The organism is Desulfatibacillum aliphaticivorans DSM 15576 (assembly GCF_000429905.1).
Taxonomy (GTDB): domain Bacteria; phylum Desulfobacterota; class Desulfobacteria; order Desulfobacterales; family Desulfatibacillaceae; genus Desulfatibacillum; species Desulfatibacillum aliphaticivorans.
Genome location: NZ_AUCT01000001.1, coordinates 1 through 166155, shown reverse-complemented (window position 1 = coordinate 166155; position 166155 = coordinate 1). Strand labels below are relative to the sequence as shown.

Sequence of the window (166155 nt, the reverse complement as noted above, 5' to 3'; positions counted from 1 at the left end):
TCCGTTTTGTTTCGTTTTTCGTAGGAACAGGGTTTTCCCTGCCCACATTTTTTGGGTGGCCCAGGCAGCGCAGTTTGCTGCCTGGGTGCGAAGCATAAAAGGCCTGCTGACAGGCTTACACACATCAAAATTGCCAATTGCACCGGCGATTTCTCGACCATCATCCCGCCATAGGGGCGCTGCTTGTCGCGCCCGCTTAGGGGCCGGGTTTCCCAACCCGTCCCTATCGTGAATCCAGCGTTCCCCCGCCGTCATTCCCGAGCGTTTCTATCGGGAATCCAGTGTCTCGTTTTCCCGTTTCCGAAAAAAGATTATTTGAACCACGGAATACACTGAAAAACACGGAAGAAAAAAATTTCCGTGTCATCCGTGCCTTCCGTGGTTGAAGTCTTTTTTAGACAGCCCAGGCAGAGCCGTATCCTGCCTGGGTCTCAGAGCGACATGCAGTTCAGCCGCAGCGCTGCCGGACGCCCATGGCGCGCACCAGCAGACCAGGTTTTTCAGTGCCTGGCACAGAGTTATCGAGTTTTTGAGAGACGTCCCCTGAAATGCATTTGAGAGACGTCCCCTGAAATGCACGGAAGAAAAAAATTTCCGTGTCATCCGTGCCTTCCGTGGTTGAAGTCTTTTTTAGACAGCCCAGGCAGAGCCTTATCCTGCCTGGGTCGCAGAGCGACATGCAGTGCAGCCGCATCGCTGCCGGACGCCCATGGCGCGCACGAGCAGACCAGGTTTTTCAGTGCCTGGCACAGAGTTATCGAGTTTTTGAGAGACGTCCCCTGAAATTGTTGAGAGACGTCCCCTGAAATTGAGAGACGTCCCCTGAAATGCATCAATCAAACCGAACCAGGGCCTTTACGGCCCCATGCCGGGCTTTATTCAAGTTCACCTCAATCATTTCCCTATAATCTTCCAGCCTGAACGTGTGGGTCACAAGGGGGGCTGTCCGGATCCTTCCTTCATTCATGAACTCCATAGCCAGGTCAAATACATGGCGGGTTTCGCCCTGGTAAGTCACCCGGCCGTAACCGTAGACCCCCTTGATGTTCTGGAGCTTGAGCCATAAGGGGGTCAGATCCAGTTTAACGTCGCTGCCAATGCCCACAAGGCTCAGTGTTCCAAAGGGTCCAAGGATTCTCAGGCCCATGTTCAGGGTGGCTGAATTCCCAACCGTATCGTAAATCCGGTCAAATCCTCCCATGAGCACCGGCTGGCCCAACTGGGGCTGGTACATGGCGGCGCCGGTGAATTCGGCCGCAGTCTGGTACACTGCCTTGAAAGGAATAATTTCAGCCTGTCCCAACTCCTCGGCCAGAGCTGCGGCATGGGCTGCAGGCTCTATCAGGGCGATGCCGGCGTCAGGACAAAGGGTGCGGACCGCCTGGATCACCAGGTTGCCGATGACCCCCCCGCCGATCACAAGAATTTTGTCTGAAGGTTCGGGCATATTGTCAAACACGGTCTGCAGCGCCACGGCAAGGGGTTCGGTCATGGCCGCAGCCTCCATGCCAAGAGAGTCCGGGACCTTGAAAAGCTGACTTTCATGGGCGCGGATAAAAGGAGCAAATCCCCCGGTAACCCCTGAATTGAGCCCCGTGAACATGCCGGGCGGCAAACCGCCTTTGGCGGAATTTTCGCAATTTAGGGAACGGCCTGCCGCACAGACGGCGCATTGGGGAGACAGTTTCCGAACCGTGCATCCAAGGCCCGGGTTTACCGTAACCACATCCCCTAATTCAAATTGGGTCGCCTCCGGGCCCTTTTCAACGATCCTGCCAACCACCTCATGTCCGATAATGCAGGGAAAAGAGCTAAAGGGCGACGCAGTGGGGGAGTCATGGAGCATCATGAGATTCAGATCGCTGCCGCAAAAACCGCAGAAGATGGTTTTCAGCTTGACCCATTGTCCGGCGGGAGCGGCTGGTTCGGGAATCTCCACAAGACGGACGGTTTTAAACGGCCCCTTAAAATAGACGTTGTTTCCGAAAATGGGCTTGATTGCCTTGGCTGCAATAAATCCGGGGGGAGTTACATTGAACTGCAATGCTTTCATGGCGATCTCCAGATGCTGTTTTTTATATCCTGCTCTGCCATGGCAGAAACAGAGTTAAGCCAGGTCCGTGACCCGGCCTCTTTGCATTGGGGTTATTATATGAACTATAGTTCATATTTTGTAAAGAGAAATTTTCCTTTTTAATAGATAGTTAAAATTTTTTATGAATAAAGGTTCGTATTATGCCTTTGCCTTGAAAAACCATCCGCAAATCTGTACAAAACAATCGGATAGTGAACCAGAAAACTCAAACCGCGAAAGGGTTGATCATGCCAGTCAAACCTATTAACAGCATCCGCTTCAATACACGTTGCACCGGCGAAGGGCCGGCTTTTATCTGGGGGCATGGGCTCATGGGCAGCATGAAAAGCGAGGATCTTATTGATCTGTTCCAATGGGAGGCATTTCCTGAGACAAACCGGTTGATCCGGTATGATGCCAGGGGACACGGGGAAACCCAGCCCACGTTTTTTCCTGAAGACTATCACTGGAAACAACTGGCAAAAGACATGCTGGCAGTGGCCGAAAGCTATGGTGAAACCAGGGTCATTGCCGGCGGCCAGTCCATGGGCTGCGCCACGGCGATTTATTCCGCCTGTATTGCTCCGGAAAAAATAAAAGGCCTGATTCTGGTTAATCCGCCTACTGCCTGGGAAACCCGGGCGGAACAAGGTAAACTTTACAATAAAATGGCAGCGATGGGGTGGCTGTTCGGCGGAGGGATGCTGGCCCGGATGATGCGTAACAAACTGTCCCGCCTGCTTCCCCAATGGCTGATCGACGCCGAAGAGGGCAAGGTTGAAGGCGCACTTGAAGGCATGAAATCCTTGAAAAGAAAAACCCTTTACAACCTGTTCACGGGCGCGGCCCTGACCGATTTTCCTTCCCGGGATACGATTGAAAATATCCAGGCCCCCTGCTTGATCCTTGGATGGATTGGAGACCCCACGCATCCGGTGGAAACAGCGGAAGAGCTTCACCGGCTGCTGCCTGATTCAGAACTCGTGATTGCCAATGGGTACTCCGATTTTAAGAAATGGCCTGAACTGATGCGTGATTTTGTAAAAAATAACCATAAATAATAACAGGTTTAAGAAGGTGGGGGCGTCCGTTGAAATAAGTTCCGGCGGCGAACCGCCGAAAAGCGAAAAGACGGAAAAACATACCTCCGGCGGCAAACTGCCAAACTGCAAAAGACCTGCCTCCGGCGGCAAACCGCCGAAAAGCGAAAAGACGGAAAAGCATGCCACCGGCGGCGAACTGCTAAACTGCGAAAGGCCTGCCTCCAAAGCGAAAAGACGGAAAAGCATGCCACCGGCGGCGAACTGCTAAACTGCGAAAGGCCTGCCTCCGGCGGCCCGCTTTTGAAAAAGCGGGGCAAAACTTTTTAAAATGGCGCTTCGCGCAGAGGGATAATGTAATGTCGAGGTCCCCGCGCTTTGTAGTGACAGGCCCCCGTGCCTGTCCGTTTTGTTTCGTTTTTCGTAGGAACAGGGTTTTCCCTACCCACATTTTTTGGGTGGCCCAGGCAGCGCAGTTTGCTGCCTGGGTGCGAAGCACAAAAGGCTTGCTGACAGGCTTTTACACCTCAAAATTGCCGTTTTCACCCGCGACTTCTCGACCTTCTTCCCGCCGCAGGGGCGCCGCTTGCCGCGCCCGCGAAGGGGCAGGGGTTCGCTGCCCGACTTTTGCCTGTCATTCCCGAGTGTTCCTGGTTCACGTAGTGACAGGCCCCCGTGCCTGTCCGCATTTTTCGCCCGCCATTCCCTGGATCACGGAGGGGCGCCGCTTGTCGCGCCCGCGCAGGGGTTGGGTCTCCCAACCCGTCCCTATCGGGAACCCAGTGTCTTGTTTTCCCGTTTCCGAAAGAGGATTATTTCAACCACGGAATACACTGAAAAACACGGAAGAAAAAAAATTCCGTGACCTCCGTGCCTTCCGTGGTTGAAGTCTTTTTTGGGCAGCCCTGGCAGAGCCGTACCCTGCCTGGGTCGTAGAGCGACATGGCGTCCAGCTGCACAACTACTATACGCCCACAACTCGCACGAACAGATCATGCAACCATGGTCCATGTAGTGACAGGTCCCCGTGCCTGTCTGCTTTGTTTTGTTTTTTGTAGGGGCCGGGTTTCCCTGCCCGATTTTTTGCCTGTCATTCCCTATCGTCTACGGCCCATGTAGGGGCTGGGTCTCCCAACCCGTCCCTATCGGGAACCCAATGTCTTGTTTTCCCGTTTCCGAAAGAGGATTATTTCAACCACGGAATACACTGAAAAACACGGAAGAAAAAAAATTCCGTGACCTCCGTGCCTTCCGTGGTTGAAGTCTTTTTTGGGCAGCCCTGGCAAAGCCGTACCCTGCCTGGGTCGCAGAGCGACATGCAGCACAGCCGCACAACTACTATACGCCCACAACTGGCATGAACAGATCATGCTTTACAGATTGAGTTAGTGGAATAATCAAAGACGTCCCCTGAAACACTGAAACACGTCCCCTGAAAACACATGAACTCGTGTTAATATATATTTGGGATAGGAGGCACTGGGATATTGAGATTGACTGTAGAATCATAGAATTTGACATCTTTTGCTCGAAGGTGCTGAAAGAATTGATGTTCAAGTGCTGGGTCATTGCCACCAGGAGAGGGAAGCCAACCTTGACCGATGGACTCGTATACAAGCAACCAATGCTGTTCATTAAGACCAAAATTTTTAATCAAATCTGCCCACACATTTATGTTTGGAGGAGATTCAAATACTTTTTTATGAATACCGTCCAGAGCGGTCAATGCAACAGCGTCATCTTTCATCTCTTCTATACAAGCCGCTGACTCTTTGGAAAGTTGTATTGCAAAGACGCCTGCAGCCCAGATGCACCATGCAACCTCGCTGCTATGTCCTAGAGGTGCATGTCTTTGGGTAATGAAGTCTAAAGCTCTTTTTAATGCTGGCAGATCGATATCCTTGCCGCGGGTTCTATGCTCTTGGAATGAAAGCAATGTTTGCTGAAGTGTACCAGAGTCAACACAGGCAGCTTGCAAAGACAGACGCTGTATCAGTATGGCTGTATTATTATCAGGTGGGTCGCTCGGCAGTCTGGCTGTAATATACTTAAGAACAGGCTCACCAGGGAACTTCCGAGCGAGTTCGAAAGCATCAGTGAAATAGCGAACTAATTGACGTTGCATTTTTTGTGGCTCAGCGGCAAATTCAAGCCCGCTAAACTCATTTACCCAAGTTGTGTCTAACGCTGCAGGAAGTTCTGTAGTAGTTGTTTTTTTGGGGTTCAAGTTTAGCTCAAATTCTGAAAGTGCACCTTGAAGGACAGCTAATATTTGTTCAGCTTTTTCAAGGCTGTCACAAACAAATTCATAATCATCTACAAATCTAAATCCACGGGCATCAGTGATTTCTTTCATTAATAGTTGATCAACAGCAGACAACAGTGCTTCAGCAAGAACAAAAGAAGTATCGGGGCCAACCGGGAGACCAATGGTTTGGCCGTCTTGCAGGTTTCTCGACCAAAGGTCAAGCCCATTGCCGACTAATTGAGGCATCCCGGTCTTTGGCGACCAACGCCTATTATTCTTTGCATTGGCTTTGCCATGTAATGCCCATGGTAGACTATGAGTGTAAATTGTATGGTAGAATTTTGATACATCTGCATTAAGGAGAAAACGCCCAGAAGACCGAACTTCAGCGCGGGTGCTGGGGAGATTAGTGAAACCGGAGGCACCTTCAACGGCTCTAACCGTGGACAATACAGGCGCACTACGGGTTATTGAAGATTTTGCCCATTGTGCTGTTAGTGTATCCCAATGCTCGACAATAAGACCTGCTAACTCGCAAAATGGGTGTGGATTTGGGATAGATATATCACGACGAAGAGATGCGTACTTGGAAAAAGAAAATCGCACGCATTTTGATGTTTGATAAGTAACCTCAGGCACCGCGCCAAGGCCTTCCAATGCATCAGCAAAAGAAATTGTAGTAAATGGGGGAAGCAGTTCTTTGGGAAAAAATCCTCTTCTCAAAAAATCGTCCAATTTCAGCATGATACTGCCTCCTATATGGTAAACTGCTGTTAGGAAAGCCGCCAATTATCCAAGTCTTTGACTTGTTAGCTGTTCACAAACGATTATGCAATGAGCTTTGCCCTAGTAAAGGGGGCTACTCGCGCTATCAAAACCCTCTTGGGGCCGTCCGCTACAAAAATGGATTTAGAAATAAAAAGATCTATAGCAGGAATTTGGAACGAAAAAAAGGGTTGTCCGAAATTCGGACAACCCTTGATTTTTTGAGTGGCGGGGACGACGAGACTTGAACTCGCGACCTCTGGCTTGACAGGCCAAGGGAATTCATTTCCCGCTATTTCCCGGTAGTTCTAAAACTATTTGAATGTTAAGTATTTTTTGGCCCTTTATTTCCCTTGACGTCCAAAGACTTCCCCTGATATACAAAAAACATGCTGGGAATACTGCTGGGAGTCAATATTAAGACCAAGCCATAAGGGGGCCGCCATGCCGTCCATGAAAAGACACAAGACCAAATATGCGGGAGTCTATTTCATCGAGTCAAAACACACTCAATCAGGCAAGCCGGAGCGCGTCTATTATATCTTTTACAGGAAGGACGGTAAGCAGATTGAAGAAAAGGCCGGGCGCCAATACCAGGATGATATGACCCCTGCCAGGGCAGCGGGAATAAGAGCCAAGAGGATCCAGGGCAAGGAATCCAGCAACGAGGAACGCAGGGAGGAAGCCAGGGCTCTCAGGAATGAAGAGGATGGCCGGTGGACCCTGGATAAGATTTGGGAAGAGTACAAGGCGCAAAGGGCCTATAATAAAAGCCTTCGGGTTGATGAAAACCGGTATGACAACCACATCAAGCCTTCATTCGGGAGCAAGGCACCGGATGAAATTATTCAACTGGACGTGGACCGGTTGCGCATCCGGCTTCAAAAAAAGTACAAATCACAAACCGTTCGCCATATCCTTGCCCTGCTAAGACGCCTTGTGAACTTCGGAGCCAAAAAGGGATTAAGCCCGGACCTGGGCTTTACCATCGAAATGCCCACCGTCCACAATGAGAAGACTGAGGACCTGGACCCCGACCAACTGAAAAGCCTCCTAAAAGCCATTGACAAGGCGACCAATACCCAAGTGGCTTCCATTATGAAATTGGCCTTGTACAGCGGCATGAGGCGCGGGGAACTGCTAAAACTGCAATGGGATCACGTAGACTTTGACCGCGGGTTTATTGAGATCGTGGACCCCAAGGGCGGCTTGAGCCAAAAGATACCCTTGAACGATGCCTCCCGAACCCTGCTTGAAAAGCATCCCAGGAGCAAGAGCCCCTATGTTTTCCCGGGCAGGAAAGGCAAACAACGGACCTGTATTAAGAAATCAGCAAACCGGATCAAGGAAGCGGCTGGCCTTCCCAAGGACTTTAGAGCCCTGCATGGGTTGCGCCACGTTTACGCCTCCATGCTGGCAAGCTCGGGCAAAGTGGATATGTACACCCTTCAAAAGCTACTTACCCACAAAAGCCCGTCCATGACCCAACGCTACGCCCATTTGAGGGATGATGCCTTGAAACAGGCTTCCGACCTTGCCGGGCAACTGGTGGATGAAGCGACAAAGGCCGAGGAAAAGGAACCGGATAAGAAGGTTGCAAACATGAGCGACCACAAATAAGCAGGCTCCCAGGGGATAGGGTAGCTCCCGAAAGGCCGGAATCCTGACCGGCTTTCCCCTGGCACCCTAATCAGGAGCGTTTACAGGAGGCGCGGAGCCAATGAAATTTACTTTTGATTATCTCACATTTAATCAAGCAATGGATCAATTAGAGATTGAGGGAGCATACATTCTTTTAGATTTAATCCATAATGGCCATTTGAAGGCATTCCAAACAGGGTATTATACAGAAAGTTCGCAGTATGGTCCTCCCAAACGATGGATTTCTTCTCCTCATGGTTCAATGAAAATAGCCTTCATGAGCGAAAGAGGACGAGACGTCAATATTGACACAATTGTATTCCGCCGGGCAGATGTCGAAGCATACAGAGATAAACTTGAGATAGACACCTCTCCCCTAAACGATACCGAGCGCAAAGAATTTGTTAGGATCAAGAGAGACTTGGCCAGGATCAAGGAAGAAAGAAGGGCTTGGAGGGGAACTAAGGAGGCAGCGCGTTATCTGACCGAGTATTGCAATGACAATCTTGATAGTGTGGAGAATTGGAAAATTGGAAAGGGGGATCTGAAAAAGGTCTTCCGTGAAAAATTCCCTTATCCAAAGCCAAAAGACGGAAACAAACATTATATTGATGACGGGTTTGAGTTTATTTGGGAATGCATTCTAAAGGTTGCCAGAAAGGGGCCAGGAAGACCTAAAGCCCCAAAAGAGATAAACGTGAAGGCTGAATAATTATCGAATCCTGGGATTGATACATTTATTCTAAAAAATAATTCTTTGACCGATGTAAAGCCGCATTCCTATTAGGTTTGCGGCTTTTTTTTGTAATTATTAATTATGGAATCCTGGGGGTGTTATAGCAGCCACAGCCTTTCTTATTTTCATCAATAAAATAAAGTGCTTATATGGATATCAGCGGTTAACGTGGTCATAAATTTGACACCAAACAAAGCATTGAAAGGAACGATTATCATGGAACAGGAAAAAGTTTTTTTGAATGAAAAGGAAGTATCCACTTTGACAGGTTTTGCCCTGTCCACCCTTCGGAACTGGCGGAGTTTGGGCCACGGTCCGGCCTATCATAAGGTTTCAGCCAGGGCCATAAGGTACGAAAAAGGCACCGTCCTAGCCTTCATGGAAAACCATAAGATCGAGCCCAGGAACGCGGCGTAGGGAGAAGAGCGCATGAGTAATCCATCTATGGAAAAGGCTAAGGGATTGGCGCTTCTCCAACGATTAGTTAAGCCTAATGAGCCATTTCGCAAAGGCGGCTGGCCTCATGGTTTGACTCTGCCTTGTTGCTACCGTCGTTTGAAGGATTATTGCGGCCTTTCCAAATCCCAGGCAGAAAAAACCCTGGAAGAATTCCGGGAGTTGGGCCTTGTCACCATCGACGTTGAAAACGGAAATATCGAAGTAAGGGCTACGGAACTCGCCCACACATACATTGAACAGGGGGGCGACATATGACGAATTCGGCCCGGAATAGAAGCCCTTTCAGGCAATCCTGCAAACGCCACAAGGAAAACAACCAATGGCCATAATTGACCTTAACCTTGTCAGACCCTTGCCCGTTGAAGAGTATGAAGAGGAACCATGCATTGATTCCATTCCAGACAGGGAACAACCTTCCCGGGAAGGTGAAACCTCGGAAAAGGAAATCATGGCCCTGCAAAAGGCTGTCCTGGCAAGGGAAAAGGAACTGCAAGAAGAGCACTTCCCAAATCCGAAACATGAAAACCCCAAAAGTGTAGACTTTTCCCCGCTTGCTCCGGAACAAACAGACATTGCTTCCATTCTTGCCGTGGAACCTTTACCCGTGGAGGCGATCCTAAAATATGGGAAGGATGTTTTTTTGCCCAGGGGGATCGTGGGCGCCATTATGGCGACAGGTGGAACGGGGAAAAGTTTTTTCCTTTTACAACTTGCAATGGGCCTTGCCCGCGGCCAGGGGCTTGGACCTTTAAAGCCGCCAAATCCTATGAAGGTTTTGGTATTGGCTGGAGAGGATCCAGAGGCGGAGCTCCACAGGCGGCTTTGGACTATTGGCCGCGGGCAATTCCCTGACGGACTGCATGCTTTTTCCGTGGCCGGTATAGTCGGGCCATTGATGGAACTCCAAGAAAATAACCCGGAACGCTCCCAATGGTACTACTGGCTGGATCAGACCATAGAAAAGCATATGCCGCTTGACTTGGCGATACTGGACCCCAAGAGCCGGTTTTACGGTCTGAATGAAAACGATAATGATCAAGCAACACAATGGGTCAGTGCTTTGGAATCCCTGGTGGTGAAGTATAAGGGCCTGACTATCCTGTTTGCACACCACACAAGCAAGCAAAACGCGGAAAAACAGACCCAGCATGCAGGGCGCGGCGCGTCCGCAATTGTGGACGGCATACGTTGGGCCGCATCCATGACCGGCCTGGAAGAGTCCAAAGCTAAGAAATATGGCGTAGGTAACCCAAAAGACTATGTTGAGATTTCCGTCACAAAGTCAAACTATGCCCCTAAGCCTAACACAGAATTTTATTGGAAGCGTGGCCAGGGCGGCGCCCTGAAGTATGTCTCTCTTGAGGAAATACGCTTGGATGTCATGGCGCGGGAGTTGGTTGGGATAATTATAGACAAGGGGCTTAAACTGTCACGCAGGGACATTGAACGCGAAGATAACGGCAAGGCTCTGGCGGATGCCATAAAAGAAAAATACAAAACTTTTTCCAGGCGGGATGATAGCAACTCAGTTGTGAATCATGCCATTAAAAAAGGATGGCTTGAAGAGGTCAAGGTTCCTACCGGAAGAACGCATAAGTTGATTTTGGAGCCTATAAAAAACCCGGACCTGGCAGGGCAGGAAGGGGGCGGAAAATGACCATTCAAACCCCTTTTATAAAATTCGCTTTATTTTCAATGCTTTTACGCTGGACAACGCTGGACAGAACGAAGTTGTCCAGCGTTAATTATTTGAAATCATGGGATAAAATCCTTTTTCATGACAAGAGAGAAAAACGGCCCTTGTCCAGCGTTAATTCAAACCCTCCTAAACGCTGGACAACGCTGGACAACTCAGACCCGTCCACCGTTGTTTTCAATAAATTCAGTAACATAACGCTGGACAAATCGATTTTTAAAAAACGGCCTTGTCCAGCGTTAATTTCTAATAATTTCAATGATATAACGCTGGACAACTTTTCACCCCTTATAGGGGGGACGGGTTTCCCGTCCACCGTCCCCCCTAAGGTGGGTTTATAGGATCGGAGGCGCACACAATGAACATTCTGGAACTGCTTCAAAGTGAAGGGCATGAGTTGAAAAAGGTAGCCAATACCCAGGGCGGCGAGTATGCCGGGCCATGCCCGTTTTGCTGGGGGGAGGATCGTTTCAGGGTATGGCCGGAGAAAAACCGGTATTGGTGCCGGGGCTGTGACCGCAAAGGGGATGCAATCCAATTTCTAAGGGACCGGGACGGCCTTTCCTTTTTCGATGCCTGCCTTGCCCTGGACATGGAACCGCCCAGGCGCCAAGGGGGGAGCCGTCCCCTTGCCTTGCGCTCCGTTTGGATTCCCAAGGAACCGGTCGAGCCGGGAACCTTGTGGCAGCAAAAAGCGTCCGGCTTTCTTTCCAGGTGTCAATGGACCTTGTGGAACAATTCAGGCGGGGCCCCTGGCCGGGAATTCCTGCAAGCCCGTGGGATTTCTGAAAGCTCCGCTCGCGCGGCCGGCCTTGGCTGGAATCACATGGACACATGGGAAGCCCGCGAAGCCTGGGGCCTGGAACCTGAAATCAAGGAAAACGGCGATCTTAAGAAATTATGGCTTCCAAAGGGCCTTGTTATCCCCTGCCTTGCCCATGGAAAGCCTCTTAGAATCCGAATCAGAAGGCCAGACCCAGGGGAGGGGCCGCGATATTACGCTTTGCAGGGATCTTCCTTTCAACCCATGACCATTGGCTCCGGAACCGTGGCCGTGGTGGTGGAATCCGACCTGGACGCGATCCTGATAGCCCAGGAAGCCCCCCAGAACCTTTTTTCCCTTGCCTTGGGATCAGTGTCAGACAAACCGGACAGGGACGCACATGAGGTATTGAAGCAAGCCGGATGCATCCTTGTAGCCCTGGACGCGGATGAAGCAGGAACGAAAGCATACCTTTGGTGGACGGGCCAATACTCTCAGGCGTTATGGTGGACTGTCCCCGTGGGCAAAGACCCGGGAGAAGCCTTTCAGGCTGGCTTGAGCATCGGGGCATGGATCAGGGCAGGAATAGACCAGGCCGGGAAGGGGCCGGAACCTCTGAAAACCTCTTATCCGGAACATACAAAAACTTGTAATTCAAACTTTTTGAGAAAGGACTGTTAATCATGGCATTTGGAGAAGCGATTAGTTTAATCGGCCAGGGCCTTGGCTTGTTTAGCTCTTTAATGGCCGGGGGAGCGGCAGAGTCGGCAGGCAAGGCCCAGGCCGCGGCTATTGTGCAGGCGGCAGAGGCAAACGCGGAAATCAGCCGGTACGATGCCGAAGTGGCCCGGGAAGACGCCAAGGAAGCGGTATTTCAAACATCCGTTGCCGTAGAGTTGTCGGCCAAAACCATGGACAAAATTTTAGGCCAGCAAAAAGCCCGGTTTGCCAAAAGCGGCGTGATGGTTAACACGGGCACTCCATTGGAGGTCATGGCGCAAACAGCCGTGGACGCGGCCACAGATACCGAATTGACCAAATACAACGGCCTGAAAACACGGGACCGGCAGCTTGCCCTTGCCAAACGGTATGAAATGATGGCAGACGCAGGGCTTGCAGACGCTGCGGCCCAGGCTTACGCAATCGAGAGCGCGGCCAGCGACCGGGCCAGCGGCTACCTGATGACGGGCGTAACCAACGCGGCCAGCTTCGTGTTTGAGCAGGACTGGTTCCAGGACCTTTTCAAAGGGGAATAGCCAGGGCGGGAATAAAGGGGGGACAAGGCGGAGGAACCCCTTTCCCGTGCCGGTAGAAAAACACATATCAAACGGATACCAAACAGGAACAAATATCTAATATTGAAAAAATCAATAGATTTCATATAAGAGGCTGAAATATTAATTGATTTTTTAACCAATTGCAGGTGGGCCTAAAAACAAATTGTCTCTTGCATGTTTTTGCATGGCTTCCAGGCGCAAAAGGCCCCCTGTACTTTTTCATTCTTGCCGGGCAAAGGACCTAAGAAAACCTAAGTTGAGGGGCGGCTATTCCCTGTTGAGGTTTTGGCTGTTGGGGTCGGTGAGTTATATTTTTTTCTTATGTTTCTAATGATTTTAAAGAATAAATATATACCACCAAAAATGGCTGTTAAAAGCAAGGCTGTCTCAGCAATAAAAAGGAAAAAAAGCAATGGTTTCCCGGCAGCAATAAATACAGCAAGAAAGCCTAAAATAGGTATTCCAAAAACTATAAAAAGCCCTAATAGATCATCACTATTAAGGTCCTTAAGCGAAAATAGTTTTTTCATAAAATCACCCTTTTCTTATCGATCAGTTTTCTCATTGAACTTTCTAAAAAGGAGGCCTTCAAAACCGAACAGAAAGACAGTCAATACATTAATCACAGACCATATTTCCCTGGTTAGGTGGATTGACATTACCGGGTTGTAAATAATGCCTGTGATGCCAAAAGCAACGGCCATGGGAGTATTCTGCTTTTCTTTCGCATCGATCACAAAAAAAATGCAAATGATGAAAAGGACAATCCGGAGAAAAACATAATACCCATAAGGGTTTTCAGGATAAAGAGCCCATAAAAGCATTAGTATGGAGACAATTTTAGAGATAAGCATGGCGTCTATGCCTCTTTTAGTTTGCGGTAACTATGGTTAACACAATGGTAATCTTTAGATCAAGATATAACTTGACACGGGTGCGCGGCTGGCCTATTCTGAGGCCGTCAAATCAAAAAGCGGACCCCGCACCGGAAAGGCGGGATTGTTGTTTGTGGGCCACCACAACAGCACACCTTACAGAAATAGAGCGCGCATGGTGTCCGGTAGCGGCAACGCCCGGGGGTTTCTTTTTGAACCTGACAGCACCATGCGCGTTTTCTTTTTGAAGAGGGGAGGATCTACCATGTACAAACCCGAAGCAGAAGTAAACCTTACGGATTTTGATCATACTAATATGGAGGGGTTTTTAATCGAAATGAGGTGCAGAATAGCCCTACTAAAAGATATTCTTCACATAGAGACGGAACCAATGCCAAATCTCACGCGTGAAGCATGGTTTGGTATTGAATACATCTTTCATGAAGTTTTAAGGGATCTTCAAAAATTTTCTACGGCCTGGATTCAGGAATCACAAGACATGGCCAACGAAATTGAAGACCTTAAAAGGCAACTGGAAGCCGTCCAGGCTTAAGACTGACCTATCAAGTGGGGCATTATCATAGCAAATTTCTTGACACGTCAAGGTAACTCAAGGTAACTATATATCAACAGATGGTTATGAATCGGGAAAACTCAGAGGGTTTGTTCAGGGTTGTGGTGACCATTAACATCCTTTGACCCGGAAATTACGCCTCAGGTCAGTTATGGCCTGGGGCGTTTTGTTTTCCGGGGCCTTGAGGGACTCCGGGTTACCCAACACCTTACCCCACAGAGCGGCCTATGATTTAATTCCCAGCACTCCCAGCACGGCAAAAAGGGATCTTCCTTCCTGCCCTGGAAAAAATCCGGCAAGAGGGCTGCTTTCCTTCCATTTACTTTGATTTTGATGCTGGGTGCTGGGAATAGTGCTGGGAGCACTGCTTTTAGGCAAGAAAAAAGGGGTTAACCGAAATCGGCTAACCCCTTGATTTTCTTAGTGGCGGGGACGACGAGACTTGAACTCGCGACCTCTGGCTTGACAGGCCAGCGTTCTAACCAAAGCTGAACTACGCCCCCGTGGTAGGCGGAACAGGGCTTGAACCTGTGACCCCCGGCTTGTAAGGCCGGTGCTCTCCCAACTGAGCTACCCGCCCGAGCGTTGAAAGCTCCTAAAACCGGGTTTCTTTGTGTTGCTTTGTTTCAGGTGAAACCCTTCCTAAAGGCGCTCGTTAAGTATCAATTCCGCCTTTGGATGTCAAGCAATTAAACAACCCGGTCACACTTTTTTTTAACTTTTGTTAGAGCCAGCGTTTGCGCGGGTTTGTGCGCAAACGCCGGCCCGGAAATTTCACTAGTTTATCTGCATTTCAGGCGGATTTTCCACCCCGTTGGGGACCACGCATCCCATGGGCAGGTCGGCGTCCTCGTTGAACAGGACTTCGCCTTCCTTGAGCACCAGGGCGTGCTCCAGAACCTGATCCATATGACCCACGGGCGTGACCTTGACGGCCTTTAAAACGCGAGCCGGGATGTCGGCCAGGTCCTTTTCGTTTTCCTCGGGAATGAGGATGGCCTTGATGCCGGCCCGGTGGGCGGCCAGGATTTTCTCCTTAAGCCCGCCGATGGGCAGGATTCTGCCCCGGAGGGTGATTTCCCCGGTCATGGCCAGGTCGCGGTGGACCTTTCTGCCCGTGAGCACGCTCACGATGGAGGTGCACATGGTGATTCCGGCGCTGGGGCCGTCCTTGGGGATGGCGCCTTCCGGGATGTGGATGTGGATGTCCATTTTTTTATGGAACTCGGGATCGATGCACAGCCTGGGAGTGCGGGAGCGCACATAGCTGACCGCCGCCCGGGCGGATTCCTTCATGACGTCGCCGAGCTTCCCGGTGACGATGAGCTCGCCCTTGCCGGGCATGGTGACGGTTTCCACGGCCAGGATTTCGCCGCCCACCTGGGTCCAGGCGAGGCCCGTGACCAGGCCGATGCGGTCTTCCAGTTCAATCTGACCGTGGCGGAACCGTTCGGGCCCCAGGTGCTTGCCAACGCTCTGGGCCGTGACCCGCACCGGGCCTTCGGGTTGATCCTTGACGATGATGCGCGCCACCTTGCGGCAAATCGAGGCGATTTCCCGCTCCAGGTTGCGGACGCCGGCTTCCCGGGTGTATCCGCGAATGATGGTGTACACGGCGTTATCGGAGATAGTCACCATTTCGTCGTTGAGGCCGTTCACCTTCAGCTGCTTGGGGATGAGGTAGCCCCGGGCGATATGGAATTTTTCCAGCTCCGTATACCCTGGAATCCGGATGATCTCCATCCTGTCCTGGAGGGGCAGGGGGATGTCCGGCAAGGTGTTGGCCGTGGTGATGAACAGGATGTCGGACAGGTCGTAGTCCACGTCCATATAGTGATCGTTAAAGGACGAGTTCTGTTCCGGGTCCAGGACTTCCAGGAGGGCCGCCGAGGGATCGCCCCGGAAGTCCATGCTCATTTTGTCCACTTCGTCCAGGCAGAACACGGGGTTGTTCACCCCCACCTTTTTAAGGGACTGGATGACCTTGCCGGGCAGGGCGCCGATATAGGTGCGCCTGTGGCCGCGGATTTCCGCTTCGTCCCGCACGCCGCCCAAAGAGAGGCGCACGAATTTCCTGTTAGTGGCCCGGGCCACGGACTTGGCAAGGGATGTCTTGCCCACGCCGGGGGGGCCCACAAGGCACAGGATGGGGCCGCGGATTTTTTTCACCAAAGCCTGGACGGCCAGGTATTCCAGGATGCGCTCCTTGGGCTTTTCCAGGCCGTAGTGGTCCTGATCCAGGATGTTTTCGGCCTCGGTCACGTCGGTGCGAATCTTGGCGCGTTCGTACCAGGGCAGGGCCAGGAACCAGTCGATGTAGTTTCTGACCACGGTGGCTTCGGCGGACATGGGGCTCATGAGCTTGAGCTTTTTGAACTCCTGGCGCACCCGGTTGGCGGCTTCCTTGGGCATGCGTTTTTTCTTGATGCGCCTTTCCAGCTCGTCCAGTTCGCCGGCCTGCTCGTCATCCGAGCCCATCTCCTTGCGGATGGCCCGCATCTGCTCGTTGAGGTAGTATTGCCTCTGGGTCTTTTCCATCTGGGTTTTGACCCGGCCCTTGATCCGGAATTCCATCTCGTTGATGGCGATTTCGGTCTTCATGAACTGAAGCAAAAGGGTCAGGCGCTCAACGGGCGATATGGCTTCCAGGAGGCTTTGCTTGTCCTCAATCTTGAACTGGAAGTGGGAAGCCACGGTGTCGGCCAGTTGGGACGGGTCCGTGATGGCCTTGAGGCTGTTCATCAGGTCTTTGGGAATGTTCTTGTTGACCTTGGCGTACGACTTGAACGTCTCCAAAATGGTGCGGACCATGGCTTCCGCCTCGGTCTGCTGCACATCGGGTTCGGCCAAGGGCTCCAGTTCCACCCTGAAGTGGCTTTCGGAGCGGATGAACTCGGTGATTTTCGCCCGGGACTTGCCTTCCACCAGGGCTTTGACCGTGCCGTCGGGCAGGCGCAGCAATTGGAGAACGGTTCCCACGGCGCCCACTCTGTGCAGGTCTTTTTCCTCCGGGTTGTCCACGGAGGCGTTTTTCTGGGTGACCAGGAAAACGCTTTTATCCTTGGCCATGGCTTCGGACAGGGCGTTTATGGACTGGTCCCGGCCCACGAACAGGGGCACCACCATATGGGGGAACACGACTATGTCCCTCAGGGGCAACAGGGGAAGATTCATGCGGGGAACTCCTTCATCTTCCTGGCTCTTTTTGAGCTTGGATATGCTGAACATAAAGTTTTATTTCCGTCAGTTTTATCAGGCTTTCTTTTTACTGGGTTCAAAAAGGAGGATGGGGTCTTCGCCGTGCATGACCACCTCTTCCCCTATGACGCATTCCTTGACGTTTTCCATGGAAGGAATCTCGTACTGGATATCCAGCATGGCCTTTTCCACGATAGCTCGCAGGCCCCTGGCGCCTGATTTGCGATCCAAGGCGCCTTTGGCGATGGCGGAAAGGGCGCTGTCCGTGAAGCGAAGTTTGACGCCTTCCATTTCAAAGAGTTTCTGGAACTGCTTGACCAGGGCGTTTTTGGGCTCCGTCAAAATTCTGACCAGGCTTTCCTCGCCCAGCTCGCCCAGGGTGGCGATGACCGGCAAGCGGCCGACGAATTCGGGGATGAGCCCGAACTTCAACAGGTCTTCCGGCCGGGTCTGAACCAGCAGGTCGCCGATCTTCATGTCGGTTTTGGTTTGCACCTTGGCGCCGAAGCCCATGACTTTTTCGCCCTGCCTGCGTTGAATCAGCTCGGCCAGGCCGTTGAAGGCGCCGCCGCAGATGAACAGGATGTTGGAGGTGTCCACCTTGACGAAATCCTGTTGCGGGTGCTTGCGTCCGCCCTTGGGAGGAACGCTGGCCGTGGTGCCTTCCACGATTTTCAGCAAGGCCTGCTGGACCCCTTCGCCGGAGACGTCCCGGGTGATGGAGGGGTTGTCGGACTTGCGGGCGATTTTATCGATTTCGTCGATGTACACAATGCCGCGTTTGGCCCGTTCCACGTCGTAATCGGCGTTCTGGAGCAGGGAGAGGATGATGTTTTCCACGTCCTCGCCCACGTAGCCGGCTTCCGTCAAGGCCGTGGCGTCGGCGATGGTGAAGGGCACGTCCAGGAACCTGGCGAGGGTCTGGGCCAAAAGGGTCTTGCCGCTGCCCGTGGGGCCTATGAGCAGGACGTTGCTTTTTTGAATGTCCACGTCCTTGGAGTCAAAGGCGGTGTCAAGGCGTTTGTAATGATTGTAAACCGCAACGGACAACACTTTTTTAGCGTGGTCCTGCTCGATGACGTATTCGTCGAGCATGGCCTTGATTTCTTTGGGGGATGGGATGTCCTGGAATTCGGAATCCACGGCCCCTTTTTCGGTTTCCTCGGCAATAATCTCGTTGCACAACTCAATGCATTCATCGCAGATGTATACGGCGGGTCCGGCAATGAGCTTTTTCACCTCATCCTGGTTTTTGCCGCAGAAAGAGCACCGCAGATGATCCGAGGAGTCGCCTTTTTTGCTCATATTTCTCTAATCTCCATAAAGAATTTGCGTAATTTCCAGCCAATTAAAACCGGAAAAGTCTGGTTTTAAGTATAGCCATGCTTTGAGTTCTTGGCAAGCTGGCCGGGAACTATTTTTACAAATTATCATGCAATCCCGGCGCCAATCCCCCCTTTAAAGGGGGATTGGCCGGGTTCAATCCTGGGAATAATTATTCTTCGATGGAATCAAGGTCTTCGCGGTTCAGGATCACATGGTCGATGAGGCCGTATTCCTTGGCTTCCAGGGGGCTCATGAAATAGTCCCGGTCCGTGTCCTGCTGAACCTGCTTCAAGGGTTTGCCCGTGTGGGAGGCCAGGATTTCGTTCAGGGCCTCTTTCATGCGCAGGATTTCCTGGGCCTGGATGGCGATGTCGGACGCCTGGCCCTGGAATCCGCCCATGGGTTGATGGATCAGGATGCGCGCGTTGGGCAGGGAATAGCGCTTGCCGTGATTGCCCGCCGCCAGAAGCACGGCGCCCATGCTGGCCGCCTGGCCGATGCATACGGTGGTGATTTCCGGCTTGATGTAGGCCATGGTGTCGTAAATGGCCATGCCGGCGGTGACGCTGCCGCCGGGGGAGTTGATGTAAAAATTGATGTCCTTTTCCGGGTCGTCGGACTCCAGAAAAAGGAGCTGGGCGATGATGGAGTTGGCGACCACGTCGTTGACCTCCGTGCCCAGGAAAATGATTCTATCTTTGAGCAGGCGGGAGTATATATCGTAAGTCCTCTCCCCCCGGCTGGTTTGCTCAACAACATAAGGTATATAACTCATGCATCCTCCTTTTAATTAGGCGAACAGGAAAAAAGATAATTTCGATAGAGAAGATAGAAACGAAAAGCGGTTTCGTCAAGCAGGATGGCGGGTCCGGATTCAAGGCCGTGAAGGTCCGGACCCGCCGAATTAGGGATGGAGCGGAATTGAATTATTCTTCCGTTTCCTGGAGTTCGAGCTCAACCTCTTTGATTTCATTGAGGTTTTTCACGTACTTCAGGGCTTCCTTCTGCAAGAGGGTCTGCCTGAGCATGTTCATTTGCTCGGCGTCGGAGGCATAATATTTTTTCACGATTTCAAGCGGTTGACGCAGAGATTCGGCCATGCCCTTGAAGGCGTTTTCCAATTCCTCTTCGGGAAGCTCGACATTTTCCTGCTCCACGATTTTATCCAGAAGCAAGTACCGGCGCACCTGCTGCTCGGCGGGTTCGCGGTAACGCTCTTCCATATCTTCCTTGGTGGCCCCGGTGTCTTCAAAGGTCATGTCGCGGTAGGAGAGGGCTCTTTCCGCTTCGGAGACCATGCTGGCCGTTTCATGCTTGATCAGGGTTTCGGGAACCTCGAATTCCACCCTGCCCAAAAGGGCCTGGAAGACCTGCTCGTCCAGTTCCTGCTCGGAGCGGCGGTCGTAGCCTTGCTGCAGGTGGTCCCGGATGGAGTCTTTCAACTGGTCCAGGGTTTCGTACTCGCCGAGATCCTTGGCGAATTCGTCGTCCAGTTCGGGCAGAATCTGCTTGCGGATTTCCTTGAGTTTGACGTGGAATTTGACCTGTTTGGAGGCCAGTTCCTTATTAAAATAGTCTTCCGGGAAGGAAATCTCGAAATCCTTTTCTTCGTCCCGCTTCATGCCGACGATCTGGGCGTCGAAATCCTTGAGGATGCGGCCGGTTCCCAGTTCCATGGTGAAGTTTTCGGTGAACCGGAGTTCGTCGGGCTGTCCGTCCGGGCAGACGCCTTCGTAATCGATGAGCACGAAGTCTTCTTCCTTGGCGGGACGGTCTTCCTCTTCGGTCTCCAGGCTGGACATGTTCTTGCGGATCATGGCGATCTGGTTTTCAATTTCCTGGTCCGTCGCCTTGTACATGTTCTTGCTGAGTTCGATTTCCTTGAGGTCCAGGTCCGACAGTTCCGGGAAGATTTCCACGGTAGCGTCAAATTTGTAGGGCTCGTCCGAAACGATGGCCGGGGGCTCGATTTCCGGGGGGCCTACGATTTTCAGCTTGGTTTCCATGATAGCGTCGCGGAAAGCGTCGCTGATGATTTCGCCGGCGACATCGGACTCCACATCGGATTTGTAGAGGCGCTCCAAAACGGAGCGGGGGGCTTTACCGGGCCTGAAGCCCTTGACTTTGGCCTGTTTTTTCAACTCGGCGTAAGCGGAGTCCAGGGCTTTTTTCACGTCTTCAGCAGGCGCCTCTATATGGAGGACCTTTTTGACTGAACTCAGGTCTTCGACTGTTACTTGCATAATGATCCTTTCCTTGGGCCGATTTCCATCCATCGGCCGCGGCCTTTAAACCAAAAAAATAAATTGCCGCCCAGGGGGCCGGCAAGATCCTGATTGCAAAAATGGTGCGAGAAGGGAGACTCGAACTCCCACTCTGTTTCCAGAACTGGATCCTAAGTCCAGCGCGTCTACCAGTTCCGCCACTCTCGCACGGGTCGCCGGGCAAAGCTTGACTTGGACCGGCTGTCGCGTTTAGTTATAGCTGCCTGTTCGCCCGGACCCGTGCGCGGGTTTTTTTCGGGCGCGGCGTAATCAGAAAATGTTAATATCATTCGGGACAGGGTGTCAAGTCCAAACAGGCAGGAACAAAGCTCCCGTCCCGCCTAAACGCCCGCCCATTACGGGCGGCGGGCATCAGGAGATTTTGCTCCGTGAAAAATTTCGCCTGTTTTTCCGCGCCGAACCAGCGGCCGGAGCCTTTTTCAACCGAGGAGGGCCCCTCCCGGGCCGCCAATTTTATGGCAACGGGCTGTTTTTTTGTCAAAAAAATGCGCCTTGGGTCAACCCTTTTTTTTGTTTTAGCGCTTTTTCTGCTTTTCGGCGCGTTTTCCGCCCATGCAGAACGGCTTCCCGTGGTGGTTCTGGATCCGGGCCACGGGGGCCTGAACCCCGGCGCCGATCTGGGCGACGGCGTCAACGAGGGACAGGCCGCTTTATCCCTGGCGAAAAAAATCAAGGGAATTCTGGACTCCCGGGGAGAGGTGCGAACCGTCCTCACCAGGGACGGAGACTACAACCTGCCGCTCCACGAGCGGGCCGGAGCCGCCGCCCATAATCAGGCCCGGGTTTTTATCAGCCTGCATGCGGGCCGGGATTGGAGCCGGGGCGGCGAGCCCAAAATTCTGGTCGCTTATTATCAGGCCCGATCCCCGGAATTCGCCGGAACGGAGGAGGATGCGGCGGTCCAAGCCTCCCTGGAGGCCCGGCCTTGGGAATCCGCGGCGCAATCCCAGAAAGCCGGCAGCCGCAGGCTGGCCGATGTTTTAAAAAATAATCTGCAAAACAATGCCCCCCCCGACCGGGTGCGCGCGGGCGGCTATCCTCTGGCCGTCCTGGCCGGGGCGGACGCTCCGGCCGTGTTGGTGGAATTGACCAACATGGGGGGCAATTCCCGCGTTCGGGAGGAAATCCAGAACCGCGCCGCCCAGGACATCGCCCGGGCGATTCAACAGTTTTTACAATGACAAGATCGGCCGATTCCTTTGCACGCCGTACGCATGCCGCTCCGCTAAGCCGGCCGGATACGACTCTGCCTTGGACGCCCGGTTTTAAGTATGGTTATGCAAGGTTGAAATTTATTTGATTTCAGATAGTTCTGTATGCATTCCCACGCAAAGCATGGGAACGAGCCCCGAAAAGGCTCTGTATAGGGCGCCGGTTATTGAGTTTTTGAGAGACGTCCCCAAGAATTCAGAGACGTCCCCAAGAGTTCACAAGAGTTCATTGTTTGGTTTTGGATGCGCCATTCTTTCGTCCATACTCCATGGAATTCACTGTCTGATGGGCCGAACTGCATACGCTGGCGCGCACTGGCAGGATACTGCTCTGCCAGTGTTACCCACGGTTTTGGATGGGGAGTCCGTCCGCCGGAATTTCAAGGCGCTGCTCAATAGCAAAGGCCGCACCTATTGTTGCTTCACAACCCAGGCGCGATACTGCCGCGCCGGGGCCATCCTCGGAGGGACTCGGCTTTGGCGGCATTAATGGCCGCCTTTTCTTTTTCACTCCTTCTTAAAGACCAGGGTCAGGTATTGGGTGAAGGCGTCGGGCGGCGTGAAATAAGGGTTTACCTTTTTGGCCTGGGGCACGATGGTTCCGTGAAAATACTCGTACATGCCGCCTTCGTTGGAATTGACCACGTTGGCGTTGGTCTGATTGTTCAGGAGCGAACGCCGGGCGGAGATGAGCTTCATGCCCGCGGCGACTCCTGCGTCGTTGTAGTCGTAAGGGGTCAGGTGGCTGCGGGCGAAATAGATGCACGTTTCCGCGGCCTGGGCTTCGTTCGGCCTTACTTCTTTATAATAGCGGATCAAGTCCTCCCGGGTCAGGCGGCAGTGGAGCCAGGGGGCGTCCATGGGAAGCTGCATGGAGCCGCCGCACACCTCGTGCCAATAATCCACGATGACGAAAAACACGCCGCCGGGGTTCAAGAGGGATTGGACCTTTTTCAGCAGGGGGCGTTCGTCAAAATATTCGATGCACATGATGCCGGTGATGAGGTCGAATTTCTCGCCGCCCGGAGGGTCCCAGGTCATGAAGTCGTCCACCACGTATTTGTCCAGGCCGTGGGGCCGGGAAGGATCGAAAATCGTGGACAGCATGGGCAGGGGATACCAGTTGCCCAACTGCCCGTTTAAAAAGTCTATGATATTGGCCAATTCCTGCTGCTTGCCTTTGTCCCGGGATTGGTAGGTGCGGTTCATTTCCTCCAGGAATTCAAAGGTGTTTTCGTCGGTGAACTCCGTGTCCCGATGCAGGATGTCAATGCCCCAGGCCTCGTCGCACATGCCGGCGGCCTTTAAAAGCCTGGGCTGGATGCCCGGGCCCGTGCCGATGTCCAGGGCCATGGGGAATTTGTCCCGGCCCAAAAAGCATTCGTTCAGGATTTCCCTAAAATAGTTGAACACAACGACCTTGTTGACAAAAAAGCCGTAGCCCTTGGGATAGGCGTCCGGGGTGCCGTCAAAACATTTGTCGGCGAATTCCTGGAGGCTCTGGATGCCGTAAGGCCAGGATGTTTTGCGTTCGTACCAGCCGGGGATGAGATCGACTCTTGTTCCGTCCGAGGTGATAAAGTGGTCTTTTTGCATAGCGGTTCTCCTTGTTTAATCCGCCGGTTATGGATGTTGTTGCACGGAAGCGCATCCAATGCGGATGGTTGCTGCGATTAAGTCTTGAACTGGCTGGAATGCTATGCAATTTCCGCGCCGGGGCGAGCGCCGGATTTTTCCACTATTGGCTTGCCCAAATCAAAAAACCATGGTAATCAGACGCTTCAATTCAGAACGGGGCGTGGCGCAATCTGGTAGCGCGCCTGCTTTGGGAGCAGGAAGTTGGAGGTTCAAATCCTCTCGCCCCGACCAGATTTTTCTCCTGTTCCATTAAGCGTTTTTTTCGGTTGCAAAAGAGGCAATTATGCATTTTTGTAAACAGAGATCGCTCATATTCCTTTTGCACATTTTTTTGTTGGAAGCATTATTAATTACAGGCGTTTGCGCCAACGCCTCTCCGGCGGAGCAAGCCCCTTTTTCCTTTGCCCAAAGCTCCGGCGGCGCTTGGAGCCTTGAGGATTCTGAGGATAAACCGTCCGCAACCACCTCCACGACCACGACGACGACCACCACCACCACAACAACAACGACCACCCGGCCAACCACCACCACAACAACGACGACCACAACCACGACGACCACAAGGCCAACCACGACGACGACAACGACAAGCACGACGTCGAGCACCACCACTACGACAAGTACAACCACAACCAGCACCACCACCTCGACAACCCTGCCTCCCTGTTACACCCAGGAGGATATTGATGAGGCCGTGAGCGACGCCCTTGAACAATGGGATGTTGGGGGAGATGGGAAAAAGGGCCTGGCGGAGGCGATTGACGCCCTTAAAAACCTTGTGAATCCTTAGTCATCCCGCGGCGGCGTCCCTTAAGAGGCTACCGGAGATCAATCAGCGACTGCAAAATGTAAATGGCTTTGGCCGGTTTATTTCTTCTTTCATCATTAAAGAACGCCTTTTCGGCCTCGCACACAGCAATGGGATTGCTCTACATATTTTTACAATGCCTATTTTGAAAAGGGAAAGGACCTGTCATGAAAAATATTTTGGCTTGTGTGTTTTGCCTCCTGGCGTTGGCCGGATCATCCATAGCGGGAGACGCGCTTTCTACCCAAAGCAATGACGCTGCCTACGACCAGGCGGAAATATATTATACTGATTGGTACATGACGACGATTGCCGCCTTGTCCCCTGATGATGTTCGCTCCGGCTGGAGCATTAAAATCACTGTTAAAGGGCAAGAAGAAACAGCCAAGCTGGTCAGATGGGCTCGTTTTGACGACATGCAAGCTGATCCTGAAAACCAGGACTTGGGCGATGTCCGTTTGGTCATTGATTTGTTCAAAGGCGGGGAAAGAACCTCATACAATGCTAACCAGTTTTACCTGATGTCCAAAGACGGTCAAAAAAGAAGAAAGTTGACGCCGGCATTTCGTGCAAAGTTAGCAATGTTTGACAAGCCCTGTATCGGAAAAATGTCATATGAAGACCTTATTACATTGCAATATGGCAATGCAAATATCTATTTTGCAGGATGGAGCGATTCCTGGGATGAAGATGTTCTGACTCCAGAACAAGTGCGGGAGAAGGGATTCTTATTTATTCAATTGCGGAATTCCATCCGGACTGATCTGTTCATGGATTGGGCGGCTTTAAACAAGGAACTCGAAGTTGAAAAGAATATGGATAAATTGGATAGCCAGCCCTGGCGCAAAAATGTCCGGTTGGTTGTGGATGTTTCGGCAGAGGAAGGCTCCACCAAGTCGTATTACGCTAACAACATTTCGATCAGCACAGGGGACTATTCCGGGTTTCGGATAATTAGCGACGTTTTTCTGTCCAAATTCATGCTGTTTGACGCGCCTTGATTTTTTAGAAACAAGTTATCTGTATTCAGGATACATTTGCATGACGGTGAGCAGGTAGTCGCTGATTTCCCGGGAGTAGGTCAGGTGGGTGAGGGCCAAAAGGCAGGCCAGGGCGATTAGCGTCAGGGTCAGGGCCTTGGTCCGTTTTTCCACGAAAAACGCCGCCGTGTAATGGAACACAGCGCCTGCAAACAGGCACAGGTAGGGGACGGCCGGAGCCCGATACCGGGAGTTGACCACAAAAATCAGACCCGAAATCAGATACACCCCCACAACTCCATATAGTATGGCGAACCGCCGTTTTTCCTGCAGGCACAGGGCCATGCCCAAGAGCCCCAGGGAGGCGATAAGTCCGTATCGCAAAAAAGGATATCGCAAGGAGTCCATATACCGGTAATGGTTGGCCTGGATGTGGTGAATCTCAAAGTTGTGGAAAAACAGGGCCAGCTTGCGGCCTTCCAGCTTGACGTGCTTCCACGGGTGCTCCTTGAAATCCTTGAGGGTGACTTTGGTCCAGAACCTGGCGGCCTCGGACGGCGATAACTCCCGCCCCGCAAGCTGCGAGGCCTTTTTGCGAAAGGCCACGTGGGCGTAATCCACGGGGAGGTCGCCGGGATCGGGCTTGTCCTGGCCGGGCAGATATTGGGGGATGAACACCGTGGTGGCGCCGGCGTTTCCATGGAAGAACACCTTGCCGTAATCCGCCGTCACCAGCACGAAGTCGTTGAACCTGACGTAATTGCGGATGGTCACGGGCGCGATGACGATTAAGGCCGCCGCCAGGTAGACAATGGGGTACAGGTTGGCCTGTTTGAATTGCCTGACCTTTCGTAAGGCAAAATGGACCCACACGCAGGCGAACAGGACGAACAGCAAAAAATTGGGCTTGGCCAGGACGGACAGACCGGACAAAATCCCGGCCGCTGCAATGAATCGGATCGACGCCTGCTCGCCCTCCATGGACAGGACCAGACAATACACGGCCAGCCCGTTCAGCAGGGCCACAAATACATAGGGCTCCAGGGTGGACTCCAAAATCATGCCGCCGCCGTACATGGCGTAGATAAGTCCGGCGGCGAAGCCCACTTGCCGGGTGAACAGGCGCAGGCCCAGGCCGTAAATAATCAGGGGGATGAAGGCGCCCAGGATGAGCTGGATCAGGGGCATGTACTTTAAGGCCCCGGGCGCGGCTTTGCAGACTCCCCAGAGCAGGGTCAGGTATAGGGGGCTGACGTCCAAAAGGCGTTGGCCCAGGTCGGCGCCGTGGGCGGCCTCCCATGCCAGGACCGTATATTTGGCGAAAACCTCGGCGTCGCACAGGGCGGTGTAAAAGGCGATGCGCAGGCAGAGGGCGATGAGAAAGAGCAGCAGGCCCCATTTGAAATTTCCGGGAAGCGCCTGGTCGGCTGCAACCGCCTGACCGCCCTGATCCGGGACGATTCGCAGGTTTTGGGGTTGTTTGTTATTCAGGCCGGGCATTCAGGAAATCCCCCCCATCCTGTCCTTCCCCCGCCAGGGGGGAAGGGACCATGACTCTCGGGCTCTGGCATATAGACATATCTTAGGCCCCAATGTAATTATTTGATTTCAAAGCATTACTTCCAATCCCAAAAGTTGAGTTACTGGGTTTTAGGCCATTATCTGCAATCCCTAAAGCTGGCTGTTGTTATGCCTTGCCGGCGCTTCATCGGTCGGACAACATCGGCGCCAATCATTGAATGCCGTTACTCCACAAGGAACTGTTAATAATCCGTTTTTGCATGGAAAATGCTCCCTGGCCGGGTTTGCTTGCAGGCGATTTTTGCATTTCAAGGTTGCCAATGGCGCGATTAATTATGTACTAACCGCTTAGGGCCGAAAACGCAAGTCCCCGTACGAATGCATCGCGGGCGGGGCTGAAAACCGGAAGGCGGATTATGGAATTTTGGATATTGGGAGCAGGCAAGTTCGGACGGATCGCTTTGGAAAGGCTTCGGAAAAAGCATCCGGACGCCTTGATAAAGGTTGTAGACAGCGACGCAAAGGCCTTGGCAGGCCTGGGCCTTGGCGCGGAAACCCTGGTCATGCCCGGGGCGGACTTCCTGCTGCAGAATCTTGACCCGGACAACCAGCCGGACTGGATCGTCCCGGCCATTCCCGTGCACATGGCCTTTGACTGGCTTTTGGCCCGTCTGCAAACGAAAAAACCGGCCCGCCAGGCGCCGGTTCCCCGGGAAATCGCGGACAAAGCCCCCAATCCCATGTGGGGCGAAAACGGAACCCTGTACGTGAGCCAGGCGGACTTTTTGTGCCCGGATAATTGCCCGGAGCCCGAGGAGCACTGCTTTAAAACCGGCCTGCCCAGGGACAACCTGTTCGACATGCTGGCGCGCATGGACGCCCCCGGAAGCATACAGGTAGTCATTCGGAGTCATCAACTGACTCCAGGCGTGGGCGGGATTAAGCCAGACGACCTGTTTAATGCGGAAAAACGGGTGGTTGCGTCCGATCTTCCCGTACATTTTTCCACGGCCTGCCGGTGCCATGGGGTGATAAACCGCCTGGAATTTGCATAAATCAAAGATTGTTTTTTTGCAAAATTCGGGATTGAATGCTTGATTTATCGCCTTTGGCATATTAATAATCAAATATTGACTAGTGCATCAAGGGGGGAGGGGGCCAAATTGACTAGAATTCGTCCACGCCCCTTATTTCCTATGTTTTTCAGAAAGCAAAACCACTTTCCGGCAAGGATCTGCAGCCCATGATTCAAAAAAAGCGCTCTGTTCTCATAACAGGGGTATGCACCCCCTGGGGCGGGAAACTTGCGCGTCTGTTGGAAAACGACCCTGATTTCAACATTATACTGGGGCTTGATTATAAAAAACCGGATTTCCCCTTGCGGAAGACCGAGTTTTTCCAGGTGGACCTGCACAACCCCCTGATCGCGGAGTTGATCAAAACCTCGGAAGTGGATACGGTCTGCCACTTGCAGTTCATGGACGCCTATTCCCACTCCGAGGAGATTTTCGACCTGAACGTCATGGGCGCCCAAAGCCTGCTGGCGGCCTGCGCAGCCGGAGAGGTTCCCCGGGTGTTGTTCATGAGCGACACCAAGGTGTACGGCGGATCCTCCCGCAACCCCTGCTTTTTGGAGGAAACCGCCGACTTTAAGGGTCAGTACCGCCATCCTTACGTGCGGGACCGGTGGGAGGTGGAAAAGCTCCTGGCCAAGTTTGCCAGGGAATATCCTGAAATCAAGACGACCATCCTGCGTTTCGCCAATATCCTGGGACCGGACGTGGACACGCCCATGCGACGCTATCTGGAAGCGCCGGCCGTGCCCATGGTTTTCGGGTTTGACCCCATGTTCCAGTTCACCCATGAGGAGGACGTGGTCGCGGCCTTGTACCATGCCCTGAAAAGCGAAGCCCACGGCGTGTTTAACGTGGCCGGCCAGGGCGCCATGCCCATCGGCCAGGTGCTTCGGATCGGCAGGCGGGTTCCGGTTCCTTTTGGGGCGCCTTTCTTGCGGATGTCCAATTTTTTTGTGCAAAAAACCCCGGTGGCGGATTATATCCCCATTGAGACGGATTTTTTGAAATACACCTTTGTGGGCGACACCACGCGCATGAAGGAGGTGTTGGGATTCAAGCCCAAGTACACATCCAAGCAAACGGTCATTGACTTTTTCGAGCATCTCAGGATACTCGGTTATATTCCCAAGAGGGGGGAAATAGAAACCGCCCCGGAAGCTCACGATCAATTGCAGGAATACATCAATTCCATGCGGCGCATTAACGAAGCCATCCAAGGATTGCAATGAGTCCTCAAGATCCGCCAAATAACCCGTCGTCCCAGGACGGCCAATGCTGGTCCCTGACCGCCAAGGGAGAGCGGTGCAAGAACCCGGCCCTGCCGGGGCAACGCTACTGTCAGGCCCATTTTCCCAAGGCCGAGGCCGAAGCCGAAGCCGGCGGCGCCCAAGGCTCCGAGCCGGACAAAATGGATCGCCTGGCCCTGTTGATGGAGCAGATTCTGGCGGAGATGATTGCGGCCCGCCAGGGCATGGACAAGGCCGCGCAAAGCAATTCAGGCGAGGGGGACGCGGAGCTTCTGACCAAGATTCTGGCCGAACTGGTGCAGATGAGGTTGAAGGACGAGCAGGAGCGCCAAAAAGAGCCGGCCATCGACTTTCCGGCGCTTTTTGAAAAGCTGACCCATTTTCTGGAAGAAAAAATGACCGTAATCGCCCGGAGGATCGACGGGGATTACGAAGTGGATAAATGGGGCCGCGACCTGGAACTGGTCGATGAAATGGAGCCCTTTTTCCGCTTTATGTACGAAAAATACTGGCGGGTGACCACCACCGGCCTGGAAAACGTTCCGGCCGAGGGCAAGGCCCTTTTGGTGGCCAATCATTCCGGGGTTCTGCCCTGGGACGGGGCCATGGTCATCACCGCCGTGGCGACCGAGCATCCGCAACCGCGGCTGGTGCGGGCTCTGCACCTTACCCGGGCCACGGAAATCCCGGTCGTCGGGCTGGGCCTTTCCCGTTTGGGGCAGGTTCAGGCGCTGCCGGAAAACGCCGAGCGCCTGCTAAAGGAAGACGAGTTGGCGCTGGTCTTCCCCGAAGGCGTCAAGGGCGTAGGCAAGCCCTTCAGCGAACGCTACCGGCTGGCGCGTTTCGGCCGCGGCGGCTTTGTGCGCGTGGCCATCCGGGCCGGGGCGCCGATTATCCCCGTATCCATCGTCGGGGCCGAGGAGATATATCCCAATCTGGCCAACATGAAGATGGTCGCCTCCGCGTTTAACCTGCCGTATTTTCCGGCCACGCCCACTTTTCCGTGGCTGGGCCCCCTGGGCGTCATCCCCCTGCCTACCAAGTGGACCATCCGGTTTCACAAACCCATCCAGGTGACGGACATGAATCATCGTCCCGCCGAAGAGCCTTTGCTGGTGTCCAAGATCACCAACCAGGTGCGCGACACCATTCAAAAAGGCATTTACGATATTTTAAAGAAGCGCAAGGCCGTATTCTGGTAGGCTTTATCTTGCGTTGCGTTCATTCGGGCGGTTTCCAGCTTGATTGTATGAGCGGGCAAGAGGCGTCCTGTTATTATTTCCATTAAATTGGAAGGGACGGGATTCGATCCTGCATTGACAACCCCGCGGGAAATTTGTATCCGTATAGTCCAAGAGCGTTTCGAAGGCGCATGCATGGAAAGGCCCGTTAAAACGGGCGACGACAAATTAGAAATACAAGCAAGCCACGAAGGTGAACCGGAGGGTATTCCTCCATCTTCGCGGCTTTTTTTGTTTAAAGCCGGAATCGCCCCACGGCGGCGATCACTTTAAAATTTGGAGACTTTTTATGGATTTGAACATGGAGCAGCTTCACTCCCCGGACCTCTGGGCCGAAGCCTGGGAATACAGCCGGAAAAACTCGCCCCACGAAGCCCGAAAAATCAGAACCGAAAAGGAGTCCATGCAGTTTTGGGACAAGATTGCTCCCGAATACGGCGGCATGTCCAAAAAAGGCCCCAACGGACGCGTGGAGCAAATCACCGGTTTTCTCACCCAGGAAGGCTTGCTGAATTCCCAGGCCCGAATTCTGGACGTGGGCTCCGGCCCCGGAACCTTCGCCTTTCCCTTCGCCCCTCTGGCAAACGAGGTGATCGCCGTGGACGGGTCCGAGGAAATGTGCAGCATCCTGAATCAAAAAGCCCAAGAAAAAGGCCTGCAGAACGTAAAGGCTTACCAGCGCTTGTGGAAAGACGTGGACATTGAAAAGGAAGGTTGGACTCGCGCCTTTGACCTGGTTTTCGCCTCCATGACGCCCGCAATCAACGGCCGGGAGGCTCTGGAAAAAATGATCCAGGCCTCACGGGGGCATTGCTGCCTGGTGATTTCCACGGGAGCGGGAAAAAGCCTTACCAGACAGGCCTTGTGGAAGCGTTTCTTCCAGGAAGACCTTCAGGTAAACAAAGACAACTTCCTCCATATATTCAATCTGTTGTCCGGAATTGGATATCTTCCGTCCATCCGCTATTGCCAGACCTCATGGGCTCGTGAGCAGCCCTCGGGCAAGGCTGTGGATGCATTGTGCCGCTCGTTCTGGATGTACATGGACATCACGCCCGAGGTCAAAAAAACCATTTCCGCCTTTGTGGAGGAAAAGACGGAGAACGGGTTGTTTAAAGAAGAGATAAAAAGCAGCCTGGCTGTCATTACCTGGTCCTGCCGGGACTGACGCTATGCATTGTATCTGTTGGGTTTCGCAAGCTCAAAAATAGTGGTTAAGCACGGATTGTTGAGTTTTTTTTGGATGGCCCAGGCAAGATACTGCCTTTGCCTGGGCCACCCATCATTGGAGACGGATTCGATTTAATCTCTGGCTGTTTGAAACCCTAATAATTTCAGATATTTCTATATGCATTCCCACGTAAAGCATGGGAATGAGTTAGCAAACGCCCGCCCATCAATCCTTTTGCGGCAAGGGCTCCGAAAGGTCCGGAGCCTGCTCATCCTCCGACTCGGGTTTATCTCCTCCCGAGGCATGATATTTCCCGGCTTCCATCCCAAACACCCATTTGAAAAAGCGCTGGATGTCATCCAAAATCACGTACCCGCTGGGCACCAGAAGCAGGGTGATTCCCGTGGCGAACAACACGCCGAAGCCCAGGCTCACGGCCATGGGGATCAAAAACTGGGCCTGGATGGATTTTTCCAACAGCATGGGCGTCACCCCGGCGAATGTTGTGATGGAGGTCAGCATGATGGGCCTGAACCGCCGCGCTCCGGCGGCGATCACCGCTTCATGAGCTGCGGCGCCTTCGTCGCGCAACCGGTTGGCCATGTGGATGAGCACCAGGGAGTCGTTCACCACCACGCCCGTCAATCCCACCATGCCAAACCGGCTCATGATGGTCAGGTCAATGCCCATGATCATATGCCCGAAGACCCCGCCGATAATGCCGAAGGGGATGGCGCACATGACCACCAAAGGCTGGGTGAAAGAGCGAAACGGTATGGCCAGCAGGGCGTATATGCCCAAAAGGGCGATCAAAAAGCCCCGGTTGATGTCCTTGAAAGCCTCCTTGCGGTGGCGGCCCCTGCCCTCGACGGTAAAGTTCAGGCCGGGATACTTGGCTTTAAGTTCGGGCATGAACTCGTTTGTGACGGTGTCCCGCACCCGATTCGGGTTGTTTTGCTCCATATCCACGTCCGCCATGACCTGGACCACCCGCTTGCGCTGAGCTCGCGTGATGTAGGAGTAGCCTTCCTCCAACTGCAATTCCGCAACCCGGGAGAACGGAATCAAATCGCCCTGGGGCGTGATGATGCGCATGTCTTCCAGGTTGCTCAGGTCGCGCCTTTCATCCTCGGGATACCGGACCATGACTTTGACTTCGTCCTGGCCCCGAAGCAGACGCAGAGCTTCGGCCCCGTAAAAGGCGTGACGCACCTGTCTTGCCAGGTCGTACAGGGTAATCCCCAGGCTTCTGGCCTCGGGCTTCAATTTGATCTGCATTTCCTTTTTGCCGGGCAAGAAGCTGTCTTCAATGCCGTACACGCCGGGGTAGGTTTCCAATTCCTTCATCAGGTCTTCGGCGGCGGCCGAAAGCTGCTCGTTATCGCTGGAGGAAAGATGAAACTCCACGGCCTTGCCTGCCGAATGAAGCGCGCTGGAATAGGTGACGGACTCGGCGTCCGGGACGATGCCCACCGCCTCGGACCAGCGGCTGGTCAGCCCGGCCGTGGATATGCCTTCCTCCCTTTCCTCAGCGGAAATGATGGAGATCCAAAGTTGGCCCATGTGCCCGCCGGTGTCGGGCTTGCCGTCTCCCAGATGGGCGCCCAAAAGGCCGATGGTGTGCTCCAGCAGAGGCTTGGCGCCTTCCGGCCGGGTTTTATCCTTTTCGGCCAGGACCTGACGGGCTTTTTCCTCCATCAAGGCCATGACCTCCAGGGTGCGTTCCTTGGGCGTTCCGCTGGGCATGGTGATCATGCAGGACATGGTGTCGCCCTCGATGTCGGGACGAAAAGTTTCACGCACGTATTCCGCCTTAAGCACACCGAAAGTCAAGAAAATGACGAATACTCCCAAAGCCACGTTCACGTACCGCCATGTCACGCAAAAATCCACCAGCCAGGCGTAGGGCTTGTTGATGACCCACGTTAAGACGTCCCGCCAAATGGTCAGAGGCCGGAACGCTGTTTTAAAAGCCTTTTTAATGGGGCTTCGCTTCCTCCCCGAGGGGTTGGCGGGGTCCACGCTTTTTATTTTGCTTTTGCCGATCGCCAAGTGGGAAGGCAGGATCAAAAGCGATTCTATCAGCGAAGCCGCCAAAACCAGGCACACCACAATGGGCAGGTTGCGCAGCAGCCTTCCCATGCGCCCGGAGCCCGTCAGCAATGGCAGGAACGCCACCATGGTGGTGAGCACGGAAAACACCACGGGCCGCCCTACTTCCAAGGCGCCTTCAATGGCGGCCTTAAGCCTGGGCATGCCCTGTTCCTGTTTGTGATAGATGCTTTCCCCGACAACAATGGCGTCGTCCACCACGATTCCTAAAACCAAAATAAATCCGAACAGGGAAATCATGTTGATGGACACGTCAAAGTAGGGCAAAAATATAAAGGCGGCGGCAAAGGAGATGGGAATCCCCAAGGTCACCCAAAATGCCAGTCTGACATTGAGAAAAATCCCCAGCAGCACAATAACCAGCACCAGGCCGATGCCCATGTTTCGCACCAGCAGGGAAATGCGGCTTTTCAGGATGGTGGAGGAATCGTTGTAAACCCGCAGTTTCACCCCGGCGGGAAGACTCCGGGACGCGCTTTCCACATACTCCCGCACCTGGCTGGCTACGGTCAGGGCGTTCTGGTCCGCCACCCGGTAAACCTTAACCAGGGCAGCGGGCTCGCCCTCAAAATAAGCCCGGTAATCCACGTCCTCGAATCCGTCCTTTAAGTCCGCTATCTGCCCCAGGGTGACTTTGGTTCCGTCCGGGTTGGTGAGAACGGCGATGTCCGCATAATCCTCTGCATAGTAGCGCCTTCCCTTGGTGCGGATGAGAATCTCGCCGCCTTTGGCTTTGACCGAGCCGGCCGGAAGATCCAGGCTGGCGTTGTTGATCAGGGTCGCCACCTGCCCCAGGGTTAATCGATGCCTGCGCAGTATGTCCTCGGAGATTTCCACGTGGATCTGGGTTTCCCGCACGCCGGAAAGTTCGGTCAGAGTAACGTCCGGCAGGGCCGTGATGGCGTCTTTGGTGCGTTCGGCAATCTGCTTGAGAGTGGTTTCCGGAACGTCCCCGAAAACGGCCACATTGACCACTTCCCGAGACCGGGTCATCTCCGCCACAATGGGTTGCTCCGCTTCGTCGGGCAGGGTTGTGATGCGGTCCACCGCGGACTTGATTTCGTCCGTCAGCTTGCCCACGTCCCAGCCTTTCATGACTTCCACGGTCACCCGGCCGGCGCCCTCCCGGGCTGAAGAGTCAATGCGCTCAATGCCGGCCAGGCCTGCAATGGCTTCTTCGATTCGGGTGATGATGGCCTCTTCCACTTCCTCGGGCGAGGCGCCGGAGTACGAGCAGGAAATGCGTACGCGGTCCAGGGAGGTTTCGGGAAAGACCTCCATTTTGATATTCAGGGCCGTGAATACGCCAGCCAGCAAAAAGAAAATCATCAGCAGGTTGGGCGCCACATGATTTTCCGCAAACCACTTGACCATGCCTTTCATGACTGGCCGCCCTCCGCCGTATTGCTTGGTATGGGAATGACCGTACTGCCCTTGTTTTGCCCTTCGTGCAGCCGGATTTTCATGCCGTCAGTAGGAGCTTTCATGGGGGAAGTAACCACCAGATCGCCGCTGTTCAGGCCCTGGGTCACCCAGACTCCCTGCTCGGAAATCCTGCTGACTTCCACTTTTTGAAAATGCATGGCCCCTTCCGGGGTTGCAATCCAGACCGTATCGCCCTCACGCAGGGCCGACCGGGGAATGTTGAAGGCGTCAGGCAAGATATTGCCCTGGATGGCCACATGCACGAACAGACCGGGAACCAATGGCGGGGTCGTGGCGTAGGGATCGTCAACCCGCACAACCACCCGCACGGTGCGGGTGGTTTCGTCCATCTCGCCTTCCGACCGGGCCACCCGCCCCTGCCAGACCATGTCGCGGCCTGCCACGCGGGCTTCAACCTTGGCCAAGGAGCCCTCGCCGCCTTTTTGGGTGAAGCCGGGGACGTTAAACCAGCGCAGCTCCTCATCCGCCAGAGGCACGGAAATCTGCACCGCTTCGATGGAATGCAGCACAGCCAGCACTTGGCCGGGGGAGACGTATTGGCCTGCGTCCACGGACTTCTGGCTGACCCTGCCGTCAAAAGGCACGGAGATTTCGGTTCTTTGCAATTGAAGCTGGGCCTTTTTCAGATCCGCCTTGTCCGCCTCCAGGCGGGCCCGGGCTGCAGCCAACTGGGGCTCCTTGACCACCAGGGGCGGGGGCGAGGCGCCCTTGTCCCCGTCATTGGCGTGAAGCAGCTCCCATTCCCTCCGGGCCACCAGGGATTCCTGCTCCAAGAGCTGCAGGGCGCTTTCCGAATTTTTTATCTGAGCTTCCGCCATGGTGACGGCCAGGCGATAATCCTCCTGATCCAGCCGGACAAGGATCCGGCCCTTTTGAAAAGCCCCGCCGTCCACCAGGGAGGGGGAAATCCACAGCACCTTGCCTCCCACTTGGGGAACCAGTTGAATTTCCCGCCAGGGTTTGACCGTGCCCTGCCCCTGCACGTGGATGACGGCGTCTTCCTTCTCGGCCCTGATAACCCGCACCATGGGTATTGGCTGGGCGGGCTTGATCCTTTTTTGCTCGGGCTTGCTGTTGACTATCCAATGATAGCCGTACCAGCCTCCGGCCAATAAAAGACCGGCCAGAAGCACTTGCACCGCCGCTCTTAGATAATTTCTCTTTGGGGATGTACTCATTCCTGTTTAGACTCGCTTCCCTTTGGCTTTTTTTCGGACGCGGGCCAACCTCCGCCCAAGGCCCGGTATAGGGTTACACGATTAAGATAAATGGCGAGTTCGGAGTTCACCAGGGTTTGCTGGGCCGAATACAGGGCTTGCTGGGCGTCCAACACGTCCAGATAGGTGGACAATCCCTGCTCGTACCGGCTTTGCGCCGTTTCCCTGGTTGCGGCGGATTCTTCCACCAGCTTTAATAAGAGTTCGCGATATTCCCGCTGCTCCTTCTGAGCGGCCAAGGCGCTTTCCACTTCGGCGAATGCGCTCAGCACGGTTTTGGCGTAGGCGGCCTCCTCCCGGGCGAATCGGGCACGCGCCGCCTCTTCGGCGGCTTTCAGCTCTCCGGCGTCGTAAATGGGCGCCAGCAAGCCGGCGGCCAAATTCCAAAACCGGTTTTCCGGACTGAACAAGTCCTCCAGATCCGGGCTGGAAGTTCCCAAGGCGCCCGTCAGGCTGATGCTTGGAAATCTGGCCGCCCGCGCAACTCCAATGCGGGCGCTGGCAGCCTGAAGCCCGGCCTCGGCCTGACGCACGTCCGGCCTGCGCAAAAGCAGATCCGAAGGAAGGCCCGGCGGAACCGGAGGAAGGGCCTTGTAATAGTCTTTCGGGATTTTCCGGGTGAACTCCAGGTTCGGGTATTTACCCGCCAAGACGGCCAACGCCGCGGCCTTGGCCTTCATGTCCCTCCGCAAGGGAGGCAGCAGCGATTCCGCCTGGGCCAACAGCCGGCGGGCCTGCCTCAGGTCCAAGACCGAGGCGATGCCCCCTTCATACCTTCTTTGGATAAAGGAAAGGTTGCGTTTGAAATCCTCGATGCTCTCCTGGGTTATGGCGATGCGGCGGCGCAGATTTTCTATTTCCAAATAAGCGCTCACCGTTTCCGCAGCTATGGTCTGAGCCACGGTCCGGGCGTTTTCCTCCACAGCCAGAAGATCGGCCCGGGCCGCCTCATTGGAGCGGGCTATCCGCCCCCACAGGTCCAACTCATAGCTGGCCGCCGCCGTCAGATCCAGGCTGGTGGAGTGCACGTCCCTCTCGCGCCTTACATAGGAAATGCCCTGGGACGTGAGCACCGGCGTGGATGAGGTTGAAGTCGCCTCCGACCAGGAGCCCTCGCCGGACAGACTTACCGAAGGAAAAAGCCCGGCCCGGGCCTGGGCCAAAACGGCCCGATACTCCAAAACCCTGGCTGCCGCAGCCCGGATGTCCGGATTGTTCGCCAGGGCCTCCTCCACCAGAGCGTTCAACTCGGGGTTGTTGAGACCGGTCCACCAGGAATCGGTATAAGGCGTTTTTTCCGATTTTTCAGGACGTAATGGCTCCTGGTTGACATATAAGCCGGGCGCAACAGCAGCGCCCGACCCTGATTGATAATCCGGCCCTGCCTTTATGCATCCGCAAAAACAGATGAAAATCAAGGCGAAAACCAGGGTCCGTCCCAGGCGCATTAAGAGCGTAACGCTTTCAGGCGATCTTTTCAGGAACTGCACAGGTGCAGGCATATTTTTTGGTCCGGGTTTTGCATATTTTGAGGGTCGTCCCGAATCGGGATATTCGTCACGTTCATCTAAAAGAGAACTATAGCCGGTATGTCAACAGAAATCCATATGTGGTCTACACGTTCATGTAAAAAACCATAATTGCGTGATGAATGCAATGCGGTTTTAACGGGCGGCGGGTTGGGAACATGATTGAAGAAAACGAATTCATCATGCTGATTTTATGCTTGGCGATCCTTGTCAGGCTTTTGACCAACTATGAGCGGCTCCAAAAAATTCCGTATAACACATCTTTATTATTAAGTTTTGTTGCATTCTTTGCAGCGACGGCAGCCACAATCTGCGAAGGATACCTGCTGCCTGACATTTTGAATTTGACGGAGCACCTCCTTTATCTGGTCAGCGCCGTACTCCTGACATTCTGGTTGCGGAGTTTTTTTAAATATTATGAGGGAGGCGCAGGATCGCGATGATAGCAATAATTGACGCCTTCTCTCTGGGCTTTTGCTGCCTTGCCATGGCCATTCTCATCAGCAAAAGCAAAAACAGCCCTCTCATGCGGGATCAAAAGCTGGTTTTAGGCGGGCTGATCCTGTTCATGGGCGTCTACTATTTTTGCATCTTCGTCAAATGGGCGGGAATAACAGGAAGTCTGGAGGCCTTTGAGAATTTTGAAGGCGCCCTCATTCCCATGTGGTGGGCCTTTGTGTTTTACGCCCTTATGAACATGATCGCCGCCAATGATATCCAGGAAAGCGAGAGCAAATACCGGCTGATTGTGGAAAACCAGAGCGAGGTGATTCTTAAAATGGATCCGGACCTGAAGATCCGGTTCGCCAGCCCCTCGTTCTGCCGGATGATTGGAGAGCCCGAAGCGGATGTTTTAGGGCGCCCCTTGCTCTCCATTCTGGACCAAAAAGGGGAGTCTTTTCTTCCATACGAGGTTTTTAACAAAACCGTTGATTCTTCCCAACCCGCCTATCTTGAAAAAATCGTCAAGACGTCGCAAGGAGAAAGGCTGCTGGCCTGGCATCTCAGCGCCCTCACCCGGGAAGGGGACGGCAGGGACGTCTTTATCGCCGTGGGCCGGGACATCACGGAAAGGAGTCGCGCGGAAAAAAAGCTGGCAAGTATGGATCAGCGGCGCCGCACTCTCATGGAAAACCTGCCTGTGGGAATTTTCCGGGCGTCCATGGAAGGCGAAGGCAGGCTCCTCATGGTCAACAAAGCCGCCGCCGCCATACTGGGATACGACTCGGAATTGGAATTGCAGAATATTCCCGTTTCGGAACTATTTTCGGACAACGGGCAAAGACGCGAACTGATCAAACGGATTCAAGCAGAAGGCGTTATTGTGGGAGTGGAAGCGGCGCTTAAAAAAAGGGACGGCGAAACTATTTTCGGCGCCGTAACCGTGAACATGATTGAAGACGAAAGCAGCGTATATATAGACGGAATCATCGAGGAAGTCACAACCGTCAGGCAGACGTTAAAAGCCCTGAACAACAGTGAACAATTGCATCGCCAGGCCCAGCAGATCGCCAAGGTCGGCCACTGGGAGCAGGATATTCCCACCATGACCTATAAATACTCAGAGGGCTTGGCGGATATTCTTAAAATTTCCAAGGATTTGCCGCTAAGCCTTGATGATGTGATACGCCTGATTCATCCGGATGATCTAAAAACGGTGCTGAAACAATTCCGCCAGTCCGTGGAGTCCCGAACGGAATATGACATTACTCACCGGTACGTGCTTTTTGACGGAGAGGTCAAATTCGTGCATTCAAAATGCGTCCACGAGTTTGACGCAGATGGAAATCATACAAAATCCATCGGTACGGTCCAGGACGTCACGGAATACAAGGTTCTGGAATTCGAAAAAAACAGTACGGAGAGGCAATTAAGACAGGCCCAAAAACTGGAAGCCATTGGGACCCTGGCCGGAGGCATCGCCCACGATTTCAACAATATCCTGACGCCCATCCTTGGTTTTTCCCAAATGTTGGCCGAGGGCCTGCCTGAAAATACGCGAAACCAGGAAAGCGCCCAGGCCATATACCAGGCGGCGCTGCGGGCTTCGGACCTGGTGGGCCATATTCTGACCTTCAGCAGGCAGGCCGACGCCGAGCGAACACCCGTCCATGTGGCCGCTATTCTAAAGGAAGCCGTCAAATTCGTGCGGGCCTCCATCCCCTCCACAATTAATATTAACCAGGACATACAAATCAACTGCCTGCCGGTATTGGCGGACCCCACCCAGATCCACCAGATCATCATGAACTTGTCCACCAACGCCTACTACGCCATGCAGGAAAAAGGCGGCGAACTGACCATTAGCCTGAAGCAGAAAAAATACGCGGATCTTCCTCCCGACCTGGAGGAATCAGGCGCAAACGGCATGTATTATCTCCATTTGAAAGTGCAGGATACGGGACAAGGCATGGACAAGGAAACCATGGACAGGATTTTCGACCCCTACTTCACCACGAAAAAACGGGGCGAAGGAACCGGCCTGGGCCTGTCAACAGTCATTGGCATCCTCAATCAATTGGGCGGGCGTATTTCCGTGGAAAGCAAAATCGATGCGGGAACGGTTTTTAACGTCTATCTGCCTTGCATGGAAAAGCTCCCGAGCGCTGCAGCAGCTTCGTCCAGCCAGCCCATAAAAGGAAACGGGCAGGAAGTTCTGGTGGTGGACGATGAGGGTACGGTTGCCAATATGCTGGGCCAAATGCTCAAAAACCTGGGTTACATCTCTACGGCCGCGAACGACAGCCTCACGGCCCTGGAATTGATCCAAGCCGACCCCCAAAAATTCGCCCTGGTGATTTCCGACCTCACCATGCCCACCCTGACCGGCGTGGAACTTGCCAAGAAGGCGGCGGAGCTCAACCCGAACCTGCCGTTTATCTTAAGCTCCGGCCTGGGAGACGGAGTGATAGGAAAAGCCTCCGAGTCTCCCAACATCAAGGACATCCTCCATAAACCCGTAACCCGCAGCGTCCTGGGCCGCGTGGTCAACGCCGTCCTGAATCCCGAAAACTGAGAAACGCAAAGCCGTCTTTCCTGCTGGATCTTATGGGTGGGAGAAGACTTTTTTTTCTCCTTTGAAAATATTCGATTTCTGTTAAGGAAGAAAAAAGATCTTGACACTCTGCCGCCAATTCCTTTATTAAGCCCAAAGACGGACAGTTACGTCCCGAAAGGAAAAATACTTTGAAGAACGCAATCAACAATTCCTTTACTTTGAACAACTGCTGGTGGTGGCAGGTCTGGATGAGGTGCGCCCGCGTACTTGGCCGGAGCTGACAACAGCTGACATAAAAAGCCAAAAGGATCGTGGGAGCACAGCCCACGATCCTTTTTTATTTTGATCTTCTGAAAAAGGCCGTGGGAATCATCCCGCGGCCTTTTTTCGTTGCAATATTTTCTCCGCCAAAAGGCGGAAACAAAAAACACAACATTCGGGAGACAAAAACATGCTGCTGGTCATGAAACAAAACGCAACCCAGGACCAAATTGACGATGTAATCAAACGCATTGAGGCCGCCGGATTCACTGCCAGGCCCATTCCCGGCGGTCACAGGACGGCTATCGGCATCCTTCATAACCAGGGCGCCGTGGATCCCGCCCGATTTCAGGGCCTGCCGGGCGTAAAAGAGCTTATCCCCGTAACCCGTCCTTACAAGCTGGTAAGCCGGGAAACCAAGCCGGAAAATACGGTGGTCCGCATGGGCGACGTGGCCATCGGCGAGGGACGGCCCGTGCTTATGGCCGGCCCCTGCGCCGTGGAAAACCTGGAGCAATGCATGGCCATCGGCAAAAGCGTCAAGGAATCCGGCGCGGAAATGTTCCGGGGCGGCGCCTTCAAGCCCCGCACCTCTCCTTATTCCTTTCAGGGCCTTGGCGAGGAAGGGCTTAAGATTCTCGCAGCGGTTCGCGAGGAAACCGGCCTGAAGATCGTCACCGAAGTCATGGACAACGAAACCTTCGACCTGGTGGAGGAATACTCCGACATGGTCCAGATCGGCACCCGGAACATGCAGAACTTCGCCCTGCTTCGCCGGGCCGGCTTGGCGAAAAAGCCGGTCATGCTGAAGCGCGGCATGTCCGCCACCATCGATGAATGGTTGATGGCCGCGGAATACATCATGGAACGGGGCAACGACCAGATTGTCCTGTGCGAGCGCGGCATCAGGACCTTCGCCATGCACAGCCGCAACACCCTGGATCTTTCCGCCATCACCGTGGTTCGCAAGGAAAGCCATCTGCCGATAATCACGGACCCCAGCCATGCAGGCGGGCACCGTTGCCAGGTGGGGCCTTTGGCCAGGGCTTCGGCGGCCATGGGCGTGGACGGCATGATGATCGAAGTGCACAACGATCCGGCGGCGGCCCTGAGCGACGGCGGCCAGTCTTTGTATCCCCATCAGTTCAGCAAATTGGCCCAGCAGATTTTTGACATTCACGACCTTGTCCGCACCCAGGGCGAAATATAGTTTTTCACGGAAGAAAAGAGGCCAAAGCCATGAAACTTAGATGCTATCCGAAAAAAGAAGAATTCCTGCAACTGGCGCAAAAGGGCAACGTCATCCCCGTGTGCATGGAAATCCTGGCTGACACCGAAACTCCGGTTTCCGTCTTGTTGAAAAAAGCGGACGCCAACCCGGCCTTTTTGCTGGAGAGTGTGGAGGGCGGCGAGCGCTGGGGCCGGTACAGCTTTTTGGGGACTTCGGCCCACGCCCATGTAAAGGTTTTCGCCCAAGATGTGGAGGTGAGCGCCGAAAAATCCTCCCAACGCATTCCCCATCAGGGCGACCCCCTGTCCGTGCTGCGGGACATCATGAAGGTTTTCAACCCGGTCAACCTCCCCGACCTGCCCAGGTTCTGGGGCGGCATGGTGGGATACCTGGCCTACGAGATGGTCTCATTTTTCGAGCGCATCCCCCATGACACGCCTGCGGACAAGCCCTTGGCGCATTTTATGATTACGGACGAACTGTATGTGTTCGACAATGTGAAGCACACCCTGACCATGGTCGCTCATGTATTCCTGGAAAACGGCGAAGACCCGGCCGAGGAATTCGACAAGGCCATGGCAAGGCTGGAAAGCATGTACGCTTCCCTGTCTGCGCCTACGCCCGCCGCTCCCGAGACCGTGGAAGGCGGAAGCCTGGAAGGCAGGTACGATCCCACCGACTATATGAACGCCGTGGTCAAGACCAAGGAATACATCAAGGCGGGCGACATCATCCAGGCGGTCATATCTCAGCCCTATGTGTGCTCCGCGCCGGTGGACGCAGCCAGCCTGTATCGGGCGCAGCGCTACATCAACCCGTCTCCTTATATGTTTTTTTTCAACCTGGACAAGGTTTCCCTCATCGGTTCTTCTCCCGAGACCATGGTGAGGCTGGAAAACGGCGTGGCCACGCTTCGGCCCATCGCCGGAACCCGTCCCAGGGGCAAAAGCCAGCAGGAAGACCGTCAGCTTGCCGACGACCTGTTAAAGGACGAAAAGGAGCGCGCGGAACATCTGATGCTGGTGGATTTGGGCCGGAACGACCTTGGCCGGGTGGCCCAGGTGGGAACGGTTCAGGTGACGGATTTGATGGTGGTGGAGAGGTATTCCCACGTCATGCATCTGGTTTCCAACATCACCTGCGATCTGCTGCCCGAATGCGACGGCTTCGACCTTTTGAAGGCCAGCTTTCCGGCGGGAACCTTGTCCGGCGCTCCCAAGGTAAGGGCCATGGAGATCATCGCGGAGCTTGAAAAAGAGCCCCGGGGGCCTTACGGCGGCGCCGTGGGATACATTTCCTTTTCCGGCAACATGGATCTTGCCATTACCATCCGCACGGCCATGGTGGAGGACGGACTCCTGACCGTGCGCGCGGGCGCGGGCATTGTGGCGGATTCCGATCCCGCGACCGAGCATCAGGAAACCCTGAACAAATCCAAAGCCCTGGAAAGGGCCATCAGCCTGATCCGCAAACCGGCGGGCGAAGGCATTGAATAGCCCTGAGGAGGCCAACCATGATAATCATGATAGATAACTATGATTCCTTTACATACAACCTGGTCCAATATTTGAGAATGATGGGGGCCGAGGTGGAAGTATACCGCAACGACGCCGCGGAGGTGGTCGGGCTGATGGAAAAGAACCCCAAGGGCGTGGTCATCTCCCCAGGGCCGGGCAGGCCGGAGAGCGCCGGGGTTTCCCTGGATCTCATCAAAGCCTGTGCGGGCAAAATCCCCCTGTTGGGCGTCTGCCTGGGGCATCAGTCCATCGGGCACGCATTCGGCGCGACCATCGGGTCGGCCAAACGGCTCATGCACGGCAAGACCTCCCAGGTGACGGCCGACGGCAAGGGCGTGTTTGAGGGCATTAAATCGGCCTTTGCAGCCATGCGGTATCATTCCCTGGCGATTATGGAGGACACCCTTCCTGATTGCCTGGAAATCACGGCCCGTTCCGACGACGAGGAAATCATGGGCGTGCGGCATAAGGAATTCGACCTGGAAGGCATTCAATTCCATCCCGAGTCCATCATGACGCCCATGGGCAAGAAGATGCTCAGGAATTTTTTGGTCAAAACCGGTGAGATTTCAAACTAAATTGAATATATAGGAGGAGGGAGTACATGTTCACGGAATTGTTGAAGAAAATAGTCAGCGGGCAGGATCTTGCGGAAGACGAAACCACCGCCATGATGGACGCCATCATGAGCGGGGAAGTGGAAGTTCCCGCCATTGCAGCCTTTATGGCGGCTTTGGCGACCAAAGGGGAGACCTTCACCGAACTGGCCGGCGCGGCCCGGTCCATGCGCAGGAAGGCCACGCGCATTCAGGTTTCCTCCAACACGGTGGTGGACACCTGCGGAACCGGCGGCGACGGCGCCAGCACATTCAACATCTCCACCACCAGCGCCTTTGTCGTGGCCGGGTGCGGCGTAACCGTGGCCAAGCACGGCAACCGGTCGGTCTCCAGCAAGTGCGGCAGCGCGGACGTTCTGGAAGCTCTGGGCGTGAAGCTGGACACCCATCCCGAAGTGGTGGAGCAGGGCATCGAGGAAATCGGCATCGGGTTTTTGTTTGCGCCCATGTATCACAGCGCCATGCGCTTTGCCATGCCCGCCCGTCAGGCTGTGGGCATCCGCTCCATATTTAATATGCTCGGCCCTTTGACCAACCCGGCCGGCGCCAATTGCCAGCTTTTAGGCGTTTACGATCCCAAGCTGACCGAAATGTTCGCCGAAGCCCTCAAACTTTTGGGCGCACGCAAGGCTTATGTGGTGCACGGCCACGACGGCCTGGACGAAATTTCCATCTGCGCCCCCACCCGGGTTTCCGAGTTGGCCGAAGGCATGGTGCGCACCTTTGACATCCTGCCCGAGCAATTGAACATAGAAGCCTGCGACATTTCCGAACTGGCCGGCGGCGACGCCCAGGAAAACGCAGGCATTACCAAATCCATCCTGGAAGGAGCGCCCGGACCCAGGCAGGACGTGGTGGTTGTGAACGCGGGCGCGGCTTTGGTTGCGGCGGGCGTGGCGGAAGACTTCAAGGACGGCATGGGCAAGGCCAGGGAGGCCATTCAGTCGGGCGCGGCTCTGGACAAGCTGGAAGCGCTGGTGAAGTTCACCCAGGAAAACGGTTAGGAGTCAGATCATGGGTAACAAACCAGATATCCTGAAGGTCATCCTGGAGCATAAAAAGCGGGAGGTGGAGGCCTGCCGGGCCAAGGTTTCGGAAGAGAACTTGGCGGAAATGGCCAAGGCCGACCGGCAAAGGCGGTATTTCATGCAAAGCCTGTCCCAGCCCGGGCCTTTTGGCGCCAACATCATTGCGGAAGTCAAAAGAGCTTCGCCCTCCAAGGGAATTATCCGGGAGGGGCTGGATCCGGCGGTTCAGGCCGCAGCGTATGAAAAAGGCGGCGCTGCAGCTATGTCAGTCCTGACGGACAACAAGTTCTTCCAGGGATCGACCGATGACCTCAAGGCGGCTCGGGCTGCGTGCTCTTTGCCCGTCATCCGCAAGGACTTTATTGTGTCCTTGTACCAGATTTACGAGGCTGCGGTCATGGGCGCGGACGCCATCCTGCTGATCACCAGAACCTTGACCGTGGAATTCATGCAGCAGGCCTTGGCTTTATGCGAAGAATTGGGCCTGGACGCTTTGACGGAGGTCCATTCCGAGGAGGAACTGGATCAGGCCGGAGCGGCGGGCGCCAAGCTGGTGGGCGTGAACAACCGCGACCTCAAGACCTTTGTGACGGACATAGAAACCACCATCCGGCTGCACCAGCGCATGACGGCGGATCAGGTAGCCGTGTGCGAAAGCGGGATAAAGGATCGGGCTGACATACAAAGGGTGATGGACGCAGGCGTCTTCAATTTCCTGATCGGCGAAACCCTGGTGCGCAGCGACGACCCGGCGGCGACCATCCGAGAGTTAACGGGGGCGGCGTGAACGTGCAAATAAAAATATGCGGACTTACCGACCCGGATCGTGCGGCGGAATGTTTTGAATTGGGCGCCGACGCCGTCGGCCTGGTGTTTTACCCCCCCAGCCCCCGGTACGTGATTGACGACCTGGCCTTGGAAATCTGCCAGGCCTTGCCGCAAAGCGCGCCCAAAGTCGGGGTGTTCGTCAACGATACCTACGAGTTCATCATGAACAAGGCGGAACGATGCGGCATTACCATGGCCCAGTTGCACGGGCACGAGTCTCAGGAACTGGCGGACCGGCTGGAAAAGGCTGGAATCGGGGTTATCAAGGCGTTTTTCGCCAACAGATCGCCTGATTTTAAGGCCATGACCGAATATTCCGCACAGGCCTGCCTGGTGGAATGCGCCGGGGAAAAGCTCCCCGGAGGAAACGCCAAAGCCTGGGCTTGGCGCACGGCCAGGGGAATCAGCGAGCGTATGCCCCTGGCCCTGGCTGGCGGCCTGGATCCGGAAAACGTTTCCCAGGCTATATTGGACGCCATGCCCGATGCATTGGACGTGAGTTCCGGCGTGGAAGCCTCGCCGGGCGTCAAGGACATGGACAAGGTAAAACGATTTATACAAAACGCGACCCAAACCGGGATCGATTATCAACCGAGAAAGGTATTCTCATGAATATTCTGAATACGCCCGACGAAAGAGGCCACTTTGGCGCGTTCGGCGGCAGGTACATCGCCGAAACCCTTATGCCCGCCATCCTGGAGCTTACCGAGGCTTACGCCAAGGCCCAACAGAACCAGGAGTTCCAGGACGATCTGCAAGCCCTTTTTACCAATTACGTGGGCAGGCCCACGCCTTTGTTTTTCGCCCGGGGCCTGACCGAAAAAATGGGCGGCGCCAAGATTTACCTGAAGCGCGAAGACCTGGCCCATACCGGCGCCCATAAAATCAATAACACCATGGGGCAGGCGCTTTTGGCGCATCACATGGGCAAAACCAAGGTGATCGCCGAAACCGGCGCAGGCCAGCACGGGGTCGCCACGGCCACGGCGGCGGCTTATTTCGGCATGGAATGCAAGGTGTTCATGGGCGTGGAGGACATTTCCCGCCAGGCGCCCAACGTCAAACGCATGGAGCTTTTAGGCGCGGAAGTGGTTCCGGTTTCCTCCGGCACCGGCACCCTTAAGGACGCCATGAACGAGGCTATGCGCTATTGGGTCGGCGCCGTGGAAGACACCTTTTACGTGATCGGCTCCGTGGCCGGGCCTCATCCGTATCCTGCCATGGTCCGGGACTTCCAGCGTGTGATCGGCGACGAAGCCAAGCGGCAGATCATGGAAGCCGAAGGCAGACTGCCCGACACATTGGTGGCCTGCGTGGGCGGCGGCAGCAACGCCATGGGCCTGTTTTATCCCTTTGTGGGAGACAAAGACGTGGAAATGGTGGGCGTTGAAGCGGCCGGAATCGGCATTGAGTCGGGAAAGCATTCAGCCTCCCTGGGTGCGGGAGAGATAGGCGTGCTGCACGGCTCCAAGTCTTACGTGCTGCAAACCCAGGACGGCCAGATTCAGGAAGCGCACTCGGTTTCCGCTGGACTCGATTATCCCGGCGTAGGCCCTGAGCACGCCTTGTTAAAGGAAGAGGGCAGGGCGCGCTACGTTTCCATCAAGGACGACGAAGCCCTGAACGCCTTCCACACCCTGTCCCGGGCTGAGGGCATTCTGCCCGCCCTGGAAAGCTCCCACGCCATGGCCTGGGCCATGAAAGAGGCCGCACGCCGGTCAAAGGACGACGTCATTTTGGTCAATCTTTCGGGCAGGGGCGACAAGGATCTGGAAACCGTACTCAAACACATGGAAAGAAAAGGGGCTTAATCATGAGCTGCATCAAGAATAGCTTTGAAGCATTAAAGGCAAAGAACGAAAAGGCTTTGGTGGGCTTTGTGACGGCCGGGGACCCGGATTTCGACAAGTCCGTGGAGATCGTCAAAGCCATGTGCGAAGGCGGCATGGATGTGCTGGAGCTTGGCATCCCCTTTTCCGATCCCACGGCGGACGGCCCGGTGATCCAGCGCTCCTCCCAGAGGGCCTTATCCTCGGGCATGAGCCTGCCCAAGGTTTTGGAAATGGTGAAGATCGTCCGGGGTTTCACGAAAATCCCCATTGTCCTGTTCGGATATTACAACCCCATTTTCTCCTACGGCGGAAAGCGTTTTTACGAAGACGCCCTGGCAGCGGGCGCGGACGGCGTGCTGATTGTGGATCTGCCGCCGGAGGAGTCCGCAGAGCTGACTTCCTTATGGGAGGGAGACGATTTTGACTTCATAAGGCTGGTAGCGCCCACCACGGGACAGGACCGCATGAAGCAGATTGCGGACGAGGCCTCCGGGTTCATCTATCTGGTTTCCATGACCGGCGTTACGGGCAGCCAGGGTTTGGACAGCTCCAAGGTTGCTGACGTCATCGCGCCTTTGAAGGCGGTGACGGATCTGCCGGTTTGCGTGGGCTTCGGCATTTCCACGCCGGAGCATGTGAAGGCCGTGGCCGCAGTGTCGGACGGTGTGGTGGTGGGTTCGGCCTTTGAAAGATTGATCGAGGAGAACCTGGAAAATCGCGGCCTGCATACCATGGTTCAGGAATACACCGAATCGCTTAAGGCGGCGACCAGGGGATAGGGGCGCCGTTCATTTCATGGAAGAAGACAACATGGTCAGAGAACTGAAAATATCAGGCAAGACCGGAAACTCGCGCATCATGGTTGGGGAGGCCCTGAAAAACCTGGGCCTCCACCTGCCCAAAGGGAAGACCGTCATCATTACGGACGAGACGGTCAACGATCTTTACGGAAATCTGTTTCCCGCCTGCCCGGTTCTGGAGATTGGAGAAGGCGAGGGGAATAAGACCCTGGACACCGTCGCCCGGCTTATGGGCGAACTGGTAGGCCTGGGCCTGGATCGGTCCTGCTTTATCGTGGGAATCGGCGGCGGCATTGTGTGCGACGTTACGGGCTTTGTCGCGTCCACGTATTTGCGCGGGGTGGACTTCGGGTTTTGCCCCACTACGCTCCTGGCTCAGGTGGACGCCAGCGTAGGCGGCAAGAACGGGGTTAATTACAAAGGATACAAAAACATGGTGGGCGTGTTCAATCAGCCCTCCTTTGTACTGTGCGATCCCAAGGTTTTAAAAAGCCTGCCCCAGGACGAATTGACGAACGGATTTGCGGAAATCGTCAAGCACGGCGCCATCCGGGACGAGTCTCACTTCACCTTTTTGGAGGACAACAAGGCCAAGGCGCTATCTTTGGATTCGGAGTTCATGGCTCACCTGATTTACGACTCCATCGCCATCAAGGCGGACGTGGTCAATCAGGACGAAAAGGAGACCGGCATTCGGAAAATATTGAATTTCGGCCACACCTTCGGCCACGCCCTGGAAAAAACCGCGGGCGTCTCCCACGGCAAGGCCGTAAGCGCGGGCATGGTTATGGCCTGCAACTTGTCCATGGATCGGGGGCTGCTCAAGGAATCGGACAGCGAACGCATTAAAAAACTGCTGAAAGACCTGGGCCTTCCCCTGCGCATTGAGGTGGATCCCGCCAAGGCCCTGGACGCCCTGGCCAAAGACAAGAAAAAGCTGGGCGACGCCATCCAGTTTGTGTTGCTAAAGGCCCTGGGCGAGGCTGTGGTGGAAACGATTTCCATCCGGGATCTTGAGACGAATTTGGGGTGACAATTAGCGCCTTGGGGCTAGTTTTATGTAGTAGGCTTCAGGGGAGCGAATAGGATGATTTTTGTTGGGTTTGAAGTCCAGCAGCGTCATTGCCTGCTTGAAGCGCCACAGCTGGACTTCGTAACCCAACCTACGGCTCGGCATGGAGCGGCTTTGGTTGGGAAACCTTGGCAATCCACATAAATTCAGAGTGTTGACATGCATGATAAACAAAAACGCCGCCCGGTTTTAGGCTGGGACGGCGCTTTTGTTATAACGAGGGAATGGAATTCTGCTTTGTAGAAATCATTGAAAACCTGGCTAATCCACCTGCTCCTCAGCCACTTTTTCTTGCCTTCTTTCGTAAATCTTATGGCGGTGGATTTCCCCTTCAATCAGGTAGATCACCTCTTCCGCAATATTGGTGGAATGGTCGGCGATCCTCTCCAAATGCCGGGAAGCCAGGAGAATGTTGATCAACACGCCTGCGTTTTCCGGATGTTCCTGCAAGGCTTTCTTGATGATGTCGTATATCTGGCGTTTGGCGTCGTCCACCTCATCGTCGTCCAGGCACACCTGATAGGCCAGGTCCACGTCGAATGCCACCAGGGCGTCCAGGCTGTTTTTCAGCATGGCCTGGGTTTTTTGGGACATGGGGCCGAATTCAAAGCCGAGGTCCATGGGGGGAGCCTTCATGATGGTGATTACGCGCTGGGCGATGTTGACGGCCTGATCTCCGATGCGTTCCAGATCGTTATTGATTTTGAGTACGCAGGCCAGAAAACGCAAATCCACGGCCACCGGTTGATGAAGAGCGATGATTTTGAGGCATTCCTCCTCCACCTCCACCTCGGCCTCGTCGATTTCATAGTCCGACTTGATCACCTTTTTGGCCAGGTCCAGATCCCGGCTGGTCAAGGCTTTGGTAGCCTGGCGAACCCGTTCCTCCACCATGGCCCCCAGGCTTAAAATGAGCTTTTTGATGTTGTCCAATTCTGTATGAATAGGTCTGCCCATGTAGGGAATCTCCTTAAGAATCAGCCGAAACGGCCGGTAATGTAGTCTGAAGTCTGCTGCTTGCGGGGCTTGGTGAACAGGGTTTCAGTCGCGTCGGCCTCAATGAGCTTGCCCATGAAGAAAAAGGCCGTGACGTCGGAGACGCGCGCCGCCTGCTGCATGTTATGGGTTACGATGATGATAGTATAGGTGGTTTTAAGCTGCAAGATCAGTTCTTCGATCTTTTGGGTGGCCACAGGATCCAGGGCGGAAGCGGGCTCGTCCATGAGCAGGACTTCCGGCTCCACGGCCAGGGCGCGTGCGATGCACAAGCGTTGCTGCTGGCCGCCGGAAAGTCCCAGGGCGGAGTCGTGCAGCCTATCCTTGACCTCGTCGAACAAGGCTGCGGATTCCAGGCTTTTTTCCACCTGGGAAGCGATGTACGCCTTGTTTCTCACCCCTTTGACGCGCAGGCCGTAAGCCACGTTTTCGAAAATGGTCTTGGGGAAGGGGTTGGGCTTCTGAAAAACCATGCCCACCCGGCTTCTCAAGTCCACCACGTCCACTTCCGGGCTGTAAATGTCCACGTCGTCGATGCGAAGGTCCCCTTGCACGCGGGCGATGGGGATGAGGTCGTTCATTCTGTTGATGCAGCGCAGAAAGGTGCTTTTTCCGCATCCCGAGGGTCCGATGAGGGCCGTTACCTTGTTTTGCTCAAAGTCCAGGTTCACATCGTAAAGCGCCTGGGAGGGTCCGTAAAAGAAGTCCAGGTTTTTTGATGAAACTTTCATGGGTTCGGTCATTTTCTATTCTCTCACGAAAGACGATTTCTAAGCCTCGCCCTGTAAATGATGGCGGCAAGGTTCATTCCAAGAACAAGCACGATCAGCACCAGGGCGGAGCCGTATTGCAGGGGCCTGGTGGCTTCGATTTCCGTTCCCGCCGTGGCCAGCACGTAAATGTGGTACGGAAGGGTCATGACTTCGCTGAAAGGCGACGAAGGCAGTTTAGGCGCGAAGTACACAGCGGCCGTGAACATGACCGGCGCCAGCTCGCCTGCGGCGCGGCTGAGGCCCAGGATGCCTCCTGTCAGGATGCCCGGCATGGCGGCGGGCAGCACCACCCGGTATATGGTCTGCCATTTGGTGGCGCCCAGGCCCAGGGAGGCTTCCCGGTAGGTGTCGGGCACGGATTTCAGGGCTTCTTCCGAAGCGCCGATGATGACCGGCAAGGACATGGCCGCCAGAGTCAGGGCGCCTGCCAGCAGGCTGACTCCCATCTCCAGGTAGATGACGAAAAAGGCCAGGCCGAAGAGTCCGAAGACCACGGAAGGCACGCCGGCCAGGTTGTTGATGCCTAAACGGATGATCCTGAGAATCTTGCCCGGGCGGGCGTATTCGTTCAGGTAAATGGCGGAAGCCACGCCAATGGGAAACGCCACAACCATGGCGCCTAAACCCAGGCACAGCGTTCCAACGATGCAAGGCAGGATTCCGCCCTTTGTCATGGAGTCATAAGGGGCTGTGGTCAGGAACTCCCAGTTGATGGCGCGCCATCCCCTGGCAAGCATAAACCAGAGGATGATGGCCAGAGCGGCGCCGTTGACAAGCGCAGCGGCCCTCAACAGGTTAAAGACAATACTCTGATACAACCGCCGCCGGCTTTTGGGCGTTCCCTGAGGCGCGCCATTTTTTCCGAATTGGCCGTCCTGTTGCTTCAGGCTTATGGATTCTGTTTGTAGATTCAACATCATTCCCTTTTCTGAGGCCTCCTTACAACGTGGCGTCGCCGGTTTGCTTGTACTTGTGGGCGATCATGTCCGCTATAATGTTGAAGAAGAATGTAAAGATGAAAAGCACCACGCCGGTCGCGAACAGAGCGTGGTAATGATCTCCGCGAAAGGGAGCTTCGGCCATTTCGGCAGCAATGCTTGCGGGCATGGGTCTGACGGGATCGAATAATGAGTGGGGCAAGGCTGCAGCGCCGCCGGCGACCATCAAGACCACCATGGTTTCGCCGATGGCGCGGGACATGCCCAGAATCACGGCCGTGCTGACGCCGGAAATGGAAGCGGGCAGAATAACCCGGATAATGGTTTCCAGCTTGGTGGCGCCCAAACCCAGGGAGGCCTCGCGCAGGGCGGTAGGCACGCTGTAAATGGCGTCCTCCGAGATGCTGCAAATGGTTGGGATGGACATAAAAGCCAGCATCAGAGCGGCGTTGAACATGTTCAGCCCCGTGGGGATGTCGAACACATGCTGTAAAAAAGGCGCCACGATAACCATGCCGAAAAAGCCGATGACGACCGACGGCAGGGAGGCGATTAACTCGACAATGGGTTTTACTATTTCACGCATTTTTGGCTTTGCGATTTCTGCAAGATACAAGGCGCTCATGACTCCCAGGGGGATGGAGATGGTCGCCGACAGGATGGTGACGAGAATGGAGCCTACAATAAGGGGGAAAATTCCGAAATCCGGAGGATCGGACGTGGGATACCAATACATGCCGAAGACAAAATCCTTGACCGACACCAGATCAAATATCGGGACGCCTTCCATGAACAGGAACAACGTAATCAGCCCCAGCGTGACAATGCAGGCCAGGGCGATGCCGAAAAATATGTTCTTAATTATTTTTTCTCGTGTGCGGCTGTTTAAAAATGCCATGTTTATCCGAGCCTTTTTTTAAACAAGTCCGGCCCGCGCCAAAGTTCGTGCGGAAATGGGGGGCTGCAGCGACGCAATGGGTGGCGCGGGCCAGACTGATTTTCAGTAAAAGTCTAACTATGTATCTTACACTACAACTTTGCTCTTAGTACAGGGGCACGTAACCGGCTTCTTCGACCAGCTTCTGGCCCTTTTCCGGATGCAGCACGAAGTTCAGGAAGTTCACGGTGTCGCCTTCAGGCCAACCCTGGGTGAACATGAACAGGGGGCGGCTGATGGGGAAGGCGCCGTTCAGGGTGGTTTCCTTGGAGCCCACAACGCCGTTGGCGGAGACGGCCTTGACTTCGCTGTTCAGGTAGCCGAGTCCAATGTAGCCGATGGCGTACTTGTTGCCGGCCACGGCCTGGGCCACAGCGCCGTTGGAAGCCTGGATCAGAGCGGAAGGAGCAACGCGCTCTTTGTTCATGACTTTGCCTTCCCACACTTCATAGGTGCCGGAGGAGGTGTCGCGGGAGACGACCACGATTTTCAGGTCAGGTCCGCCCACTTCCTTCCAGTTCTTGATATCGCCCTTGTAGATGCCCTTGAGTTGGTCCAGGGAGAGATCTTTCACCGTGTTGCTGGGATGCACGATGGGGATGATGCAGTCGTAGGCTACGCGGAAAGGCACGGGGTAGGAGCCTTTTTCGATGGCCAGCTTGACTTCTTTGTCCTTGATGAAGCGGGAAGCGTCTGCAATGTCGGTGGTGCCGTCGATGATGGCCTTGATGCCGTTGCCGGAACCGCCGCCGGAGATGGACAGCTCAACATCCGGGTTTTGTTTCATGAAAGCTTCGCCCACTTTCTGAGCGATGGGCAGCACCGTGGTGGAGCCCTTAATTACGAGTTTGCCTGCGAAAGCAGACATGGGTGCAACGCACAGCAGCGCGGCGACCAGAATTGCGACCAGCTTAAACCTTTTCATCTGTGTTCCTCCGTTTGGGTGATTTTGATGGATGAGTTTACAAGCCAAATAAAGTTTTGGCGTGTCACCGTTCCAAAGCAAGCGAAATATACGGCCCATTTGTTAGAGATTTGTTAGAGTTGTATTAGCATTGCATTAATTAAAATTATAAGTATTTATGTATAATTTCAGCTATTTGAACTGCATTTTCTTCTGTTGCGTTCAGGCCTTTGTTAGCGGGAAAAATAATGGGGATGAAAAATTGGCGCCGCCTAAACTAAAAAACCCCGGCGAGGCCGGGGTTTTGAATTCAGCAAACTAAGCCGGGTATGTCTCAAGGAGTAATCAGGGGTTGAGGTGCAGGGTAAAGGCGGCGCCTTGTCCTTTTTCGCTTTTCACGGAAACATGGCCGTTGTGAGCCGCCATGATGTGTTTGACAATGGCCAGGCCCAGGCCGGTTCCTCCCAGGTTGCGGCTGCGCGCCTTGTCCACCCGGTAGAACCTTTCAAAAAGGCGGGGGAGGTGTTCTTCCGAAATGCCGGGGCCTTCGTCTTCCACCCAGATAAGGACTTCGCCTCCTTGGGCTTTGGCGCCCACCCGGACCACGCCGTGCTCCTCGCTGAACTTGACGGCGTTATCCAGGAGGTTGACCACGGCCTGTTCGATCATGGTGGGGTCGAAGACGGCGGTCAGGTCATCGGGGCAGTCCATTTCCACGGTGATATTTTCGGAAATCGCCCGGGCCTCGCAGACTTGCACGGCGGTTTCCAGGGCTTCCTTGACGCTGGCTTTTTCCAGGGGGAGTTCTCGGCCTCCCGCCTGTTCTATGCGGGAAAGCTCCAGCAGATCCTCCACGATGGCTTTAAGCCTGTCCGTATGGCGCGAAATGATTTCCAGGAAGCGCTTGGCATTTTCCTTGTCGTCCAGGGCGCCGTCCAGGAGGGTTTCCACGAATCCCTTGATGGCCGTAATGGGGGTTTTGATCTCGTGGGACACGTTAGCCACAAAATCCCGCCGCATGTTTTCCAGCTTGGTTACCTGGGTCATGTCGTTAAGAACCACCAGGGCGCCCATGCGTTGGGCCTGGGCGTCCCTCAGGGTCATGCCCCTGACCTTGAAATACCGCTCATGCTTTCCGGAAAGCACCAGCTCTTCTTCCATGGGGCTTTCGCTTTGGAAAGCCATGAGCACAAAGTCATGGAAATCGGTGTTGCGGACCGTTTCCTGGATGGTTTTTCCGGCGGCGGTTTTAGGATCGCAGGCAAGCATGCGTCCTGCGGCCTGATTCATACCGATAATGCGCTGTTCGGTGTCCAGGGCGACCACCCCTTCCACCATGCTGGCCAGGACGGCTTCCATCTGGTTTTTTTGCCGGGTTATGAAGTCAATGCGCCCTTTTAAGTCTTTGGCCATTTGGTTCATGGCCTTGGAAAGGGATTCGATTTCCTCGGATTTCGCCTCCGGCGGGCTGAAATTGAAATCGCCCCGGGAGATGGATTCGGACCATTTTTTCATCTGTTCGATGGGGCGGGTAATGCGCCGGGCGGCGAGCAAGGCGATGATCGCGGCGAAAAATGCGATGATAAGCCCTCCTGCGGCGATTTTTCCCCGGATGTCAGAGACTGCTTCGTCCAGGGAACTGACCGAGACGGCCGTTCGGATGATTGCGATTGTATTGCGTTCCTGTTTGGTGGGGACGGCCATGTACATCATTTTTTCATCCAGGGTGCGGCTGAATCGGATGGAGGACGTGATCTTGCCCGCGGACGCCCCGATCACTTCCGGGCGGTCCACATGATTGTCCATGTTCTTGGGATTTTCGTCAGAGTCGCCCACCACCCGGCCCGTGGGCAGTATGACGGTGATCCGGGTTTGGGTGCGCCTGCCCACGCTTTTGCACAGGTTATCAAGGGCTGCAAGATTCGGCGGGTCCAATAGTTGGACTATTTGGGGCTCGACGAACTGAGCTCTGGCCATCAAATCCTGCTCCATGTTGCTCAGGTAGAATTTGCTCATGGCGCTGGAAGCGTACCAGGCCACGGCTACAATGGAGATCAGGATGACAATCAGATACGAGGGAAATAATTGCAGGAACAACCGGCGTTTTTTTTTCATGTTGTTATTCTTTCAGGCGGTAGCCTACACCGCGCACGGTTTCGATGACTTTTCCGGAGGCTCCCAGCTTTTTCCGCAAGCCGACGATCTGCACGTCCACGGACCGGTCGGTGACGGCGAAGCCTTCGCCGCGAACGGCGGAAACGATCTGGGAGCGGGTGAAAACCCAGCCGGGCCTCTGCGCCAGGTAATGGAGGATGTCGAATTCAGACATGGTCAGCTTGATTTGCTTTCCATTGACCGCCACTTCTCTGCGTCCGGGATGGATGCTGATTCCATGCACTTCCCGCGCCTGTATCCCGTCGTCCGGCTCCGCGGCGTTTCTGCGCATGACGGCCCGGACCCTTGCAATGATGACTCTGGGGGAAAAAGGTTTGGTGACATAGTCGTCGGCGCCAAGCTCCAACCCCCTGACCACGTCGGATTCATCTCCCTTGGCGGTGAGCATGATGATAGGGATAGTGGATGTGTTGGGTTTGGATTTTAGAACCCTGGCGACTTCCAGGCCGTCGATTCCCGGCAGCATGAGGTCCAGGAGGACCAGGTCCGGGGAAAAGTTTTTGACGGCTTCCAAGGCCTTTTCGCCGGAATCAGCGCAGAAAATTTTGAAACCTTCCCGTTCCAGGTTGAACTTGAGGAGTTCCAAAATGTCTTCTTCGTCGTCTACAATCAGTATACTTGTTTTTGGCATAGCATCTCACCTTAAAGTGGTTATGAAAACAGCCTCTGATTTATGTAACGCGAAAGTTAGGCCTTTGTTAGGATTTGATAAAGGTTTGATTGGGCTTTCCATTGGACCGAAAATAGCAGTTTTCTTGATGGAGATCAAATAATGTGATAGTTTATGATTATAAACCATTTTTGATTCGATGTGCAGGTTTGGCAAGGCGGGCTCTGAGGGTGGGCCTTTCTTTGGGTTGTTTTTACCTTGGATGCTTTTTAAAATGCGCTTGATTGTGCTGCAACAAGGTCTTGTTTAATGTCTCCTTTGTCCATGCCCATTGCGATTGCAGCAGCCCTGACCATGGGCTCCGCCATTTTTCACGCCCTGGTGTACGTCAGGCAAAGTGCGCGGAAGGAATACCTGTACTTCGCCATTGTATGCCTCCTGATGGTCCTGTACGACATTATTTCGCTTAACGTATATAATGCGAGCTATCCCGAGCAGGCGACATACTGGCTCAAGCTGCGAATGCTCGTTCTCGCCCCCAGCGGTTTGGCCCTGGTCTGGTATCTTCATACATACACGGGCCACCCGGACAAACGCCCGGTTTATTTTTTTACGGCCTATTTTTCCATTGCCTTTATCATCGGGGTTTTCGCCCCCGGAGGGTTGTTTTGGACGGAGCAGGTCCCCGTCTTGCAGGAAGTTCATCTGCCATGGTTTGGGCCTGTAACATTTTATGAGTTCTCCTTAAGCTCCTTTGGCGCTTTCCGCTATCTGATACGGGTTCTTTTTGTCGCATATTTTTGTTGGGTGACCTTCTGGTATTTGCGGCATCGCAGCCTGCGCAAGGGGCTGGCCATGATCGCTTCGTTCATGGTTTTTTTTGTAGGCATCGCCAACGATTCCGCGGTCCGGCTCGGCCTGTACGATTTCATTTACATCATCGAGTTTTCGTTCATGGGCGTGGTCATGTTCATGACCTGGCAGCTTGGAAATCAGGTTGCGGAAGCCCTCGTGGTTCGGGATCAGTTGGAGGAAAGCGAAAGGCGCTACAGGCTGTTGGCGGAGAACATCTCGGACAATGTCTGGGTGGTGGATATGGATATGCGGTTTGTGTACTCCAGCCCGTCGGTGAAAGGGCTTTTAGGGTTTGAGCCGGCCGAAGTGATAGGGATGTCCGCCTATAAAATCATGACGGAGGAAGCCTTCGGCCAAGTGCAGCAAGAGTTGTTGGGCGGCCTTGAAGAGAACCGGTTGTTCCCGGACGGGGACGTGAAGCGCAATCTCATCATCCAGTTGATTCGCAAGGACGGTACGCCTATTCACACGGAAATCAAGGCGGGTTTCTTGTACGACGACGATAGGAATCCCGTCGGTCTGGTGGGCATTACCAGGGATGTGGAAGCTCAGATTGTTGCGGAAAAGGCCCTGAGGGAGAGCGAGGAAAAATACAGGAGGGTGTATGAAAACATCCAGGACGTGTATTTCGAGGCGGACCTGGATGGAATCATCCGCGAGGTCAGCCCTTCCATCCGCTATGTAACCCAGTACACCCGGGAGGAGTTGATCGGCAGAAACATCCGTTCCCTGACCATCAATCCGGATGAAAGAAACGACCGGCTTGAAACCATAGTCAGTCAGGGAAGGATCAACGATTACGAAGCCGAGTTTATTGACAAGGACGGGTCTATTGTGCGGGCTTCCATTACCGCCGCCTTTTTATTCGACGAAGAGGGGAGGCCCACGGGCACGGCAGGGACGATTCGCAATATTGAAGACAGGAAAAGAGCGGAGGAAGCTCTGCAAGACAGCGAAATCCGATTTCGTCTGCTGGCGGAGAATTCCACGGACGTTATATGGACCATGAGTCTGGGCGGGGCTTTCACCTATATAAGCCCCTCGGTGGAAAGGATGAGCGGATTCACGGTGGAAGAGGTCATGAAAATGACCCTGGACCAATACCTCACCCCGGAATCCTGGGCCAAGGTGCAGCGCTCCATTGCGCGAGAGTTGTCGTCAGACCGGGCTTCCAACGGATACCCGGCGACCCTTGAATTGCAGCAATACACCAAAAGCGGGGACGTTATAGATGTGGAGGTCACCTCCAACTGGATATTGAATGAAGAGGGGCAGCCTGTTGGCGTTCGAGGCGCCACACGGGACATCCGGGCTCGAAAAAAAGCGGAACGGGAAAAAAGCGAACTGGAAGCCCAGTTGCTGCAGGCCAGGAAGATGGAAGCCATCGGCACCCTGGCGGGCGGCATCGCCCACGATTTTAACAATATTTTGCACCCCATCATAGGCTACACCCAGATGCTCATGGAAGAGCATAAAGACCGGGAGTCCACCACGGAGGTTCTGGACGAAATCAATCGAGCGGCCATCAGGGCCAAGGAACTGGTTTCTCAAATCCTCACCTTTGGCAGAAGATCGTCCGAGGCGCCTTCGTTAGTGGATCTGAGCGCCGTGGTAAAGGAGTCGCTCAGCCTGTTAAAAGGCTCCATCCCCTCCACCATTGAGGTTAAAGCAACGCTTCCCGAGGCTGACGGCGGGGTTTTCGGCAATTCCTCCCAGCTTCATCAGATGGTGATGAATCTGTGCACCAACGCCTATCAGGCCATGAAAAATATGGGCGGCGTCATGACCATCCGCCTGCAAAAAGTGAGCTTAAACGGCGACGGCGGCGCTCTCGCACCCAATCTGCCTAAAGGGTATTATCAGAAGTTGTCCGTCTCCGATACCGGGCCGGGGATGTCCAAGGCGGTTACGGAAAGGATTTTCGAGCCTTATTTTACCACAAAGGACGTGGGGGAAGGGACCGGAATGGGGCTGGCCATGGTGCACAGCATTGTGAAAAGCCACAAAGGGGAAATCCGTGTACACAGCAAACTGAACCGGGGCGCCCTGTTTGAGGTTTATCTTCCCGCCGCTCCGGGCGCCTGTGATGAAAAGGCGAAGCCGGAGGTAAAGGAGGCTCCCAAAGGGGAAGAAGAGCGGATTTTAGTTGTGGATGACGAGCCCCAGACTCTTAGGATGACCAAGCGCTCCCTGGAAAAGCTCGGATACCTGGTTCATGCGGAGGAATCCAGCCTGGCCGCGCTGGACCATTTTAGCAACAATCCGGATTCCTTTGATTTGATTTTAACCGACATGACCATGCCCGGCCTCACAGGCGACGTGCTGGCGCAAAAGATCCTGGCCGTTCGGCCTGATATCCCTATTATTTTATGCACCGGATGTGCGGATGCTGGCGTTTTTCAGAAGGAAGCGGGGCTTGAGGCGGTTAAGTTCCTTCAAAAACCCGTGGATCGGCAGGTCCTTGCGCAGACTATTAAAGAGGCGCTTTCGGCAGGAGTGATGTAGGCGGATTTGAAATCGTAATTTCTTAAATTTAAGGCAGCTCGCTGTTATCCCAGGTTAAAATCGCCCGGCTGCCGTCAAATCCTTTGATGATTCTTCTTTCCTCCGAATTGGGGTCGTCCGCAATCGTAACGTAAATCCAGGCTTCGTGGGATTTTCCAAGGCGGCTTCTATCCACCTTCACGCAGGATGTCTCTATGTTTTGCTCCAGCACTTCGTCAATGTAGTCGGCGGTTTCTTCGTCTATGCCGTCCATGCAGGCGCCGAACCATTTGGACCCGGTAAAATGCTCCCAAAGGAGTTCGTCCTGGTTAAGCAGGCCTTCTCCGATGGGCACAAAAACGCCTTCCTGCTTGGAAAGAAAGCATGCCAGGCCGCCCGTCTGATTCGAGTACACCACTCCTGATTTCCAAACAATGATCAATCCGATGCGCTCTCCAATGTCACAAAGCCGCAACGTAGGCATTTGCGCCTTCTTCGTCATGAATCGCCTCCAATCTATTGATTATTCAACCTAAAATCGTAAATCTTATTCCTGGCGCCTCTCATTGGTCCGGCGCCAAAAACAGGAGCTGAAAGCCGGGTCCACATGGGGGAGGAATTTTTCCAGGGCGGGGAATGACAAACGGAACATCTTCGGGCTCATGCGGGCGTCTTTTGCTGGATACAAGGCTCCGCCCGCCTGCGCGGCGACCTGATCCAATATATTAAACAATGCCAGGGTTTTAGGCCCCTGGTTGGGGAAATCCAATGCCAGAGTTACGCCCGGCCTGGGAAAGGACAGAAGTCCAGGAGACGTAATGTTTCCGAATCTCTTTAAAACCGCCAGGAAAGATCCTATCCCGGCGGCGGCGATCCTGTCCAGAATTTCCCGCACGCCTTCCCGGCTGCTTTCGGGAGGGATCACGCATTGATATTGGTAAAAGCCTTTTTTTCCGTACAACCGGTTCCAGTTTTCAATGGCGTCCAAGGGATAGAAAAAGGTTTGGCATGGGACAATGCAGGACTTTTTTGGGGCCGTCTGCCTGTTGTAATACAGGCTGTTGAAGGCCTTGAGGCTGAGCTTGTTCACCAGGGAGAAGGGCGGATCAAAGGGCATAGGGATGGTGCGCGATCCAGCGCTTTTGTTGGGCTTGGCCGAGGAATAGTTGCCCCGGATGAAATGGCCCCTGCCCAGGGATCTGCCCCGGGCCAGGCAATCCACCCAGGCGACGGTGAACTCGTGGTTTGCGTCAGACTCCTTTGACAGGTCGAAAAAACCGTCCAGGCCGGAAAATTTGACGGTTTCCTGATTGATGACCGGGTTTTGGCAGGGGGAAAGCTGGATTTCCGCCCAGGAAATCAGCCCGGTCAAGCCCAGGCCGCCTATGGTCGCCTGGAATAGGTCCGGATTTTCCTCCGGCGAGCATTGTATCGTTTCGCCGTTGGAGCGCTTTAGCTCAAAGCAACGCACATGGCGCCCGAATGTCCCGGCATGGTGGTGGTTTTTGCCGTGCACGTCGTTGGCGATGCATCCGCCCATGGTGACGAACCGGGTTCCGGGGGTGACGGGCAAAATCCACCCTTTGGGCAGGGCGTGGTCCAGGATTTGGGAGAGCAACACGCCGGCCTGGCATTTGATGACGCCGGTTTTTTCGTCAAAGGCGAGGATTTTGTTCAGGCCCCGGCAGTCCAGAAGCGCGCCCCGGGCGTTGAGGCAGGAATCTCCGTAGGAACGTCCGTTTCCGTAAGGCAAATAGGGCGGCGAAGACGCCAGGGCGTCAAAGGAAAAGTCTTCTGCAGGAATGCGTTCCCCCTGTTGCGGGCCGAAGTCCAGGCGGCCCCATGACGGATATTCGCAGGCCGTCATATCCACCCCGCCGCAATGAAAACCGCGCCCACGGCGCCAAGGAGAGCCAGGGAGGCTTTGTTCTTCAGGGCGAAGACAATGGGGTCGTCGGACAAGGCGCCTTTTCGGGCTTTGGTCCAGAGCAATCCCAGCCACAGGAGAAGCAGGGCGCAGCCGGCCCATAACAGGGAGGGCGACCGGTATAAGTCCGCCGCCTTTTGGCTTCCTGCGTAAAAGCACAGAACCGCGATGGAGGCCATGCCGAAGGCGGCGCCCAGAGCGCCCAGGATTTTTTCGTCCCCGACCCTGTAGCCCCGGCCCTTGGCCCTGGACCGGTTTCTCCCGGGCAGGGCGGCCGCCTCCACGTAGCGTTTGGCCATGGCCAGGCTGGTAAAGAACAGTACGGAAAAAATCAGCAGCCACAGGGAGATGGGGATGCCGGTCGCCGCGCCTCCCGCAACAATCCTCAAGGTATACATGATCGCCAGGACCAGGACGTCCAGAAAGGCGATTTTTTTAATCCACAAGGAGTAATTCAGGCCCAGAATCAGGTAAACGACCAAGGTTCCAGCCAAATAGACGGGCATCCACAATGCGCAGCCCAGGGCCGCCAATACCAGCAGGGGGGCGGCGGCCAGCCCGAACTGGGGGGGCAGGGCGCCCGAGGCGAAGGGCCTGTTCTTTTTTTTGGGGTGGATTTTGTCGGCTTCCAGGTCCAGGACGTCGTTGATCAGGTACAGGGCCGATGCGCACAGGCTCAAGCAAAGAAAGGCCGCCAGCCCGGACGACAGGTTAAACAGCGAGACCTGATGTCCCGTGAAAACAGGTACAAAGACCAAAAAATTCTTCACCCACTGATGGGGGCGCATGGCCCGCAGCATGTCCATGGCCGGATTGCGCGCTTCCATGAACAAGGGCTCCTCCCGCCCTGCGCCCGGACGGGAATGGGAAACCTGAATAGAGGTCGTTTTTTCCGGTTGCATTATTATTAAGAATCTGTTCCAGTGGGTGGTTATTCTTGTCAGATGGCTTGGGGCATGGTAAATGATTTTACTTATCATTGCAATGCCTGATAGACAATCAAACCAAAGGGACACAATCATGAAGACGTTGGAAAAAGCGTCCTGTCAGGGCTTTTCCGCAGCCGGAACGGCGTGCGGACTCAAGAAAAACGGGAAACCCGACCTGGGTATGATTTTTTGTTCGGTCCCGGCTTCCGTGGCCGGGGTGTTCACCAGGAACAAGGTCCAGGCCGCCCCTGTATTATTGGATAAAAAGAATATCAGCTCCGGCGTGTGCCGCGCTGTAGTTGCAAATAGCGGATGCGCCAATTGCTGCACCGGCAAACGAGGCGTGGACGACGCCGTGGAAACCACGCGTCTGGCAAGCGGAAATCTGGGTGTGGACGCCGAAAACGTGCTTGTGGCTTCCACGGGCGTGATCGGCAAGACCCTGGACGTGGAAAAAATCCGGAACGCCTTTCCCCGGCTTGTGGACAGCCTTTCTCCTGATGGATTCGGGGCTTTCGCCCAGGCCATCATGACCACGGACAACGTTCCCAAGGTTTCGGCGGTGCAGGCGGAATTTGAAGGCCAGACCTTCAACGTGGTGGGCGTGGCCAAAGGCGCGGGCATGATCCGGCCGGACATGGCCACCATGCTGTGCTTTATCTGCACGGACATCCAGGCCAATCCCAACACCCTTAAGCGGGTGCTTCGGCCGGCGGTGGACGCCTCGTTCAACCGCATCACCATCGACGGCGACACCAGCACCAACGACACCGTGCTGCTTATGGCCAGCGGGTTGTCCCAGGTGGCGGCCAATCGGTGCATGGACCTGTTTCAGCAGGCCGTGGACAAGGTATGCCTGGATCTGGCGCACATGCTGGTCAAGGACGGCGAAGGCGTGAACAAGGTGGTGACCATCGACATTCAGGGGGCGGACTCCGACCAGGACGCCCGGCAGATTGCGGACGTCATCGCCCATTCTCCCTTGGTCAAGACCGCCTTTTTCGGCGAGGACGCCAACTGGGGCAGGCTTTTGGCCGCCGCAGGCCGGGCCGGGGTTCCTTTGGATCCGTATGTGGTGGACATCTTTTTCAACGAAGTTCAGATGGTCAAGGACGGCATGGGCCTGGACATGGAGGCCGAGGCCATGGCCACCGAGGTCATGAAATTGCCCGAGTTTACCGTCAAGATCGACTTGAAAATGGGCAAGGGGCAGGCCAGCGTCCTCACCTGCGACCTGTCTTACGATTACGTAAAAATCAACGCGGACTACCGTTCCTGATCCATGGCTTTGGAAAGGCTTCAAAAATACCTGGCCCACGCCGGGGTCTGCTCCCGGCGGCATGCCGAGGAGTTGATCTCCCAAGGCAAGGTGGCCGTCAACGGCGAAATCGTCACCCAGATGGGCGTGAAAATCGACCCGGACAAGGACGAGATTGCGGTGAACGGCAAAAAGGTGGAGCCCAAACAAAGCCGGACCTATATCATGCTCAACAAACCGGCCGGGTATTTGACGACGTGCAAACAGCCCGGCCGGAAAATCGTCCTGGACCTCATCGACCTGCCCCAGCGCCTGTACCCCATAGGCCGTTTGGACAACAACTCCACAGGGCTGCTTCTACTCACCGACGACGGCCGGATTCACCACCGCCTTTCCCATCCTTCGTTCGATCACGAAAAGGAATACGAGGTGGAAACCGTTAAGGACGCGCCGGATCAGGCCCTGGACGCCATGCGGCGGGGCATGATTCTGGAAGGCAAAAAAACCCGGCCCGCCAAGGTCAAACGCACGGGCCCCAGGTCCTTCACCATTGTCTTGAAGGAAGGGCGCAACCGGCAGATTCGCAAGATGGTGGAGCTGACCAAAAACAAGGTCAGACGGCTTCACCGGGTGCGCATGTCCACCATCCGCCTGGGCGGCCTGCCCTCGGGCAAATGGCGCCGTTTGAACGAGAAGGAAATCCAGGCCCTGATCAAGGGGCTGGATTGAGGGGCTTGCTGTTAAGCCTGTTTAAAATCCCGTTTGTCCAAATCGTATTTTTTCATTTTATTATATAAGGATCGGGTGGTGATGCCGGCAATGTCTGCGGCCGGGCCGATTTTGCCGGCGCTCTCTTCCAAGACCGATTCCAAATACAGCTTTTCCACCCGGCTTAAAGCCTGGTCCGTCACTTCCCTGAGGGTTTTTCCTTTCCAGGACTCGGGCGCTGCATCCTGCACCGTGTGTTCGGTTCTCACATTGCTTTTAAAAATATGGGGCAGGTCGCGGAGTGTGATTTCCTGATCCGGACACAGGATGATGGCCCGCTCCAGGACGTTGAACAACTCCCGCACGTTGCCGGGCCAGTCGTAGCGCGTCAGGGCCTCCATGGCCTCCTGGGAGATGCTTTCCACGTCCTTGCCGTGCCGGGTGTGCTGCTGGGCGATGAAATCCTTGGCGAGATGGGCGATATCCTCCCTGCGCTCCCTCAGGGGCGGAATGGTGATGGTGATGACGCTCAGGCGGTAAAAAAGATCCCCGCGAAAGGCCTTGGCCCGCACGTCTTCTTCCAGGTCCCGGTTGGTGGCGGCGATCACCCGCACGTCCACCCACATGGCCTTTTCCCCGCCCAGGGGCTTGACCTCGAAATCCTGAAGCACCCGCAGGAGCTTGGCCTGGAGATGGATGGGCATTTCGCCGATTTCATCCAAAAATATGGCGCCCCGGTGGGCCATTTCAAAGGCGCCTCTGCGGGAGCGAACCGCGCCGGTGAAGGCCCCCTGGATATGGCCGAACAACTCGCTTTCCAGCAACTGCTCTGGCAGGGCGGCCATGTTCACGGTCACGAAAGGGCCCGAGGCCCGGGGGCTTTCAAAATGAATGGCCCGGGCCAGCCGCTCCTTGCCCACGCCCGTTTCCCCGGTAATGAGCAACTGGGCGTTGGTGCCGACCACTTGCCTCACTTCCTGGAGCATGGCCTGCATGGATTGGCTGTTTGACCGGAAATCCTCCAGCCTGGGCCTGTCGTCCGGCCGCGCGGGCGGGGCGGTCCGCACAATGTATTGCAGGCGGGATTCCATGACCCCTTCAATGGCCTGGACAATGCTGCGGGGCGGCAGGCCTGCATGAAGCGCGGCGTCCGCGCCTGCAGCCACCAGCCCGGCCTGATCCTCGGAGGACTCGTGCGTGTGCAGGATGATGGTGGCCGGGTTTTCGGGCAGGTCGTTCAGGGCGGCGATGCTGGTTTCAATGGGCCGGGGCAGCAGGCTTTCGTTGATGACCACAATGTCCGCGCAGCTTCTGATGACCTTTTGCCAGGTGAACCGGCCCGGGCCGTAGGCTTCCAGGTTGATGTCCAGGCTTTCCAGGGATTTTTTCAGCTTGGCCAACAAGCCGGGGTTGTCGATGCACAAGGCGATTTTTAAAAGCATGGCGTTTCCAAATATCCAGGGCTAATGTCGGCCCTTAAGTGGTGTATGGGCGCCCGCTGCGGGCGTCCAAAAGATGCAATAATCACTCATTCAACTTTCGGGAATCAAGTTTTCTTCACATAATCAAGAAATTGCAACAGGCTAGGAGCTATTAAATATCAAAGCCTACGCTCCAAAAACTCCCTCCCCCTTGACGGGGGAAAGTTGGGGTGGGGGTGATATAATTCGTCATTCCGGATAGTTTCCCCCCCCATCCTGTCCTTCCCCCGCCGGGGGGGGGAGGGACCATGACTCTCGGGCTCTGGTATATAGATAGATCTGAGCTGCATACAAAAATACTTGATTTCAAAGCGCTACTTCCAATCCCGAAAGTTGAGTCACTCATTATTTTTCCAATCATCATGACGCAAGGGCGGAAACGGGGATCCAGGGTCTTTTTCGGGACAGCGCGTCTGTTTATCTACGCGCAACGGGTTCTAAGCGCCTTATATCGGAAATCAATTTCCGAAGTCAAGCGAATTATGGGTGAAATTCAATGGATTGCCGCGCTATTTCAAAAAAAGGAAAACTATTTCTTTTAATTGCTTCAAAAAAAGCAATGAAATTCCTTTTTTAAGGCTTTTTCACCTGAAAATGCTTTGAACTCCAATTATCCCATGAGGCGTCTTTTGCATTAAAACCAAATAAAAGACCGGAGGTCTTTTTTTGTAATAGTTTGATTTTATGATGTTTTAATTTTCTTTCGTCTGTACGCTTCCCCGGGATTCGGCAATTTCGGAAATCTACTTCTTAAAAATGAAAATTTTGAAAATTTTTTTTCGTCTCTGGCACGCCCCTTGCTCATGGGGCAGGCATTGGGGAACAGCGTTGTTTCCACATTATTCTTATTTTGAGGACACTCACATGATGACGAAAAAGAAAAAGCGCTCCAACGGGGGCAAGGGCCTTGGCGCCCGCGAGATTTTTCCTGCAGCGGAAATGGATTTCGATGACGAAAGAATGAGCCGCAACCGGCGTTCCTTGAAGTTCTCCAAGGGGCTGCACAAAAGCAGCGCTCCGGATGAGGATGCGGATTATGCGGACGATTACGCGGAGTATGAAGAGGGCGGATACGCCGACGCTCCGTCCGGGCCTTTTGTGGTGAACTCCCTGATGGAAGGCGAAGCCGTGAAGGAGCAGGTGGAAAACAACGCCTGCTGGGGTTTGGCTTCCGCCGTGGACCTTTACGGCTGCGATCCGGACCTGATCCGGGACGCGGACGCCATCAAGCGCTTTGTGGTGGAGTTGTGTGATCTGATTGAAATGAAGCGTTTCGGCGAGACCCAGGTGGTGCATTTCGGCGAGGACGAAAGGGTGGCCGGTTTCTCCATGGTGCAATTGATCGAAACCTCCTTGATCTCGGCTCATTTCGCCAACGCCAGCTGCGCTGTTTATCTGGATGTGTTCAGTTGCAAGGCTTACAACCCGTATTTGGTCCGCCAGTTCGCCGTGAACTATTTCAAGGGCGAGGACAGCAGCCTCCAGGTTTCCATGAGGAGATAGGGAATGACCAAAATATCCCTTGTAAACGATCAGGAGGAGATCGCCCGAATGTGGGCGGCCCTCATGCCCCAGCCCGTCAATGTGTTTGACCTGTGGGAGACCCGGATGCATTTTCACAGGGCCTTTCGTCGGCCTGTGATCGGCGTGAAGGCTGAAGGGGCTCTGGGCGAGGCCGAGGGCTTTCTGCCATTGAGCTGGGTGGAGGAAACCCGGACCTGGACCGTTTTCCCCGGAGAAACCTGGAAGGGCAAGACCTGGCTGGAAGGCAACGTTTTTCCGGCCAGGGATCGGGGAATCATGGAGGCCATGCTGGAGGCCGTGCCGGGCGCCGCGCATCTGCGGTATCTGGATCCCATGAAGCAGTCTTTCGGGTATCCGGGGGCGGAGGAGGACGAGGTCGGGTATTTGTTTTTTCCCGGAAGGCATTCCTACAATTTTCAGGAATACCTGAACAGCTTCCCCCGCAAGACCTTGAAGAAGCTCATGGCCGAGACGTCGCGGCTGGAAAGCCGGGGCGTGGAATATCGTTTTGACTGCATGGACGACGCCCAGTTTTTGTTTCGCATGAATATAGAGGCGTTCGGCCCGGAGTCCTATTTTTACGATCCCCGCTTCTTAAAGGGATTCGAGGACCTTCTGGCCTGGCTTCGGGACAAGGGCATGCTGCGGATCACGGCCGTATTGATTGAAGGCCGGACGGCCGCCGTGGACGTGGGCGCGGTGTATAAGGGCTATTACTCGGTTTTAGCGGGCGGGGTGGACCGGGATTTTCCCGGGGTGGCCAAACTCATCAATTTTCATCATCTGGAAAGGGCTTGCGCGGAAAAGCTGGATTGTGTCGACTTCTTGTGCGGGAATTTTAACTGGAAAGAGCGCATGCGCCTCATACCCCGGCCCCTTATGGAGATCCGCCTGCAAGAGCAGCCTGGCGTGGTCTACCCGGCAGTCCGGGAAGCGGAGCTTGCGCTCCGTGTCTGATAACGCACGGGTGCTGGTGGTTGGGACGACCCCGGATTACGTGGACAGAATTCGGCGGATCAGGCCCGGCAAGGGCTTGTTTTTAACGGATCCTCAATTACGAAAAAATGCGGCCGAACCTCCCCCCATGGCGGACGAGGAGGTTCTTTGCCCTTTGAATCCGGAAGAAGCCCGGAAGGCTGTGGAAAAGCATCTCAAGGCCCGCCGCATGGAGCTTGCGGGAATCGTCTGCTTTGACTGCGAATCCCTGATTTTGGCGGCGGAACTGGCTGAAGAGCTGGACCTGGACTTTCCATCTTCCCAGGCTGCGGCCAATTGCCGGAATAAGTTCCGGGCCAAGACCCTTTGGGCGGCTGCGGGCCTTCCCACGCCGGGCTTTTGCCTGGCGGAAGGGCCTGCACAGGCCGAGGCTTTCATGGCGGGGCACAATCCTCCCTGGGTGGTCAAGCCCGTGGACGGATCGGGCAGCTCCCTGGTGTTCAAGATGGACTCCAGGGCGGACTGGTCCAAGACCATGGCTGCGGCGGAGTCGTTTTTCGTTAGGCAAGGCAAGGACCCGCAAGAGGCCTGGCCCATGCTTATCGAGGAAATCGCCCTGGGACGGGAGTACAGCGCGGATTTTCTGGTTGTCGGGTGTCAGGCTCGGATTCTTCGACTTACCGCCAAGCATAGGCTGAATTCCGGACATTTCGGAATCACCCAGGCTTATGAGTTAAGGGACGGCCTGTTTTCCCCCAAAGAGACGGCGGCCCTGGAAGGCCTGTTCGCTGAAGCGGCGCGGGCTGTAGGGGTGAAAGCCTGCATCTGCATGGTGGACTTTATATTGAACGAAAACGGTCCGTGGCTTCTGGAAATGGCGCCCAGACCCGGCGGGGACTGCCTGCCCTTGCTGTTGAGAAACGCAGGCGGGCCGGACACCATGGCCCTTGCCATGGATTTTGCGGCCAAAGTTCCTATTCATTGGAAGCAGAAACCCCTCAAGCCCCACGTGGGGATGCGCATTTTCGCCCCCCACGACGGCGTGCTGGAGCAACTGGAACCGGGACGCCTGGTAAAGGACAAGCGGGTGCTGTGCTTCGAGCCCCTCAGACGGATTGGGGATTCCATCAAACTGCCGCCCCGGGATTACGACTCCTGGATTTTGGCGAATGTCATTTACAGACCGGATGCGGGCAGGGACGTCGCTCTTCAAAACAGGGATCTGACGAGCCTGGCCGATATAAGGATAAAACGCCCATGACCTTTGATTTTACGCCATCTCAGGCGACTTTCCGGGACGCACTGTCCCGGGTGGAGGCCATGCTTCGGCATAAGGACGGACGTCTGCCCGGAGCCGTGGTCAAGGCCTATGTGGAGCGTTTTTTCACCATGAAGGAGGTGTTCCTGGACCTGGCTGAAGTCCATCAGGAGCCCCTTTATGTGTTGGATCACGCCAATCTGAAAAAACATGCAGCCATGTTCAAAAACGCGTTTGGGGCGTGTTTTTCGGATTTCGCCTGCTATTACGCCATGAAAAGCAACAACCACCCCGAGGTGTCCCGGACTTTGATCGATCAGGGATTCGGGCTGGACGTTTCCAGCGGGGTGGAAGTGGAAAGAGCCTTGGCCTTGGGGGCGGAGGACGTCATCTTTAGCGGTCCGGGCAAGACGGACAAGGAGCTTTTTCTCGCCGTGGAAAATTCCGGCAGGGTGAAAGTCCTCATGGACAGCCTGGGCGAGATGGAGCGTTTGAACCGTTTGGCAATGCAAGCCGGAAAAAGGGTGCGGGTTGGCCTGCGCATTACGCCTCCTTCCAGCCCGTGGAAAAAATTCGGCGTGTCTTTGTCCAAACTGGGATCTGCCTGGAAGAAGGCTCAGGAATGTCCGGGGCTTGAAATCCAGGGGCTTCAGTTCCATACAAGCTGGAACCTGGACCCGTCCCAGCAGGTCAGGACCATCGCCGCCATCGGCCGGGAAATCGGGCAGTGGTCCCCGGAAATGCTGGGGGCTTTGAAGTTTCTTGACATCGGCGGCGGATACTGGCCCCCGGCCGGGGAATGGCAGGTCCATGCGGTCACCCAGGCGGGACAGGTGATGAAACTGGCGGGCCTGGACGTGGACCGGCCTTTGGAGCATTATTACGCGCCGGCCCAAAGCCTGGAGGTTTTCGCACAATCCCTCTATCAGGCTGTGGAAACCCACATTTTCTCCACGGTTCCATGCCGCATATGCATGGAGCCGGGCAGGTGGCTGTGCAACGGCGCCATGCATCTGTTGCTGAACGTAGTGGACAAAAAGGACGGCGGCCTGGTCATCACGGACGCGGGAACCAACGCCATCGGCTGGGAGCGCTACGAAATGGATTACGCTCCGGTGCTGAATTTGAGCCGCCCGGCCCTGGATGAAAAGGCCTGCGAAATCATGGGCTCTTTGTGCACGCCCCACGACCTGTGGGGCCTGTCCTACTGGGGTCAAGACATCCAGCCGGGGGACGTGTTGTTGATTCCGGATCAAGGGGCTTATACTTACAGCCTTAAGCAGGATTTTATCAAGGCGCCGCCCCGGGTGATTTCCATGCCGTAAGAGTAAAGAATGCTTACCCTTGCCTATGGCGCCGGACAAATCTATCAAGCCCCGGCGCCTGGCAAGCGGACCTTTCCCCTAGACAATTTCAACCCGAAGTTTCCTTCTTTGTAAAAATCGTGTATAATAACCGGCGACTATAAACCAATTGGGGGGAGTTTACGCCTATGGCGCAAAAAAAGCGTTGGGTTCGGTTGCTGGTCGTCTTTTTTCTACTTATTTCCGCATACATCGCTGTCAACACGACCCTATTCAAGCCGTCCCTGGGCAGCCGTCTGGCGCGCCTTTCCGTGGTTTATTATCTGGCGCCCCGGTTTACGCCGGACACTCCCGTGGACGTCACCCGGGACGCTGTGGAAAATCTGAGCAAGCTGGCAACGCTTCCCTGGGGGACCAAGGTGGAGGAAACCAGTGTAGCCGGGCTGAAGGCCGAATGGGTCCGGGCGCGGAAAACGCCGGAGAATTCCAAAAAGGTTTTGCTGTACTTTCACGGCGGGGGATTTTTTTGCGGATCTGCGGCTTCCCATAGGTATCTTGCGGCCATGCTTTCCAAGGCTTCCGGCATGCCCGTTCTTGTTCCGGAATACCGCCTTGCGCCTGAGTTCAAATTTCCCACCGCCAATGTGGATTGCCTGGATTCCTATCTGTGGCTTCTGGATCAGGGATATAAGCCGGAAAACATCGCCCTGGGAGGGGATTCTGCGGGAGGGTGCCTGGTCCTCATGACGTTACTCAGCATCAAGGAAAAAAATCTGCCCATGCCCAAGGCTGCGATCATGATTTCCCCTATGACGGACGCCGTAAGTTTCGACGGGGAATCTTTGAAATCCCGCAGCCAGGCCGATCCTTTGTTTGACGGCGGGGACATGGGCAAGCATATGATGTGGTATTTCGGCCCCAAGGACCAGCGGCCGGAATTGGCCAGCCCCTTGAACATGGATTTAAGCGGCCTGCCGCCTTTGTTCATCCAGGCCGGGGACGACGAGGTCTTGTTGAGCGACTCCACCCGGTTGGCGGATCGCGCGAAAAAGGCCGGGGTTAAGGTAAAATTGGAAGTGTGGGAAAACATGTGGCACGTGTTTCAATCCTTTGGCGTGATCTGCCCGGAAGCAAGGCGGGCGGTAAATTATTTGGGTTTGTTTTTAAAGCAAGAGCTAAAATAATTGTTGAAATAGGTTTAGTATGGACATTCTGAATTACACGGACGGGCACAAGGCCTTTCGGCAAAGGCTGCAAGAGTTCTGCAAACAAGAAATCATCCCCCACGTGGATCAATGGGAAAAGGACGGCGTCACCCCCCGGGAAATCTGGAAAAAGATGGGGGCCGAAGGCTTTTTATGCACCTGGGTGGATGAAAAATACGGCGGCCTGGGAGGGGATTTTTTGTATTCCGTCATCGCCCTGGAAGAACTGGTGCGCACCAATCAATACGGCCTGGACGCCTTTTTGCACAGCGACATTGTAACGCCTTACATCGCCTCTTTCGGAAACGAGGAGCAAAGGGAAAAATATCTGCCCGGCTGCGTGTCCGGGGAGTGCATTACGGCCGTGGCCATGTCCGAGCCGGACGCGGGCAGCGATTTGGCCTCCATGACCATGACCGCATTGGACGATGGGGATCACGTGGTTTTGAACGGAACCAAGACCTTTATCTCCAACGGCCTTTTGTGCGACGTGGCCGTGGTCGCGGCGATCGATCCCGAGGAGTCCAACCGGCATCACGCGGTTTCCCTGTTTTTGGTGGATGAAGGAACGCCCGGGTTTGAAAAAGGCAAGGCCATGAAAAAAATGGGCGCCAGCAGCCAGGATACGGCCGAGCTGTTTTTTCGGGATTGCCGCATTCCCCAATCCAACCGGTTGGGGGAGAAAGGCTCGGGATTTCCCAAGCTCATGGTCAAGCTCCAGCAGGAGCGTTTGCTGGTTGCCTTGAACGCCGTAACCAGGGCGGAATTCGTCCTGGAGTGGACCACAAAGTACTGCCGGGAAAACAAGTCCGAAGGCAAGCCCCGCTCCAAGTTCCAGGCCGTGCAGTTCGCCCTGGTGGAAATGGCGACTGAAACCAGGCTGGGCCGCGCCTTTTTGGACAAGCTCATTGCCGGGCATATGGCCGGAGAGGACGTGAACGCCGAAACCTGCATGGCCAAATATTGGGCTACGGACATGGCTAAACGCACGGCCAATCGGTGCCTGGATCTGGTTGGGTTGGATGCAACCGCCGAATCCTGTCCCCTGGCCAGGATGTTCCGGGACATTCGGGTGTTTCCCATCTTCGCCGGAACCAATGAGGTTATGAAAATCGTGGTAAGCCGCAGTTTGGGGTTGGGATAGCCTCCGCAGCAATCAGTTTTGGAAGCCGGTCTTGTCGGGTCGCTGCGCACGGACTCCCCTTGTTTTGAATTCAGATGCGGCAAAACTGCATTCTTTCCATTCAAAGACAATTTTATTGCTCCGCGTGACCCGACCTACGCGTCTTGATATTAAGGCGCATGATTACAGTATGTTGTAGGTCGGGTCACGCGAAGCCGTTCGGAATTTGTTGAAATTCGGAGGCGCACAATCCGGCTGGAAAGATATGAAGTCTAAAAATTACATGCGGAGCGACCCGACATATTTTTCCCGTTCCCATGCTTTGTGTGGGCATGCATATGAAACTATTTGAAATTATGGTTATTCCTGTTTTAGATGGGGTTTTTGAAACCCAAGATAAAATTCAAAAAACGCCGCCCGCCCGCCTTGCATGCCGCGGCTGGCCGGGAGGATTGAACGAAATCGGAGAAATTGAGCCGCCGCTATAGTAGGGTGGCCCAGGCAAAGCAGTATCTTGCCTGGGCGCGGAGCGCAAAAGGGGCGACCTGTGTGGGCAATAGAATCCTGGTTTCTCAAACGGCCGAACGATCCATCCATAACTAAAAAAAAGCAGGAATTCAAGTCGAGCCCTTCGCCCGCCGTCCTTTCCCAGTTCCAAACATCTTTCCCGGCCGCGCCTACTGTTGCTTCGCAACACAGGCAGCAAACGACGCTGCCTGGGGCGCCCTCGTCGTAAGGGGGCGCCGCTACACCGCTTTAGCAACGTTGCCTGGGGCGATCCATAAAAGAATATTTCCCGGATTTACAGGAACTCATCCTTGAGCATTTGGCGGATTTCCTCGCCGATTTCCAGGCCGGCGTCCACGAACTCGGGGCCGTATTGCTGGCCGGTGTCGGTCCGGAAGGTCTCCTTGATTTTTACAATGCCCTTGATGCCTTCCTCGTAGCGCTCCAAAAACATGGACACCGAAGACTTGAAAAAGGACACCATATACCACACCGTGTCCGTGAAGTTGTCCGGCCCCCAGCGGAATTTGTCGGCGTCGTACAAACAGTCGGAAATGGCCTGGCCCATGTCGCTGGCGCACGGGTCCGGCGGATGAAAGGCCTCGTGGTTGCGGATGGCCAGGGAGATGGCGTCGATTTCGTGTTGGGAGAAGGGAAAATCCTCCAGGATCTCCGCCGCGGCCAGGGCGCCTGCATGGGCGTGGCGCTTTTCCTTGCGGGAGATGTCGTGCAGCAGTCCGGCTGCCTGAACCAGCAGCAGGCCGCGCTCCCTTTCCATTTCCCGCATGTTTTTTTGGTCCGCGTGAATCAGGAACAAAATGCCTGCGTCGATGGTCACCTTGACGCAATGATCCAGGCCGTGGCCCAGGTCGTCGTCCACCACGCTGGCGACGAAATTATGCAATTTGATCAGGATTGGGCTGTCTTCAAGGGATTTCCGGGAAAGAGTCATTAAATCCGCGTGATCCGAATAGAAAGCCTGTTCCGGATATTTGCTTCCGATTTCCCGGGCGCGCTGCCTTATTCTTGCGTACAGATCGTCCATATCTCTCCGAAGGGGGATGGGTCGCGAGTTTGTGAAAAATAGTACCACTTTCCCGGAAATTGGCAAGCGTTTTCGGACAAGCCCCGCCGATTCCGGGCCGAAAGGGCGAATAGAGCGGACCTATGAAGTCAGGCCGGAAGCCCTGATTACAGTTTCGGCCGCTTGGGCCGGAAACTGAATATGGACATTGTGGGAAGCGCCGGAAAACGGGGCCAGGGTTAGTCTTGGAATAATTTCAGAGGCTTTTTGCGCCTCTTGGGAATACTTGGCGTCCTTTTCGCCGTACAGGTAAGTAATGGAGACGTCAAGTTTCGCCAAGTCCGGCCCGAACCACGGGTGATTTCCCACGCCCAGGACTTTAAGGGCCTGGGCCAGGTCCGTCACGTTATTTTTCTGTTTGGAGGCCGTGAGGCCGGGCAGAAGCGGGGAGTCCCACAGGGTGCAAAAAAGGGGCAGGCGATGCCATTTTTCCAGGAACCTGTGGAAATCCCCGGCGGTTTTTACTCCGTCAAGCAGGGCGTCGTCCTTTTTTTTGCGGGCTTTTCGTTCTTCAGGGTCGGGAATTCCAAGGCCAGCCGACTCTAAAATCAAACAGCGCACGCGATCGGGCGCCAAAAGGCAGACCTGCTGGGCGATCCGGCCGCCCATGGAATAGCCATACAGGAAAAAGGATTTTACGCTCATTGCATCGAGGGATTTAAGGACCAGCTTTCCTGCGTCTTCCAAGTTTTTCGGCCAAAGGGACTGGGGTGTTTGGGAAAACAGGGAGCGGCCGTGGCCGGGCAGATCCGGGGTTACGAGGAAGAAGTGCGGCTCCAGCAGGGGGATCAGGGGGGCGAAGGATTGGCCCCGGCCCATGAATCCGTGGAGCATGACCAGGGGCGGCTTTTGCGGATTGCCGTATGTCTGGGCGTGGAGTTTCATGCTTTTTTCGCCGTGTCCGCCGCGATTTTTTGCAGGGCCTTGCGGTCCCGTTTGACCCCTTTTTGCCCCATGTCGGGCGTCAGGGGCAGGATTTTTTTTGGGATTTTGTAGGACGGCAGGATTTTTTTCAAGGCCTTCTTGATTTGATCCTGATCCAATTCCTTGTCCGCCAGGGCGAAGGCCCAGGGAACCTGGCCGAAGACGTCATCCTCCACGGGAACCACCACGGCCTCCAACACAAGGCCGGTTTCGGACATGGCCTTTTCAATTTCAGCCGGGTTGATGTTTTCTCCGCCGGAGATGAAAACAAGATCCCGCCTGCCTGTGATTTTCAGATTGCCGTCCCCATCCCATTCCCCCAGATCCGCAGTGCGGAATTTGCCGTCCACCAGGACATGCTCCGGCTTGCCGTCCACGATGTAATGCTTGAACAGGGTTTCGCCCCCGATGGTTACGGTTCCGTCATGAGCAAGAGAGACTGCCCTGTATGGCAAAACCTTTCCGGCCGTAAAATGCTCCTGCCGCTGTGCGCCGGGCCTGACCGCCGTGACCATGGCGCAGGCTTCGGTGGAACCGTAGGTGGGCAGGACGGGGATGCCGGCGTCCAGGGTTTTTTCAATGAGAGGGGCGGGGCAGGGCGCGCCTCCCAACAGGATGGCCTTGCAGGCTGCCAGGGCGTCCCTGGTTTTGGGATCGTCCAGAAGCCGCTGCAATTGGGCGGGAACCACGGAAAGGATGGTGGGCCTGCGTTGTAAAACAGCCGGGGCCAGATCGCCGGGATTGTCGTGCACCAGGCTGGTTCCGCCGCAGAGCATGGTGCGGATGAAAATCAGCATGCCGCCCACGTGAAACAGGGGCAGGCTCACCAGCCAGGAGTCGTTTTGATCCAGGCCGAAAAACTCCACGGAACCCAGGGCGCTGTAATAGAAATTTCCGACGGTGTGCACCACGCCCTTGGGTTCTCCCGTGCTGCCCGAGGTGAAAATAACGGAGCATTCCCGATCCAGGGGGATGGAGTTCAAGGACGGCGGGTCCGAAGGCGCCGGAGCGTGCAGGTCATGGGGCGAAATCATCCGGCATGGCCATGGCGCCGGATCGCCTGGCGTGACAAGGAAATCCGGTTGGAGGCCCGCCGGAATTTTCCCCGGAGGCGCTTTGGGATCCAGGGCTGCGTAGGTAAAGCCCATGACCCAGGAAGCCAGAAACAGATAAATGTGATCCTGGGAGTTGGGCGCGTGGATGCAAAGCAATTGCCCAGGCCTGACGCCCAGAGTGCGGAGGTTGGAGACAACCCCTTGCAGGCCGGATTTGACCACATTAAAGCTGAGGGTTTGGGACTTCGAGATCAAGGCGGGGGCGCCGCCGTAGGCGTCAAGCAAGGCCTCCAGGTCCAGCCTTTTTTTATGATCCAGAAAAGGCAGGGTCATATTCGTTCCTTAATAAAGCCAAGTCAAAATGGGCGGCAATCGCAGTTCCTGCCGCCCCCTTAAGACACTGGGTCCCCGCTTGCGAGCGATCCTAAAACGCGGATCGCTCTTGCGGGGATGACGATCTTTTGGGGTTAAACAAAGAGCAAAGGGCGCTTGTCGCTCGGTTGCCAGGATGCGAGGAAGCCTCCAAGACCCTTTGGCTGCTAAGCCTCAGCCATCCGTCATCCCCGTGCAGCCCTAAAATCATGATGATTGCGGCGGTTTTGCAATTATCATGATTACAGGGCGGAAACGGGGACCCAGTGTCTTTTTTCGGGTCGTTTACAGGAGCGGCCCATGGCATTCCTTTTGTTTAAACAGGGATTTGCATACGACCATCCACTATTTGCATCCTGTGGAAAAACATCTGTTTTGAAAAATACTTCAAGGTATCCAGGCCGTGGGCGGTTTCAGGAGCATACTGATTCGCCAACAGCCCCAGCATGGACATCCCCATGGTGTTATTGAACGAGGAGCTTAACACGGTCTTGATCCCCTGTGTATGTAATTGCTCCATGGCCTGGGCCATGCCGTGCACTCCCTGGAAGGAGCCCGGCTTGAGGATGACCGCGCCCAAAGACTTAGGAAATGGCTCATCCAGGTTTGCATAAGATTCCAGGGACTCGTCCAAAGCCAGGGGCCAGGGGATTTGGGCGGCCTCGAAAAAGTCATATTCCGGCTTTAAAGGCTCTTCCACGTATTCTATATTCAGATGCTTTAAGGCCTCAAAATAAGATTGGTACTGGGCAAAGTCCAAGGATCGGTTGGCGTCCAGGCGCAGGGCCAATTTATGATTGAACAGGGAGTCCAACTCCAATATTTGGCGGATTTCGTCGTCTGAATCCATGCGGCCGATTTTAATTTTGACGGTGGAAAATCCCGACGCCTTGAGTTGTTTTGCCTGAGCCGGAAGCCTGTCGGGGTCGGGAGACGGGACGAACAAGCCGTTGACGGCAATTCCTAATTCATCAGCGCCTGCAATACCCCATTGCCCGGAGCATAAACCAAGCCAGGCGAGGGCGCTTTCCACACCAAAGGCGGAAATGGGATTGAGACCTGGGATTTCAGGGCAAAGGCCCATCATGGGAGCAGTTAAAGAAAAAGAATCCCAATTCAAGGCTTGATCGGCAAAGGCTTTCCTGATCGGACATAATTCCTCCTGGCATTGATCCAGGGAGATCGTATCCAGGCCGGGCAGGGGGGCCGCTTCGCCCCAGCCCGTATGGCCTTGGTCGTCCCTAACCGCGACAAGCAACCCGTCCCGCTTATTCAACTCCTGCCCGCCCACGCGTATGGGTGCGGCGAATGGAATGGAAAAGCGAGAAAGCTGCATGTCGCGAATTATCATACGGCGACTCCTATGGCGAAAAGCAAGGAATATACAAAGGTGTATTGGCCTGTGGCGGCCAAAACCAGGTTCATTTTTTTGTCCAAAGGCGCGTTGGAAATAGCCCGCCAATGGTCTTTAAAAAACTGGGCGGACAAAGGCGCCGCAATCACGATGAGCTTTGCCGGATGCTCTCCCAAATAAACCAAAGGCATGAGCCACGAAAAAAGAAGCAGGCTCAGGGAAAAAATCCGGGCGCGGCGCTCTCCCAGCATGACGGCCACGGTGCGTTTGCCTGTGCGGGTGTCCGAGGCGATGTCCCGCAGATTGTTCACCGACATAAGCATGGCGGCTAAGAAGCCCGGCCCCATGCCGGCGACGATGACGGTCTTGGAAATCTCCAGAGTCTGGAGATAATAGGTTCCGCCCACGGCAACGGGTCCGAAAAATATAAAGGCCAGGACCTCGCCCAAACCCAAATAGGATAAGGGCTTGGGGCCTCCCGTATATAAATAGGCGAAAGCAATGGAGGCCAGGCCGATAATGACGATGGGCCATCCGCCGCGATAAACCAGAGCGACGCCCAGAAGAAAGGCGGCGCCGAAACACGCCATGAAGGCCGCTTTGACCTGTCCGGGGGGAATCAGTCCTTGCTGAGTCACCCGGTCCGGTCCCAGGCGGTCTTTGTCGTCCACGCCGTGGGCGTAGTCGAAATAGTCGTTTACAAGGTTTGCGCCGATCTGCATGAAAATGCAGCAGGCCAAGGCGGCCGCGGCCGCCCACCAGCACAGGCCTTGCTCCCAGGCCAAACCCAGGCCGAGAATGACCGGCGCCGCCCCGGCCGGCAAGGTCCGGGGCCTGATTGCCATAATCCAGTGTTTAGTTTGATCGTTCATATATTATCCGAGAGTGGATAGCTTCCTGGCAGCTTGCTGTGTTTTTTCCGTGAGCCATTCCACCGATTGCCGTTGAGGGCGTCATTTAATAGTGCCAGGGGAACTTGGAAAAATCTTTGGGACGCTTTTCCACAAAGGCGTCCCGGCCTTCGGCGGCTTCGTCCGTGCCGTAGGCCAGACGGGTGGCTTCCCCGGCGAATAACTGTTGGCCCACCAGGCCGTCGTCCGGCAGGTTGAACCCGAACTTGAGCATGCGCATGGCCGTGGGCGACTTGGCGTTCATGATTTTCGCCCATTCCAGGGCCACGTCCTCCAGTTCTTCGTGGGGGACCACCTTGTTAACCGCGCCCATTTCAAAGGCTTCCTGGGCGGAGTAATCCAGGCCCAGGAAAAAGATCTCCCTGGCGCGCTTCTGGCCCACCTGCCGGGCGAGATAAGCCGAGCCGTAGCCTGAGTCAAAGCTGGCCACATCCGGATCGGTCTGCTTGAACACGGCGTGCTCCTTGGACGCGATGGTCAGATCGCACACCACGTGCAGGCTGTGTCCGCCGCCCGCGGCCCAGCCCGGAACCACGGCAACCACGATCTTGGGCATGAAACGGATGAGCCTTTGGCATTCCAGGATGTGCAAGCGTCCCAAACGGCCGGGGTCGATGCCTTCGGCGCCTTCGTATTTATAGCCGTCCTTGCCGCGAATCCGCTGGTCTCCGCCCGAGCAGAAGGCCCATCCTCCGTCCTTGGGCGAGGGGCCGTTGCCGGTCAATAGCACCACGCCCACGTCCGTGGTCATGCGGGCGTGATCCAGGGCCATGAACAATTCGTCCACGGTGCCGGGGCGAAACGCGTTTCTCACCTCGGGCCGGTTGAAGGCGATGCGCACCGTGCCCTGATCCTTGGCGCGATGATAGGTAATGTCCTTGACGTCGAAACCGGGAACCTCGTCCCATAACTCGGGGTTGAATATTTCGGAAACCACGTTGTCCTCCCTTTTTAATGCTCCCATACAGGGTGTGGGAGCGTATTTAACCATTTATTTTTGTTGGGTTTCGCAAGCTCAACCCAACCTACGTCGCTATGGATAAGTCGTAGGTTGGGTAGAGTGTGTAAAGCCTTTCCAACAACGACGCAGAATTCATTATTTAATCAAGTCCGGAACCCAATTTTCTACGCACGAAACCCAACAATTTCGTCCTCCAAGGCGAATTGAACGCCCGTATGCATTCTTACGGGGACCGTGGGAACGAGTTGCTTGCATCAAATCAGGCCTCCGTACGAGTTTCCATGGGGCCATAAGCGGCTTTGCACAGGCTCAAACGTCAAACGTAGATTTGACCCCATGTCCCCTACCTAATGCTCTTCCTGGCGTTGAATACTTCCAAATCCTTATTCGGGTCGAGCATCACTTCGATAACCCGGCTGCCGCCCTCAACCAGGGCCTGCCTGTATGCCTTTTCCAAGTCGTTCGGCGTTTCGGCCAGGGCGTAAGGCAATGAAAACATGGCCGCGGCGTGGGAAAAACCAAATCCATGGGGCGTGGTCATCATGGGATCGGCGATCTCGGGAAAATCCCGGATGGGTAAACGCTCGAAAATCCGGCCGCCCTGATTGTTGACAATGATGACGATCACTTCCGCCCGGCTTTGACTTACCATGGCCAGGGAATTGAGGTCGTGCAGCATGGACACGTCCCCGATTGCGGCCGTAACCCGTTTGCCCGAGCCTTCGGCGAATCCCAGGCTGGTTGCCAAGTTTCCCTCGATGCCGCTCACGCCCCGGTTGGTGACGATTTGCACGCCGGATGCGGCGGCTGGCCCGGCCATGTCAAAAGCCCGGATGGCGTTGGAATTGCCGGGAAACAGGGCCTCATGCCCCGGGATGTTCTTGTTGATAATGTCGGCGATCAAAGGAAAACTGAGCGCATCCCGGGGCGTTGCGGCTGTCAGATCCGCCCGCACCTGCTCCGTGGCCTGCAGCAGGGATTGGGCGGCTTCCGCATCCTGCGAAAGGTTTGTTATGTCATCCAGGGAATTGAAAAATTCTCCCACGCCCGCCTTGATCTTGACGTTGACCTTGAACGCCGGGTCCCGATGCTCGCGCCGGGGGCTGACCTGGATGATGTACTTGGCGCCGCCTTTAAGAATCGCCGCGTAATAATGCTTGGAAACCAGGCCTGAGCCCAATTGCAGAATGACTTCCGGGGCGTAATCGTTCACCAAAGCCAGGGCCTTGGGGTGGTCCAGGGAGAAAATTTCATGATCCCCAACTGCGCCTTTCAACGAGGAGGCGATGTCGCAAAAGACAGGCCATCCCAGCATGGACGCCAAAGCCGTGGCGCCTTGCCGGTCATCGTTGTTTTCCAAACGCCCAATGACCAGCAGGCCGCGTTGCGCCTTTTCAAGGATGCTTTCCACGGCGGACAAATCCGGGCAGGAGGCCTGCACCAAGGGATAAACCGTGGCCGGGGCGATATTTTTAAAATAGTGTTTGGCGGTGTTCAGCACGGCTTGGGGAACCGGGCCGGAAGGCGCTTCCATGGGAATCAGGGGATCGCGAAACCGGATGTTGATGTGCACCGGCCCGTTTTTTACCTGAGCGATATGGCAGACCTTGGCGGCCAGGGCTTCCAGGGGATAGTCCGGGTCGGGGCAGGGCAGGTTCAGGCTTTCCAGGCAATGGGATCCGTACAGGCCTTCCTGGGAAATCGTTTGATTTGCGTCGCTGCCGGTGAGTTCCGGCGGGCGGTCCGCGCTTATAATCATGAGGGGCAGCTCGTCGCGATAGGCCTCGATGACAGCCGGGTGGTAATTGGCCAGGGCCGTGCCCGAGGTGCATACCATTACGCCGGGCTTGCCGGTGGCCTTGGCGTAGCCCAAGGCGCGGTAGGCGGCGCCCCGTTCGTCCATGCAGGAGAACTTTATTATCGAGTGGGGAAATCCCCGATGATTTGCGGCCCCTTGTTTTTGAGAGTCCCTGTGGCCTGTTTCGGACAGCGTCATCACCAAATCGTTATGAGCCAGGGCGGAAACCAGGGGGGCGTTTCGATTGCCGGGGGAGACGAAAAAGGCGTCCAGCCCGTTGCGGCGCAGCTCCTCCACCAGCACGGACGACCACAACACGTTCATGTTCTGGCTTAATAGCGCCATTCAGCACTCTCCCTCCTGGGGCGAAAGGCCGGAGGCCCGGGTGATGGTCTGCATTTTCTGCTCGGTCTCCAACCATTCGGAATCCGGGTCCGACTCCTCCACAATGCCCGCTCCGGCGAAAATATGCAGCCGGTTTCCGTCCGCCAGAGCCGAGCGGATGCCCACGGCGAACTCGGCGCCTTCTCCGGTCATCCAGCCGATGGGGCCTGCGTACCAGCCGCGGCGGTGGGGCTCCCATTCCAGGATCAGGGCGCGCGCCTCACGGGCCGGATGGCCTCCCACGGCCGGCGTGGGATGAAAGCAGGCCAGGGTGTCCAAAACATTGTGCCCGTTGCGCAACTCGCCGCAATGCTGGGTGAAAATATGCTGGAGGGCGCCTAACTTAAGGATGGATTCGCAAGGGCCGGTTTGCAGGTCCCGGGCGATTTTGTCCATCTGCTCCTCCACATACCGGGAGACGATCCGGTGCTCCTCCATCTCCTTGGAGGAGTCCAGCAATTCCTTTTCAAATTCCAGGTCCTCGCCGGCGTCGCGCCCTCGGGGCCGGGTGCCTGCAATGGCGTCCACGCTGATGGACCGGCCTTCCAGCTTGAGCAAACGCTCCGGGGTGCGGCCGAAAAAGGCCTTACCCGCGGCGATTTTGTAGAAAAAGACGAATGAGTCGTCCTTGACTTCCGCCAAGCGGGCCAGGATGGGCGCAGCGTCCCAGGATTTCCGGGCGGTGAGGATCATTTTGCGGGATAAAACCACCTTATTGATGACGCCGCTTTTGATTTTATCCAGGGCGTTCAGGATCATGGCATTCCACCGTTTGCGGGAGGGAATTTGCTCCCGGGAGCACGGCGTTTCTTCTTTGCGCTCTGATTTTGTTCGGGATGCTTCCAGATCCCTGAGCCTATCCTGCAAGGCGGCCTTAGCCTCCGCCTCGGTCACATTTTGATCGCTGAAATGGTTGAACGCCAACTCCATGGTTGAACCGTTTCGGCGCAACTCCACCACGGGGATGGTAAACCGGAGCGGGCCGAAATCCGTCCATTCCTGAGACAGCTTTTGATCCGGCGCAAAGGCGGTCCCGCCAAAGGCCATGGCCTGGGGATGCCTTGCCCACAGCCGGGAAAGCGTTGCCGAGGCTCTTTCGCCGGAGTCGCCCGAGATAACCATGGCCTGACCCAGACCGGCCGTTTCATAGCCTCCGCTCTTGCCGGAGAAATAGAATTGTTCGGCGGCATTAAAGCCGGCGAGCCATTGAAGCAGGGATTCCGGCTGTTGGGCTTGCCAGGAGTGCGTCCAACGCGTCAGACCTGGACCATTTTCGCCCAAAGCGGCGCCCGGCTCCACGGCGCTTTTCTTCAACAATGTCATCAAATCGTATGACAGCATGTTACGGCAACCAATATTTTATCTTCTTCATCCCAAAGGATGAATGATTTCAATGATTCCGCCCCGCCGATCGGCAAAGGCGCAAAAGGCCCCTGCGCCCGTTTTTTCAGACGCCAAGGGCCTTGCATAACCAAACTATAATAATGCTTTTTGCCCTCTTGCGCAAGTGCGGGGAAAATCGGGGTGGTAAAGGCGTTATGTGTTTTGCATAACATCCAACAGCACCTGCCATTCAGGTAGGAAACCAAGGACGGATTCCGGATTGGCGATCATCCAATCCCTGATTCGGGCGCGAAAGTCGCCTGGGCCTTGAATTTTGAGGGGGCTCCACCATGGCTTTAGGGCCGTCATTAGATCCTTGCCGGAAAAGTATGTTAGGATTGATGAGTGAGAGTTTATTACCTGGGCTTCAAACAAGTTTGCGTATTCGTCAAAAGACTTTACGATAGCTGCTTGTTCCAATTTGGGCAGGATCTGTGTTGCAAAAGTCTGAACTTGGTCAATGAGCCACCTGTTTGATTTATCGCGGGACAGTTCATCTTTGACGGGAATCAGGAAATCCTTTTTTTCGTCAACTCCGGTTTGCAATTTATAACTGGGGGGCAGGGACTGCCGGACTTTTCCGATTGCCCATCGGGCCGCCTGATAATATTTTATGGCGTCGCCTCCCTGGATAAGTGCATCTCTATAGACGTCTAAATCCTGGCTTAGTGCAGCGCATATGATGCCGGGTTCCAGCATGTAGTTTTCCATGGAATGACGGGACCATCGCCAGCCTAAAAGAGTAGGGGTGAATCTTTTGTCCGACTGATCTTCCGTTGGACGATCCATAACTCCGGGCGGGTCGAAATCAAAATCCCGATCCCGCAAAAAAAAACGCCTGAGATTCCTTTTTCTCGTTCCACCCGCGTCCTTGGCGCCAATGCGTTTTTGGATGATTTCAGCCCTTCAACAACCGGGCTTCCCGCGCAAACAGCGCTTAACAGTTGGGCGTCCAGGTCGCCTTCGACCAGCAATTTGGTCACAGGCATGGCCGGCCTCCTTCAAGCCGTACTTCGTGTTCATCCGGGATGATGCTCTCCAGATAGGGTGAGTGGGTGGTGATGATATATTGGCAGTCCGGTCCGATCTTCGGCAAGGCGGCAAGCAAGGCCTGCTGCTGGGGCGGGTGGAGATGGAGCTCTAGTTCATCAATGAGAACAATGGACTTGGCGATATCCAGCCGGACAAATTCGTAGATCAGGGGGAAAACCGCCTGCTCGCCGGAAGACATCTCAGCAATGTCAAAGGTTTTGCCTTCCCGTTCCAAAAGAAAGAAGAAGTCTGAAATCCTGCCGGAGCCGGAGCCTCTCGGAGAAACCCCTTTAAACCGTACTCCAGGAAAAATCATGTTGAACTTTTCGCTCAAGGCCGGAATGTAGTCCTTGGCGCCTTCCTTTTTCTCCGAAGTGGTGTGATGCGCCCACCATCCAACCAGGTATTCCCGTAACTGCTCCACGCCCATTTGCCAGGATTCGGCGTATTCAGGCTTTTCTGCGCCGTTTGCAGAAGATAGAGACTGGCCCAGGCTGCGCATTTGGTCAAACCAGAAGATGCTGCCGAGTTTGGTATACTCTTTTCGGAACTCAGGCCGTGCCTTAGATAGCTTTTCAATAGTGTAACGTCCAGCGAACGCATTTATCGCTGCAGGCCCTTCAGGACTGCTTAGAACTCCATCTTCAAGTACTAATTTGATGTTTGGGGCGCCGGAAGGCAGGTGCGGAAAAAAATCCGAATCATGATTAGGTGGAAACAACTGTGAATATTCATAGCTTAGTTTCGATATTGTAGAAGTTTCCGTTTGATCAAAGTCAATGGAAAGCTCCACCCTGGTCTTGCCAAGCGAGCCTATTCTGTCCGCCAGAAAGCCGTGCCATTGGAAAGCATCCGTCGAGGGCGTCCTTCGAGCCGCCATGGATAAAACCAGTCCGATGGCCTGCAAAACCGTGGTCTTGCCCGATCCGTTATCTCCAAGCAAAGCAGTTATCTGCCGAGGCTTGTCATAGTCGGTAAAGTCGATATGGCAATGTCTCAGCCCTTTAAAATTGGTAATGTCAGCGTATTTGATTTTCATGGCAGTGCACCTGAAATTGAGAACAAGGCCTGAACTCGCAGCAAAGAAAACTCCTTCAATTGTTTTCATTCCGAACACTTATAATAATTGTCCAACTAAGTGAGGAAGTCAAGAAATGAAGAGGAAATCGGCGGGTTCTTCGAAAAAAATGGGGGAAAGCCCTTGCGGACTTTCCCCCGGATCAGGAAGGAAGGATGCTGCGAGTTATGGCTATTTTACGTTCAGGTGCTCGTACTTGGGAAGCATGCGGTATGCTTTCTTGAGAGCGTCCCGGCGGAAGGGTTCGGCCAGAACCTCTTCGCCGCCCTGGATGACGCCTTCGATGACGCAGGGCTTTCCGGAAGCCACGGCGTCTTTGACCACGTCGCCCACTTCGTCGTAGTTTTCCACCCGGTAACCCTTGCCGCCCATGTCTTCCGCCAGTTGGGCGTAGTTGGGGTTTTCCCTCAGGTTGGCGCCGATGAAGCGGTTGTCGTAGTAATCGATCTGGTTTTTCTTTTCAGCGCCCCATTCGTAGTTGTTGGCCACGATGGCGATGATGGGAATATTCTCGCGCACGGCGGTCATGACTTCGGCGATGCCGCTGATGCCGTAGGCGCCGTCGCCCTGGAAGGCGAAGACCGCTTTGTCCGGGCATCCCAGTTTGGCGCCCATGGCCGCGCCGTAAGCGAAGCCGCAGTTGCCCCAGGACAGCGCGGAGATGTGCTGACGAGCGCCGTTGAACTGGAAGTAGGAGTTGCACATGGACGAGTTGTTTCCGATGTCCGTGGCCACGATGGATCCCTCAGGCACAGCCCTGGAGAGCTCCCACAGGAAGCGGCGGGGATGCATGAGCTTGTTGGTGGAGCTGGACCATTTTTCCAGTTCGTCGTCCCAGATTTTCTTTTCCTTGGCCACGTCTTCCAGGCGGGCTTTGTCTTCTTCCAGGCCGGGTTTGGCGGCCTTGACCAGCGTAAACACTTCCTTGGCGAATTCGCGGCAGTCAGCCAGGACGGCCAGCTCCACCCGCTTGGACAGGCCGAGCACGGCGGGATTCACATCCACCTGGATGATCTTGGCGTTTTCCGGCCAGTAGGTCATGTCGTACTGGGGCAGGGTGCCGAAGGGTCCGAGACGGGAGCCCAGGGCCAGGACCACGTCCGCCTTGGCGATGGTGCGCATGGCCGCCTTGGAGCCGCAGTAGCCGATGGGGCCTACGGACAGCTTATGGGAGGACGGGAATGTATCGTTATGCAGATAGGAATTGACGACAGGCGCGGTCAGGTACTCGGCCAGGGCCTTGAGTTCGGCGATTGCGTCCGCCTGGGACACGCCGCCGCCGGCCAGGATCACGGGGTATTTTGCTTCGGCCAGGAGCTTGGCGGCCTCTTCCAGGGACTGCCTGGGGCCGGAGCCGTAAGTGATTTCCGGGGTGGTGTAAATTTCGTCTTCGCACACGCCGTAGAACAGATCCCGGGGGATGTTCAACTGGGTGGGGCCGTTGTAAGTCTTGGCCATGTAGAAGGCCCGGCGGGAGAGCTCGGCCATGCGCTGGGCCGCGTTTACGCGGACCTGATACACGGTTTGTTCATGGAACATGGGCATCTGGTCCAGTTCCTGGAATCCTCCGGTTCCGATGCCCAAGGTGCCGGCTTCGGGAGTGATGGCGACCACGGGGGAGTGAGCCCAATACGCGGCGGTCATGGCGGACACGAAGTTGGCGGCGCCGGGGCCGTTCTGGGCGATGCAGGCCTGGGGCTTGCCGGTCACGCGGGCAAGGCCGTCTGCTGCGTGGCAAGCGGCTTGTTCGTGAGCCACGGAGATGAAGCGGATGCCCGCCGTGGGAAAGAGGTCCAGGGCGTCCATATAAGCGGAGCCCACGATGCCGAAGATGTTTTCCACGCCTTCAGCCACAAGGGTTTCCACTAAAGCCTCGCTGGGGGTCATTTTTACTTTGGCCATTTGTCAATTCCTCCTGTTTTTTAAGACTAAACTTGAAGTAAGTTGTTGAACTTTTACTGCATCAAGCGTTTTATCGGCCGTGTCGGGTCGCTCCGCGTTAAAGTACTCGCCGGTCGCGGGAATATGGATGACGGAATCATCCCGAACAACTTTATTGCCGCCGCAGCTTCGCGTGACCCGACCTACATGTGGGCAGGAACGCTTGTTGAAACGCCTTTGTTTTATGCTGCTTCCGTATGCATTCCCACGCGAAGCATGGGAACGAGTTTTATTGTTTTGCGCCGTGTCGGGTCGCGCTGCCTGATTAACCTGCTGTACAGGTCGAACTTCATGTCGCTTCGCGACCCCGGCAGGATACTGCTCTGCCGGGGCTGCCCGTTCAGGGCGCCGCCTGCAGCCGATATGCAGCTGCAGGGCCCCGTGCCTGCTTTTTTCAGACGTTCACAGGGGGCGGCGTCCTTATATTGTATCTGCAGGGTTTCGCAGGCTCAACCCAGGCTACGTTGCGTTGGGAGAGCCGAAGGTTGGGCTGAGCGCCGCGAAACCCGACAACGTGTACGTCAATCGTGCTCCAGTTCGTGCTTGACCGAATTGGTCATAATGCGCTCGAACAGGGGCGGGTGCAGCCTGTGGATGATCCACGACAGCTTGCCCACCATGGACAGGACTGCCAGGGGCTTTTGTCGCGCCGTGGCGAAAAAGACTTCCTGGGCGGTTTCCTGAGGCGTGGCGATTTTTCCCACCGTGGATTGGGGGTTTTTCGTCGGCTTACCGTCGAAATCCAGGGCTGCCTTGTCAATATTCGTCTTGGTGAATCCCGGGCAGACGATGGTCACGTCCACGCCTTTGTCGCTCATCTCGGACCGGAGGGATCCGAACAGGCCGTGCAGCGCGTGCTTGCTGGCCGAATATCCCGTGCGCCCCAGCAGGGGGGAAACCCCGGCCACGGAGCTGATGACCGTGATGGCGCCTTTGTTCTTTATCAGTTGGTCGATGGCCGCCTTGGTGCAGTACAGGGACCCGAAAAAGTTCACGTCCATGACTTTGCGGTACACGGCGGTCCGGGTTTCCTGAAAGGCGCTGCGGTGGGTGATGCCCGCGTTGTTGACCAGAACGTCGATGCGGCCCATGTCTTTTACGACGGATTCCATGACCTTCCAGCAGGCGTCTTCGTCCGTGACGTCCAGGACGTATCCTTTACAGGGGACTCCTGCTCCTTTAAGTTCCTTCTCCAGCGCCTCCACCTGGTCCGGGATCATGTCCGTTGCGGCTATTTGGGCGCCGGCCTTGGCGAATCTCCGGCAAATGGCTTTACCCAGGCCGCCGGCCGCGCCCGTCACCACCACTACTTTGTTTTTGAAGTTTCTCATAGCAACCTTCTTAGGCGGTCAGCCTTTCATAATTTCAGCTTACACGGTGCATGTATCGGCGTCTTCTTCCTCGGGCGGTAGTTTACTCCGGGAGAATATCTGGGAGACCACCAACCCGGCAATGATGTGCCAGATGCCCCACCACGCCACGACAATGGCCATGCCGCCCAGGCCGCCGAAAAAGTTGAAGACCAAAAGCAGGCCCAGGGCCGAATTCTGGATTCCCACCTCGATGGCAACCGCCCGTTTGTCGCGGACGGGCAATTTGGCCAGATGTCCGCTTGTGTAGCCCAAGGTCAGGGCCAGGGCGTTATGGATGAACACGGCCAGGGCCACCAGCCCCACCACGTTGATGAAGTTCTGCCAGTTGGCCAGCAGGGCGCCCAGGACGATGAGCATGAAGACGCTCAAGGAGAAAATCTTGAACGGCTTCCTGACCTTGTTGGCCAGGTTGGGAAACACCTTGGACAAGGTGATGCCGATGGCCATGGGAATGCCCAAGATGACGAATATGGTCACGAACACATCCGAGGGGCTTAAGTGCACCTCCTGCAAAATCGGCGCGGTGTTCGGGTTCAAGGAGCCCCAGATGGCAAGGTTCAGGGGCGTCATGAAGATGGCCGCGCAACTGGAAATGGCCGTCATGCTGATAGACACCGCGCAATTGCCCTTTGCCAGGTAGGTAATGATGTTAGACAGATTGCCTCCCGGACATGACGCCACCAGGATCATGCCCATTGCCATGGACGGTATGAGCATGGACTTGGGCAGGATCATGGTGAGGCCGAAGGTGAAGGCCGGAAGCAGTATGAACTGGGCGAGCAACCCGATAGCCGGCGCCTTGGGTGAAACCAGAATGCGTTTGAAGTCTTCCAGTTTCAGGTCCAGGGACACGCCCAGCATCATAAGGGCAATGGCCGCGTTGATGCCTAAAAGGCTCTTCTGGTTGAAATTCAGATGTATTTGGTCAATAACCGCTGGGTCCATACGCTTCCCCCCTTCTTTTTATTGGGTTTAAGGCTTTGTTTTGACGCATTATACTGAATACGCCCCCAGGTTCGCCAAAGCGGTGCTGCCTGGGCTGATGGTCGTGGGATCGGTCATGACGTTGATGCAGCAGGTTTTGCCGGTCTTGAAGGCTTCTTCCAGGGCCGGACGAATGTCTTCGGGTTTTTCAACCAAAAAGCCCACGCCGCCCAAAGGTTCGATCATCTTGTGGTAATCCACGCGGCCGATCCAGGTGCCGTCTTCAATGGCGTGCCCCAGACGCAGTTCCTGGCTGTGACGGATCATGCCCCAGCCCAGGTCGTTGGAGATGACCACGACGATGGGCAGGCCCTTGCGGATGGAGGTTTCGAATTCCATGAAGTTAAAGCCCGTGGAGCCGTCGCCGGTGATCAGGCAAACGCGGCTGTCGGGATTATGGAACTTGGCTGCATTGGCGTAAGGAATGCCCACGCCCAGGCATCCGTACAGGCCGGAGTCCAGGTAGGTTCCGCCCTTGCGCACGGTGCGGGTCATGCCCATCCACACGGAGGTGTCGCCGCCGTCGGCGCACACGATGTCGGATTCCAGGTTCATGAAGTTGTCCACTTCGCGAGCCAGGCGCATGGGGTGGATGGGGGATTCCGGGCTTTCCCACTGGGCGTTGGCTTCCACGCGGCCGTCGATATTGGCTTGTTCCAGGGTTTTGACCCATCCGGCGTATTTTTCCTGCATGGCGGCGCCATTGCCTTTTTCTTCCACCAGACGGATCATTTCAGCGATCAGAGGCTTGATGTCGCTGGTTACGGGCAGGTCCACGGCCTTATTGTGGCCCAGTTCCTGAGGTTCGATGTCCACCTGGACGATCTTGCAGGTGGGCGGGAAGATGTCGCCGAAGATGTAGTACAGGCTGAAGCGGCTGCCCAGCATGATGAGCAGGTCGGTGCTGAAGCTGGCCATCATGGCTGCGCCCGGGCGGATGGCCAGGGAGCCTTCAAAGCACAGGGGGTGGTCGTCGGAGACGATGCCGCGGCCTTGGGTGGAGGTGAAGATCGGGATGTTGGTCATTTCCACGAACTTTTGCAACTCGTCTCCGGCATCGGAATACCATGCGCCGGAGCCCGCAATGATCATGGGGGTGTTGGCCTGCTCGATCATTTCCAGGATGGCCGGAGCCTTGGACAAGTCCGCGGGACGGCATTCCACCTGGGTGGCCAGGCGTTTTACCTTGGCGGCTTCGGGCTTGCAGTTCAGCATGTCCACGGGGAGTTCCAGGTACACGGGGCCGGGCCTGCCGGTGGAGGCGATGCGCATGGCCATGTCGATGTACTCATACACCCTTTCAGGATGATGGCAGACCAGGGCTTTTTTCACCATGGGCTCGATGACCGGCGCCTGGCGCATGTCCTGAAGGTCCAGTTTGTCCACGGATTCGATGCCCACCACGCCGGAGATGAGAACCAGGGGCGTGTTGGAAAGACGCGCGTTGGCGATGGGGGTCAGGGCGTTGGTGAAGCCGGGGCCCGCCGTCACCATGGCGATGCCGGGTTTGCGGGTCATGCGGCCGTATGCTTCGGCCATGAAGACCGCGGCTTGCTCATGACGGGTGTCCATGAGCTTGATGTCGGTGTCTTCCAGAAACTGATAGATGGGGGTGATGTGACCGCCGCTCAGGGTGAAGATGACTTCCACGCCCAGGTCGACCAGGGCTTCAGCAGCCAGTTGTGCGCCCATTTTGCATTCTGCTTGGCATTCCATAATATTTTACTCCTTTATAAAAGTTGCTTAATAGAAAAAGGTCAGGGCTTTGTTTTAGCCCGAATAATTATTTACAGTTCCATCAACTGGCCGCCCGTGACGTTGATCGCCTGGCCGGTCAGGTACGAAGATTCCTTGGAAACCAGATAAACCGCCAGGGAGGCCACTTCCTCAGGCTCGGCGATGTATCCCAGGGGGATGGTCTTGCACATTTCGGCTTTCCGGTCTTCAAATGTGGTCTGGAACACCTGGGCTTCCAGGTTGAGGCGCCACCTTTGGAGGTCGGTCATGATCTGGCCGGGGCATATGGCGTTTACGCGCACGCCTTCGCCGCCCAGCTCCTTGGCCATGACCTTGGAAAGCATGATCACGCCCGCCTTGGCCACGGAGTAGGCGCCGTTAAAAAGGGCGGGGAACTTGCCGGCCCGGGAGGCCACGTTGACGATGCGGCCCTTGTTTTCCCGCAGCATGGGGGCCAAGGCCTTGGACACCCGGTACACGCCGTGGAGGTTCACGTCGATGGTTCTGAGCCAGGCGCCTTCGTCGTAGTCGTGGATCGTGCTGGGCACGCCGAATGATGCTCCCGCGTTGTTGAACAAGGCGTCCATCCTGCCGAACTCCGCCTTGACCACTTCCACCATTTTGTTCACGGATTCGGTGTCGGTGACGTCCATTTCCACGGCGATCACCTTGACGCCGTATTTGGCTGCCAGGCCGGCGGCCGTCTCGTTCATTTCCTCGGTGGTGGGGGGCGCCTGCTCGGATTCGCGGGGGCCGGGGCCTCCCAGATCCGTAATCACCACGTCGGCGCCGCAAGCGGCCATTTTTTCCGCAATGGCGTAGCCGATTCCCGTGGTTTTGCCCGCGCCGGTTATCAGGGCGACTTGTCCTTTTAAATCATCGTACATGGTTTCACCTCGTTTAATTGTCGTTCAGGGGCGCAGCCGGTTTGAGCATGGACTCGATCATTCCGACCAGTTGATCCAGGATGGCCTCCCGGTCCAACTCTTCCATGTCCCCTTCGATTTCCAGATATTCCAGCAAACGTATTTGAAAATGCCGCGACACGAAAGAAAGCAGGAGCACGATGTACATGCTGTTGATGAAGAACGCCGTCATGCTGGCGTTGATGTCCGGCCTGACGATTCCCGCTTCCATGCCTTTGCGGATAAGATTTCTAAGATGATTGGCCGTGTAGTGCTCCACCTCCCGGGTGAGGGCTTCGGCGAATCGCTCCATGCCCACGGAGGATACATTTAAATAAAGAAGCACGAATTCCGGGCTTTCCATGGCAAAGGCCGAGCCTTTGCGGAAGATGTGATCGATCTGCCTGTATATGTCCCAGGACTTGTCAATGCCGCCGTACACCGCCGTCCGGGACTGCTCCAGAGCCCGTGCGCAAACATGCACATAAATGTCGTCCTTGGACTCGAAATAATTGTACATCGACCCCTTGGCCACCCCGGCTTCCCGGGCGATGAGAGCCACGTCGGTCTTGGTGTAGCCTGTTTGTGCAAAAAGTTCGGCGGCCACCCTGAGGATGCGCTCCCTTTTTTCCAACGGCAGATTATTGAAGGTGGATTTCGGCATATGTTATTGCGGACAATAAAGATATTGAATGACGTCCGCTCACCCTCCCTTTAAATTATTCGTCCAAAGACCCATGACTGACCGGTCAGTCATACCCTAAATGACCCATGGGTCAGTTGTCAACCAAAAAATGCTTCCATTTTGTAATTTTGTTGTTTTTGTGTTTGTCGTTGATGATTTTTTGGTGGGGGGGAGACAGGGGCGTGGGGCGGATCTGCTTTAAATTGGTATGATATTTTCGTGAATAGCGCTCAATATCCTGAAATTATTTGATTTCAAATAGATCTGCATGCATTCCCACGATGGAGCATGGGAACGGGAGGGCGGGTGTTGGGAGGTTTTTTTGAGTGAAATTTTGGGATTCTATTGCTTGGAGGGTTTTAATACGTGTGCTTGCGCACCCCGGCACGATACTGCTGTGCCGGGGCTACCCATTGATATTAGGCCGGATTGTGCTTTGTAAGGGCATGAAACCATGTAGCCGCACAGCTTGCTGCGTCATGGGACGCGCAAAGTGCGTTATGGGCAGGCACGGGGGCCTGCAACTACAGGCAAGATACTGCTTTGCCAGGGGCGTCCCATCATGGCTGTCGGCGGTTTAGAATAAGGCCGGGAGCTATGCACATAACCGGCCAGCCGCGGCATGCAATGCCGGGGGCCGAAGGCCAATAAGACGACCGGGGCGTATTTGAATTCCCATTCACTGATGCGAACCCTTTCTATTTCAGACGCCTGGATTCTAATTACATTTTTGGGCCGCCGATTATTAATGGACTCCACAGTCTTTCCTGGCCGCCCTTATTGCGCTGCCGCGCCCTGGCAGGCTACTGCCCTGCCACGGCTGGCCGCTTGATGGAGCGTAGGCGGGACATCAAGTTACTTTGGCAACACAAGGCTGCGTTCCAACCTCGGCAGGGTGCTGCTTAACCGGGAGGGCAATATAAATCATAAAATTAATCAATATCCTGTTTTATGTTGCCCCTTTTATCGACAACCAAGAATCCTCCGTGACCAGTATGAGAAGCGTCTACATAATCATACATTACAAGATAGTTTTTAGCGCCAAGATCGTTTTTCAACTTCTCAATATTCTTTAATTCCAATTCTCTTTGATCCAACAAACTTTTTTTCAAAGGCTCCAGACGCTCTGCGCACTCCGGTATGTCAGACAAGAGCCGTTCTGCATGAACTATTTGCCAGTATGCGTAAGTATGTTTTTGGAAGTTAAGCTCCTTTAATGTAGATACCGGTATTGAACTTAGTATGTTGTATTTGTTGAAGCGCTCAGGGGCGTTTTTAAGGAGAATCTCTTCAGGCATAGACACGTGATCCATGCCTATGACTGAAAATCTTCCAAGAAAAAACGACAATAGAACTAACAAGATCAATATGGTCCATCTTTGGCTGTTCATTGGCCTCCCCGTACTCGTTACTCAATACTACCCATTATCGCTTCCAGGTTTCCACGCCGTTGACGATGGTTGTGAGGACCTGGATGCCACGAAGATTTGCGGGATCGACCTTTAAGGGATTGGCGTCCAGGATGACGAAGTCGGCGTATTTGCCGGGCTCGATGCTGCCGATTTTTTTCTCCATATGAAGCTGCCAGGCGGAATCGATGGTAAGGGCTTTCAGGCCTTCCATGACCGTGATTCTCTCCCCGGCGCCGATAATTTGGCCGGACTTGGTTTTCCGGGTGACGGCGGTTTGGAGCAGGCTTAAAGGATCTTCCGGGTACATGGGCGCGTCGGCATGCAGCGAGCAGGTCAGGCCTTCGGCCATGGCGCTGTGGACGGGCAGCATTTTTTCTGCGCGGGCTTCTCCCAGGATGTCGTCCCGAAGGGCTTCTCCATAATAATAGATATGGTTGACATGAAAACTGGGCGCCATGTTCATTTGCTTCATTTCGCCCAGGAGTTCGGGCGGAAGAAGCACGCCGTGCTCGATCCGGTGGCGATGGCCCCGTTCTCCTGTTTCGGCCATGGCCTGCTTGAGCATGTTAAGCACTTCCAGGGTGGATTGATCCCCCTGGGAATGGACGCTGAGCTGCCAGCCTTTGTCGTGCCAAGTTTTGAGAGCGTTGTAGAATTCGTCCTTTGGGATGACCGGCTCGCCCCGGTGGTTGCGGGGGAGTCCCAGCCCGTTTTGGGTCAGGTCGGATTCCAGGTAGGGCTCCTTCAGGTACATGGAGCCCGTGTATGGCGAGCCGTCGTACCAGAGCTTGACGCCCACCACCTTAAAGAAATCGTCTCCGTTTTCCACTTGATCCGGGATCAAAAAGGGCGTGTCGTGCTTGATGTACACGAAATGCCTCACCGTGGGCGTTTTGTTGGGGAGCAATCCAACCAGATCCAGGGCGCGGTGGAGGTATTTGGGGTGATCGGAGGACAAGTGCTCGTAGAGCATAAAGGGCTTTTTGTCCTTGGCGAACATGCCCATGGTGGTGATGGAAGTGATGCCTCGGCTCATATACTCCTTGTAGACTTCCACTACGTTTTGCTTGATGTTGAACTTCTTGATAGCGGCATTGCCGAAAGGCTCGATGGCCTGGACCTCGGCGATGAATCCGGTCAGGTTTCCGTTTTCGTCCTTCTCGTAATAACTGCCCACGGCGGGGGCTGGGGTGTCCGTCGTGATTCCTATTTTTTCAAAGGCCAGGGAGTTGGCCCAAGCGGAGTGAAGGCTTTGGGCCAGGATCACCACAGGGTTGTTCGGCGCCATGGCGTCCAGTTCCTGGATGGTCGGAGCCTTCAGTCCTTTGACCAGCATGGGGTCAAATCCTTTGCAAAAAATCCATTCGCCCTTTTCGGCGCTGGCGGCTGCGTCGCGGAGTTTGGCCCAGACTTCTTCCGGCGAATTGTTGGTGAAGCCGCTCAGGTCCGTGAAGCTGTACAAATAGGCGGAGAGATCCGGGTGGGTGTGCACCCCGATGAAGCCCGGCATGAGGGTTTTTCCCTGCAAGTCCAGGAATTCCGTTTCCGGATCTTTTTGCGCCAGGACCGTTTTGTGAGAGCCCATGGCGGCGATTTTGCCGTTTTTCACCAGCACGGCTTCCACGGTTTCAGGGTCGGTTTCGCTCATGGTGAGGATGTCGCCGCCGTAATACAAGGTCGAGGCGTTTTTAGCGGAGAAGCAGCCTGCGGTGGACATTGTCATAGCCAGGGCCGTAATGAGCAGCAAAGCTGACAAATACGGGTTGCGGCGGTTTTTGCGGGCGTTAGGGGGCGGCGCAGTTCCATTGCTGGTATGATTCATTGTTTGCTCGCTACAAAAAGGTTTGAAATTCGGATGGAGGTTAACCAGGCCCAGATGGGACTCTTTATACAAGGGATTTAAGAAAGGTGTCAATGCGATTGGGAGACGACGGGCGTCGGGGCGTATGGGATAGGTTGAAAATTTGTTCCAATAATCGTTAGGAAAAAAGGAGGGGGAAACAACTTGCGGGCGTTTCACCCCTCCTGCTCGAAAAGCCATGCAACGGCTCTCCGGGGCCCTTCGGGTTTTTAGGCCCGAAACCCTCTTGGCGGCCCCGGAGGGAAAGGGTTGTGCTGTGTATTTGTCGTTTACCTGACAGAATCGTCGTATCCCACTCCGATTTCGGAACCCACAAAGATTCCGTTGATGTCGAAAAACTGGATTTTGCCGACGCAGGTGGGGGTCACGTCAATGTCGTAACCAAACCACTTGACGACCGGGCTGCACCAAGTATTGACTTCAAAATCCAGCTCCGTGGTCGGGGAAACGCGGGTGCCGCAGTTGCCGCCCAGCGTCCTGTATCCCTCTTCCGGGATGCGGCCGATGATTTCGCCCGTGCCGCTGTAGAAGTCAATGTAGTAGTTGATTTCATTGTCGCTGCGATTCTGGAGATAGAACCAGTTGATTCCAAGGTAGATGCCAGCGGCGCCTCCGTCGGGCGGCATGTAGTAATCCCAGCATGCCGGGCAAAGATGGATTTTACCGCTGTCCCAGTGGCCCCATCCGCAATTGCCTGCGGTTGCGGCGCCAGCGCCCAGTACCAGAAACATCACGAACAACAATGCAGCAACTTTCTTCATCGTCATAACTCCTCCTCAATGTGGAACGTTAAAATCCTGCCTGGTGAAACACCCGCAAGTTGTCTTGATCAAGCCCGGGTAGGATGAGGGCATGAATTGGGATATTGAACAGGTTTGGAAAGGTATAATCATGATACTAAACTCTCAAATGAAGGCTGGATTAATGCATAACCGACATGCAATGACAGCAGCATACCAAGCAGCAGCCGAAACGGCAACTGTATTTTGTTTTTATAACAAAATAGGACCATGAAAATTGATTTATTGGGATAATATTTTTTTGAAAAAGAGGGGAATATTCGCTGATGATGGTATTGACTCTGAATTCCTCTTTGCAAGGAAGCTCAGCAACTGCCTAATACCAGAGGAAAACCTGACAGGATCAGGAGAATGCTTGTAATAATTTGAAAGGATTTTTCGCTCACCAAAGTATGCAAGCGATCTCCCAGAAAAAACGCCGCAGGCAGGGCCAGGAACAAGGGAAGGGTGATTTGAAGGGCGTCCAGGTTCAACCGACCGTTCAAAAAAAATGCCAGGACCAAAAAAGTGTTGAAGCTGAACCATACCGTGCACAAGGTGGCCCGGAAGGCCGCCTTGGGCAAACGCTCCCCCATGAAGGCGTATGTGATGAACGGGCCGCCCGTGGTGTAAAAGGCCTGGGCGATTCCGGCCATGATCAAAAGGAGAAAGGAGGCCGGACGAGACATGGTGAAATTCCCCTCTTTGCCCCGCAAATGCCCCCAAAGCTGACGGGAGGCGAATCCCACGACGATCAGTCCCAGGAGCCATTCAGGCGCGGCGTTTTTGAGGATTTCGTACAACAGCAATCCCGCAATCACCCCCATCCCCATAAAAGGATAGACGCGTTTTATGAGGAGCCTGCGATCAATGTGGGCGCGCTCCTTCCAGGCGATGGCGCCTGTGGCCGCCACGGTCAGGGGGATCAGCACGGGCACTAGCCGGTCCACGCCCATGAAGTGGGCGCCCAGGGTGACGGCGATGAGCGAGGCGCCGAACCCGGTGAGGGCCTGGGCCGTATAGGCCAAGAGGACAATGGGCGCCAAAACGGCTATTTCCATGGCCGGACCGGTCATTCTTCGGAGGCTCCTGCGGGCTGTTTGCGGCGGGCTGCGCTTTTCATGCCTTGCTTCCTTAGCACAAAATTGGAGGCGGCGCCCGTCTCAACAGGCGAGGGCGGGGCAAATGTAAAAGAAATGTCACATTCAAGGTAAAAAGGGGATATCCGCCGGATGTGTGCTATTTTGCCGGTAAAGGCTGAAAAGCCGCACTTTTGACTGGAAAGGCCATATCATGCACTATACTATGTTCGACACCCCTATATTGCGCACCATCTTTCGTTGGATTTCCGTGTCCGGCCTGTGGGCCTTTGGATGGAAGACCGAAGGCGATCCCCCGGAATCGCCCAAATACGTGCTCATTGCAGCGCCCCACACCTCCAATTGGGACCTTCTGGCCACCCTGTGCATAGCCTTCAAATACCGTATAAAAATCTACTGGATGGGCAAGGACTCGTTGTTCCGCTTTCCCATGGGCCCGGTGCTGAAATGGCTGGGCGGCATCCCCGTGGTGCGCAGCCGGTCCACCAACATGGTGGAGCGGGCGGCTGCGGAATTTTCCAACCACGACCAGCTGGTCCTGGTGATCCCCCCGGAAGGAACCCGGGGCAAGGTGCGTTGGTGGAAAACCGGTTTTTATTACATCGCCCATACCGCCAAGGTTCCCATCGTTATGGGCTTTGTGGATTTCGGCCGCAAGGTGGGAGGGCTTGGACCCGAATTCATTCCCACGGGCGACATCGACAAGGACATGGAGGAAATCAAAGCCTTTTACAAGAACATCAAGGGCAAGCGGCAGGCTCTTTTTTCAGATCAAAGCGTGTCTTTGCAGAGGTCTCAAAAAGAGGAGATCCATTTTAAGACCGAAGAGGAAAGCGACGTAAAAAAAGCGGTGTAGCCTTTTCTTTCCATAAAAAATTCGAGCCTGCATTTCCTTAATTGGAGTGCAGGCTTTTTATTTGGGGAACCTTATGGGATTTGCGGGCTCTTTATTTTTTCTCGGCCAGCAATTCCTCCAATTCCCGGCGAATCTGATCCCGCTCCTCCTCCAGCTCTTCCAGCTCCATGATCTGGCTGACCCGGACCGAGTGGGCCGGCAGGCTGGCCTCCCGTTCCTTAACCCTGGCTTCCAGGTCTTTCAGCTTTTCTTTTAAGGCGCGAATTTTTTCGCTCATGGTTTTTGGCCTCGGCGTTGGCGAGCCTTGCAGCCCGTATGCGGTTGCGACGTCTCCTTGCCTATAAACGCCGTCATTCCCGCGCGCTTTTGGCGGGAAGCAAGCGTCTTCATTTCTCTTGGCAGGCACGGAGGCCTGCAGCTACAGAGGCAACAAACAATCAGAATCCAAAGATTTGTTCTAATTCTTCCTTGGTGTACTGGTCGAACTTGAGCCTGAACTGGAAGAACAAGCCCTGGGTGAAGAAATCGCCGTCCGTGAAGTCTTCGTCCCGGAATCCGATCACGTTGTAGCCCGCGCCCACCCAGGCGTTGGTGAAGGGGTTGTAACCCACGCTGGGGCCTGTGCTGTACTGTAACTGGTGCGAGTTCCAGGAGTGGCGCACGCAGGCGCGGAGGCCAAGGTCCCATTTTTTGGCGACGTCATAGCGGAATTCCAAGCCATAGAGGTCTGTGAATCCGCTGTAGCTGTCGCCGTCGATGTTGTCCAGGACGTACTTGGCGCCGTGCTTGAACGAAACCTGGGTGCGGTATCCGGTCTTGTAGTTGGCGTTCAGGTTGTTGACGAACTTCCGGGTTTCGTAGGGCGAGTCCGCGTCGTTGTCATCCTCCCAGATCAGGTCCAGGCGGTCCAGCACGATCCACCGGGAGAACTTGGGCCTCCAGGCCAGGCCGATGCGCAGATCGCCCGTGGCGTCTTCATTGCCGTCCACGTTGTAATCGTTGCGGGTGACCAAAGCGCCCAGGGAGATTCCCAGGCCGTCGTCCACTTCTCCGTACCAGCCCACGGAGGCGTTCCACTTGTCCGCGTCGTCGGCGAAGCGGAATTCCACCTTGGCGGAAGCGCTCCAGTCCTTTTCCGTATACTGCACGCCCCAGGAGGTTGCTACAAAGTCGCTGTCAGAGTCCGAATCCACGTCTCCGCCTGTCTTGTCCAAGGTGCGGGAGTGATCCACCGAGGCATCCACCTTCCATTTTTCAAACAAGGTCACGTTCTGGCCCACGGTGAAATTGGCCAGGGTGGCCATGGCCGGGTCTTCGTCCTCGGAAATATCCTTGGTCTGCTCCAGGGATGTGTCGAAATTGGCGCCCTTCCATGGAGTGAGCTTAAATCCGCCCCGGATGCTTTCGGTCTCCTCAGTGTCGCTCCAGGTCATTTCGTCCTGGGCGAAGAGGCTGAGCTGTTCGATGATCCGGTAATCCACGCCCAAGGTGGTGCGGGTGGGATAATCCGTGTTGGCGTTGTCGTTGCTGACGGCCTGCTCGTGCTCTGCGCTGAACACCAGTTTCTTGTCCAGGAAATTGACCTTGGCGCCGCCCAATACCTGGGTCACCCGGTTGACTTCGCCTTCGTCGGTTTTTTCCTCGCCCGCGCGGAGACCGGTTTCCAGGGAGTAGCGGTCCTGGGTGTATTCCACGCGAGCCTCGCCCATGTCGTCCCGGGCGCGTGTGCCAAGATCCGTGTTGCGGTAAGCCTCGGCCGCGGCGTCCAGTTTTTCCGTAACCTGGTATTCCAGCTCGGCGCCGTATTTTTCCGTGCCGGACTCGCTGGCGTTCTGCTGGCCCACGCCGAATCCCGCGCCCTGCTTCCGGTAGTACACCCGGCCGTCGGCCTTGACGCCGTCGTGGGAAAGCTCGGCCAGGTAGGCCTCGCCGCTGGAGCTTTCGTCCGTTTGTTCGCTGTCCGTATGGGCGTATTCGGCCTTGAGTTCGGTGTTTTCGGTCACTTCCACGGTCAGGTCGGCGCCCAAAAGGTCGGACTCCGTATTCTTCCCGCCTTCGTGCACGTGGGTGCCGCCCAGTTCAATCCTTTCGTCCAGGGCCTTCAAGGCCAACCGGCCGCCGTAGGTGGCGTCCTTGTCGTCCGAGTCTTCGGCCTCGTAATCCACTACGATGTAAACCGGGTTGAAGCCGTCGTCCGTGCTCATGACCGGGCTCTTGAAGAAGATGGTCCCCTGGTCGTAGTCGATGGTGTAGTCCGCATTCCGGGACAGGGATTCAGACGAAATGATGTCCTGGCTCTTATGGCGGTCCCGGGTTTCGATGGTCACGGTTTCCGAGCTTTCCACAATGTCCCGGCGGGACAGGTAGTACAGGCCCGACGTGCCGTCGCCGCGGATTTCGTCCTTGACGAAGGCCTGGTTGGTTTCGGCAGCAAACAGATCCAGGGACACGTGCTTGGAGTCCAGCTTGGTCTTGAAGCCGGTCAAGGTGCGCGAGTAGGCTGAAAGTTCGGTCATGGTCAGGCCGGTGTCGTAATCGCCGTACATGGAGTAGAACTTGCCGCGCTCCACCTTGACGTAGAGTTTTTCCGTGCTGGCGGCCTCGGCGCCGGAGGTGGAGGCGTCTCCGTACAGGGTGTAGTATTCGTCCGGGTCGATGTCCTGGAACAAACGGGCCTCGTCGGAATCGCGCTCCGAGTCGTAGGACAGGGTCAGCAGCCATTCGCCCTTGATCTGGCCCTTGGCGAAGAAGGCGGTCCGGCCGTCCTTGTACCACTTGTCCTCCAGGTCCGCGTCGTCCAGGTTTTCCTGATGCCCGTTGACAATCCGGTATCCCGCCGTGCCCTCGGCCAGTCCCACCAGAATCCAGTCCCGCTTGCCGGGTTTGAGCCATACCCTGTTTTCACTATCTTCATCTGTTAATTTGATAACAAAGGTCACTTCACCTGTTTGGGTAGTAGGATTGAGTTTGATGGGCACAACCCCATCCTCTCCGACAATATATTTTGAGAATTCATCTATAGAAGGGGCCAGAGGATCGCTTTCTACTGCCTCAACCTTTTTATAAGCTTCATACGGAGGATCAACCGCATATTGACCTACGCTCCCTTTTCTAACCGGAAAACCGTCCTTATCCGTCAACCTAACTAAAAGCTGCGGAATGGTCTTTCCATCAGCAATAGCGTATGGCTGATCACTAAGCACTTCTACTTTTACTGGAGCTGTAGAATAATGGATACTTCTGGTTTGCCGCCAAACTTCTTTTCCGGATTTATCCTGGCATACGGCTTCTATAAGATTATCTCCTTTCTGGAGGTCCACGCCAATCCATCGGGATAATTTAAACGTTCTGGCGCCATTGTTAACAGATGTATCAAAATTCAAAGGGCTGACCGGCTCGCCATTTAAGGTCAGGGTTACTTTTGTGCCTGGCAAATGTTTGACGGCGATTTTGGTGGATGGGATGGCAGGCAAACCTCCTTCCTCCGGCCAGACAATTTCATAACCAGGCTTTTGCTTTTCAATCCAACCGTCTGCAAGATAAGGAATGATTGTTTCTTGTGGATTATTATTTTTATTTGTGCTTCCTAAGGCCAGCCCTGTAGTAAGCATAACTTGACGCTGGCTTTTATTGCTTCCAGGCAGAATAGGACATTTTGTAAGAGGCGCCCGTTGATTCTTTGCCGTCGGTGTATTTGCCAACAGCATGGCATTGATAGTTGGTTGTGGATCTTTTGAAGCCTTGGTAACATCTAATTTGATTTGAATATCCCTTTTCCAGTCAGCAGGCTGATCTCCCATTCTGAAAATTAGCGCAGGCCCCGCAACTGTTGGGTCGGGAACTGATTGCCCATCAAATTTACAAGACCCTTCTTTGTAAACAGATCCATCAGGCAATATAACCGTCAAACGCAGCTTGCCTATAGGTACATTCGTATTGTTCAGTTGTATGGTGCAGTCTACCTCATCTTCCTGTCTTTCAGCGCTGACTTGAATGCCAACCTCGCCTTGCTCAGGCGGCTTGGTGGCCACGTAGAAATCCGCCCGCCACATGGTTCCGCCCTGCAGGTCCACAAACTGGGAGAAAGGCCTGCCTGCATGGCGGGTGTTTTCCTCGCAGAAGGCGGCTTCATACATGTCCGGCAGGGTGAACTCATCCAGTTGCACCACGTGCACGCCGGGCGCGACCCCTTCAAAATGGTACATGCCGTTTTCGTCGGTCACGGCGTATTGGCCGTCTTCCAGGAAGACGCGGACGCCCTTGACCGCATGCTCTTTAATCGGCTCTTCGCCTTCCTTGGGCGGAATGGTGGAGGGGCAATGGTCGGCCACCACCTGACCCATGATGATGGAGCGGTCATTGAAGAAATCGTCCTTTATGAGAACGGCGGCATGGGCTTCGTTGGAAACGACGCCGGTCTGGTATCCCGCCGGGGCCGAGCCCTTGCGGCTGCTATGGGAGCCCCCGAGGATTTCAAAAGCCTGGGCCGTATTCACGGCGTCTCCCAAAGGCGTTCCCACGGTGATTTCCACGACGTAATTGATGGTGACGCTTTCGCCGGCCTTGACCGCCCCGATTTCAATGGAAAGGGTGCGGCCGTCCTTGGAGAGGTCCGGATTTTTCCTCTTTTTGCCGTCCACCTTTAACGAGCCGGATTGATACCGGAAAGATAGCGGCAAGTGGTCGGTCACCAAAACCTTTGTCAGGTTGGCGTCCGAGCTGTTTTCCACTGTGACTTCGTATTGGACGAAGTCGCCGACGGCGGCTGTGTCCTTGTTGGCCGTTTTCGTAATCCACAAGGGGCCCTTGTTCGGGTCCACAGGAACGTCCAAAGCCAGGCCTCCGTCCGCTGCGATGGAGAAATCCTCGCCCCGGGAGCCGGGCGTCCGGATGTCAAAGGGCGCGTTGGGCAAAGCCTGCAGCACGGCCGTGGATACGGTGGAAGGCGCGGTATAGCCCTCGGGCGGCGTAAATTCCAGCCTGTAGTCCCCGGCAAGTACGTAGGGGAAGCGGAATCCGCCCGTTGCAAAATCGTATGTCGTTCCTCCATTGTCTGTCACAGACCCGCCGGATTCGATGGTGGAGGGGAATATGCTTGTTCCGTCGTCGCCGTAAACCACGGCCGGGTTGCCCGTGGAGACGTCGATCAACGTGACGGTCACGCCGTCCACAGCCTCGCCCGTGGAGGAATTGAACACCACGCCCGACGGATCCACCATGGCCGCTGCGGCAGTCTTGTCGGTTCCGTCCGTGGGATCGGTGTATTCGGCCAAAATTTCGGCGCCGTCCACCACGTCCAGGTATCCGTCGTATTGCACGCCGCTGGCCGATACGTTGGATTGGATGTATCCGGCGAACACGCCCGTATTAGGCCCGGTCTCCCTTACGATCACCAGTTCCACGTCGCCGGTGGCCTCTACGGTCAGGGTCACCAGAATGGTTTCCGCAACCGTGGGGTCTGCGTTCTGGTCTTCATCCGTGACCATCAGAAAGACAGGCTCGCCGCCGTGGTATACCTCGGCTTCCAAAAGAGGAACCGGGTCGTCCAGGTCGATGGCCGCAGACCTTCCAAATGGGACGGGCGGGTCCAGCGGTTCAAAAGGATCGCCGGTTGAGCCGCTGCTCCGGCCCTGGGTGGCGTCCACATCCACCAAGATCGCGTCCAGGGCCGTGGGGGCGTATTGCATAAGTTGAATCACAGAGTCTGTTCCGCTATCCACTATGGTGAATTGCACTTCGTTGGAGGGAACAATGGTTGGATTACTTGGGTCGTCTCCATAATTGGCGTAAGCAATATTGGTGACAACCGATCCGACAGGCAAGGCAAAGGCTGGGCCTGTAAGGACACCCAATATTGTCATAAAACAAGTCATGAAAGCAATCCGGCTAACCCCTGTACGAGACGGGAAGGAGTTTGCTCCCCCTCCCGTCTGTACAGGCTGCTGGCCATTGATGTGGAACGGCTTTTTGCAAGATTGGACTAACAGGGCTGAAAAAAGGCGCAATACGGCGACTGCTTGGGTGGGGATTCCCCTTAAGCCTCGAATTGCGCTCATTATAATATGCCTGCCAATGCCCAAGACTTACGGCCTTTCCTTATTGGATTTCCACCCGGAATTTTACGGTTGTTTCGCCGTTATTGGTTCCATCATTGGCGTTTACTGAGAGGCCGGTCACCGTAACGGTATTGGCGGCTGTGATGTTCCAGTCTGCTGTGACCCCGCCAATTGCTGCGTCGTCGGCATTGGTATAGGCTACTTCGCCTCCACCGTTTTGGTTAACGGAAATGCCATAATCTGCGGCGTAACCATTTTCGACAAACAGTATGGAGCCAGATGCGATTTCTGTGGCAAGGCTATCCGTCACGGCAATATTACTCGCTGCTACATGTCCGCTGTTAGTGATGGTAATGGTGTATTCAACGATTGCGCCAGGAATAGCTTTGAAGTTGGAGGTGCTGACGCCATCGGAGATAACCTCCGACTCCTTGGTAACCGTAATCTGGGCGGACACGACCATGAAAGCCGAAACATCCGATTCCTCACCGGTTACTCCATCCGTAGTGTCTGCGAATACATTTTGGATAGTAGCGTTGGTTCCGTCGCCCGCCGTGTCGGCGTTGCCAGAATCATCGTCAAAGGTGGTGCCGGGTGAACCGCCATCAGGCAGAGGAGTGCCAGTCAAACCGTAGATAGCGACTTCCTCATCGTCCAGCCCCGTAGGAATGTCGTACACCAGTAAAATTGTCCTGGATTCGTCGATGCCCATATTGTCAAGGTAAGATGTGGTAATCTCGACGTCCCCTGCAGAGTAATCCCCAGAGCTGTCAGTGTCATAATAAATACCAACATGGGAAGCGTCAAAAGAGTCAGTGTAGTCACTTCCATTGCCTAGCGTAATTGGGCCATCGGCATTAACATACGTTGTTATGTCCAGATAGATGTCGTAAATGTCATTGCCTGTGTTTTGGATGACATATACCAGAGCCTGATCATCCTGGCCGGGAATGACTGACACAGGATCGTTGTCCTGAGCTTCCACTGTTAGATCAATTTTTCTGTCAACATAGAAGGTGTATGTTGGTGCCGTTATTGGGGTCTGCGCTTCCGTACCTACGTCATAATGAATGGTGACAGTGTTGTCGATTTGGGTTCCTGCTTGTGTTCCATCAGCAAGCGCGCTTTGGAATCCCAATAACAACAAACCGACCGTTAAGGCCGTAAGCACCAGCATTTTGCCTGTGTGTTTCATTGTCTTTCTCCTTTTTTGGTTTAAAAAAAGGTACATGTTTTTATAAGTCCTTTGATAAACCCGGAACGGCGTCGGCCGTTCCGGATTACTTTCCTATTTAAGTCTGGCCTGATACTGCACGGTCCCGATTGCACCGGGCATAAGGTCTTTGGTCAAGGTCCACTGGATCGTGGTGTATTCCTTGGCGGTTGCAGTCCTTTCCGTGCCTTCGGGGTTTTTGATTTTCAGGTTTCCCGGATAGTCGTAGGTCTGACCCTGGTCGATGGAAAAGCGGATGTCCGCACCCGCACCTGCAGCGCTGCCATCCACGTATTCCATGTGTTCAGGAACCGGATTGGTGATGGCCACGTTTGAGGCCGGTTGATCTCCGCTGTAGTTGAAGGTGATAGTATAGTACACCACGTCTCCGGGGACGACTTTTTTAGCGGGAACCATCTTTACCTGTTCCTGGCCCTTTTCATCCACAACAATGACTTTCACTTCCGCCACGGTTTGCAGTTTGAGCGGGCTTTCAGCCAATGCCTGGGCCGGAACGGCCAGAACCATACTGATGAGTACAAGGATAAAGAATGCTTTAAGCCTCATGGAAAAACCTCCCTTTAGTCGATCGTGACTTGAAAAGTAACGGTCTGAGCATCTGTGGCGAGAACCATGTCTCCCACATACACGGAAATGGAATCTGTGCCGGCGTCGTATCCGCCGGATCCTGCGTATGCACTTCCTTCAAGGGTCAAAGAGTTCGCAACGTAGGTGGTTCCTGCGGGGATGGTATCCGTAATCCAAACGTCAACCGCTGTTCCACTTCCGCTGGTGACATTCGCTTCGATGGTGTACGTGACGATGGCGCCGGGGATGGGTTGATTGACGCCTGCGTATACATTGTCCTCTATATGGGAGGTTTTGGTTAGGGTCAGCACGAGGTTCTGAACGACGTAGTAGCCCAGTCCGGTGTCCCTGCTGGTGTTGTCGCCTATGATGGCATCCACGCCAGCCGCATAACCGTTAACAACAATGTCGCCGGGATCAGCCGCGTCAGCAGGATCGCTTCCATATACATCAACCCAGGTTGCGGAATTGACGATCAACTGGGTGTATCCGGTGTGTCCTTCCAGCATGTCGGTTGCGTCGGCCGGATCGTCCGAAGGAATGTCGTTCACCACAAAAACGACTGCGTTGGCGTCAGCAGCAAGAGTCACGGATGGAATAGCCAAGTCTATGCCGAAGTCATAAACGCCGTTATTGTTGGTGTCACCAAAGATATTGTCATAATCAGGATCAAAATTGTCCGTCACCCCGGCGATTGCCGTGCTGATGCCGGAAACATAAAATGTTTCCGTGGCGTTACCGGTATTGGTGATAGTGAAAGTCAGGGCCTGATGCTCATCATCCGGTTGGACCGTGACCGGGTTTGTGGGCTCGGTAATGGTGAAGTCAATGAGCATGGCCACGGTGATGGTGTCCGATGCGGCCTCTGTAATGCCGGTAACAGTGCCCAGTGTGTAAGTCGCTGTCGCCGTATTGGTAATGTCAGTACCCGCTGCCGTGCCTGCTGCCCAGGCGCCGGTGGTCAGGGTGATGACTGCGAAGATTGCCATTGCTGCGATTGCCAAACGTTTCATGTGTACTCCTCCTCTAGGTTTAGTGGTGCAAGTTGGGTTTAGGGTTAAAGGGTTCGGGTTGTTGGGTTTACTTTTTTCCTTGTTGTTTCCTCTCAAAATTCTAAATCCTCCCTAAGTTTAAAAAGTGGTTGTTAAAGGTTGTTCAAAAAAAACAAAGTCCAAAATCCAAAACTGTTTTCAAAGGATTTGCACGAAAGGACGTCGTTTGTTTTCCCTCGCAGCTCCAAGTTGCATTCCCGTGCGGAGCACGGGAACGAGGGAAATACGCCGTTTTTCATCTCCACTTCCCCCATGCGTCCTCCATGTGCATTCCCACGCAAAGCATGAGAACGAGCGTATCGCAAAGCATGGGAACGAGAGGCCTGCAGAGCGCGGGCGCGATAACCCCGTTCGGCATGGGAGCGGGAAGATGGGAAAAATCCGTGCATTTCATCCTTTGCTGCGGGCCTGAGGCCCAAAATCGTTAAAAAAGGTTCAACTCAAAACTGTCACAAGGCCGTTTATCTAAATATCAGTCACCGGAAGCCTGCTTGCGGACGCCCCGGGAATCTTGCAAGGGGATTTTGTCCATGTCGATTTCCAGCAAATTCAATTTGTTGGAAGCTGCAGGCGGCGCCAGGGAAATTTTTTAAAAAATTTCCTAAAGTTTTAGGGAACACCTGTCGATATTCCTTTCGAGTGTTCCGGGGCATGGCCCTGGCCCTCCGGTTAAAGGGGTTCGGAACGGGACTGCCGGCGGACAAGTGCGCCAAGCGCACGGAAACCGGCCGGAAACCCTGTTCATTTGTCGCGAAAAAGTCTGAGTTCGCCAAGCTGCCGGGGAAAAGTTTACGCTTTTTCAAGCGGCAGGAGCGCTGAACGGCGGAAAGGGAGAAATCCCTACCCGCGTTGCATGACATGAAATCCCGAATGCAGGCTAACAGCTGAATAGCGGCAGCAACAGCCTGATCGGGGTGAAGAATGTCAGGCAGGACTTAGCGTCCACGTCATTTTTCGCAATTTGATTTTGCGCAGAAAGGACTAAGAGCCCCGCCCGTTGGGCGGAAGGCCGGCTCCGGGCCAGATCGATCCGCAGGGCGCAAAAACCCTGTGCGTTCCACGTGCATGGTAACGCATAGGAGCGCCCTGTATCGATTGGTGCGGTTCGGACTTTGTAAAACTCTTCGGTTTCGCCCCGGAATTCCGGACAAATGGGCCCGGATCAGGGCAGGCGGAAACGGAGGGGTTCGTTCGCTCTCAGTTTCTTCCTGTCGCACAACCACAGATTGTTGATAGGCACTTCCAATAATCGTGCCAGCGAAAAAAAGCAAGAATTGATTTTGATAATCAATCGCTTTTTCTCTTCGCCAAGTCTTCTATAACAAGCGTTAAATTTCACAAAGGCCCGTCCTGGCGATGGGGCTGGGTCTTGCGTCACAAATGTTTTCATGAATAGGCAAAAAAAATGCCATAATTTTGTCGGTATGTTTTTAACGCCGTTAACCTGCCAGGATCAGACATAAAATGAACATCATTCTTTTTTTTGGGCGGCCAAGGCCTCCTGCATTGGGCCAATTTCGCCTACAATTTTGTATGAGCCCGACATTTTTGTAGTTTAAAATCAGTTGGACGAAAGTCCGGAAAAAAAATAAAAAATTAATCTTATTAAAAACGAGCAATTTCAGGAAAATAACAAAGATCCCAGTGATTTCTTTCCACCTGTAATCCACTGAAGCGGGACTTTTCACCGCATGCTTGGGGATTTTCACCGCAAGGCCCCTGGGAGCTCTTCCGGTAAATGCCAAGAAAATGTGAAATGTTTCACAGTTCGCCGCCCAGCCCTGTTTTTTCTTCTTACAAAAATGTAGGTCGCCGCCGTTGGAGCCGGGCCGCCGTCCAAGGCGGCCTGGAGCGCTTCCCATCCCTTGCCCCCTTTGTCTCCCCAGGGCCTGAAAACCGGGTAAAAACACCCCGAGAATGACGCTCTGGAAAGATACCCTGGAAAAACCGCCCCGTGGACGGGTGAATTTACCCCTCTTTGGCATCGCATGCCAAGGCTGACCAAAAAGGCAGGTTCCAGGCCCTGTTGGGGCATTCCCGCGCGTTTTTGAAGGGAGTCCGTAAGCCCTGTTTTTTCGTTAAGGAATTGGCGGTTTCTGCCGATATCCAAACAGAACAAAGCAGAACACTGATCCGGGGACCATCCCCGGCTGCCAGGAACAGGGAAGTCAGCAGGTTTTTGGATAGTACTCACCGGAAAGGCGGGCAGGGAGGCCGAGCCAAACCGGGTTTGCCGCGCAGGCTGTGAAAGCCGCCGGAGGCGCCCATGCGTTTGCAGGATTTTTCCCGATATTTGGTCATCGCCGTATTCTCCGCCATCGGACTGTTTATATCCTCCTCCGCATTGGCCGCAGACGACGCCTCCTCCGCTCAGGAAGCCGAGCTTCAGGAAATCCGCGAAAGCATCACCCAAAACAATTACGAATTTCAGGTCGGCCCCAACCCCGTTTTTAACAAAGATCCCGAAGAACTGGAGCAGCTTCTTGGACGCCGCGCGCCCCGTCTGACCCGGCTTATGGCCATCGGCCAGGAGGTTTGGTTCGAGTTCGGGGGAGACTGGGACGCCATTCCCTCCAGCTTTGATTTGCGGGACGTGGGCGGCAAGTCTTTCATCGGCCCCATTAAGGACCAGGGCGACTGCGGCTCCTGCTACGCCTTTGCGGCGGCCGGCGCCGCCGAGGGCGTCTACAACACGGCGTCCCAGCGGAGCGGCTCGGACGTTGCGGATTTTTCCGAGTCGTACATCGCCTGGCATCTGGGCGGCATCGAGCCTTACGCCTCTCATTTCGGAGGCTGCGACGATGCGGACTACACCTACTCGGAGGTGGAGGCCCTGACTCAGGAAGGCATTGTCCAGGAAAGCGATTTTCCTTACGTGATGGAAGATCCCGGGATTTACCAGCACGCGGGCGATGCGCCGGTGGTGTTTGAGTCGTGGGGCAGGGTTCAAAGCGGAGACATCGAGGCCATCAAGGCGGCCATTTTGACTTACGGAGCGGTGGTTGCGGCGGTTTACGCCGGCCCGGCTTTTCTGGCCTATCAATCCGGGATTTACGAAGACGGCAACACGCAGTGCGACGCATCGCCCGAGTATTACGCCGTCACCAATCACGCCGTGGTGCTGGTGGGCTGGAACGATAATGGGGATGCGGAAAGCAACGGATATTGGATTTTGCGCAACAGTTGGGGAACCTCCTGGGGCGAAAACGGATACATGCGCATCAAATATCGTTCCGCCCGGGTTGCCTGCGCAGTCGCTTTTCTGGCGCCTGCGGACTGGCCGGCGGTTAACACAGGCTACGCTCCGGTGATCGGGCAGGATTCCGCAGTGATCAGCGGCACGGTGGATACCGAGGGCAAGGACACGGAAGTGTGGGTGGAGTACGGCGTGAATGCGGATTACGATCACGCCAGCGCCTCGCTGTACCTTGCGGCTTCAGAGGGCAAGAAGAGCATCGCCATAGAAATTAACGCCCTGGACTCCCAGACCACCTATCATTATCGGGTGGCGGCATACAACGGCGAGGAAATCAACTACGGAGCGGACCGGGTTTTCGCCACCGGCGGCAATCCCCTGGCGCCCACGGCGGCGACGCTGACGGCGGCCAACATCCTGGCCCATTCCGCCATGTTCAAGGGCGAGGTGACCGCTCACGGCGTGGAAACCCAATACCGGTTTGAGTTCGGCTCCACCACCTATTACGGCAGAAGCACCGAATGGGTGGACGCGGGCGCGGGCACCGACGCCGTCGCCGCCTCCATTCTGGCCAACAACCTGGAGCCCCTGACCACCTATCATTTCCGCATTGCGGCCAGGAACGATTTTGGAACTTCTTACGGCCAGGACAGGAGCTTCACCACGGACGACTCCATCAAGGTGTGGTCCCAGCCTCCGGACGTAACAAGCACTTTGCTGCACACGTCGCAGAAGGACGCGGCCTATCCCTTTAACGCCATGAGCGCGGATGACTTTATGTTCGAGTCCCCCGTGGGCAATATCAACCGGGTCCATTGGTGGAGCCGGCAGCTGCGCGCCGATCCGGTCACGCCCGATTCCTGGAACATATATATATACGACGATTCAGGCGTGGGCGAGCCCGGCGATCTTGCCGCCTCCTGGAATATACCAGGGGACGAGAGCGGCGAAAATCTCTATTACCGGGACAAGGATATTTACGAATATCAAGCGGCGCTTTACCCCGAATTTTCGCCCGAGCCCGGGAAGAAATATTGGCTTGTGATTCAGGCGGAACTGACCTGGACGCCCCAGGCGTATTGGGTGGTTTCCAGAAACGACGTCCGCCTGGAGACGGGAACGAGCATTTTTCCCGAGGTGAACATCCCGGAATGGACTCCCCATGCTCCTGCTGCGGACCACGCCTTTGAATTGTGGGTGGACGCCTCCTCCACGGGCAGCGCAACAACCGGCGCGGCTTATGAAATCGGCGAAACCCACGCCTACCTGGCCGGGACGGTTCGTCCTCCGGGAGAGGGATCGGTGGTGTTTGAATACGGCCTGACCGAGGATTACGGCGAGGAAATCACGGCGGATCAATACGTCATCGGCAAGGACGGCGGCCGGGGCTCCCGGCAACAGGGCGTGGGCGCCAAGCTGGAGGGATTGGAGCCGGCGACCACGTATCACTTCCGGGTGAAGGTGACCAGCGGCGGCGCGGTGTATTACGGCGGCGACTCCGCATTCACCACCCTGGATCCGGCGGTTCCCCAGAACAAGGCGGAAGCAGGCGGCGAGGATTCGCTCTCCAGTAATTCAGACGGCGATTCCGGCCTGTCCGGCGGCGGGGGAGGAGGCGGCTGCTTCATCTCCAGCATGGACCGGTTTAAGGTCAAAATCCCCTGGGCTGATAGGGTGGGGCGCTGGCGCCAGGCTTTGGTGCAATGGGGCAAGGGCCTGCTGCGGAAATCAAACCCAGCGCCTGGTCTTCATCTCCCTGTAATGGAGGAAGATTTCTTCCAGACTGCGTCTCGGTGAAAAGTTAAAGGCTTTGGCGAACCGGCTTCCATCCACAATCACGGGATACTTGAAATAATTCACCAGATAGCTGGGAAAGGCTTCCCAGCCGGCCATGCGGGCGATCCACATGGGCAAGGCGTCCGGGATGGAAACCATGGGTACGCCGATGATGTCGCACCGCCTGAGCACTTCCTTGTAGGGCGCCCAATCGTTTGGCGCCACGTTAAAAATCCCGTAGATGTTGGGCTTTCCGCAGGCCTTGACGATGGCGTCGGCCATATCCGAAACATGCAGAAACTGCATGACCGGGTTGAATCCCCACAGTACGGGGACCACCTTGCGGGAAAGCAGCCTGCCTATGTTGTTCCGCACTCCAGGCCCGGCGATGTTGCACGGCCTGAGAATCTTCATGCGAACCCGGCGGTACTTGTACATATAGATCTGGGAGAGGTTGTCCAGCTCCACGGTGTCGATGAGGTTGAGGGAAAGGTCCGAGGCCTTGAGGGGCGTGTCTTCATCCAGGAGGGCCGGGTTGTATGCGCTGGCGCCGTAGACGAAGTACGAAGACAGGACGATCACCTGGCTCACCTCGTATTTTACGCACAGGTCAAACAGCTTCTGGGTTCCCCGCACGTTGGCGTTGTGGCGAAAATGGCTCCCGCCTATGTCCGTGCCCACGCGTCCAAGATGGATGACCGCGTCGAACTTATGCTGCCGGAAGATGTCCTCAAAGCCCCGTTTGAGAAAATCCACCTTGTAGCTGGGAATGTCGTCCCCGATCTGGACCGCGCGCCGGAAGTCAATGGCCACCACGTCGTATTTTTTTTGCGACAGGCGATTGATGGTTTCCTGGGCCAGCACTCCGGCTGCGCCGGTGACAAGCACCTGGGGCCTTTTTTTCTCCTGGACGGTTTCAACGCTCTGGCGGTCAACGGTTTCGGTTTTTTTGGCTTTCGGCATCAGAACTCCCTTTTATGCTGGCCCCCCAGCTCTGTAACGCTCGAACAAAAACAGCGGTGAATTGATTCAACAACAAGCGGCGTGACTTAAGATTAGTGGAACCAGCCTTGCTTCCGGGAAAGACCCTCGTCGATCAGGCCCCTGATGGCGTCCTTGACCGTTTCCACGTTCTCTATGACCTGCTTCTCCGTCTTGACCACGCCGGAAAAATCCAGGGGCTTGCCGAAACGCAGGTATACCTTGGACGGCAAGGGAACGGGAATGGTCACCGGGACGTAGGGCAGGCCCAGCATCTTGGCGAGAGGTTTGACATTGGCCAGGGACGGCATGGTTTCCTCGCACCCGACAACTCCCACGGGCACGATGGGCGTGTCGGTTTCCATGGCGATGTGCATGAATCCGAATCCGAACCGCTGGAGCTTGTAGCGCTTTTTGAACAGCTTGCCGCTGCCGCGAATTCCTTCGGGAAAAACCACCACGCATTCATCCCGCCTTAGCATGCGGATGCAGTTCACCGGATCGCCGATCACGGCGCCGCCCATATTTAATAGGTTGCCCACAAAGGGAACGGTTGGAAAGAAGCGTTCGATCATGATTCGAGGCGCGCGCGGACCATGGGGATTGGTGGCTACGGCAATGGCGATAAGCGCGCCGTCCAGAGGAAGCTGCCCGCTGTGATTGGCGATAATCAGAACCCGGCCTTTGGTGGGAATATTTTCAAGCCCCTCGGTCTCCACCCGAAAGTAATGGTCGTAGAGCTTTTTAAAAACGCCCAGGCCTATCTCGGCCCCGTCCTTGGAATACCCCCAGGCGTCGTACCCGAAGCTGCCCACTTCTTTGGTGATGCGGTTGTGCGCTTCTTTCACGTCTTTAGAGACAAAGGCTTTTTTTAATACGGTGCTTGCTAAACTCATGATGCGGTCCTCTCCAAAGCAGGGTCCAATACAAGATTGGATCCTCGCCTTACCCCCCCCGGGCGGCAACTTAGAATAGATTATTGCAGGTCAGTGCATGCTTTTTATGCGGCGCCAAATTGGCTGGAACGGATACTACCAAACACCCGGCGGCTATGGCAAGCCCTGAATCATTTTTTACCTGTTTTTAACCCCTTGACTGGATAAGGGGTGCATAAAAATTACTGAACCCCGGCCATAATGCCTCCTGCTGAAAACGGGATTTCCATTGAAAAATTCACGCAATTGATAAAATGATCATAGATACTATCGATTAGACATATTGTCATATACCATAATATACACAAGCGGCGTTTTCCGGCTTTCGCTTGCGTTTTTTTCTTTTTCTAAAAAATTGCAAGGCGCCGGCGCATCCTGGAAATTGCATAGGCAATAACCTTCAGCACTAAAAGGAAGCTGTTTTGATTCAGAAGTTGTTGACCGGGTTTGACAATATGCCGGAGCAAAGTCTGGCGAGTTTGGAAGAGGCTCGGGAAGAAGGCCGCAAGGTTGTGGGCATTTATTGCATATTTGCTCCTGTGGAAATGATTCGGGCCGCGGGCGCCCTGCCCGTTGGGCTCTGCGGCAAGAAGCAGGAGCCCATCGCCGCTGCGGAAGCGGAGCTCCCCGCCAATTTATGTCCGTTGATTAAATCCAGCTACGGATTCGCAGCCACGGACACGTGCCCGTTTTTTGCGGCGTCCGACGCCATTGTGGGCGAGACCACCTGCGACGGAAAGAAGAAGATGTACGAGATCATGCAGCGGCTCAAGCCCGTGCATCTCATGCATTTGCCCTACGATCCCGCCCTGCCGCATTCCCTGGCTTTTTGGCGGGAGGAGGTGAACCGGTTCGGCGCGTTTTTGGAAGAGTTGACCGGCGTTCCTCTGACTGTTGATGAGCTGAACAGGCGAATATGCATCCAAAATCGGGTGCGCAAAGCCCTGCGGAATTTACATGAGGCCAATCTGGCCGGGGGAGGCGTTCGAGTTACGGGCCGGGAATTGTTGAACGTCCTGGAGGCCAAGAATTTCTGGGCGGATCAGGAGCAGTACGCCGAACGCCTGGAAGCTCTGGTTGAGGCGTTGCGCGACGCCCCGGCCATAGAGCAGGCGAAGGGCCCGCGCATTTTGCTTACCGGCACGCCCATCGGCAAAGGATCGGATAAAGTGTTGAGGCTGATCGAGCAGTCCGGCGCCACGGTCATCGCCATGGAAAACTGCACCAGCCTGAAAGCCGCCTGGACCGACGTGGAGGAGGATTCCTCCGATCCTTTAGGCGCCATTGCGCGCCGGTATCTTAACCTGCCTTGCGCGTGCCTGACCCCCAATGACGGACGGGCCGCCCTGATCCGGGAGTTGGCCGGGTTGTTCCGCGCTGACGCTGTGGTGGATCTCACCTGGCACGCCTGCCACACCTACATGGTGGAAGCTCAGCCCCTGGGCCGGATGATCAATAATGATCCCGGCCTGCCTGTGCTCCATTTATGCACGGATTACGGGGAAAGCGACCTGGAGTCCTTACGCACTCGCATCGAAGCGTTTTTGGAAATAATTTAAACCCTGCCCTGATAACCCATAGAAGGAGTATAGAAATGAAGAAGTTGACGCGACGCAATTTTATGAAAGGCGCCGGCGCCTTAACTCTGGGAGCGGCCATCAGCCCTTTGGCGCCCCGCATGGCATGGTCTTCCACGCCCACCATCAAAATGGCTTATATCCTTTCCGACCATCATGCCCCTTTGATGCTGGCGGCAAGCAACGGCGAGATGTTCGAGGAAAAATACAAGACCTGGCTTAAGCCTTTGAATCCGGCCAAGCTGTACGAGCTTTACGACAACGGCTCCCCCATCGCCCGGGTTCAGTTGATCCCCACGAAAAAAGGTCCGGACGTGGAAAAGCTGGTCGCCCAGGGCAGCGTGGATATCGCTATCAGCGGCACCCAGGCGATTCTGATGTCCGTGGATAAAGGCGTGGACACCAAGATCATCTCCCCCTTGCAGACGGCCGGCAACGTGTTTGTTTTGAACAAGGACGTTCCCGCCCAGGATTGGAAAGCCTTTGTGTCTCATGTGAAAGGGCAGGGCAAGCAGTTTAAAATCGGCATGCCCGGGCCTCACACCGTGGCCGCGATTATCTTCCGGTCCGCCCTGGAATATGAAGGGGTTAGCTATACGGAAGACTCCACGAACAGAAAAGCCGACGTGCTGTTCATCAACATGAAAGGCCACGGCAATTTGGTCGCCGCTTTGAACAACAAGATTTCCGAAGGCATCATCGGCGCCCAGCCCTTCCCGTCCGTCACCATCGATCAGGGCGTAGGCCGTTTGATCCTCAACCTTCAGGACGTTCCCCCGGCCCAGCGCTGGGCCGGACACGCCTGCTGCTCCCTGGAAGCCACCAGCAAGTTCCTGACCCAGGATCCCGCACTGGCCGCCAAGGCGCTTTCGCTCATGGCTTTGGGCGTGGACCTGGCCAACACCCGCAAGGATCTGACCGCCAAGACCTGCTCCGCATGGCTGGGCGTTTCCGAGTCCGTGGAAACCGTTGCCATGCAAAGCATGACCTACACCACCACGGCGACTCCCCGCTGGGTTTCCAGCGTGGACGAATACGCCAAGACCATGGACGGCATGGGCATGTTTACGGGCAAGCTCCAGGGCGCCCAGGGCGAGGCCTTGGCTTCCGCGGCCTTTGACTTTTCCATGATGAACGGCGTGACCGAACAGCTTAAGGCAAAGGGATTGATCGCCTGATGCTTGTTTTAAAACGCATAGGACGCCAGGCCGGGAGGTTTGTCTTGCCCCTGGCCCTGGCCGTCCTCTGGCAGGCCGCGGCCATATGGCTGGACAAGCAGACCGTTCTACCGAGGCTGGACGCGGTGGCTGCGGTATTGTTCCATCCCACGGAAAAAATTTTGATCACGGGCAGCCTGTTGGAGAACATGGCCATCAGCCTGCTTCGGGTGATTTTGGGATTTCTGCTGGCCGTTTTGACCGCCGTGCCCCTGGGCCTTGCCATGGGATATTTTAAGCGGGTCAGCCACATGGTGGACTCCACCGTGGAAATGCTGCGGCCCATCCCGCCTTTGGCGTGGGTGCCGTTGATTTTGGCCTGGCTGGGCATCCGCGGCGTGCCGGACGTATTTCCCTTTTTGGCGACCAGCCCCGTATGGTCGGGCATCCAGTTTTCCACCCTGATCATCATTTTCATCGGTGCGTTTTTTCCCATCTTGCTCAACACCATCCAGGGCGTACGCAGCATACCCAGGGAGTACATCGAGTCCGCCCGCACATTGGGCGCCAAAGGCCTGCCTTTGCTGGTGAAGATCCTCATACCGGCCAGCCTGCCCCTGATCGTCACGGGGCTGCGCATCGGCCTGGGCATCGGCTGGATGTGCCTTGTGGCGGCGGAGATGATGCCGGGCAGCAGCTCCGGGCTGGGATATTTGATTTGGTACGCGTATGAGCTCTTGCGGGCGGACATCATCGTGGCAGGCATGGCAGCCATCGGCGTGATCGGGTTTATTATGGACCGGGGCTTCCGGTGGCTGGAGGGCAAGTTGTTCTGGGGAGGCATGGGATAGATTATGCTGGAATTGACGAATGTGGCCAAGATGTATTCCAACATCAACGGCGAGAGGATCGAAGCCGTTGAAGGCCTTTCCCTGAACATAGAAGAAAACGAAATGGTCTGCCTGGTAGGCAGGTCCGGGTGCGGAAAAACCACCACCCTGCGCCTGATTGCGGGTTTGGAATCGCCAAGCAGAGGACGGATATCCCTGAGAGGAAAAAAGGTGGAAGGCCCGGCCGCCGAGCGGTGCGTGGTGTTCCAGCGCTACACCCTGTTTCCCTGGCGGAGCGTCCTGGCCAACGTGGCCTTTGGCCTGGAAATGCAGGGCGTTTCTAAAAAGGAGAGGGAGGCGGCGGCGCTAAAATATTTGGGCCTGGTAGGCCTGGAAGATCAGGCGAAAGCCTATCCTCCGGAGCTGTCCGGCGGCATGCAGCAGCGGGTGGCCGTGGCCCGTGCTTTGGCGGCAGATCCCGAGGTTCTGCTTATGGACGAGCCTTTCGGCGCCTTGGACGCCCAGACCCGGAACGTGCTGCAACAGGAGTTAATGCGCATCTGGAGGGCGGATCAAAAAACCATTGTGTTTGTCACCCACGACATCCAGGAAGCGGTGCTGCTGGCGGATCGGGTGGTGGTCATGCAAGGGCCTCCGGGGCGCATTCGGGAAATCATGGATTGCAGCCTGCCCCGTCCCCGGGACAGGAACTCGCAGGAATTCACAGGCATGTGCGATCGCATTCACGCCTTGCTGGAAGGAGCGGACTAAATGGAATGGCTGGCGGTTGGCTTTGCGGTGATTCTTGCCAGCCTGTTGATGGGCTTGGCCGGATTCGGCTTCGCCATTGCGGCAATTTCCCTCATGTCCTTTGTCTGGCCCGTGCGGCAGATCGTGCCGTTTCTGTTCGTGTACAATCTTTGCATCAACGTGGTTCTTCTCACCCAATTGCGCAGCTATATCAAGCCTTCCAGGGTATGGCCCCAGACCGCCGGGTTTATTCCGGGCGGCCTGATTGGGCTGATGGTTCTGAAGCACTCGCCGGACAGCACGCTCAAGTTGATGATCGGCGTCACCCTGGTCATTTTCGCGGTATGGTCCCTTTGGGGACGCGTAAAGACCGTTCCTCGGATTTCCAAAAAATGGGGCTTTACAGCCGGGGTGCTGGGGGGAATCCTGGGCGGCTCGGTGTACATGCCGGGGCCCCCGGTCATCCTGCTGAACAGCCTGACCCACACGGATCGGTTCGCGTTCAAGGCGGACTTGCAGACCTATTTTTTGTTTTCCAACCTGTTTCTGGTTTTCGCCTATGCCGACATGGGCTTGTTTTCGCTGGAACTGCTTAAGGTAAACCTGATGATGGCGCCGCTGATGCTGGGAGGCCTTGCCGCCGGGTCCATCATCTGCCGCCATGTATCGGACCAGCGTTTTAAGCGTATCGCCCACGGCCTGATTTTGATCATGGGCTGCCTGCTTGTGCTGCGGGCTTTGGGCGTGGTGGGCTGATTCTTTCCGGAGTGATTTTAAATGGAGATAAACAATTCCTCTTTGGCTGGAACTGCGTGTGCACCCCCCCACAAGTTTGCGGGAGTGCAGACCTTTCCCATCAACGCGTTGCCCGCGGTGCAATTGGTTTCGGAAGACATTGCGGAGCTGAGCCATAGCTTCGACGCCAAATGGAAAGCAGTGTCCAGGTATTACGAGAGGGTGAACTCCGACCTGCTGTTTTTCTTCAGCGACATCGCCATCCAGGCCGAAGCCATGGGGGCCCAGGCGCTTTTCGCTTCGGACAACATGCCGGCCATCAAGGCGACGGCGCCGGCCATTCTCACGCCCAGAGCGGCCGACGTCCCGCGCATGCAAATCAACGCCCAGGTAGTGCGGGCCATGGCCCAGGGATTTCCGGGGCGCAGCATCGCCGGGCTGGTTTACGGTCCCTTCACCGCCCTGGGGCAGGCAATGGGAGAGCAGGAAGTCTTGAGGAGCGTGCGGGATCGCCGGGGCGAGTTGCATCCCCTGCTGGAAAAAGCCTTCATGGTCGCGGAAAGCTACGCGGCGCTGCTCATGGACGCAGGCGCGGACGTGCTTTGGATTTCCGATCCCCTGGCTGCTCTGCTGCCTCCCGACGCATTCGAGGAATGCGCCGGGGGATATCTGCATGACATCTTCGCCATGGCGGACGCCGGAAAAACCATGCTCCACATTTGCGGCGACGTGAGCGAGTTGATCCAGCCCATGATTGAAACGGGCGTCTCCGGCATCAGCTTTGACCAGTGCATGGACCTGCTTGCGGTGGAGGATCAGGTTCCCTGGGACGTCGCCATTATCGGCAACCTGGAGCCCGTGGAAGTGGTGGGCATGGCCTCGCCCGAATACACGGCCGAGGCGTCGCGGGATCTGGTTTCTGTCATGGGAATTTTGCCCAACTTCATCCTCAGCACCGGCTGCGCGGTTCCGCCCGGCGCTCCCCTGGAAAACGTGGAGGCTTTCGTCAACGCAGGCAAACAGGCCATGGACGAGGTGCAGGAAAAAGCTCCCGCGCTCCGGGAGATTTCTCTGAAGGCTTCCGGGGGGGACGGGCCGCAAACAGTGGAGCTTGTAAGGGAGGCGCTGTCTAATGACGTGGATCCCTTGCTGCTGGCCCACAGCGGGTTGATCCGGTCTGTGCGTAAATCCAGCGCCTTGTATGAAACCCGGCAATGCTATCTGCCGGAAATCCTGCTGACCGTGGACGCTTTTTGTCAGGGCATGGAGCTGCTGCGCCCCATGATCGCCAAACAGGGCGGCGATTCCGTGGACGTGGTGATCGGCACGGTCAAGGGGGATTTGCATTCCATCGGCAAGGATTTGGTGCGCATTATGCTGGAGGCCAACGGGTTCGGCGTGCTGGATCTGGGCGTGGACGTGTCGGCCGGGCAATTCGCCCAGGCGGTTCAAGAGCATAGCCCGTTGATCGTGGGATTGTCCGCGTTCATTACCTCGGCCAGACGCCTGCTGCCTGGCATGATCGGCGAGATTCGGCAGGCGGGATCGTCCGGCATGAAAGTGCTGGTGGGCGGCGCGGCCGTCAACGGCGCCGTGGCCTCCGAAGTCGGCGCCGACGGGTTTTCCCCCGAGGCCGTCTCTGCAGCCCGGTTGGTGAGGGGGATTGTGAACGCTGTCAGGCGATAATAATTGATAAAAATCCACTTTTCGGTAAAGAAAAGCAAAAATTATTCAAACCACGGAAAGCACGGAAGCCACGGAAATATTTCATTACCGCCCTATCCAATTTGCAGGGGTAGGACTTGCCCTACCCAAGACAAGCTCTGCGCGTCCCTAAAGCACAGCAAGCTGTGCTTTATTTCACTGCATATCAATGGTTGGGAGCCTTTCCCCACGAAGCGCTGTGGAAAGGTTTTTTGCGGCGCTTTTTTTGCAGAAGAGCGACCCGCCGAAGATTGGTGGTTGAGTGGTTTTACCGCAATTTGGACCAAAAAAGGCGGGCGGCGCCGGGGCCCGGGTTGTACCATCGGGTCGGGGTTTGATCCTGCAGGTAGATCAGATCGCCTGATTTAGCTTTGTGGACTTCATCGCCGAAGCTGATTTCCAGAGCGCCGCGGGCCACGTATCCCATTTCCTGGCCGCGGTGGGTGAAAAAGTGGCCGGAAACGGTCTGTTCGGGCTCGATTTCAATCATAAAGGGTTCGGCGTTTCCTTCAAAATCCAGGGGGGTGAGCATTTTAACCGAGCCCTCGTACTCGCTGAGGTTGGCCAATGCCACGGCCGAGGCCTGGCCGGACGGAAACACAATCTGGGACCGCTTTTCAAAATCGCTGGAAAACAAGTATCCGGGAGAGACGTTGAGGATCTCCGCCATTTTAAGAAGTCCTGGAATGGACGGGTAGATGGAGTTGTTCTCCACCTGAGAGATGGTGCTGGCGGTGACGCCCACCATTTTGGCCATCTGCACCTGGGAAAGGCCTTTTTTCACCCGAAGCTGCTTGATGCGGGTTCCCAGATCCCGGAATCCTGCGCCGCCCTTATCGCCCGAGAAGACGATGTCCGGGCCTTTCATCTGATAATGATGAGGCTGCTGGATGCGGTCCGGGGTTCTTCCCTCCGCCTTGATCACAGACAGGGAAGAGGTGCCTCTTTTGATGGAAAGCTCCAGGGCCACCTGAGCGATCTGGTTGATCTGAGCGCGAAGCCTTTGGGAATGGGCGCCTTTTTCCATGATCCAGTACGCCACGGTGGACAGGTCGTACAAGCGGGGGCAGGAGTGGGAGTAAAAGCTGCCCACCTGTTCTTCTCCGCCCCAGACTTCCTGCATGCCGGTGAGGCTTTCAAATACCAGGTGCACGTCGCCGTGAAGTTTTTCATGCACGGAATATAGGGCTTCGTCAAAGGCTTTGATGTCGCCGGGCGTTTCTACGCTGACCACTCTGCTTTTTACCTTTTCGGGGGCGTTTTCCAGGAACTTCAAAAAGGCCGAGGCGCCTTTGCCCTTGCCGTAGGTGAAGCAGTCCAAAACAGTCAGCAGTGGGCTTTTTCCCATGGTTCCGAGGCGTTCAAACAGGTTTTTGGGAGACCGGTCAAAGCTGATGAAAATCACAGGAACCTTGTTTTCCAAAGAGGAGCGCACAAAGCGGAGCCAAAAAGCGCTGGCCAGGTTGCCGGACTCATCGTACCAGACCACATTATCGCCCAAAAGCAGGCTCCCCAAAATCTGATCAAGGCCTTTTACTCCCGTTAAAACTTCTTTCCGTTTACTCATCATCACGTGCGGCCTCCTCAAATCAGCGCCTCTTGTCTTAGGGGGAACTCCCTTTTCAGAACGATTTTCAAAAATTCGATGATTTCCTGGCATTAATTTATACTAACACGGTTATCAAAGTCAGAAGGCGGTGGCAAGATGAAAACATTCCGGCGTGTTTCAAAGGACGTCTTTTTTTAAAGGGGGTTTTGGCTAATCGGATTAAGAAAGGGTAGGGCGAAATATTTAATCAGAACGATAAATCTTTCATTAATAATTAATATAATGCGTAAAACAAGCCGCCCGCTGCAGGCATGCAGGGAGTTCATACAAAAAAAAGGGGACGCCCGAAGGCATCCCCCATTTTAAAATCCGATGGATTAAGATTAATCCACGGTCAAGGTCTGGTTGGCAGTCATGGTGTAGGTCTTGTCGCCCTGGCCATGCTTGGTGGTGATGGACCAATCGTTCTGGCCGGTGCCGCCGTCGACGGTAACGGTAACGTTGGAGGTTTGCCTGAAGCCCGCTTTTTCGGTCTTGGCAACGTCGAGGGTCATCACAACGGCTTCTTTGCCTTCTTCAGTGTAGTATGCCAGAATGGACTGGTTCAGGTTGTGCAAATCGGTCATGGCGGCTTTGTCATAAGCCTTTTTCCTGTAGGCGATGAAGTTCGGGATAGCAATAGCGGCCAGGATGCCGATAATTGCGATAACGATCATGAGTTCGATCAGGGTGAAACCAGATTCTTTTTTCGTCAGTTTTTGCATCATTTGTCCTACCTCCTGTTTTGGATGTTGTGTGTGTGATGCTTTAAAAAAGCATGTTGCAAAGTTAATAAAGTGTGTTTCAGCTTACCAATTTTCCTGTAAACTTCCTCCCGGAAGAGAGGCTCGCTGAAATTTCCAGCGTCTTCGTTCGCTCTCTTATATAAGCAGTTAGCGTGCCAAAGTTTATAAATATTTTGTTAAAGTTGAAATTGCTGTGAAAACAGATAATTAAAAGATGGGAGGCAAGGGGAGGGCGAGAAACGCGGGGTTTTTTCTCTTAGGGGCGCGGTGAAAATCACCCGATCCTGGGGATTTTCACCGCTTCCAGGCGGGAAAATTCCCCTGCGCCGATGAAGCCTAAACGCATTCTTTCTTTTTGGTGTGATATATTTCATAAGGATGGTGCGAAATATGACATAGTAAAAATCTATTTTTACAAAAAACATCATTTGTTGCTGGTAATATTTTAATAAAATAATAAATATTCAATAAGATCAGTTATTTATTCTCTTGGATCTGTTTCAGCTTGTCCATGGCGTCCTGATATTGGGGCGCGGTTTTAATTAGCGCCTTCAACAAGGCCTCTGCAGCTTGCTTGTTCCCCACGAGATCATATAGGCAAGCCAGGTTGTAGGGGGCGTCCAGAAAGCCGGGGGCCAGCCGCATGGATTCCTTAAAATGCGCCTCGGCGGGGGCCGCCAATCCCTTTCTTATATAAAGGAGGCCCAGCAGGTTATGGACTTCCGGCAGGTTGGGGTGCAGCCTGACGGCCTCGAGATAGCTGACCAGGGCGGCGTCCGTTTCTCCCTGGTTTAAGGCGATGGATCCTAAAAAGGTGAAGGCCTCATACTGGAAGGGGTTCGCCTCGGTGTTTTTTTGAAACCAGATTTTTGCGTTTTTGTAGTCCTTTTCGTCATAGAACATGGTCCCTATATTATAAAGGATGATCGCTTCCTCCGGATCGGCCTGCACGACTTCGTCGCGTATATTTCGCCCGTTTTCGTGAAATCCCGCCTTAAAATAGTAGGTTCCCAGGTAGCTTTTCGCTTTTATGGAATTCGGTTCGATCTCCAGGGCCTTTTTGATGCATGTTATGGCTTCATCGGTTTTTCCCTGTCTGTCCAGGGCGATGCTCAGGCCTTCCAAAGCATCCTTTCGCTTTTCCTCCAGGGTCAGGGATTCCCTCAGGTACTTTTCGGCGGCGGGGTAATCCTGCTTGCGGAGGGCGGCCACCCCTATCAGATAGGATGCAAAGGGATTTTCGCCGGTGATTTGCATGGAGCGTTTCATTAGGGCTATCCCGTCCTCCCACGCACGCGCCTGGTTGTACCCGAGTACGGTGAGGGCGAGGACAAGCCCAATTCCTACGCCGGCGGCGGCCTTGAATGACGGCGCCCGCCTGAAAAGCTCCGGGCCGCCCCAGGCCGCCATTATATAAAGGCCTATGGCGGGTATGTACATGAACCGGGCGGCCATGGCCTGGGGGCCGGACTGGCTTACGCCGATAACCGGAAACATGACACCCAAAAAGAAGAGCCACCCTACTATGAGGCATCTGTCGGTCTTCCACCTTAAAGCGGCCAGGAAGGTTACGGCGGCCAGCGCCAGCAAGGCGCCGGCCCACATCCAGTGGGGAAGCGGAGTCTGCGGTATGGGGTAATAGACCGCGATGTCAAAGGGCCAAAAGGTGTGATAGACGTATTTAAAATAGGAGATTAAGGCGTTGGGGATTCTGAAGGACAGGGGCGCCCCTTCCAGCGAGGCCACGGCGCCTACTTGGCGCTGCAAAATAAAGGTCGCCAGGGAAAACAACAAGGAAACGGCGAAGAGGGGGGCTTTTTCCCTGACCAATCCCCACATTTTTTTTGGGGCTTGGGTAATGTCTTCCGGGGAGATGCGTTTCAGGGGCCAATAATCCAGCAAAAGCAAGGCAAAGGGCAGGGTGACCATCATGGGCTTGGCCATGAGGCCCAGAATAAACAACATGAGAATGAGCGCGTAATTTTTCCATCCGGGGTTTTTGACATATTTTAAATACGCCCCCATGGAGAGCAGCCAAAACAGCCCGAAAAGCACGTCCTTGCGTTCCGTTATCCACGCCACGGACTCCACATGCATGGGATGCACCGCGAACAGAGCGGCGGCGAAAGCGCTTTTAAACGGGGCGCCCGTCATTTTGTTCAGGACCACAAAGAGCAGAAGGGTGTTAACGGCGTGAAAGAGAATGTTGGTCAGGTGGAAGCCGCCCGGGTTAAGGCCGAAAATCTGGGCGTCCGTCAAAAGGGACAGCCAGGTTACCGGGATCCAGAATCCGCCCCTGGTTGTGGTAAAAGCCCATTTGACGCCCTCCCAGGAAAGCCCCAGGCTCATGGCCGGGTTTTCGTAGACGTATAAGGAGTCGTCATAAAGGAAGAATCCGGTATGGGGAATGGTGTGGTAAACCGCTGCGACAAGAGCGACTAAGCCCATGCATAGCAACAGGTCGATGCGCGCTGTTTTCATGACAAGTTCCAGTGTAACTGCTGCCCGCTAAGAGGACGGATTATGCTTGTCGTAGCGGTACCTGAAAGAATCAATGCTGATTCCAAGAAGTTTGGCTGCTTTGTGCTTCACTCCCCCCGCTGCTTCCAAGGCTTTATCCAGGCAGATTTTCTCCACTTCCGACAGCACGTCGTCGATGTTAAGGCCGGAGGAAGGCACGGAAATCATCTGGTCCCAGGAAGGCTTTTCATCCGTGTTTCTGGACATCTTGTAGGAGGAGAGAGCCAGGCTGTCAGGCAGGATGATGTTTGTGTTGGAAAGGGCCACGCTTCGTTCGATCATGTTTTCCAACTCCCGGACGTTGCCGGGAAAAGGGTAGCGCTGGAGCAGATTGACAGCGTAGGAAGACATTTTGGATATTGCTTTGCCCATTTCCCGGGAGTATTTTTCCAGGAAATGCTGGGCCAGAAGGCGCAGGTCGTCCTTTCTTTCCCTTAATGGGGGCACGCGGATTTCGATAACGTTTAAACGGTAAAACAAGTCCTCGCGAAAACGCCCTTCAATCACTTCCTTTTCCAGTTGGCGGTTGGTGGCCGAAAGAATGCGGATATCCACCTCCACGTCCTGGGTGGCGCCCACCGGGCGGCAGACCCTTTCCTGGATGACGCGCAGCAGCTTGACCTGAATGGCCAGGGAAAGCTCTCCGATTTCGTCCAGGAACACGGTTCCTCCGTTGGCGGCGGTGAACAAGCCCTGCTTTTCGTGGATCGCCCCGGTGAAAGCGCCTTTTACGTGCCCGAAAAGTTCGCTTTCCATCAGGGTTTCGGGAATGCCGCCGCAGTGGATGGGCACAAAAGGGGCCTTGGCCCGCCGGCTCTCCCCATGTATGGCCCGGGCGATCAATTCCTTGCCCGTTCCGGATTCCCCGGTAATAAGAATGTTCGTGCGAGTGGGCGCCGCCTGGCGAATCAGGTCGTACACCTTGGTCATGGCCGGGCTGTTGCCCACAATGCCGCCGAAGTGGGAGGTGGCCGCCAGCTCTTCTTCCAGGATTTGCTTTTCCCTTTCCAGGGTTTTGCGCTCCAGGGCGTTGGCGATGGTGCCTCGCAGTTCGTCATTGTCAAAGGGTTTGGGGATATAGTCGAAAGCGCCTTCGTTCATGGCTTTGACGGCCGATTCCGTGCTGGAAAAGGCGGATATCATGATCACGACCGGCTTGGGGTTAAGCCCCATGGCCATCCTGAGCACTTCCAGGCCGGAGATGTCTCCCAAACGGATATCGCACAAAAGCAAGTCGTAGGAATGTTTTTTTAACAGGCCAAGGGCTTCCCGGCCGCCTCCGGCTGTGGACACCTCGTATCCGTCTCTTTCAAGCATCAGGCCCAGGAACTCACGCATGCCCAGTTCATCGTCAACAATCAGAATTTTATGGGGAGATTTCGCAATCATGGCATATTGTATCCGTAGGGGTTAGGCGCTGCATCTATATGTAATTTTTCCGTCAACCACTGTCATGGCTGCCGCGCCGGTCAGCTTCATGCCGTCAAAGGGCGTGTTTCTGCTTTTGGATGCAAAGCGGTCCGGGTTCACCTCATAAACCTTGTCCAAATCAATAAAGGTGATGTCCGCGGGCGCGCCTTTGCAAAGGCCGGAAGGCGCCAGCCCCAGGATTCTGGACGGGTTGACGGACATTTTCATGACCATGTCCGCCAGGGTGATGACCCCGTCATGCACCAGGGACAGGGCCAGGGGCAGGGCCGTCTCCAGGCCGATGATGCCGTTGGGCGCATTTTCAAAAGGCGCGTTTTTTTCTTCCGGCGAATGGGGCGCATGGTCCGTGGCGATGGCGTCGATGGTTCCTTCGGCCAGGGCCGTGCGAATGGCCTGGCGGTCCTTTTCCGACCTGAGGGGCGGATTCATTTTTGCGTTGGCGCCTTTTTCCGCCACTGCGTCATCCGTCAGCATGAAATAATGGGGCGCGGTTTCCGCGGTCACGGGCAGCCCTTCGTCTTTGGCTTTTTCCAGGGCGAGGACCGACTCCCGCGTGCTCACATGGCAGATATGCACGGCGCCGCCGGTCTCGCGGCTTAACTCTATGTCCCGTTCCACCATGACGCTTTCCGCGGTGTTTGGAATTCCCTTTTGGCCCAGCTTTTCCGCCGCGGGCCCCAGGTTCATAACTCCGCCGCCTACAAGGGGCATTTCTTCGCAATGGCTTAATATGGGAAGGCCAAGGGCGGAGGCCCGCTTAAGAGCCTGGCGCATTGCGTCCGGGTCCTTGACGGGCATGCCGTCGTCCGTAAAGGCGACGGCGCCTTCCTGGGCCAGGGTTTCAAAGTCCACCAGGGTTTGTCCGCTCAGGCCGCGGGTGACGGCGCAGGCCGCATAAACCTTGCAATGCCCTTGGTTTTTGGCGGTGCTTAAAATTTGCCGGAGTATTTCCGGCGAGTCGTTGGCCGGGGAAGTGTTAGGCATGCAGCAGACCGCGGTGAAGCCCCCGGAGGCTGCGGCGTGGGTTCCCGTCTCGATGGTTTCCTTGTGCTCCTGCCCGGGCTCCCGCAGGTGCACGTGCATATCCACCAGGCCGGGGACGGCCGTCAGCCCCGTGCAGTCCATGACTTCACAGGGCTGGGGCCATGAATTTTCGGAACCCGGGTAAACCAGGCTGTGAATGCAATCGCCCTCCACAATGATGTCCATTGCGGCGTCGATCCGGTTGATGGGGTCCACGATATGGGCGCCCCGGAAGATCAGATAGGGTTTGGCATCCAACGCCCTGGTCTCCTTTCCGTCTGGGAAATATCAAACAACTAATGGAGTATTTTTGCTATTCTGTTCCAACGGACGTCGAAAATGCTTTTGTCCTTGGAAAAGTATATCATAAAGGCCCGGCCTCTCAAGTTTTCGTAAGGTACAAAACCCCAATACCGGCTGTCGCTGCTGTTATCCCGGTTGTCCCCCATGGCGAACAAACTGTTTTCGGGCACGACAATAGGGCCGAAATCACGGAATTGAGGCATGCCCCGGTTTTCCGAGCCTTTTAAAATGCCCCACTGTTTTTCATACCGTTTCTTATTAATGTAAACGATTCCTTGATGGACCTGCACTTCGTCCCCGGGCAGGCCAATGACCCGTTTGACGTAGTCCAGCTTTCGGTCCCGGGGGAAGATGAAGACGATGATGTCTCCGTGATCGGGTTTTCCCGTGGGGATCAGCACCTTGTTGGAAAAAGGAAGCCTGATTCCGTAGGAAAACTTGCTCACGAAGATCTGGTCGCCGATCAGGAGCGTGTCTTCCATGGAGCCCGAGGGAATTTTAAACGGGGCCACCAAAAAGGCGCGGATGAACAGGGCCAGCAGCAAGGCGATTAAAAGAGCTTCCAGATTTTCTCTGATAATTCCCCTGGGCTTTTCGAATTGTTCGTCCGGTTCAGGAGCGGCTTTGGTTTTTTCCGTTTTTTGTTTTGTGTTTTGTTTCAAAATTCCTCGGGCGTCGCAAGTGGAAGAGTTTTACATTAATATTCCGAAAGCACGGAATCAGGGCAGCATTCCCTGAGGTTCGGTGATCAAAAATTCGCCCTCTGTAATCTGCGTCTTTAAGATGTCGCAGATTTCACGGGCCATGACAATGCTGGACAGGGGCGATGTGGGCACGTCTTTCCCTTGAAAGCGGATGGTTCCGCTCATGAGCTCGGCATAGCTGACCTGCTGGAGGCTTTTGGCATTGCCCGTGGGGTAGTCGTTTCCGTAATCAAGGATCTGGGTGAACAGATCGTCGTTGCTCACGCCGGTGTAAGCGGCCATCTCCTCATTCAATATGGGAATGGGGATGCCCACTCCCATGGACAGGGAGGGGCCGTAGCCCAGGATGCTTACTCCCACCACGAACTTGGGGTTCATGGTCTTCATGTCGCCCGTGAGCATCAGGGTGCGGGCCGGGCGGACCGGCGCTCCCATGGGCGTGGATTCCACGTTGGGGTTGTATTGGGTTCCCTGGAAGGAGACCCAGCCTGTGCCGCCGCCCAAGAAGATTTTCGTGCCGATTCCGATTGTTTTGCACAAAGGATCGTTGAACAAGGGGGATAGCTGGCCCGACGTGGAATAGTTGGCGTTGGAGGCCTTGGGCTTGAGCACGCCCATGTATGTGTAGACGGTTTTGGTGCTCATGTTTATGGCGCAGGCGTAGTTTTGGTAGGCGTTTCTTGGGTTGCATAAAACCGCGTAGGGCAAGTCCTTTAGGGTGACCATTTTTTCCACCCGGCGGTTGGGGTAGCACTGGGTGCCGTAAGCCGTTGCCAGGAGGTGCACCTCTTCGCCTGCGATGAGGTCGTGAATCACATGGCCGCCGCCGTAATTGAACTCCCCGGGATGCACCCTGTTCAGGGGGTCTTCCTCGCAGGGTTCGGTGGCGCCGATGTAGCAGTCCACCGCCGCGATTCCGGCGTAGGCGGGCACGTTGTTCAGCCAGGTTTTGGAGGCCTTGATGCCGGGTTTGGAGTGGCCGAAGTTGATGAATGCGCCGGAGGAGCACATGGGGGCGAAGGTGCCCGTGGTGACCACGTCCACTTCCCTGGCCGCTTCAATGGGCCCGTTTTCCTTGACGATGTCCACCATTTCCTCTGCGGTGACCACCACCACTTTGCCTGATTTGATTTTTTCGTTAATCTCGGCGTAGGTCTTGTTTACTTTAAACTCGCTCATAGCTTATTCTCCGAAATAGGGAAAACCCCATTTTTTTTCCTGTATACCGTTTCCGGCGGCGTCCGGCGCGCGCTCCTGTATGAGGGGCGGACTTACTGGAGGGCCTTTGTAACAGCGTTGATCTTGGAGGTCACGTTGTTTTTTATCCAGGATGCGTCCCACCATTCAATGGGGTTCACAAAGGTGTCGCCCACAAGCATTCCAAAGTGCAAATGATCTCCAATGGCAAGCCCCGTACTGCCGGTCAGGCCGATAATCTGATCTTTTTCTACCTTTTGCCCCTCACTTACGTCAATGCGGGACAAATGGGAGTACTGGGAAATGAGGCCGAAACCATGGTCTATGTAAACGGTCTGGCCGTATATTCCCTGTGGGGCCGCATAAATCACCATACCGCTGTTGGCCGCAGGCACGGGGGATTGGGCGACGGAGGCCAAATCAATACCCAGGTGCACCTGGCGGTCCACTTTTTCTCCTTTATAGCGGTATTCCCGCCTGTCTGCGAACCTGGCCCGGTTGGCCGAATTGGGCAGGCGCGAAAAAACGCCGTCCCAATAGATCACAGGTTTGGAGCGTTCGCACATGGCGCCGGCGATGGCGTAGTCGCTTTGCCTTTGCTCCCTGTTGATTTTCAGGTAGCGATCGATGAGCGGAACGTTGGGGTCGACCCTTTTGCCCGCTTCGAACTGAGGCAGGACCATTTCCATAAACCGGTCTGAAATATTTATGACGTCCTTGCGAAAATTGCCCGGATTGATCAGGTAGGAAAAAGAGGCGGCGCTGATGTTGCCGGCCTTATCCGCAGCCTGTATCATTATTTTAGTGTCCGTGGGCTGTTCGTTGTCCACGGCGAAAAAGGCCATGTATACGTCCGGGTCGCTGAATCCGCCGGAATAGCCGGGGAAGAAGTTATCCCCCACTTGGACGCCGTTTTTCACGCCTTTTTCGGAAAGACGGTAAATAGCCAGCCCTGAGCCTCCCTGGCGCAGGTAATGTCTTGTGGTCAGAACGGATATGGCGGGCGGCCTGGTGTCAATGGTCAGAGGGTATTCCTGATAAAACAGGTTGCCGTTGGCCCAGCTCCTTAAAGACCGATCCCTGGCGCTCACGCGGAGCACCGCCTCGCCGTCGCTGATGTTCAGCTTGTCTGGCTCAATAGTGAACGAGATGGAGTCTTTCTTGACCTGTCCCGGCCCCAAAAATCCTTTGGCGGGATATTCCTTGGAAAAAACCTCCACCTCCTTGTCCCCGGGGCGGGTCAGGACGATCCGGACGCCTGACAACCCGTTTTCGGGGTCTGCGAGCACGCCTTCAAAGGTGGTGGATAAGCCCGCATAGGTGATGGGCGCCTTCCATTGAACGGTTGGCGCATTTCCCTCCATGCGTTGAAATAAGTACCAGCCTCCGGGGACCAAAACCACCGCAAGCGCTATTCCAACCAACAAGCCTAAAAAACGAAATCCCTTCTTTTTCAATATATTATCCTATATGTCTGAGGGTCAATTGTGCCGTAAAACATATCAGCTTGCAGGGCTTGAATCAAGCCCTGTTTTTACCGCCTTGACAATACCTGGGTAGCAGGATAAACCCAAGTCAAAGGTTTTTCAAGCCTTGCGTTTATTGACTTTACGCCAATTGGCAGGCTCATTGATCAAGGATGCCGTAGATTATGACGAACACATTTTCAATCGGAAATAACATGAACGTGGGCCTGGGAGCGCCTTTGCTCCTCATTGCCGGGCCTTGCGTGATCGAGAATGAGGAAAAAACCCTTGAGATCGCGGAGCGCATAAAGGGAATCGTCCGGGACATGGACGTCAACTTTGTGTTCAAGGCTTCTTTTGACAAGGCCAATCGCACGTCCATAGATTCTTTTCGCGGCCCCGGCCTGGAGCAAGGGCTGGCTATCCTGGGCAAGGTAAAGTCCCGGCTTGGGTTGCCGGTGATTTCCGATGTGCATTCCCCGGATCAGGTGGGGCCGGCGTCCGAGGTTCTTGATATCCTGCAGATTCCCGCGTTTCTGTGCCGGCAGACCGATCTTTTGACGGCCGCGGGCAATAGCGGCAAGCCCGTTAACGTGAAAAAAGGCCAGTTCGTAGGCCCCTGGGATATGAAGCACGTGACGGGCAAGGTTCTGTCCACGGGCAACGAGCGCATCATGCTCACAGAGCGCGGCAGCAGCTTTGGATATAACAATCTGGTGGTGGATTTCAGGAATTTCAGCATTATGCGGGATCTGGGCTTTCCCGTGGTTTTTGACGCCACCCACAGCGTGCAAATGCCCGGAGGCCTGGGAAACTGCTCCGGCGGGGATCGGTCCTATGTTCCCTTGCTGGCCCGGGCGGCGGCGGCCGCGGGGGTGGACGGGGTCTTTTTCGAAGTGCATACGGACCCGGACAAAGCCCTGTGCGACGGCCCCAACTCATTGACTATGGAAATGCTGGAAAGCATTTTGCCCCAATTATTGGCTATCAGGAAAGCAGCCTCCTGAATTCCGCCCGGGAGCGATCCCGGAGAAGGGACGAACCATGCCGGATAGAGCGGCTGAAAACTGGGATGTCCTCGAACAGGTGGATGTCTTGCTCCTGGACGTGGACGGCGTGCTGACGGACGGGTCCATCACTTACGGGGACGACGGCGGAGAAATCAAGACCTTCAGCGTGAAGGACGGCCTGGGAATCCGCATGCTTCAACTGGCTGGAATCGTCACCGGCATTGTGACGGGGCGCAGTTCCAAAGCGCTTGCCAAAAGGTGCGAAAACCTGGGCATTACGCATCTTTGGGACGGCGTGAAAAACAAGTCCCTGCTCATAGAGCAAATCAGCCGGGATATGAAGGTTCCGCCTGAACGCATGGCCTTTGTGGGCGACGACATACCGGACATGGGCATCATGTCCAAGGTCGGCGTGGGCGTGGCTGTGGCGGACGCCCATCCAGACGTGATAAATGCCGCCAGGCTGGTCACGACCAAACCCGGCGGCCGCGGTGCAGTACGGGAAGTTTGCGAGGGAATCCTGAAAGCCAAGGGATTATGGGATGAAACGCAGAAACAGGTTGCAGTCTAGCATCATCTACTTGATGGCGGGCTTCTTGATCGCTTTGATAATCGGCCCCATGGTGGGGCGCCTCTACATGAAGGATGACGGGGGGCAGACCACTGTGGAGAAAACCGAAATATCAGAGGACGGCGGCATGGTGCTGACCAAACTCCACCACGAGGCGGTCAGGGACGGAAAACTGGAATGGATGCTGGATGCGGCCTCCGCTGAATTGACGGAACTAGGGAAAAGCGGCCGCTTCTACAATCTCGGCATCATGTTATACGGCGCAGACAAGTCCGAAACCAAGGTGACGGCCAAATACGGCGAGGTCAACTTTTTCACCCATGACTTCATGCTCAAGCACGCTGTGGAGGCGACGAACAAGCCGTACTCCCTGACCAGCGACAAATTGGAATACTCCAATGAAAAACAGTCGCTTTATTCGCCGGGACGGGTGCGAATCAAAGGCCCGTCAGTTTATTTGACGGCGGATTCCATGCAATATGACCTTAAAAACAAACAGGCGGAATTTCGTGGAAACGTAGTCGCTATCCTTGGAGGCTCCTGATATGTCGAACATCAATCACAAACGCTTGTTGCCAAGCATTATTAAGATTTTTCTGCTTACCGTTTTTGCCTGTGTCTGCTCCCTGGGGCCTTTGTGGGCCGACAATAGCGCCCAAACTCCGGATCAGGCGGCTTTGGCCGGGTTCGACCTGTCCAAAGGGCCGATCAAAATAAAGGCGCAGAAACTGGTGACCAATCAGGAAGAGAATAAGGCCTGGTTTTCCATGGATGTGGTCGCGACGCAAGGCAAGACCACCATCAAAGCCAATGAGTTGACAATTTGGTACGTGGGGGAAAAGGAGCAAAACGATGTCCAAAGCGGCCTTCCCGCCTCCCAATCCTTGAAAAAAATCCAGGCCCTGGGGAACGTGGAGATTGTCAACGAGGCTTTCACCTCCCATTCGGACGAGGCTCTGTATTTGCAGAAGACGGGCGATTTGGTGCTGACCGGCGGTCCCGCCAAAGTGGTTTCGGGAAAAAACACGGTAAGCGGCGAAATCATCACCCGAAGCAAGGACGGCCTGTTGACCTTTGAAGGCGGGGTGCAGGCGGAGTTTTTTCCGGAAAAATCCGAGGAAAACAAGGATAAACCGGCCAAGGAAGGCGAATAGCGCATGGCGACCTTGCTTTTGGAAGACCTGGTGAAGGTCTACAATAACAAGATGACCGTGGATCATGTGACCATGGAGGTGGCCAGCGGCGCCGTGACCGGGCTGCTGGGCCCCAACGGCGCCGGCAAGACCACCACCTTTTATATGGCTGTGGGCATGATTCAGGCTGACGGAGGCAAGGTTCTTCTGGACGGGCGGGATCTGACGGACGATCCCATGTACGTGCGGGCCCGAAAGGGCCTGGGCTACCTTCCCCAGGAAAGCTCGGTGTTCGGCAAGTTGAGCGTGCGGGACAACATCATGGCCATCCTGGAGGTGGGCAGGTTATCCCGGTCCGGCCGGGAGAAAAAGGCCGCCGGGCTCATGGACGAGCTGGGAATCAGCCGTCTTGCGGACCGGAAGGCCTATCTTTTGTCCGGCGGTGAAAGAAGGCGGCTGGAAATCGCCCGGGCCTTGGCCACAGAGCCTTTGTTCATGCTTTTGGATGAGCCTTTCGCCGGCATAGACCCCTTGGCCGTCATTGACATATCGAATATCATTAAGCATTTGACGGAGCGTGGGATCGGGGTTTTAATTTCGGATCACAGCGTCAGAGAGACTTTAAAAGTTTGCGATACTGCTTATATTTTAAATCATGGCGCCGTGATTGAATCGGGTTCGCCGGAAAAAATCGCCTCCAGCGAGGTGGCCAAGCGTTTTTATCTTGGCGAGGGATTCACTCTGTGATAGTCTTTTGGCATAGAACATGCACGGGATGAAGCTCGTCACATCCCCCGAGAAAAAAAAATTAGCATAATAATCAGGCAGTCAGGATAATAATGGCACTGGAACTACGACAGCAACTGCGTCTGGCCCAACAACTCATCATGACGCCCCAGTTGCAGATGGCGATCAAGCTGCTGCAATTGTCCCATTTGGAGTTATTGGACGTTATCCAGCAGGAGATGGAGCAGAACGCCGCCATTGAAGAGGGGGACGAGTCCGGGGGGGCTGACGAAGATATGGGGGACAACAGAAGAGACGACCCCATGGATTTGGCCGCCAAAGAGGCGGCTCCGCCCGAAGAAAAGGAAGTGGTCATAGAAGAACGCACGCCGGATGACGTGGATTGGTCCAACTACATGGACGAATACAGCGCTCCCGGGCCTGCGGTGTTTGAAAGCGAAGAAAGGGAGGCGCCCAAATACGAGAGCTTCATAGCGCGTAAGGAATCCTTGTCCGAGCATCTTTTGTGGCAGCTCATGTTGAAGTTTTCCGATTCCAAAGACCAGGAAGTCGGAGAGATGATTATCGGCAACCTGAACAAAGACGGATACCTGGACGCCACGGTTGAGGAAATCGCCCTGGCCATGGGAGAAGAGCCCGAACTGGTGGAAAAGGTCCTGGAGCAAATGCATACCCTGGATCCGGTGGGCGTGTGCGCACGCAATCTGAGCGAATGCCTCATGATCCAGATTCGCCACCTTCAGATCAAAGATCCGGTGCTGGAGCAGATTGTCTGCAATTACCTCAATCACCTGCAAAATAAAAACTACAAGGCCATTGCTTCGGCCTTGCGCATCTCCATGGACGACGTGCTTGCCGCCGTCCGCCTTATCATGGGTCTGGAGCCCAAGCCGGGCCGCCAGTTTTCCGACGAAGAGCCGCATTACATTGTACCCGATATTTTCGTATATAAGGTCGGGGACAATTTTGAAATCGTCCTGAACGACGACGGCCTGCCCAAGCTGCATGTGAGCAACTTTTACAAGCAGGCTCTGCAAAAAGAAGCCAATCTGCCCGAAGAGACGAAAAATTACGTCCAGGGCAAGCTGCGGTCCGCGGCCTGGCTTATCCGAAGCATCCACCAAAGGCAGCGCACCATCTATAAGGTCATGGAAAGCATCGTGAAATTCCAAAGGCCGTTTTTGGAAAAGGGCATCGCCCACCTAAAGCCCATGGTGCTGCGGGACGTGGCCGAGGACATCGAGATGCATGAGTCCACCATCAGCCGGGTCACCACCAATAAGTACGCCCACACGCCCCAGGGGATTTTCGAACTGAAATACTTTTTCAACAGCTCCATCAATAGGGTGAACGGCGGCGCCATTGCTTCGGCCAGCGTGAAAGAGCGGATTTTGCAGATCATCAAGGGCGAAAATCCGAAAAAGCCGTATTCCGACGACAAGATAGCCTCCATGCTGGAGGATAACAATATTCAGATCGCCCGCCGTACAGTAGCCAAATACCGCGAGATGCTGGGGATTCTTCCTTCCAGCAAGCGCAAGAAACTGGCCTGACGGCGAATTTGTTAACCTAGTTGTCCCTTTGAAAAGGAGTCTAAAGAAATCTAATTCAACCATTTAACAGGCATCGGCCAAATGCCCCAAATCCTTGCTTAAAAGGGTTTACTTTGAAGCCGGTCAGGAACAAGGCCGGCTGGTACAACAAGCGGGCTAAGCCCGCGCAACCGAAATAAGGGAGGTTGTTCCTATGCACACATCGGTTACTTTTAAAAACCTGGATCCCTCCGACGCTTTGAGAGATTATGCTAGCGAAAAATTGGACAGGTTTGACAAGTACCTGGACAATCCGGCCGAGGCAAACGTGGTATTGACTGTGGAGAAGCATCGCCACATTGCGGAAATCAATGTGGCGGGCGACCGGCTCACGATAAATGGAAAGGAAGAGACCGGCGACATGTATACCTCCATAGACAAGGTATTGGATAAGCTGGAAAAACAAATTAAAAAGGGAAAGCAAAAAGTCCGAAAGCGCCGGGACGCGTCCCGGGGCAAGGCCCGCCTGAGAGAGGAGGGCGCCATTAGCGCTTTGGAATCGGACGACGAACCTCTAGAGACAACCATCCGTGTGGAAACCATCGATTACAAACCCATGGATGTGGAAGAAGCCGTACTGCAAATGGAGTTGGTGGACAATCAGTTTATGGTGTTCACTAACGCAAAAACAGGCCAGGTAAACGTGCTTTACCGGAGAAGAGGAAACAACCTGGGCCTCATCGAGCCCATGATGTAGAATAGGTTGCGAAGCGATTTAATTTATGAAAATTCTTGATAACATCACTCCCGAGTGCATGCTGTGCGATCTGCAGGCCCGGGATAAGAAGGGGATTATAGAGGAACTGGCAGCCCCGGTGGCCCAAGCCGCCGGGGTCAAGGTTGAGGATATGGTCCGGGTGCTGCTGGATAGAGAGCGCCTGGGAAGCACCGGCGTGGGGAACGGAATCGGCATTCCCCACGGTAAAATGAGGGAGTTGAGCAAACTCCATCTGGGTTTCGGCATCAGCCGGCAGGGGGTGGATTTTGAATCCATCGACGGAAAACCCACCAATATTTTCTTCCTTTTGGCGGTCCCGACGGACTCCGCCGGGCTGCATCTCACCATGCTGGCTCAGATTTCACGGCTTTTACGTAACGAAGAGTTCCGCAAACGCTTGATGGGTTGCGACTCCCCCCAGGAGGTCGCTCAAGCCATCGGAGAAGTGGATCAGGAGTTCTAATCGTGGAACGCCTTAAAATCGTCATCATCACGGGTCTGTCCGGGTCCGGTAAAAGCACGGCCCTGGCGGCCCTTGAGGATGCGGGATTCTTTTGCGTCGACAACCTGCCCGTGGCCTTGCTGCCCAAGTTTCTGGAATTGCAGAACCAAACCGTGTCCGAGGTGACGCGATTCGCCTTTGTTATGGATCTGCGGGAAAAAGGCTTTGTCTCCCGTTTTGAAAACGTTTTCAAGGATCTGGAAGACCAGGGCTACGCCTTTGAAATCATTTTTCTGGAATCGGACGAAGACACCTTGATTCGGCGATACTCGGAAACCCGGCGCCAGCATCCCCTGTCCAAGGACAAAGGGCTCCTTGAGGGCATTCGCCTGGAAAAGCAGGTTTTGGAGCCGTTGCGCAGCATCGCTCACCGGGTGGTGGACTCGTCCAATTTGAACGTCCACCAGCTTAAAGCCATGATTCAAGAGATGGGCGCCCAAAAAAACGAAAGAAAGTCGATCCAGATCAGCGTGCTTTCGTTCGGGTTCAAATACGGCATTCCGCGGGGCGCCGACCTCGTCATGGACGTCAGGTTTTTGCCCAATCCTTATTTTGTGCCGGAATTAAAGAATTTGACCGGACTGCAAGCCCCTGTGCAGGAGTTTGTGCTGGAAAAGCCCGTGACCCAGGAGTTCCTGAAAAAGTTTATCGACCTGCTGGATTTTTTGGCGCCCCGGTACCAAAAAGAGGGGAAAGCCTACCTGACCGTGGCCGTTGGATGCACGGGCGGAAAGCATCGGTCGGTGTCCGTGGCCGGCATAGTTTATGAGCATTTAAAGGGTCTTTTCTCGAATGTATCCCTTTCGCACCGGGATATTGAACGGTAAAGTCCTTGCTTTTTAGTCCGATACGTGAAAATGTTCTGGCCCGTCCGGGCCTGTTTATTTTTTAGGCCCCGCCGGAATTGGGTCTTGCAAAGCCTTTGCTTGGCGCCGTATAGTTACCTTTTTCCGGCTTAAACCTTAATCAAACCGCGAGCAATCGCGGGGCATCCTGCGTCCTTTAAGACGCAAACCGGAGCGGCCCGACGCCGCCCCGGCGCCGAAAAACACTTAGGAAACCTTAGTAATCATGATCGGTATTGTTGTTGTAACCCACTCCCAACTTGGCGACGCCCTGCTCTCCGCCGGAGAGTTCGTCCTAGGGGCGCCCATCGAGTCCGCCCAGGCGGTTTCCATCAATTTGAAGGAATCCGCAACCAAGCTGCGGGATGATATCGCCAAGGCCATCAAAAACGTCAATCAAAACGAGGGAGTCCTCATCCTGACGGACATGTTCGGGGGAACTCCTTCCAACCTGAGTTATTCCTTCCTGGAGGAAGGACGTGTGGAAGTCATGTCCGGAGTCAATCTTCCCGTTCTCCTGAGGGCCGTCAAGACCCGGCAAAAAGAGGGCAAACACATCAGGGAGCTGGCCCAGGAAGTTGAGGCGTACGGCAAGAAGAGCATTTGCCTGGCGAGCGGTATATTAAAGGGCAACAAAACCGGCTAATATGAATTGTTCCATAACCCTGGAGGCGATGGACCCGGCGGATTTAGATGAAATATGCCGGGTTGACGGGGACTGTTTCCTGTTCCCCTGGCCCCGCCCCTATTTTGAGAGTGAGTTGAAGCTCCCCGACGCCCGATGCGTGGCGGCCAAGCTCCAGGGTGACCATGCGGACGGCGATATTATTGCGTATTGCTGCATCCGCATTTTGATGGATGAAATGCATCTGATGCGCATTGCGGTGGCTCCGGAGTTCCGGGGCAGGGGAGTTGGCTTGTGGATTCTGGAGGCCGTCTGCGCCATGGCTTCGGCCCTGGGCGCGGAAACCGCCCTCCTGGAGGTGAGAGAATCCAACGCCGCCGCCGCGGCTTTATATGAAAAGGCGGGATTCGCCTGCTGCGGCAAACGGCCTAACTATTATCCGGAAACCAGGGAGGCTGCCCTGGTGATGCAAAAAAAAATCCCAAGGAGGCATTATGACCACGAAAATTGCAATCAACGGCTTTGGGCGGATAGGACGTCTTCTTTTTCGGGCTGCATTGGCCCATCCTTCCCTGGAAGTGGCGGCGATCAATGACTTGATGGATACCAAAACCCTGGCCCACCTGTTGAAATACGACTCCACCCACGGCAAACTGGACTGCGAAGTGAAAGCCGGAGACGCCAGCATTGAAGTGGACGGAAAAGTCATTCCCGTATCCACAGTCAAGGATCCGGCGCTTCTGCCTTGGGAACACTACGGCGTGGACATCGCCTGCGAGTGCACCGGTCTGTTCCGGGACCGTGAAAATGCAGCCAAACACCTGAAAGCCGGCGCCAAGAAAGTCATCATTTCCGCTCCGGCCAAAGAACCCGACGTGACCATCGTCCTGGGCGTGAACCAGAACGAATACGACCCGGCCAAGCACGATATTATCTCCAATGCTTCCTGCACCACCAACTGCCTGGCCCCCGTGGCCAAGGTGCTCATGGAGAATTTCGGCATCAAAAAGGGCCTTATGACCACCACCCACGCCTACACCTCGGACCAGAGGCTGCTGGACGCTCCTCATAAGGATCTCCGCAGGGCCCGCTCCGCGGCCCTGTCCATGATCCCCACCACGACGGGCGCCGCCAAGGCCGTGGCTCTGGTCATCCCCGAACTGGAAGGCAAGCTGAACGGCTTCGCCATTCGCGTCCCCACCCCGGACGTCTCCATTGTGGACCTGGTGGTGAACGTGGAAAAAGCCCCGGGCTCCGTGGAAGCAGTCAACGAAGTCATGAAAAAGGCCGCCGAAGGCGAACTCAAGGGCATCCTGGATTATTCCGACGACCTGCCCCTGGTCTCCACGGACCTCGTCACCTGCCCGGCTTCCTCTACGTTCGACTCCGGCCTGACCTACGTCATCGACGACATGGTAAAGGTGTGCTCCTGGTACGATAACGAATGGGGATACGCCAACCGCGTAGCCGATCTTGCTGAAATGGTAGGTAAATCCTTGCCGGAGGCATGCTAATGGACGCCAGAACGCCGCTTATCGCCGGAAACTGGAAAATGTTCAAGACTCCCCAGGAGGCCGCCCGCGACGCGGCCGCCCTGGCTGAACTGGTCAAGGGCGTAGAAGGCGTGGACGTGATGATCGCCCCCACCTTCGCCTGTCTGGTTCCCGTAGCGCAAGCCCTGGAGGGAAGCGCCGTCGCCCTGGGCGCCCAGAATATGCACTGGGAGACCGAAGGCGCCTATACGGGCGAACTCTCCGGCCCTATGCTCAAGGCTGCGGGGTGCTCCCACGTGATCATCGGCCACTCGGAACGGCGCCAGTATTTCGGCGAGACCGACGAAACCGTGAATAAGAAGATCAAGGCCGCTCTGGAGGCGGGTTTGAAGGCTGTTTTGTGCATCGGCGAGACGGAAGAGGAAAGAGATCAGGAAAAAACGCTGAATGTGCTTGACAAACAGCTCAAAGACGGTCTAAAAGACATTTTTCCCGGCTCGGGGGAGGACGCCTTGGTGGTCGCCTATGAGCCTGTCTGGGCCATCGGCACCGGCAAAACCGCAACCGATGATCAAGCCCAGGAAGCCCATGCATTTATCCGCAAGGTTTTGGCTGAATTGTTAGGAAAAGATCTTGCCAAATCCACACGCATATTGTATGGGGGGAGCGTCAAACCGGCCAACATCGCCCAGTTGATGAGCAAGCCGGATATTGACGGAGGACTGGTCGGCGGCGCCAGCTTGGATCCTGAGACTTTCTCGCAAATAGTCAAGTTCCAATAAAACGGCCGCAAAACCAAAGGAAGGCCGCCAATCCGTATAAATGGCGGAAAAGGAAATCATGACGATACTCGTTACCGTGATCCACATTGTTGTTTGTATTGCGCTCATCCTGATTGTTCTTCTGCAAACAGGCAAAGGAGCCGACATGGGCGCCGCCTTTGGCGGAGGAAGCAGCCAGACCGTGTTCGGCAGTTCAGGCCCCGCAGGCTTCCTGAGCAAAGGCACCACGGTGGCTGCGGTTTTGTTCATGTGCACTTCCTTGTTCCTGGCGATTCCGTCCGACAGCGCCATGGAAAGAAGAGCGGTTGCGCCCGAGCCCATCACCCAGGAGGAGATGGATCAGGCAATGCCCACAGACGTTGTTGTGGATGACTTGAAGGCTGAAGCAGATGCTGCAGCCCAGGCGGCGGAAGAAGCCGCTCCCGCGTCGGAAGCTGCAGCGGCAACCGCTGAGGAGGCGCCGGCCGCGCCTGCAGCGGAAGCAACACCGGCTCCTGCAGCCGAATAAAAGACATACTTGCCGAAGTGGTGGAATTGGTAGACACGCTATCTTGAGGGGGTAGTGGGCCACGCCCGTGCCGGTTCAAGTCCGGCCTTCGGCACCAAATCGTCATATCAGGGGTGACTTCAGCTTAATACTAAATAAGCTATTTTTTTATGTAAAATATTTGATATTCATTTCAGGGATAGAGGTTGTAGCTACAAGTAAATATACATAAACTAAACGACCACTGGCTAAAAGTAGGAGGATTTTTTTTTAAGTGCTGAAAGCACGGATACGGGTCGCAGACCCGTCGTTAGCTTTCTAATTTGAAATTATCATCGGGATTGGGTTCAAAATGATGCTCCAGATAATTCTTGATCATTTCATCGGTAACTTGGCCCGCGATAACACAAAATATCCCCGCACCCAAAAATGCCGACCTCAATACCGCTTTTTCAAATGGGGAAACTCTTCAAACAACTTTGTTGCGCTTCGCCCTTTTATCCTTCGTCTTATCTCACTGGGAGCCAGTGTAGGGGGCGCGGACACAAAAATGTGTACATGATCCTTGCTCACCACCCCTTTGGTAATTCGAATTCCAAACAATTCAAACGTTTGACGGACCAGTTCCCGAACTCGTAACGATAGGTCACCATGCAACGCCTTGCAGCGGTATTTGTTCACCCACACAAAATGGTATTCTATGTTGAATACCGTATGACTCCCATAGCGATAGTCCATAGGACTCTTATGGGCTTTGAACTCACGTAACCAACGGATAAATCCATTCGCCTAAAGGCGGAGGTTTTAACCTTTTTCCAGGCTAGTAATCGCCGGGTACGGAAAACGTGTGGAACGCCCAAACCCGTCAAAACAAAAAAGGAGACGAGCTTGGCCATTTTAAGAACCAGTGTGACCGGAGCCAAATTACCCAATACCCCTAAAGCGAGCCTGGCCAATCGCCTGATTGAGGAGTTCGCCGCAGTGAAGGTGAGGCATTTTTTGGGGGGTAAAAGGCGGATCAGCGGGATTGCATCCGCTGTTTCTTGCATGCAATCCCGCTTTTGAGTCGCGGCGCCGCTATCCTTCTAATCGTAAAAATAATCCGTCTGCATGTCTACGCACAAATGCGCCTTTTCCATGAGGCGCTCGGACAGGCCTTTGATCTTGGAAAGTTCATAGTGAAAATAATATTGCATGGTATAAACCTTGCCGGTATAGAAATCCGCCTCCTTCTTTGAAGGCCCTTTCTCCAGCTTGGTTTGGGCGGCGATTCCCTGCAACAGCCATTGCCACCCGACTGCGATACGCCCGAAATACTCCAGGTACAGGCTGGCGTCGGCCAGGAACACCTCCGGCCCGTCTTCCTGGGCCACGCCAAGCAGATGCATGGTAACCTGCTGTAACTGATGCATGGCCTCGTCCAACCTGACGGCGTAGGGCTCCAGGCTCTTTACGCCTTTGGCCACGTCGATGGTTTTTTGGACTTCCTGGTTGTAAAACATGGACGCCTTGCCGTTTTTCATCAGCACTTTGCGCCCCAAAAGGTCCATGGCCTGAATGCCCGTGGCGCCTTCATGAATGGGATGAATCCTGATATCCCGATAATACTGCTCTATGGGAAAATCATCGCAATACCCGTATCCGCCGAAGCATTGCAGGCCGTTGCTCACGGAAAGGACTCCCATTTCAGAGGGAAAGCTTTTGGCTATGGGGGTTAAAATCTCCAGCAGCAAATGATATTTTTCCTTGTCTTCTTCATTGTCCGCAACCAGAGCCAGGTCGTAATACATGCCGCACTGGGTCAACAGGGAAAGGGAGCCTTCCACAATGGACCTTTGGAGTAAAAGCATCCTTTTCACGTCGGCATGATTGATGATGGGCGTCTGGGGCTGCGTAGGGTCCTTTTCCGTAATCCTCCGCCCTTGGGGGCGGTCCTTGGCGTATTCCAGGGAAGCGTAATAGGCCGCTGTTGCAATGCCCGCTGCGCCCAGGCCCACTTCAATCCGGGCTTCGTTCATCATCTGGAACATGCATTTCAACCCCTTGTGAGGCTCTCCTATCAGATAGCCGCGGCAGTCGTTTTTTTCTCCGATGCTCAGCTCGGTAAGGGGCATGCCTTTGTAGCCCAGCTTATGATAAACGCTTGAGCAGACAACATCGTTGAAAACAAGCGATCCGTCCGGTTCCACCCGTTTTTTGGGAACCACAAAAAGGGAGATCCCCTTGGTCCCGGCCGGCGCTCCGTCAATCCTCGCCAGCATGAGGTGGACGATGTTGTCCAGGGCGTCGTGATCCCCGCCGGAGATAAATATTTTATGCCCCCGGATTTTATAATACCCCTCGTCCGTGGGATAGGCGGTGGTGGTGATGTCCGACAAGGAGCTGCCGGCCTGGGGCTCGGTCAGGGCCATGGTTCCCTGCCATTCTCCTTGAATCAGTTTGTCCAGATAGGTCTCCTGCAACGCCTTATCCCCAAAGGAAATGATCAAATGGGCGGCGCCTGCGTTGGCGTCGGAATACACGCTGGCGGAGTAATTGGCGGCGGCAAAGATGAACCGGGACATGTTGGTGAGCGTCAGGGGAAACTGATCTCCCCCGTATTCCAGGGGAAAGTTGGACGCAATCCAGCCCCCCTCGCCGCATTCCTTCATGATTTCCTTCACCTTGGGGTGAACCTTCACCTCGCCGTCCACCAGTTCCGGTGGCGTGACGTCCATTTCTTCCAGGATTGGCCGCATAAGGTTTTTGGCCAATTGCACGGCGGACGAAACGACCATGTCAAACACCTTATGGTTGTGCTCTTTGTAGTAGTCGAACCGGGTCAGCTCATCCACGTTAAAGACGTCGTATAATAAAAAGTCGATATTCCTCTTGCTTACGAATTTACTCGCCATTTTTCCCTCTCGAAAAATTGATTATGCGCCCAGCTTCATGGACGCGATAAGAAACGACTGGTTCCGGTTTTCCACATGAAGGGCCTGCTCCAAGGAACCCGCATTCAGGTTCTGATTGATGGCCTCCTTGGTCATTTTCAAACCCAGGGGATTTTTCGACGCCATCTTTCCGGCAATTTCCAAGGCCGTATCAACAAGGTTCTCCTTTTCAACCATCCGGCTGGCGAACCCCAGTTGAATGGCTTCTTCAGCGGACATAAAATCGCCGGTAAGCAGAAACTCATTGGCGCGTCCCGAACCGATCAGCCGGGGCAGAAAATAGCTGCTGGCCAAGTCGGCGCCGCCAAGGCCGATATTGATGTACGCCGCGTTAAAACGGGCGTGGGGGGTAATGATGCGCACGTCCGAAGCCAGGGCGAAGCTGAACCCGGCCCCGGAGGCGGCTCCGTGAACCGCCGCAATAATCGGCTGGGGGAGGCGCCGCATTTTGTAAAACAACCTGGAGGCCAGGGATTGATGCTTGTAAATCAGGGCCGGGGTCGCCTCAAAAAGCTGGGCCGCGGATTCCTTCATATCCATGCCGGAGCAAAAGCCCTTTTCGCCGGCTCCCGTGAGAACCAAAACCCGAATGCTCTCATTGGCTTCCAGGGCGTCGAACAAGGCGTGCAGCTCCTCGATCATTTTTTGGTTCAAGGCGTTGACGGTCTTGGGCCTGTTCAAGGTTAAAAGCCCGATGTTGTCCTTTTCTTCAAAAAGCAAGGTTTCAAAATTCATGGAATTCCTTTCCGTAGCTTACTTAGGGGGTAAGAAGTATTCTTTAACCTTCGGAACTTGGAAATAAATATTGAAATCAAGTAATTACGCCAGAGCCCAAGATCTTTCTATATACCAGAGCCCAAGAGTCATGGTCCCTTCCCCCCTGGCGGGGGAAGGACAGGATGGGGGGGAACCATCAGAAAAGACGTGATATATCACCCCCACCCCAGCCCTCCCCCGTCAAGGGGGAGGGAGTTTTTTGGGGATCGCCTTTGGCGTTGAACTCCTCATCGCCTGTCGCAATCTCTTGATTACATGTTGAAAAATTGATTCCCGAAATATGAGGCCTTAGCTTTTCGCGAAGCCTTGAATGCGATCCTGGGCGTCGCCGGCCGCTTGGTCGGCGGAGTACTCCCGTTCCAGGCTTTCTTTCATGCTGTCCATTTTGTTTCGGTAATACAGCAACTTGTGCGCAGCGTTGGCTTCTTTGCTATTGGCCATGATCTTGCCGGCCAGATTCCATACCGCATTTTTCAATTCCGCGGCGGGAACGGCCTTGTTTATCAGGCCAATCCTTTCCGCCTCCCTTCCGCTGATCATTTCCCCGGTATAGGTCATTTCCCTGGCCTTCATCTCCCCGACCCTTTGGGGCAGGCGAGCGCTCATCCCCCACATGCACCGCAGCCCCCACTTGGTGTGGGTGTCGGCGAATTTGGCGTCCTCGCCGGCCACTAAAAGATCGCAGGCCAGGGCGATCTCCAAACCGCCGGTCAGGCAAAATCCGTTGATCATGCCGATCACGACGACAGGCGCCGTCTCCATGACGGATTGCAGACGTCGGGCCGGTCCATGCAGCCTGGCCTCGATATCCGCCTCCCCAAGGCTCGCCGCAGCCTTGAGATCCACTCCCGAACAAAAGGCCCGCCCCGCGCCGGTTATGACAATGACGCCGGTCGCAGGGTCCCCTGCCGCCGCCTCCACCGCCTCCGCCATTTCGGACAGCACCTCCGGCGTAAGGGAGTTCAAGGCCTCCGGCCGGTTGATTGTTATGACCGCCACGCCGTCTTCGGCCTCATGCAAAATGGTTTTATAACCCATGTCTCCACCCTCGATTCCTGGTTTCGCGTCTGCGCAGCCGCATGTCCGCCCCCCAAAAATAGGCGGCGAAAGACAATTGTCAGACTGTTGTATTTCAAAACGCCTTTGCAGCCGTTTTTCTTGGAGCAAATGGGGCGCCAATCTGAATTTGATAGTATTTCAAGTGGTTAGTAAAAATGCTTTGGACAAAATGGCTTATTTGATATTTTAAGTTGCATATAAGGTAAAAATGGGGATAAAATGTCATATTAGATAATTACTAAACATGCCGAGGCGCCATGAACATGGATGAAAACAAATTCTTCCGGGAAGCCACCCTGCGCATCTGCGGGTCCATTGAAATCGAAAAAGCCTTGTTTGACTGCCTGGATTATTTGAAAAATTTCATTCCGGCGGAGAGCGTCTATCTCCATTTTATTGATTTAAAGGAAAAAACGGGCGTTGTTTACGCCATGGCGAATGGCGATGGCGGGCGGCAGTTGAATATCCGGTTCGACTACCCCGCCCCGGTTTGGCGGCTCATTGGAGACGGCTCCGACCTGCCTGAAGAAGTGCTTTTGGATAGGGCGGATAAAGGCGCCTTGGGGCAGCACATGCTTAAAATTGCAGGTCTTTCCGGCATACGCTCCCTGATGATGATGCGCCTGAGCCTGGGCAGCAAGGAGGTGGGGGTTATCGCCTTTGAAGCCAGGGGGGAGAGCCGGTTCGGGCGGGAGCACCTTCACAGGCTGCGATTATTGCAATCCCCCTTCGCCGTGGCCATCTCCAACAGCCGAAGATATATTGAATTGCTGGAGTTGAAAAATCTCCTGGCGGATGACAACAAATACCTTCAACAGGAGCTTCTTTCCCAAAAAAGCGATGAGATTATCGGCGCGGACTTCGGCCTCAAGCACGTGATGCAGCAGGTGAACAAGGTGGCGCCCCTTTCCAGCCCCGTCCTTCTGATGGGGGAGACGGGCGTGGGCAAGGAGGTGATCGCCAACGCCATTCACAAGTACTCTTCCAGGCGGAATGAGCCGTTCATCAAGGTCAACTGCGGCGCCATTTCAGAGGCCCTGATCGACAGCGAGCTTTTCGGTCATGTGCGAGGCGCGTTTACGGGCGCCTTTGAAAACAAGCGCGGCCGGTTTGAAAGGGCGCACCAGGGCAGCATCTTCCTGGATGAAATCGGCGAACTCCCCAAGGCCGCCCAGCTTCGGCTCCTGCGCGTCTTGCAGGAAATGGAGTTTGAACCGGTGGGAAGCGCCAAGACCATCAAGGTGGACGCCCGGGTCATCGCCGCCACCAACCGGAACCTGGAGGACATGGTGGCGGAAGGCTCGTTCCGAAAGGATCTGTATTTCAGGCTGAAGGTGTTTCCCATCTACATTCCCCCTCTTAGGGAGCGGGCTTGCGACATTCCCGCTCTGACCCAATATTTCATGCACAAAAAATATCGGGAAATGGGCTTTGCCGAGTATCCCTCCTTAGCCCCGGGAGCCGTTAAAAGGCTTGAGACTTATGCATGGCCGGGCAATGTGCGCGAGTTGGAGAACGCGGTGGAAAGGGCCATGATCGTCAGCGGAGGAAAGACGCTCCATTTCGACGATTCCGGATTTGAAAAGCCAAGGAGCGTTCCGGAGGAGGCGCCCCATGACGCGGAGGACTCCCCCGCCATGCTTGATGAGGTGATCTCGAGCCATATCATAAAGATGCTGCATCGAACCAAGGGGAAGATCAACGGAGAGGACGGCGCGGCCCGGGCCATGGGCGTCAACCCGGCCACCTTGCGGAATAAAATGCGAAAGCTGGGCGTCCCCTTCGGCCGGGGCGTCCGATACAAATAGCAAAGCCCTTGGGACCGTGCGCCCAAGGGCCTCGCCCCCCGTACGCAGTCTGGTCTGTTTCCTGCGTATGGGGTTCCCCAAAGAAAAAAAAATCATGCGTCACAAGTTTAAAGATCTCAATTGAGCATTTGATTCTTTGACTAATTGCTTGTTTGGAAAAATATCCATTTTTTCCGGCTTTTGCTAGTTGACAAACCCGGTCTGTTCTGTGTAAGTAAGGGCCGCTGAGCGGGAATAACTCAGCGGTAGAGTGCGACCTTGCCAAGGTCGAAGTCGCGGGTTCAATTCCCGTTTCCCGCTCCATCCATGAAAAACAAAGGGGCTGATCCCATACGGGGCAGCCCTTTTTGCGTTTTTCGCCTCTCCAAGCCCCGCATGGAAATAAGAGGATATTCAGACCGCGGAAGTTTATAAATCCGTGTTTTCCGTGTTTAAGAACAAGCGGTGAAGATTGCGATGTCTGCTAATCCCCGTTGTTCTTTTTCGGATCGATTCCGTAGCGCTGGAGCTTGCGGACCACCGTGGACTGGTTGACGCCCATGGCCTTGGCCGCCTTGTGGGTGGAGCCGTGGGTTTCCAGGGCCTGTTGCAGGATTTCCCGCTCCAGACCCTCCAGGGCGCTTTTCAAAGACCCGCCGCCCAGCGCATGGGCCAGGCCGGACTTAGGGGCGATTCGCAGCTTCTCGGGTAAATCGGCCGGTTCGATCACGTCTCCCTTGGTGACTACCACCATGCGCTCCACCGTGTTTTCCAATTCCCGCACGTTCCCCGGCCAGTCGTAGTCGTAGAGGATGTCCAGGACGTCCGGGGCGATTTGCTTGGCGAAGCCGTATTTGCGGTTGTATTTCTCCAGAAAATGATAGGCGAAGTTGACGATGGCCTCCTTGCGCTCCCGCAGGGGAGGAATCACCACCGGCACCACGTTCAGCCGGAAATAGAGATCGTTGCGAAAGGCGCCTTTATCGACCATCCGGGACAGGTCCCGGTTGGTGGCCGCCAGGATGCGGATGTCCACGTCCATGGAATGGTTGGCGCCTACGCGCATGATTTTTTTATCCTGAAGCACGCGCAGGAGCTTGGCCTGGAGGCTCAGGGGCATTTCCCCGATTTCGTCCAGGAAAATGGTTCCGCCGTCCGCGCTTTCGAAAATGCCGGCCTTGCCCTTGGCCTTGGCGCCGGTGAAGGCGCCGGCCTCGTACCCGAATAGCTCGGATTCCAGCAATTGCTCGGGGATAGCGGCGCAGCTTATCTTGACGAAGGGCTTGTCCTTGCGGGGGCTGTTGGTGTGAATCAGGTCCGCGAAAATTTCCTTGCCCACGCCCGACTCCCCTTGGACCAGCACGGTGGCGTCCACCCTGGCAAGGCGCATGGCCAGTTCGTGGACCTCCTTCATTTTTTTGGACCGGATGACCACCGAGGGTGCGGCGCCAGCGGACTCCCGCAACTGCTCCAGTTCGTTTTCGTACCGGGTGCGGAGCACTTCCATGCGCCCCAGTTCGTTCTGGAGGTTGTACAACTCGGTCACGTCGCGCACATTGGTGACCACCAGGGAGATTTCGCCCTGGTCGTCGAAGATGGGGGTTCCGGTGACCATGACGGTCTTGCCGTTTTTGACCTTTTGCACCAAAGACTCGCCTTTGCGATTTTCCAGAACCCGCATGGAAACCGACTCGTTGAAAAAGCCCCGCTCCACCAATTCGGCCATGGTATGGCCCACAACGTCCTCCCGGCGGATGCCCGTGGTGCGTTCGTAGGCCTTGTTCACACGGAGGGTGCGGCCTTCGCCGTCCGTCACGTATATGCCGTCAAAGGAGGACTCGATGATGGCGTCCAGCTCCAGGCTGATGCGCCGGGTGTGCTCCAGCTCGTTGGAGATGGCTTCCAGTTCGGAGATGTCCTGGAGCACGGCCGTGGCGCCCACGATCCGGCCGCCCATGAAAATAGGGGTGCGGTTGGTCATGTACACCTTGCCGCCAAGGCGCACCTTCTGGGTGGATTCCGCTTTTCCCGTACGGATGATGCGGATGAGCTGGGAGTCCTCGAATAGATCGCTGATGGGCTTGCCTAGGATTTCCTCCACGCTTTTGCCCGAAACCTTGGCCAGGGATTTGTTGCAAAAGATGACCAGGCCTTCGGCGTCGATGGCCACCACCGGATTGTATATGGAGTCCAGGAAGATGCTCATCCGCCGCATGACGGACAGGGAGCCTTTGTGGATTTGCTCCGAAACCCGGGACCGGCTGACCACGCCGATGATCCTGCCTGACTCCGCAACCAGCCAATAGGCCGGCGAGCCCTCGGCCGTCTCCGGCAGCGATTCGCCGGGTAATACGCGCTGGAAATCCGTGCTGGCGAATTCCCTGGCCGGGGCCAGGGGCGGCGCCTGGGCGGCCAGGGCCCGGGCGATTTCCCTTAAGGTCAGGATTCCCTGGATATGATGGGGATCGTCCGCAATCAGCAGGTTTTTGCCCGGAGCGCCGGCCAGGATTTCCGCGCAATCCTGGATGGAGGCGCCGGCGCCCACGATTTGAATATATGCGTTGACGAATTCGGAGAATTTCATGATTTTAAAATATCATTGAAAGCGGTATGTTGTCATGCAAACAATCATGACATATTCCTGGGGAAAGATCAAAACCGGGATGGGCCTGCAGCCGGATGGGTTCCTGCGGCCGTTTTGGACCTTGCATCCAATCCTCCCGGCTTTTCCCGTCTATCCGCGAGAAGGGGATAATTGGGGGAAACAGCCGCGCCGGCTCCAAGGCGAAACCGCCCTGCAGGAAGGCCTGCAGGGCGGTCGTTAAGAAAAAAGCCTCGCCGCTCAATCAGTGCGGCGTGCTCCACTAAGGAATGATTCGTTAACGCATGCGGCGGACGGCCAGGCCCAAGCCCAGGATTGCGGCCAGCATGGCCAGGGGCAGGAGGGAGGATGCGTCTGCGCCCATGGAGCGCACAAAGCAGTTGTCATCCTTGCCGGCGTCAGCAGGCTTGTCGGATTCCACGACGCCTGCGCCGGAGGGATCCTGGATCAGGCCAAGGACGTTGTCCAGATCGTATTCGCCGTTGTCGTCGATATACAGCGTGATGGTTTTGCGGTCTGCGCTGATCAGAGCGCCTTCCAGTCCGTTAGTGTCCTTATATACCTGGACGAAGTCCACCCATTTGTTGTTGATGTACTTGTACCAGGAGTATCCCCCGGGTAATGCCTTGGGCAGGTAAATTTCGATTTCCGCCGTGTCGCCCGGAGTGTTCAAGGCCGCCTCGATGTCCAGCAGGCCGTACAGCATGTTTTCTGGGCGGTTGGTTTGGAAGGTGGCGCCCCAGTTGGCGAATTCCACGGAAGTGACTGTGCAGTTGACGCCTGCAATGCCGATGGCGTCTCCGGTGGTCCCTTCGGTTTTAATGTAGTCGGCGTTAGCATTGCCCATAAAAATCGTGCCGTAAACCTGGGCTGCAATCTGCTTGTGGGCGGCCCGCGTCGGGTGTACGTCATCCCAGTACAGGTAGCCGTCGGCGGCGGCGTATTGGGCGATATTGTCAATTTCATCCAGCGCCACAGCGGCGACTGCGGGTTCGATGGCCCGGTCGTAGAGATTGGTAACGCCGTATACGGCGGGGGTTTCGTGGGTTTTTTCTCCCATGGAGAAGATGTCTACGGGATACACGGCAACATTGGGGTAGGCGGCGCTGAAGGTCGCCAGGGCGCCGCTCAAGGCCTGATTAAAGCCCACTGTCAGGGTCAAGACGTCGTCTTCCATATCCGTGCCGTGATACAAAGGCGTGTCGCCCAGGTTGGGCAGGTTGCAGACGGCGATGTGGTCCGCGCCCAGTCCCGTCAGGGTGGCCATGCCGGTGTATATGTTATTGACGGCATTGCCGATGACTGCAGGAGCCGTGGAAGGATCGCTCATGCCCAAAAAGTCGTTTCCGCCTATCCAGACCACCACCAGGGATTTTTCGGGTATGGTGTACCCGGCGTTAAGCCAGCCGTTGACCTGAAACAAAAAGTCCGTGTCGCACGCGCCGGTTTCGGCGCCGCCGAACGCATTGTTAAAGAAGATGGGCGTGCCGTAAGTGGTTTCGGGCTCCACAGGGGGCGTCAAGGCGAGTTTGCCCATTACAATGGAATTGGTAATGGTCGATTCCATCAAAAGGACGTCGTTGTCGATATCCATGAAATCAGCCGCGACCTCGCACCATGTGGGGCCGTTGGAAAACCTTCCCTGCCAATAGCCGCTGGCGCTGGGGCTTGCGCCTCCGGTAATCAACTGAATATTCCCTGAATCGGACAGGCTGTCCCCGAAAACGATCAGGTTTTCCACATCCGGCGGCACATAAGCATCCATGGTTGCATAGGCCGGGACGCAAAACATGAATAAAGCGAGTACAAGGCATAGAACTGCGCAACGATTTTTCATAACGGTTCCTTTCGCATGGGGATGGGTATAGACGGGCGGTTTCCAATCTAATGAATGGCACATTGCCACACCTGTGCAATTTTATCAATACAAAAATCTAACAAACACGTTGCCGGACGCGAACTTTAGACGCTTGTTTAAGCATAATAATAACAGCAATTTTATATAAAGACCTGTCCTTATAGAAGCCGGACAGAAAACCGCGGGCGGAAAAAAACTCGAAATTTGACGTAAAGGCTTCTTCACTACATGGCGGCACGATAATTGCTTCATTTTCTAAAAAGCCTGGAGCGTCTTTGGACGGGCGCCTTCCGGATAACGTATTTCATTTGCAAGCAAGATCAAGGGTTTTGGTTTGATAGATACATTGAGAAAACAATTAAGGGATTATTTTCAAACCGTGCTTTTTCCAGGAACGGAATCGGAGCCCGCTTGGCTGGCTTTGCGGGAGGAATTGCTGCAGCTCATTGTTATTGGAGGCTCCATTCTGGGCGCCCTCGTGCTTTTGCCAAGCGCCGTGCTTACCGTCATGGAAGGGAAGTGGGGCGTGGCGGTCCTGGATTTTATTATTTATGAGTGGATTTTGTCCTTGCTGCTGTTCCGGCAATATCTCAGTTATAAAATACGGGCGTACAGTTTATGCCATTTGGTTTATTTACTGGGCGTCATGATTTTTGTGCAGTTGGGGCCTCTTCGTCCAGGCCTGGTTTATCTGTTTTGCTTCCAGGTTTTCGCGGCGGTGCTGCTTGGCGCACGCGCGGCGGTGTATGCAGGACTGTTGAACGTGCTGGCGTTGACGGCGATCGGGGTCATGCTGCACTTGGGGATGATGGATATGGCCGTTCCCCTGGATCGTCCGGTTTTTCGCTGGTCCGTCATAGGCGCCAATTTTTTGCTGGCAAGCATCATTGTGGCCGCGATCATTACGGCGGTGGGCAACGGCATGAATCGGGCCTTACGCATGCAAAAGGCGTCCGCAGCCATCATCAAGGAAAAGGCCCAGGCGCAGATGCGGGCGAATCAGGCCCTGGAAGCCAGCGAAAAGCAGTTTGCCATGGCATTGCAAGGATCTCTTGAAGGGTTATGGGACTGGAACCTTCAAACCAGGAGCGTGGCGTTTTCCCTGGATTGGAAGAGGATGCTCGGGTACACGAAGTTTGAAATCGGCAATACCATGGACGAGTTCATTGGCCGGGTTCACCCGGAAGAGCAGGGGCGTATGAGTGCGCTGTTTGAGGGTTTAAAGGCCAAGGACGGCGCTGATTCCTTTGAGCGAAAGTGCCGGATGAGGCTGAAAAACGGCGAGTACAACACCTTTTGGGTGCGGGGCCATGTCCAGCGCGACGACCAGGGGCATATGCTTCGCGTGCTTGGATCGCAGACAAACCTTACCCAGATGAACCGGGCGGAGGCCGCGCTTAAGGAAAGCGAGGATAACTATAGGGCTTTGGTTGAGCAGTCCCTTCAGGGCGTCGCCATATTCAGCCTGGATCCTCCTGAAATGATGTACGTCAACCCGTCCCTGAGCAGGATGCTGGGGTATTCCCCCTCTGAGCTTAAGAAACTTCCCTTTGATCGACTGAAGCAATGGCTGCACCCGGGAGACCAGCACTCGCTGCAAGGCGCCGTGGAAAGGCTCCTGGCCCGGAAGCCCGTGCCTCCCCTTATGGAATATCGCCTCAAGGACAGGGATGGAAATCTGATCTGGCTGGAGGCTTCCAGCGCCCGGATTCGGTATCAGGGCAGGGACGCCTTGCTCACGACCGCCTTGGACGTTACGCAGAAGAAAAAGGCGGAGCAGGAGCGGGCCAACCTGGAAGAAAAATTGCGGCAGTTTGAAAAAAAACGGGCGTTTGGCGAGGCGGCGGGGGGAGTCGTCATGGACGTCTCCGGCTATCTGGGGCCCATCATCAAACAGGCGGAGTCGGCGGAGCGAAATCTTCCCCCGGATCATCCGGCAAAGCGGGATTTGCTCGTAATTTGTAAGATGGCCCGAGAGGCCGCGGATCTGGCCATCCAAGTCTCTGAGGTTCAAACTCTTTCAAAACGGGAGGGCGCCTCCGTGAATGTAGTCCGGATTGTGGATGAATCGGTTCAGTCCATCCAATCGGAAGCCCGGGAGCACGTCCGCATAAAAAGGCTGGGGAGCTACCGGTGCAGAACCGTCAGAGGCGATCATCAAGGCATACGTCAAATGATTTACGCCTTATGTTCGCGGGCCTGGAAGGCGGCGGCCGTAAATGAGGGCGAAATGACAGTTTCGCTAGAGGAGGCGCGTATAGGACAGGCTGACTTGGCGCCGGATTCCCTCCTATATCCTGGAGTCTATTTGCGCCTGTCCGTGTCGCATCCCTGTAGGGGAAACGAACCGGAGATACCGCTAAAAGTTTACAGCCCGCTGGTTTTTAAAGACATTCCATGCATGGAAGGCAATGTGGACCTTCTTTTGATTCAGTTCATCGTCAAACGCCATGACGGGGAGTTTCAGGTCAGCTGCAAACCCAATAAAGGCTTTACTTATAGTATTGTTCTTCCTTTGGAGGGCGCCCCCGAGGAAGCAAGGCGTGTGCTGGACATAGGCGCTCTTCCGGCGGGGAACGAACGAATTTTAATGGTGGATGACGAAAAACCCATTTTGGACATGACCCGGCAGACCTTGGAACGTTTGGGCTACCAGGTGACGGCCTTGACTTCCGCCGCCGGCGCCTGGGAAAAATTTCAGGAAAATCCGGGCAAGTTCGATATCGTCATCACGGATTACAATATGCCGGGCATGACCGGCGACAAGCTGGTCCGGAATCTGTTCAGCCTCAGGCCGCAGATTCCGGTTATTATGTGCACGGGGTTTTCCGAGAAGTTTTCGGAAAATCTGGCCAGGGAGCTTGGGATTGTGGAATACGTCACCAAGCCCGTACTTATGCAGGAATTCGCCCATACCATCAGAAAAGTCCTGGATGGGCCGCAGGATGCCCCCGGCTCCCTTCAAGGGGGCGGATATGACAAGGGCATGGAAAAAATTGTCCAGGGCATGGTCCATGGTCGCAGCATGGCTAAAATCTGATCAACGGCGCATGCAACGGCATTTTCCACCATGGAGGTGCAATTTTTCAGCATATCAACCAAAGCCAGGCCGCCGGTTCCTTCCATGGTGAGGATGACGTCCGGCCCCGTATTGCGATCCATTAATCTTTCCAGCACCTCCCCCCCGCACTGTCGTCCTGCAGTACGGCGGAGCCTAATCCAAGCACCTGGGTTTTCATACGGTAATCCTGTTTAATTTCAAAAACGACACGGGGTCCCCGTTGCCGCTATTGGGTCATGACGCTGGTAAAAAAAACGCAATCATCCCTCCTTCAAGGTCCAGGCTGCAACGGTGAGAAAGCCGATCAGCCTTTTCATTTTTGTGATTGTGGGTGACCTTGAAGGCGCCGGTATCACTTCTGATCCCTCCGCCTTGTCATTCTTGGGCGTCGCCTCCCTTCAAAACGCTCGTTTCACCCTATGTGCGCACATTGATCATCGGCACATGGACATTCTGTTCGTAGGAAGCCGGCCCTCTGCGGCTTTCCTAAAGAAATTCAGCCCCCGCAGCGTGGGCTCGCCGCCCTGCCAGGTGAAAACGATTTCTTTGCCTGCCTGATGCACCGTCATATTTACAGAAAAAAAGAAAGCAGTTTTTTCAAACGAATGGGGGTTGTTCCGAAGACGATCATGCGGAAGAGGACGATTGCAAGGGCTGCGATGGGCACGGCGAACCGTCCTGCAGCGTCTAAAATCTTCCGGGTAAGGCTTGGGGCCTCCCCTTCTTCTTCAAACTGCACCTGAGAGGCCAGGCGGCTGCTTGCAACCACTTTGTACAGCAAGGGCGAGGAGCAGCCCACAGCCAGGATGAATCCGTGCTCCAGGAGGGGGATCTTAAAAAGCATGGGGCCTTTTTGGATGGCGGGGCTCCAGATATCCTTGAAAGCGTCCGGGTAAATAAGCAGGATCACCCAGTACCAGCACAGATTGAAAACAAGCATGATCAGGCCGGAGAAGGCGCAAACCTTGACCAGGTCCGGCCTGATGATCAACAACAGGGCGGTTGTGGCCGCCAGCATAGCCATGAAATTCTCCACGGAGTTCAGCCGGACGAAAACCATCATGGTTACAAAAACCACGGCGTTCACCAAAACCAGGGCCGCAGCGGGCAGCCATCTGGGGCTTCGGGCCGGCGCGTAGTCAACCCTGGCGATGACCTCGTAAATTTTTGCGGATATTCCGCCGTAAAAAAATCCGTAGAGGAAGCTCTCGAAGTTGTACAAGTCCGAAATGGTCTGGGGATGCCAGTAGTCCCGGAATGATACGTACCGGTCGAAAAACATGGCGCCCGCGCCCGCCAGAATGCCTATGTATATGATTTCCTCCCACCCGGTTTTCTTTTTGTACAGAATCAGCGCCCAGAAGGGAACCAGCAGGGCGACGCTCCAGAGGTAGTAATACTGATAGAGGCAATTGCTTTGCATGGGATTTGCTCCGTTCAAGGCCGTTGATAGATTGACGCGCACAATATCATATCCATGGGGGGGCGCCAAGAAGAGGGGGCGTTGTTTTTTGGGGCGCTGATTTGGAGTTTTGCGACAATTCCACGATGACGCTGGGTCCCCGTTTCCGCCATTGCGTCATTATGATTGCAAAGCTGCCCGCAATCATAATGCCTCTCTGGCTGCACGGGGATGACGGAGAGAGGCGGTCGTTGCATATTGTATGTCATGGATGCGCCTTAGCCAATAACCGGGGAAAGCCCACGGCCTTTGAACTTTCCTGCTCCCTTTCAGCCCGTCATCCCGGCAAGGGTGGTCTGCTTTTCAGGACCGCCCGCAAGCCGGGACCCAGTGTCATTATGCATGAGGCCGGCAAGGCATGGAAAAAGGCTTCCGGATCCCCGTTTCCGGAAGTGCGGGTTAGAGGGCGTGATCCTTATCTCAATCTGATTGTTGGGAAAATTTGCCTTTTTTGCGGAGATAAGGGCATGTCCCCGAAATCCAATTTCCCGCAGGGATGCAGAAGGGAGGTCTCCATGCACACAAGACCGGCGAACCACTATATATGGCGGTTGATTTTAAAAAAGGGTTGCACGAAAAGGGCTTGGGGGATATTTCTGGGCGCAGGCATGTGGAATCGCTATTGATAGCAGCCTTCCGCATATTCTATAATCCTGGAAAAAACCTTTTTAAGGAAAAGGCGCCGGATTTGACATCGGATAGACGCAAGCTAAGGGATCTTACAACCATCGCCGAAATCAGCCTGAAGCTGACTTCGGAGCTGGAGCCGGAGTCCCTGTTTTACCTTATTGTCTTTTACGCCTCCGTGCTTTTGGAGGCGGGCAAGGCCGTGCTTTGGGTCGTAGATCCTGAGACGAACGAGCATAAGGTGAAGGCGGTCCATGGTTATGAAAATGACCAGGAGATGTTGAATCAGGTGTATCTGGGGTCGTTCAACGCGGAATGGGGGGAGGACGAGGCGCCTTTTACTGTGGTGCGGCCCCAGGCTCGCGCAAAACTGCCGTTTTTAAATCCCGGCTGCGAGTATGAAGCCATTGTGGCGCCGGTTTCGGGAAAGCGGGAGGCGATCGGCGCTCTCATTGTTGAGGACAAACTCAGCGGCGAGCCTTTTTCATCCTATGACGGGGAGATTTTGCATCTGCTGGCGGCTCATGCCGGGATCGCCATAGAGAACGCCCGGCTTTACCAGGAGCAGGACCGGCTTGTGCAGCTCCGCACCCGCGACCTGGAGGCCGAACGCAACAAGTCGGAGCAACTGCTGCTTAACATCCTGCCGGATGAGGTTTACCGGGAGCTCAAGACGCGGGGGCGCGTCACGCCCAAGCGCCATGACAGCGTCACCATACTTTTTGCGGATTTTGTGGATTTTACGGCTCACGCCGAGAAAATATCGCCCGAAGAATTGATAGACGACCTGGAGGCCAGCTACGCCCTGTTTGATGAGATCGTGGAAGCCCGCGGCCTGGAAAAGCTGAAGACCATCGGCGACTCCTACATGTGCGCCGGAGGTCTGACTGTCTTGAACGAAAACCACGCCATGGATTGCGTGCAGGCCGGCCTTGACATGGTGGAGAGCATCAAGGCCATCAAACAGGCCCGTCAGGCCCTGGGCATCAACTCCTGGGACGTGCGCGTGGGCATCCATACCGGGCCGGTGGTGGCGGGGGTCATCGGCCAGACAAAGTTCAGCTATGACGTTTGGGGGGAAGCGGTCAACCTGGCCAGCCGGATGGAGGCCAACGGCATTCCCAACAAAGTAAATATTTCAGAGGCCACCTATTTGCAGGTGAAGGACCAATTCCAATGCGATCCGCGCGGCATGATCCGCCTTAAGGGGATTGGAAAGGCTCAAATGTATCTGGTGAAGGCCCTTAAAGACCGGAAGTGCGATTAAAGATTGCCTTGAATCATGGACAATCTTAACAAAAAGGCTTGCCAAGTCTGCATGGGGCAAGTTAAAAAAAGTCACCGGATCAGTTTAACGAGCCTGAACAATAAGTAAAAAAAATAAAGCACAAAGGTGACCAAATGGAAAATCTCGTTTTTAATGATTTAACCATCGAGGTCGGTGAACCCGTTTCGGGCAAAATCAGACTGGACTGGAAAGGGAAGAGCAACGACCGTCAGCCCCGGAAAATCCTCGATCCGTTCTTTGTAATGGTCTGCGATGCAGCCAAGGAAATGCAATCCGCCATTGAGATGCATTTCGAGGACCTGGAGTATTTTAACTCCTCCACCATCACCGCCATCATTCAGTTAATCCAGGATTTGCGGAACAAGCAGGTTCCTTTAGAAATAGTCTATGATCAGACCATGAAATGGCAGAAGCTCAGTTTTGACGCTTTGAAGATATTTGAGAAAAAACAGGAAGGGTTGTTAAAAATAAGCGCCATCGAATAGGAGGGCGAAGATGGAAGTTGACATCAAGCTGAACACTCCGTTGGGTCAGGAGTGGGAAAGCGCCGAATCCTTACGCGTCGCAATCGTAGGTTGCCTGGAGGCCCTCTTCAGGGATCGGGATTTTGGACAGGCGGTTGGGATGGTTAGCAGGGAGCTGGTGGAAAACGCCATCAAATACGGAGACTGGGAGCATTCGGACCCTTCCCTTTTCCAGTTTAGTTTCATACTGACCAATGACGAAATCATCGTCCAGGTTTCCAATCCCGTTTCCACAGACGAAAACACGCCAAAGGAACTTTTGGACGCCATTGACTGGATCAAGCAATTTTCTTCTCCGGCGGAAGCCTACATGGCCCGCATGCAACAGGTGGCGGAGCAGCCCAAGGATTCCAAGCTGAGCTGCCTGGGGCTGGTTCGGGTCGCCTACGAAGGGAATTTTGAGCTCGACGCCTATATGGATGATAATAACGTGATCCATATCAAAGCCACATCCAAAATAGAAAACCGATAGGAACAAAAAATGGATCTCATGTTCGTTAAAAGAATCGCCGGCCTTTCCTGCATCCTCATTACGCTGTCGTTGCTCGTCCTGCCCGGCTGCGCCATCAACGACGCCATCACCGACGCCATCGCCAACAACAACGCGAAGGCCGACGAAAATGAAAAGTTGTTTTTGGACGGCATGCTTTTCGCCTACGAAGGGGATTATGACCAGGCGTACGAGGTTTTCGGGCAAGTGGATAAAAGCCACCATCTCTACCTGCTTGCACGGAAGGAGATGCAGGAGATTGATTTGATGCGCGCTCAGCCCCAGCCCCAGCCCCAGGCCCAACCCCAGGCGGCGGAGCCTGCAAAGCCCGTTTATAAGCTCCCAGCCTGGCGCGTTGCAGAATATAAAAGATTTACGGCCGAGGCAAAGGCTTATGACGACAAGGGAGAATACGAACTCGCCTATATCTCCTATCAAAACGCTAAAAAGGTGGCGGCCAAGGATAATGGGCTCGCCAACATCGCCCAGAGAAGAAAAGCGGAAGTAGAACCCAAGGCCATATCCGCCATAAAGGCCAAATTGCAAAAAGCGGACGAACTGGATCAGAAGTACGAGTTTCAGGAAATTATAGACATGTTGAGGCCCATCGCCCACGTTCCCCTCATGAAAGAGGATGTCCATGAAAAATTGGCCTCCGCTTTGCACAAATTAGCCCTGGTCAACTATCAGCAGTCCAATTACAAGACTGCAGCGGATCTGTTTGATGAGGAATACAAATACAGGCCCGAAAAGTCCGTCAAGGAGTTGAGCATAAAGGCCCGCAAGCTTTCCGAGGCCTTGGAGTCGAATTAGGGATTTTATAAAAGACCACGGAGGGCCTTTTTCTTGAGTCTGCGAATAAAACTCACCCTGCTAAACCTGTTGCTCATTCTGGTGGTGGGAGTCACCCTGACCGGATATATGGCGTCAATGCAACAACGGGACCTGCTGCATGAAAAGATTATCAGGGCTCAATCCCTGCTGGACAATCTTATTATACAAAACAAGGAAGTCCTCATCCTGAAAGACGACTTCGCCCTGGAAATCTCCGCCAGGCGCTTCATAAAAAATCAGGACATTTTATTTCTGCTGGTGGAATATGGAAACCACCGGCTTTTTGTGACCGAAGAAGCCGACAAACAGTATTTGCAGACTATTGCCGAATCAGGCCAATCCGAATCCGCCTTCCATAAAGAGCCTGTGCGCTTGCTGCAAAAAGAGATGGTTGTAGGCGACAAGGTGATGGGAAATTACGTCCTGGGCCTGTCTCTGGCCAGCCTGCGGGAAAAAACGGCCAAGACCATGGAGCGGGCCGCCCTCATCGCCTCCCTGCTCACCCTCTCCTTTATGCTGATCGCTCTGTTGGTCACCCGCCGCATGCTGCGGCCCATCTGGGACATCGGAGAGTTCGCCCGGGACCTTGGTTCCGGCGCCCTGGGGCGGCAAATAGAGATTAAACGCAAGGATGAGATCGGCCGCCTCGCCGATGTTATGAACTGGATGTCAAAAGAGCTTTTAACCGCGCAAAACGACTTGGTCCAAAAGCAATTGCTGGAACAGGAATTTGAGATCGCCCAGAACATCCAGCAGCAATTTTTGCCAAAGGAAAAAATTCAAGTCCCGAATTTACTCTACGAGACCTATTTCAAGCCCGCCAGGCAGGTCGGCGGCGACGCATTTGACTTCTTCCAACTGGCTGACGGCAAGGTGGGATTCATGGTTGCGGACGTGGCCGGAAAGGGCGTAGAGGGCGCCCTGGGCATGATCATCACCATCACCATGCTTCATACCGTGATAAGCCGGGGCGTGAACGACCCTCTCAAGATCATGAGCCAAGTCAACGATGAACTGCTGACGAATCTGCCCGGAACCATGTTTGTCACCATGGCCTTCGCCGTGTTCGATCCGGAGCAGGGCACGCTCACCCTTGCGTCGGCTGGACACCCGGAAATGTATCATATGAGCGCTGATCAAACCGTCAATTTATTTGAGGAAAACGCCGGCGTCCCCCTTGGCATGGTTGAAAGCGAACTCTGGGAAACGGAAATCCAACAAAAAGAGATTCGGATGAAAGAGGGCGAAAGCCTGGTGATATACACGGACGGCGTCACCGAGACCTTCAATGAGAAAGGGGATCTTTTCGGCGACGAAAATCTGACTTCCTTTCTGGACGAAAACCGCTTGCTCAATCCCTCGGAGTTTGTGCAGGCGCTCATTGACCGTTTGGATTCCTTCAGAGGCCAGGGCGACATGCTGGATGACGACATTACCGTGCTGGTTCTGAAACATTCTGCATAAAAGCCGGGCGCGCCGTTATTCTTCGGCGCTCCGTTCGTCCCTGCGCGTTGACCACCAATCCATGAGAAGTTCTTTATACCAGTCTACGCTGTATATGCTGTTTGAATTGAACATACCACAAAACCTGCCTTCGACAGTTGTAGGCTAGTATGAGCGGGAATTTGGGGTGCTGACGGGCGAAAAGCCTTGATATTCCCCAAATCCGGATTTATTTGAC

General features: G+C 55.0%; 136 protein-coding genes, 6 tRNA genes and 1 pseudogene. 72 read left to right on the top strand and 71 right to left on the bottom strand.

The features are described 5' to 3' along the window. Nucleotides 1-832 precede the first annotated feature (832 nt). On the bottom strand, nt 833-2053 hold the full coding sequence (locus G491_RS0100780; protein ID WP_028313229.1) for a zinc-dependent alcohol dehydrogenase: 1221 nt from the start codon (nt 2051-2053) through the stop codon (nt 833-835). 269 nt (nt 2054-2322) lie between these two features. Here G491_RS0100780 and G491_RS0100775 point away from each other — a divergent pair, with 269 nt between their 5' ends. Beyond that, nucleotides 2323-3135 (top strand): alpha/beta fold hydrolase, encoded by an 813-nt coding sequence (locus G491_RS0100775; protein WP_084511202.1) that lies wholly within the window; start codon nt 2323-2325, stop codon nt 3133-3135. 1432 nt (nt 3136-4567) lie between these two features. Here G491_RS0100775 and G491_RS0100765 read toward each other — a convergent pair. Then, a complete protein-coding gene (locus tag G491_RS0100765) occupies nt 4568-6106 on the bottom strand; it encodes an RNA-directed DNA polymerase (RefSeq protein ID WP_084511200.1) in 1539 nt (512 codons plus the stop codon). A gap of 465 nt (nt 6107-6571) precedes the next feature. Here G491_RS0100765 and G491_RS0100760 point away from each other — a divergent pair, with 465 nt between their 5' ends. From G491_RS0100760 to G491_RS0100725, 8 genes are all read left to right on the top strand, one after another. Further along, nucleotides 6572-7747 (top strand): tyrosine-type recombinase/integrase, encoded by a 1176-nt coding sequence (locus G491_RS0100760; RefSeq protein ID WP_028313225.1) that lies wholly within the window; start codon nt 6572-6574, stop codon nt 7745-7747. Between the two features lie 100 nt (nt 7748-7847). Continuing rightward, nucleotides 7848-8480, top strand: a complete 633-nt coding sequence (locus G491_RS0100755; RefSeq protein WP_028313224.1) for a hypothetical protein — start codon at nt 7848-7850, stop codon at nt 8478-8480. A 240-nt stretch (nt 8481-8720) separates the two neighbouring features. Beyond that, the gene (locus G491_RS0100750) at nt 8721-8921 is read left to right on the top strand and encodes a helix-turn-helix transcriptional regulator (RefSeq protein WP_028313223.1); all 201 of its coding nucleotides are present in this window, start codon (nt 8721-8723) and stop codon (nt 8919-8921) included. 12 nt (nt 8922-8933) lie between these two features. Continuing rightward, nucleotides 8934-9218: a helix-turn-helix domain-containing protein gene (locus G491_RS0100745; protein WP_157467875.1), complete on the top strand. Its 285-nt coding sequence runs from the start codon at nt 8934-8936 to the stop codon at nt 9216-9218. 64 nt (nt 9219-9282) lie between these two features. Continuing rightward, complete coding sequence (locus tag G491_RS0100740) at nt 9283-10620, top strand: AAA family ATPase (RefSeq protein ID WP_028313221.1); 1338 nt, start codon at nt 9283-9285, stop codon at nt 10618-10620. Then, nucleotides 10617-11000, top strand: a complete 384-nt coding sequence (locus tag G491_RS0100735) for a hypothetical protein (RefSeq protein WP_028313220.1) — start codon at nt 10617-10619, stop codon at nt 10998-11000. Before G491_RS0100740 ends, G491_RS0100735 begins: the two co-directional genes overlap by 4 nt. A 17-nt stretch (nt 11001-11017) precedes the next feature. Continuing rightward, nucleotides 11018-12103, top strand: a complete 1086-nt coding sequence (locus G491_RS28880) for a CHC2 zinc finger domain-containing protein (RefSeq protein ID WP_051326933.1) — start codon at nt 11018-11020, stop codon at nt 12101-12103. A gap of 2 nt (nt 12104-12105) precedes the next feature. Next, complete coding sequence (locus G491_RS0100725; RefSeq protein ID WP_028313219.1) at nt 12106-12678, top strand: hypothetical protein; 573 nt, start codon at nt 12106-12108, stop codon at nt 12676-12678. 272 nt (nt 12679-12950) lie between these two features. Here G491_RS0100725 and G491_RS0100720 read toward each other — a convergent pair whose 3' ends face one another. Together G491_RS0100720 and G491_RS36690 are read right to left on the bottom strand one after the other, a co-directional pair. Then, complete coding sequence (locus G491_RS0100720; RefSeq protein ID WP_028313218.1) at nt 12951-13229, bottom strand: hypothetical protein; 279 nt, start codon at nt 13227-13229, stop codon at nt 12951-12953. Nucleotides 13230-13244: 15 nt separating this feature from the next. Next, nucleotides 13245-13553 (bottom strand): DUF6804 family protein, encoded by a 309-nt coding sequence (locus G491_RS36690; RefSeq protein WP_028313217.1) that lies wholly within the window; start codon nt 13551-13553, stop codon nt 13245-13247. 286 nt (nt 13554-13839) lie between these two features. On the opposite strand from G491_RS36690, the gene G491_RS0100710 reads away from it, so the two are divergent. Next, complete coding sequence (locus G491_RS0100710; RefSeq protein ID WP_157467872.1) at nt 13840-14127, top strand: hypothetical protein; 288 nt, start codon at nt 13840-13842, stop codon at nt 14125-14127. 445 nt (nt 14128-14572) lie between these two features. On the opposite strand, the gene G491_RS0100705 is transcribed toward G491_RS0100710, so the two are convergent. From G491_RS0100705 to G491_RS0100675, 7 genes are all read right to left on the bottom strand, one after another. Further along, nucleotides 14573-14651 (bottom strand) — tRNA-Asp (locus G491_RS0100705). Between the two features lies 1 nt (nt 14652). Further along, nucleotides 14653-14728: transfer RNA gene (locus G491_RS0100700), tRNA-Val, on the bottom strand. A 197-nt stretch (nt 14729-14925) separates the two neighbouring features. Then, entirely contained in the window at nt 14926-17376 is a 2451-nt protein-coding gene (gene lon / locus G491_RS0100695) for an endopeptidase La (RefSeq protein ID WP_028313215.1), read from the bottom strand. Nucleotides 17377-17400: 24 nt separating this feature from the next. Further along, nucleotides 17401-18651, bottom strand: coding sequence for an ATP-dependent Clp protease ATP-binding subunit ClpX (gene clpX, locus G491_RS0100690; protein ID WP_012610594.1), 1251 nt, complete (start codon nt 18649-18651; stop codon nt 17401-17403). Nucleotides 18652-18841: 190 nt separating this feature from the next. Beyond that, complete coding sequence (gene clpP, locus G491_RS0100685; protein WP_012610593.1) at nt 18842-19447, bottom strand: ATP-dependent Clp endopeptidase proteolytic subunit ClpP; 606 nt, start codon at nt 19445-19447, stop codon at nt 18842-18844. A 151-nt stretch (nt 19448-19598) separates the two neighbouring features. After that, complete coding sequence (gene tig, locus G491_RS0100680) at nt 19599-20915, bottom strand: trigger factor (RefSeq protein ID WP_028313214.1); 1317 nt, start codon at nt 20913-20915, stop codon at nt 19599-19601. A gap of 102 nt (nt 20916-21017) precedes the next feature. Continuing rightward, nucleotides 21018-21104, bottom strand: a tRNA-Leu gene (locus G491_RS0100675). A gap of 221 nt (nt 21105-21325) precedes the next feature. Here G491_RS0100675 and G491_RS0100670 point away from each other — a divergent pair. After that, the gene (locus tag G491_RS0100670; RefSeq protein ID WP_028313213.1) at nt 21326-22138 is read left to right on the top strand and encodes an N-acetylmuramoyl-L-alanine amidase; all 813 of its coding nucleotides are present in this window, start codon (nt 21326-21328) and stop codon (nt 22136-22138) included. 537 nt (nt 22139-22675) lie between these two features. Here G491_RS0100670 and G491_RS0100660 read toward each other — a convergent pair. Then, on the bottom strand, nt 22676-23764 hold the full coding sequence (locus G491_RS0100660; RefSeq protein ID WP_028313212.1) for a methyltransferase domain-containing protein: 1089 nt from the start codon (nt 23762-23764) through the stop codon (nt 22676-22678). 196 nt (nt 23765-23960) lie between these two features. Between G491_RS0100660 and G491_RS0100655 the strand changes: the two genes are divergently transcribed. The 3 genes from G491_RS0100655 (at nt 23961) to G491_RS0100640 (ending at nt 25615) form a co-directional block, all read left to right on the top strand. Continuing rightward, a tRNA-Pro gene (locus G491_RS0100655) sits at nt 23961-24037 on the top strand. A 52-nt stretch (nt 24038-24089) separates the two neighbouring features. Next, complete coding sequence (locus G491_RS35825) at nt 24090-24596, top strand: hypothetical protein (RefSeq protein ID WP_169829364.1); 507 nt, start codon at nt 24090-24092, stop codon at nt 24594-24596. Between the two features lie 185 nt (nt 24597-24781). Further along, complete coding sequence (locus G491_RS0100640; protein WP_028313211.1) at nt 24782-25615, top strand: hypothetical protein; 834 nt, start codon at nt 24782-24784, stop codon at nt 25613-25615. A gap of 15 nt (nt 25616-25630) precedes the next feature. Here the strand turns inward: G491_RS0100640 and G491_RS0100635 are convergent, their stop codons facing one another. Beyond that, a complete protein-coding gene (locus G491_RS0100635) occupies nt 25631-27094 on the bottom strand; it encodes an ArnT family glycosyltransferase (protein WP_028313210.1) in 1464 nt (487 codons plus the stop codon). A 437-nt stretch (nt 27095-27531) separates the two neighbouring features. On the opposite strand from G491_RS0100635, the gene G491_RS0100630 reads away from it, so the two are divergent. From G491_RS0100630 to G491_RS33125, 4 genes are all read left to right on the top strand, one after another. Then, on the top strand, nt 27532-28170 hold the full coding sequence (locus G491_RS0100630) for a hypothetical protein (protein WP_051326931.1): 639 nt from the start codon (nt 27532-27534) through the stop codon (nt 28168-28170). 188 nt (nt 28171-28358) lie between these two features. Next, on the top strand, nt 28359-29420 hold the full coding sequence (locus tag G491_RS0100625) for an NAD-dependent epimerase/dehydratase family protein (RefSeq protein ID WP_028313208.1): 1062 nt from the start codon (nt 28359-28361) through the stop codon (nt 29418-29420). Beyond that, nucleotides 29417-30640 carry a 1-acyl-sn-glycerol-3-phosphate acyltransferase gene (locus tag G491_RS0100620; RefSeq protein ID WP_248635287.1) on the top strand — a complete coding sequence of 408 codons (1224 nt, stop codon included), beginning with the start codon at nt 29417-29419 and terminating at the stop codon, nt 30638-30640. Before G491_RS0100625 ends, G491_RS0100620 begins: the two co-directional genes overlap by 4 nt. Nucleotides 30641-30968: 328 nt before the next feature. Then, the gene (locus G491_RS33125; RefSeq protein ID WP_028313206.1) at nt 30969-31847 is read left to right on the top strand and encodes a class I SAM-dependent methyltransferase; all 879 of its coding nucleotides are present in this window, start codon (nt 30969-30971) and stop codon (nt 31845-31847) included. Nucleotides 31848-32075: 228 nt separating this feature from the next. On the opposite strand, the gene G491_RS0100610 is transcribed toward G491_RS33125, so the two are convergent. The 3 genes from G491_RS0100610 to G491_RS28860 are packed head-to-tail and all read right to left on the bottom strand — an operon-like array spanning nt 32076 to nt 38127. Further along, entirely contained in the window at nt 32076-35345 is a 3270-nt protein-coding gene (locus G491_RS0100610) for an efflux RND transporter permease subunit (RefSeq protein WP_028313205.1), read from the bottom strand. Then, a complete protein-coding gene (locus G491_RS28865) occupies nt 35342-36586 on the bottom strand; it encodes an efflux RND transporter periplasmic adaptor subunit (protein ID WP_084511198.1) in 1245 nt (414 codons plus the stop codon). The genes G491_RS0100610 and G491_RS28865 overlap by 4 nt, the downstream gene beginning before the upstream one ends. After that, a complete protein-coding gene (locus G491_RS28860; RefSeq protein WP_157467869.1) occupies nt 36583-38127 on the bottom strand; it encodes an efflux transporter outer membrane subunit in 1545 nt (514 codons plus the stop codon). The genes G491_RS28865 and G491_RS28860 overlap by 4 nt, the downstream gene beginning before the upstream one ends. A gap of 185 nt (nt 38128-38312) precedes the next feature. Here G491_RS28860 and G491_RS0100595 point away from each other — a divergent pair, with 185 nt between their 5' ends. From G491_RS0100595 to aroB, 11 genes are all read left to right on the top strand, one after another. After that, complete coding sequence (locus G491_RS0100595; protein WP_028313204.1) at nt 38313-38597, top strand: hypothetical protein; 285 nt, start codon at nt 38313-38315, stop codon at nt 38595-38597. Continuing rightward, entirely contained in the window at nt 38594-41170 is a 2577-nt protein-coding gene (locus tag G491_RS33120; protein WP_028313203.1) for a PAS domain-containing hybrid sensor histidine kinase/response regulator, read from the top strand. The genes G491_RS0100595 and G491_RS33120 overlap by 4 nt, the downstream gene beginning before the upstream one ends. A gap of 433 nt (nt 41171-41603) precedes the next feature. After that, the gene (aroF, locus tag G491_RS0100580) at nt 41604-42623 is read left to right on the top strand and encodes a 3-deoxy-7-phosphoheptulonate synthase (protein ID WP_028313202.1); all 1020 of its coding nucleotides are present in this window, start codon (nt 41604-41606) and stop codon (nt 42621-42623) included. Nucleotides 42624-42652: 29 nt separating this feature from the next. Continuing rightward, on the top strand, nt 42653-44140 hold the full coding sequence (locus tag G491_RS0100575; protein WP_028313201.1) for an anthranilate synthase component I family protein: 1488 nt from the start codon (nt 42653-42655) through the stop codon (nt 44138-44140). Nucleotides 44141-44157: 17 nt separating this feature from the next. Beyond that, nucleotides 44158-44739 carry an anthranilate synthase component II gene (locus tag G491_RS0100570; protein WP_028313200.1) on the top strand — a complete coding sequence of 194 codons (582 nt, stop codon included), beginning with the start codon at nt 44158-44160 and terminating at the stop codon, nt 44737-44739. A gap of 26 nt (nt 44740-44765) precedes the next feature. Next, the gene (gene trpD, locus G491_RS0100565) at nt 44766-45782 is read left to right on the top strand and encodes an anthranilate phosphoribosyltransferase (protein WP_028313199.1); all 1017 of its coding nucleotides are present in this window, start codon (nt 44766-44768) and stop codon (nt 45780-45782) included. Nucleotides 45783-45792: 10 nt separating this feature from the next. Beyond that, nucleotides 45793-46593 (top strand): indole-3-glycerol phosphate synthase TrpC, encoded by an 801-nt coding sequence (gene trpC / locus G491_RS0100560; RefSeq protein WP_028313198.1) that lies wholly within the window; start codon nt 45793-45795, stop codon nt 46591-46593. Next, nucleotides 46590-47246, top strand: a complete 657-nt coding sequence (locus G491_RS0100555) for a phosphoribosylanthranilate isomerase (protein WP_028313197.1) — start codon at nt 46590-46592, stop codon at nt 47244-47246. Before trpC ends, G491_RS0100555 begins: the two co-directional genes overlap by 4 nt. Continuing rightward, nucleotides 47243-48445, top strand: coding sequence for a tryptophan synthase subunit beta (gene trpB, locus G491_RS0100550; protein ID WP_028313196.1), 1203 nt, complete (start codon nt 47243-47245; stop codon nt 48443-48445). The genes G491_RS0100555 and trpB overlap by 4 nt, the downstream gene beginning before the upstream one ends. A gap of 2 nt (nt 48446-48447) precedes the next feature. After that, nucleotides 48448-49245 carry a tryptophan synthase subunit alpha gene (gene trpA, locus G491_RS0100545; RefSeq protein WP_028313195.1) on the top strand — a complete coding sequence of 266 codons (798 nt, stop codon included), beginning with the start codon at nt 48448-48450 and terminating at the stop codon, nt 49243-49245. A gap of 16 nt (nt 49246-49261) precedes the next feature. Then, the gene (gene aroB / locus G491_RS0100540) at nt 49262-50299 is read left to right on the top strand and encodes a 3-dehydroquinate synthase (protein ID WP_248635285.1); all 1038 of its coding nucleotides are present in this window, start codon (nt 49262-49264) and stop codon (nt 50297-50299) included. A gap of 300 nt (nt 50300-50599) precedes the next feature. Here the strand turns inward: aroB and phoU are convergent, their stop codons facing one another. The 7 genes from phoU to G491_RS0100505 all read right to left on the bottom strand — a co-directional run bounded on the left by phoU (nt 50600) and on the right by G491_RS0100505 (nt 57692). Then, nucleotides 50600-51295, bottom strand: coding sequence for a phosphate signaling complex protein PhoU (gene phoU / locus G491_RS0100535; RefSeq protein WP_028313193.1), 696 nt, complete (start codon nt 51293-51295; stop codon nt 50600-50602). A 20-nt stretch (nt 51296-51315) separates the two neighbouring features. Beyond that, nucleotides 51316-52065, bottom strand: coding sequence for a phosphate ABC transporter ATP-binding protein PstB (gene pstB, locus G491_RS0100530; protein ID WP_226992338.1), 750 nt, complete (start codon nt 52063-52065; stop codon nt 51316-51318). A 23-nt stretch (nt 52066-52088) separates the two neighbouring features. Beyond that, a complete protein-coding gene (gene pstA / locus G491_RS0100525; RefSeq protein ID WP_248635283.1) occupies nt 52089-53027 on the bottom strand; it encodes a phosphate ABC transporter permease PstA in 939 nt (312 codons plus the stop codon). A gap of 19 nt (nt 53028-53046) precedes the next feature. Beyond that, on the bottom strand, nt 53047-53943 hold the full coding sequence (pstC, locus tag G491_RS0100520) for a phosphate ABC transporter permease subunit PstC (protein WP_028313191.1): 897 nt from the start codon (nt 53941-53943) through the stop codon (nt 53047-53049). Nucleotides 53944-54088: 145 nt separating this feature from the next. Beyond that, nucleotides 54089-54907 (bottom strand): phosphate ABC transporter substrate-binding protein, encoded by an 819-nt coding sequence (locus G491_RS0100515; protein WP_028313190.1) that lies wholly within the window; start codon nt 54905-54907, stop codon nt 54089-54091. A gap of 324 nt (nt 54908-55231) precedes the next feature. After that, nucleotides 55232-57001, bottom strand: a complete 1770-nt coding sequence (pnpS, locus tag G491_RS0100510) for a two-component system histidine kinase PnpS (RefSeq protein WP_028313189.1) — start codon at nt 56999-57001, stop codon at nt 55232-55234. 4 nt (nt 57002-57005) lie between these two features. Next, on the bottom strand, nt 57006-57692 hold the full coding sequence (locus G491_RS0100505; protein ID WP_028313188.1) for a response regulator transcription factor: 687 nt from the start codon (nt 57690-57692) through the stop codon (nt 57006-57008). A 288-nt stretch (nt 57693-57980) separates the two neighbouring features. Between G491_RS0100505 and G491_RS33115 the strand changes: the two genes are divergently transcribed. Continuing rightward, entirely contained in the window at nt 57981-61031 is a 3051-nt protein-coding gene (locus G491_RS33115) for a PAS domain S-box protein (protein ID WP_084511196.1), read from the top strand. Between the two features lie 28 nt (nt 61032-61059). Here the strand turns inward: G491_RS33115 and G491_RS0100490 are convergent, their stop codons facing one another. From G491_RS0100490 to G491_RS28845, 3 genes are read right to left on the bottom strand one after another with little or no spacing between them, the layout of a single operon-like run. Beyond that, on the bottom strand, nt 61060-61512 hold the full coding sequence (locus tag G491_RS0100490) for a DUF6210 family protein (protein WP_211239123.1): 453 nt from the start codon (nt 61510-61512) through the stop codon (nt 61060-61062). 45 nt (nt 61513-61557) lie between these two features. Beyond that, nucleotides 61558-62877, bottom strand: coding sequence for an FAD-binding oxidoreductase (locus G491_RS0100485; protein ID WP_028313186.1), 1320 nt, complete (start codon nt 62875-62877; stop codon nt 61558-61560). Continuing rightward, a complete protein-coding gene (locus G491_RS28845) occupies nt 62874-63839 on the bottom strand; it encodes a UbiA family prenyltransferase (RefSeq protein WP_051326927.1) in 966 nt (321 codons plus the stop codon). The genes G491_RS0100485 and G491_RS28845 overlap by 4 nt, the downstream gene beginning before the upstream one ends. Nucleotides 63840-63957: 118 nt before the next feature. Between G491_RS28845 and argJ the strand changes: the two genes are divergently transcribed. Further along, a complete protein-coding gene (gene argJ / locus G491_RS0100475; RefSeq protein WP_028313185.1) occupies nt 63958-65145 on the top strand; it encodes a bifunctional glutamate N-acetyltransferase/amino-acid acetyltransferase ArgJ in 1188 nt (395 codons plus the stop codon). Nucleotides 65146-65148: 3 nt separating this feature from the next. Then, complete coding sequence (locus tag G491_RS0100470; protein ID WP_028313184.1) at nt 65149-65853, top strand: pseudouridine synthase; 705 nt, start codon at nt 65149-65151, stop codon at nt 65851-65853. 11 nt (nt 65854-65864) lie between these two features. On the opposite strand, the gene G491_RS0100465 is transcribed toward G491_RS0100470, so the two are convergent. After that, entirely contained in the window at nt 65865-67274 is a 1410-nt protein-coding gene (locus G491_RS0100465; protein WP_028313183.1) for a sigma-54 interaction domain-containing protein, read from the bottom strand. A 287-nt stretch (nt 67275-67561) separates the two neighbouring features. Here G491_RS0100465 and G491_RS0100460 point away from each other — a divergent pair, with 287 nt between their 5' ends. The 8 genes from G491_RS0100460 to G491_RS35200 all read left to right on the top strand — a co-directional run bounded on the left by G491_RS0100460 (nt 67562) and on the right by G491_RS35200 (nt 75151). Next, nucleotides 67562-67855: a hypothetical protein gene (locus G491_RS0100460; protein WP_028313182.1), complete on the top strand. Its 294-nt coding sequence runs from the start codon at nt 67562-67564 to the stop codon at nt 67853-67855. A 322-nt stretch (nt 67856-68177) separates the two neighbouring features. Further along, a complete protein-coding gene (gene speD, locus G491_RS36220; RefSeq protein WP_248635281.1) occupies nt 68178-68816 on the top strand; it encodes an S-adenosylmethionine decarboxylase in 639 nt (212 codons plus the stop codon). A 3-nt stretch (nt 68817-68819) separates the two neighbouring features. Then, nucleotides 68820-69794 (top strand): GNAT family N-acetyltransferase, encoded by a 975-nt coding sequence (locus tag G491_RS0100450; RefSeq protein ID WP_028313181.1) that lies wholly within the window; start codon nt 68820-68822, stop codon nt 69792-69794. After that, nucleotides 69787-71034, top strand: a complete 1248-nt coding sequence (locus G491_RS28835; protein WP_157467866.1) for an ATP-grasp domain-containing protein — start codon at nt 69787-69789, stop codon at nt 71032-71034. The genes G491_RS0100450 and G491_RS28835 overlap by 8 nt, the downstream gene beginning before the upstream one ends. Next, the gene (locus G491_RS0100440; protein ID WP_028313180.1) at nt 71031-72356 is read left to right on the top strand and encodes a diaminopimelate decarboxylase family protein; all 1326 of its coding nucleotides are present in this window, start codon (nt 71031-71033) and stop codon (nt 72354-72356) included. The genes G491_RS28835 and G491_RS0100440 overlap by 4 nt, the downstream gene beginning before the upstream one ends. Nucleotides 72357-72523: 167 nt before the next feature. Beyond that, nucleotides 72524-73519, top strand: coding sequence for an alpha/beta hydrolase (locus tag G491_RS28830; RefSeq protein ID WP_051326925.1), 996 nt, complete (start codon nt 72524-72526; stop codon nt 73517-73519). A 19-nt stretch (nt 73520-73538) separates the two neighbouring features. Continuing rightward, nucleotides 73539-74684: an acyl-CoA dehydrogenase family protein gene (locus tag G491_RS0100430; RefSeq protein WP_028313179.1), complete on the top strand. Its 1146-nt coding sequence runs from the start codon at nt 73539-73541 to the stop codon at nt 74682-74684. Between the two features lie 317 nt (nt 74685-75001). Further along, on the top strand, nt 75002-75151 hold the full coding sequence (locus tag G491_RS35200; protein WP_157467863.1) for a hypothetical protein: 150 nt from the start codon (nt 75002-75004) through the stop codon (nt 75149-75151). 314 nt (nt 75152-75465) lie between these two features. Here G491_RS35200 and G491_RS33110 read toward each other — a convergent pair whose 3' ends face one another. The 20 genes from G491_RS33110 to G491_RS0100320 all read right to left on the bottom strand — a co-directional run bounded on the left by G491_RS33110 (nt 75466) and on the right by G491_RS0100320 (nt 99171). Next, nucleotides 75466-76215 carry an HD domain-containing protein gene (locus G491_RS33110; protein ID WP_028313178.1) on the bottom strand — a complete coding sequence of 250 codons (750 nt, stop codon included), beginning with the start codon at nt 76213-76215 and terminating at the stop codon, nt 75466-75468. A gap of 120 nt (nt 76216-76335) precedes the next feature. Next, a complete protein-coding gene (gene menH, locus G491_RS33105; protein ID WP_051326924.1) occupies nt 76336-77139 on the bottom strand; it encodes a 2-succinyl-6-hydroxy-2,4-cyclohexadiene-1-carboxylate synthase in 804 nt (267 codons plus the stop codon). After that, nucleotides 77136-78566 carry an AMP-binding protein gene (locus G491_RS33100; RefSeq protein WP_051326923.1) on the bottom strand — a complete coding sequence of 477 codons (1431 nt, stop codon included), beginning with the start codon at nt 78564-78566 and terminating at the stop codon, nt 77136-77138. The genes menH and G491_RS33100 overlap by 4 nt, the downstream gene beginning before the upstream one ends. Before the next feature lie 355 nt (nt 78567-78921). Beyond that, on the bottom strand, nt 78922-79956 hold the full coding sequence (gene menC / locus G491_RS0100405; RefSeq protein ID WP_028313177.1) for an o-succinylbenzoate synthase: 1035 nt from the start codon (nt 79954-79956) through the stop codon (nt 78922-78924). After that, nucleotides 79953-80831 carry a 1,4-dihydroxy-2-naphthoate polyprenyltransferase gene (locus G491_RS28810; RefSeq protein ID WP_012610542.1) on the bottom strand — a complete coding sequence of 293 codons (879 nt, stop codon included), beginning with the start codon at nt 80829-80831 and terminating at the stop codon, nt 79953-79955. The genes menC and G491_RS28810 overlap by 4 nt, the downstream gene beginning before the upstream one ends. Before the next feature lie 85 nt (nt 80832-80916). After that, nucleotides 80917-81807, bottom strand: coding sequence for a 1,4-dihydroxy-2-naphthoyl-CoA synthase (locus G491_RS0100395; protein WP_028313176.1), 891 nt, complete (start codon nt 81805-81807; stop codon nt 80917-80919). A 367-nt stretch (nt 81808-82174) separates the two neighbouring features. Then, nucleotides 82175-83974 carry a 2-succinyl-5-enolpyruvyl-6-hydroxy-3-cyclohexene-1-carboxylic-acid synthase gene (gene menD, locus G491_RS0100390; protein ID WP_028313175.1) on the bottom strand — a complete coding sequence of 600 codons (1800 nt, stop codon included), beginning with the start codon at nt 83972-83974 and terminating at the stop codon, nt 82175-82177. Next, on the bottom strand, nt 83975-85354 hold the full coding sequence (locus G491_RS33095; protein WP_051326922.1) for an isochorismate synthase: 1380 nt from the start codon (nt 85352-85354) through the stop codon (nt 83975-83977). Further along, nucleotides 85336-85569 carry a hypothetical protein gene (locus G491_RS35195; protein ID WP_157467860.1) on the bottom strand — a complete coding sequence of 78 codons (234 nt, stop codon included), beginning with the start codon at nt 85567-85569 and terminating at the stop codon, nt 85336-85338. Before G491_RS35195 ends, G491_RS33095 begins: the two co-directional genes overlap by 19 nt. Then, nucleotides 85550-86185, bottom strand: coding sequence for a hypothetical protein (locus tag G491_RS0100375; protein WP_169829369.1), 636 nt, complete (start codon nt 86183-86185; stop codon nt 85550-85552). Before G491_RS0100375 ends, G491_RS35195 begins: the two co-directional genes overlap by 20 nt. A gap of 190 nt (nt 86186-86375) precedes the next feature. Then, entirely contained in the window at nt 86376-87467 is a 1092-nt protein-coding gene (locus tag G491_RS33090; protein WP_051326921.1) for an AAA family ATPase, read from the bottom strand. Between the two features lie 210 nt (nt 87468-87677). Continuing rightward, nucleotides 87678-89408, bottom strand: coding sequence for a sulfoacetaldehyde acetyltransferase (xsc, locus tag G491_RS0100360; protein ID WP_028313172.1), 1731 nt, complete (start codon nt 89406-89408; stop codon nt 87678-87680). 560 nt (nt 89409-89968) lie between these two features. Next, entirely contained in the window at nt 89969-90778 is an 810-nt protein-coding gene (locus G491_RS28795; RefSeq protein ID WP_051326920.1) for an SDR family oxidoreductase, read from the bottom strand. A gap of 39 nt (nt 90779-90817) precedes the next feature. Beyond that, complete coding sequence (locus tag G491_RS0100350) at nt 90818-91765, bottom strand: bile acid:sodium symporter family protein (RefSeq protein WP_028313171.1); 948 nt, start codon at nt 91763-91765, stop codon at nt 90818-90820. A 48-nt stretch (nt 91766-91813) separates the two neighbouring features. After that, entirely contained in the window at nt 91814-93520 is a 1707-nt protein-coding gene (locus tag G491_RS0100345) for a thiamine pyrophosphate-binding protein (RefSeq protein ID WP_051326919.1), read from the bottom strand. Nucleotides 93521-93591: 71 nt separating this feature from the next. Continuing rightward, on the bottom strand, nt 93592-94428 hold the full coding sequence (locus tag G491_RS0100340) for an SDR family NAD(P)-dependent oxidoreductase (RefSeq protein ID WP_028313169.1): 837 nt from the start codon (nt 94426-94428) through the stop codon (nt 93592-93594). 13 nt (nt 94429-94441) lie between these two features. After that, the gene (locus G491_RS0100335) at nt 94442-95110 is read right to left on the bottom strand and encodes a TetR/AcrR family transcriptional regulator (protein ID WP_012610530.1); all 669 of its coding nucleotides are present in this window, start codon (nt 95108-95110) and stop codon (nt 94442-94444) included. 953 nt (nt 95111-96063) lie between these two features. Then, nucleotides 96064-96522: a hypothetical protein gene (locus G491_RS0100330; RefSeq protein ID WP_028313168.1), complete on the bottom strand. Its 459-nt coding sequence runs from the start codon at nt 96520-96522 to the stop codon at nt 96064-96066. A gap of 34 nt (nt 96523-96556) precedes the next feature. Next, the gene (locus G491_RS0100325; RefSeq protein WP_169829368.1) at nt 96557-98365 is read right to left on the bottom strand and encodes an amidohydrolase; all 1809 of its coding nucleotides are present in this window, start codon (nt 98363-98365) and stop codon (nt 96557-96559) included. Nucleotides 98366-98673: 308 nt separating this feature from the next. Beyond that, nucleotides 98674-99171, bottom strand: coding sequence for a hypothetical protein (locus tag G491_RS0100320; RefSeq protein WP_035217262.1), 498 nt, complete (start codon nt 99169-99171; stop codon nt 98674-98676). A gap of 85 nt (nt 99172-99256) precedes the next feature. Here G491_RS0100320 and G491_RS35190 point away from each other — a divergent pair, with 85 nt between their 5' ends. After that, nucleotides 99257-99418: a hypothetical protein gene (locus G491_RS35190; protein ID WP_157467852.1), complete on the top strand. Its 162-nt coding sequence runs from the start codon at nt 99257-99259 to the stop codon at nt 99416-99418. A gap of 91 nt (nt 99419-99509) precedes the next feature. On the opposite strand, the gene G491_RS0100310 is transcribed toward G491_RS35190, so the two are convergent. Beyond that, nucleotides 99510-100259: a sulfite exporter TauE/SafE family protein gene (locus G491_RS0100310; RefSeq protein WP_028313165.1), complete on the bottom strand. Its 750-nt coding sequence runs from the start codon at nt 100257-100259 to the stop codon at nt 99510-99512. 217 nt (nt 100260-100476) lie between these two features. Between G491_RS0100310 and G491_RS0100305 the strand changes: the two genes are divergently transcribed. Then, entirely contained in the window at nt 100477-101139 is a 663-nt protein-coding gene (locus tag G491_RS0100305; RefSeq protein WP_012610526.1) for a lysophospholipid acyltransferase family protein, read from the top strand. Nucleotides 101140-101230: 91 nt separating this feature from the next. On the opposite strand, the gene G491_RS0100300 is transcribed toward G491_RS0100305, so the two are convergent. The 6 genes from G491_RS0100300 to G491_RS0100260 all read right to left on the bottom strand — a co-directional run bounded on the left by G491_RS0100300 (nt 101231) and on the right by G491_RS0100260 (nt 111910). Further along, complete coding sequence (locus G491_RS0100300) at nt 101231-101416, bottom strand: hypothetical protein (RefSeq protein WP_028313164.1); 186 nt, start codon at nt 101414-101416, stop codon at nt 101231-101233. Between the two features lie 160 nt (nt 101417-101576). Beyond that, nucleotides 101577-107000 (bottom strand): isopeptide-forming domain-containing fimbrial protein, encoded by a 5424-nt coding sequence (locus tag G491_RS0100295; RefSeq protein WP_169829367.1) that lies wholly within the window; start codon nt 106998-107000, stop codon nt 101577-101579. Nucleotides 107001-107235: 235 nt separating this feature from the next. After that, nucleotides 107236-108390, bottom strand: coding sequence for a hypothetical protein (locus G491_RS0100290; protein WP_028313162.1), 1155 nt, complete (start codon nt 108388-108390; stop codon nt 107236-107238). A 93-nt stretch (nt 108391-108483) separates the two neighbouring features. Next, complete coding sequence (locus G491_RS33085) at nt 108484-108975, bottom strand: DUF11 domain-containing protein (protein WP_051326918.1); 492 nt, start codon at nt 108973-108975, stop codon at nt 108484-108486. A gap of 14 nt (nt 108976-108989) precedes the next feature. After that, a complete protein-coding gene (locus G491_RS0100280; protein ID WP_028313161.1) occupies nt 108990-110009 on the bottom strand; it encodes a hypothetical protein in 1020 nt (339 codons plus the stop codon). Nucleotides 110010-111487: 1478 nt separating this feature from the next. Then, the gene (locus tag G491_RS0100260; protein ID WP_028313160.1) at nt 111488-111910 is read right to left on the bottom strand and encodes a hypothetical protein; all 423 of its coding nucleotides are present in this window, start codon (nt 111908-111910) and stop codon (nt 111488-111490) included. A gap of 404 nt (nt 111911-112314) precedes the next feature. Here G491_RS0100260 and G491_RS0100250 point away from each other — a divergent pair, with 404 nt between their 5' ends. Next, the gene (locus G491_RS0100250; RefSeq protein WP_084511186.1) at nt 112315-115041 is read left to right on the top strand and encodes a C1 family peptidase; all 2727 of its coding nucleotides are present in this window, start codon (nt 112315-112317) and stop codon (nt 115039-115041) included. Here the strand turns inward: G491_RS0100250 and G491_RS0100245 are convergent. Continuing rightward, nucleotides 114973-115983, bottom strand: a complete 1011-nt coding sequence (locus G491_RS0100245) for an NAD-dependent epimerase/dehydratase family protein (RefSeq protein ID WP_051326917.1) — start codon at nt 115981-115983, stop codon at nt 114973-114975. The two genes, G491_RS0100250 and G491_RS0100245, sit on opposite strands and share 69 nt — an antisense overlap. 92 nt (nt 115984-116075) lie before the next feature. Then, nucleotides 116076-116897 (bottom strand): lysophospholipid acyltransferase family protein, encoded by an 822-nt coding sequence (locus G491_RS0100240; RefSeq protein WP_012610517.1) that lies wholly within the window; start codon nt 116895-116897, stop codon nt 116076-116078. Between the two features lie 461 nt (nt 116898-117358). Between G491_RS0100240 and G491_RS0100235 the strand changes: the two genes are divergently transcribed. From G491_RS0100235 to G491_RS33080, 6 genes are read left to right on the top strand one after another with little or no spacing between them, the layout of a single operon-like run. Continuing rightward, entirely contained in the window at nt 117359-118495 is a 1137-nt protein-coding gene (locus G491_RS0100235) for a double-cubane-cluster-containing anaerobic reductase (RefSeq protein ID WP_028313157.1), read from the top strand. A 35-nt stretch (nt 118496-118530) separates the two neighbouring features. After that, nucleotides 118531-119691 (top strand): ABC transporter substrate-binding protein, encoded by a 1161-nt coding sequence (locus G491_RS0100230; RefSeq protein WP_028313156.1) that lies wholly within the window; start codon nt 118531-118533, stop codon nt 119689-119691. After that, nucleotides 119691-120521 (top strand): ABC transporter permease, encoded by an 831-nt coding sequence (locus G491_RS0100225; RefSeq protein ID WP_028313155.1) that lies wholly within the window; start codon nt 119691-119693, stop codon nt 120519-120521. The genes G491_RS0100230 and G491_RS0100225 overlap by 1 nt, the downstream gene beginning before the upstream one ends. A gap of 3 nt (nt 120522-120524) precedes the next feature. Continuing rightward, complete coding sequence (locus G491_RS0100220; protein WP_028313154.1) at nt 120525-121271, top strand: ABC transporter ATP-binding protein; 747 nt, start codon at nt 120525-120527, stop codon at nt 121269-121271. Beyond that, the gene (locus G491_RS0100215; protein WP_028313153.1) at nt 121272-122006 is read left to right on the top strand and encodes a sulfite exporter TauE/SafE family protein; all 735 of its coding nucleotides are present in this window, start codon (nt 121272-121274) and stop codon (nt 122004-122006) included. It abuts the gene before it with no gap. 21 nt (nt 122007-122027) lie between these two features. Beyond that, a complete protein-coding gene (locus G491_RS33080; protein WP_084511181.1) occupies nt 122028-123671 on the top strand; it encodes a uroporphyrinogen decarboxylase family protein in 1644 nt (547 codons plus the stop codon). Nucleotides 123672-123957: 286 nt separating this feature from the next. Here G491_RS33080 and G491_RS0100205 read toward each other — a convergent pair whose 3' ends face one another. The 8 genes from G491_RS0100205 to G491_RS0100170 all read right to left on the bottom strand — a co-directional run bounded on the left by G491_RS0100205 (nt 123958) and on the right by G491_RS0100170 (nt 134658). Next, a complete protein-coding gene (locus G491_RS0100205; RefSeq protein ID WP_028313152.1) occupies nt 123958-125259 on the bottom strand; it encodes a helix-turn-helix domain-containing protein in 1302 nt (433 codons plus the stop codon). A gap of 362 nt (nt 125260-125621) precedes the next feature. Next, complete coding sequence (locus tag G491_RS36490; protein ID WP_028313151.1) at nt 125622-126005, bottom strand: type IV pilin protein; 384 nt, start codon at nt 126003-126005, stop codon at nt 125622-125624. Between the two features lie 495 nt (nt 126006-126500). After that, nucleotides 126501-128504 (bottom strand): tetratricopeptide repeat protein, encoded by a 2004-nt coding sequence (locus tag G491_RS0100195; protein ID WP_028313150.1) that lies wholly within the window; start codon nt 128502-128504, stop codon nt 126501-126503. A 27-nt stretch (nt 128505-128531) separates the two neighbouring features. Further along, a complete protein-coding gene (locus G491_RS0100190) occupies nt 128532-129932 on the bottom strand; it encodes a sigma-54-dependent transcriptional regulator (protein WP_012610506.1) in 1401 nt (466 codons plus the stop codon). Between the two features lie 21 nt (nt 129933-129953). Beyond that, nucleotides 129954-131255 carry a dihydroorotase gene (locus G491_RS0100185; protein ID WP_028313148.1) on the bottom strand — a complete coding sequence of 434 codons (1302 nt, stop codon included), beginning with the start codon at nt 131253-131255 and terminating at the stop codon, nt 129954-129956. A 38-nt stretch (nt 131256-131293) separates the two neighbouring features. Next, complete coding sequence (gene lepB, locus G491_RS0100180) at nt 131294-131962, bottom strand: signal peptidase I (RefSeq protein ID WP_012610504.1); 669 nt, start codon at nt 131960-131962, stop codon at nt 131294-131296. Nucleotides 131963-132019: 57 nt separating this feature from the next. Further along, on the bottom strand, nt 132020-133183 hold the full coding sequence (locus G491_RS0100175; RefSeq protein ID WP_028313147.1) for a homocysteine biosynthesis protein: 1164 nt from the start codon (nt 133181-133183) through the stop codon (nt 132020-132022). Between the two features lie 92 nt (nt 133184-133275). Next, nucleotides 133276-134658, bottom strand: a complete 1383-nt coding sequence (locus G491_RS0100170; protein ID WP_028313146.1) for a M23 family metallopeptidase — start codon at nt 134656-134658, stop codon at nt 133276-133278. A 194-nt stretch (nt 134659-134852) separates the two neighbouring features. Between G491_RS0100170 and kdsA the strand changes: the two genes are divergently transcribed. The 15 genes from kdsA (at nt 134853) to G491_RS0100095 (ending at nt 145290) form a co-directional block, all read left to right on the top strand. Continuing rightward, nucleotides 134853-135674 carry a 3-deoxy-8-phosphooctulonate synthase gene (gene kdsA / locus G491_RS0100165; RefSeq protein ID WP_028313145.1) on the top strand — a complete coding sequence of 274 codons (822 nt, stop codon included), beginning with the start codon at nt 134853-134855 and terminating at the stop codon, nt 135672-135674. Between the two features lie 37 nt (nt 135675-135711). Beyond that, nucleotides 135712-136248 carry a KdsC family phosphatase gene (locus G491_RS0100160; RefSeq protein WP_028313144.1) on the top strand — a complete coding sequence of 179 codons (537 nt, stop codon included), beginning with the start codon at nt 135712-135714 and terminating at the stop codon, nt 136246-136248. 25 nt (nt 136249-136273) lie between these two features. Then, a complete protein-coding gene (gene lptC / locus G491_RS0100155; RefSeq protein WP_168161160.1) occupies nt 136274-136792 on the top strand; it encodes an LPS export ABC transporter periplasmic protein LptC in 519 nt (172 codons plus the stop codon). A 1-nt stretch (nt 136793) separates the two neighbouring features. Then, nucleotides 136794-137402: an LptA/OstA family protein gene (locus tag G491_RS0100150; protein ID WP_028313143.1), complete on the top strand. Its 609-nt coding sequence runs from the start codon at nt 136794-136796 to the stop codon at nt 137400-137402. 3 nt (nt 137403-137405) lie between these two features. Beyond that, entirely contained in the window at nt 137406-138128 is a 723-nt protein-coding gene (gene lptB / locus G491_RS0100145; RefSeq protein WP_028313142.1) for an LPS export ABC transporter ATP-binding protein, read from the top strand. Between the two features lie 92 nt (nt 138129-138220). Next, on the top strand, nt 138221-139681 hold the full coding sequence (rpoN, locus tag G491_RS0100140) for an RNA polymerase factor sigma-54 (protein WP_028313141.1): 1461 nt from the start codon (nt 138221-138223) through the stop codon (nt 139679-139681). Between the two features lie 193 nt (nt 139682-139874). Continuing rightward, a complete protein-coding gene (gene hpf, locus G491_RS0100135) occupies nt 139875-140417 on the top strand; it encodes a ribosome hibernation-promoting factor, HPF/YfiA family (RefSeq protein WP_012610495.1) in 543 nt (180 codons plus the stop codon). 25 nt (nt 140418-140442) lie between these two features. Continuing rightward, the gene (locus G491_RS0100130; protein ID WP_012610494.1) at nt 140443-140901 is read left to right on the top strand and encodes a PTS sugar transporter subunit IIA; all 459 of its coding nucleotides are present in this window, start codon (nt 140443-140445) and stop codon (nt 140899-140901) included. A gap of 2 nt (nt 140902-140903) precedes the next feature. Beyond that, nucleotides 140904-141767 (top strand): RNase adapter RapZ, encoded by an 864-nt coding sequence (gene rapZ, locus G491_RS0100125; protein WP_028313140.1) that lies wholly within the window; start codon nt 140904-140906, stop codon nt 141765-141767. A gap of 244 nt (nt 141768-142011) precedes the next feature. Then, the gene (locus G491_RS0100120) at nt 142012-142431 is read left to right on the top strand and encodes a PTS sugar transporter subunit IIA (RefSeq protein WP_012610492.1); all 420 of its coding nucleotides are present in this window, start codon (nt 142012-142014) and stop codon (nt 142429-142431) included. 1 nt (nt 142432) lies between these two features. After that, a complete protein-coding gene (gene rimI / locus G491_RS28780) occupies nt 142433-143005 on the top strand; it encodes a ribosomal protein S18-alanine N-acetyltransferase (RefSeq protein ID WP_051326915.1) in 573 nt (190 codons plus the stop codon). Continuing rightward, on the top strand, nt 142905-143924 hold the full coding sequence (gene gap, locus G491_RS0100110) for a type I glyceraldehyde-3-phosphate dehydrogenase (protein WP_028313139.1): 1020 nt from the start codon (nt 142905-142907) through the stop codon (nt 143922-143924). The genes rimI and gap overlap by 101 nt, the downstream gene beginning before the upstream one ends. Next, entirely contained in the window at nt 143924-144685 is a 762-nt protein-coding gene (gene tpiA / locus G491_RS0100105) for a triose-phosphate isomerase (protein ID WP_028313138.1), read from the top strand. The genes gap and tpiA overlap by 1 nt, the downstream gene beginning before the upstream one ends. Before the next feature lie 58 nt (nt 144686-144743). After that, nucleotides 144744-145193 (top strand): preprotein translocase subunit SecG, encoded by a 450-nt coding sequence (secG, locus tag G491_RS34820; protein ID WP_028313137.1) that lies wholly within the window; start codon nt 144744-144746, stop codon nt 145191-145193. An 11-nt stretch (nt 145194-145204) separates the two neighbouring features. After that, nucleotides 145205-145290: transfer RNA gene (locus G491_RS0100095), tRNA-Leu, on the top strand. Nucleotides 145291-145482: 192 nt separating this feature from the next. Here the strand turns inward: G491_RS0100095 and tnpA are convergent. The 4 genes and pseudogenes from tnpA to G491_RS28775 form a co-directional block, all read right to left on the bottom strand. Next, nucleotides 145483-145910: pseudogene (gene tnpA, locus G491_RS34815) on the bottom strand (IS200/IS605 family transposase). 347 nt (nt 145911-146257) lie between these two features. Further along, complete coding sequence (locus G491_RS0100085) at nt 146258-148066, bottom strand: acyl-CoA dehydrogenase family protein (protein WP_028313136.1); 1809 nt, start codon at nt 148064-148066, stop codon at nt 146258-146260. A 21-nt stretch (nt 148067-148087) separates the two neighbouring features. Beyond that, nucleotides 148088-148840 carry an enoyl-CoA hydratase/isomerase family protein gene (locus G491_RS0100080; protein ID WP_028313135.1) on the bottom strand — a complete coding sequence of 251 codons (753 nt, stop codon included), beginning with the start codon at nt 148838-148840 and terminating at the stop codon, nt 148088-148090. A gap of 330 nt (nt 148841-149170) precedes the next feature. Continuing rightward, nucleotides 149171-149920: an enoyl-CoA hydratase/isomerase family protein gene (locus G491_RS28775; protein WP_035217260.1), complete on the bottom strand. Its 750-nt coding sequence runs from the start codon at nt 149918-149920 to the stop codon at nt 149171-149173. A gap of 284 nt (nt 149921-150204) precedes the next feature. Between G491_RS28775 and G491_RS0100070 the strand changes: the two genes are divergently transcribed. Both G491_RS0100070 and G491_RS0100065 read left to right on the top strand, forming a co-directional pair. Next, nucleotides 150205-151749, top strand: coding sequence for a sigma-54 interaction domain-containing protein (locus G491_RS0100070; RefSeq protein WP_248635279.1), 1545 nt, complete (start codon nt 150205-150207; stop codon nt 151747-151749). Between the two features lie 228 nt (nt 151750-151977). Next, nucleotides 151978-152052, top strand: a tRNA-Gly gene (locus tag G491_RS0100065). 160 nt (nt 152053-152212) lie between these two features. On the opposite strand, the gene G491_RS0100060 is transcribed toward G491_RS0100065, so the two are convergent. Further along, nucleotides 152213-154312 carry a sigma 54-interacting transcriptional regulator gene (locus tag G491_RS0100060; protein ID WP_028313133.1) on the bottom strand — a complete coding sequence of 700 codons (2100 nt, stop codon included), beginning with the start codon at nt 154310-154312 and terminating at the stop codon, nt 152213-152215. Nucleotides 154313-154607: 295 nt separating this feature from the next. After that, on the bottom strand, nt 154608-156167 hold the full coding sequence (locus G491_RS0100050) for an SGNH/GDSL hydrolase family protein (RefSeq protein ID WP_028313131.1): 1560 nt from the start codon (nt 156165-156167) through the stop codon (nt 154608-154610). 355 nt (nt 156168-156522) lie between these two features. Here G491_RS0100050 and G491_RS0100045 point away from each other — a divergent pair, with 355 nt between their 5' ends. Then, a complete protein-coding gene (locus G491_RS0100045; protein WP_169829366.1) occupies nt 156523-159228 on the top strand; it encodes a hybrid sensor histidine kinase/response regulator in 2706 nt (901 codons plus the stop codon). 592 nt (nt 159229-159820) lie between these two features. Here G491_RS0100045 and G491_RS0100035 read toward each other — a convergent pair. Beyond that, nucleotides 159821-160672: a lycopene cyclase domain-containing protein gene (locus tag G491_RS0100035; protein WP_028313128.1), complete on the bottom strand. Its 852-nt coding sequence runs from the start codon at nt 160670-160672 to the stop codon at nt 159821-159823. A 727-nt stretch (nt 160673-161399) separates the two neighbouring features. Here G491_RS0100035 and G491_RS33065 point away from each other — a divergent pair. From G491_RS33065 to G491_RS0100005, 5 genes are all read left to right on the top strand, one after another. Then, nucleotides 161400-162605 (top strand): adenylate/guanylate cyclase domain-containing protein, encoded by a 1206-nt coding sequence (locus G491_RS33065; RefSeq protein WP_169829365.1) that lies wholly within the window; start codon nt 161400-161402, stop codon nt 162603-162605. A 134-nt stretch (nt 162606-162739) separates the two neighbouring features. Continuing rightward, nucleotides 162740-163111 carry a SiaC family regulatory phosphoprotein gene (locus G491_RS0100020; RefSeq protein ID WP_012610419.1) on the top strand — a complete coding sequence of 124 codons (372 nt, stop codon included), beginning with the start codon at nt 162740-162742 and terminating at the stop codon, nt 163109-163111. A gap of 10 nt (nt 163112-163121) precedes the next feature. After that, nucleotides 163122-163622 (top strand): hypothetical protein, encoded by a 501-nt coding sequence (locus tag G491_RS0100015; protein WP_028313126.1) that lies wholly within the window; start codon nt 163122-163124, stop codon nt 163620-163622. Between the two features lie 9 nt (nt 163623-163631). Next, nucleotides 163632-164453, top strand: coding sequence for a hypothetical protein (locus G491_RS0100010; protein WP_028313125.1), 822 nt, complete (start codon nt 163632-163634; stop codon nt 164451-164453). A gap of 33 nt (nt 164454-164486) precedes the next feature. Further along, nucleotides 164487-165938 carry a SpoIIE family protein phosphatase gene (locus tag G491_RS0100005; protein ID WP_028313124.1) on the top strand — a complete coding sequence of 484 codons (1452 nt, stop codon included), beginning with the start codon at nt 164487-164489 and terminating at the stop codon, nt 165936-165938. Nucleotides 165939-166155: the final 217 nt, after the last annotated feature.

Coding starts and splice junctions, on each gene's coding strand:
- G491_RS0100780 (WP_028313229.1), bottom strand. CDS start 2,053: ATGAAAGCATTGCAGTTCAATGTAACTCCCCCCGGATTTATTGCAGCC.
- G491_RS0100775 (WP_084511202.1), top strand. CDS start 2,323: ATGCCAGTCAAACCTATTAACAGCATCCGCTTCAATACACGTTGCACC.
- G491_RS0100765 (WP_084511200.1), bottom strand. CDS start 6,106: ATGCTGAAATTGGACGATTTTTTGAGAAGAGGATTTTTTCCCAAAGAA.
- G491_RS0100760 (WP_028313225.1), top strand. CDS start 6,572: ATGCCGTCCATGAAAAGACACAAGACCAAATATGCGGGAGTCTATTTC.
- G491_RS0100755 (WP_028313224.1), top strand. CDS start 7,848: ATGAAATTTACTTTTGATTATCTCACATTTAATCAAGCAATGGATCAA.
- G491_RS0100750 (WP_028313223.1), top strand. CDS start 8,721: ATGGAACAGGAAAAAGTTTTTTTGAATGAAAAGGAAGTATCCACTTTG.
- G491_RS0100745 (WP_157467875.1), top strand. CDS start 8,934: ATGAGTAATCCATCTATGGAAAAGGCTAAGGGATTGGCGCTTCTCCAA.
- G491_RS0100740 (WP_028313221.1), top strand. CDS start 9,283: ATGGCCATAATTGACCTTAACCTTGTCAGACCCTTGCCCGTTGAAGAG.
- G491_RS0100735 (WP_028313220.1), top strand. CDS start 10,617: ATGACCATTCAAACCCCTTTTATAAAATTCGCTTTATTTTCAATGCTT.
- G491_RS28880 (WP_051326933.1), top strand. CDS start 11,018: ATGAACATTCTGGAACTGCTTCAAAGTGAAGGGCATGAGTTGAAAAAG.
- G491_RS0100725 (WP_028313219.1), top strand. CDS start 12,106: ATGGCATTTGGAGAAGCGATTAGTTTAATCGGCCAGGGCCTTGGCTTG.
- G491_RS0100720 (WP_028313218.1), bottom strand. CDS start 13,229: ATGAAAAAACTATTTTCGCTTAAGGACCTTAATAGTGATGATCTATTA.
- G491_RS36690 (WP_028313217.1), bottom strand. CDS start 13,553: ATGCTTATCTCTAAAATTGTCTCCATACTAATGCTTTTATGGGCTCTT.
- G491_RS0100710 (WP_157467872.1), top strand. CDS start 13,840: ATGTACAAACCCGAAGCAGAAGTAAACCTTACGGATTTTGATCATACT.
- lon (WP_028313215.1), bottom strand. CDS start 17,376: ATGTTCAGCATATCCAAGCTCAAAAAGAGCCAGGAAGATGAAGGAGTT.
- clpX (WP_012610594.1), bottom strand. CDS start 18,651: ATGAGCAAAAAAGGCGACTCCTCGGATCATCTGCGGTGCTCTTTCTGC.
- clpP (WP_012610593.1), bottom strand. CDS start 19,447: ATGAGTTATATACCTTATGTTGTTGAGCAAACCAGCCGGGGGGAGAGG.
- tig (WP_028313214.1), bottom strand. CDS start 20,915: ATGCAAGTAACAGTCGAAGACCTGAGTTCAGTCAAAAAGGTCCTCCAT.
- G491_RS0100660 (WP_028313212.1), bottom strand. CDS start 23,764: ATGCAAAAAGACCACTTTATCACCTCGGACGGAACAAGAGTCGATCTC.
- G491_RS35825 (WP_169829364.1), top strand. CDS start 24,090: ATGCATTTTTGTAAACAGAGATCGCTCATATTCCTTTTGCACATTTTT.
- G491_RS0100640 (WP_028313211.1), top strand. CDS start 24,782: ATGAAAAATATTTTGGCTTGTGTGTTTTGCCTCCTGGCGTTGGCCGGA.
- G491_RS0100635 (WP_028313210.1), bottom strand. CDS start 27,094: ATGCCCGGCCTGAATAACAAACAACCCCAAAACCTGCGAATCGTCCCG.
- G491_RS0100630 (WP_051326931.1), top strand. CDS start 27,532: ATGGAATTTTGGATATTGGGAGCAGGCAAGTTCGGACGGATCGCTTTG.
- G491_RS0100625 (WP_028313208.1), top strand. CDS start 28,359: ATGATTCAAAAAAAGCGCTCTGTTCTCATAACAGGGGTATGCACCCCC.
- G491_RS0100620 (WP_248635287.1), top strand. CDS start 29,417: ATGAGTCCTCAAGATCCGCCAAATAACCCGTCGTCCCAGGACGGCCAA.
- G491_RS33125 (WP_028313206.1), top strand. CDS start 30,969: ATGGATTTGAACATGGAGCAGCTTCACTCCCCGGACCTCTGGGCCGAA.
- G491_RS0100610 (WP_028313205.1), bottom strand. CDS start 35,345: ATGAAAGGCATGGTCAAGTGGTTTGCGGAAAATCATGTGGCGCCCAAC.
- G491_RS28865 (WP_084511198.1), bottom strand. CDS start 36,586: ATGAGTACATCCCCAAAGAGAAATTATCTAAGAGCGGCGGTGCAAGTG.
- G491_RS28860 (WP_157467869.1), bottom strand. CDS start 38,127: ATGCCTGCACCTGTGCAGTTCCTGAAAAGATCGCCTGAAAGCGTTACG.
- G491_RS0100595 (WP_028313204.1), top strand. CDS start 38,313: ATGATTGAAGAAAACGAATTCATCATGCTGATTTTATGCTTGGCGATC.
- G491_RS33120 (WP_028313203.1), top strand. CDS start 38,594: ATGATAGCAATAATTGACGCCTTCTCTCTGGGCTTTTGCTGCCTTGCC.
- aroF (WP_028313202.1), top strand. CDS start 41,604: ATGCTGCTGGTCATGAAACAAAACGCAACCCAGGACCAAATTGACGAT.
- G491_RS0100575 (WP_028313201.1), top strand. CDS start 42,653: ATGAAACTTAGATGCTATCCGAAAAAAGAAGAATTCCTGCAACTGGCG.
- G491_RS0100570 (WP_028313200.1), top strand. CDS start 44,158: ATGATAATCATGATAGATAACTATGATTCCTTTACATACAACCTGGTC.
- trpD (WP_028313199.1), top strand. CDS start 44,766: ATGTTCACGGAATTGTTGAAGAAAATAGTCAGCGGGCAGGATCTTGCG.
- trpC (WP_028313198.1), top strand. CDS start 45,793: ATGGGTAACAAACCAGATATCCTGAAGGTCATCCTGGAGCATAAAAAG.
- trpB (WP_028313196.1), top strand. CDS start 47,243: ATGAATATTCTGAATACGCCCGACGAAAGAGGCCACTTTGGCGCGTTC.
- trpA (WP_028313195.1), top strand. CDS start 48,448: ATGAGCTGCATCAAGAATAGCTTTGAAGCATTAAAGGCAAAGAACGAA.
- aroB (WP_248635285.1), top strand. CDS start 49,262: ATGGAAGAAGACAACATGGTCAGAGAACTGAAAATATCAGGCAAGACC.
- phoU (WP_028313193.1), bottom strand. CDS start 51,295: ATGGGCAGACCTATTCATACAGAATTGGACAACATCAAAAAGCTCATT.
- pstB (WP_226992338.1), bottom strand. CDS start 52,065: ATGAAAGTTTCATCAAAAAACCTGGACTTCTTTTACGGACCCTCCCAG.
- pstA (WP_248635283.1), bottom strand. CDS start 53,027: ATGATGTTGAATCTACAAACAGAATCCATAAGCCTGAAGCAACAGGAC.
- pstC (WP_028313191.1), bottom strand. CDS start 53,943: ATGGCATTTTTAAACAGCCGCACACGAGAAAAAATAATTAAGAACATA.
- G491_RS0100515 (WP_028313190.1), bottom strand. CDS start 54,907: ATGAAAAGGTTTAAGCTGGTCGCAATTCTGGTCGCCGCGCTGCTGTGC.
- pnpS (WP_028313189.1), bottom strand. CDS start 57,001: ATGAAAAAAAAACGCCGGTTGTTCCTGCAATTATTTCCCTCGTATCTG.
- G491_RS0100505 (WP_028313188.1), bottom strand. CDS start 57,692: ATGCCAAAAACAAGTATACTGATTGTAGACGACGAAGAAGACATTTTG.
- G491_RS33115 (WP_084511196.1), top strand. CDS start 57,981: ATGTCTCCTTTGTCCATGCCCATTGCGATTGCAGCAGCCCTGACCATG.
- G491_RS0100490 (WP_211239123.1), bottom strand. CDS start 61,512: ATGACGAAGAAGGCGCAAATGCCTACGTTGCGGCTTTGTGACATTGGA.
- G491_RS0100485 (WP_028313186.1), bottom strand. CDS start 62,877: ATGACGGCCTGCGAATATCCGTCATGGGGCCGCCTGGACTTCGGCCCG.
- G491_RS28845 (WP_051326927.1), bottom strand. CDS start 63,839: ATGCAACCGGAAAAAACGACCTCTATTCAGGTTTCCCATTCCCGTCCG.
- argJ (WP_028313185.1), top strand. CDS start 63,958: ATGAAGACGTTGGAAAAAGCGTCCTGTCAGGGCTTTTCCGCAGCCGGA.
- G491_RS0100470 (WP_028313184.1), top strand. CDS start 65,149: ATGGCTTTGGAAAGGCTTCAAAAATACCTGGCCCACGCCGGGGTCTGC.
- G491_RS0100465 (WP_028313183.1), bottom strand. CDS start 67,274: ATGCTTTTAAAAATCGCCTTGTGCATCGACAACCCCGGCTTGTTGGCC.
- G491_RS0100460 (WP_028313182.1), top strand. CDS start 67,562: ATGACTCTCGGGCTCTGGTATATAGATAGATCTGAGCTGCATACAAAA.
- speD (WP_248635281.1), top strand. CDS start 68,178: ATGATGACGAAAAAGAAAAAGCGCTCCAACGGGGGCAAGGGCCTTGGC.
- G491_RS0100450 (WP_028313181.1), top strand. CDS start 68,820: ATGACCAAAATATCCCTTGTAAACGATCAGGAGGAGATCGCCCGAATG.
- G491_RS0100440 (WP_028313180.1), top strand. CDS start 71,031: ATGACCTTTGATTTTACGCCATCTCAGGCGACTTTCCGGGACGCACTG.
- G491_RS28830 (WP_051326925.1), top strand. CDS start 72,524: ATGGCGCAAAAAAAGCGTTGGGTTCGGTTGCTGGTCGTCTTTTTTCTA.
- G491_RS0100430 (WP_028313179.1), top strand. CDS start 73,539: ATGGACATTCTGAATTACACGGACGGGCACAAGGCCTTTCGGCAAAGG.
- G491_RS35200 (WP_157467863.1), top strand. CDS start 75,002: ATGAAACTATTTGAAATTATGGTTATTCCTGTTTTAGATGGGGTTTTT.
- G491_RS33110 (WP_028313178.1), bottom strand. CDS start 76,215: ATGGACGATCTGTACGCAAGAATAAGGCAGCGCGCCCGGGAAATCGGA.
- menH (WP_051326924.1), bottom strand. CDS start 77,139: ATGAAACTCCACGCCCAGACATACGGCAATCCGCAAAAGCCGCCCCTG.
- G491_RS33100 (WP_051326923.1), bottom strand. CDS start 78,566: ATGACCCTGCCTTTTCTGGATCATAAAAAAAGGCTGGACCTGGAGGCC.
- menC (WP_028313177.1), bottom strand. CDS start 79,956: ATGATAATTCGCGACATGCAGCTTTCTCGCTTTTCCATTCCATTCGCC.
- G491_RS28810 (WP_012610542.1), bottom strand. CDS start 80,831: ATGAACGATCAAACTAAACACTGGATTATGGCAATCAGGCCCCGGACC.
- menD (WP_028313175.1), bottom strand. CDS start 83,974: ATGGCGCTATTAAGCCAGAACATGAACGTGTTGTGGTCGTCCGTGCTG.
- G491_RS33095 (WP_051326922.1), bottom strand. CDS start 85,354: ATGCTGTCATACGATTTGATGACATTGTTGAAGAAAAGCGCCGTGGAG.
- G491_RS35195 (WP_157467860.1), bottom strand. CDS start 85,569: ATGTTATGCAAAACACATAACGCCTTTACCACCCCGATTTTCCCCGCA.
- G491_RS0100375 (WP_169829369.1), bottom strand. CDS start 86,185: ATGGATCGTCCAACGGAAGATCAGTCGGACAAAAGATTCACCCCTACT.
- G491_RS33090 (WP_051326921.1), bottom strand. CDS start 87,467: ATGAAAATCAAATACGCTGACATTACCAATTTTAAAGGGCTGAGACAT.
- xsc (WP_028313172.1), bottom strand. CDS start 89,408: ATGGCCAAAGTAAAAATGACCCCCAGCGAGGCTTTAGTGGAAACCCTT.
- G491_RS28795 (WP_051326920.1), bottom strand. CDS start 90,778: ATGAGAAACTTCAAAAACAAAGTAGTGGTGGTGACGGGCGCGGCCGGC.
- G491_RS0100350 (WP_028313171.1), bottom strand. CDS start 91,765: ATGGACCCAGCGGTTATTGACCAAATACATCTGAATTTCAACCAGAAG.
- G491_RS0100345 (WP_051326919.1), bottom strand. CDS start 93,520: ATGGAATGCCAAGCAGAATGCAAAATGGGCGCACAACTGGCTGCTGAA.
- G491_RS0100340 (WP_028313169.1), bottom strand. CDS start 94,428: ATGTACGATGATTTAAAAGGACAAGTCGCCCTGATAACCGGCGCGGGC.
- G491_RS0100335 (WP_012610530.1), bottom strand. CDS start 95,110: ATGCCGAAATCCACCTTCAATAATCTGCCGTTGGAAAAAAGGGAGCGC.
- G491_RS0100330 (WP_028313168.1), bottom strand. CDS start 96,522: ATGAACAGCCAAAGATGGACCATATTGATCTTGTTAGTTCTATTGTCG.
- G491_RS0100325 (WP_169829368.1), bottom strand. CDS start 98,365: ATGAATCATACCAGCAATGGAACTGCGCCGCCCCCTAACGCCCGCAAA.
- G491_RS0100320 (WP_035217262.1), bottom strand. CDS start 99,171: ATGACGATGAAGAAAGTTGCTGCATTGTTGTTCGTGATGTTTCTGGTA.
- G491_RS35190 (WP_157467852.1), top strand. CDS start 99,257: ATGAATTGGGATATTGAACAGGTTTGGAAAGGTATAATCATGATACTA.
- G491_RS0100310 (WP_028313165.1), bottom strand. CDS start 100,259: ATGACCGGTCCGGCCATGGAAATAGCCGTTTTGGCGCCCATTGTCCTC.
- G491_RS0100305 (WP_012610526.1), top strand. CDS start 100,477: ATGCACTATACTATGTTCGACACCCCTATATTGCGCACCATCTTTCGT.
- G491_RS0100300 (WP_028313164.1), bottom strand. CDS start 101,416: ATGAGCGAAAAAATTCGCGCCTTAAAAGAAAAGCTGAAAGACCTGGAA.
- G491_RS0100295 (WP_169829367.1), bottom strand. CDS start 107,000: ATGACAATATTGGGTGTCCTTACAGGCCCAGCCTTTGCCTTGCCTGTC.
- G491_RS0100290 (WP_028313162.1), bottom strand. CDS start 108,390: ATGAAACACACAGGCAAAATGCTGGTGCTTACGGCCTTAACGGTCGGT.
- G491_RS33085 (WP_051326918.1), bottom strand. CDS start 108,975: ATGAGGCTTAAAGCATTCTTTATCCTTGTACTCATCAGTATGGTTCTG.
- G491_RS0100280 (WP_028313161.1), bottom strand. CDS start 110,009: ATGAAACGTTTGGCAATCGCAGCAATGGCAATCTTCGCAGTCATCACC.
- G491_RS0100260 (WP_028313160.1), bottom strand. CDS start 111,910: ATGGGAAGCGCTCCAGGCCGCCTTGGACGGCGGCCCGGCTCCAACGGC.
- G491_RS0100250 (WP_084511186.1), top strand. CDS start 112,315: ATGCGTTTGCAGGATTTTTCCCGATATTTGGTCATCGCCGTATTCTCC.
- G491_RS0100245 (WP_051326917.1), bottom strand. CDS start 115,983: ATGCCGAAAGCCAAAAAAACCGAAACCGTTGACCGCCAGAGCGTTGAA.
- G491_RS0100240 (WP_012610517.1), bottom strand. CDS start 116,897: ATGAGTTTAGCAAGCACCGTATTAAAAAAAGCCTTTGTCTCTAAAGAC.
- G491_RS0100230 (WP_028313156.1), top strand. CDS start 118,531: ATGAAGAAGTTGACGCGACGCAATTTTATGAAAGGCGCCGGCGCCTTA.
- G491_RS0100225 (WP_028313155.1), top strand. CDS start 119,691: ATGCTTGTTTTAAAACGCATAGGACGCCAGGCCGGGAGGTTTGTCTTG.
- G491_RS0100220 (WP_028313154.1), top strand. CDS start 120,525: ATGCTGGAATTGACGAATGTGGCCAAGATGTATTCCAACATCAACGGC.
- G491_RS0100215 (WP_028313153.1), top strand. CDS start 121,272: ATGGAATGGCTGGCGGTTGGCTTTGCGGTGATTCTTGCCAGCCTGTTG.
- G491_RS33080 (WP_084511181.1), top strand. CDS start 122,028: ATGGAGATAAACAATTCCTCTTTGGCTGGAACTGCGTGTGCACCCCCC.
- G491_RS0100205 (WP_028313152.1), bottom strand. CDS start 125,259: ATGATGAGTAAACGGAAAGAAGTTTTAACGGGAGTAAAAGGCCTTGAT.
- G491_RS36490 (WP_028313151.1), bottom strand. CDS start 126,005: ATGATGCAAAAACTGACGAAAAAAGAATCTGGTTTCACCCTGATCGAA.
- G491_RS0100195 (WP_028313150.1), bottom strand. CDS start 128,504: ATGAAAACAGCGCGCATCGACCTGTTGCTATGCATGGGCTTAGTCGCT.
- G491_RS0100190 (WP_012610506.1), bottom strand. CDS start 129,932: ATGATTGCGAAATCTCCCCATAAAATTCTGATTGTTGACGATGAACTG.
- G491_RS0100175 (WP_028313147.1), bottom strand. CDS start 133,183: ATGAGCGAGTTTAAAGTAAACAAGACCTACGCCGAGATTAACGAAAAA.
- kdsA (WP_028313145.1), top strand. CDS start 134,853: ATGACGAACACATTTTCAATCGGAAATAACATGAACGTGGGCCTGGGA.
- G491_RS0100160 (WP_028313144.1), top strand. CDS start 135,712: ATGCCGGATAGAGCGGCTGAAAACTGGGATGTCCTCGAACAGGTGGAT.
- G491_RS0100150 (WP_028313143.1), top strand. CDS start 136,794: ATGTCGAACATCAATCACAAACGCTTGTTGCCAAGCATTATTAAGATT.
- lptB (WP_028313142.1), top strand. CDS start 137,406: ATGGCGACCTTGCTTTTGGAAGACCTGGTGAAGGTCTACAATAACAAG.
- rpoN (WP_028313141.1), top strand. CDS start 138,221: ATGGCACTGGAACTACGACAGCAACTGCGTCTGGCCCAACAACTCATC.
- hpf (WP_012610495.1), top strand. CDS start 139,875: ATGCACACATCGGTTACTTTTAAAAACCTGGATCCCTCCGACGCTTTG.
- G491_RS0100130 (WP_012610494.1), top strand. CDS start 140,443: ATGAAAATTCTTGATAACATCACTCCCGAGTGCATGCTGTGCGATCTG.
- G491_RS0100120 (WP_012610492.1), top strand. CDS start 142,012: ATGATCGGTATTGTTGTTGTAACCCACTCCCAACTTGGCGACGCCCTG.
- rimI (WP_051326915.1), top strand. CDS start 142,433: ATGAATTGTTCCATAACCCTGGAGGCGATGGACCCGGCGGATTTAGAT.
- gap (WP_028313139.1), top strand. CDS start 142,905: ATGACCACGAAAATTGCAATCAACGGCTTTGGGCGGATAGGACGTCTT.
- tpiA (WP_028313138.1), top strand. CDS start 143,924: ATGGACGCCAGAACGCCGCTTATCGCCGGAAACTGGAAAATGTTCAAG.
- secG (WP_028313137.1), top strand. CDS start 144,744: ATGACGATACTCGTTACCGTGATCCACATTGTTGTTTGTATTGCGCTC.
- G491_RS0100085 (WP_028313136.1), bottom strand. CDS start 148,066: ATGGCGAGTAAATTCGTAAGCAAGAGGAATATCGACTTTTTATTATAC.
- G491_RS0100080 (WP_028313135.1), bottom strand. CDS start 148,840: ATGAATTTTGAAACCTTGCTTTTTGAAGAAAAGGACAACATCGGGCTT.
- G491_RS28775 (WP_035217260.1), bottom strand. CDS start 149,920: ATGGGTTATAAAACCATTTTGCATGAGGCCGAAGACGGCGTGGCGGTC.
- G491_RS0100070 (WP_248635279.1), top strand. CDS start 150,205: ATGGATGAAAACAAATTCTTCCGGGAAGCCACCCTGCGCATCTGCGGG.
- G491_RS0100060 (WP_028313133.1), bottom strand. CDS start 154,312: ATGAAATTCTCCGAATTCGTCAACGCATATATTCAAATCGTGGGCGCC.
- G491_RS0100050 (WP_028313131.1), bottom strand. CDS start 156,167: ATGAAAAATCGTTGCGCAGTTCTATGCCTTGTACTCGCTTTATTCATG.
- G491_RS0100035 (WP_028313128.1), bottom strand. CDS start 160,672: ATGCAAAGCAATTGCCTCTATCAGTATTACTACCTCTGGAGCGTCGCC.
- G491_RS0100020 (WP_012610419.1), top strand. CDS start 162,740: ATGGAAAATCTCGTTTTTAATGATTTAACCATCGAGGTCGGTGAACCC.
- G491_RS0100015 (WP_028313126.1), top strand. CDS start 163,122: ATGGAAGTTGACATCAAGCTGAACACTCCGTTGGGTCAGGAGTGGGAA.
- G491_RS0100010 (WP_028313125.1), top strand. CDS start 163,632: ATGGATCTCATGTTCGTTAAAAGAATCGCCGGCCTTTCCTGCATCCTC.